A 181,699-nucleotide genomic window follows, 5' to 3' on the forward strand; every position below is an offset into this window, starting at 1 on the left:
GTTCTGGACCCAGCACCGCATCGAAGGCTGACGCGGCGCCGGGGGCGCGCCGGGGGTTCCCCCTGGGGGGGGCCCCCCCGGGGGCGGGGGGGGGCGGGGGCCGGCGGCCGGCCCCCCCCCCCCACCGCTCTCTCGGGGCGACGCGGGGAGGGGGTAGGGGAGGTCGCGTCGGCCCCGGGCTCCGAGAGGCCTGGCTCTAGCGGCAGGCGCGCCCGCCGTTGATGCAGCCCACCGCGTCGGCCATCAGGCGGTCCGACATGACGTTGATGAAGTCACCGTGATCGGTGACCGGTTTGTGGAGCTGCTCGGGGAAGCTGTCCACGGCGATCCGCGCACCGGGACTCACCCCGTAGGTGATCCGCTGCACCAGCTGCGGGATGGCCTTGAAGCCCTTCGGGCAGGAGCCGTCGCGGGCCGCGAAGGCCACGTGGGTGCGGTGGTTGGCGCTGTCGGCGTTCTTGCCGTCCCAGCAGTTCTGGAAGTTGAAGGTGCGCACGACGTCACTGCCCTTGGGGCAGATCGGGTACTTGTCCTTCAACTGGCGGTTCTCGAAGCCGGTGCAGCTCCAGGAGGCGTTGGCGTTGGCCGTACCGTTGGTGAGCGCCTTCGCGTCGCCGGTGATGATCCGCAGGAAACGGGGCATGGCCGCGACCCGGCTGACGGCGCTGCCCTTGAACTCGATGGTCACCTGCTTCGGGCGCAGGATCGTGCCGACGTTCGCGTCCTGCCCGCCGCCGGGCGCCTTCGCGTCCTTCTCCGCCCGGCCGTCGCGCAGCCGCAGCACGGGCCAGTAGTAGGTGGACTGGTCGCCGTTGGTGCAGGTGGTCCCGGAGGCGGCGAGGCTGTTGTTGGTGGAGAAGGCGTCCGCGGTCTTGTTGCCGACGTAGTCGTGCATGTGGTGGGCGCCGTTGCCGACGCCGGGCGCGACGATGACGTTGTCGGGGTTGAGGTGGCGGTTCTCGTTGCGGCCGCACTGCACGGCGAAGGACCCGGTGGACGCGCCGGCCCGGCGGGCGGGGGTGCGTACGTTGGGCTTGACCGAGCCGATGGCGACGAAGTCGCTGCGCGCCGGACCGCCGGCGCTGCCGCCGCCGCCCTTGCGGGCGAGCCCCTGGGCGTCGCCCTGGGCCTGGCTCTGCGCCTGCCCCTGCGCCTGCCCCTGCGCCTGGCCCTGCTCCTCGCTCTGGGCCCCGCTCGGCGCCTCGCCCTGTGCGGCCGGTTCGTCCGCGGGGTCGGCGGCCGGGGCCTGCTGCATCGAACAGGTGCTGAGCGGCTCCAGCCCTTCGGGGCGGGCGCCCGCCTTCCCGATCGCGTCGGACACTCCGGCTATGGTCTTGGTCCGCTGCTCCTTCAACTCGGCGAGCAACGCGTCGCTCTGGGCCCGTCCCGAGGACAGCTTGCCGTACGCGTCGGCGACCTGGGTGTCCAGCCGAGCGAGGTTCTCGTCGACCTCCGCGCGGGCCTGTTCGGGGACTTCGCGGAGCTGGTCGCCCACGTCGGGGCAGTCGATGGTGGCGGTCACCGGCGCCGTGCGGGAATCCTGCCCGGCAAAGGCGCCCTGCGCGACGATCACCACCCCGCCGCCGCCCAGGACCAGGGCGGACACCACGGCGAGGGCCTTGTGTGACGGTCGGAGACGGCGTTTGTGGCCCTTTTGGCTCATGCGATCACTTCACTTCGTCGGTCGGGAAACGGTGGAGGGAGCCGGCGAGGCGTCGGCGAGGCCGTCGAAGTCGACGAGCCCGCTGTCCTCCAGGACGGTGATGTGGTCCAGGACCGTGACGTTGGCGTCGGTGGCCAGGGCCCGGACCATGGAGTTGCGCGTCTGTGCGCGCACTTGGGCCACGAGGGTGAAGACCTTGCCGTGGGCCCGGCGCAGCAGCTGGATGAACAGCCGTTCGTACTGGGCGCCCTGGGCGCGGTCGAGCTGGTCGAGCCACCCCTGCTGCTGCGCGCTGGGCTGGCTGGGCAGGTCGACGCCCAGGGCCTGGGCCGTTTCGATGACCCGCCGGTCCAGTTCGGTGTGGCCTTCGACGAGATGCATCCCGGCGGTGCGCACCATGGGGCGCGTGCCGCGCTGCTGGGCCTGACGTCCCGCGGGCAGTTCCCACAGTCCGGCGAGCCGCACCTTGCGGACGAAGTCCCGGTCCTGGGGGGTGAGCGGACCGAAGGCCGTGCTCAGGATCCCGGCGCCGTCGTCCTCGCCGGCGGACGTCGCGGCGGCCGCGGACCGGCCGCCGAATTTCTGCACGGGGATCAGCAACGCGATGAGCGTGAAGGCGAGGGCTCCGATGACGATGCCCGTGCCCATCACGTATCTCGAAGCGAGCGACATGCCTCCGACGGTGGACCGGCGGAATGACAGCACTGTGCCTCCTTGCTACGGGGGCCCGGGAGGGCCGCGGGGGCCGCAGACTCCGGTGATCGCGCCGTCCGCACCCGCATTCCCGGGTGCCAAGGGACGCTAGTGCCAGTTGTGGTGCCCGCATTGAAGGACCATCACGATTGGACAAACATCCGGGCAACCCCTCGGGAGGCTGGTACCGTGCCCGGCCCGACGGATGCCGGGCAAACTCCCCTGGCGTGTCGGCCAGTTGTCCGGATTTGAGCTCGTTCGTGAGGAGCACCACGACCGACCCTTCGGGATGATTCGCGGGGACGGTCCGTGTAACAGGGTTGGCGGGGAAACGACTTCACGGAAAGGAACGTTCTCCTTGCGCATGAAACGATTCGCACCGCTCATCGCCGCCGCCGGCGCCATCGCGACTTCGCTCCCCCTGCTCTCCGCGGTCCCGGCGGCCGCCGCCCCCGCGGCCGCCCCGGAGTACTCCCACCAGAAGCCCGCATGGGTCCGCTGCAGTCCCGACCTGCCGGCCACGTACGAGTGCGCGACCGTCAAGGTCCCGCTCGACTACCGGCGCCCCGAGGGGCGGACGCTCGACATCGCCATATCCCGGATCAAGAGCGCGAATCCGACGAAGCGGCACGGGGTCCTGCTGCTCAACCCGGGCGGCCCGGGCGGTTCGGGTCTGGACCTCCCGCTGATGGCGGACGAGGCGATGCCCAAGGACGTACGGGACGGCTACGACCTCATCGGCTTCGACCCGCGCGGGGTCGGGGCCAGCAGCCCGGTCACCTGCGGGCTGAACGACGCCGAGCAGCAGTTCGACCGCGCGTACCGGCCGGAGACCTTCGCCGCGGACGTGGCGTGGTCCCGCACGGTCGCGGACAAGTGCCGGGAGAAGTCCGGCTCGGTCCTCCCCTACATCACCACCCGCAACACCGCGCGGGACATGGACTCGATCCGTGCGGCCCTGGGCGAGCGGAAGATCTCGTACCTGGGCTACTCCTACGGGACGTACCTCGGCGCGGTGTACACGCAGCTCTTCCCGAGCCGGACCGACCGCTTCGTCCTCGACAGCGGAGTGGACCCCGGCCGGGTCTGGCGGGGCATGATCCAGGTGTGGGCGACGGAGGCCGAGCCGGCCTTCGCGCGGTGGACCCGGTGGACGGCCGAGCACGCCGGCGAGTTCGGGCTCGGCGACTCGCCGAAGGCGGTGTCGGACACGTTCTGGGCACTGGTGGCGCACGCGGACCAGGACCCGATCGTCTTCGGCGGCCAGAAGATCACGGGCGACGACATCCGCGCCGCGCGGGCGCTGTTCTTCTATCCCTCGCAGGCCGCGCCCCTCGTCAAGGCGCTCAAGGACGCGGCTGACGGCAAGCCCACCGCCTCGGCCGTGCCCGACCTGAAGCAGTTCACGCAGTCCGCCCGGATCGCCCAGGGGGCCAAGTCCACCACGGCGGCGTCGGCGTTCGCCGCCGACCCGGCCCCCGACAACGGCACCGCCGTCTTCTGGTCCGTGCTGTGCGGGGACACGGGCGCCTGGCCCAAGTACGCCGAGCAGTACGAGCGGGACGCCGTCAAGGACAAGGCCAGGTACCCGCTGTACGGGGACTTCGCCTCCAACATCAAGCCGTGCGCCTTCTGGGACCGGCCCGTCGAGTCCGCGACGCCGATGCGCACGAAGGCCAACGTGCTGACCGTGCAGAACGAGTGGGACTCGCAGACCCCGCTGGCCAGCGGCCGGGACATGCACCGCGCGCTCAAGGGCTCGCGGATGGTGCTGGCGATGGGCGGCGAGGGCCACGGCGTGTACCTGGCCGATCCCGCCTCCTGCGCCAACGCCCCGGTCGACTCGTACCTGACCACGGGCCGGCTGCCGGCCGAGGACGTCACCTGTCAGACGCCGCCGGCCGCGGCGGAGCGCCGGGCGCCCCTGACCTCACCGGTACCTGACCGCTTCCCGGCCGGGGCGGCCCGCTTCTGAGCCGTCGCCCGCCCGGACGCCCTCGCCTCCACGGCCGCCTCGATGCGGCGGCCGGAGCCGGGGGCGTCCCCGTACGGCGGCCGGGCCGCCTCAGCCGAGCAGGGCGTAGACCGTGGAGGCCTTGGCGGCCGGCTCCCGCTCCCCCTCGGGGGTCATGGTGATGTCGGCGAAGGCCATCCGCTTGCCCAGCTTGGTGATGCGTACGTCGATGAGCACATCGGCGCCGACCACGGGCCGCTGGAAGCTGGTGGACTGCTGCACGGTGGTCATCGGGCCGTAGGCGCCGCGCGCCGCGGAGATCGCGATGACGGTGGCCGTGTCGGCCGCGGCCATCAGCGCCTGGCCGGACAGGCCGCCGCCGTCCCGGGCCAGGTCCCCGGACCACGGCAGCCGCAGTACGGCGTGCCGCTCGCCGGTCTCCCGGACGGTGAGGCCGAGGGCGAGCACCCAGGGGGCGAAGTTCTCGCCGAGGATCCGTTCTGCGTCTGCCGGTGTCAGGGTCACCCGCAGATTGTGGCGGCCCGGACCGGGCCGCCACAACACCACGGCTCAGAGCGTGGCGGCCAGTTCCGTGCCCTGGCGGATGGCCCGCTTGGCGTCGAGTTCCGCGGCCACGTCGGCGCCGCCGATGAGGTGCGGCTCGAGGCCCGCGGCGCGCAGCGCCTCGTACAGGTCGCGGCGCGGCTCCTGGCCGGTGCACAGCACGACCGTGTCGGCGGGTACCAGGCGCTGCTCGCCGCCGACCGTGATGTGCAGGCCCTCGTCGTCGATGCGGTCGTACGCGGCTCCCGCGACCGAGACGACACCGCGGTGCTTGAGCTCCGCCCGGTGGATCCAGCCCGTGGTGGTGCCCAGACCCGCGCCGACCTTGGTGGCCTTGCGCTGGAGCAGGTGGACCTGGCGCGGGGGCGCGGGCCGCTGCGGGGCGGCGAGACCGCCGGGGCCCGTGTACGAGGTGTCGACGCCCCAGTGGCGGAAGTAGACCTCGGGGTCCTGGGAGGCACCCTCGCCACTGTCGGTGAGGTACTCCGCGACGTCGAAGCCGATGCCGCCGGCGCCGACGACGGCGACGCGCTCGCCGACGGGGGCGCCGTCGCGCAGCACGTCGAGGTAGGTGACGACGTTCGGGTGGTCCACGCCCTCGATGTCGGGGGTGCGGGGGGTGACGCCGGTGGCGACCACGACCTCGTCGTAGCCGCGCAGGGCCTCCACGTCGGCCCGGGTGTTCAGGAGGACCTCGACCCCGCGCTCGGCGAGCTGGTTGCCGTAGTAGCGGATGGTCTCCTCGAACTCCTCCTTGCCGGGGATGCGGCGGGCGATGTCGAGCTGTCCGCCGATGTGGCCGGAGGCCTCGTAGAGGGTGACGGCGTGGCCGCGCTCCGCGGCGGAGACGGCGCAGGCGAGACCGGCGGGGCCGGCGCCGACGACGGCGACGCGCTTCTTCAGCCGAGTGAGCGACAGCGTGAGTTCGGTCTCGTGGCAGGCGCGCGGGTTGACCAGGCAGCTGGTGATCTTGCCGCTGAAGGTGTGGTCGAGGCAGGCCTGGTTGCAGCCGATGCAGGTGTTGATGGACTCGGGGCGGCCGGCGGCGGCCTTGGCGACGAAGTCGGCGTCGGCGAGGAAGGGGCGGGCCAGGGAGACCAGGTCGGCGCGCCCGTCCGCGAGCAATTCCTCGGCGATATCCGGGGTGTTGATGCGGTTGCTGGTGACGAGCGGCACGCTCACCGCGCCCATCAGCCGCTTGGTGACCCAGGTGTAGGCGCCGCGCGGGACGGAGGTGGCGATGGTGGGGATGCGGGCCTCGTGCCAGCCGATGCCGGTGTTGATGATGGTGGCGCCGGCCGCCTCGATCTCCTTGGCGAGGCGGACGACCTCGTCGAGGGTGGAGCCGCCGGGGATCAGGTCGAGCATCGAGAGGCGGTAGATGAGGATGAACTCCTCGCCCACGGCCTCGCGGGTGCGCCGGACGATCTCCAGCGGGAAGCGCACGCGGTTCTCGTACGCCCCGCCCCAGCGGTCGGTGCGCTTGTTGGTGGCGGCGGCGATGAACTCGTTGATCAGGTAGCCCTCGGAGCCCATGATCTCGACGCCGTCGTAGCCCGCCAGCTTGGCGAGGCGGGCGGCGCGGACGAAGTCCTCGACGGTGCGCTCCACCTCGATGTCGGTGAGCTCGTTCGGGGCGAAGGGGCTGATGGGGGCCTGCAGCGGGCTCGGTGCGACCAGGTCCTTGTGGTAGGCGTAGCGGCCGAAGTGGAGGATCTGCATCGCGATCTTCCCGCCCTCGGCGTGCACGGCCTCGGTGATCACCCGGTGCTCGGCGGCCTCGTCCTCGGTGGTGAGGCGGGCACCGCCCTCGAAGGGGCGGCCCGCGTCGTTCGGGGCGATGCCGCCGGTGACGATGAGGCCGGCGCCGCCACGGGCGCGCTCGGCGTAGAAGGCGGCGAGGCGCTCGAAGCCGCGCTCGTGCTCTTCGAGGCCGGTGTGCATCGAGCCCATGATCACGCGGTTCGGCAGGGTGGTGAAGCCCAGGTCCAGGGGGCTCAGCAGGTGCGGGTACCGGCTCTGGGAACTCTGCGGGGTCATGGTGGGGATGCCTCCTCGCGCGGGGGTGATGAACCTGTTCTAGCGAGGGGAGGCCGGTTTTGCAACTAGGTGCAAAACCCTGCGGCGGCGGCTCGCCTCCGAAATCCCCGTGCCCCGGGGCCCGGGCCTCCCGGCCCTGTGGCGGACTTCACGCCGCCGACGGCACCGCCGAAAGGCGGCGTACGAGGACGACGGCGGTGGGGACCATGACCGGCCCGGCGGCCCCGTCCGGCACCCGGGTCGCGGCGGCCGGCGTACTGTCGGCCGGATGACTGAACGCCACACCCTGACGGTCAACGGCATCGAGCTGGCCTACCGGGCCGCCGGGCCCGAGGGCGCCGAGCCGCTGCTCCTGCTGGCCGCACTGGGCGAGAGCTCCGAGGACTGGGCCCCCGTACGGGACGAACTCGCCCGGGAGCGCCGGGTGTACGCCCTGGACCTGCGCGGGCACGGCGGGAGCGCCCGGACGGCCCAGTACTCCCTGGAGCTGATGCGGGACGACGTCCTCGGCCTCCTCGACGCCCTCGGCCTCGGCCGGGTGGACCTGATCGGGCACTCCATGGGCGGCGTGGTCGCGTACCTGGTCGCCCAGCGGCAGCCGCACCGCATCGGCCGCCTGGTCCTGGAGGACGCCCCGGCCCCGCTCCCCCGCGAGGCGGTCCCCCCGGTCCGCCCGGCGGGCGACCTGGACTTCGACTGGGCGATGGTCCTCGCGGTCCGCCCGCAACTGGACCGCCCCGACCCGTCCTGGCTGACGGGCCTCGCCCGCATCACCTCCCCGACCCTCGCCCTGTGGGGCGGTCCCACCAGCCACATCCCCCGGTCCGCCGTCGCCGAACTGACCGACCGCATCCCCGACGCCCGCACCCTGACCGTCCCGGCGGGCCACCTGATCCACACCACCGCCCCGGCGGAGTTCCTCGCTGCCGTGGAGCCGTTCCTCGCGGCATGACCCCGGACCGCGAACCCGCCGCGCGGGGGTCAGGCCCGGTGGAGGCGCAGGGTGAGGATCTGGAAGGGGCGCAGGGCGAGGCGGGCCGTGCCGTCCGGGGTGGTCGGGGACACCGCCGACGGGGGCAGCGGGCGTTCCAGGAGGTCGGTTTCGAGGGCCGCCGCGATCGGGAAGGCCGCCGTCAGCACGGTGCTCGCCCGGCCGCCGCGCGATTCGTAGAGGCGGACGATCACGTCGCCGCTGCGGTCCTCGGCGAGTTTGACCGCCTCGACCACCACCGCGTCGTCGTCCACCGCCACGAGCGGGGCGACCGGGCCCGCGCCCGGCAGGACCCGCTCGTGCAGGTTCAGCGCGTGGCCCTCGCGGACCGCGTCCCCGATGTCCGCGCCCGGGGCGAGCGAGAAGCGCAGGGTGTGGGCGCCCTGGTCGGTCTCCGGGTCGGGGTAGCGCGGGGCCCGCAGCAGGGACAGCCGCAGCGTCGTGGTCTGGCCGCCGTCCGCGCGCACGTCCCGGGTGACGTCGTGCCCGTAGGTCGAGTCGTTGAGGACGGCCACCCCCCAGCCCGGCTCGTCCGCGTGGATCCAGCGGTGGGCGCAGATCTCGAACTTGGCCGCCTCCCATGAGGTGTTGGTGTGGGTGGCCCGGTACACGTGCCCGAACTGCGTCTCGGACGCCGTCCGTTCGGCCTTCACGTCCAGAGGGAAGGCCGCCTTCAGGAACTTCTCCGTCTCGCGCCAGTCCACGTCCGTGACGATGTCCACCGTCTTGGCCCCGGCCCGCAGGGTGATGGCCTGGACCACCTTCGAGCCGCCGAACGACCGGGCGACGCGTACCGTCGCCGCGTCCGGATCGGCCTGCGTCACCTCCAGCGCGTCCCACGCCACCAGGTCGGTGACCTTGTTGCGGTAGAACGAGTCGATGTCCCACGCGTCCCACATGTTCGGGAAGTCGGGGTGGATCTGGAGGAGGTTCGCCGCCGCGCCCGGAGCGACCGACTCCCGCCGGCCTTCGAGGTCGTAGGCCGAGACGATCAGGCCGCGCCCGTCGATCTCCACCACCAGCCGTCCGTTGGCGAGGACGTGTCCGCCGCCGTGCCGCTCCTCGACGGTGACCGGCTGCCCGGCCGCCGCCGGCCGGCCCGCGCCGCCGGCCGGGACGCCGCGCCGGGTGTGCGGGGCGCCGTTGAAGACCAGCGGTTCCTCGCCCTCCCCCGCGAGCGCGAGCTGTGCGGCCAGGATGATCCCGAGCAGCTCCTCCCGTACCTTCCCGTACGTCTCGCGCGCCTCGCGGTGCACCCAGGCGATGGAGGACCCCGGCAGGATGTCGTGGAACTGGTGCAGGAGCACGGTCTTCCAGATCCGCTCCAGGTCCTCGTACGGGTACCCGTACCCGGCCGCCCGCACCGCGGCCGTCGCCGCCCAGAGCTCGGCCTCCCGCAGCAGCGACTCGCTGTGCCGGTTGCCCTGCTTGGTCTTGGCCTGGGAGGTGTAGGTGCCGCGGTGCAGCTCCAGGTAGAGCTCGCCGGCCCAGACGGGCGCGTCCTCGTACTCCGCCTGGGCCTTCTCGAAGAAGGCGTCGGGCCGCTCGATCTCCACCCGCGGGGAGCCTTCGAGGTTCCGCTGCCGCTTCGCGCGGGCCAGCTGCTCGCGGGTGGGGCCGCCGCCGCCGTCGCCCCAGCCGAAGGGGGCCAGCGAGCGCGAACCCCGGCCCTTCTCCTGGTAGTTGCGGGCCGCGTGCGCCAGCTGCGCGCCGCCGAGGTCGCAGTTGTAGGTGTCGACGGGCGGGAAGTGCGTGAAGACGCGGGTTCCGTCGATGCCCTCCCACCAGAAGGTGTGGTGGGGGAACTTGTTGACCTGCGACCAGGAGATCTTCTGGGTCAGGAACCACTTGGAGCCGGACAGCTTCACGATCTGCGGCATCGCGGCGGTGTAGCCGAAGGAGTCGGGCAGCCAGACGTTCTTGGTGTCGATGCCGAACTCGTCGAGGAAGAACTTCTTACCGTACAGGAACTGACGGACCATCGCCTCTCCGCCGACCATGTTGGTGTCGGACTCCACCCACATTCCGCCGACCGGCACGAACTGCCCGTCGGCGACCTTCTTCTTCACCCGCTCGAAGAGCTCGGGCCGGTGGGTCTTGATCCATTCGAGCTGCTGCGCCTGGGACATGGCGAAGATGAACTCGGGGTGTTCGTCCATCAGGTTGACCATGTTGGACGCGGTACGGGCGACCTTGCGCACCGTCTCGCGCAGCGGCCACAGCCAGGCGGAGTCGATGTGCGCGTGGCCGACGGCGCTGATCCGGTGCGCGGAGGCGTTGGCGGGGGCCGCGAGCACCCCGGCGAGCCGTTCGCGCGCGGCGGCGGCCGTGCCGGGGACGTCGCCGAGGTCCACCTCGTCCAGCGCGGCGTCGATGGCGCGCAGGATCTCGTACCGTCGGGCGTCGCCCTCCGCGAGCTGCACCATCAGGTCGTAGAGGACTTCGAGGTCCTGCACGAGCTCCCAGACCTCGGTCTCGAAGACGGCCAGGTCCATCCGGGCGAGCCGGTAGAGCGGCTGGTCGCCGCTGGTCTGCCTGTCGCCCTCGTACGTGGCCGAGTGGTCGACCAGGACCGGGTTGGAGGCGGCCTCCACGTACCACTCGATCCGCTCGCCGCCCGTCGCGGACTCGGCGACGCGTACCCAGTCGTTGTACGGGTTGAGCGCCTTGACCTCGCCGCCGTCGGCCCGGTGGACCAGTCCCTCGCACTGGAAGCCGGGCATCATCCGGTCGAAGCCGAGGTCGAGCACGGCCTCGACCGCGAGGCCGGCCCAGTCGGCCGGGACGGTGCCGGTGAGCCGGAACCAGGTGGTGCCCCAGGCCGGTCCCCACGCGTCCCCGATCGCGCAGGGCCCGTACGGGGCGGCCAGGCCTTCGGCGACGGGGACCGGCTCGCCCGGGGCCTCCCAGCGCTCGATGGTCAGCGGGACCGGGCGGGAGTGGACGGCGGGCTTGATGCGCTCCTTGAGGACCCGGCGGAGACGGTGTTCGGTGACGCTGCGGTCGTCATGCATGACGGCTGCTCCTGGAGAGGAAAGGGGCTGGTCGGGACTGGTCGGGGCTGGTCGGGCTGGGCCGGTCGGCGCGGGGCCGGCTCAGGTTTTGACGGCTCCCTCGCCCACGCCCTTGAAGAAGAAACGCTGGAGGGCGAAGAAGAGGAGCATCATCGGGACGAGCGCCGCCATCGCGCCGGCGGCGATGATCCGCTGGTCGTTGACGGTGGTGGCGCCGGCGAGGGTTTTGAGGCCGAGCTGGAGGGTGTATTTGTCGCTGTCGGTCAGGATCAGCAGCGGCCAGAGGAAGTCGTCCCAGGCGCCCATGAAACTGGTGATGCAGACGACGGCCAAGGCGCCCTTCGCCGCGGGGAGGAAGACCCGCACGAAGCGGGTCCACTCGTTGGCCCCGTCCAGGACGGCGGCTTCCTCGACCTCCTTCGGGACGGCGAGGAAGGCCGCCCGCATGATCATGATGTTGAGGACGGAGACCGCGCCGGGGAGCCAGACCCCGATGAGGGTGTCGACCAGGCCCATCTCGCGGACCGTCAGGAACATCGAGATCATCACGGACTCGAAGGGGAACATCAGGGTCGCCACGAGCACCGTGAAGACGGCCTTGCGGCCCTTCCAGCCGGCCCGCGACAGGGCGTAGCCGCCCATCGCCGCGAAGAGCACGTTGGAGGTGACGGCGAGGGCCGCGACGATCAGCGTGTTGCCGACGTACTGCGTCAGGGGAAACGATTGCGCGACCCGGAAGTAGTTGTCGAGGGTCGGCTGCGAGGGCAGTACGCCGTCGTACACGTTCTCGGTGCGGCCGCGGATCGACGTCAGGAACTGCCAGACGATCGGCCCGAGCATCACCACGAGCATCAGGGTCAGGGTCAGGTACCGGCCGGCCAGCGCGATCCGGTGGCGCCGGCGGTCGGCGACGGCGCGCGTGGCGGCCTCGCGCGTCACCGCGTCGCGCCCGAGGGAGGACAGGGTGCTCAACTCTCGTCTCCCTTCGACAGACGGCGGCCCAGCAGGCTGAAGACCAGCGTCAGGAGGAACAGCAGGATGGAGATGGCGCAGGCATATCCGGTCTCGCCGGAGAAGCCGAGGCCGACCTGGCGGATCAGGAAGGGCAGCGTGCGCGCGCCGCCGCCGGGGCCGCCGCTCTCGCCGCCGAGGATGTAGATCTCGGTGAAGACGCGCAGCGCGGAGATGGCGGAGAGGGTGCCGACCAGCAGCATCATGGGCTTCACCTGGGGGATGGTGATGCTGAAGAAGCGGCGCAGGGTGCCGGCGCCGTCGAGCGCCGCGGCCTCGTAGAGCGAGGGGGAGACGTTCCCGAGGGCCGCCAGGTAGAAGACCATGTAGTAGCCGAGGCCCTTCCACACGGTCACGATCATCGCGGAGACCAGCAGCATCCTGCTGTCGGTCAGGAAGGGGATCGGCTCGGAGATGACGCCGATCTTCCGGAAGACGGTGTTGACGAGGCCGTCGCTCCGCAGCACCCACTGCCAGATCAGGCCGACGACGACGGCCGAGGCGATCACCGGGGTGTAGAAGGCCGAGCGGAAGAATCCGATGCCGGGGACCTTCGTCTGTACGAGGACGGCGAGGGCCAGCGGCAGGAGGACCAGGCACGGTACGACGACCACGAGGTACAGCACGCTGTTGCCGGTGGCCACCCAGAAGTCGGGGTCGGCGAAGGCGCGGGTGTAGTTGTCGAAGCCCACGAAACCGCCACCGCGCAGGATCTGCGCGTCGGTGAAGGAGAGGATGACGGTGTTGACGAAGGGCCAGAGGCTGAACAGCGTCACCATCAGCAGGCCCGGGGCGAGGAAGAGGTAGGGGGTCCACCAGTTGCGGTGGCGCAGTCCGGTCTCGGCCTCCATGGCCCGTCTGTCCTGCCGGGCCCGTCTCGCCTCCGCGCGTGGCTTCCGGCGCTGTTTCGGCAGCTCGGGCTGCGGCGGTCCGGTGGTGGCGGCCCGGTCCGAGGGCCGCTGCCCGACGCTGTGCGTCATGGCGTCGCCTCCCGCTCCCCGGTGCGTCGGCCGCGTCACTTCCGTACCGTCTTGGCGAGCAGCTCGTTCGCCGCCTCCTGCGCCTTCTTCACCGCCGTCCGGGCATCCTGCTCGCCCTGGATCGCCTTCTGCATCTCGCGCACGACCGCGTCGCCGACCTGGTTGGTCCACTGGACGGGCGTGTTGGCGTCGAGCGCGGCGGTCTTGAGCTGCTCGGCGCCGACGGCGCGGGCGAGTGTCTCGGCGTCCTTGCCGTCGCCCTTGTCGGCGAAGTACGGGTCGGCCAGGCCCTTGGCGTTGGACGGGTAGATGGTGGCCTTCTTGGAGAACGCCACCTGGTTGGGCCCGTTGGTGACCCACTTGGCGAACTCGGCAGCCGCGTCGGGGGACTTCGTGTTCTTCTTGACGCCGAGCGACTGGGCGTAGATGCCTATGTGGCCGAGCTTTCCGGTGACCGCGCCCGCCACGTGGGTGTCGGCGTAGACCTGCGGGGCGTTCTGCTTGATGTCCTTGACGAAGCCCGGGGAGCCGGGGCCGAAGACAATCTTTCCGCCGCCGTAGAGCTGGTTGACGTCGTCGGATTTGAGCAGGGACTCCTTGGGCATCGCACCCTTGCCGTACAGGGACTTCATCCGCTCGACCCACTCGACGGCCTTGTCCGTGTCGAAGGTGAACCGGTCCTGCCGGGCGTTCAGGATCGGGATGCCCATCTTCTGCCAGTCCCCCGGCAGCCGGCCCTTGGGGTCGGCCATGAAGGCGGAGTACCGGCCGCCGGACTTGACGGCGATCTGCTCGGCGTAGTCGAAGAACTGCTCCACGCTGGTCGGCGGTTTCTCCGGGTCCAGGCCGGCCTTCGTGAAGAGGGACGTGCTGTAGGTGAGGATCTCCGGGGTCACGTACCAGGGGTACGCGTACACGCTGTCGCCCTTGCCCGGCAGCTTGAACTGGTCCCAGGCGCCCGGCACGTACTCCTTGGCGACCTCGGGGTCGAGCTGGGCGACGTCGGCGAGCATCCCGCGGTCGCCGAGCAGTTGGAAGGAGTCGGTGGAGAGGTTGACGACGTCGGGGAGAGCGCCGGCCTGGGCGTCGGCGACGAGCTTCTCGTTGTACCCGTCGCCCGGGACGTCCTCCCACTTGACCTTGACGTCCGGGTACTTGGCCTCGAAGGAGTCGATGACCCCCTGGACGTAGCCCGTGAACACGGGCTTGAGCTGGAGGGTGCGGAACGTGATCTCGCCGGCCACCTTGCCCGTCTTGTGTGCCTCCTTCACCTCTGCGGCGCCCCCGCTCACTCCGCACGCGCAGACCGAGAAGAGGGCGCCGGTCACCAGCGTGGCGATGGCAATACGGGTCACTTTCGAACGGGTCATCGTCGCCGCCTTCGGGAAGTCCGGCCTCGCTGCCGGAGAGCGACACCCACGTTCGTCCGAGATCAAGACGGCGTCAATGGGCCGAAGTCCCAGTGGCCGATGCGAAGTAGGTCCCGCATCGGGACACGGGCTGCGCTCCGCCCCGAAGTCACCCGATCGCCCCTGGCACTACCTGTACTGATGCGCTTTAGTTCAAAATCGCCGCGCGGTGGTGTCAGTTCGATAACGGAGCTGGCTCCCCGTCAAAATTTGACTCCTTATCGCCGGTTCGCGAAGGCGTGCACTAATGCGCTTTACCACCTTCCCCGCCACGGCCCTTTGAACCGGGCTCCCACAGGCTCTACTTCACGCGGTACTCGACCTTCTCCGCGAGCTTCCCGTCCTTGTAGCAGAGGCGGAAGACGGTCTCGGCGGCGTCCTTGCCGTCGGCGGCGGAGACGTACCAGGAGCACACGCTGCCGGGCGGCTCGGCCGGGCCACCCTCCTTGAGGGCGCCCTTGATGAAGGTCTCGCCGGACGGCAGCTTGGCCCGGACCGAGTCCTCCGCGTCGCCCACGCTCACGGACCGGTAGACATCGGGGTCCAGCAGGGCCTTGTCGGCGACGTCCTTCAGCTTCCCGACGCCGAAGAGCAGCAGTACGAGCGCCCCCACGCCCAGGACCAGCGCCACCCCGAAGCCGATCAGACAACCCTTGCGCTGTGCCACGCCTGTTCCTCCATGCCTCCCGCGCCGGCGCGGTTCGCCGGACCACCAGACCTTCGCAGGGGGCAGGGGCCCGGGACTGTCCTCGAAAGTCGTCGGCTGTCGCAACGATCGTCGTTCGAGGTCACCCGCAGCCCGGCCACGGCACCGAGCCGTGTATACAGGAAGGCAACGACTAATCGGACGAAACGAGAGGAACCACCGTGAGTGACCCCATCGAGCCGCTGATCGTCGTCGGCGTGGACGGTTCGAACCATTCGAAGCAGGCCCTGCGCTGGGCGGTCGGCCAGGCCAAGGCCATCGGCGGGCGTGTGCACGCCGTCATGAGCTGGGAATGGAACACCAACCCCTTCGGCGTGAGCCCCACCGTCCAGGACGAGCTGGTCGGCGCCGAGGAGGCCGCCCGGCAGAAGCTCTCCGACACCGTGACGGAAGCGGTCGGCGCCTCGCCCGGCGTGCCCGTGTTCCGCCGGGTCGAACAGGGCGCGCCGGCGCAGGTGCTGGTGGACGCCTCGAAGGAGGCGGAACTGACGGTGGTCGGCACCCGGGGCTACGGGGGCATCAAGGGCGCGCTGCTCGGCTCGGTGAGCCAGCAGGTGGTGCAGTACGCCGCCGGCACGGTGGTCGTGGTGCGCGAGAACGACGGCGTCTGACCCCGCCGTCAGGTTCAGCCCGTCGGGCAGATCTGCGCGCACGCCCGGATGTCCGTCCAGGCGCTCTCGTTGCCCTGTACGTCGGTGGCGCGCAGGGCGTAGACGTGGAGGGCCGGTGCGACGCCGAAGAGACCGATGCCGTTGTTCACCACCGAGCCCGGTGCGAGCGCGATCGGGTACCACTTCTCCCCGTCGGGCGAGTGGTACAGGTCGTAGTGGTCGACGGGGTGCACCCCGAGGGGATCCCAGTTCAGGACGAGCTGCCCCGGGGCCGCGCCGCAGCTCCAGCGCGGGTTCAGCAGGAACGGCGGAACGTTCTTCAGACGGTCGTTGCCGATCAGGAAACCGTTCAGCCGGCCCGCCAGGTCGTCCGCGTCGGCCACGGGCAGTTGCGGGCAGGCCTTGAGGGTCAGCGACATGAGCGTCTTCACCGCGCCGACCGCCCGCAGGTCCGCCTGGCCGAGGTACTGCCCCAGCCGTATGCCCGGGGTGCCCTGCCGGACGGCCTGCCGGCACAGCTCGGCCGCCAGGCCGCTCACCGACTCGCCACTCATCCCCTGCGCTCCCGACGCGTTGAACAGGGCCGCGGCCTCGGCGGCGGCCTGCTCCTCCGTACGGTCCGCGGAGGGCGCGAAGCCCTCGTCGTACTCCTGGCGGCCGGGGTACGACAGGGGCGGGAGGTCGGCGCTCAGGAAGGGCAGCGACCGGACCGCGGCAAGCAGGGCGCTCTGCGGGCACTTGTACTTCGCGAACTCCAGGACGGCGGTCGTCCCCAGCCCGAAGAGACCGCCCAGGCCTGCGAGACGGCCGGTCCTCGCGGTGATTTCACCGACGATCCCCGCCGCGGCCAGCTTCAGGAACTTCTTCGCCCCGGGCGCAGTCCAGTTCGTCCCTTCCAGCTTCTCGCACGTGTCGGCGATCCAGCCGGCGCCGTGACGACCTGCGGCCCCGTCGCCGCGACCGCGCCGGCCGGCGGCGCCAGCAGTGTTTAATCCCGGCGGTCTAGGACGGCGCGCCGTCGGCCAGGTCCGCCGGGTCGGTGTTCGCCCCGCACAGGACCACCGCGACCCGCTCGCCCGGCGGCCGCGGCGCGGCGCGCAGTCCCGCCAGGGCAGTGGCCGCGCCCGGCTCGACCACGATGCGGTGCTCCTCCCACAGGGCGCGGCGGGCGGCGGTGATCGCCGTGTCCGGGACCAGGAGGGACTCCACGTTGTCGTCCTGCGCGGCGGCCAGCGCGGCCGCCGAGACCCGGGTGGCGCCCAGCGAGTCGGCGGCCACCGAGTCCGGGGTCACGTCCACGAGCCGCCCCGCCTCCAGCGCCGCGTTCAGCGCCCGGCAGTTCTCCGGCTCCACCGCGATCACCCGTACGCCGTGTTCGCGCGCGGCGGTGGCGATCCCGGCGAACAGGCCGCCGCCGCCGACGGCGACGACCACGGTGTCCAGGCCGGGCAGGCCGGCCCGGATCTCGTCCAGCAGGGTCCCGGCGCCGGCCGCGATGAGAGGGTGGTCGTACGCGTGGCTGCTCAGGGCGCCGCTCTCGGCGGCGAACTGCTCGCACGCGGCCAGCGCCCCGGCGTACCGGTCGCCGACGAGCCGTACGTCGGCGCCGTACCCGCGCAGCCGCTCCACCTTGACGCGCGGGGCGTTGGCGGGCAGGAAGACGGTGGCGGCCACGGACTGCGCGCGGGCCGCCCAGGCGCAGGCGAGGCCGGCGTTGCCGCCGGAGGCGATGGTGACCCCGGCGTCCGGAAGGGTGCCGGCCAGGTGGTGGGCGGCGAGGAAGTTGCGGGCGCCGCGGGCCTTGAAGGAGCCGGTGTGCTGGAGGTACTCCAGGGCGTACCAGACCCCCTCGGCCGCGGGCACCACGGCGACGGGCCGTATCGCCCCGGCGATCCGGTCGGCGGCGGCGCGTACGGCGGCGTAGTCGAGCTCGCGATCGAGCTGGTGCTTGAGCTGCTGTTGCATGGACTCACTCCCCATCAGGCGGCGGGCCGGGCGGCCTCGATCAGCTGGCGCAGGGCGCCGTGGTACACCTCGTGGTCGGTCAGGGCGGGCAGTACGTCGGCCAGCGCGCCGGAGAGGACCGGGAACCGCTCCGGGTCCAGGGCCGCCAGGGCCGCCCGCGAGGCGGCGGTGGCCCCGGCCGGATCGCGGTGGTCCACGAAGGCGGCGCTGCCCAGGGTCAGCAGGTACATCCGGCGGTACGCGGTCATCGCCTCGGCGGGGGTCATCCCCGCGGCCACGCTGTCGGCGAGCGCGGGCTCCACGAGCCGGGCCAGGAGCTGGCGCCCGAGCCAGGGCCGGCCGCCGCGCAGGACCAGCAGTCCGGGGTGCGCGGTGAGCAGCCGGTAGAGGGCGGTGAACCGCAGCTCGGTGGCCTCGGCCCAGCCGGTCCCGGCCGGGATCTCGGGCAGTTGCGCCGCGAGGTGCTCGGTGCAGAGGTCCAGCAGACCGGCCAGGTCGGCGCAGCGGCGCTGGACGGTGGCGTGCGAGACCTCCAGCCGGTCGGCGAGGGCGCGGAAGCTCAGCGCGCCGGGCCCTTGTTCGTCAAGGATCCGCAGGGCGGCGACGGCGATCGTCTCGGGTGTGGCGCGGTCCAGGGCTGCTGATCTCCTCGGCATGAGATACAGCGTATCAGACGGCGTAACGTACGCCGTATCAACCCCTTCGTGTGACACCGACTACGCCCATATTGCTGGTCATTGGCCGGTAATCCGCGACTCATGTTGACAGCGGGTAGTCACACGGCTGCACTGAGCCGTCGACAGTCGTCCCCACGTCTAGGAGACTCCGTGCCGCCTCGCCTGCGTGCCTCGCTCCCCTGCCTGACCGCGGCCGCCCTGCTCGCCCTGTCCCTCTCCCCCGCCCCCGCGGCGTCCGAGCCGACGGCGACCTCGGACACCCCGCTCGCGCTGACCCCGCCCATGGGCTGGAACAACTGGGCCCACTACATGTGCGACATCGACGAGGCCAAGGTCGTCGCGAACGCCGACGCGCTCGTCTCCACCGGCCTCGCCGCCAAGGGCTACGACACGGTGACCGTCGACGACTGCTGGATGACCAGGAGCCGCGACGACCAGGGCAATCTGGTCGTCGACACCGCCAAGTTCCCGCACGGCATGGCCTGGCTCGGCGACCACCTGCACGCCAAGGGGCTGAAGTTCGGCATCTACCAGGACGCCGGGCACCTCACCTGCGAGCGCTATCCCGGCAGCGGCGCGCCCGACGGCGGCGGGCCGGACCACTACGCGCGCGACGCCCGCCAGTTCGCCGCCTGGGACGTCGACTACGTCAAGATGGACGGCTGCAACCTCTGGGTGCCCCCGGGCACGACCAAGGAGCAGGCCTACCGCGACGCGTACAACTCCGTCGCCAAGGCCCTGCGCGAGAGCGGCCGGGACATGGTGCTGTCCGCCTCCGCGCCCGCCTACTTCCAGCAGGGCGAGTGGGGCGGCCCCGACTGGCACAAGGTGCTCGGCTGGGTCGGCGAGACCGGCCAGCTGTGGCGCGAGGGCCGGGACATCAAGGTGTACAAGCCGACCGCGCCGGACACCTCGCGGTGGAGTTCCGTCCTCGGCAACTACGGCTACAACCGCTGGCTGGGGCGGTACGCGGGCCCCGGCAACTGGAACGACCCCGACTTCCTGATCGCGGGCGCCCCGGGGCTCACCGCGGCGGAGAGCCGCAGCCAGGTCGGCCTGTGGGCGATGATGGCCGCGCCGTTGATCCTCTCCTCCCAGGTCTCCAAGCTCTCGGCGGCCGGGCTGGCCGCGCTCGGCAACACGGAGCTGATCCGGCTCGACCAGGACCCGATGGGCCGGCAGGGGGCGGTGGTCTCCTCCAACGCCACCTTCGACATCCTGGTACGCCCGCTGGCGGGCGGCGACCGCGCGGTGGCCGTGCTCAACCGGTCCGGCAAGGCGCGGGACATCATGGTGCCGCTCGACGAGATCGGGCTGCGCACCGGGGACAGCGGGTCCTGCACGGCCGAGGCGAAGAACCTGTGGAACGGGGAACGCCGCGAGGTCTCCGACGCGTTGACGGGGAAGCTGGACGCGCACGACACCGCGGTCTGGCGGCTCACCCCGCACGGCTGCGCCGAGGCCGTACCCACCGGCCAGATCACCGGGGACGGCGTCAGGTGCGCCGACGGGGCCAACACCACCGGTGTCGGCGCCGTCGTGATGGCGGGGTGCACCGGCGCCCCCGACCAGCGCTGGACCGCGGAGCGTGACGGGAGCCTGCGGCTGGCGGGCGAGTGCCTGTCGGCGGGCGAGGACGGCCTGGTGGAGCTGGCCGACTGCGCCGCGGACCACCGCCAACCGGGGCAGGGCTGGACCCCGCGCCGCGACGGGGCCCTGGTGGAGGACGTGAGCGGGCTGTGCCTGACCGCTCCGGCGCCGGTCGCGACCCCGGACGCGCCCGCCGGACGGCTGCGGCTGGCCGAGTGCGGTGACCACCGGGTCGACCAGGCCTGGTCCCTGCCGGTCTGACGGGCACGGGGATGAGGAATTCGATGCCACGCGACCGGAGCCTGTCCACCCGACGGCTGCCCATCCGACGACTGTCCACCTCCCTCGTGGTGCTGCCCGCCGCGCTGCTGACCCTGGTCTGCGCGGGGGCCGCCCCGGGAGCCGCGGCGCCCGGAGCCGCCGCGCCCGCCGCCGACCCGCGAGGCGCCGTACGGGCGCACGCGCGGGCCGCGCCGAAACCGCGGACCTTCGACACCGGACCCGCCCGGGCCGCGCTGGAGCGGCTGCTGCCCCGGCACGCCGCGCAGTTCGCCCTCGTACCGGACACGGCGGCCGCGGCCGACACCTTCACCGTGTCCGGGGCGGCCGGCGCGATCACGGTCCGGGGTTCCACCGGCGCCACCCTGCTCACCGGGGTCGGCTGGTACCTCCAGCACGTCGCGGGAGCCGACATCGGCTGGCCCGGCGAGAGCATCTCGATGCTGCCCGCCGTGCTGCCGCGGGTCCCCGAGCCGGTCACCCGCAGCGCGCTGGTCCCGCACCGGTACGCGCTCAACGACACCGACGACGGGTACTCCGGCCCGTACCGCTCCTTCGAGGAACACCAGCGACAGATCGACCTGCTCGCCCTGCACGGCATCAACGAGGTGTTCGTGCAGGTCGGCGCCGAATACCCCTACTACCGGGCGCTCCAGGAGTTCGGCTACTCCGCCGAGGAGCTGCGAGAGTGGATCCCCGGCCCCGCCCACCAGAGCTGGTGGCTGCTGCAGAACCTGAGCGGCTTCGGCGGCCCGGTCACCGAACGGCTGATGCGCGAGCGCGCCGAGCTGGGCGGGCAGATCGCGGAGCAGCTGCGCGCGCTGGGCATGACGCCGGTGCTGCCGGGCTACTTCGGCACCGTGCCGCCCGGGTTCTCGGCGCGCAATCCGGGCGCGGGCACGGTCCCGCAGGGCGACTGGGCGGGCTTCGACCGGCCGGACTGGCTGGACCCGAACGCGGCGGCGTTCGGAAAGCTGGCCGCAGCGTACTACCGGGAGCAGCGCGCGGTCTTCGGCGACAGTGCGATGTACCGGATGAGCCCGCTGCACGAGGGCGGCCGGACCGGGTCGGTGGACGTGAAATCGGCGGCGGGCGCGGTGCAGTCGGCGCTGGACGCCGCGCACCCGGGCGCGCTGTGGGCGGTGCTGGGCTGGCAGGACGACCCCACGAAGGAGCTGCTCGCCGGGGTGGACACCTCGCGGCTGCTGATCCTGGACGGACTGTCCGACCGGTACAACCGCCTGGACCGGGAGGCCCGTTGGGGCGGCGCACCGTACGCGATGGGCAGCATCTACAACTTCGGCGGACACACGACGATCGGCGCGAACACCTCGGTGTGGATCGACCGGTTCGGCTCTTGGCGGGCGAAGCCGGACAGTGCGCTGACCGGCATCGCCTACCTCCCGGAGGGCACCGGGACCAATCCCGCCGCCTTCGACCTGTTCACGGACCTGGCGTGGGAGCCCGGCCCCGTCGACCAGCGCGCCTGGTTCGCCCGGTTCGCCCAGCGGCGCTACGGTCGCGCCGACCCCGCCTCGGCGGCCGCCTGGGAGGAGCTGCGCAAGGGGCCGTACAGCACTTCGTCGGGGCTGTGGTCGGAGTCCCAGGACAGCCTGTTCACCGCCCGGCCGGACCTGGCCGCGGCGGGGGCGGCGTACTGGAGTCCCAAGTTCATGCGCTACCCGGCCGGCGCCGTACGGCGGGCCCTGGACCACCTGCTCAAGGTGGATCCGGCGCTGCGCGGCTCCAGTGCCTACCGCTTCGACCTGGTGGACACGGCCCGACAGGCCCTGGCCAACCATTCGCGGGTGCTGCTTCCGAAGATCAAGGCGGCGTACGAGGCCAAGGACCTGCCCCTCTTCCGTCGGCTCACCGCCGACTGGGCCTCCAGGGAACGGCAGTTGGACACACTCGTCGGCTCCGACCCGAACTTCCTGCTCGGTGGCTGGCTCGCCGCGGCCCGCTCGCGGGGCGCGGACGGGGTCGAGCAGGACCGGTACGAGTACGACGCGCGCTCGGTCCTGAGCGTGTGGGGCCGGCAGAGCACGAGCGAGGGCGGCTTCTTGCACGACTACGCGAACCGCGAGTGGAACGGCCTGGTCTCCGAGTTGTACGCGAGGCGGTGGGCGGCCCACTTCGCGTCGCTGGAGGAGGCGCTGGTAAGGCGGGCCGCGCCCCGCGCGATCGACTGGCACGCCTTCGAGGAGGAGTGGGCGCGGCGCACCACCCGGCACCCGGACCGGCCCACCGGGGATCCGTACGCCCTGGCGGCGCAGGTCGCCGCCTCGCTTCCCGCGGCCAACTGACGTACCGCACCGGGCGCGGCGGCGATCACATGATGCGGTGATCGTCACCCTCCCGTGGGAATCTCGGTACCCGTGCGGGGGAGAAGACCCGCAACGGTTCGTCGCCGCGGGCGGGCACTGGGTTGACTGGCCCGGATGATCAGGGGCGGCCGCCGGGGAGCGATCCGGATGCCGCCCTTCCGACGCCATGACGGCGCGCAGCCGTCGTGCCCTCCCGCAGGAGTGCTCCGAGCATGTCCGAGACCGAACAGGGGCGGCCCGAGGCCGCCTCGTCGACCGCCGCGCCCAAGGCCGCGCCGGCCGAGGGAGGGTTCAACCCCTCCGCGACACTGGAGCTGCTGACCCTCCTCGCCGCCGGGGTCGCCGATCTGGCGCTTGACCAGTTACGTCAGTCCGCCGACAAGGCCCAGGACGTGATGCGCCGCTCCGACCTGCGGGAACTGCTCACCGATGGGGTGGTTGAGCTGCGCAAGCGCGGGGAGCTGGCCACCAGCAGAGTCGGGGCGGGCTCCGAGAACTACCTCGAGACCATGGCCCGCCGGGCCGCGGAGAGGGCCGGTCACCCCCGTGCATGACCACACCGGCTTCAAGGACCGCATCGACGAGGTGCTGGTCCGGCTGGCGGACGAGGAGGAGCGGGCCCTGCTCGGGCTGCACGTCGAACTCTCTCCGCTGTCGGAACAGTTGCGCCGCTCCCTGGCCCGCGGAAAGCGCATCCGGGCCGCCTTCCTGTACTGGGGATGGCGGGCGGCCGGACAGCCCGACTGCGAGGGCGTGATCCGGGCCGCGGCCGCGATGGAGCTCGTGCACGCGGCGGCCTGCACCCACGACGACATCATCGACGACAGCCGGATGCGGCACGGGCAGCTCACCGCGCACGCCGCCTTCGCCGCCACGGGGCAGCGCTCCACCGCGCTCGCGATGATCCTCGGCGATCTGCTGATGGGCTACGCGGGCCACGTCTTCACCTCCTGCGGGCTGCCCGGGGCCTATCTCGCACGGACCGTGCCGCTGTGGTCCACGCTGCTGCGCGAGACCATGGCCGGCGAGTTCCTCGAAGTGCTGCGCACCGACACGCGTGCGACGCGGGAGCCACAGGTCTCGGAGTCCCTGGAGGTGTGCCGCTACAAGACGGCCAAGTACACCGTGGAGCGGCCCCTGCACCTCGGAGCCACCCTGGGCGGCGGACCGCGCGCCCTGCTGGAGGCCTTCTCCGCGTACGGGCTGCCGCTGGGCGAAGCGTTCCAGCTCCGCGACGACCTGCTGGGGACCTTCGGCGACCCGGCCGTGACCGGCAAGTCGAACCTCGACGACCTGCGGGACGGCAAGCCCACCGCGCTGCTCGCCCTGACCCTGGCGGCGTCCGGCGAGGACGACCGCCGACTACTCGCCAAGCTCGTCGGCAATCCCGAGCTGTGCGCCGAAGAGGCGGTCTCCGTACGGGAATTGATGGAGCGGTGCGGAGCCCGGCAGCAGGTCGAGGACATGATCGGGGAGCGGATCGTCCGCGCCACCGATGCGCTGGCCACCGTATCGATGCCGGCGGAGGCACGGTCCGCGCTGTGCGAGCTGGCCGGCACGGCGGCCGACCGGTCGCGGTGAGCTCACCGCGACCGCTGAGACCGCTGAGACCCGCCACGATCGCCCGCGGCCGCCGCGCCCGCCGTCGCGTACGACTTTGAGCATCCCGAAGAACGAGGAATGACGTGAACGCCACCAATACCGCTCCCCCGCAGCCCCGTTACAGCCACGCCGACCTCGACACGCTGCGCACCCAGGGGGATCCGCTCGCGGACGAGACCGTCGCGACGATGTTCCGCCGCAAGGAGGTGGGCGACCTCAACACCCTGATGCGGTTCTTCAGCACCACGGGCGACAAGCTCCCGGAGAAGCTGCCGGCCGCGGCCGCCGCGTACTTCGAGGCCACCGCCATGCCGCCGAGCTGGGTGGACTGGGACATCATGGAGCAGGCCCGGCTGTTCTTCATGGACAACGCGGCCCACATCAACACCGGCCTGTCCTTCTCGGCGATGCCCGCGACCTACGCCATTCCCCGGCTCTCGCGGCTGCTCTCCTCGACGCACTCGCTCGCGTACCCCTCGCGGCGCATGGCCAACACCGGCCAGTTCGTCACGTACCTGATGCAGACCAACTCCTTCGCCGAGGGAAGCAAGTTCATCCCCGCCGCGCAGAAGGTGCGGCTGCTGCACGCGGCGGTACGCCACCACCTGCGCGAGGGCGGCCACTGGGACATCGAGAAGGACGGACTGCCCATCTGTCAGGAGGACATGATCGGGGGTCAGATCTGCTTCTCGCTGCTCGTCCTGGACGCCATGCACCGGCTCGGCATCCACATGAGCGAGGACGGGGCGGAGGCTTACTTCTACGCGTGGCGGGTCGTCGGCTCCATGCTGGGCTGCGACATGTCGGCAGTACCGCAGAACCTGACCGAGGCCCGCGACTACTGCGACCTCTACCTGCTGCGCAACCTCGGCCCCTCCCCCGAGGGGGTCAAGCTGAACGCCCAGCTGATGCGGATGTACGAGGACGTCGTGCCGGGCACCTTCTTCGACCCGATGGTGCCCGCCACCGTCCGCCACCTCGTCGGCGACACGATCGCCGACTGGCTGGAGATCCCGCGCAGCCCCTGGGACACCGCGGCGAAGGCCGTGCCCGTGTTCCTCGGACTGCTGGAGACCGTCGAGGACAGCAGCCCCTTCGCGGAGTGGGCGCTCGACAAGGCGGGCTCGCTGCTGGCCGGCTTCGAACTGTCCGCGCTGACCCGGGGCCGGGTGATGCACCACGCCATCCCCGCGGAGCTCAAGACCGAGTACGGGGTGAAGGCGCCGCGCACCGGGCGCTGGGTGCCGCCAGCGCCGGTGCACTGACGGCGGCGCCGGGGCGGGTCACACTGGCCCTGTGAACGCACAACCCGGACAACCGGGACAACCAGGACAACCAGCGCGACCGACCCGCCGGGCACGCCCGGCACGACCCGCCGGCCGGCGGCTGCGCCTGTCCGGCGCCGTCAGCGGGCTGGTCGCCGCCCTCGCCGGACTGGCGCTGGCCGAGCTGGCCGCGGCGGCCGTCCGGCCCGAGTCCTCCCCGGTCACCGCCGTCGGCGGGGCCGTGGTGGACCGTACCCCGGTGGCGGTCAAGGAGTGGGCGATCCGCCAGTTCGGCGTCGCGGACAAGCTGGTGCTCAGCCTCGGGATCGTCGCGGTGCTCGGCGCGGTCGCCGTACTGGCCGGGTTGCTCGCCGTACACCGGCTCCCCGCGGGCATCGCGCTGGCCGGCTGCTTCGGGGCGGTCGGCGCGGTGGCCGCGCTCAGCCGCCCGGAGGCCACCTGGCGGGACGCCGTGCCGTCGCTGGTGGGCGGGGCGGTCGCGGCCGGGGTGCTGTACCTGCTGGTCACGGCGTTGACCCGGCCCCGGCCGGGTGGCGCCCCGCCCGGCGGTGCCTGGGCGATGGACCGGCGCGGCTTCGGCCGACTGGTCGCCGCCACCCTGGCGGTTTCGGCCGCGGCGGGTTTCGCCGGGCGGCGCCTGGGCGCCTTCGGCTCGGCGGGGGCGACGGCCTCCCGGGCGGACTTCGTCCTGCCGCCGCCCGCCGTGCCCGCGCCGCCGGTGCCGGCGGGGGCCGATCTCCGGGTGCCCGGCGTGTCGCGGTTCCTCACCCCCAACCGGGACTTCTACCGCGTGGACACCGCCCTGGTCGTCCCGCGCGTGGACGCGGACACCTGGCGGCTGCGCATCCACGGCGAGGGGGTCACCAGGCCCCTCACCCTCGATCTGCGGGAGCTGCTCGCCCGCCCGCTGGTCGAGCACGACATCACCCTCACCTGCGTGTCCAACGAGGTCGGCGGCCCGTACGCGGGCAACGCCCGCTGGCTCGGCGTACGCCTTGCCGATCTGCTCCGCGAGGCCGGGGTCCGCCCGCCGTCCCGGGGCGGGCCCGCCGACCAACTGGTGGCGCGCTCCGTCGACGGGATGACGCTGGGCACCCCCGTCGAAGCCGTCATGGACGGCCGGGAGGCGCTGCTGGCCGTCGGGATGAACGGAGAGCCGCTCCCCTTCGTGCACGGTTTCCCCGTACGGATGGTCGTACCGGGCCTGTACGGATACGTGTCGGCCTGCAAGTGGCTGCGCGAGCTGCGGCTGACCACCTTCGACGCGTACGACGCGTACTGGGTGCGCCGGTCCTGGGCCGCGCGGGCCCCGGTCAAGACCCAGTCGCGCATCGACACCCCGCGGGCGTCCGCCGAACTCGCGGCCGGTCGGGTGGCGGTCGCCGGGGTGGCGTGGGCGCAGCACCGCGGGATCTCCCGGGTCGAGGTACGGGTGGACGGCGGCCCGTGGCGGGAGGCGCGGCTGGGGGACGCGGACGGCGACGACACCTGGCGCCAGTGGGTGTGGCAGTGGGAGGCGACCCCCGGCCGGCACACCTTGGAGGTCCGGGCCACCGACCGCGGCGGCGCCGTCCAGACGGGTGAGCGCGCGGGAACGGTCCCGGACGGGGCGACCGGATGGCACTCGGTTCCGGTCCACGTGAACCGGGCGTGAGGCACGTCCCGGACCGGTCCCCCGGCCAGGGGGCCGGGGCGGGGCGGCCGCCGCCGCGCGCGAACCGGTCGATCGCCCTGAGGGCGTGCGCCCTCGACTCGTCGTCGCCCAGGTGCCCGCCCTCTTCCACGACGATCAGCTCGGCGTCCGGCCAGGCGCGGGCGAGCTCCCAGGCCGTGTCGAGCGGCGCGGCCATGTCGAGCCGGCCGTGGATCAGCGCCCCCGGGATCCCGGCCAGCCGGTGCGCGTCGCGGATCAGGGCGCCCTCCTCCAGCCACGCGCCGTGGGCGAAGTAGTGGGCGCAGATCCGTACGAAGGCCAACTGCGCGGCGGGCGGCCGGTCACCGTACGGCCGGGAGGCTCCCCGGGTCTCGCCGGACAGGACGGCGTCCTCCCAGTCGCACCAGTCGAGGGTGGCCCGCTGCCGGACGGCCGGGTCGGGATGGTTCGTCAGCCGGGCGTACGCCCCGAGGAGATCCCCGTCGGCCACGGCGGCGCCGGCTCCCGCCCCGGCCCCGGCCCCGGCGGCGAAGCGCTCCCAGGGCTCGGGGAAGAACCGCCGGGCCCCGCGGTAGAGCCAGTCGATCTCCGAGCGCCGGGTGGTGGTCACCCCCGTGAGGACGATCTCGGTGACGCGCTCCGGATGCGCCTCGGCGTACGCGAGGGCGAGCGTGGATCCCCAGGACCCGCCGAGCAGCAGCCAGCCGCCGATGCCGAGGTGTTCGCGCAGCCGCTCCATGTCGGCGATCAGGTGCGCGGTGGTGTTGTGCGCCAGACCGGCGGCCAGGTCGCCTGCGTGCGGGGTGCTGCGCCCGCATCCGCGCTGGTCGAAGAGGACGATCCGGTAGCGGGCGGGATCGAAGTACCGCCGCAAGCCGGGTCCGGAACCCGAACCGGGGCCGCCGTGCACGGCGAGCGCCGGCTTGCCCTCGGGGTTGCCGGATTCCTCCCAGTACACGAGGTTCCCGTCGCCGACGTCGAGCATCCCCGAGGCGTACGGCTCGATCGGCGGGTGCAGTGCGTGCGCGCTGTTCATCGGCGGTTCCTCATCGATGGTCCCTCGGGGCCGGTACGGCCGCGGCCGCGCCGCGGACCATGACCCCGGGGCCGGCCAGTTCGCGGGCCAGGTGCAGGAGGTCGGGGCCGGTGGGGCCGTGCACCGTCCAGATCACGGCGCCCGAGGAGGCGGGCGCGGCGGCGGCGGCGAACTGTGCGCGGACGGCGGCCTCGGTGGCCGCGCCGTCGGGCAGGTGGAGGGTTTCGTAGCGCACCGGCGCGGTGTGCACGTCCCGTACCTCGATCCGCCCGTCCGCCTCGATCAGCAGCTCCGCGAAACCGCGGCCGCCCGGCTCGTCGGGGCCGCGGCCGTGCGTGTTGCCCGCGTACGCGGCGCTCAGACCGGCGGCGGGGGCCAGCCGGTGGTGCACGTGGCCCAGGGCCCAGTGGTCGTACCCGGCCGCCTCCAGCGTGCCCACGGTGGTCGGCGCGCAGATCCGGCGGCTCCAGGCACCGTGCAGGCTGGTGTGCAGGAGTCCTATGTTCACGGTCCCGGGGATGCGGCGGGGATAGCCGGCCGCGAGGTCGCGCGTCTCGTCGCAGTCGCCCACCGACTGGCCGTGGACCGTGATCCCGAGGTGCGGCCAGAAGACCGACTCGGGGGCGTCCGCCGCCAGCCAGCGGGCCGAGGGCGGCAGCAGCAGCTTGGCCGGCAGCGGGCTCTCGGCGTCGTGGTTGCCCGAGACGACCACGGTCGGCAGACCCGCCTCGTGGAAGGCGCCGAGGGTCTCCTGGAAGGCGGCCAGCGCACGGGTGTCCGAGTGGCGCCGGTCGAAGACGTCCCCGGCGACGAGCACGGCGTCGTAGCCGCCTGCGGTGATCCGGCCGGCGGCCGCGCGCAGCGCCTCGTACGGGGCCGCGTGCGGGTCTATCTCCGGGGCGCCCGGGTAGTCCTCCAGCCCGTGGAGGAGGGAGCCGATGTGCAGGTCGGCCAGGTGGGCCACGCGTATGCCGCTGCCCGGGGACGCCGTCACCGGTGCCCGCCCGCGTGCATCCGGTGGTGGGCGAGGATGAGGTCGGTCTTGAAGGCGTCCTGCTCCAGCAGCCAGCCCTCCGCCCGCAGCTTGCCCATCAGCAGGGCGCGGAGCTCCAGGGCCTCGGGGAAGGTGCCCGCCTTGGCGGTGATCTCCGCGAACCAGGTCCGTTCGCCGTCGGGCCCGGTGCGCAGCCGGCTCACCTGCAGCTCGACGGGGTGGTCCAGGATCCGGCCCGGGTGGTTGGTCTGTCGCACGGGGCCGTGGATGAGGGAGCCGGCCGCCGCGGCCTGGGCCCGCTGCCACAGCCCGTCGGGCAGCCGGTCCAGGGCGAGGGCGCGGGAGGCCTCGGGGCCGGGGAGCTCGCCGGGCGCGAGGTGCGGGGCCGGGGCGCGCCGTTTGGCGGAGAAGTCGAGGGTGGCGCGCGCGTGGCTGAGATTGACCCTGGCGGCGCGGAAGCAGCCGTCCGCTCCGAAGCCGTCGCGGCCCGCCCGTTCGAGCGCCCGCAGCAGGGCGGCCGGGTCGGTGCCGTCGCCGTCGATGCCGAAGCGCGCCTTGTAGGCGAGGCGGACCCGGCCCTCGTCGTCGTGGCGCCGCATCCGCACGATCCAGCCCTGGCCGCTGAGGCTCCGCTCGGCGTCGTCCAGGTACTGGGCGACCTCGAAGCTGCCGGGCGCGCCGAGGCGGAGCGCGACGACGGCACGCTCGAGCGGTGTCCCACCGGCGTCCAGTACGCGGCTCGGGTCGATCAGGAGCTTGACCTGGTACGCCCCGTGGCTGATCCGGCGAAGCAGGGTGTCCTCCATGGGTGCGTCGAGCGGGCGTCGTCGTCCGGACGCACGGACTACGAATCTACCCCGGGACCGTGGCGAGGCCACCCGGACGGCCCTCAGCTCCGGGGGCACCGGCGCCTTACATTGAACGGGTCGTCCGGACATCACTCGCATGTCGTCGTCCCGTACGTCAGGAGCCGGCGCAGTGGAGCTGACCAGTACGTCGTTCCTCGTCACGCTGATCGTCGTCACCGTGCTCGCCATGCTCGCCGCGCTGCTGCTGTGGAACCGGATCCCCGGACCGGGCTGGCTGCGCTGGCCCGCGCGGCTGGTGATGATCGGGCTGTGCCAGCTGACCGCCATCTGCGTGGTGGCCGCCTGGATCAACGGGAGTTACGGGCTGTATTCCTCGTGGGACGACTTGCTCGCCACCCCCACCGGCGAGAACGCGTCCACGATGACGGGGCCGCCGCTGGGCCGGGCCAAGTTCACCCGGGGCGACGACGGCATGCGGACCACGTACTTCCGCGGTTCCCATTCGAAGCTCGCCGGGCAGGTCTTCGTGTGGACTCCCCCGGAGTACGACGCGCCGGGCGCGGAGAAGACCCGTTTCCCCGTACTGATGCTGCTGCACGGCTACCCGGGCTCGCCGCGGACCTGGATCGACCTCGGGAACATGCCGGGCGCGCTGGACCAACTGGTCCAGGTGGGTGCGGCGCTCCCGTTCATCGTGGTGATCCCCGAGCTCTACCCGGGCGGGGTGAACACCGACTGCACCAACACCCCGCAGCGCAAGCTGGCCGACTGGCTGGCCGAGGACGTGCCGGACCTGGTCGCCAGGAACTTCCGCACCCTCCCCGAGCCGAGGGGCTGGGCGCTGATGGGTGTCTCGACCGGGGCCTTCTGCGCGGCCAAACTGCCGCTGCAGTACCCGGGGGCCTTCCGGGCGGGCGTGGCTCTGGACCCGGATCCCCTGAACGGGGATCCAGGCGTACTGGCCGACCCGGTCCTGCGCGAGCGCAACAGCCCGATGTGGCTGGTCCGCCGCGCGAAGAAGGCGGACGTCGGACTGTTCCTGGCCACGTCCGCGCAGGACAAGGACAGCCCGCCGCAGCAGCTGGACGCCTTCGTCAAGGCCGCGGCGGGGACCGGCGTGCGGGTCAAGACCCTGGTGCGGCCCGAGGGCGGCCACAACTTCCAGACCTGGAGCGGGATGTACCCGGACGCGCTGGGCTGGCTCAGTACGGAGATCTCACCGCCGACCGCCGGTGGGGGCGCGGGCTCGGGCACTCCCTAGTACCAGTTGAGGGTGAGGGGGAAGGTGGTGGTGGAGGTGGTTGTGGTGGTGTCGGTTGCGGTGGCGGTGATCTGGGTGGTGCCGGTGGTCCAGGGTTTGCCGGTGATGCGGCCGGTGTTGGTGTCGAGGGTGAGTCCGAAGGGGAGTGCGGTGGTGGTGTAGCGGACGGGGGGTTTGCCTCCGGTGGTGGTGAGCTGGATGGTGCAGGTCTGGTTGAACTTGCAGCTCTGGGGGCCCGGGTTGGCGAGCTTCAGGTCACCGGGAGTCGGCGTGGGGGTGGGCGTAGGCGTCGGGGTGGGCGTCGGCGTCGGCGTCGCGCCGCATCCCGCTGTGGCTTCCGGCGGCAGCGGGACGCGCCAGATCTGGGCGTCGTTCTCCGAGCCGACCAGCAGGTTCGCGCAGTCGGCGTACGTCACCGTCTCGCCCTGGGACTGTGCGGGCAGGGCGACGTCCGCGAGCTTGGTCCCGGAAGCGCTGTACACGGAAGCCGTGTTGGAGCCGAACGGCCCGCCGCTGCGCAGGGTGTACGAGGCGCCCGACGGCGAGAACGCGCCGTCGGTGGCGAAGACCGGTCCCGGCCGGACCGCGGCGAGGGTGCCCTGCTGTCCGGCGACCGGAGGCAGCGGAGCCTTGTACAACTGGCCTGCCGAGCCGATCAGTTTGCTCGCGATGTAGATCTGTCCGGTGACGGGATCGGCGAGCAGGGACTCGGCGTCGTGCTTTCCGTCGGCGTAGGTGAAGCGGTAGGAGGCCGGTGTGACGGCGGCGTTGGCGAGCTGGTCGGGCTCGGGGAAGCTGTGCACGGTGATCTCCGCGCGGTTGCCGAGGTTGTCCCCGATGTCGCCGACCAGGATCACCGGGGCGCCGGCCGCGTCCTTGCCGAGCGCGAGGCCTTCCCAGTCGGTGTTGCCGACGCCGGAGAGCGTGAAGGTGGCCTTGAGCTGCCCGGTCGCGCCGCCGCAGTCGATGGCGAAGACCTGGTTGGTGTTGCCGCTGTCATTGACGGCGTAGAAGACTCCGGGGTGCTTGCGGCTCATGGCGAGGCCGCTCAGTTCCGCCAGTCCGCCCGGGAGGGTGCACTTCTTCTCGGGCGCCAGGGCGCTCGCGGCGGTGGCTGCGGACCCGGCAGCCGGGGAAGCGGTGGCGCCGGCCGTCCAGGCGAGCGCCGGCAGCAGGGTGGCGAGGGCCGCGGTCGCGAGGGCGGCGGCCGCTGGGGCTGTGAGGTGTCGGGACATGCACACAATGTGATGGGCCATCAGTTGCTGACGCCAGGAGCGACACCCGGCCGTTCGAGCATCGTTCAATGCCGCGCGGGCATGACTGCCGGGGCGCAAGGGCGATTCCCGGACAACCGCGCCGGCGCCCGCCGGGCTCCGGTCAGCGTGCCGGTTCGCGTACGGGGGCGTTGTGCCGCGCGTGCGCGATGAAGGCGCGCGCCGCCCGGCTCAGCGACCGCCGCGCGTGCGCGATCCCCACCGGTCGCAGCAGCGGCGGGGTGAAGGAGCGGATTTCCGCGCGGCTGCCGAAGGCCCTGGTCACCACGTCCCGGTACCAGATGAGGGAACCGCGGCCGTCCGTCACGCCGGTCACCCAGGCGAGGCGCTCGTCCACTTCCAGGGTGGGTACCGGGCGCACGCCCAGGCAGCTGAACATGGCCTCCATCTCGGTGCGCCGGCCGGTCCCGGGGCAGGGCAGCACCATGGGCAGTCCGTCGAGCATCCGGAACGGCACCGGGTCGGGGAGCCGCGAGCCGATCGGCGAGATCAGCACCACCTCGCGCTCCTGGATGTGGTGGGTGGAGAGCCCGCTGTCCACGGGCAGGTCGACGAGGCCCAACTCGGCTCTTCCCTCGGTCAGTTCGCGGACGAGGACCTCGCGGCTGTCGTGCTGCTGGAGCCGCACGTCGACGCCGGGGTGGCGTTCGGTGAAGCCCGGTACCAGGTCGGCGGCCAGATCGAGGGCCAGGGTGGGGGTGGTGGCGAGGGTGAGGACGTCCCGGGCGCCCCCGCCGTGCGGGGTCCCGATGTCGTCGATCGCCTCCACCGCGTTCAGGACGGTGCGGGCCAGCCGGACGACCCGGGCCCCTTCCGGTGTGAGGTCCACCCCCCTTCCCCGGCGGGCGAGGAGTTCGACCCCGAGGTCGCGCTCCATGGCCTGGACGGCCCGGGAGAGGGCGGACTGGGCAACGAAGACCGAGGCGGCCGCGCCGGTGATGGAGCGGCAGTCCGCGACGGCGACGAGGTAGCGAAGCTGCGCGAGTGTGGGGGTCATGACCGGACGGTAACGGCGCCGTGCTGTACCTGTAAGGGCCGTCGGGTGAACAAATGTCCGTTCCGCCAAAGGCTTTCATGCCCGGTGGGCGACAAGGCATACCGGTGCGGCATGTTCCCCGGGCCGGTCCGGTACGCCGCCCCGCGCGCCGGGGCTCCCGCCCGGACGGGGAACGGCGCAGGCCACCGGCTCGGCCGGGGTGCGTCCGCGGTGCGCCGCGCGTGCCGCGGATCCGAAGCAACGTACTCCGCATGCCCGTTGACAGTGCACGGCGGTCCCCGCACGATGCAACCCGACATCGGGGAATTTGACCACTGTTCAAGCCTGCCGCACTCCTGGCGGGTCGCCCGTTTGTCCCGTCCTTCGTAGCTCGGCCCCGGCATCCCCCCGGGGGCGTACCACCGCGTCCGGTTCTGCGAAATGTGACACAGCACTCGATGAGGAGCGCCCGTGACCCCCCAGCCCGAGCCGTCCCCGAAGCCGGGGGCATCCCCGCAGACCGCCGCCACCCGCGATCTCGTCGTCGCGCTCAGCCCCTTCGGGGAACCCAACCCCAGGATCACGGCCGCCGCCGAGCGGGCCGGGGCGCTCGGGCTCCTCGACCTCGGGCGGGACCCCGACGCCGCACGGGCGGCCTTCGCGGAGCTGGGCCGTCGGCTCGGTGGCGGCCCCGGCGGCAGTGGCCGTCGGCGGTACGGGGTGCGGGTGCCCGTCGGATGTCCGCTGGAGGCCGGCGAGCTGCCGCCGGAGGTGGACACGGTGCTGCTCGCCGACCCGGCGGACCACACCCGGGAGCGGATGGCAGGCTGGGCCGCGGGCGGGCTGCGCCGGGCGTGGGCCGAGACGGTGAGCCCGGCGGAGGCGCGGACCGCGGTGGCCGCCGGGGCGGTGGCCGTCGTCGCCAAGGGCCATGAGGCGGCGGGCCGCGTCGGGTCGGCCACCACCTTCGTGCTGCTCCAGCAACTGCTGGCCGGACCGGGGCTCGGAGTTCCCGTGCTCGCGTACGGAGGCATCGGACCGCACACGGCGGCGGCGGCCGTCGCGGGCGGAGCCGCCGGGGTCCTGGTCGACGTACAACTGGCCCTGACCACCGAGGGAACGGCCGGCCTGCCCGAGGAAGTGACGGCCGCCCTGCGGTCCATGGACGGGTCGGAGACCCGCCTGGTCGACGGGCACCGGGTGTTCACCCGGCCCGATTTGCCGCATCCCGAGGGCCCGACGGCCGCCCTGCTCGGGGCCCGGGACCTGCGCACGCAGTTGCTGCCCGTGGGGCACGACGGCGCCTCGGCGGCCCGGCTCGCGGCGCGCCACCGGACCACGGGTGGCGTCCTGCAGGCCGTACGGGCGGCCGTGACGGGGCACTTGGAGGCGGCGGTCCGGGCCCGGCCCCTGCTGCGGCCGCGACCCGTCGCACAGGGCCCGATGACCCGGGTGAGCGACCAGGCGGCCTTCGCCGAGGCGGTGGCCGCCGAAGGCGGGGTCCCGTACCTGGCCCTCGCGGTGATGGAGGGCCCGGACGTACGCCGGCTGCTCACCGAGACCGCCGAGCGGCTCGGGGACCGGCCGTGGGGCGTCGGCCTCCTCGGCTTCGCCCCGCCCGAGCTGCGCCGGGAACAGCTGGCGGCCGTGGCCGAGGTGCGCCCCCCGTACGCGATCATCGCCGGCGGCACCCCCGCCCAGGCGGCCCCCCTCGACGCGGCCGGGATCACGACCCATCTGCACGTGCCCTCGCCGGGGCTGCTGGAGCGGTACCTCGCCGAGGGCGCCCGGCGGTTCGTCTTCGAGGGCCTCGAATGCGGCGGACACGTCGGGCCACGGGCCTCCTTCCCGCTCTGGGAGGAGCAGATCGAACTGCTACTCGACTGCCCCGAACCAGCCGCCCTGGACGTGCTGTTCGCGGGCGGGATCCACGACGCCCGGTCCGCCGCGATGGCGGTGGCGGCCGCGGCCCCGCTGGCCGAGCGGGGAGCGCGGACCGGGGTGCTGATGGGGACCGCGTACCTGTTCACCGAGGAGGCCGTGGCGGCGGGCGCCGTGCTGCCGGTCTTCCAGCGGGCGGCGGTGGAGTGCGCGCGAACCGTGCTGCTGCACACCGCGCCGGGCCACGCCACGCGCTGTGCGGCCACCCCGTACACCGAGACCTTCGAGACGGCCCGGCGGCGGCTCACGCAGGACGGGACCGAGGCGCGCGCGGTGTGGGAGGAGCTGGAGCGGCTCAACCTGGGGCGGCTGCGGATCGCGAGCAAGGGCCTGCGCCGGGCACGGACCACGGGCGCGGCGCTGCCGGACGACCCCGCGTTGGAAGCCGTTGACGAGGAACAGCAGTATGCGGAAGGGCTGTTCATGCTCGGGCAAGCCGCGACACTGCGCAGCGAGGTCACGACGATCGCCGCGCTGCACCACGAGGTCACCGAGGGCGCCACCGCGGTGCTGGAGCGGCGGGCCCGGGACTTCGCCGACGTCGCACCGGCGGTCGCGGCCGAGCCGCTCGACATCGCCATCGTCGGGATGGCCTGCGCCTACCCCGGAGCGCCCGACCTCGCCGCCTACTGGGCGGCGGTCCTGGCCGGCAAGGACGCGGTGACCGAGGTCCCGGCCGAGCGCTGGGACCCGGCGCTCTACTACGACGCCGACCCGGCGCGGGCCGGCGAGCGCACCCCGTCCCGCTGGGGCGGCTTCCTGGACCCGGTGCCCTTCGACGCCCTCGCGCACGGCATCCCGCCGGCCTCACTGGCCGGGATCGAGCCGGTGCAGCTGCTGGCGCTGGAGATCTCGGCGCGGGCCCTCGCGGACGCCGGGTACGGCAAGGAGCGCGCCTTCGACCGCTCGCGGACCTCGGTGGTGTTCGGCGCGGAGGCCGGCACCGAGCTGGCGGGAGCGTACGGGCTGCGCGCGCTGCACCCCGCCTACCTCGGCGAGCTGCCGCCGGAGCTGGACGGTCAACTGCCGCGGCTCACCGAGGACTCCTTCCCCGGGGTCCTGGCCAATGTGATCGCCGGCCGGGTCGCCAACCGCCTCGATCTCGGCGGTGCGAACTGCACGGTTGACGCGGCCTGCGCCTCCTCGCTCGCGGCACTGGACCTGGCCTGCCGCCAACTGCGCGACGGGGACAGCGACATGGTGTTGTGCGGGGGCGCGGACGTGCACAACGGGATCAACGACTACCTGATGTTCGCCTCCGTACGGGCCCTGTCGCCGACCGGGCGCTGCCGCCCCTTCGACACTGCCGCCGACGGGATCGCGCTCGGCGAGGGTGTCGGCGCGCTGGTGCTCAAGCGCCTCGCGGACGCGGAGCGGGACGGCGACCGGGTCTACGCGGTGGTCAAGGCGGTCGGGGCCGCCAGCGACGGCCGCTCGCTGGGCCTGACCGCACCCCGCCCGGAGGGCCAGCGGCGGGCGCTGGAGCGGGCCTACGCCCGGGCCGGCATCGCGCCGGGCGAGGTGGGCCTGGTGGAGGCGCACGGCACCGGCACGGTGGTCGGGGACAGCACCGAACTGGCCGTACTGAACGACCTGTTCACCTCCGCCGGGGCCGCTCCGGGGTCGTGCGCTCTGGGCTCGGTGAAATCGCAGCTCGGACACACCAAGTGCGCGGCCGGGCTGGCCGGGCTGATCAAGGCGGCCCGGGCGGTGCACACGGGCGTCCGGCCGCCGACCCTGCACATCACCGCGCCGAACCCGGCGTGGGACGCGGACCGGAGCCCGTTCTTCTTCGACACCGAGGCACGGCCGTGGGCGACGCCGGTGGAGCGGCGGATCGCCGGCGTGAGCGCCTTCGGCTTCGGCGGCACCAACTACCACGCCGTACTCGCCGGTTACTCCGGAGCGGCGGAGCCCGCGCACGGACACGAGGAGTGGCCCGCCGAGCTGTTCTGCTTCCGCGGCGAGGACCGGCGGGCGGCGGGCCGGGCGATGGCGCGGCTCGCGGCCCGACTGGAGGAGAACGACGCGGCCGGGCGGCCGTGGGCGCTGCGCGATCTCGCGGCGGAGGTCTCCCGCGCCACCGGCGGGGTCCGGACGGACGGCAGCCGGGCCGCGGTACAGGTCGCGGTCGTCGCCGCCGACCTGGACGAACTGGCGGGCCGGCTGGAGCGGGCCCGGGCGTTCGCCGCGGGCGCGGGGGTCCACGTACCGCAGGAGGGGGCGGATCCGGGCCGGGTGGCGTTCCTGTTCCCGGGGCAGGGCAGTCAACGGGTCGGGATGCTGGCGGAGTTGTACACCGCTTTCCCGGCCCTGCGCGAGCAGCTCGACGGCGCCCCCGATGCGGTGGTCTCGGCGGTGTTCCCCCCGGCGGCGTTCACCGCGCGGGGCCGGGCGGAGCAGCGGGCCGCGGTCACCGACACCCGCGTGGCGCAGCCCGCCCTCGGGCTGGCGGGGGTCGCGGCGTACCGGCTGCTCGCGGGGCTCGGCGTACGGCCGCACTGCGTGGCCGGCCACTCGTACGGGGAGCTGACCGCGCTGTGGGCGGCCGGGGTGTACGGCACGGCGGACCTGCTGCGGCTGAGCGGGCGCCGGGCCGAGGCGATCCTCGCGGCCGCCGGGGAGGACCCGGGCACGATGGCGGCGGTGGCGGCCGCGCCCGAGGAGGTGCGCGAGATCGCGGAGCGGGCCGGGTGCGTGGTGGCGAACCACAACGCCCCGCGGCAGTGCGTGATCTCGGGACCCACGACGGCGGTCTCGGCGGCGGTGGACGCGCTGCGCGCGGCGAGCCTGTCGGCGCAGCCCCTGCCGGTGGCCTGCGCGTTCCACAGCCCGGTGGTGGCCGGCGCGGCCGTGGAACTGGCCGCCGAGCTGGCCGGTACGGCGCTGTCCGCCGCCACCGTTCCGGTCTGGTCGAACACCACGGCCGGTCCCTACCCTGCCGAGCTTGGGGCGGTACGCGACCTCGTGGCCCGGCAGGTGGCCTCGCCGGTCCGCTTCGTGGAACAGGTGGAGGCCATGTACGCGGCCGGTGTGCGGACCTTCGTGGAAGCCGGGCCCGGGCGGGTCCTGTCGGGGCTGGTGGGCCGCGTCCTCGGCGGGCGCCCGCACACCGTGGTCCCGCTGGACGTACCGGGCGAGCCGGGGCTGCTGCGGCTGGTCACGGCGCTGGCGCAGCTCGCGGCGGCGGGCGTCCCGGTGGACCCCGAGCCGCTGTTCCGCGGCCGGTGCGCCCCGCTGCCCGAGCGGGCTCCGCGGCGCCCGGGCTGGCTGGTGGACGGCCACCTGGTCCGCACCGCTGACGGCGCCCCGGTCGCCGGCGGCCTGCGTCCGGCCCACCGCGTGACTCCGACGGCTGTGGCCCCGGCTCCGGCGGCGGACCGCCGGGAGGAGGCGCTGCTGGAGTACCTGCGCGGGACCCGCGAGCTGGTCGAGGCGCAACGGGACGTGCTGCTGGGCTACCTGGGCACGCCCGGGGGTGCCCGGAGCCCGGCCCTCGGGCCGGGCTCGGCCGGCGCAGTGGTCGCCGCCGCGAGCACAGGCACGGGCGGCACGGGCGGCACGGGCGCCGCCGGGACCGGCCCGTGGCCCGCGGCCGGCAGTCCGGCTCCGGCCCGGCCCGACGAACCGCGGCCGGCGCGCTCCGGCGAAGCCGCCCGGTCTCCCGAGGAGGTCATGGAGGCGGTCCTGGAGATCGTGCACACCCGGACCGGTTACCCGCGGGACATGCTCGGCCCCGAGCTCGACCTGGAGGCGGACCTGTCCATCGACTCCATCAAGCGGGTGGAGATCATCGGCGCCCTCGCCGACCGCATCGGACTCCCCCAGGACCCCGGCGGCTCCGCCTCGACCGCGGTCGAGGAGCTGTCGCGGATCAAGACCCTGCGGGGGATCGTCGACTGGATCACCTCCCACACCCCGGAGTCGGTGTCGGAGTCGGTGTCGGAGTCGGTGTCGGATCCGGTGTCGCATCCGGCCCCCGTCGCGGCCCCGGGCCCGACGGCCGGGAAGTCGGCCCTGATGGCCCCGGACCCGGACCCGGCACCGACCCCGGCGCCGGTCCCGGTCGCCCGGCTGCGAGTGGACACGGTGCCCGTCGAAGCCGCCGCCGGCCACCCGGACGTGCTGGGCGGACTGCGGATCGCAGTGGTCGAGGACGGGCAGGGCCTGGCCGCCGCCCTGGCCGCCGCCCTGCGGGAGCGCGGGGCCGAGGTACGCCTGCTGGCGGCGGCGGAGCCCGGAGACCACGGGCTCGTCGACCTCTCCGCGCTGCGCACCGGGCCGGCCGCTGCCGAACCCGTACTGCCCGGGGCGTTCTCCGGGCTCCAGCGCGCCCTCACAGGCGGAGTGGGCCGGCTGCTGCTGGTCACCGCGCCGGGCAGCGCCGGGGCCGGTCTGCACGGTTTCGCCCGCAGCGCGGCCATCGAGTTCCCCGGCACGCTGGTCCGTGCCGTGGCCGTCCACCCCAAGGAGGCTCCCGAGCAGGTCGCCGCACAGCTCCTCGCCGAGCTGGCCGGGACGGCCGACGGGCCCGCCTCCGTCGGGTACACCGCCGAAGGGGTGCGGGTCTGCCGCCGTGCGGTGCCCGCTCCCCTGTCCCCCGCGATCGCGTCCACCACGGGCCCCGCTGCCCCTGCTGCGCTCCTGGAGCCCGGCTCCGTGGTGCTGCTCACGGGCGGCGCCCGCGGGATCACCGCCCGCGGCGCGCTCGCCCTGGCCCGCGCCACCGGCTGCCACGTCGAGCTGATCGGGCGCACGCCCGAACCGGCCGCCGAGGCCGATGAGTTCGGGCAGGCGCACGACCGGGTGGCCCTGCGCGCCGCCCTGATCGGGGCGGGCCTGCGCACCCCCGCGGAGATCGAGGCCGCGGCTTCGCGGATCCTCGCCGGGCGCGAGGTACGGGCCAACCTGACGGCCCTCGCCGAGGTGGCGGCCTCCGTCCGCTACCACTGCACCGACGTCACCGACGAGCAGGCCGTACGGGCGGTGGTGGCCGACGTACGGACCCGGCACGGCCGGCTGGACGGCATCGTGCACGGGGCCGGCACCCTGCGCGACGGGCTGCTGTGCGACAAGCAACCGGCTGCGTTCGCCGAGGTGTTCACCACCAAGGTGGCCGGCGCCCGGCACCTCGCGGCCGCGGCCGCCGAGCACGGCGCCTGCCCCGCACCCCGTTTCCTCGTGCTGTTCGGCAGTGTCGCCGGCGTGTACGGCAACCGCGGCCAGACGGACTACGCCGCCGCCAACGACGCGCTCGACACGCTCGCCCTGGCCTGGTCCGAGACCTTCCCCGGCCGGGTTCTATGCGTCGACTGGGGCCCCTGGGCCGCCGAGGCGGGCGGGATGGTCACCCCTGAGCTGGAGCGGGCGTACGCGCAGCGCGGTATCCCGCTCATCACCCCCGAGGCGGGTACCGCCGCGTTCCTCGCCGAGCTCGCGCACGGGACCGACGTACAGGTGGTCTTGATGGCTCAGGAGGGCCGCGGCGATGAGTGAGCGACGACAGCGGGCGCGCGGGCCGCGGCCGACCGACGCGGCGATCGTCGGGATGGGGGCGGTGTTCCCCGGGGCCGGCGACCTGGCGGCGTACCGCCGCAACCTGTTCGCCGGCACGGACTGCATCGGCGAGGTGCCGCCGGGGCGTTGGGACCCGGAGGTGTACTACGACCCGGCCGCCGCCACGGGTTCGCCGGCCGGTGACCGGTTCTACTGCCGGCGCGGCGGTTTCGTCGACGGTCTGGCCGCCTTCGACCCGACCCGGTTCGGGATCATGCCGGCCGCCGTGGAGGGCGCCGAACCGGACCAGATGCTCGCCCTGCACGCGACCGCCGAAGCCATCGCCGACGCGGGCGGCGAGGACCGGCTGCCGGCCGACCGCTCCCGGATCGGGGTGATCCTGGGGCGCGGCGGGTTCATGGGCGTGGCCACGGCCCGGCTCGACCAACGGGTGCGTACCGCGCACCAGTTGGCTCAGACCCTGCGCGAACTGGCCCCGGAGCTGGGTGAGCACCGGATCGCGGCGGTGCGCTCGGCCTTCCAGGAAGCGCTGGGGCCGGAACGTCCCGACGCCTCGATCGGTCTGGTGCCGAGCTTCACGGCCGCGCGGACGGCGAACCGGCTGGACTTCCGCGGCCCCGCCTACACCCTCGACGCGGCCTGCGCCTCCTCGCTGCTGGCCGTGGACCAGGCGGTGGGGCTGCTGGCCGGCGGACGTTGTGACGTGGTGGTGGCCGGGGCGGTGCACCACTGCCACATCGCCACGCTGTGGAGCGTGTTCACGCAGTTGCGGGCACTGAGCCCGAGCGAGCGGATCCGGCCCTTCGACCGGCGGGCCGACGGCACGCTGCTGTCGGAGGGCACCGGGGTGGTGCTGCTCAAGCGGCTCGCGGACGCGCAGCGCGACGGCGACCGGATCTACGCCGTCGTCCGCGGCACCGGCGTGGCCGGGGACGGGCGGGCCGCCAGCCTGATGAGCCCTCTGGTCGCGGGCCAGGTACGGGCCCTGGAGCGGGCCTGGCGGGAGGCCGGCCTGGACCCCCGGGCGGCCGGGGCGCTGGGGCTCCTGGAGGCGCACGGCACCGGCACCCCGGTGGGCGACGCGGCTGAACTCGACACGCTGGCCCAGGTGTTCGGACCGTCGGACGGCTCCGGGCAGGGGGTCGGCTTCGGCTCCGTGAAGTCGATGGTCGGACACACCATGCAGGCCTCCGGCATGGCCGGGCTGATCAAGGCCGCGCTCGCGGTGCACGAGGGGATCCTGCCGCCGACGCTGCACCTGGAGGAACCGCACCCGGACCTGGCGCGGACCCGGATGCGGCCGGTGACGTCGGCCGAGCCATGGGAGCGCGGCCCCGGGCCGCGCCGGGCGGGGGTGAACGCGTTCGGGTTCGGCGGGATCAACGCGCACGTGGTGCTGGAGGAGGCACCGGGGTCCGCGTCCCGCCCCGCCCCGGCGGCCCCCGCCCCGGCGCCGGTACGGCGGTTCCTGCCCCTGGCGGGTGTCCCGCCGGTCGACGCGGCCGCGCGGGACGACGTACTCCTGCTGGCGGCGCACGGCCCGGCGGAGTTGGCGGCGCTGCTCGCGGACGGGGTGTCCGCCGGGCAGGGGCCGTGCCGGCTCGCGGTGGTCGGGCCGACCCCGCAGCGGCTGGCGCTGGCCGCGAAGGTGGTGGCGCGGGGCCGGGCCTGGCGCGGGCGCGGGGACGTGTGGTTCACGCCCCAGCCACTGGGCGGCCGGGTCGCGTTCCTCTTCCCCGGCCTGGAACCGGAGTTCGCCCCGGTGCTCGACGACGTGGCGGACCGGCTCGGCCTGGACCGGCCGCGGCTGAGCCGGGGCGGCGAGCTGATGGAACGGGCCCTGGACGCCATCGCGACCGGCCGGTTCTTCGCGCGGGTCCTGCCGGAGCTGGGCATCGGGGCGGACGTGCTGGCGGGCCACAGCCTGGGCGAGTGGGCGGCGATGGTCGCGGGCGGGATGTACCCGCCGGACGCCGCCGACGCGTTCCTCGCCTCGCTGCGGCCGGGATCACTGAAGGTCCCGGACCTGGTGTACGCGGCGCTCGGCTGCGGGGCGCGGCGGGCCGAGGCCGCGGTGCACGGGGTCGACGGGGTGGTGGTCAGCCATGACAACTGCCCGCACCAGTCCGTGGTTTGCGGTGGCCCCGCCGGAGTGTCCGAGGTCCTGGAGCGGCTGCGCGCGGACGGGGTGCCGGGCCAGGAGCTCCCGTTCCGCTCGGGCTTCCACACACCGATGTGGGAGCCGTACCTGGGGCAGGTCCGGGCCGTCTTCGCCCGGCTGCCGATACGGCCGCCCACCCTCCCGGTGTGGTCGGCGACGACCTGCGCGCCGTTCCCGTCCACATCCGCGGAGGTACGGGAGTTGGTGGAGCGCCACCTCCTGGAGCCGGTGCGCTTCCGGGAGTTGACGCTGCGGCTGTACGAGGAGGAGGGCGTGCGGAGCTTCGTGACACTCGGCCCGGGCAGTCTGCCGGGCTTCGTCGAGGACACCCTGCGCGAGCGCCCCCACCTCTCGGTGTCGACCGCCTCCCCGCGCCTGCAGGGCCTGGCCGCCCTGCGCCGCACCTGCGCCGCCCTGTGGACGGAGGGCCACGCACCCGACTGGTCCCGCCTGGCACCGCCCGAGACCACAGAGATCCAGGAGACCGCAAGGATCCCCGAGATCACCGCGCCCGGCGCACGCCCCGCGGAGAGCGGTGTCCGGCCGGGGCGGACCGTGCCGTTGGACCTCGGCTCGCCGCTGGTGCGGCTCGGCGATTTCGCGCGGGCCGCGCTCGGCGACCTGCTGCCGACGCCCGCGCCCCCGCCCGCGCCCGCGGTGTCCGGCCGGCCGGTGCTGCTGTCCGCCCTGGACACGGTCCTCGCCGACACCCGCTCGGCGGCCCGGAGCGTCACCGAGGCCTGGTCGGCCGTGTACCCGCCGGCTCCGGCGGCCCCGGGCTCCGGCGGTTCGGAAGGGGCCACGGGGAAACAGACCCTGCGGCTCTCGCTCGGCACGCTCCCCTACGTCCGCGACCACTGCGTCTACCTCCAGCCCGACGGCTGGCCCGAGGACTCCGACCGTTTCCCGGTCGTGCCGATGACCACCATGCTGGAGCTCGCCGCCGAGGCCGCCCTGCGCGCCGCGCCGCCCGGCGCGGCCGTCGTGGGCTACGACGACGTACGGGCCCTGCGCTGGCTGCCCGTCGAGCCCGCCGTCGACGTCGAGGTCGCGGTCCGCCCCGACGGCCCGGGCCGGATCCGCGTCGCACTGGGCGAGTACGCCACCGTCGTCGTACTGCTCGGCGAGCGCTACGGCGAGCCTCCCGCCCCGGACACCACACCGATCCGGGATCCGCGCCCGGCCCCCGTCAGCGCCGAAGGGCTCTACCGCGACCGGTGGATGTTCCACGGCCCCCGCTTCGCCGGGGTCCACGAGGTCGGCGCCGTAGGCGACGACGGCATCCGCGGGGTCCTGCGGGCGCTGCCCGACCCCGGTGCGCTGCTCGACGCCGCCGGGCAGCTCTTCGGGCACTGGATGCAGCTCCGGCTCCCCGTCGACCGGCTCGTGTTCCCCGCCACCGTCGACCGGATCCGCTTCTACGGGCCCCCGCCCGCCCCGCACTCCCTGGTGGAGGCGACCGCCCGGATCCGCGAGGTCCGCGACGTCACCGTACGGGGCGACCTCGACCTGCTGGACTCCGCCGGGCGGCTCTGGGCCCGGATCGACGGATGGACGTACCGCCGCTTCGGCGCCGACGAGCGTATCTGGCCGATGAAATTCACCCCGGAGGTGTGCGGGATCGGCGAACCGCAGCCCGCCGGGTGGTGCCTGGCCCGGCGCCGGTGGACCGACCCCGCCTCGCAGGAACTGGTGATGCGCCGCTACCTCGGCGCCGCCGAACGCGCCGTGTACGAGGCGCTGTCCCCGCGCGCGCGGGCGCCCTGGCTGCTGGGCCGGATCGCCGCCAAGGACGCGGTGCGCCACCTGCTGTGGGACGGCGGATCGGGTCCCGTGTTCCCGGCCGAGGTGCCGGTCGGCAACGACGCGGCCGGACGGCCGCTCGCCGAGGGCCCGCTCGCCCGCGGGCTGCGCCTGTCCATCGCCCACAAGGACCGCCTCGCCGTCGCGCTCGCCCACCGCACCCACCCGGTCGGCATCGACGTCGAGACGGTGACCGGTGACCCCGACGCACTGATCCGGATCGCCCTCACCGCGGCCGAACTGCGCCTCGCCGAGGCCCTGTCGGACCGCGAGGGCACGGACCTTCCGGCCGCCCTCACCATGCTCTGGTGCGCCAAGGAGGCCGCCGCCAAGTCACAGGGCGCCGGTCTCGGCGGCCGCCCGCGCGACTGGACGGTCACCGACGACCCGGGCTCCGGCGGTCTTCGGGTGCTGTCCCCGGACGGGCACCCGCATGCCGTGCGCACCACCGCGGTGCCCGACGGCCACGTCGTCGCCTGGACTTCCCTGCCGGCTTCGCCCGCCCCCGCCCCCGTCCCCTTCCCCCTCACGGAGACCCGCCATGGCCACTGACATCCTCTCCGAGATCACCGGCATGCTCGTGGAGATCATCGGCGACGAGTTCCTCCTCTCGGAGGAGGTCACGATGAAGACCACCTTCAACGACGATCTCGCCCTGGAGAGCATCGAGTTCGTCGCCCTCGCCGAGTTGCTGCACCACCGCTACGGCGCCGGTGTGGACCTGATGGGATTCCTCTCCGAGAAGGACATGGACGGCATCCTCGCGATGTCGGTCGGCGAGCTCGTCACGCACATCGGCCGGATCACCCACGCCTCCCTGGCCCGCGCCGCGACCCCGGCAACTCCCCCGGCCGGGACCACCGCCACCGCCCCGGCGACCTCCACCGCCCCCGCCCCGACGACCGCCCTGGCCGGCTGAGCCCGCCATGGCCTTCGTCTCCGCGGGCTCGCTCCGCTTCCACGTCCAGCAACTGCCGTCGGCGGCCGGCCCCGACGGGTCCGCCGACCGCCCCGTGGTCGTGTTCCTGCACGGGCTGGTCGTCGACAACCTCTCCTCCTTCTACTGCCCCCTCGCGCTGCCGGTGGCCCGCGCCGGGCACGAGGTCGTCCTGTACGACCTGCGCGGCCACGGCCGTACCGAGCGCCCGGCCACCGGCTACGACAGCCGCACCGCCGTACGGGACCTCCTCGCGGTCCTCGGCGCCATCGGCCTGGGCGGCCGCAGGCTGCACCTGGTCGGCAACAGCTACGGCGGCACGCTCGCCCTGCACGCGGCCCTGGCGCGGCCCGACCTCGTGGCCGGGCTGACCCTCCTGGAACCACCGCTCAGCGGGGCCTGGGTGGAGAACATGGTCGACACCCTGTCGGCCGCCGCGCTCAGCCTGGAGGACAGCCCGGTCCCCGCCGAGCTGCTCACCCTGCGCCTGCGCAAGGCCGCCCACCTCACGGCCATCGCCGACGCGCTCCTCAATCGCACCACCCTCATCGACGACATCGCGGCCAGCCGCACCTTCACCCCGTCCGACTACGCCAAGCTCCACTGCCCCGTACTGGTCGTCTGCGGCGAGCATTCCGAACTCGTGCCGGGCGCCCGCGAGTTGGCCGGGCACGCCGCACACGTCGCCACGCTCGACATCCTGCCGGGTCTGGGCCACGACGTGCTGAAGGAGAGCAGCGGGGTGTTGCGGGCAGCCGTGCTCGCCCACCTCGACGCCACGGCCGTGGCCACGGCCGCGGCGGCGGCGCCCGTCAGGGCCGGGACCCGGGTGGGAGCGCTGGTCCCATGAGGGTGCTGTTCGTGGTGCCGCCACTGGCGGGGCACGTCAATCCGACGGTGGCCGTCGCGGCCGAACTGGCCTCCCGGGGCCACGAGATCGCCTGGACCGGACCGGCCGGGCCGCTCGCCCGGCTGTTGCCCGCGCACGCCGGGATCCTGCCGGCCGGCGAGCGGGCCGGCGGCGGTTACGCCGACCTGCACACCCGGTGGCGGGACCTGCGCGGGGTCGGGGCCCTGCGGTTCCTGTGGGAGGAGGCGCTGATCCCGCTGGCCCGCGCGATGGTCCCCGGCGTGGCGGAGGCGGCCCGCGCTTTCGGGCCGGACCTGATGGTCGCCGATCAGCAGGCGCTCGCGGGGCCGGTGGTCGCGCGGCGGCTCGGCATCCCCTGGGCCACCTCCGCCAGCACCTCGGCCGAGCTGACGCGGCCGTTCGCCGACTTCCCGAAGGTCGGGCAGTGGGTGGCCGGGCAGATCGGCGGGCTCCTCACCGAATTCGGTGACGGCGCCGCCGCCGGATCAGCCGCTTCCGACTGGGATCCGCGGTTCTCCGAGCGGCTGGTACTGGTCTTCTCCACTCCTGAACTGGTGGGCAGGGCCGAGGACTTCCCACCCCATTACGCCTTCGTCGGCCCGGCCTTCGGCGCCCGGCCGGCCGGACCCGGCTTTCCCTGGCAGGCGCTGGATCCCGCCCGGCAGCGGGTGCTGGTGTCCCTGGGGACCCTCAACCAAGAGGCCGGGTCCCGCTTCTACGCGGCGGTGCTCGCAGCCGCCGAACGGCTCGCCGACCGGGTGCAGTTGGTCCTGGTGGCGCCGGCCTCGCTGATCGGATCCGCGCCAGGCAACGTCCTGCACCTGGAGCGCGTCCCGCAGCCGGCGCTGCTCCCGCACCTGGACGCGGTGGTCTGCCATGCCGGGCACAACACCGTCTGCGAGGCCCTCGCGCACGGGCTGCCGCTGGTGGTCGCCCCGATCCGGGACGACCAGCCGATCGTGGCCCGGCAGGTGGTGGAGGCGGGGGCCGGGGTCCGGGTGCGGTTCGGCCGGACCCGGGCCGAAGAACTGCGGGACGCGCTCACGGCCGTGCTGGACGAACCCGGCCCCCGCCGGGCCGCCCGGCGGATCCAGGCCTCCTTCGCCGCGGCCGGCGGAGCCGCCGCCGCGGCCGACCGGTTGGAGAAGCTGACATGACACCACCCCCGCTCCCCTCGCTCCCCCCGCCCCCCTCTCCCACCCCCAGCCCCCGGGTGCCGTGGGCCGGTGCCGCGATGCTCGTCGCCCTCGGAGCGGGCACCGTACGGGCCCGCCGCCGGCTGCGGGCGATCCCGGTGCTGCCCGAACCCCCGGTCACGCCCGCCGAGGTGCCGCGGGCCGCCGGGTGGCGGCTGCTCACGGCGCGCGGGGTCGAGGCCGACGGCGCGACCTTCCTGGCCGCCTGTGCGTACGCCGAGCGGGAGGGTCTGCGGGTGCTGGACCTGCTGCCGGCCGATCTGGCCGCCGAGCGGGTGCTGGGGCTGCTGCGGCTGGTGGATCCGGCGCGCTACCGGGAGGACCGGCTGGGCGAGGGGCGCGGCGCCGGACATGCCGTGCTCGTCGCCGAGGAGGTGCTCGCGCGGGCCGGGTACGCCGCGGACGGGGCGCGTCCGGAGCCGGCGGAACTCCTCGCCCTGTTGCGGCGTTTGAAGGAGTACGCCGCCGACGCGACGGGGCTGGCCGTCGCCCCGGGGCTCAGCGCGGGCCCGCCTTCTGGGTCGGCCGGGCCGGCGCGCGTCGCCGAGCTACGGGCCCAGGGCCTGCCCGCGGGCGCACTGGCCGCGGCGCAGCTCGCCGGGCTGGCGCTGCTCGCGCGGGCCGTCGTACGCCGACGGGGGTGGGGCGCCGCCGCGGCCGGGCTGTACTGGCTGCAGCCGTACCTGGCCCTGGGCGGGCCGGGGGCCCGGCTGCGTCCCGCCGATCTGGCCCGGGCCACGGCGGCCCGGCCGGTGCGCTCCCTCGGCGCGGGCCTGCGTACGGCCGCCGCGGCCGCCCGTACCGGCAGCGGCACCGACGGCGCCGACAGCGCCGATTCGGCGCGGGCGGCCGTGTACCGGGCCGAACTGGCCGACGGCACCGACCGGTTCCTCGAACCGCGCCGTCCGGACTGCCCCTGGTGCGGCTCCCGGCGGCTCTCGGTCCAGGTCACGGTGCCGGATCTGCTCCAGGGCAAGCCGGGGCGTTTCACCCTGGAGCGCTGCGGAGACTGCGCGCACGTCTTCCAGAACCCCCGACTGACGCCGGAGGGACTGGAGTTCTACTACCGCGATTTCTACGACGGCAGCGGCGGCGAGGGCGCGGGCATCGTCTTCGGGCGGCTCGGCGCGGCGTACCGCGGGCGGGCCGAGATGCTCCGGCCCCACACCGGCTCCCTCGGCCCCGAGTCCTGGCTCGATGTCGGCACCGGGCACGGCCACTTCTGCAATGCGGCGCGCGCGGTGTGGCCGCGGACCCGCTTCGACGGCCTGGACATGGGCGCCGGGGTAAGCGAGGCGGAGCTGCGCGGCTGGGTGGAGACGGGGTTCCAGGGCCAGTTCCCCGAGTTCGCCGGGAAGCTCGCGGGCCAGTACGAGGTGGTGAGCATGTACCACTACCTGGAGCACACCCGCGAGCCGCTCGCCGAACTGGACGCGGCTGCGGCGGTCCTGGCCCCGGGCGGGCTGCTGACCATCGAGGTCCCCGACCCGCAGTCGCGGATGGCCCGGCTGCTGGGACCCGCCTGGCTGCCGTGGTTCCAGCCGCAGCACCAGCACCTGATCCCGGCCGCGAACCTCAGCCGGGCGCTGGCCGAGCGGGGGTTCACCGTCCTGTCCGAGCAGCACGGCCCGGCCCACCAGGGCAACGACTTCTTCGGCGCGGTGGCCCTGACGGCTTCCCGACTGGCCCCGGACCCGAACCGCCCCTGGGCTCCCCCGGCCACGCTCGGCGCCCGCGCCCGCGCCGCCGCCGTACGGACGACCGCCCTGCCACTGTTCGCCGCGGCGGCTCTGCTCGACACCCTCCGTACGGCGGCGGCCCGGCGCACGGACGGCGGCAACGCGTACCGGCTGCTGGCCCGCAAGGCCGCCCGATGAACCGGGCCGGTTGGGCGGCCGGCCAGCCGGATGCCCAGCCGGATGCCCAGCCGGATGCCCGGCCTGCCGCCCAGCCGGCGTCGGCCGACGCCGGTGGCGGGCTGGCTCGCCGGGCCACCGTCGATCCGCTGTTCCGGCTCGTCGCCTATGCGCTGGAGGCAGCGCACGGCCGGGCGCCGGGCGCCGTGTGGAGTGCCCCGTACGCCTTCCACCTCGGGTCGCCCGGGCTGGTCGCCGCCGCCGGGTGGCCCGTGGCGGCCGCCGCCGCCCCGCGCTGCGACGGGCTGGTGCGGCTCAGCTCCCTCGCCCACCCCGCCGACGGCTGTGATCTGCCGCTGACCCTGTCGGGGCCGGTTCCCGACGCTCCCGACTGGGCCGTGCGGCCGTACGCGCTGCTGCGGGCGCTGGCCCGCGCCGGGTACGGCCGCGGCGGCACCGACCTGCACGTGCAGGGCTCGCTCACACCGGCCGCGGGGCTGGCCACGGCGGAGCCCGCCGACTGCGCGCTGGCGCTCGCGGTGGCGGACGTACACACACCGCCGGGCGAGGAGCCGGACCGCGCGCGCCTGGCCCGGCTGCTGGCCGGGGCAGTGCCGGACGGGGACGACGCCCTGCGCCGGGCCGTGCTCTTCGCCCGGCCGGGCACGGCGCTGCGCTCGGGCGGCGCCGGGCGCGCACCGCGGTACGTCGCCTTCGACCCTCCCGCCACGGGGGCGCGGCTGGTGCTGCTCGCGGTGCGCGGCGACCCCGGGGCCGAGGTGGCGCGGGCGGTGGCCTGCGCCCTCCGGGCCGGGGCGATGAGTGCCTGGCCGCCGGGGCAGCCGGGGCCCGGACCGGGGCTCGGACCGGGGCGGAGCGTCCTCGTCCTGCTGCCCGGGGCGCGCCTGGCGGCGGTGCGGGCCGCGGTCGCGGAGGAGTTCCGCGGCCGGGGGCAACCCGTACCGCGCTTCTTGAACATCGCCGTGGCCGGTGCGGCCCGGCGGGAGGAATGACAGAAGGAGGAACCACTTCATGAGCCCCCTGCACAGTCCCAAAAGACGGCGGGCCCGCCGGTCCGCGCTCGTGGCCGCACTGGGCGCGATCGGCCTGCTGGGCGCCTTCACCATAGCCAACTCCGAAGCGGCTGACGGGGCTTCGGCCTCCGTCGGCACGGCCGGCAGCGCCGTCGCCGGACTGCCCTCGTACGATCACGTGGTCGTGGCCGTCTTCGAGAACAAGCAGTACGGCGACGTCATCGGCAGCGCGAGCGCCCCGTACATCAACCAGCTGGCGAACGGCGGCGCGAGCCTCACCGGCATGAAGGCGCTGACCCACCCCAGCCAGCCGAACTACTTCAACCTGTTCTCCGGGGCCACCCAGGGCATCACCGGGGACGGCTGCTACACCGCCCAGTCGATGACCGCCGCCAACCTCGGTCAGGAGGTGATCGCGGCGGGCAAGTCCTTCGGCACGTACAACGAGGACCTGCCGAGCGAGGGTTCCACGGCCTGCACCAGCGGCCAGTACGCGCAGAAGCACAACCCGTGGTTCGCCTTCAAGAACATCCCGCTGAGCACCGGGAAGACCTGGGCGCAGTTCCCGCAGAACAATTTCGCGGCGCTGCCGAGTCTGTCCTTCGTGGTGCCCAACCTGTGCAACGACATGCACTCCTGTGCGGTCGGCACGGGCGACACCTGGACGAAGAGCAACCTCGACGCCTACGCGCAGTGGGCGAAGGCCAACAACAGTCTGCTGGTGCTGACATGGGACGAGGACAACTACCTCGGCTCCAACCAGATTGCCACCGTCTTCCACGGGGCGCACGTCAAGAACGGGAAGTACGCGACCGCGTACAGCCACCACCACCTGCTGCGCACCCTGGAGGACTTGTTCGGGACGGCGACGCACGCGGGCAACGCCGCCAACGTCCAGCCGATCACGGAGGTGTTCGACGGCACGACACCCACGCCGACCCCAACCCCCACTCCGACGCCGACCCCTACGCCTACGCCCACCCCGACCCCCACGCCCACCCCGACTCCCGGTGACCTGAAGCTCGCCAACCCCGGCCCCCAGACCTGCAAGTTCAACCAGACCTGCACCATCCAGCTCACCACCACCGGAGGCAAACCCCCCGTCCGCTACACCACCACCGCACTCCCCTTCGGACTCACCCTCGACACCAACACCGGCCGCATCACCGGCAAACCCTGGACCACCGGCACCACCCAGATCACCGCCACCGCAACCGACACCACCACAACCACCTCCACCACCACCTTCCCCCTCACCCTCAACTGGTACTGACCGCTGCGACCCAGGGAGACATCCGTGTACCTGTCCGCCGGCCGGGCGGCCGACACCGCCCAGGGCCTCGCCCCGCCCGGCCGCCGCACACCGGTCCCCGCGACCGTGATCGTGCTCGGCCTGGTCAGCATGGTCACGGATGTCTCCGCCGAGATGGTCACCGCCGTCCTGCCGCTCTACCTGGTGGCCGGGCTCGGCATGACCCCGCTGGCCTTCGGCGCCCTGGACGGGCTCCAGCAGGGGGCCACCGCACTCTTGCGCATCGTCGGCGGCCGGGTCGCGGACCGCACCCGCCGCCGCAAGCTCGTCGCGGGCGCGGGCTATGCGATGTCCGCCGCGTGCAAGGCGGCCCTGCTCGCCGTCGCCACCCCTTGGTCGGTGGCGGCGGTGCTGGCCGCCGACCGGACCGGCAAGGGACTGCGCACCGCGCCGCGCGATGCGCTGATCTCGCTGTCCTGTCCGCCCGGGGAGCAGGGCCGGGCCTTCGGGGTGCACCGTGCCATGGACACGGCCGGTGCGCTGCTGGGGCCGCTGGCCGCGTTCGGGGTGTTGTGGGTGGCGGTGGACGGGTACGGCGCCGTGTTCACCGTGAGCGCCTGCGTGGCCGTGCTCGGGGTGGTGCTGCTCGGGCTGTTCGTACGCGAGACCCCCGCGCCGGCATCGACACGGGCGCCGACACCGGCCCGCGCCCGCACACCCGTACCCGCCCGCGCGCCCACCCCCGGCCTCCGCACGCTGCTGCGCGTCCCCGGCCTGGGGGCGCTGTGTCTGACGGCGGCCGCGCTGGGCCTGTTCACCGTCGGCGACGCCTTCCTCTACCTGCTGCTCCAGCGCCGGCTCGACCTGCCGGCCGTCTACTTCCCGCTGCTGCCCGTCGCCGCGGCCGCGGTGTTCCTGTCTGCCGCGCTGCCCGCCGGGCGGCTCGCCGACCGGCGCGGCCGCCACCGGGTCTTCCTCGGCGGACACGTGCTCCTGCTCGGCGCCTGCCTGCTGATCCTGGCGCCGTTCCCCGCCGGGCCCTTCCTGGCCGTCGGCGTCCTGTCCCTGCTCGGCCTGTTCTACGCCACCACCGACGGGGTGCTGATGGCCGCCGCCGGGCCCCTGCTTCCGCGGGAGCTGCGCGCGACCGGGCTCGCGGTGCTGCAGACGGCGCAGGCACTGTCCCGATTCGCGGCGTCCCTGCTGTTCGGGGCGGCCTGGACCCTGTGGGGACCGGGCACGGCGCTCGCGGCCGCGGCCGGGGGCTTGCTGCTGGTCCTGGCCTCGACCGGCGCCATCGCCTCGTACCGGATCCGGGGGGCCCGCCGCTTCGGCGGGGTCAGCGGGCCAGGTGCAGGCGGGTGTGGAAGTACCCCGCCGTCTCCTTCCCGGCCGGGTCCTCGCCGAGGGCGGTGACGGTCTCGACCGCGGTCCGCTGCTCCTGCGGGTCGGTGAAGCGGCGCTGCGGGTGGGTGGCGGTGGAGCGTTCCACGGCCAGCCCGTACGACCGCAGGCACCCGGAGATCGGCCGGTAGTCGTGGGTGCGCAGGACGAACGCGGCCACCGGCACCGGCCGCCCGGCGGCGGTGATCAGCCGCCCGAAGGTGCGCTCGGTGAGGAAGCTGGTGCCGCCGGTGACGGTGATCAGGCCGGCTCCGGCCGCCGCCCGGCGCAGTCCCCTGCCGGGTTCGGTGCTCTCCAGGTCCTCGCAGTAGCCCTCGTCGAGCAGGCCGACGGACAGCGCGTAGGCGACGGCGGGCCCCGACACGTCGACGCCGATGGCGCGGACGGCGTCGGAGCGCCGCCGCGAGGCGTAGAAGTCCCGGTCCCAGTCGATGAGTTCGGCCGTGGTCAGTTCGGCGCTCTTCGCCGAGGTGTAGCGCTCGTACAGCTCCTCCAGGGTCACGTCGTGGTTGACGAGCGCCGCGTTGATCCCGTACGAGCAGCACAGGTCGAGCATCGCCGGGCGTCCCGGCGGGAGTTCGCGGCCGGTCAGGGCGCGGAACACCGCCTGGGCGTGGTGCGGGGTCTGGTATTCGTACGGCCCGAGCCGGGTGAAGTACCCCCGGGGGTCGGGCAATCCGTAGATCTCGTCGAAGCTCGTCATACCGGGTGTGCTCATCGGGTGCACGTCTCCCTGGATCGCGGGCAGGACACGGGCTCCAGTCGTATCCAGCCGCCGGTCCGCGCGAAAGACCGCCGATCCGGCCACCCGCACGCGCGGGCCGTGGGCCGCGCCCCGCGGGGGGGCGACGTAGGGTCGGATCATGGCGGAAACACACCGAAGTCTTGAAGGTACGGTCGCCCTGGTGGCGGGGGCCACGCGGGGCGCGGGCCGCGGCATCGCGGTCGAGCTGGGCGCCCGGGGCGCGACCGTGTACGTGACGGGGCGCAGCACCCGTGGCAGGCGCTCGGAGTACGACCGGCCGGAGACGATCGAGGAGACGGCTGAGCTGGTCACGGCGGCCGGCGGGCAGGGGATCGCGGTGGTCGCGGACCATCTGGTGCCCGCGCAGGTGGAGGCGCTGGTCGGGCGGATCGATGCCGAGCAGGGACGCCTGGACGTGCTGGTGAACGACATCTGGGGTGGTGAGCTGCTCTTCGAGTGGGAGAGCACGGTCTGGGAGCACGACCTGGACAAGGGGCTGCGGCTGATGCGGCTCGCGGTGGAGACCCATGCCATCACCAGCCACTACGCGCTGCCGCTGCTGCTGCGCGGGCCGGGCGGCGGTCTGGTGGTGGAGATGACGGACGGCACGGCCGAGTACAACGCGAGCCGCTACCGGGTGTCGTTCTTCTACGACATCGCCAAGTCGGCGGTGCTGCGCATGGCGTTCGCGCTCGGACACGAGCTGGGGCCGCGGGGCGCGACCGCGGTGGCGCTGACCCCGGGCTGGCTGCGCTCGGAGATGATGCTGGACACCTTCGGGGTGACGGAGGCCAATTGGCGTGACGCCTTGGACAAGGTCCCGCACTTCGCGATCTCCGAGTCCCCCTCGTACGTGGGGCGCGCGGTCGCGGCGCTGGCCGCCGACCCGGAAGTGTCGCGCTGGAACGGGCAGTCCCTCTCCAGCGGGCAGCTCGCCCGGGTCTACGGTTTCACGGATCTCGACGGCAGCCGGCCGGACGCCTGGCGGTACATGGTCGAGGTCCAGGACCCGGACCGCCCGGCGGACACCACCGGCTACCGCTGACCGGGCCTACCGCCGACCGGGCCGTGAGTCGATCAGCCGGGCCAGCCCGTCCAGGACGCACCGCAGGCCGAACTCCCAGACGGTCTGCGGGTCGTAGCCGCCGACCGCGCTGCCGACGCGCCCGGCGAGCGGGTAGCGCTCGGCGTCCATGGCCCGCTCCAGCAGTGGTGCGCTGACGGCCCACCACTCCTCGTCGCTCTGGCGGCTGTTGTGCGCGGCGGCGTCGGCGGCGGCCAGGGCGTTCACGTGGACGAAGCCGAGCAGGTGGGTCAGGGCGGCGTCCATCTCGACGTCCGTCAGGCCGATGCCGTCGAAAGCCGCCAGCTCGTGCTCGTACTTCCCGATCACGCCGGGGCCCAGCGGGGGGCGGGTGACGGCCAGGTCGGCGATCCAGGGGTGGCGGGCGAGCAGGTCCCGGTTGTCGTCGGCGACCCGGGCGACCTTCGCGCGCCACGGCTCCCCGGCGGCCCCCTCCCGACGCTCCATGACCTTGTACGCGTCGTCGAGCATGAGGTCGAGCAGCTCGGCCTTGCCCGGCACGTACGTGTAGAGGGTCATCGGCGTGACGCCGAGGCGCGTGGCCAGGGCCCGCATGGTGAGCGCGGCGAGCCCCGCCTCGTCGGCGAGCCCGGTCGCGGCCCGTACCACGGCGTCCACGGTGAGCCCTTGCCGCGGCCCCCGCCGCCCACCCCGCGGCTCCTCGCCGGGCTCGCGCCACAGCAGCGCCAGGGTGCGGACGGGGTCGCCCGCCCCGCTCCGGTCCTTCGCCATCTCGGCCCTCTCCTCTGCTCCACAGCTCCGCCAAAAACTTTCTACGCCATACAGAATACTATGTACAATGTTTGCTGACCGCCCGGCGCAACAAGGAGTTCCGTGCAGATCACCAGCACCGCGATATCCCTGACCGTTGACGACGTCACCGCCTCCACCACCTTCCTGGCCAGGCACTTCGGCTACGAGGAGGCCATGTCCGCCGAGGGCTTCGCCTCCCTCACCCACCCGTCCGGGCCACAGGTGATCTTCCTGCGGACCGGCATCGAGGTCCTGCCCGAGGGCTTGCGCGACCGGCACGCGGCCGGGCTGATCCTGGCCTTCACCGTGGCCGACCTTCCGGGCGAGTACGCACGCCTGCGCGCCGAGGGCGCCCCGATCACGATGGGGCTCCGCGAGGAACCCTGGGGCGAGCGCCTGTTCCAGGTCACGGACCCCAACGGGGTGGTCATCCAGCTGGTCGACTGGGCCGCCGGCGCCGGCGAGGACACCTCGGGAGCCGCCTCCACGGACCCGCGGACCACAGCCACCGCCGCGGCCACCGCCGCGGCCGCCGACAGCCATCAGGTCATCCAGGTTCGAGGCGCCCGCGAGAACAACCTCGTCGACCTGTCGCTCGACATCCCCAAGCGCCGGCTCACCGTCTTCACCGGCGTATCCGGCTCCGGCAAGTCCTCGCTCGTCTTCGGCACCATCGCCGCCGAATCGCAGCGCATGATCAACGAGACGTACACGGCCTTCATCCAGTCGTTCATGCCGAGCCTGGGCCGCCCCGACGTGGACGGGCTGCACAACCTGAGCGCCGCCATCGTGGTCGACCAGGAGCGGATGGGCGCGAACTCCCGTTCCACCGTGGGCACCGCGACCGACGCCTACACGATGCTGCGGATCGTCTTCTCCCGGCTCGGAAGTCCGCACATCGGCACCTCCAGCGCCTTCAGCTTCAACACCCCCGACGGCATGTGCCCGCGCTGCGAGGGCATCGGCCAGGTCTCCGACATCGCCGTGGACCAGCTCGTCGACCGTGAACTCTCCCTCAACGAGGGCGCGATCACCGTCCCCGGCTTCGCCGTGGACTCCTGGTACTGGCAGATCATGGCGAACTCCGGCTTCTACTCCCCCGACACGAAACTGAAGGAATTCACCGAGCGGGAGTGGGCCGACTTCCTGCACAAGGCGCCGCTGAAGGTGAGGGTCGGCTCCAACAACTTCACGTACGAGGGCCTGATCACCAAGATCCAGCGCACCTACCTCTCCAAGGACCGCGAGTCCATGCAGTCCCACATCCGGGCCTTCGTGGACCGCGCCGTGGTCTTCACCGACTGCCCCGACTGCGCCGGCACCCGGCTCTCGGCCGCCGCGCTCTCCTCGCGGATCGACGGGGTGAACATCGCCGACTGCTCTTCCCTGCAGATCAGTGACCTCGCCGCCTTCGTCCGGCGGATCGACGACCCCGGGGTCGCGCCCCTGCTGGCCAATCTGCGGGACCTGCTGGACTCCCTCGTCGAGATCGGGCTCGGCTACCTCAGCCTGGACCGGCCCTCGGCGACCCTGTCCGGCGGCGAGGCCCAGCGGGTCAAGATGGTCCGCCACCTCGGCTCCTCGCTCACCGACATCACGTACGTCTTCGACGAGCCGACCACCGGGCTGCACCCGCACGACATCCAGCGCATGAACGACCTGCTGCTGAGGCTGCGCGACAAGGGCAACACCGTGCTCGTCGTCGAGCACAAACCAGAGGTCATCGCCATCGCCGACCACGTCGTCGACCTCGGCCCCGGCGCGGGCACGGCCGGCGGGCAGCTCTGCTACAGCGGGGACGTGGCCGGGCTGCGCACGTCCGGCACCCTCACCGGCCGCCACCTCGGACACCGGGCGCGGCTGCGGGAGCCGGTGCGCACCCCGCGCGGCCACCTGTCCGTCAAGGGCGCCGATCTGCACAACCTGAAGGACGTCAGCGTGGACGTGCCGCTCGGGGTGCTGACGGTGGTGACCGGGGTCGCGGGCTCCGGCAAAAGCTCGCTGATCCACGGTTATCTGGCCGGGCGGGACGGGGTGACGGTGGCCGACCAGTCGCCGATCCGCGGCTCGCGCCGGTCCAACCCTGCCACGTACACCGGCCTGTTGAACCCGATCCGGACCGCCTTCGCGAAGGCCAACGGGGTCAAGGCGGCGCTGTTCAGCGCGAATTCCGAAGGTGCCTGCCCCAAGTGCAACGGCCTCGGGCTGCTCTACACGGACCTGGCCATGATGGCCGGGGTGGCCTCGGTCTGCGAGGAGTGCGAGGGCAAGCGGTTCACGCCCGAGGTGCTCACGTACCTGCTGCGCGGCAAGAACATCAGCGAGGTGCTCGACATGCCGGTGGCGGAGGCGTACGAGTTCTTCGCCACCGGGCAGGCGCGGGCCATCCTCGGCAGGCTCGCCGACGTCGGCCTCGGCTACCTGCGGCTCGGACAGCCGCTGAACACCCTGTCCGGCGGTGAGCGCCAGCGGCTCAAGCTGGCCGTCAACATGGCGGAGAAGTCCTCGACTTACATCCTGGACGAGCCCACGACCGGGCTGCACATGGCCGACGTCGACAAGCTGCTCGCGCTGCTGGACCGGCTCGTCGACGACGGGAACTCGGTCATCGTCATCGAGCACCACCAGGCGGTGATGGCGCACGCCGACTGGCTGATCGACATCGGCCCGCGCGGCGGCCACGACGGCGGCCAGGTGGTCTTCGAGGGCACTCCGGCCGCGCTGGTGGCCCGGGCGGACACGCTGACCGCGCGCCATCTGCGGGAGTACGTGGCCTCGTAGGCCGCCGCCCGGGGGCAGGCGCCGGGCTCCGGACGCCGGCGCCGCTCAGCCGAGAGTGGCGTCGGCCTCGGGGAAGGGCAGTTCCAGGGCGCCGCCCAGCGGCGCGAGGAACCGGGCCACGTCCGCATCGGACACGTCGGCCGCCGCGGCCGGGGACCAGCGCGGCCGGCGGTCCTTGTCCACGACCTGGGCCCGGATGCCCTCCACCAGGTCCGCCGTCCGCAGCGCGTGGCACGAGACCCGGAACTCCTGGGCCAGCACCCGCTCCAGGGAGCCGAGTACGCCGGCCCGGCGCACGGCGGCGAGGGTCACCTTGAGGGCGGTCGGGGACTTGGCCAGGATCGTTTCGGCGGTCTCCTTCGCGGCCGGGTCGCCGTGCGCGAGCAGCCGCTCCACGATCCCCTCGACCGTGTCCGCGGCGTAGCAGTGATCGATCCACTCGCGCTGCCCGGCCAGTTCACCGGGGGCGGGGGTGGCGGCGTGACGCGGGAGCACCTCGTGGACGGGGGCCGCGGCGAGTTCGGCGGTCAGCCCGGGGAGCCGGGCGGCGGGGACGAAGTGGTCGGCGAGTCCGCACAGCAGCGCGTCGGCCGCGCCGACGGCGGTGCCGGTGAGGGCGAGGTGGAGGCCGAGCCGGCCGGGGGCGCGGGCCAGCAGGTGGGTGCCCCCGACGTCGGGGACGAAGCCGATGCCGGTCTCGGGCATGGCGACGCGGGAGCGTTCGGTGACGATGCGGACGCTGCCGTGGGCCGAGACGCCCACCCCGCCGCCCATCACGATGCCGTCCATGAGCGCGACGTAGGGCTTGGGGTAGCGGGCGATACGGGCGTTGAGCCGGTACTCGTCGCGCCAGAAGCCGGCCGAGGCGCTGGTACCGGCCTTGGCATCGTCGTGGATGGCCCGGATGTCCCCGCCCGCGCACAGCCCTCGCTCACCGGCTCCGCGGATGAGGACCTGGGTGACGGCCGGGTCGTGCTCCCAGGCGGTCAGGGCCTCGGCGATGGCCCGCACCATGGGGTGGGTGAGGGCATTGAGGGCCTTGGGGCGGTTGAGGGTGATCACCGCCGTCCGGCCCGCGGTGTCGAACAGGACTGTGTCGTCTTCGGCATTCACACCGGCCAGTATGTAGCGTCGGCGGACATGCGAAAGATCATCCTGATGGGGTCCGTGTCCCTCGAAGGCTTCTTCGAGGGGCCCGAACGGCAGATCGACTGGCATCTCGTCGACGACGAACTGCACCGGCACCTGAACGACGAACTGCGCCCGATGGGCGGTTTCCTGTCGGGCCGCGTCACGCACGAGCTGATGGCGGAATTCTGGCCGACCGCCGACGCCGACCCCGCGGCGAGCGAGCCGGTGGCCGAGTTCGCCGGGATCTGGCGGTCGATGCCGAAGTACGTCTACTCGCGCACCCTGGAGCACGCCGACTGGAACTCCACCGTGGTCCGCGACGTCGTCCCGGCCGAGGTCGCCGCGCTCAAGGCGGCCCCGGGCGGCGACCTGGTGCTGGGCGGGGCCGACCTCGCCGCCTCCTTCCTGCGCCACGACATGGTGGACGCGTACCGGATCTATGTCCACCCCGTCCGCATCGGCCGCGGCAGACCCTTCTTCCCGCCCGTCGCCGCGCCGGCCCCGCTGCGCCTGGAGGGCACCCGAGCCTTCTCCAACGGCGTGGTCCAGCTGCGGTACGCCCGGCCGTAGCCCGAAAGCCCGGTACGGAACGCTCCGTCACGGTTGCGGAAGCTCGCGCAGGTGCGCCCCGGGCGTGTGCCCGAAGGCCCGGCGGAAGACGTCGATGAAGGCGCTCGCCGAGGCCCAGCCGCAGCGGTGCGCGACCGCCGTCACCGGGGTCCCCACGGCGAGCAGCCGCAGGGCCTGGTGCAGCCGCAGCTGGGTCCGCCACTGCGGGAAGGTCATGCCCAGCTCGGCGCGGAACAGCCGGCTCAGCGTCCGCTCCCCCGCCCCGGCCCCCGCCACGGAGCCGAGGGCGGCCAGCCCGCGCGGATCAGCCGGGTCCGCGTACAGCAGCGCGCACACCGCCGCCAGCCGCGCATCCGCGGGGGCGGGCAGGTGCAGCGGCTGGAGCGGCGAGGCCCGCAACTGGTCGAGCAGCACCCCGCGCATCCGACGCCGCTGCGGGCTGCCGTCCTCGGGGGCCCGCGTGTAGGCCAGGATCAGCTCGCGCAGCAGCGGTCCGACGGCGAGCACGGCGGGCACGGCGAGGCCGAGCGGGTTGAGGTGCACCGGCAGGCCCACGCTGTGCAGATCGGTCCGGCCGTAGGCGCGGTGCTCGTGCACCGTACCGGCGGGGATCCACAGCGCCCGGGTAGCCGGGGCCACCCAGGTGCCGGCGTCGGTGGTGATGGACAGCACCCCGGAACCGGCGTAGGCGATCTGGTGGTCGTCGTGGCGGTGCGGGTCGATCCCGTGGTGCGTGTCGAGCTCGCGGATGCTGGTCGCGGCCCGCGGGGTGTGGCGGATTTTCTGCATCACCCGGCAATTTATCGGAAGCGCGATGCCCGCGGCGAGAGCGATTCTCGACCCGTGACCTCATCGAATCCCGTGCACGACCCCTCGCGAAGCTCCGTACGGAAGCCCGCGCGGACCCCCGCGGCCCCCGGGCCGGCCGCCGCCCGGGCGCGCACCGCCGCCTTCTCGGCCGGGCACTCGTGCGTGGACGTCTACCAGGGCTCCGTCGCCGCACTCGTCCCCTTCCTCGTCGCCGAGCGCGGGTACGGATACGCCGCCGCGTCCGGCGTCGTGCTCGCCGCCTCGCTCCTGTCCTCCGTGGTCCAGCCGCTGTTCGGGGTGCTGGCCGACCGGCGGCCGATGCCCTGGCTGATCCCGCTGGCCACGGCCGCCGCCGGACTCGGCGTGGCGCTGGTCGGACTGGACGCCGGCTACTGGGCCACGGTGGCCGCCGTGGCGCTGTCCGGGCTGGGCGTCGCCGCCTACCATCCGGCGGCAGCCCGGCTGGTACGCACCGTCGGCGGGTCCGGGCACGGCCCGATGGGCTGGTTCGCGCTCGGCGGCAACATCGGCTTCGCCTGTGCGCCGCTGCTGGTCGTGGGAGCGCTGTCGGTGCCCGGGCCGGCCGGGTGGTGGCTGCTGGCGCTCCCGGCGGCGCTCGGGGTGTTCCTGGGCCGGCCCCCGCGGTCGGCGCGTCCGGCCGCGGGGCCCGGGTCCGGCGGACGGGACGAGAGCGCGCCCACCCCTTCCTCTTCCGCGTCCCCTTCCCCTTCGCCCGCCCCCGCCCCCGCCCTTGAGGACCGGCGGGCCTTCCTGCGGCTCTCGCTGGTCGTGATCGTCCGGTCGGTCGTCTTCATCGGCCTGAGCACGTTCATCGCCTTGTACGTTCGCGAGCGCGGCGGAAGTGAAACCGCCGGGGCCGTGGCCCTGTTCGCCCTGTTCGCGGGCAGCGCCGGCGGGACCCTGCTCGGCGGTCGGCTCGCCACCCGCTGGGGCCGGGTCACCACCGTGCACCGGGCGTACGCGGCCGCCGGACCGGCCATCGCCGGCATCCTCTTCCTCCCGCTCCCCCTGGTGTACGTGTGCGCGGCGCTGGCCGCCGCCGCGCTGTACGTGCCGTTCTCCCTCCAGGTCACCCTGGGGCAGGACTACCTGCCGACCCGCATGGGCACGGCGAGCGGAGTCACTCTGGGCCTCACGGTCAGCGTCGGCGGGCTCACGGGCCCGCTGATCGGCGCCGCCGCGGAAGCATCCTCCCTGCACACCGCGCTGTTGGCCCTGGCCGTGCTCCCCCTGGCGGCCTGGGCCCTGGCCCGGCGCCTGCCGGAGCCGGCCTGAGCAGCGCCCGCATTATTGATAAGTCTGCCTTGCAAGTTTGGCTGTATATCCCTATCGTCTAGTCATGCCCGTAGGACCCGAACCCGCAGCCCCGCAGCCCCGCGACACCGCCGAGGAGCTCCAGCACACGATCGGCATGCTGGTCCGGCAGATGCGCGGGGCCGCGAGCGGCGGGCTGAGCCTGTCCCAGATGTCCGTGCTCAAGCGGCTCGACCGGCTCGGGCCGTCCACCGCGTCGGATCTGGCGCGGGCCGAGAAGATCCGGCCCCAGTCGGTCATCGCCACCGTGAACGCATTGCAGGCCGACGGCTACGTCACCCGCATCCCGCACCCCACCGACGGCCGCCGGCTGCTCATCTCGCTCACGCCCGAGGGGCAGGCCCTGGTGAACGAACGCCGCAAGGCCGGGCACGGCCGGATCGCGGAGCTCATCGCCGAGCGGCTGACCCCGGCGGAACAGAGCCTGCTGGCCGAGGCGGTACCGCTGCTGCGCCGCCTCGCGGAGGACTGACCCACGCCCGTACGCCCACACCCGTACGCCACACCCGTAAGCCCCGGACCGAACGCCCCGAAGGAGACCCGGAACCATGAGCCCCACCCTGACCCTCGACGGCGACACCGCCCTGGTCCTGATCGACCTCCAGAGCGGAATCCTGGCCCTGCCGACCAACCGGCCCGCCGACGAGGTCCTGCAGAAGGGCATCGCGCTCGCCGAGGCGTTCCGCGCACACAAGCTGCCGGTGGTCCTGGTCAAGGTCGCCTGGTCGCCCGACGGCGGCGACCTGCCCACCCTCGAAGTCGACCGGCCGGGCCCGGCCTCCGCACCGCCCGCCGGGTTCTCCGAGATCCCCGCGGAGCTGGCCGCCCTCGGCGACGTCGTCGTCACCAAGCGCCACTGGGGAGCCTTCACCGGCACCGAGCTCGACCTCCAGCTGCGCCGCCGCGGCATCCACCGCATCGTCCTGGCCGGCATCTCGACCAGCGCCGGCGTGGAGTCCACCGCCCGCACCGCCTGGGAGAACAGCTACGAGGTCGTCTTCGCCGAGGACGCCACCGCCGACATCGACGCGGACTCGCACGCACACACCTTCGGCAAGATCTTCCCGCGCATCGGCAAGGTCGCGACGACGGACGAGATCATCGGCGCCCTCCGCCCCTGAGCCCCCGGCCCGCCGCCGTACGGGGCACGGTCCGCCGCCGTACGGGGCCTCGGTCCCGGGGGGCGCCCCCAACTGCCGCCCGCCCGAGGCCCGTCGGGGGGGCGGCCAGCCCCCGCAGCCCGCCGGCCCTGACGTTGCTGCGCCTCGGTGAACCTGTCCGGCCACAGCACCAGTGCTGTGGCCGGACAGGTTTGCCGGGGCGCGGTGTCCGGTGCGGTACATCGCAAGGCGGAGGACCGCGTCTCGTACTGGACGTACTTGCGCGGTCCGACAACGCGGCGAGGTGCCGTGCCGGGCGCCGCGACGCGGTGAACCTGTCCGGCCACAGCACTAGTGAGAGTCCGCCCGCGCGGTGGTGTCGTCGAGGAAGCCTCCTGACTGGTGCTGCCACAGCTTCGCGTAGGCGCCCTCCGCGGCCAGGAGCTGTTGGTGCGTGCCCTGTTCGACGATCCGTCCGCGGTCGAGGACGACGAGCCGGTCCATGCCCGCGACGGTGCTCAGCCGGTGCGCCACCACGAGCGCCGTCCGACCGTCCATGAGCCGCCACAGCGCGTCCTGGACGAGGATCTCGCTCTCGGAGTCCAGCGCGCTCGTCGCCTCGTCGAGCAGCAGGATCGGCGCGTCGCGCAGGATCGCCCTGGCGAGGGCGACCCGCTGGCGCTGTCCGCCGGACAGCTTCACCCCGCGCTCGCCCACCATGGTGTCGAAGCCGTCCGGCAGCGCATCGGCGAACTCCGTGACGTGCGCCGCCTCCGCCGCGCTGCGGATCTCGGCATCGGTGGCCCCCGGCCGGGCGAACGCGATGTTGTCCCGCAGCGTGCGGTGGAACATCGCCGGGTCCTGGGGCACGTACGCGATCAGGCTGCGCAGGTCGGCCTGGCACAGCCTGCTGATGTCCTGCCCGCCGATCATGATCCGGCCGGCGTCGATGTCCGTCATCCGCAGCAGCAGCCGGGTGAGAGTGGTCTTGCCCCCGCCGGACCGGCCGACGAGACCGATCTTCGCGCCGCTCGCCACGGCCAGGTCGAGCCCCTCGAAGAGCGGCTCGGCCCCGGCCGCGTGGGTGAAGGTCACCTGCTCGAAGCGCACGTCGGCGGCCTCGGAGGCCAGCGGTTCCGGGCAGGGCGGGTCGAGCACGGTCGGCTGCGTCAGGAGCAGTTCCGTGAACTGCGCGGCCTCCGTCATCGAGCTCTCCAGACGGCGGTAGATCTGGTTGAACTCGAACATGATGCGCGTCGCGTTGGAGTAGTAGGTGAAGGCGACGACCACCGCCTCCACGCCGTGCCCCGACCCGGCGAGGGCGATGGCGCCCAACAGGCCCAGCGCATTGGTCAGTACGGACATCGGCGCGACGATCGTGTCGATGCGCAGGTTGCCGTAGTCCCACGAACGGAGCATGAGCCGACGCGACTGGGCGACCCGCGACCGGTGTTCGGCGGCCTCCCTCTCCTCGGCGGCGAACGCCCGGACTGTGTCCATGTTCATCAGGCTGTCGGCGACGTGACCCGACACCCGGGCGATCGCCTCCTCCCGCTGGTCGACGAGGGCTTGGCGGCGGCGGATCAACGGCCGCACGAGCAGTGCGGCCAGCGCGATCATCGCCAGGAGCCCGACGACGAGCAGCGGTTCGTACTGCCACAGCACGACCGACCCGAACAGCAGCGGCACGAACTTGCCCACGACGGAGAAGGTCAGGGTGTCGACGAACTCTTCGAAGCGGGAGGCGAAACTCAGGACCCGCTTGGTGAGCGATCCGGCGAAGTTGTCGTGGAAGAAGGCGGCGTCCTTGGCGAACAGTTCGTCCATGCCGATGACGTACAAGTGCTCGATGCCGAGGGCGTCGACACGGTTCAGGCAGTGCAGTCCGACGCGCCACAGCGCCTCGCCGAACAGCAGGACTCCGGCGAAGCCGAAAACGTAGGGCAGCATCGCCCCGATGTCGGTTCCGGCGCCGCCGGGGGCCGTGTCCCCCGCGATGCGGCCGACGAGCTTCGCGACGACCAGCGGGGCGATGTAGTCGATGCCGATGTTGCCCAGCGCCGGGAACAGCATCGCGGGCACCGCCACCCACCGGAGCCGACCCAACTCCCTTCCGTAGTACCGAAGTGCGAGCAGCATCGAACCCCTGCCCGACGAACTTTTGCGCGATTCAGGCGTATCCATCCCAACCCTGCTTTGTCGGACCCAAGTGGACAGGATCCGCAGTGTCCCGCGGCGCCCGCCCCACCGTCCAAGCGTTTTTCGTCAGGCAACGTCAGGCAACGTCAGGCAACGAGCGTCGCGGGGGTCGGGCCGTCCGGGCGGACGGTGAGGCCGTACGCGGTCTTGGCCGGGGTGGAGCGGAAGCGCGGGGTGTGGGCGGGCAGCAGGTGCTCGAGGAGGACGGTCGACTCCCGGAGGGCGAACTGCAGCCCGAGGCAGGCCCGCGGCCCGATGCCGAACGGCAGGTAGCTGCCCGGGTGTTTGGGGCGCCGTCCGGGGGTGGTGAAGCGTTCCGGGTCGAAGCGCTCCGGTTCTTCCCAGAGTCCGGGGTCCCGGTGGGTGAGATAGGGGCAGACCAGTACGTCGGTGCCGGCCTCGACCTCGTATCCGGTGAGGACGTCGTCCTGGGCCGCGCAGCGCGGCAGGATCCACGCGGACGGGTAGAAGCGCAGCGTCTCGTGGACCAGCGCCTGGACGGCCTGCCGCCGCTCGGGCGAGCCCTCGGCGCCCGCGGCGAGGGCCTGTTCGCGCGCCTGCGGGTTTCGGTCCAGTAGGAGGTGGAGCCAGGTCAGGGTGGTGGCGGTGGTCTCGTGACCGGCGACCAGCAGGGTGACCAGCTCGTCGCGGATCAGCCGGTCGGTGTACTCGGGGCGCGTTCCCGCCGCCTCCAGCAGGACGTGCAGCAGGCCCGGGCCGTCGGGACCGGCCTCGCCGTCGCGGGCGGCGGCGATGGCCCGGGCCGCGACGGCGTCGATACGGGCCAGCTCGGCGGCGACGGCCCCTTGGGCGGCGGCGCCGTCCGCGGGCAGGCTGGGCAGTGCAGCCACCACGGCGGGTACGGAGGCCAGTTCGCGCTCCGTGCCGGGGTCGAGGGGATGGCCGGTCAGGGAACGCCAGATGGTGTCCAGGGCGAAGCGGCGCATCTCGTCGCCGACGTCGAGGACCGCCCGGCCCCGGGCGTACGCGGCCCAGCGCGCGGCGGCGGTCCGGGCTGCCTCGGTGATCCGCTGCTCGTAGCGGCGCATCCCCGGGCCGGTGAACTGGGACTGCAGCAGGCGCCGTTGCCGCTGCCACGCCTCGCCCGTCGCGGCCAGGACCCCGTCACCGATCAGCAGGCGGGCGCGGTGCGAGCGCTTGACGTACCGGTCGGGGTGGAGGGCGAGCACGTGTTGCACGGCCTCGGGTCCGGTGACCAGGACGGTCGGGCGCGGACCGAGTCTGAACGCGGCGACCGGCCCGAGCTGTTGGTGTGCCTGGGCGAAAAGGTCGATGAGCTCGCCTCCCCCGGCCTGCCACTGCCCGACGAGGCCGGAGTCCAGCTCGGGAACGCGGGTGACCACGGATCAGCTCCTGTACGTCGGCACGGGCGGGCGCAGGCATCACGCACTGTAGTGGAACGGCAGCGATGGGCGACAGCCCGACCGCCGCTCAGTGCACCGCTGGCCGACACTCCCCCGAAATCCGTCCGACGTTCGCCTGGTGTACTCCCCGAGGTCAAGCCAGGCTCCCCCTGCGGTACCCGGGGCGCGCTGTCCTGGGGGCGCTCAACCACCCCTCAACGACAGAGGTCGATCCGCCATGGCAGAACTCAACCGCCGCCGCTTCCTGCAGCTCGCCGGCGGCGCAGCCGCCCTGACGATGCTCAACGAGAGCATCGCGCGCGCCGCCGCCATCCCCGCGCAGGGGAGCACCGGCACCATCGCCGATGTCGAGCACATCGTGGTCCTCATGCAGGAGAATCGTTCCTTCGACCACTACTTCGGCGCACTGCGCGGCGTCCGCGGCTTCGGCGACCCGCGCCCGGTGACCCTGCCCAGCGGCAAGTCCGTCTTCCACCAGTCGGACGGCACGAAGGAGACGCTGCCCTTCCGGCCGCCGTCCGACGACCTCGGCATGGAGTTCCTCCAAGGCCTCAACCACGACTGGGCGGGCGGCCAGAGCGCCTTCAACAAGGGCAAGTACGACAACTGGGTGCCCGCCAAGACGCCCACCACCATGGCGTACCTGACGCGCGACGACATTCCCTTCCACTACGCCCTCGCCGACGCGTTCACCGTCTGCGACGCGTACCACTGCTCGTTCATCGGCTCCACCGACCCCAACCGCTACTACCTCTGGTCGGGCCACACCGGCAACGACGGCAAGGGCGGCGGCCCGGTCCTGAACAACGCCGAGGCCGGCTACGACTGGACCACCTACCCCGAGCGCCTGGAGACGGCCGGGATCTCCTGGAAGGTCTACCAGGACGTCGGCGACGGCCTCGACGCCGCCGGCTCCTGGGGCTGGATCAACGACGCCTACCGCGGGAACTACGGCGACAACTCCCTGCTCTACTTCAACAACTACCGGGGCGCCCAGCCGGGCAACCCGCTGTACGACAAGGCCCGCACCGGCACGAACGCCAAGGCCGGCGAGGGTTACTTCGACCGGCTGCGCGCCGACGTCACCGCCGACGCCCTCCCCCAGGTCTCCTGGATCGCGGCTCCCGAGGCTTTCAGCGAGCACTCCAACTGGCCCTCCAACTACGGCGCCTGGTACATCTCGCAGGTTCTGGACGCCCTCACCTCCAACCCCGACGTGTGGGCCCGCACCGCTCTGTTCATCACCTACGACGAGAACGACGGCTTCTTCGACCACGTGGTCCCGCCGTACGCCCCCGCGAGCGCCGACCAGGGCCTGTCGACCACGCCCACCACCCTGGACGTCTTCCCCGGCAAGCCCGGCTACGTCGCCGGACCGTACGGCCTCGGCCCGCGCGTGCCGATGCTGGTGGTCTCCCCCTGGAGCACCGGCGGCTACTCCTGCTCCGAGACCTTCGACCACACCTCCGTGATCCGCTTCATGGAGAAGCGCTTCGGTGTGCAGGAGCCCAACATCTCCCCGTGGCGCCGCGCCGTGTGCGGCGACCTGACCTCCGCCTTCGACTTCGCCCGCAACGACAGCGGCACCGTCCCCCTGCCCGACACCGGCGCCTGGTTCCCGCAGGACCGCGAGCGCCACCCCGACTTCCGGGCCACCCCGCCCGCCGAGGGCGCCATGCCCCGCCAGGAGAAGGGCCTGCGTCCCACGCGTGCGCTGAAGTACGCCCCGTACGTGGACGGCGCCGCGCTCGTCGCGGAGGGCAGGTTCCGGCTGACGTTCAGCGGCGGCCAGGACCTGGGCGCGCAGTTCTACGTCACCTCCGGCAACCGCACCGACGCACCCTGGACGTACACCACCGAGGCCGGCAAGTCGATCGCGGACACCTGGAACACCCGTTACTCGGCCGGAGTCACCGACCTGACCGTGCACGGACCCAACGGCTTCCTGCGCGGTTTCCGCAACCCCGCCGCCACGCCGGGCCCCGAGGCCACCGCCCGGCACAACGCCGCCACCGGAAACCTCGACCTCACCCTCACCAACGCCGGCGGGTCGACCGCCACCCTCACGGTCACCAACGCCTACGCCGGCGGCCCGAAGCGCCTCACGGTCGCCGCGGGCGCCACCGTCACGTACAGCGTCCCGCTGAAGAACACGCGGCGCTGGTACGACGTATCGGTCACGGCGTCCGGTGCGCCGGACTTCCTGCGCCGCTTCGCGGGCAAGGTGGAGACGGGCGCGCCCGGCCTGTCGGATCCGGCGATCCTGACGAACCAGTCCTCCTGACCCCGACGGCCGGAGCGGGGCGCGCCCTCGCGGTGGCGCCCCGCACCCGCCCGGTCACGGCGGAGCGGTCCCCGCTCCTCGTCGCACGGTCCGCCCACGGACCGGACAGCAGCTGGGACAGCTCGAGCGCAGCCGTCGGCGCTCCAGCAGCAGGTCGGAACACGGCCGAGCAGGCCCCGGGCGGCTGCCGCTTCCAGCCAAGGACACGCTCCCTCACCCGTATGCCGGAGCCGGTTCACCGCAGAATCGATCACTCGCCGTACCCGCGCGGCCACATTCCATGAGGAGCGTATGTGAGTGATCTGATCGAAGGCAGCCAGTACCTGATCAAGAACCAGAAGACAGGGCTGTACCTGACCGGCAAACCCAACCCGGACAACGACCGGCACGGCACCATCGACCTGCAGCCCCTGCGGGAGGGCGAGGCGCGCCAGTCGCAGCTGTGGGAGTTACGGCAGGGCAACGCCCAAGGGCGCTTCATGCTGCGCAACATGGAGCGGCGGCACACGTACCTGCACCCCTACGGGCACAGCGGCAACGCCAGCACCCTGCTCGAGGAGTACATCTACGAGCCGGACCACGCCGACAGCTACATGTGGGAGGTCGTCAAGGAGACCACCCCGGACAGCGATGTCTGGACGCTGAAGCTGGTGGCCGGAGCGCGCTGGCTCAACGTCCGCAACCACAACGACGCGGCAGGTGCGCAGGTCGAAGTGTGGGAGGACCCCGCCGACACCCACGCGTACCGGCAGTGGGCGCTGGAGCGCGTGCCCTCGGCCGGAGCCGGGGTCGCACTGCCACTGACGTTCTCCGTCCCCGAGGAGTTCTCCGCCCTCGACCTGACCGCCTCCGCGGAGGAGAACACCGACCTGCTGCTCGACCGGCTCGGACAGCTGGAGACCCCGCCGTCGCAGGAGGAACTCGCCCACGCGGTGCTGGCGCAGCAGACGATGTTCGAGATGCTGACCGCGGCAGGCGCCGTGTACGCGGGCGTCCTGGTGGCGAAGACACCGGCGGACGCACCGCCGGAGGAGCAGCGTCTGAGCTCGGTGATCCTCACGGTCGTCGCCCGGCCCAGCGAGCTGGCCAACGAGCACACCGTCGAGCGCCTGGCGCGCACGCTGGGCGCGATCCATCCCGATGCCGAGGTCGGGGTCACCAGGCTACCCACGGGGCCGGTGCTGCTGCTGACGCAGGACAGCAAGGTCGAAAAACCGGCCAATCTCCTCGTGGACGACGACCAGCCCACCGTGGTGCGCCAGTTGCACGTCTTCGTGCCGATTCCGGGACGGCTGGCGATGGCGGACTTCTCCATCGCCACCGAGAACCTCACCGAGTGGGACCACTGCGTCGACATCCTGGCCGGCGTCTGCAACACGATCGCCTTCACCTGATGCCGACCACCACCACGGACCGAAGGACCTCGTCGTGACGAAGCCGCTGTACACACCCGAAACCGAAGCCGACACCGAGCTGGCGCACCTCGGCTACAACGCCTCCGTGCACGACCTGGTCGTGCAGGCCGCGCACAAGGAGCTCAACCGGTTCCTCGTGGACGAGGGCGAAGCGCTGCGGATGTGGGGCTGGGACCCCAACTCCCTGCACGCCGCCGACCGGTACCGCGTCGCCCAGCTCCTGCGGGCGTTCATCTACCAGGAGCAGAGCATCGTCGCCGCCCTGAAGTGGCTGGACGAGCGGTACCGCGCCTATGTCGACGCCTCGCCCCAGAACCGCCAGAAGGCGGAGGCGTTCGTCGACTCCCTCAACCGGGCCGCGGCGCGGCGCGCGATCGACTTCATGGTCGACCGCGTGCCCGGGGCAGGGGTGCTGGTCACGAGTGCCAAACGTGACCGGATAGCCAAGGACCTGGTGGCCAAGTGGCAGAAGGAAGCGCCCAACGCCGACGCCCACGCCGCTCCGGCGGAGCGCGAGCCCGGCGAGGGTGGCGGGCGATTCGGTTACTCGTACGGGACCAGGATGGCGGTGCTGGAGCAGGGCGAGTGGCTCGTGGCCGACGTGATCGCGGACTCCCTCAAGGGCGTTCCCGGTCTGTCGCAGATGGCCAAGACCATCGCCGAGCGTCCCAAGGTGACCGATCAGTGGGGCAACGAGCAGCCGTACGACCCGGACGAGTGGGGCGGAGACAGGTACCTGCCACCGGTCTTCCGGCGCATGCACACCCTGCGCAGCATCGTGGATTTCCATGACCCCGAAATCGCCCGCGAACTCGGCAGGCGGAGCGGCAACTGGATGGCCGACCCCTGGGACTCGGAAGGTAACGAGCGGCCGGAGGACACGACCTTCAAGGGGTCGGGCTTCGACATGGACCTGTGGCGGCTGAAGGACCTGGCCTACCCCGGGGCGCGCATCCCCGACGGCCCGCTCTACGACCTGGTGGACACCGCTCTGGCCGTGCAGGCGGAGTACCAGCTCCAGTGCTTCTTCGTGGACCGGGAACTGTGCAAGGTCATCGAGACCCGGGGCAAGGAAGAGCGGTGGCTGTACGAGAAGACCGCGGCATGGGCCGTCGAGCGGGCGAGGGCCGAAGCGGAGGCGAAGGCGAAGGCGGCCGGCTTCTGGGGCCTCGTGGGGGACATCCTCGGACTGGTCAGTGCCGCCGCCGGCATCCTGGCGCTCATCCCGGTGCTCACCCCGATCATGGCGCCCATCGCCATCGTCTCCGCCCTCGGCTCGCTGGGCGCGCACGCGGCGGCCGCCACCATCCAGGGTGACTGGGACGCCGCCACGATCGCCGGTCTGGGAGCGGACGCGCTGGCCGCCCTACCGGTCGTCGGCGCCGTGGCCAAGGGCGCGAAGGGCGCCTGGGCCGCGGCCCGCATGAACAAGGCCGCCAGCGTGATCGTCAGGCAGAGCGGGCGGGCGTTCGTCGGGGCGATCGCGGGCAAGGGCGCGTCCGATGCCACGCGCTTCTTCGACCACCTCGGGCGGAAGGGCGCCGGGGTGGTCTCAGGCACCGCCGTCCAGAGCAAGATCCCCGGGAAGGTGCTCCAGGGGGCGGTCAGCCTGTCCACCCAGGTGCCCCTCATCGTCGAACTGTCCGGGGGCTCCGCGGGCCAACCGGCCAAGGACACCGCCACCGGGACCGCTCTGACCGCCAACATCGGTCAGACCGTCGGCGAATGGGACACCGTCGGCGCCTTCGCCACGAAGGCCGGCACCGTCAGCATCGAACGCTTCAGCCGCTTCTTCAGCAAGGTGTAGCCGGATGGCCCCGGGCTCCGGCCCGGGGCCCATCAGGAGGTCCTCGGTACAGTCGCCGCACGTGCCGGGGGTCGACGCGACGTGGCCCACCGAGCAGGGTGATGGCCGCCTGTCGGTGGATGATGGCGGACATGACATCGACAGGTCCCGGTCAAGAGCTGACCGCCGCAATGAAGGACGCGGACTCTCCCTCGTGGTCCGTGAGAGCCGCTGCGGGTCGTCGACTCGCAGCGGCGGCCGAAGTCGGGGGCGTAACCGAGGTCCTCCACCGCCTGCTGCTGGACGCTCAGGACACGGGAGTGACGCAGGAGACAGCCGAGGCGTTGTTGGCGCGAGCGGATACAACGGGCCTGAAAATCGTCCTGAAAGCCCTCTCCCGCGCAGCGCACACGTGGACCTCAGACCAGCTCAGCGCAGCAGTTGATGGTGACCCCGAGTGGATGACTGAGGCAGGCGAAAGCAGACTCATCCGGCAACTGCAGGAATTGAGAGCAGACGCCGACGCCGGTATCCGTGGCGAAGCCGAGAGGCTGCTGAAGCCCATCTTCCAGCATCGGCAGACACGCCACACTTGAGGTTCACGAAATCGCGGTCAGAGCCCGTGCGACCACATCGCGACCACCATGGTCCCGGACGCACGAAAGGCCGCCCTCTCACGGATGAGAGAACGGCCTCCGACCTGCGTTTCCACATGGTCGGGACGACAGGATTTGAACCTGCGACCCCTTGACCCCCAGATCGATGGGTCGGAGGAAAAATCCTGACATACAGCACAATTTGAGGGCTCACAGTGTGCACATTCGTACATGCTGTGCGCCCATCGACGTGAGCGCTGGTCCCCAACTGGTCCCCAAGGTAAGCAACCTGACTTGCTGTCCCCGCCCAGCCGTCTCAGAAGGCTGGGCGGGGACGGCGAGTCAGGGAGCGGTGTGGCGCCGCTTCCTTTCGGCCCGGCGTCGGAGGTCGCTGACGACCTCACGCCAACGCCAGGAGCCGTCCCAGTGGCAGTTCTCGTGGCCGCCGGGCTCCCAGTCCGCGAGCTCGTCCAGCTGCTTGAGCAGGGCATCCGGTTCGACAGGAGCGCGGTAGGTACGCTCGTCGTCGAGCTGGCCGGCGATGCCGTGGAGCTGGCGGGCAGCGCAGTAGTAGGAGAGCTGGGTGTCGGTCAGCCGGCGCGCGGCGTAGCCGCCGCACTTGCTGCACCAGTCCCAATCGTCTGACTCCGTTCCGGCCGACCAGCACCGACCGCTGGCGCGGCGGTAGCGGCCTACCGCTGGGCGTTCTGGGCCAGGTGCAGATCTACGCCTCGAACGCGGATCCCGCGTTCGAGGGCAAGGGGCATTCCCCTTTCTGCCGGCACACACGGGACCGAGGTCTCGCTCACGGCGACGACCTCCTGAGCGTGTCCGACCTGCTGGCCCCGGTCAACATCCGACAGGCGAAATGCGCCAGGCAGTAGCGGGCGACCGGGGGCTGGATGAGCCGGCGCAGCGGGGAACGCGATCCTGTACCCGTTACGAGGAGGTCATCGGAGCCGCGGGCGGCGTCCACGAGGGCCACGCCAGGAGTCATCCGTACGGTCGGCCCGCGAGGGTCACACCGGGCCTCTCCGCGCCGAAGGCCGCATCCATGACCGAGATGCTGCGGCTCCAGGTGGTACAACGCCCGGCATTCGACCTCTGCATGGGACGGGGTCGTGTTGGACGCAGGGTAGATGGGCTCTGGCCCACATTCGATGAGCGGTGACGATGAGTGGTCGTGTGTAGTCGGCCCTGTTCTCGTATAACTACGGCCAAGTGGCGTGTAGCGCTGAGTAACTACGCGGTTGTGTCGCCGTCGTGGTGGTGTGGCCGATCACCCACAGGTCTGGGCTGAGAGGCGGGCAGCCCTACGCGGATGTGCTGCTTCTGGTCAAGAGAACTATTTAGGCCCTCTCTATGTCTGCTTACGCCTTTTAGGTGTATCGCCAGGTCTGGGTGCGTAGCTTCCTGCTGGTGGCGACCCCGGCCGGGGTCGCACAGGCAGAAGAGGCGGGTTTGTATGAGTGAAGTACCGCAGGTAACGCGCGAGGAGCGGTTGGAAGGGCTGAAAGCCCTCTTTTCGGGGGCGGCCGGCAAGACGCGGGCCGGGCAGGCGCTGACGAGTTCGGGCCACAGCAACCTGCTGATCGGGGCGTTGCTGCATGCCGCGGACCGCAAGCGTGAAGGGCATGCGGCGACCGATCTGGAGGAGCGGTTGCTGACGGTGCTGGGCACGGCGGTGCCGCAGGAGGAGATCGGCGAGTGGGGGCGCGTCTACCGGGAAGCGGTCATCGCGCAGGGCGACACGATCGCCCTGGTGCCGAGGGTCATCGCCAGCCGTCCGGTGAGTGAGGGGTTCAACTTCGCGGACCTGGTGGGCAACTGGGGTCCGGTGGTGGAAGAGATCATGGCGTTGCCGAACACGGTGGCTGTCAGCCGTGAGGAGCTCGCGGCGGGCAGGTCGGGCGAGAGCGCGGCGTTCATCGCGGCGATGAAGGCCAACGGCGGGCTGGGCATCTCGGGCTTCATCCGGCCGGGCGGGGCGCCGGTCGGCGCTGCGTCGGCCGGCGCCCAGGACACCGAGGGCGGGGACGGGCAGAGCGAAGGGCGGGCGCCGCTGACTGCGTTCCGGGCGAAGCTGGAGCTGGACAGTTTCTACGTTCACGACTCGGTGGGGGACGCGGGCGGGGGCCGCGACGAGATCTACTGGACCGGCTCCTCCGCCAGCGACCTCGCCTCGGGGCCCTCGTACCGCTCGGGAGAGTTCGGGGCGTCCTCGACCGGGGACACGCATGTCTTCCCGGCCGGCAAGCGGGTCTTCTTCGAGGGACAGGTCCGCGACGGTCTCGGCCTGGTCCTGTACTGCATGGAGGCCGACCAGAGCGACGACGAGTGGTACGACGCGCTGATGAAGGAGCTGAGCAACCTCTCCACCGCGTTGCAGGCCCTGGACTTCGGCAACGCCCTCATCCCCGGACTGCCCGGCGCCGACATCATCGCCATTGCCGGTGAGGCCGCCCGGATGGCCGTCTTCCTCAAGGAGGTCCTGCGTAATCACGACGACCTCTCCGCCGAGCGCGCCATCGCCCTGGACCGCTACGCCCTGGCCGTCCTGGCTTACCGCGGCGAGACGTCCTGGCACTTCAACGGCAACGGCCACCACGAACTGAAGGTGAAGTACACCGGCGAGAAGGCGCCCTTCCCCCAGGGCAGCCTGGAATACGCGATCCGCACCGGCACCACCTGGGGCGCACCCATTCCCATGGGCTGGGACAGCATGACCGCGCCCACCCTGACCACGTACAACGGCAAGCTCTACGCCTTCTTCGTGCGCCCGGGTGACAACGCGGTGATGTGGACCCGGCAGGAGGGCGGGGTGTGGAAGAAGCCGGAGCGGATCGGCGGCGACGCCAGCGTCTTCGCCCCGGCCGTGGTCGCCGCCCACGGCAAACTCTTCTACGCCCACACCGGCGCGGGCGACGCGCTGTGGTGGCGGACCTACACCGAAGCGGGAGGCTGGACTGGTGCCACGCAGTTCGCGGGCTACAAGGTGGTCCACGCGCCTTCCCTGGCCGCGTACTCCAACCGGGTGTGGCTGACCGTCGTCGACCTGGACGGCCATCTCTGGCTCAACACCCACGACGGCAGCACCTGGAGTAAGGGGTACAGCGACAACCTCAACTGGGTGGTCCACCACGGGGTGGCGATGGCCGCCGACGATGGACTGCTGTGGCGGGTCGTGCGCGGGCTGGACACCGCTGTCTACACCAGCACCTCGGACGGAGGCTCCCACTACGTCGACCGCGGAACCGTCACCCGCTGGTCCATCTCGCACGCCCCGGCGCTCACCGTCCACGACAACGCCCTGTGCATCTTCTTCCGTCACACCGACGGCAGCCTGCGCGTCTCCACCCGCTCCAGCATCAACGTCGCCTGGGGTGACGCCCTGGCGGTCAGCGGGGTGGGAGCGATCAAACCGCTCGACTCACCGTCCGCCGTCTCCCACGACGGCAAGCTGTACGTGATGTACCGCCGCCAGTAGACCCACGCCCCCGCCGGCTTCACGCGGGCCCGGGGATGAGCAGTCCGGTGAGATTCGATTCTGCTGGTCAGCCGGACTCGGCCGCAGGCTCCCCTGCGCGAGACGGCATCGTCGTGGCGGTCCTCGCCCTGAAACTCCCCGCCCCTTTGGACACCTCCGCCCGGCCAGGGCGTCCATTGCCCAGTGCTCCCCGGCGCGCACGGACATGCCCTGGTCCCATGTGCAATGGCGGCCGCAGGGCCCACCGCTACGACACGGGAGACAGGAAGGCCCCTTCCCCGCCGAAGGCGAGGGCGGGGAAGGGGCTGGACTGCCGTCCGAGTGTCAGTGGGGCGTGTGGGGCTGCGGGTCACGCCTGGAGCTGCACCTTCCACCCGTACAAAGCGGCCTCAAGGTCGCCGGCCGACGCCAGCCACGCGCTTGCGGGCGCCCTATATGCCAGGATCAACCTTTCGGGGCTGCCGAGGAGTCCAACGGTGACGGAGCCGGATTTGGAGTCCTGCCTCAGGATCCACTGCGATTGGTCGTCCCCGGGCGCAGCGACAACAGTTCTCCCCGCCAGCACAAAGCCCTCCGTCGTCAAGGTATCGCCCGTGTCCACGTTCACGAACTTGACCACGGCACCGCCTTCGCCGCTTTTGATGACGACAACGTGCCACATGTCGCTCTCCGCGCCGCTGGTGGCAGCCGTCACCGAGACGCGGGACGTCCCCTTGACCTGGACCACCCGCTTTCCGTCGGAGGCCAGGGAAAGGGAGTACTTGCCACCTGCTACGAATTCCACTGTCTGCTCCTCATACTCAGCGCACGGCCTGCGGCCGGTGTACGGCCACGTTCCAGCGCATACCTGTCGTCGTGGGCAAGCCTGCCGCCCCGGCCGCTGCCGCGAAGCCAAACATGATCACCTGGCTCAAAGGCGCTGCCTCGACCTCAAGTCAGCCGCGGCGCCCGAACCGGAACTACCCCCTACCGCCAACCTCCCCCACCTCCTGGCCGTGGCACGCGCTGACGCCCTCTCCGCACAACGACAGGCTCAGCGCTCCCAGGCCCCCTGGCGGTAGGCCACCGCAGGCGCGGGCCCTCTGGTCGTCAGCTCATCGGCAAGGCGGACGTGATCAGGTCTCGGGCAGCCTGGCTGTAGACGGCCGAGGGCTGGAGAAGCCCGAACTCCTTGCGGAACACGCCGAGCCCTCCCTGATCCCTCATCCTCTCGGCCCCGGGGTATCCCTCGCCTTCGACCCTGCCGCCGTCGAAAATCGAGAAGCCAGTGCGCCTGGGGAGTATCGGTCACACCAACATTTTTGAAGGGGCCCAGGTGTGCATCGCGTTCATCAGTGTGGAGCCGGCGTTGCGTTGGCCGGTTCTGGTTCTGTTTGTCAGAGACGGATACCGCGACCGGGCGTGGCGACTGCCGGGAGCGCACTGGCCTTCACAGCCTGCGGTTTTGGGCGGCCTGGACCTGTTGGCGGGCGGTACGTGGCTCGCGCTGGATCGGGGTACCCCGATCGGCGCCGCGCAGGGGCAGGGGCGCGGGCAGCGCCTGGCTTGTCTGCTCAATGGGGCAGGGGTGCCTGCGCATGCGGATTCCCGCAGGTCCCGGGGTGGTGTGCCCCTCACGATGACGGGAACGGGAAGCCCCGAAGGCCTTGATCTGGAGCGCTACGACCCCTTTCACCTCGTGTACGCGGACCGGGCGGGGGCACAGGTGATGAGCTGGTCCGGGCAGATGCTGACGACGCACGAGCTCACGTCCGGGATGCATGCGGTCGCGGAGGACGGCCTGGTCGGCCCGGGTGGTCGTACTGCGGTGCTGTCGGTGGGGAGCGAGCGGTCGCTGGCTCGCGTTGAGCATGCCCGCCGGCGTCTGGAGGCTGTAACGCGCCCTGAACCCGGAACCGGTGGGACGGCCGCGGCCCGGGGCGCCTGGCTGGCTGTGGCCAGTGCGGACGCTGCACCTGCCGCCGGCTCCTCCTGCCTGATGCAGGCGGGCGAGCTACGGCGGGGCAGGTGGTGGTCGACGACATCGGTCGCCCTGGTCGCGCTCGGTCGGGAGTCGGGGCCGCGTTTCGACTTCGATCCGGATCCGGTCGCGGGCGGGGCCTGGTACGAGGTCGCCATGGCGTGAGTCCGACGTCGTCCTCCGTCACGCGGACGCCGGTGTCTGGTCAGGGAAGCAGGTGCTGGCCGCGTGTGAGGCTGCTGATGCCGACGGCCAGCTGCGCAGCCGCCGTTGTCTTCTCGCGCAAGGCCTCGTCGGGAAGTGCGAGCAGCCATGACCGTGCGGCTTGTGCCCGCTCCCCGGGGACCCGCAGCACCGCGCGGTGGAATCCTGATGCGCACGGTCTCGGCGTCGGGTGAAAACTGACCACTCAACGGCGGATCAACGGTGACCCACCTCGCGCACCCAGTAGAGCGTCAGCTGCTGGGCGCTGGCGAGCGCCCGAGTAGCTCGCGTGACGTCAGGTTCGTTCGATGATGGCCGGCGGTCACCAACAGGCTTACCGCAGCGCAGAACTGGCGACAGTTGAATACGCGAGCTCACCAGTGCCGAGGCCGTACCCGTGACGCCACCCCTAACGTCACCCCAATGGGCATATTGCGCTGCAATCAGGACACAACAGGTCGCATCAGCCTCTAAAGTTCGAACCGCACGACAACTGGTCATGACGCATCAATAGTTGAGATCGGAGTAACCTTGAAAATTCGATTTGCGGTGACGAGCGTCGGGGCTACCGCAATCCTTGCGGCCTTCAGCACCTCAGCATCCGTCCCCGCCGTGGCTGCCGAACTGAGCAGCGAGACCCGCGCGAGCGGCAACTACTGCCTGGCCAACACTTGGGAGGCTTCCGCAGTCAGCATCAAGTCCTGTGACTCCAGTGATCGCGGACAGCGCTGGACAGTGCGGGGAAACCAGATCTCTCTGACCGACGCGCCCCGCTACTGCCTCGCGAACACCTGGCAGACCCCCGAAGTCCGCACCAAGCGCTGTGACTCCAGTGACCGCGGCCAGCACTGGACAGTGCGGGGAAATCAAATCTCCCTGACCGATGCGCCCCGCTACTGCCTCGCCAACACCTGGGACACTCCGGATGTCAGCGGCAGGCGCTGTGACTCCAGTGACAGCGGACAGCACTGGACGGTGCAGGGAAACCAGATCTCCCTGACCGACGCCTGAGAGAGCCTCGGCTGAGGAGGCAGTTCAGCCGGCCCGTCCCGGTGTACCGGACAGCCTGGGGCCCTGCCCAAGCACGGGCCCCAGGCCGTTCTTCGGCTTCATCGCTCAACCGCAGCCCGACCCCGGCGGGGTCGGGCGGGAGTGCTGATCGTCGGCGCCCGACTCGGGGCGTCTCCTGAGAGAGCTCGGCCGCGTCGTCATCCTCCTGGTTTCCGGGTCGCTCGTCCGAGGGCGGCTTCGGTTCGTCCGGCGACATCATGACCGCCACTGCCACCCTGCTGCACGACAGGACCTCGACCCGCGCGAGTACATCCCCCATGCCACGGCGGAGGCGCTCAAGGCCGCAGCCGAAGGCGCGCCGCTCCCTCCCCAGCAGGGCGGAACCGGCGCACCCCGACAACGCGGCCTCAGTGGCCGGCCTGGCCATCCTTCTCCCCGGACCGCCCTCCGTGGCCGGCGGTGGGCCGGGGCCGCGTCGTGGTGGGGTAGGTATAAAACTGCCGGACGTTGGTTACACGTGGGTCTCCGAATCGACGGAGATCTGCCATGCCCCCTTCGCTGCAACAGCAGCAGGACCGCAAGGCCCAGCATCGCCTGGCGGTCCTGCGCCACGCCGAAGAAGTCACCGGCAGCAACGTCGCGCTGACCTGCCGCTACTACGGCATCAGCCGCACGTGCAAGCACCCTCGGGAGCGCGGTTGGCTCGCGAGCGGAGGCTACCGAGGGGGCTTTCCTTGCGGGCGCATGGGCAGGGCGCCCAGCGTGCTGAACAGTCGTGATGCGGCTTGCGGCCCCGAGAGGCCCAGGACAAGGCGTTTGACTGGGTCACTGATCGCGTACGGGAGGGAGGCGATCAGAGGCGCGGCCAGGCGGGCGTCCATGCCCACGGTGTAGCGGGCTTTGGGCCGGCGGGCAGTCAGGGCCCGGTGGACGGTGGCTGCGGCGCGTTCTGGGCCGCCGAACCGGGTGGGGTCGCTCAGGGCTGCGGCGGCGTTTCGGTAGCAGTCGGTGAAGCGCGTGGAGATGCCGCTGGGCGGTGTGAGGGAGTGGATCGCGTCTTGCAGCAGGCTTGTCGCATGGAAGCCGTGCTCGATGAGTACGACCTGGACCCCGGAGCCGGCCAGTTCCATCCGCAGAGCGTGGGTCAGTGCGGTGGAAGCGGCTCTGCTGGCGCCGTACCAGCCGCCCAGCGGCAGCACTGAGCGCCCGGCGGCCGAGGAGAGGTTCACGATCCGGCCCCGGCCGCGTCGGCGCATCGCGGGCAGCGCCAGCCGTGCGATGCGCACGGCGGCAAAGGTGTTGATCTCCATGAGGCGGCGCGCCGTTTCCTCGGTGACGTCCTCCACGGCCCGGGCCACCGCGAATCCGTCCGCGTTGACGACCGCGTCGGGGCCGCCGGTCGTGAGGTCGGCGATGTCCTTGAACGCTGCCTCGCAGGCCTGCAGGTCGGATACGTCCAAGGCCGTGGCCCGCAGGTCGAGACCTTCCTTCGCGGCCCGCGCCGAGAGCCGATGCGCTTCGTCCTGCGTACGGGCAGTGGCGAACACGTCGTATCCGGCCCGGGCCAGCCGGAGGGCGGTGGCCTGGCCGATGCCGTTTCCGGCGCCGGTCACAAGCACGCTGCTGGGCATCGGCGACTCCTCATATCCGTCGGGCGGGCTGGCGTGGCTGCGGGGTCAGAGGCGGATGCTGGTGATGCCGGCGCTGAAGCCGCTGGCGAAGCCGATCAGGGTGACCAGGTCGCCCGGTCCGACGCGGCCGGTCTCCTGCGCCCGCGCGAGTTGCAGGGGAAGGGAAGCTGAAGCGGCGTTGCCGTGGTCGGCGACCGTGAGCATGCACCGCTCCGCCGGCAGGTTGAGGTCGGTGACGGTCTGGTGGAACTGGGTCGCTGAGATCTGGTGGAGGGCGATGAACGAGCTGGACCTGGCCAGTTCGAGTTCGGGCTGGTAGCCGGTCAGGGCGCGTGTGGCGTGCTGTCGACCCGCCGCCGCCATGTCTCCTTGCATCCGGACGTAGGTGGGCTCGTCGCTGCCCGGCCGCCAGTTCATCGAGCCGCCGGCTTGGACGGTGCAGACCTGCCAGGCGGTGGATTCGGCGCTGAAGCGGCTGGTGAGGATGCCCGGGTCCTGCTCGCCGGCCGGACCGGCGGTCAGGAGCATCGCGGCGCCGGCGTCGCTGACGGTGTAGCCGACGGCGGCGCTGCGCAGGGCTCGTACGTCGGGAAGGTGCCAGCGGGTGCCCAGGGTGGAGGTTTCGCCGCAGGCGATGAGGACGGTGCGGTGCTGGGCCGATTCGATGAGTGCGCGGGCGACTTGGAGGGCGTTCAGCACGCTGTTGCAGGCGTTCTTCACGTCGAAGACCGGGCAGGAGGCGCCGAGTTTCGCCGCCACGATGTGCGCCGTGGCCGGCTCGAGGAGGTCCTGGCAGGAGGAGGCGAACAGCAGCAGGTCCACCTCCTTGATGTCGGTCCCGGCGGCGGCGAGGGCTTTGGCGGCTGCGGCGACCGCGAGATCGGATGCCTGCTGGCCTTCGTCTCGGACGTGGACGCCGCGGACGCCGGTGAAACGTTCCAGGAGACCGCGGGGAGGCACCACCGGGCTGCCGGAGGCGGCGAGCTGCTCCCGGGTCTGCTCCATGGTCCGGTACTGGGACGGCAGGTGGACCGCTGTGGCCAGCAGGCGTGCACGCGTGGGAGTAGACACGGTCCCAACGTAGCGAGGCAGCAGGTCTCGACCGGCATCGGTTAACCCCTGGGGTGCATGCCGAACGGTTGACTCATTCTTGGCGAGGGCTTGCCGAGAGCGGGCCCCAGCAGGCACCAGGCTTGCGACCGGACACACGGGTCGGCTTGGTTGGTGCGGCCCGAGCGGCGGCCGCACCCCCGGGTCGCCTCTGCCTTGTCGAGCCAATGGCTGACAGCCGGGCGGCATCGGAGTGATCATCAGCGGCTGGGCAGTGCGTTTCGGCTGGTCTGTCGTTACGGAAGGCGTGAAATTTTCCGGTTCCAAGAAGCGTCTCGTTGTCCTTTCGATCACAGCGGCGGTCGCCCTCGGCGTGGGGGCTGTCCAGGCCGGTGCCATCGCCGGCAGCCTCAACCTGCGCGGTAAGGGCACCTTCTGCCTCTCACCTGAAGCAGCCCGCAACCTGGCTGCCAGGAGTGTGACCTTCGAGGCGATCGCGCCGGCTACGGTCGACGGCACCTGCGTGACCATGCCCGGTGCCGGCACGCTGGCCCCCGACCTCACCGGCGGCGAAGTCCCCCTCGAAGGAGGCATGCGCTTCCAGGGCAGCGGCCATCGTCTCGACATCACACGCATGAGCGGCCACGTCCGCCTCAACGAGGGCTACAACACCGCGGACGTCGCAGTGGACGGCGGACCTGCCGCCAATCTGGACATCGCCCACTGGCCGGTCTCCATGAGCAGGGTCTCGATGACTCCCACCACGGTGAGCATGAAGGACAACCCGCTCACGCTCACCGACGCCGCGAAGGCAGCCTTCGCCCAGGCATTCGGCGCCGGCCCGACAGCCGAGGGCCAAGCGCTGTTCCTGTTCACCGGCAAGGCGGAGATCACCAACCCCTTCGGCGGGCTTTCCAGGCCCTGACCCTTCCCCTGCGCCGGCGGGGTTGCGGGGATTGCCCGCGGCCCCGCCGGTGGTGGTGGTCCCGCGTGTGCAGTGGTGCTTCGCAACAAGCGTGCCGGCCAGGGACGGGTCGCTCCCTGCCCGGGCGTGTCCGGCGCTACTGCGGCTTCGTTGGGCGGGCATGAGTGCGATGAAAACCGAGGCACCCCCTGCAGACGTGGCCGGAATTGTGAAGTGCGTGCTGTTCGGGGCGGGGGCCGAGGAGAACGTCCTGCACGAACCGTGGCGCCGGTTGTTGGCGACTGCGGCGTTCCGCCGGCCCTCGGGCCAGTCAGCCGAGGAGCATCTGGAGTGGGTGTACGACCGGCTTCGGCTTCTTGGGGGTGCGATCACCGATCCGCTGGAGCTGGTGGGTGATCCGGTCCGGCTGGCGTGCCTGCACGAGTGGTTGTGCTTCGTCGACCCCACGCTGACGGCCCTGGCGACCATCCACTACAACCTGTTCCTGGGCAGCCTCGCCGCGCACCACGCCGAGGAGCCGGCAGACCTGACCCCCTACACCTCGATGCGCCGGCTGGGGACCTTCCTCCTGACGGAGGTCGCCCACGGCAACGACGCAGCCGCCGTGGAGACGACCGCCGTCTACGACCGCGCCAGCGACACCTTCAGCATCGACACCCCGAACGCGGGCGCACAGAAGTTCATCTCCAACACGAGCCCCGCCGGGGGCCCCAAGACCGGACTGGTCGGGGCCCGGCTGATCGTCGACGGCACAGATCAGGGAGTCTTCCTCTTTCTGGTGCCGCTGACCGATGGCGTGGGCGTACTGCCGGGCGTGCGGGTGCGGCGGCTTCCTGCGCGACTGGGCAGCCCGCACGACCACTGTCTGACCTCGTTCGGCGGGGTGCGGGTTCCCCGGGAGGCGATGCTGGGCGGTGCGCACGGCCGGATCACCGACGAGGGAGTGTTCGTCAGCGAGGTGCCCGAGCGACGCCACCGCTTCCTGACCTCCATCGACCGGGTCATGACCGGCCGGATCTGCCTGAGCGCCGGTACCGTCGGCGCGACCCGCGCAGGGCTTGTGATGGCCGTCCGCTACGGCAACAACCGGCACATCACCGGACTGACCGATTCTTCCAGGCTGCCGGTATTCGCACTGCGCAGCCACCACGGGCCGCTCGTCGAGGCCATCGCCACCGTGTACGCGATGAACATGCTCTACCGGGAAGCCGCCCGACGATGGAGCGAGCGCGGCACGGACGATGCGGCTGAGGCAGCCCTGTTCGTGTCGGTGGCCAAGGCGTGGATCACCTGGCAGGGCCGCGACGTCGGTGCGCAGATCCGGGAGCGCTGCGGAGCCCAAGGGCTGCTGGTCCACAACGGCATCGTCGCCCAGCTCATGGCGGTGGAGGGTGCGATCACCGCCGAGGGCGACAACCAGGCGATCATGGCGCAGGCCGCAGCCGAACTCCTCCTGCGTCACCGCCCCGGCCACCCGCCGTCCAGCCCTCCTGGGCGCAGCCTGACCGAGGCCGGGTTCTTGCAAGAGCTGCTCACGGCGGCGGAGCGGATCTGGCTGGACCGGGCCCGCGACGCTCGGCGCAGTGCTCCGGCCGAGGCGCTCGCGCGGCGCAACCACGCCATGGGTGCCGCGCTGCGGGCCGCCGACCTGTACGCCCAGCGTCACGCTGTCCAGGCGCTCGCCGACGCCGTGGAGGAGATGCCCGCCGGTGCGGCCCGGGAGTTGGGGGCCTCGGTGCATGTGCTGTTCGCGCTGCGCGCGGTCGCCGGCCACAGCGGGGACCTGCTGCGCCATGGCCTGCTGGATGCCGAGCGGGTCGATGAGCTGCCGGTGCTGATCGAGCGGCTGGTGGCGAAGCTGGCGCCGCAGGCCGGGGTGCTGGTGGAGGCGTTCGCCGTACCGGAGGAGTTCTTCGAGGGCATGCCCCTCGCCGCCGACGACTACATCGCCCCCTACGATGATCCCGACGGACCATGGCACCGGCGGGAGCGGGCCGTGTGACTCCCGGTGTTCAGGGCGCGGCGAAGACGAGTGCCGCGTTCTGTCCCCCGAAGCCGCAGGACGTGGACAGGGCAAGGTCCATGGCGACCGGTCGGGGGCGGGCGGTGACGATGTCCATCTCGTATCCGGTGTCCTGCTGGGCGAGGTTGGCTGTCGGTGGTACCTCCTGGCGTTCCAGTGCCAGGACCGTCAGGGCTGCCTCGATCGCTCCCGCGGCGCCCAGGGCATGTCCGATGACGCTCTTGGACGCGGTCACCGGGGGTGGGGCGCCGTTGAAGACGCGCAGCAGGGCCAGGGCTTCGGCTGCGTCACCGGCCGGGGTGGCGGTGCCGTGGGCGTTGACGTGTCCGACATTTCGGGGCGCGCATCCCGCATCGGCGAGAGCCTGCCGGACCGCCTGCTCCGCGCCCAGCCCTTGGGGGTGGGGGGATGTGGGGTGGTGGGCGTCCGCGGATGCGGCGTAGCCGCACAGCCGGGCGCGGATGGTTGCCCGACGGGCGTGTGCGTGGTCGGGGTGTTCGAGGACGAGGACGGCGGCGCCCTCGCCGAGGACGAAGCCGTCGCGGTCGGTGTCGAAGGGGCGGCACGCTTGTTCGGGATGTTCGGTGCGGGTGGACAGGGCCCGCATCTGGGCGAAGCTGGCTGCGGACATGCGGGAGCGGGCCGATTCGCTGCCGCCGGTCAGGACGATGTCGCAGGCGCCACTGAGGAGCAGGTCTCTGGCGACGCCGATGGCGGTGGCGCCGGAGGCGCAGGCGCTGGAGACGGTGAAGTTGGGGCCCCGGGCGCCGGTGTCGATGGCGATCTCGCCCGCGATCATGTTGGGCACGCTGCGGGGCAAGCCCAGTGGGGACACGCTCCTCGCGCGGCCCTCGCCGAGGCGGGTGAACTCTTTGACGTAGGTCTGCAGGCTGTTGGCTCCGACACCGAGGACGACAGCGACCCGTTCGGGGCGAAGGGCGGTCATGTCCAGGTGCGCGTCGATCAGGGCGCGGCGGGCGGCGACCAGGCCCAGGTGTGCGAACCGGTCCAGACGGCCCGCGAGCCGGATACCGAGCTCGGCGGCGGGGTCGAAGTCCGGGACGGCGCACGCGATGTCCACGGGGAGATCCGCCAGGCCCGGGTCCTTGCGGGCGAGCGAGCGTCCGGCTGCCATCGTCTTCCAAACGCTCTCGGCGTCGTGACCCGCGGCCGTGACCAATCCCAGGCCCGTGATGAGTACGTCCCCGCGTCCGGTCATCGGTCTACTCCTTGGCGGTCTTCACGGGGCTGTCCGTTCTGTGGGGAGCCGGTGTCCGTGGCGGTGCGTAACGTCCGCGACCGCATGCGGGCGCGTAGATCCTGCAGTCGGGCTGACTTGGCGGCGAGGACTTCCAGGTGCCGGCCGATGCGCTCTCTGCCCTGTTCGCCCTGCGGGCCCAGGCCGGGGTACTCCATGACGCGCAGGGTCCGCAGCAGGGGCAGCAGGACGTGCTGCTGGTGGTGGGTGATGTCGTAGATGCCGGCAGCCGCGATGCGGGCGGCTCTGGCCTGGAATCCGGGGATGGCGTGGCCGGGCATGCGGAAGTCGCAGACGACGTCGGCGAGAGCGGCGACGAAGTCGTCGGGGGCCAGTGCGAGTATGTCGGCGCACAGCGACCGGTAGAAGACCATGTGGAGGTTCTCATCGGCGGCGATGCGGCTCATCAAGCGGGCGCCGTGCGGCTCCCCGCATGCCTGGCCGGCGTTGCGGTGCGCCTCTCGGGTGGCGAGTTCCTGGACGGTGACGTAGGCCAGCCCATGGGCGAGGGAGGGCTGGCGGCCGTCGTAGCCAGTGCTGACGTGCGCCATGCGGGCACGCTCCAGTACCACCGGGTCCACGCCGCGCACCGCATGCAGGTAGGCGCGCAGCGCCTCGGCGTGCCTGCCTTCTTCCGCGGTCCAGAGGTGCACCCAGGTCCCCCAGGCGGTGTCACGGCCGAAGCAGGAGGCGATCTCGTGGTGGTAGCTGGGCAGGTTGTCCTCGGTCAGTAGGTTGACCAGCAAGGCGTCCCGCACAGCAGGTGCCAGCGGTGACTGGGCCGGGTGCCAGGGCAGGCCGCCGAGGGGGCCGTCGAAGTCCCGGGCCGCGTTCCACGGCACGTACTGGTGGGGGAACCACTCCACCGCCGTGCCCAAGTGCCTCTCCAGGTGGCCGGCCACAGCCGGTTCGAGCTCGCGCAGCAGGCCCGCATGCCGGCGGCCTGCATCTGCGGTGGTGCGGAGGTCATTCATGATGGTGCGGCGTTCTCCTGATCCTGCGTGCGTGTGGTGACGTGCAGCCTGGGGTGCTCATCCGCCGTCGCGGGGCGTGGGCAGGTGCTGTTCCGCCGACGGGGCGCTCGGGCTGGCGGCGGCGGCGCTCTTGATGACCCCTGCCGCATCGCGCAGAGTGCTGGCGAGGGAGAGGTCCTGCAGCTGGTCCAAGAGCTCGACACCGCTGCGGTCCTCCAGGACCACCATCAATTCCATGAGCGCCAGCGAGTCCAGGCCGAGCTCGTCGAGCGTCGCGGCCGCGTGCAGTTGGTCGCGCGGTACGTCGAAGTATTCGTGCACCAGATCCGCGAGAGCAGCCTCGTCGAAGTCCTGCACTACGTTCACCGTCACGGCTTGTCCCCTCAGGCATGGTGGATCCGTCCGGCCTGACAACCGCGCACGGGCCGGAAAGTCACTGGCACGGCAAGTGCGCCAGCCTCCGCCCGCCGAACTGCCCTGCCACTTCACTGGTGACGGGACACCTGATCGACGGGCGTGGGCGTGGGTACGTGCGGTGGGTGGCCGCCGCCCGGTACGCCATCCGGGTGATCGTCGATTTGATCACCTCATGGTCCGATGGCACGGTTGCGGCCCGGAGCCGCGCCGCGAAGGACAGCGGGTCGACGAAGGGCAGGGCTTCATGGGCCATCACCGGGAGCAGACAGAACATGACCCCTACGACGACGGGTGCGACCGCCACGGACATCGAGTTCCACTACGACGTCGGCAACGACTTCTACGCTCTGTGGCTCGATGAGACGCTCAGCTATTCCGCGGCTCTGTGGGACGGCATCGAGGACGACGGATCCCAGCCCGACGTGCTCGCCCAGGCACAGCGCGCCAAGCTCCGTCACCACTTGGACCAGTCCGCGCTCCCGCCAGGAGGCCGGCTCCTGGACGTCGGCTGCGGATGGGGCGGACTACTGGCTCTGGCGTGCGAAGTGGGGCGTGCTGGTGCGGCAACCGGGCTGACCCTCAGCCGCGCGCAGCTGGCGCACGTGCACTCCCTGCAGCTGCCAGGAGTGCAGGCCCGCCTTGAGGACTGGCGCTCCCACGTCCCGGAATCTCCCTATGACGCCATCGTCTCCATCGAGGCCTTCGAAGCCTTCGCCGGTCCGGGGCTGACCCCCGCCGAACGCGTACGGACCTACGCGGACTTTTTCAGCGCGTGTCACAGCTGGCTGGTGCCCGGAGGCACGCTGTCCCTCCAGACGATCGCCTTCGACGCCGGAGTCGACGCCGACGGGCCGGTCGGCGCGTTCTTCGCCAGTGACGTCTTCCCCGCCTCGGCGCTACCGCGCCTTGCGGAGATCACCGCAGCCTGCGACGCCCACTTCTCCGTGACCGCCATCAAAAGCGAGCCCCGCGACTACATCCGCACCCTGCGCGCCTGGTCCGCGCGGCTACGGGCCGAGCGCGACCACGCCCAGCAGGCGGTGGGCGCGGACACCTACCAGCGCTACCGCCTGTACCTCAAAGCCTGCGAGGTGCTCTTCCTGCGCGGAGAGGTGACCCTGTACCGCGTGAGCATGCGCCGCCGCACAGGACCACTTCGCCTGCCGGTGTAGGTGTGGTCGGCGTTCGCCCAAGAAAACGACGCGGATTCGGCAGGGGCACACATCACAACGGCCGAGGACCGCTCACGTCTGCGTTGGTGGTGCGGGTTGCCTTGGGGCGCCGACGCCGGGCCGTGCTGTCGCCGTCATGACGAGCCGGTTCGGCCGGGTGACCACGCCCGGTACCGCTCGCACTCTGCGGTGAGGGTCGGCTGGGCGCAGTTGGAAGCGGGCGGCCAGGGCCGCCAGGGCGATCGGGGCGATGAGGCCGGCGAACGGGGCGCCGATGCAGCGGTGTGCGCCTGTGCTGAAGGGCAGGTAGGCGTCCCTGAGGGCAAGGGGGTTGGCGTCCGCGGGCCAGCGGTGGGGGTCGAAGGTGTGCGGGTGGGGGTAGTGGGCGGGGTCGCGGTGGATGCCGTAGAGGTTGACGAGGACCTCGGCGCCGCGCGGAAGGCGGAATCCGCCGATGTTCACCTCGTGCAGTACGTTGCGGGGCACCACCGGGACCGGGTACAGGCGCAGGACTTCCATGACGGCCCGGGTGGTGACGGGAAGATGTTCCAGGGCCGTGCGCGGCAGGGGTTGGCCGCGGTTGAACAGCGCGTCCCCCTCGTTGTGGACGGCCTGTTCCGCCTTCGGGTTGCGGGCCAGTTCGTGCCAGGCCCATGCCAGCGTCATGGCGGTGGCTTCACTGCTGGCCACCAGGAAGGTGATGAGCTCGTCGACCACGGCCGCCTGTGTGATCCGGGAGGATCCCCGGGCTGGGCACGCCGACAGTTCCAGCAGGCTCAGCACATCATCGCCGCCACCGAGCCGGTGATGGGCGGGCAGCGCGCCTGCGACCTGTCGCAGGCGGTGTGTCACCTGCCTACGGGCGATGCATTCCGGGGTGGGCAGCGCCGGCCCCCACCCGGGCGTCAGCATGCGCAACAGGACTCCCCGTGAGAGAGGGGCTGCCTTGGCGGCCAGCCAGGAGACCGTCTCCTGGTCAATTTCGGAACGGAAGAGACAGCGGACGGTGAGGTCGGCACTGAGCCGCAGCATCTCGCGGTCCACATCCATGGCTGTACCCAGCGGGAGGCGCTCCGCGTACTGGGAGGCGACCTCACCGATCAGAGGCGTGATACGGGCGAGCGAGGCACGGCTGAACGCGGGTGTCAGGATGCGCCGGTGCTCGCGATGTTCTCCACCTTCCAGGGTGAGCAGCCCCTCCCCCGTCACGGGGCGGAAGCCGCGGATCACCCGCTTGCGGCCGAAGGCCCTCGTCTTGTCAGCCAGGACCTCCTGGGCCAGCTCCCCGTCACTGACCACGTACTTCGTCACCGGGCCGAACTGCAGCTTCGCCAGCGGCGCACCCGAGCCCAGCTCCGCCAGCGCCGGCAGCAAACCGCGCCGCATCAGTGGCAGATGACCCAGCGGCCCCCAGTGTCCGGGCGCCCGGGGAGCATCGAGACCTGTGGGGATCTCGGCCTTGCCGCCGGTTTCACTCGTCACTGCTCGCCTCTGGATCACACCCTCCCAACGGTCTGGGGAGAGCTGAGGTCACCGGCCCACCACACCGGCCGCCTACTCCTACCGGGTACACGCGTACGAGGGGCTGCGCGCTGCCGAAAGAAGGCCGCGTCAGCGAGATCGATAATGAGGCTACAGCTGCAGGTGAAAGATCCGCAGGTCGCGCCCGGAGCGCTCCTGGTAGTCCTGATAGTCGCTGGAGAGGCTCACGAACCTTCGCCAGACCCCGTCCCGTTCCCCGCCCGTGAGCAACCGGGCCGAGACCGGCAGTTGCCGGCCCGCCACACATACGGCGGCCACCGGCTCCTTAAGGAGGTTCACACTCCATCCAGGATGCCGGGCGAGCCCGAAATTCGAGGCCACAACCGCATAGCCACCTGCGTGATCGACGTAGAACAACGGTGTGGGAGTCGAGCGTCCCGACCGGGCTCCGACCGTCGTCAGCAGCAGCGAAGAGATCCCGAGCACCCGCCCGGCACTGAACCTCCCGCAGGTGCGAACCTGCACCGCCCTATCGAGTGGCATGACCAGCTTCCGCATCACCACGGCAGCCATCCGCGACGGGACGATTCTGTTCAGCGCACGAAAAACCGAACCGCCCGCAGGCGTTGCCTCCCCCGCCACAGGTGCCGGATACCGCCCACCCGTGGGCCGTCCTGGCCTTGCGGCCGCGTCCTCGGACGATTCGATTGCTGACCGTTGCCCATACATACCCTTCAAACGTACGAAGCACGTCCCGGGTCACCGCCCACATACCTCCGGCTTCGATGTCTCCACCGGCGCCGCAGAGTAAGAGGGGCTGATGCAGGTTCGGGTGACAGGTTCGGTCACGCGACCTGAAGGGCCGGTGTCGTCATGACGGTCTCGAATTCGATGGGGGTCAGCCTGCCGAGCGAGGCTTGCCTGCGGCGTCGGTGATAGGTCCTCTCGATCCAGGTGACGATGGCGATCCGCAGTTCCTGGCGGGTGGCCCACGTACGGCGGTCGAGGACGTTCTTCTGCAGCAGGCTGAAGAAGGACTCCATGGCCGCGTTGTCACCGGCAGCCCCGACTCTTCCTATGGAGCCGGCCATCCGGTGCCGGTCGAGCGCCCGGACGAATTTCCGGGACCGGAACTGCGATCCGCGATCGCTGTGCAGAATGCATCCGGCGACGTGCTCGCGCCGGGCCACGGCGTTGTCCAGGGCGGCGACGGCCAGGCGGGACTTCATGCGCGTGTCGATGGAGTAGCCCACGATCCGCTTGCTGAAGACGTCCTTGATCGCGCAGAGATACAGCTTCCCCTCGCCGGTGGTGTGTTCGGTGATGTCGGTGAGCCACAGCCGGTTCGGGCCGGTCGCGGTGAAGCCGCGGCGAACGAGATCGTCGTGCACCGGCGGGCCGGCCTTCTTGTTCCGGCCGCGCCGGTCGGCCATGCCGGATCCCGCGCTGCGGGCCTCGTCGGCCAGGAAGCGGTAGCCGAACTCCGGGTCCTCACGGTGGGCGTCGAACAACGCGTTCGCGCGAGCGGCCCGCTCGACCTCGGCGTCGGTCACCGGCCGCTCCAGCCACCGGTAGTAGGGCGCTCTGGCGAGCTTGAGGACCCGGCACGTGACCGTGACGGGAATGCCGTCCGTGGCCAGCTCTTTCACGAACGGGTAGATCCTTTTCCCGGGAGATCCGCCTGGGACAGGTAGGCCGCAGCCCGGCGCAGGACCTCGTTCTCCTGCTCCAGCAGCTTGATACGCCGACGCGCTTCGCGCAGCTCCGCGCTCTCCTGACAGTCGCGACGAAGGGCGGGGTGGGCATCTGGATCAAGGACCTCACCCGGACCACTCCTTGACCACAACCGAATACGCGCCCTAGCAGCCCGGGGGATCGCTACCCCGAGGGATCAGAGTCCGCCGAAGAGCAGGTTGCCCGGGGCGTCCTCCTCGGTGCCCGTGTAGTACTCGCGTACCGCGTGGAGGAGTTCGTCGACGGTCAGGGTGCCGTCGCCGTCGGCGTCGATCCGCTGGAACAGCGTCTCAGCGTCGGCGGGGCTCAGCCGGGTGTCGAAGGCCTCCTGGGCCTTGTGGAACTCCTCCGGGCTGATGCGCCCGTCGCCGTCGGTGTCGACGATCGTGAGGATCGCCTGGACCATCGGCCGGAACGAGCGGTCGTAGGCGGGCCCGCCCTGTGCGTACAGGCGGGTCATGCCCACCTTGTACTCCTCGGGCGTGACCTTGCCGTCCCGGTCGATGTCCAGCTCGGTGAACAGGTCCTGCCAGAAGTCGGTCAGGCCGCCCATCACCAGCGTCGCCTTCGGTGAGGTGGCCGGCTCCGCGAGGGCCGACAGCAGCCGGGACCCGAGCGCGATGATGTCGTCGGCGTCGATCACGCCGCTCCGGTCGGCGTCCAGGTGGGTGAAGGCGCGGTCCAGCTTGCGGTCGAGCAGGTCGTTCGTCATGTCGGGTGCCTTTCACGGCTACGGAGCGTGGGTTGATCACTACCTAGCGTAGTCTCTCTCTGATCGTGAACTCCCGTTCTCCTGCTAGGAAGTTGTGGATGCACTCTTACGAGGTATGGGTGGCCGGCGCCGAGGAGCCCGGTATCCGTTGGGTCTACTGGCCGCGGGTGGGTCAACTGCTGCGCGAGCCGTTCCGGGTGCTCGGCCTCAAAGCGCGGCTGGAGCGCGGCGAGGACCTCCCGTACGACGACCGCCTGCTCGCCGGCCGGGTCGCGCTGTCCGCTCCCGAGCAGGGGCTGCGCGCCCTGGCCGCCGCCCGCGCCGCCCAGCCGGCCTGGGCGGGGGTTCGGCTCGCCGACCGGCTGGAGCTGCTGCACGGGGTCCGCCGGGACGTCGTCGAGCGCCACGACGAGCTTTCCGCGCTCCTGGTGGCCGAGGGGCACCCGGTACGGCTCGCCGCCTGGGAACTGGCGTCCTTGGCCTGTGCGTTCCACCCGGACTCGGTAGCCGAGTACGCCGCCCAGTTGGGGCAGCCGGAGCGGATCTCGGCGGGCCGCCGCATCCGCATGGTGCGCAAGGCCGACGGAGTGGTGTGCCTGAGCCCGCCGCGCAACGCACCGACCTCCAACTCCTTCTACGGGGTGGTGGCGCTGGCCGCGGGCAACGCCCTGGTCGTCAACGCGCCGCCGACCGCCCCGCTCGGCGTCAGTTTCGTCTACCGGGAGATTGTGGCCCCGCTCCTGGAGAAGCTCGGTGCCCCGGCCGGCACCCTGAGCGTGCTCTCGACGCACGGCCGCGCCGTGATGCGGCAGTGGCTGGACAGCCCCGACTGCGACGACATCGTCTTCTTCGGGGGCTCGAAGCAGGGCCTCAAGCTGGAGCGGGAGTGCGTGGTCGCGGGAAAGAAGCCCGTACTCGAACTCTCCGGCAACGACGGCGTGCTGGTGTGGGCCGACGCCGAGGCCGACCTCGCCGCGCAGGCCCTGTGCGAGCGGTACTACGGCTCCGGCCAGATCTGCATGACCCCGAAATTCGCCATCGTCCACCCGGAGGTCGCGGACCGTCTCCTGAAGGAACTCATCGAGCGGGTCGGGGACATCCGGCCCGGGCCGCCCGAGGACCCGGACACGGTGCTCAGTCCGGTGGTCAAGCGAGCGGAGTTCACCGAGTTCCTCGACGAGGTGCTGGCGGCCGGCGGTGAACTGCTGTGCGGCGGCGAGTTCGTGGACGTGGACGACGTACCGGCCGCCGCCGGGCCGTTCATCCGCCCGGCCGTCGTCCGGGTGAACGGCCTGGCCACGGCCGCGCGGCTGCGCGCGCTCCGCGAGGAGACCTTCTTCCCGCTGCTGTGCGTGGTCGTCCCCGAGGCGCCGCTGGGCATCGAAGAGGCCATCGGCTTCCTCAACGCCAACCGCTACGGACTGCGCAACTCCCTGTGGACGCAGGACGAGGGGATCGCCGAGCGGTTCTGCGCGGAAGTGAACAACGGCGGCATGCTGAAGGTCAACGACTCGCACATCGGCTGCCTCCCGGTGCTCCCGTCCAACGGCGGCACCGGCGCCACGGGCGGCATCTTCGGCGAGGCCAACCAGCCCGCCGTGCGCACCACCCACCTCCAGTCGATCGCCGTCGCCACCCTGGTCCGGCCCCGGGAGTCGGTGTTCGACCACGCGGCGGGCGTGATGTGAAACCGGGCGGCCGGTCCTTGCTGGCCGCAACCTTCCGGGAGGTGTGGGCGAGGACCTGGTGGGTCGGGCGGGCCTGCTCGGCGAGGTCTTGGCCGGCGCGGCGGGCGCCGCGGGAGGCGTTGACGAGGAGGGTGGCCATCAGGGAGGCGAGGACGTCGTGGCCCGTGGCATCAGTGATGGACAGGTGCAGGGTGTCGTTGTCGAAGCTGTAGTCCTGCGATACCACACCTTTGGCCGGGGCCTGGGCAAGCACCAGATGGTGCCGGCTGGCCCTACTCGATCGTTGCCGCCTTGGAGACCGGCCGCACCTCGTGGACGCCCCTACTGGACGCCGCAGCGTGGCGCCGGGCACGTCGCTCCATCAGATTCGTGCCGCCCGCTTCGCACAGCGTGACCGTTCGCGGAGAGGCGCGGCTCCTCACCCGCGGCCGTCACCTCTTGGTGGCGTTCCCCGGCAGGCCGTGCTCTGTCAAGATCTGGGATATGACTGATAGTTCGCGCGCGTCTGCGTTCCGTAGTTCCGAGGCGGTGTTGCTGTGGGCGCGGGAGGCCGGGCTCGTGGCGGATGCCCCTGCGGAGCGTCGCCTTGCCCGGATGCGGCTGGAGGTACTGGCTGAGGGCGCCCTGCCGCACGGCAGGACTTGCGACGTGGCGCTGACCGGTCAGTGGGCGGCGTTCATCTGCTGGGTGGACGACCACATCGACCGCTACGGCCTGGAGTGGGCGGCGGGGGAGTTCGAGCGGTTCGCCGCTCCTTTGCGGGAGGTCTTCACCGCCGACGCGGGCGTGCCGTCGACGACATCCCCGCACGCGGTGGTGCTGTCGGGGCTGTGGGAGCGTACGGCCGCGGGAATGCCGGATGTCTGGCGCGCTCGGTTTGCCGCCGAGTACCTCGACTTCCTGGACGCCAGTGAGGAGGAAGTGGCGCTGCGGCGGGCGGGGGTGCTGTTGCCGGTGGCGGACTATGTGCGGTTGCGTCGTCGCACCATCACGCTGCTGCCCATGCTGGTCGTTCTCGAGCGCACGGGCGGCGCCCCGGTGGTGGAGACGGCAGGGGTGGCGGCCGGACTGCGGGATTTGCGGTGGGCGGTGGCCGATGTGGCGGGTTGGGCGAACGACCTCGCGTCGGAGGCGGACGATGCCGCTGCCGGGCAGGACAATCTGGTCGCAGCCCTCGCCCGGGAAGAGGCCTGCTCCAAGGTCGCGGCCCGTCTGCGGGTGTCCGCGATGATCGAGGAGCGCCGAGCTGGTTTCCGGGCCGACGCGTCGGCTCTGCGGACGGGCAGGGGTGTGCTGCCCGAGCAGCCGGGACTGTGCCGGTATGTGGATCTGGTGGAGAACTTCATGGCTGCCACGCTGCACTGGCTGGCCGTCACCGGCCGCTTCGCATCCGGACCGTCAGTGCCATACCCCCCGGCGAACCAGTTCTGACCGCCGGCAGCAGCCGTAGTTTCTTCTTGGCGCACGGGGCAACGGCCCGGTGCGACGATGCCCAGAACGGATCTTGATGAGAATCACCTCGCTGACCAAGGGCATGCCCTACTGGCCCCAGGACGCTTTACCCGACGGCCTGATACCGGCCACCGCACGGCTGCGCTCCCGTGTCCAGGAACGGATCGGCCCGGACGGTTCGGTGCGCGATCCGTGCCACAGCCGGGTCCTTGAATCGGCACTGCTGCTGGCGCTGCTGGACCGCACCCGCTCACACCCCGCAGCCCGCGCCCGCCTCGCCGACTACCTCACCACCCAGTGCGACTGCCCCGAGCCGCTGGACCGCCTCCTGGCCCGAACCGCCCTGAACCGGCATACGGATCCGGCCGACCGGGTGGATATGGACCACGTCCTGGACCAGGCCCCCGCCTTCACCGGCCCCCGCAAAGGCGCCCTGCTCCACGCCATCCTCCTCCTGCTCGGCGGCGCGCCCACGACACCGGCTCCGGCGCCTGCGGCATACAGGCTGGAGGGCCTGCACTCCTGGGCACGGGTGCAGGTCATCGCGGTCAAAGCCGTCCTGGCCCACGCCTACGGCGAGGCGGGAGGCATCGGGGAAGGCGAGCTGGAGATGCTGCGCTCCACCCAGCGCGCGGGGAGCGTGTGGGAGGGCAACCTCCTCATCCACCTGTCCGTCCTGCACGCCCTTACCCCAGTGGCCGCTGAACAGCACCTCGTCGCCGAGGGGATACGCACCGCGCTGGCGTATCAGCGCGGTGACGGGGGAATACCGTTCATCTGCGACGAGGACACCTGGCTGACCGTCACCGCCGGCGTCGCGCTGCAGACAGCCGGGGCGCCGAAGCCGATCGTCGACGCCGTCGCCCGGCGCGTGAGCGCTCTGCAGCACGCGGGAGGTGGCTGGTCCTACACCGACAGCGCCCGCCTGCCCGATGTGGACTGCACCTCCGTTGCCGCCGAAGTCCTCCACCTCGCCGACCCCCTCGCGCACCGGGCCTCCATCAGCGGGACCCTTGCCGCCCTGCACACGCTGAAGGGGCCGGAGGGCGGCTTCCCCACCTACCTGGCCGGCGCACCGTCGGAAGCCTCCATGACCGCTGCCGCCGTCAACGCTCTGACCACCCAAGGCCCCGCCCACCGCCACACGATCGAGGCAGCACTGGCATTCCTCGCCTCCCAGCAGCGCGCCGACGGCTCCTTCCCTCCGGACTGGAGCAGCAGCCGACTGCACACCGTCTTTCGCGCGGTCCTGGCTGCCTCCCACCACCCAAGCCCCGCCAGCTCCAGCGGCCACCGAATCATCCGGCGGGCCCTGGCGCTCGTCGCAAACTCGCAGAACGCCGACGGTGGGTGGGGCCAGCAGGACGGGGCGGCGAGCGACGCCCTGAGCACCGCGTACGCGCTGATCGCCTTGTCCACGCAGGGCTCTCCCGGCCCCGCCGCACGAGGAATTCGCTACCTCCTCACCCGGCAACGCCCCGATGGATCCATCGCCGGCGTCCCTGACTCGATCGGACCGCGCCCCTTCGGTTTCACCGTCCCCGCCCTCGCGGACGTCTTCACCCTGCTCGCCTTCGGACACCTCACCCACCGCCTGACCCCCGCACGACACCCCGCGCACGCCCGCCGCGCCGAGGACGAACCCGCCCTGAACTAACCCCCCGGGGTGCGCCGGGCACAGCCCGCAGGTCCACGAACGAGATCCCAGCACATCCATCGGCGCCGCGGCGCCGGCCCCGAAGAAAGAGATGACTCGCCATGACACAAAACAGCCACCCCGCGCCCGCCCCGGCCACCCTGAAGGGCAGCGTGTGCCTGGTGACCGGCGGAGCGCAAGGCATCGGCCTGGCCATCACCCGGGCGCTCGCCCGCCACGGCGCACGCGTCCACGTCGCCGCGCTCACCCCCGACCACCTCCAATCGGCGGCCGCCGAACTCGAGGAGGCCGGGCTGGGCGGGCTCGTCACCTTCCACCATGTCGATGTCAGCGACCGCGCCGCCTTCGAGCGGTGCATCGCCGACGTCCACACCGGGGCCGGACGACTGGACATCCTGGTCAACAACGCCGCCTTCACCCAATGGCGCGACGTCGCCGACATGAGCGTCGAGGACGCCGAGAAGACGATGCGCACCGGATACGACGCCATGGTCTACGGCACCAAAGCCGTCCTGCCCCTCATGCACGCGGCCGGCCGCGGGCACATCGTCAACATGGGCTCCGCCGCCGGCGTCGTCTTCGTCAAAGGGCCCTCGGCCGCGTACGCGGCGGCAAAAGCCGCGATCAACGCCTACACCCAGATCCTGTCCGGCGAACTCACCGGCACCCACCTACACGCCATGCTGGTGCGGCCCGGCACCGTGGGCGGCACCGAATTCTTCGGCCGCCACGTCCCCTCCCAGCGCATGCCACGCCTCGCCGACTTTCTCCCCGTCTCCACCCCCGAACACGTCGCCGACGCCATCATCGAGGGCATCCTCAAGCGCCGCACCATCGTGGACGTGCCCGGCTACCTCCCCGCCATGTACCGCGCCTACGCCATGGCCCCCGGCCTCCTGCGCACCGTGACCGCCCTCGGCGGACCCGCCCGCCGCAACTACGCCAACCCCACCCCCGCCAAGAGGGCGCCCCGTCCCCGCCCCGCCCCGCCCACGGCCGACAACCTCGCCTTCCGCGTCATGAACAAGATCGGCCCCTCCCGCGCCGCAGGCGCGCTCATGCGCGCCGCGATGGTCCCCTTCGACACCGCCCTCCAGGGACAAACCCAGGGACGGCTCAGCGTCGGCCGCGCCCTCGGCGTGGCTTCCCTGCTCCTGACCACCACCGGCGCCCGCACCGGCCAGCCCCGCCCCACCCCCCTCTTCTACGTCGAACACGCCGACGGCTACGCCGTCATCGGCTCCAACTTCGGCCAGGCCCGCCACCCCGCCTGGACCACCAACCTCCTCAAGGACCCCACCGCCACCGTCACCACCGCAGGAGCCGACATCCCGGTCACCGCCCGCCTCCTCACCGGCACCGAGCGCGAAGAAGCCTGGAACAAGATCCTCACCCTCTCCCCCGGCTACCAGACCTACAACGACCGCTCAGGCCGCAACCTGCGCATCTTCCACCTCCAGCCCACCAACCCCGACACCCAGCCCCGCCCGTAACAACACCCACCCCCACCTGCGCAACCGGTCCACCGCAGCCCCGGCTCGTGGGCTGCAGACGGAGTCCAGGGGCCGAGTTCAGCAGCAGGGGGACTCGCTATCACCCGCCGGCGACGGGCAGGCTGCCACCAGTGACCGCATCCGCCGAACCAGAAGCGCTCGCGGCGCCGTTCGCCTGCGACCCGCGAGTACCGCGACCAACAGCCGGAGGGCTTGCGACCTTCGTCGACAGGAGCGCGGCCGGCGATCTTCCCCAGTTACTGGTCGATCAGGCCGCGGGCGATTAGAACCGATACCAAAGGCGGTGCCGGCTCCGGCGGCTCGGCCGGGCGTGGCGGGGCCGGAGGCAGCGCCGACCACGATCCGGAGGAGCACGGGGGGCTCCGGCGTCGACGGTGTTAGCCGTCCGGGCTGCGCGGCTGGTCTACGGGCTTCCCGTAGCGCTGGCTCGACTGCGGTACAGGGAGCTTCCCCGGCCGAGGAATGCCACGCCTACCCCTACGCAGTGCCTGAGCATGCCGAAGTTGCCGGTGATCCTGGCCAGCGTAACGTCATCGTCTTGAAAGACGGTCTCCCGCGCGAGGAAGATGAGGGTGCCGGATGGATCTCCGTGGGCGAGGGAACTGCATCCGCTCCACAGAGCCACGGCAAACTTTCCGGGGCTGAGCTTGTCTCGGGCCCCCTGGGCACCGACCTTGTCGCCGGCCTCCTCGACGATCTCGGTGTAGTCGGGATCTTTGAGGACTGCCCTCACGCGGTCCGGTGGGGTGCCGGCGCGCAGCGCCAGCTGCCGGAGCTCTTCCTCTCGGGCCTCCTTCGTCCTCGGCGTTTTGCCGCCCAGAAGCTCGTGCAGCTTGGTGGCGGAGCGTATGTCCTTCCTCTGCAGAGCCAGGCGCCTCTGGACGCGGATCAGGCTGTCGTCCGGTGCCAACATCCACACCGCACGTGCGGCGTTCTCAATGACGCCCCGGGCAAGGGAAGCCTGGGCATGGGTGTGCAGAGTGGCGGTGACCTGGCCGGCGGAGTCCTCGGTGAGCAGGCTGGTGCGCAGGGCCCGTAGGTGGTCTCCGGCCACGGTGAGTGCGCCCCAGGCGGCGTGAGAGAGGTGGTAGGGCGCCACGGCGGTGTCGTCTGCCGCCATTTCGCTCTCCGCGGCCGGCTTCCAGGGGCCGGCCGACGGGTCGGTGGTGGTGGGGTCTTCGAACTGCCGGCCATGCTCCAACAGCTGTACCAGCACTTGCAGATGCTGCTGCTCTTCCCTGTCGTCCATCACCCGAGATTAGGCACGACTCGGGCAGTGCGCTGCGCATTTCCCCCTGGGTGTGCGGTCAGACCTGAGGGGACGAGTAACCGCAGACCAGGCGTGATGCTGACCAGTTCGGCCTCCACCATCTGCCAAGCTTCCCCGCGCGTCGTGCCCGGGCTTGCCGTTCACGCCCGGCGCGCCATCGCCACCGTCTCATCCGAGCGGGGAACAGGGTGGGCACACCGGCGAGGCCTTCCTTGCCTCCAATGCCGCCTTGTCCGTGGAGGGGGGGGCCGGTCGAGCCCTGATGGGCGGGCTTGCGTATGGCTACCGGGTTGGCCCGGTTGCGTATCGCGCGAGGAACATCCGGACTGCGGCGGTGGTGTAGCGGTCGATGGTGGTCCGGTCGGGCGTTGTGCCGAGTTGCAGCATCGCCTGGTCGGGGATCAGGACCATGGTGTGTGCGTAGAGGGTGACGGTGACCTGGGGATCGTCCAGGCGTAGGAGTCCGCGGTCGGCGAGGCGGCCGAAGGCGCGCAGGAGGTACTGCTCCAGGCGCTGGGGGCCGCGTTCGTTCCAGGTCTGGGCCAGGTGGGGGAAGGTGGTGGACTCGCCGATGATCAGTCGGCGCAGGGCCAGGACGTGGGGTTGCAGCATGACGGTGGCCCAGGTGGTGCCGAGGCGGGTGAGGTCTGTTTCCAGGTCGTCGGACTCGCCGAGCGCGGACTCTTCCACCTGGTCGGCAAGGGCGCCGAGGACGTTGTCGAGGACGTCCTGGACGACGGCGCGGAAGAGTCCTTCCTTTCCGCCGAAGTGGTTGTAGAGGGTCTGGCGGGACACCCCCGCCTCGGTGAGGATCGCGTCGATGCTGGTGCTCGCGTATCCGTGCCGCAGGAAGACGCGCATCGCCGCCAGCCGGATCGCGTCCTTTTTGGAGCTGCCTCGCCCTGCCGGGCCGGGTGGTCTGGGGGATGCTGGCATCGGTGCTCCTGTCCTGGCGCACGGACACGCCCGTAGATAGAACCGAGAGTCTATCAACGCGCATCACGGCAGCTCAGTGCTAGCCTTTAGATTAGATCGTCTAGTCTATTCCGGAGTTGATCATGACTGTTCGAGGCGCAGACGTCGTGGTGCGGGCCGCTGCGGTGCACACCCTGGTGGCCGGGCAGGGTCCACAGCGGGCACTGGCCGTGGCCGGCGACCGCATCGCCGCGCTCTCGGCGAACCCGCACGGCCTGGACGGCTGGATCACCGAAGCCACCACGGTCATCGACGAGCCGGACGCCACCGTCCTGCCGGCGTTCGACGACACCCACACCCACCTGATCCTCGCCGGGCACAGCGCCCACGACGTCCCCGTGCACAAGGCCGGGACCATCGCCGAGTTCCTCGACCTGATCCGGCGGCGGGCGGCGACCACCCCGGACGGGCAGTGGATCCGCACCACCACCAACTGGCAGGAACTCAACCTCGCGGAGCGGCGGATGCCGACCGCGGCCGAACTCGACCAGGCCAGTGACCGGCACCCGGTCCTGGTCAAGCGCGGCGGCCACAACGACGTCGTCAACACCATGGCCCTGCGCCTGGCCGGCATCACCGATGACACCCCGGCCCCGCCCGGCGGCGTGATCGGCCGCGACGAGCAGGGCCGCCTCAACGGCCGCCTGATCGACAACGCCATGGGCCTGGTGGAGCGCCTCCTCCCGCCGCCCGACGTCGCCACCCGGATCGACGGCCTGCGCCTGGCCTCGGCAAACTACGCCGCGACCGGCATCGGCACCGTGCGCGACTGCATGGTCCCGCTGCCCGACCTCACCGTCCTGCGAGCGGCCCGCGAGCAGGGCGTCCTGAGCACCCGGGTCCGCGCGCTGGTGTCCGCGATCGGCATGAGCGACCCCGCCCAGATCGAGGACCTCCTCGACGGCATGCAGGACTGGCGCTACAGCGCCGACCCGCTGCTGCAGGTGTGGGGTGTCAAGTTCGTCCTCGACGGCGGACTGGAAGCCGGCGCCACCGAGGAGCCCTACTGTGACCACGCGGGCTTCTACGGCACTCTGACCTGGGAGCCGGACGCACTCGTGCGCTCGATCGAGGCCGTGGTGCGGCGCGGCTGGCGGGTCGGCGTTCACGCCTACGGCGACCGCGGCGTGCGGACCCTGCTGGACGCCTACCAGGAGGTCCTGGAGCGCAACCCCGGCCTGCCGAGCGGGATGCTGGTGATGGAACACGGCGGCCTCGCGGACGCCGAACAGCGCGAGCGCGCCGTCGCCCTGGGCATCCCGGTCACGGTGCAGCATCCACTGCTGCACGACACGGCCGAGGTCGAGGACGGCTTCTGGGGCCCCGAGCGCGTCAACCGCCTCTTCCCAGCCCGCCAATGGCTCGACCAGGGCGCCCTGGTCACCGCCGGCTCCGACTTCCCCGTCGGCGCGTACGGCGCCATGCGCTCCGTGTGGGGCATGGTCACCCGACAGACCGTCACCGGCGTCCGCGGCCCCGAACACGCCATCACCCGCGACGAAGCCCTGACCCTGCACACCGTCAACGCCGCCCGCCTCACCGGCGAAAGCCACCTGCGCGGCACCCTCACCCCCCGCCGCCTCGCCGACCTCACCCTCTGGCCCACCGACCCCACCACCTGCACCACTGACCAACTCCGCGACCTCAACCCCACCCACACCCTCCTCGGCGGCAAAACCGTCCACAGCGCACAATGACCACCACGCCTGCATCCACATCCGCAGGCTTGGTGGCCCATCGGTGCCCCACTTCGAAGTACCGCGGCGGCAGTGAGGTGCATCGCACGCTTGTCTAGCGGTGCTTGTCATCCGGAGGCACGAGACAGCCTGAGTACCCGGCTCCTGGTTCCGCGCCTTCGACGATCCGGCGTCGGGGGGTACAGCTCACACCGACCTCGCTCATCGAGCGATTCTAGGCATTGCTCCACCCTTTCGGCGCACGGGCCGCGCCGACGGCGAGCGGCCTTCGGCCCGTCGGAACCGGTTGACGGGAACCCCAGTTCCGAAACGGCGTCGCCGCTCACGAGCGGGAGTGGTCGCCGCAGCCGCTCAGGCCGGAGGCCCGATCTTGGAAGTCATGACCCGAACGTAGTGATGCAGATGCTCCCTCGGCTGTTTCTCTACCGCTTCTGGCTTGTTCCGGGTGGCACCCGGGATCACGAGGGCCGCCACCCGCTCACGGTCCGACCGCCCGGCGGATTCCGATCGGGGTCGATCACCGCCGACTCGACGGGACGCCTGGCGCGGCCCCGAACCTCGACGGCCCGTTCAGCACCGGGCCGTGGATTTCCATGACTTCACCTGACGCGATCGACCGCCAGACCGATCCCGGCCTGGCGGTCCACGTAATCTGCGACAACCACTCCGCCCACAAAGCACCGGTCGTTCGCAAGTGGCTGCTCGCGCATCCCCGGTTCCGGGTGCACTTTCCCGCTACCCGTCGTGGATCAACCAGGTCGAGCGGTGGTTCGCCGAGCTGGCACGACGCCGCCTCGAACGCGATGTGTTCTGCTCACTCGACGACCTGAAGGTGGCACCCGAGAGCGGGAACGAAGTCCGGAACAACCAGGCCAGGCCATTCAAGTGGACCAAGACCGCCGACCAGATCCTCGACCGCATCTGCCGCTACTGCGACAGCATCTCCAAACCAGATCACTACGAGGCCCACGTGACGGAGCCGGTGGCCGCCAGGGCGGAGGCACCGCTCCAAGCCCGGTGGCCGGGTGCGAGCGGCGTGATGACGTTCACCGGCGCGCCGCCTGTGTACTCGGGCAGGGCTCGGAGTTCCTTGGTGAGCCGCTCCGTCACCCCGGACAGCAGGGCCGTGCCACCGGTCAGGACCACGCCTGCGAACAGGTCGGCGCGGATGCCGCTGTCCGCCCACTGGATCACGTTCACGACCGTCTCGGGCAAGCCGTTGTCCTCGACGCCGAAGAACGACGGCCGGAAGAGGACTTCAGGACACCGGAAGCGCTCGCTGTCGAACGTGACCTCCCCTCCATCCGGCAGCGAAACAGTCCTCTCGAACGCCGTGTCCTTACCCGCGCGGTTCATGCAGTCGTCGAAGTCGGGGGCGACGAAGCACCCGCGTTCCTTCACCACCTGGACGGAGTCGCGGTCCCTCGTCGTGGTGAAGGTGTATCCCCGCTCGGTCAGAATCTTCATCAGATAGCCGGTGAGGTCCCTGCCGCCGACCGGAATGCGCAGCACCCGGCCGACCGGCCGCCCTTGATGGACGGCACTGACCCTGGTTCCCGCCGCGCCGATGTCCACCACGGCCGCGGTACTGCGGCCGGCGGCGGCCGCTGCGGCGACGCCCGTGTCCACCAACGCGACCCGCCCCGCCCCCGCCTGCCGGGCCATCTGGATCAGACGCTCGCCCTGCTCGGCAATGTGGTCGCGGTGCTGCACCACCACCACGCCGCCCGAAGCAGCGGCCTCCGGCCACGTGCGCAGGGCATGCCGGTACAGGGCAGCGAAGCCATCCCAGTCCACCACCTTGCCGTTCGCAATCGGGCGGGAGCTCGTCGCCGTCCCTGAGTTCGCCTTGGCGTGGGCCTCCTCCCCCACCAGGAGAGCCGACTGCCCAGGAATTTTCGGGCGGGCAACCTCCGAGGGAAACACCACCTGCGGCGCAGCCTCGCCAGCCAGACCGGCCTTGATCTGCTCCGAACCGCAATCGATCACCACAACACTGTCGGCCATCATCCCCACCCCTCCACGCCTTCACTTCTGGTCACCGACGAGCGTGATCGATTCGCGTCAGCCAGGACAACCCCATCCCCTCGTACAGATGAAGGGTTGGGAACTGGGCCCCTCAGGGCATGGGGTTGGTGTAGGGGCGGGACGAACTCTGCTGACGGCGGGGGTGTTCCTCAGAGCGCGCCAGGTTCGGGCCGCGGCCCGGTCTCGGGGTTTCTGTGGCGAGCAGGGGTCGCTGGCCCGTCCGGATGCCCGGCTCCGCACGTCCGTTGTGGCGCGCCGTGGTGATGCCGGGGCCGGGCGGTGTGGCGGTCGTGAGGTCAAGACTGCTGGAGGTTGACCTCGATCGGCTCGGAGGTCGCGGCCCCGCCACCGGCACGGGTGATCCGGTAGTGGACGGGGGTGGTCGGCCCACCGTCGGCGGCCCGGATGGTGTCCCAGGGGATGGTGAGGGTGACCGGCTTGTCGCCCTCACCCTGGGGGACGGTGTACGGGACAGAGGTGCCCTGGTCGCCCCAGTACACCTGGACGTGGTCGCCGGCGGTGAAGTCCGCGTGCGCGGGGATGGTGACGTTCACGCCGCTGAGTGCGTCTGCAGGGTTGATGAGGCCGTCGTCGTCGGCTTCCGCGACGGCGGGCGCGGGCAGGACGGGGTCGGTGCCGCTCATGGGCTGCTCCCTCGGTTGGGATTCGGTTGGGATGCGTGTCGCAACGACGCGCATGGTGATTTTCCTTCAGGACGGCACGCCACGGACGGAATTCTCGAGAATGTCCTGCTACCGCCCCCAGGGCGGCAACGGCTTTGCCCGCTCCAACCCGCCCCCACGGCCCTGCCCGCCAGCCGAGTACGGGGATGCGAAGGCGAACAGGCGCGGTCCGATGGAGTCGATGCTTGCTGCGCTGTTCTGCCTGGCCATCAGCTATTGGATGCCGGAGGCGACCGTTGGCCGGAAAGAGGCCGGAGCGAGATCCTTTTGCCGGTCAAGATCGCAAGCGGGGCGCACGCCGTGCGGGTGGTGGCACTGCCGCGCGCCCTTCATACCCTGAGACAATCCAATTACTTTTCGTGACGTCACTTCTGGCGCTGGTCTCCCGCCTGACGTCCTTCCCCGCCGGCGGCCCTCTGGGCACGCAGGGCGCGTTGGACGCACAGGGCCGAGGGTCTTGCGGATGGTGTAGACGATTGCGCCGGCGGCCAGCAGACCGGGAATGACGGAGAGGCCGATCGCCCACTGGACGCCTACCCAGGCGACCAGACCCAGCGCGAGGAGGGGGCCGAAGATCGCGCCGAGGTTGTCCATCATCCGCTCGAACCCGTACGCCCGCCCGTACGCCTTGGCCGGGACGAGGTCCGCCAGCAGGGCGTTGCGGGCAGGTACCCGAAGCCCGCGTGCGGTCCAGGCGGCGGCACGGAGAAGTCCCACCTGCCACACCGCGGTGGCGCCTGCGGTTGCCGCGCCCAGTACTGCGGTCGCCGCGTACCCGCCGACGGCGACCTTCCGACGTCGCGCCGGGTCGTCGGCGAGGACGCCGCCACCGAACCTGGCCGCCCCCGCCAGCGCGTCGGAAATACCCTCGATCGCCCCCAGTGCAGCGGCGGGAGCGCCGAGCGTGGAGGTCAGCAGGGAGGGCAGCAGCGCGGTCGGGATCTCGTGGCCGACGTCTGCGAGGAAACTGGCCGAGCCGATGCCTTTGACGCCCGGGCTGAGCCACTTCTCCTGGTCGGGTGTGGTGTCAGCGGGCGGCGCGGTGTCAGTCATGTTGGGCAGTCTGATGGGCGGAAGGCGTCCTCCACAGTGGACGATCCCACCAGCTGCGCAGGGCTGGGTCTGCGATCTCTCCGAGGCCGCTGGCCTCGCAGATCGCAGGAGAACCCGAGCCTTCGAGCGCATCTACGCAACGGAACTGTGATCCGGGCTGCCCTGCCTGCCCATCGTTCGGGCTCCCGTTCGAGCTTCGCCCAGGACGGAGTCCCCGAACGCCCCGGCAGTCGTCGCGTCAACCTCGGCGAGCGTGCGCCGGCCGATTTTCGCAGCCTCCTCGTGCCGCGACTGGCTATCGCTGCCCCGGATCAGTCGATCCGTCCGCCATGACAGCGCTCCTGCGACGTACGGGAGTATCGAACGCGGTGGCGCCCCAGCGACGACGGCCTCGCCATCAAGTGCGGCCCGGACCCGGCGCTCCAGTCCTCCACCCAAGCCAACCAAGATCCGGGCCAGTCGCGGACCAAGCCGTGAACACTCCGGCGATGACGTACGTTTTGCCTGGTCAGTAGAGGCGCTGATCGTGTACCACCAGCAGACAAAGAACCTGCTGGGCGTCTGCGAAGCTCGGTCAAGGCGCTGCCCTTGGCGCCCGGTCAAGGGAAACGCACTGGTCACAGCCGGTGTGAGGATCGTGGTGGTCGCATGTGGTCGCACGAGACTGGAGGTGTCGGTCTTTCCTCCGCCTCCTGGAGGCGATCCGCATGCGTACCACCGCCGACCGCGGCCGCATCTATCGCAGGTGTGGCTGCCGGGATACCCGCCATCACCAGCTCGGAGCACACTGCCCACACCTGCTCACCGACGGCCACCACGGGACGTGGACCTTCGCCGTCGACATCCCCGCCCCACGGCACCACCGGACGACCGTCCGCAGGGGCGGGTTCGGCAGCCAAGATGCGGCCGAGGTCGCGCTGCGGAAGTTCCAGGAGGGCGAGGCCGGCGGGTTCGACGCCGACCCGAACCAGACCGTCGCCGCCTACCTGAACGCGTGGCTGGATGCGAAGGCCCTCGTACTGAAGCCCACCACCATGGCCCGCTACCGCGACTACGTCCGCAACGACCTCATCCCTGCCTTCGGCATCCTCAAGCTCGACCAGCTCGCCCACCGGCACATCTCGGCCTTCATCACCTGCCAGCTCGCCGCCGGCCGCGGCGAGACCACCCTTTACCGGTGCCTTGCCACCCTCTCCAGCGCCCTCTCCAGCGCCCTCGGCGACGCCGTCAGGCAGCACCGCCTCCCCCACAACCCGGCCCGTCCCCCAGTCCTGCACCGCCCTCCTTCGCCGGAGCGTCGCATCTGGACGGCCAAGGAGGCCGCCCGCTTCCTCGCGTACTGCCATCAGGCAGATCCCGAGATGGCCGACCTGTTCGAGGTGGTCATCGGCACCGGCATGCGCAAGGGCGAGGCCCTCGGCCTCCACTGGGACGACGTCCACCTCGACCAGGGCGTCTTCTACGTGCGCTGCACCCTCTCAGCCATCGACAACAACCGCCTCGTCATCACCACGCCGAAGACCCGATCGAGTCGCGGCTGGGTCGCCATCTCGCCCCGTGTCGCCACAGCTCTCCGGCACCGCGCGCAAACAATGCCTCGAACGCGCGGCGATCCTGACGATCCGTTCGCCGGACTCGTGTTCTGCCGACCCGACGGCCGTCCTCTCGGACCTCATCAGGTCCTGGACCGACTTCGCCGCCTCTCCGCCGAAGCCGGTGTCCCGAGGATCACGGTGCACGACCTGCGGCACCTGGCCGCCACCATCACCATCACTGCCGGCGTGCCACTCACCGTGGTCTCCAAGACGCTGCGGCACTCCACCCTGTCGACCACCGCCAACATCTACAGCCACCTCACCCAGCAGGCAGCCCGAGAAGCCGTCGACACCATCGACCACACGCTCACCGGAGCCGAGAAGGCCAGCCACCAAACGGGCCGTGCGGCATGGCTGCGACCACCACGCGACCACATCCACCGGCTCAGTGAGCTTGTCCGCCGACTCCGCTCCCCCGCGCCGCCGGCCTTCAGCGCTACGGCCGACCGGCCACGGAGTGGACGTGCGACCACATTGCGACCACCATGGCTCCGGACGCACGAAAGGCCGTCCTCTCATTAGTGAGAGAACGGCCTCCGACCTGCGTAAACGCTGGTCGGGACGACAGGATTTGAACCTGCGACCCCTTGACCCCCAGATCGATGGGTCGGGCCCATAATCGGGACATGTGGCGCTATTTGAGGGCGGGGAACGTGTATCAATGCGCGTGCCGTGCACCTGCGGGCAGCGGTGCTGGTCCCCAACTGGTCCCCAAGCAGTCGTCACCCCGAGGCGCCACTCGGCAGGTTCAAACGTCTTGGGTCGGCCCCGCACGCCCTGGGCTTCGGCCCGGTCCCCCAAGCCGAGTTGGACTCCCACCTACCCCAATTGTGACGCCGCTCACTCTGGCGGGCGACTTGAAGTCGTGATGCGACAGGCAGCGCGGGCCCGACCGGTCGTAGTGGTGGGGCCGTCCCGTCACTCGATCGGCGAAAGCCACGCCTGAGCCCTCGGGCGTACGACAGGCTGGTGCGGCACACATTTGGCGTCCCGAGGCAGGAGCTCACGAGCGTGTCCGCGAGCGTTGCAGCACATGACGAGGCACCCCTTCCCACGGCACGCGACGTTCCCCTCGGCCCTTTGGCAGGCATGGACGTACCGCTGTGGCAGGGAGCGAGCGGCTCGGTGCTCCACCTGTCGGCGGAGTGTGGGGCGTTCCGGGTGCCGCCGCAGCGGGCCGGCGTCAGCCTGCGCGTACCGGACCGCGGCAGCACGGCCGATGTGCCGGAGCCCGGGGGCTGCCGGCGTTGCCCCAACCCGTTTCCCGACTACTACACACAGGCCCGTCGTCTGATCTCGCGCATGGAAGAACTGGGCACGCTGGCCGCTCGGCTCGAATCCGGGCGCGACCTGGAGGCGTACTGCGACGTGCTCGCGTTCGGGAGGCACGGACCGGGATCGAGCGACCCGAAGGACGCCCACCGTCTGCTGCGCAAGCCGCTCGCGGCACTGGGCGCCGCCCGGGAGCGGCTGGCGCAACACCATGCTGACGCGTACCGCAGCGGGAAGGCCGAGGAAGAGCTGCTCCTGATCGGGACGGCAGCGCTCCTCGACTCGGACTTCCGTCGCCGCCGGCCTGGGAAGTTCCGGCTCCCCTGGCAGGAGACCTGGGAGGATATCTGCGAGGAAGCCCTGAACGCACGAGAGCTGCAGGATGCCTCGCCGGGCACGGCCCGCTATGACTACCAGTACGGATTCGACCGGTGGTGCGAGACTTGGCTCAAGGCACTGCTGCATCTCGCCCCTGCGGAGCAGCACAACCACTCCTCTCCCATCGCGGCACGATGGGCACGCGCCAATGACGCCTTGGAGCGTGCAATCAAGTGCGATCTTCAGGATGAGCCGTGGGTGACCAGGCTGGTCGATCAACTTCACAACACGGGTCGAGGAATGGTGACCGGCATCGCCGCTTCCATGGCCGATCCGGTGGTCGTGGCTTACGACGGGCGCGAGGCGATCGATCTGCCCTGGCCGGCCCAGTACCTCCTCTGGGCCCAACATCCAGGCGGCGTCCGAGAAGCCGGCCACAGCCGACACCGCCTGACCGCCCTCCCACGGCTCTTCACCCTCCTCGATGGTCTCTCGCGCCGCTCCCTGCGGGTGATCGCCGACACCGAGTGGCCCGACTCGCCGGCCGTCTACCAAGAGGCCATCGACAACGTCGCCAAGACCGCGTTCTCACCCGAGGCCCACTGCTGGTGGAATACCGACGCAGCCGGGCGGCTCCCCCACCTCCTGGCCGTGGCACGCGCTGACGCCGTCTCCGCACAACGACAGGCTCAGCGCTCCCAGGCCCCCTGGCGGTAGGCCACCGCACGTGCGGGCCCTCTGGTCGTCAGCTCATCGGCAAGGCGGACGTGAGCAGGTCTCGGGCAGCCTGGCTGTAGACGGCGGAGGGCTGGAGGAGCCCGAACGCCTTGCGGAACACGCCGAGCCCTCCCTGATCCCTGATCCTCTCGGCCCCGGGGTATCCCTCGCCTTCGACCCTGCCGCCGTCGAAGATCGAGAAGCCAGTGCGCCTGGGGAGTATCGGTCAAACCAACTTTTTTGAAGGGGCCCAGGTGTGCATCGCGTTCATCAGCCTGGAGTCGGCGTCGCGTTGGCCGGTTCTGGTGCTGTTTGTCAGAGACGGGTACCGCGACCGGGCGTGGCGACTGCCCGGAACCCACTGGCCTTCACAGCCTGCGGTTTTGGGCGGCCTGGACCTGTTGGCGGGGGGTACGTGGCTTGCGCTGGATCGGGGTACCCCGGTCGGCGCTGTGCATGGTGAGGGGCGTGCGCAGCGCCTGGCTTGTCTGCTCAATGGGTCAGGGGTGCCTGCTGATGCGGCTTCACGCAGGTCCCGGGGCGATGTGCCCCTCACGATGACGAGAACGGGAAGCCTCGAAGGTCTTGATCTTGAGTGCTACGACCCCTTTCACCTCGTGTACGCGGACCGGGCCGGGGCACGGGTGATGAGCTGGTCCGGGCAGATGCTGACGACGTACGAGCTCACGTCCGGGATGCATGCGGTCGCAGAGGACGGCCTGGTCGGCCTGGGAAGTCGCACCGAGGTGCCGTCGGTGGGGAGCGAGCGGTCGCTGGCTCGCGTTGAGCGTGCCCGCCGGCGTCTGGAGGCTGTGCCGCGCCCGGAACCCGTAACCGGTGGGACGGCCGCGGCCTGGGGTGCCTGGCTGGCTGTGGCCAGTGCAGACGCTGCACCTGCCGCCGGCTCCTCCCGCCTGGTGCAGGCGGGCGAGCTACGGCGGGGCAGGTGGTGGTCGACGACATCGGTCGCCCTGGTCGCGCTCGGTCGGGAGTCGGGGCCGCGTTTCGACTTCGATCCGGATCCGGTCGCGGGCGGGGCCTGGTACGAGGTCGCCATGGTGTGAGTCCGACGTCGTCCTCCGTCACGCGGACGCCGGTGTCTGGTCAGGGAAGCAGGCTCTGGCCGCGTGTGAGGCTGCTGATGCCAACGGCCAGCTGCGCGGCCGCCGTTGTCTTCTCGCGCAAGGCGTCGTCGGGAAGTGCGAGCAGCCATGACCGTGCGGCTTGTGCCCGCTCCTCGGGGACCCGCAGCACCGCGCGGTGGAATCCTGATGTACACGGCCCGCGGTTGGCGGGGTTGCCACGGAACGCTTTCAGTCCGATGCCTGCCGGCGGGGCAGGAAGCGAGATCTCGTTGGCTACCGGCAGTTCGAGTGCGACGCACTTGGCGAGCGGTGACCGACGGGGGAAGCTGCCCAGGGCGGCGGCCACGTGCACGGCGTGGGGGTCGACGTCGGTGCTGGCCCAGCTCATGTTGGACATGCCGCCGAATCGTCCGTTCACCTCGATGAGATGAAGCTGTCCGAGAGGGGAGACGGCAAAGTCGATCTGCCATGGTCCGGCGGGCCGGTAGGCGGCCGCGATGTCGCGAATGGCCATGCCCAGTGCGGAACTGGCCCGGTCGGGCAGTGTCGCCGGTGCGACCCGGATCCGGCGGCCGGGGTTGCAGCCGCTGTCGAGGGGGCCGAGGGAGGCCACGGGCCAGGCCGTGGTGTGGGTAGGCCCGGAGAACAGTTCGACACCGAACTCCTGGCCTGACACCGCCTGCTGAAAGAGGACTGGATAGGCAACCGCACGGGCAACACGCTGCAGGTCTTCCTCGTCGGTCACGTAGTACCGTCCGGCATGCGACTCGCTGCGGGCCTCTTTGACCAGGGCGGGCAGCCCGAGAACGGAAGCGTCGAGCAGACGGGATGGTTCCTCGCAGACTGCGCCGGCCGGGACCGGCCATCCGCGTCGCCCGGCGGTGCGGTGAAGCTCCACCTTGTCGGTCGCCAGCGCGGCGAACTCGGGTGAGTGGACCGGAAAGTGCCTGCCTGCGGCGTTGTGGCCGCGAGCCACCCGCGCGTATACCGGGAGCATGCGTTCTTGGCCGATCAGCCCTGGGTTCGGGATGGCGATGTCGGCGTCGTAGTGGTCGAGGATCGAGCGCAGACCCCCGTCGGTCAGGTCGGCGGGGAGGATTCCGCAGACGATGTCCGGTCCGAGGAACGTCTCCAGTTCGGCGAAGCCGAGGACGACGACGTCGGCGCCGGCCCGCCGCAGCGGAGGGACGAGCCGGTCGGCTCGGAACTCACCCAGTACGACGACCCGCATGACCCGCCCTTTCACGATTCGACCATCGGCCACCGACCACGCCCGACGTGGTCATTTGGCCGCGTGGATCCAGGAATTCAAGGCATGCGTGCGCTCGGCATGCAACTCGCGCGGGTCCTTCGTCTCTGTGGCCCAGGCGACGTGGCCGTCGGGACGAACAAGGACCTCGGTAAGGCCCAAGAGGGCGTCCTCGTCGCCGTGCGCCCTGGCCGTCACAGCGCGTACCAGACGAGGCCTGACGGCAGAACTCGGCAGACAGGGGGACGCGTCCGGTACGTCGGCCAGGCTCAGCAGAAGCATCGTGCCGTCGTGCAGGAGGCTGTGGACGCTTGTGCGGCGGCCGTCGGCCGACAGGGTCAAGGGGATGTCCGGGATGCGCCGGCCTGTCAGGGCGTGGGCTGTGGGGTCCTGTGGAGGGTAGGCAGTATCGAGCGCGGAGAGCAGCCCGGCGAGGTACTGGTTGACCTGATCCAAACCGAGGAGGGTATCGAGGAGCTCACACAGACGCCGGGCGGGCCGGCGATACTGCTCGACCTGGGGCAGTTCGACGAGGAGTGCCTGTGCTTCGGTGCGGGCGGTGACCTCCTCGCCTACCCGATGTCGTTCGCTGTGGTAGGTGTCCAGCAGCCCCGGTGCCGCCCAGCCCTGGACTTCCGCGGCCAATTTCCATCCGAGGTTCATCGCGTCCTGGAGACCGGTGTTCAGGCCCTGGGCGCCGACCGGGAAGTGGATGTGCGCGGCGTCCCCGGCCAGGAGCAGACGGCCGGAGCGATAGCGCTCCGCGAGCCGGGTTGCGTTGCCGAACCGTGAGAGCCAGCGCGGCCGCGCCACCCCACAGTCAGTGCCGCACGCGCGCAGCAGGGCCGTACGGAACTCTTCGAGCGTGACCGGTTCGGCGGACGGGGTCCTCATGCGTGCCGGGTCCATGACCACGAACCGGGTCAGGCCGTGTTCGAGCCGCGAGACGAGGACGCCGTGGCGCCTGGGTCGTTGGAGATCGCTGTGATCGGCATCGGCGAAGTCACCGACCATGGCGGTGAACGTCTCCTCCGTTCCGGGGAAGGCGATGCCGGCAGCCCGGCGGACCAGGCTGCGGGCGCCGTCGCATCCCACTGCGAACTCGGCCCGGACCGTCGTATGCCCGTCAGGGCCCGTCACGCCTGCGCTGACGCCCGCAGCGTCCTGCCACAGGTCGGTCACCGTGTGCCCGCGGCGGATCTGGGCGCCCAGTTCAACAGCCCGTTGTTCCAGGAGTGCTTCGGTGCGGGCCTGGCTCAGGAGCAGGGCATGGGGATGCGCCGAGTTCAAGACGGAGAAGTCGAGCGGGGTGGTGAGCGGGGCGGCGAATTGCCATCCGGGAACGGTCCTGCCCAGGGCCAGGAAGCGGTCCGCCAGTCCACGCTGGTCGAGGATCTCAAGGCTGCGCGGGTGGAGATTGAGGGCGCGGGAGTTGGCCTGCCGTTCGCATCGGCGTTCCAGGACGAGGGTCCGTACGCCGGCCAGTGCCAGTTCGGCAGCGAGCAGCAGGCCCGTGGGTCCGGCGCCGACGACCAGCACGTCAGTGTCCCTGTGCACGAGGTTCTCCTGGAGGGAGCTTGCGGGCGAGTGTGAGCCCGTCCGCGACCGGCAGGATCAGTGACTCGACGCGAGGGTCGGCGCGGACGCGTGCGTTGAACTCGCGGACGGCCAGCGTCGTGCCGGTGGCATCGGGGAGGTGGATGCGGCCTTGCTGCAGCACGTTGTCGGCAAGGAGGAGACCGCCTGGTCGCACCCGTGGTACGAGCTCCTCCCAGTACCGGCAGTACTGGGGCTTGTCGGCATCGAGGAAGACGAGGTCGATGTCGCTGGACAAGGGGAGACCGGCGATGGTCTGGAGAGCGGGGCCGAGCCGGAGATCGATCAGGTGATCGACTCCGGCTTCCTGCCATGCCTCGCGGGCGATGGCAGTCCATTCGGTGGAGATGTCGCAGGTGATGAGCGTTCCGCCCGGTGCCAGCGCGCCGGCGAGCGCGAGGGCGGAGTAGCCGGTGAAAGTGCCCACCTCGACGATCTTGCGCGCATTCGCCAGCCGCGCCAGTAGCGCGAGCAGCACCGCCTGTTCGTGCGGGACCTGCATCACCGACGGCGAACCGAGAGCCCGTGTCCGTGTGATCAGCCGCTGCTGGACTTCCGAAGGCGGCTCCGCCTGCTCCAGGAGATAGACGTACAGGTCGCGAGTGATCGGAGCGCCTTTGACGCCGTCGAAGGATGAGTTGTTCACCGGATCCCTCCCGTCCGACGTGCGGCGAGGGCCGCAGCCGCTGTCGGCCGCGCCCGCCGGGTACTCCTGCGGGCATCCTCGAGTGCGGCGAGCATCGTGGCGAACTTGGCCTCCGTCTCGGCAAGTTCCGACTCCGGACGGGAGGCGCGGACGATCCCGGCTCCCGCGTGCAGGCGCAGCCCGTCCGCATCCAGTTCGCCGCACCGCAGGGAGATCACCCAGTGACCGTCGCCGGTTTTGTCCATCCAGCCGACCAGGCCGGAGAAGTAGCGCCGGGGCACCGCTTCCAGCGTCCGGATGAGAGCGGCGGCTGCGGGTGTGGGGGTACCGCACACGGCGGGCGTCGGGTGGAGGGCGCAGGCGAGCGTGAGCGCGGAGGGAGCGGGGTGGCGCAATCGGGCGTGAATGGGGGTGGTCAAGTGCCACAGGCGGCCGGTGGCGTGGAGCCGGGGCCGGGCGGGGATGTCCAGCGACTGGCACCAGGGGCGCAGTCTGCGGCCGAGGTCGTCCACGACGTGCCGGTGCTCGGCCTGGTCCTTGCCCGACCGCAGCAGCGCCATCGCCCGGGCGTGGTCGACCACGGGGTCCTGGTGGCGGGCAGCGGTCCCGGCCAGTGGCCGCAAGGTGAGGAGGTCGCCGGTACGCCGCAGCAGTGTCTCCGGTGTCGCCCCCAGGAGCATCGGTGGCGGGCCGTGCAAACCGGTTGTCGGCAGGGTCACCGCGAAGAGGCGGGCGGCGGTCTCGCGGCGGGCGAGGGCCGTGATGAGTGCCGGCACCAGGGCCCGCTGGTCGGCTGCGTTGCCGACTGCGTTAAGGGGGGCATACAGGGAGCGCGCCAAGACCGCTTTGGAGATCGTCCCGGCTTCGATCTCGGCCAGAACAGCACGCACGGCGGCACGGTAGGCCGAGGGCTGCGGCTCCGGCTTCGGCGTCGTCAGCCACGCAGAGTGCCAGGCGTTCGGCTCATGCCCGTCTGGGACTGCCTCGGCGTACGACAGAGAACCCACGAAGGCGGCCCGTTCCGCCGGCGAATGCCGGTGATGTTCCATGCGCGTCAGCCAAAGGTGCGCGGGGGCGGCTTCATCGAAGGGCAGGGCGCCCACGACCGCGGTGCCTGCAGGGCTCTGCCGCAAGGCCGATTCCGCTGCTTCGGCCAGAGCGGTGAACTGACCGGCCCCTGCCTGCACGGGCAAGGCATCACCCCCGGGGGAAGTGAGGGTGAGCCTGGGCGTCGACAGCAGCCAGCCGACACCTGAGGTGGCCCCGATGTCCGGGTGTGAGGGCATGCGGTGAGTACCTCCCAAGGTGCTGCGGGTGCTGCGGGTCAGCCGTGCAGGGCGGCGCCGCCGTCCACATAGAGGCTGTGCAGGGTGATGTGCCGGGCCTGCTCGGAGGCGAGGAACAGGACTGCGGCGGCGATGTCCTCGGGTTTGGCGAGGCGGCCCAGGGGGATGCCGACACGGAAGGCCGAAGGGTCGCCGTGCAGGACGGCGTCCAGGGCTGATTGGTCGGGGGCCATGCGGCGCAGCATCGGTGTGTCGGTGGAGCCGGGACAGACCACGTTGCACCGGATCCCCAGGGGTGCGACCTCCAGGCCGAGGCCCAGGGTGAGAGAGACGGCTGCCGCCTTGGAAGCGGCATAGGCGGCCATACCGGCGCGCGGGGTGCCGGCGCTGTTGGACGCCACGGTGATGATGCTCCCGCGCCGGTGCGGTGTCATGCGGCGTGCCACTGCCGTGGACCATACGAGCACCCCCGTCGTGTTGACGGCCAGCAACTCTTGCCACGCCGTGTCCTTGAGGGAGTTCAGAGGCCCTGTGTGCAGGACGCCCGCGACGTTCACCAGCAGCCCGACGGGCCCGTGCGCGGCCTCCACCTGGTCAAGGATCCGCTCGGCTGCCGCCGCGTCAGCGACGTCCGCCGTGTGCCACGTCATGCGGGAGGCGGCACCAGGCTCCGGCCCGGACATGGGGCCTGCGACTGCCGGATGGGTGATGTCCACGGCAGCAACCGCCGCTCCCTCGTTGACCAGATGCACGACCACCTGGCTCCCGATGCCGCCCGCAGCACCGGTCACGACCGCGGTGATGCCACGCAGACCCGTCAGGCGCATGACGGGCTCCCGTGCGCCCGGTACGCGCCGTGGGAGTCGGCCGCCGGGTACGAGCAGAATCCGCTGGCGATCTCGCTGTGGCCGAAGACCTGCGAGCACCTTGTATCGGGAGTGATGGATGTCGTTGCCTCGAATAGGCCCCTACGAACTGCCCGACGCACGCTGTCTCACTCTCAATCGTGTCGAATGGGCGCCCGATCCCACGAGAACGGCGTTGCTGGTGCACGACATGCAGAACTATTTCCTGCGTCCCTTCACTCCCCCCGGCCCCTTGGATGCGGTGACCGCCAACGTCCGTCGGCTGCTCATCGCATGCCGCACCGCCCGAATCCCCGTGCTCTACACGACCCAGCCGCCATGGCAGTCGCTCGCCGCACGCGGCCTCCTGAGTGACTTCTGGGGGCCGGGCTTGGGAGGAAGGCCCGACGACGACCGGATCGCAGGTCCCCTCGCACCCGCCGACGGCGACACCGTCATCACCAAGCACCGCTACAGCGCGTTCCACGGCACCGCGCTGCGTGCTCTGCTCGAGGACCAAGGCCGCGACCACCTACTCATCACCGGGGTATACGCACACCTGGGCTGCATGCTGACGGCAGCTGACGCCTTCGCCAACGGCATCCGTCCCTTCCTCATCGCCGACGCCACGGCCGACTTCGACCACGAACGGCATTGGCAGGCCCTGCGATACGTGGGCCAGTCCTGCGGCATGGTGACCCTGACCGACGACGTGCTCGCCTCGACCCCGAGCACCACGCGGTGACCTTCGGACCGCCCTGTATTCCGGCCCTCCGCCTGTTCAGGCGCACAGGTCCGTGATCAGCTTGCGCACACGCCCGACGGTCACCGGCATGACCCCGTGGATCAGCTGCGCCCCGTACACGAGGGTGGTGCCAGCCGGTGGCCGGCAGACCCAGCGGGTGGAGTCGATGGCACCGAGGTCGACGGGGCCCGACCGAGCGGTGACCTCGTGCACGAACCGCGTGCCGGGCGCGAACGCGCCGCCAGGGCCGGCACGGCGATCGCTCCACAGTTCCTCACAGGCACTGGTGTCGAGGTAGAACTCGCCTCCCTCTTCGGCGTCCTGCAGGTTGAACACCACGCGGGCCAGGAGTACGGGACGCGCGTCGGGGTCACCCATGCCGTGGACGTGCGAGCGGATCCTGTCTCCGGGCTTGAGGTCGTGGTAGAGCCACGGGGCGACGGAGGCGGCAGACGGGAAGGCGCGGCGGATGACGGGCATGGCTCGCTCGATCGCGCCGTCAAGGATCTCCTGCGCCGCCTCGGGGGGCGTCAGACCCTCGGCCGGCCTGGCGGGCACCCAGCCGGTGGCGGCCAGCTGGTCGTCCACGATCTTGGTGACCTGCGTGGTCTCCTCAGGGGTGAGAAAGTTCTCGATCGTCTGCACGGCCAAGGTCTCAGAGGTATTAATCACTTCTCGGTTCCTTTCGCAGCGCATTCCGCCCGTTCATTGGAGGGCGGCGGACTGCAGAAGCCAAGACCGTCGGCCAGCAACGTCGAGGGACCACCAGGCGCATGCGACGCGCACACCGGCGCACGAACTGCAGTCGTGCGCTGGGGCGTAGAGGCCCCGTCCACCACAACAGTGCAGGTCCGTCCAGCTCACTTCGATGTCCCGGTGGCCCCGGTGGCCCCGGTGGCCCCGGTGGCCCCGGTGCGGGAACGAGACCGGCACCAAGCTCGTCACATTGCTCCCAGCCCTCAATCCCGCTGAGAACACGCAGCCGCCGCCCCTGCACACGTACGTGAGCCGGTTGCCGCCGTGTCAGGTCCACGCCTTCTCGATCAACGGCCATGCGCCCCGCACGCTCCCTCGTGCTCCTGAGCCTCGCTCCCACGGACTTGGCATGGGGGACGTGATGCACTGGGATCCGGTGTACGCACAGCACTCCGTTCGGCACAACCGCTACCAGAAGGAGTGAGTCATCGCGTGATCCACATGACCGAGACACTGGCCGTGCACACGGTCGAGGCCTTCCTAGACCGCGAGGAGATCTCCCAGCTCACCAAGCTCCTGGACGGACACCTCACGACAGCCAGGTGGACTCCGGCGCGGCCCAGCGACGGCATCACCCCACCCGGGGAAATCCAGGAGATCCTGGCCACCGCCCTGCAGCGGGCCCTCCCCGCCATCCGCCGCACCTTCCCGTCGGCCGCCGGCGCGACCCCCTGGGACTACCACGACCTCGGCCCCGGCGACCGGATCGACCCGCACCTGCACGGCGTCGGCGACCCCGACGAGCGACCACAGCGTGTCGCACGCGTGGCCTTCCACCTTCAGGAAGCAGACCTCGGCGGCGAGTTCTACGTCGACACCAGCTCCTCCGACGCCCTGTGGACCGGCCGCACCGCCGGTGAGAGGAGCGCGTTCGCACCCGGCACCCGCTTTGCACACGAGATCTCCCACCACGCGGGACCGGAAGCCCTCGCCGCACTGCGGGGGGTCCCCCGCACCCGCTGGACCAGCGCACCATCCGCCGGAACCGCCATCGTGTACGGGGCGCAGCTCGTTCACGGGGTCGGAACCGTACGCGAGGGCCGGCTGCGGAAACTGATCACCAACCTACTGGATCAGCCTCCGCGCTAAGCGCACCCGGACCAGGCTGCGAAGGGACGGCCAAAGTCGGCTGCATTGGCTACCGCGCCATCGTCACTGTCCAACCGACAGGAGCCTGTCGACGGTCATGACCGCGCTCCCACTCCGCCCCGCCGAGTTGCTCGGCGGGGCGGCAGCTGCCGGACCCCGAGCAGCCAGGGGCTGTGGCGGGGGCCGGGCGTCGGCCTGGCCTTCCCGCTACTGCGTGGGAGTTGCACGGCATGCCGCGGACGAACGTTGAGCGTTGTTGACGCTCACAGGGCTTGATTGAAAGGCGAAGACCTTCGGTGTGGTGGGAGCTGCCCTCCGGGCCGTGGGCGGTGGCCGTGCGCGGCCGGCCACCCGAGCCCGGCCGCGCACCCCTTCTTCGAGTCCTCATACTCGGGTGAGGCGACCCTCCGCCTGGCCGCCGCCCCCGTACCCGGCCCTGGTCTCCACGTACCGTGCGCTGGTGACGCGAGTACCTCCCTGCGCACACTCCGGCGAGCTGAGGCTGAAGGTCGTGCTGCCGTGTTCGTCCCCGGTGCCCCAGGTCAGCTTTCCCGGCGTGAACGTGGACGGGAGGGTGTCGGACTCACCGAGGACCCACGCGTTGTCGCCGCCCAGGACAACCCTGCGATCAGCTGCGCCGCCACCCGGACTGACGGTAACGGTGCCGCTGTAGCTGGCGGACGCGTCGACGTCCCTCCAGTCGCCGATGGAACCGCCGCAGGCCGGCGCGGCATGCGCAGCGGCTGGCGCCAGGATGCCGGCACTCGCGAGACCCGCCAGAGTGAGCGCGGAGGCGGAGAGAAGAGCGGTCAGGTGCTTCGCGATGTTTCCCTTCGAGACGTGCGAAAGCTCCTACAGGTAACGCATATCGATGCAAACGGTCACGGTTAGTGATCTCCCTCCTGGCCTGCCGGTGGCGATGGGTGGGGTCGGCATGCCGAAAACACGACCTAGCGGAACCTGATCCGCCGAACACCCCGCTCTCCTTCTCAGCTTGCCTTGGCCGGACATCAGGGGCGAAGAGCGAACGTCGTAAGGGCTGTTGCCGATGCCAGGACGGCGCCGATGATCACTTGTGCGGGAGAGTGCTCGCGCAGGGTGACGCGGGACCAGCCCATGAGCACCACCAGCGGGCCGCACAGCAACCACCACGGCCCCAGGGCCAAGGTCAGGACCGTCGCCGTTCCGGCGCAAGCGGCGGTGTGCACGCTCACCTTCCACACGGTGGTGACGGCGAAGATCGCGACCGATGTGACCACCGCGGCCAGCACCGCGGTCGCCATCTCACGAGGGCCGTCGAGCGCGATCAGCAGTATCAGCCCCGCGGTAGCCGATGCCATGGCGACCGGCAGGACGAGGAGGCGCTGTCGCCGCTGCGGTACGGACAGATCGCTCCAAGCGCCACGCCGGACGCCCCGACGTACAACGATCTGCGGGGCGGCCGCGCAGAACAGTACGGTCACCCCGGCCCAACCCGCTCCCATAGCCCCGTGCCCGAACCATCCCAAGCCCACGAGCCCGGCCGTGAAGACGGGGGTGGGAGCCAGCAGTGCGGAGACGCCGATGGCGGCGCGCCTGCGGGCGTCGAGCGCCGTGTCCACCGGGGACGCGTGAGCGAGCCTCCGCACGGGCAGAGCCGCGTAGTCGCGGCTGGGGAGGCCCGAAGGGGCGGATGTGCCCGCGAAATCGCTGTTCTTCACGGTGTTGGTCGCCCCTTCATGAGGGCGCCCGGCGCGGGGGGCATCAGTACGGCGAGCCTGGTGGCGCTGCCGTTCCCGGGGAAGCGGCGTCGGTTTCGGACCGCGAACGAAGTCATGCCGACGGCTGCCATGGCGAGCGCCCAGCACAGTCCCATGGCGAGGTAAGACCAGGGCAGCACGCCGAGGCGTGCAGCGGTGGCGGCGGACTGCATCGCACCGTAGGTCGGCAGAAAGCGCAGCACAGGACTACCGGCCGCCGGATTGGCGATCGGGTTCTGCAACCCCACATCGAGGAAGCTGACCATGATGATCAGGAACATTCCGGCGAGTTCGCTGCGCAGGACGGCGGCGAGCATGACGCCGGCGCCGCCGTAGATCAGCGCACCGACGAACAATGCGCCAGCAAGCAGCCCCAGTTGTTCGGGCTGCCAGAACAACCGGATCCAGAAGGTGGCGTAGAGGGCGACGGGGGCTGCGGTAAGGAGCAGCGTGGCGTACTTGGCCAGTACCAGGCACAGCTGCGGATAGCCGGCCATCACCAGGCGGCGGTCGAAGTCCGCGGACTGGGAGGTGGCGAGGAACATCATGAAGCCGATGATCAACGCGAGGGTGTGCATCGCTCCCGTGAGCTGGATGAGAATGTTGCCCTCGACGGTGATCGTCCGATCGGCCGCACGCAGGAAGAACGGCACGGGTGCCTTGGCGCTCACGGTGTAGGCGAGTGTGAGCCATACAGGAATGAAGAACACCACCAAGACCAGTGCCAGGCGGTTGCGCAACTGCTCAAGGACGGCGAAGCGCACCGCTGTGCCGAAACACAGCCATGCCCGGCTCATTCGCCACCAGCCCGGACGCCGACAGCCTCGCGCTGCGCCAGCTTCAACACTCCGCCGTCCAGCTGGTAGACGGCATCCAGACGTTCAGTGTCATAGGCCAAGTGGGAGACCACCAGGACCGAACGGCCGCGATCTGTCAACGAACTGGCCACTTCCCAGAAGCGCAAGTACATCTCCCAGTCGAAGCCCTGGTAGGGCTCGTCCAAGAGCAGCACCTGCGGATCGTGCATCAGAGCGAGCGTCAGATTCAGCTTCTGTCTGGTTCCGCCGCTCAGCGTTCCCAGGCGGGCATGGCGGTAGTCGGCGAAGTTCAGCATTTCCAGCAGTTCCAGCGCCCGGTCGAGGCTGTCCAGGCCGTAGGCGACCTGGAAGTAGCGCAGATGCTGGTCGACGGTTAAGGCCTCATGCAGAACGGTCTGCTGCGGGCAGTAACCCACCCGTCCCCAGCGTTCCACCGTCCCGCCGTCCATTGCCAGATCGCCCATGAGGATCCGTAGCAGGGTGCTCTTCCCCGCCCCGTTCTCCCCGACGATCCCCACCAGCCGACCGGCTGCCAGATCCAGACTCACACCGCACAGCACAGAGCGCCGCCGATAACGCTTGTGAACGTCACGCACCCGCAGGAGGAGATCATCCACCGGCATCGTTTACCCCCCATGAAGAAGTCATACCGGCTGTAACGAACGGGCCAGCCGAACGTAGCGGTGGAGTGCCCGCCGCCGGGTGGCACCACCACCTGCTGCGGTGCGATAAGGGCCGACCCGTAGCGGTCGCGTCGCCAGCGCGCCAGGCCGACACCGCTGACTCGGCGCGGAATGCGGTGTGTGCTGGCGCGGTACCGGAGTAGCACCGAGATTGATCACGCTCTCTGAGGCTGGTCCGGAGAGACTGGCCGTCCTTCCGGTCGTCGTCTCCGTTGGTGGGGCGACGCGTGCACTGGTTGGGCCCGCCACGGCGGGCCGGTGCAGACCTCGGTTCCGATTCCCGCCCGGTGTCGGGGCTGCGTCAGCTGCCCGCCCGGGGCACACGAACGTCCTGATCTTCGATCGGTCAGGGCTTTCGTGCCGTGAGCGCGGTGTTCCGTACGGACCGGCCGGGGTGATGGACTGGTGGGGCTACCGGACCGGAGGGCCCAACCACGGTGAGCCGGTCCGGCAGCTGGTCCCCAAGGGGCGCCACCTGGCCCTCCAGCTCGCCTGCGGACACAGGCCACCAGGGGTTGGACCTCATGCCCTTCCGGCCGCCCAGCGCCGACCGCTGGCTTTAGCAGCCTGCCAATCACCGGGCTGCTGTCCGTGCCCAGGGTGTCGGCGGTTTGAGGTCGTCGGCCCCGGTGCGCCGCGTCATGGACGCGGCCTTGATCTCGGCTGTCCGGGGTGGCCTGATGACCCGGGGAGCCTTGACGGTCACGGCCCGGAACCGTGGGGGCCTGGATGGAGTGCGGTGCGGACGTGCTGGTGGTGGGGGCTGGTGTGCTGGGCCGGTCGATGGCGGCTGGGGCGCGGGCACGTACATGCTCCTCAACGCCGTGTCCTCGCGCCTCGACGACGCGCCGTTCACCGCGATCACCGCTGTGGCAAACGAATTCGCTCTGGCCTGCCACGAGACCGACCCGGCCGGGATCCCGGGCTACCGGCCGCTGGACAACGACCGCTGCGCGCCCTGTACCTGCCCGGCGAGCGGTTCCTGGACGCACGAGCCTTGCTGGCCACCCTCGACTCCTTCCCCCACCTGGTCCGCACCAGCCCCGGCACCCTCACCACGGACCCGGCCGGCCGGTACCGCCTCAACACGCCAGGAGGGGACTTCACCGCACCGCGCGTGCTGGTCTGCGCCGGGACTTGGACCACCCGCCTGCTCACCGACCTGGACCCGGACCTGCCCGTCGTCCCCGTCCTGGCCGCGGCCGGCACCGCTCTCACCGTCGCCGCCCCGCAGCCCCTGCCCGCCGTGATCCGCACACCCAACCGCGCCTACGCCTGCGGCCTGCGCGCCGTTCCCCAGGCAGACGGCGCCTGGTAAGTCGGTGCAACCGCCCACCCCGCCCTGACACCCGCCACCGCGTCCACTCCCGGAGCCTTGCGCTCACTCCTCGACGCCGCCCTAACGCAACTCCACCACGGCCTGACCACGATGCCGCTGGCTGCGTTGCACCACGGCAACCGGCCCGTGGGCCTCGACGGGCACCCCGTCATCGGCCGTCGCCGGCGCGCAGGTAGACCGACGGCATGTATCTCCCTGAATGACGGACGAGACAACCACTTCATCTGATGACAGGCTCGTCGGGCAGCATTCACCCGTCCAGGGGCCCCGTCAGATCCGAACGACGAGACGCTTTGAGGGGGCGCAGGATCTGCGTTTGATCCCTGCCGCAGCCACAAGGCGGGGTGTTGGTGTGGTGGCGCGTCCCAGGCTCAAGGACGTACGGGCGAGCCCCGGACCCCGACCTGCTCAAAGCCCTGGAACGCAGGTGATCCAGGCGAGGCAGCCTCACCTGGACCACGCGTGGCCAGGGCCAACAAGCGTCAGCGGGCCTGAGTGTGTGCTGGGTCGCGGGTGTTACCAGGCGATGACCACCAGGCCGGGGCCGCCCTTCATGCCGGGCTTGCCATCCTGCCCCGCGTATCCGGCGTAGCCCCCGCCGGGGTTGCCTCCGTCGCCGCCGCGTCCGCCTTCTCCGCCGCGACCCCCCTTCCCGCCCGCACCGGTGTTGGCCGGCACCGTGTAGGTGTCGCCGCCCGGAAGTGTGAGCGTGGCGGGGCTGGCCGAGGTCCCCCCGTCGCCGCCGTCTACGGGCTTTCCGCCCCCGGCGCCGGAGGTGCCATCAGTGTTCTGGCGGTTGTTCGGACGTGCAGGGTTTCCGCCCCCGTCTGCACCGGGCGCTCCCTGGCTGCCCTGCCGACCGTACCCCCCGGTCTGGTCCGCCCCCATACATTTCGTGGGGTTGGTACCGCCTTCGCCGCCGCGGCTGCCGCCGGACGGGCTTCCGCCTTGTGCTCCCTTCTCGCTGCTGCCGCCTCGCCCGCCACCCGCGCCCCCGGCACTGTGTCCGCCACTCCCGGCGTTAGCGACCCCGAAAGTAAACCGCTTCCAGTCAACCTTCCCGGTCAGGGCGGTACGGCTGCCGTCGTTGCCGTGTGTTCCGGCCCGTCCGGCCTCCCCGTTCCCACCGTCCCCGCCGAGGGCCAGGCCACCTGAGCCTCCGCTGGCCCCCGCGCCGCCGCGTCCGCCTTCTCCGGCCTGGCCAACGTCGATCATGAAGCCCCGCAGCACCGACGTCTTCATGGTGCACTGCTGGAATGCGCCGGCTCCGCCACCAGCGCCACCCGCGCCGGCCGCGCCTCCGGCTCCGCCGCCTCCGATGTCGTGGCTGCTGACTCCGCCGCCCCAAACGCCGCCTTCGCCGCCGCCACCTCCCGCGCCGCCGGCTCCGCCAGCACCGCTACCGCCCGCGCCCCACATGTACACGGTGAACGAAGTCACGCCGGGCGGGGCCGTCCACTTCTCCGACTGAGTAAAGACTTTGTGCCCGTGGGCAGCTTGCGCCTGAGGAGCGGGAGCAGCTCCGGCCGTTGCGTTCAGGGTGGCGAGCACGGACAGGGTCACTGTGGTCAATGCGGCACCACGTACTGACTTGGAAAACCTATTTTGATACGTCACGGCCTCATAACAACGGTTCCGGCCGAATGCACCGCCTCCGCGAGAAGAGTTACTTCGAAAGGGCGGCGCGGAGTCGGGCGGCTTGACTTCATACGGCGTTATCCGCGCTTCACCGGGCCTCGGCGGCCTGCCGGGCCAGCACACTCACCCCGGTCACGGCACCGGGCGCCCACCCAGGCGATCCGGGGCGGGCGCCGTTGGTGTGTGGGTCTCACATCTCGCTCGCGGCGGGTGCAAGCGTTCAAGGCCGAACCAGCCTTGAAGCTTCCACCGCCGAACCAAACACTCTGGATACCCACCGTGCCGAGGATGTCCATCATGGATCTCTTCGTTCGTTCCGCTCACACCAAATCCCGGCCATCGCGTGCGAATAGGTGGACCGTGCGACTGACGATGCCGGAAAATGCAGGGCAAGTTCGGGGGTGTGGTGGTGCCGTGCCGGTCACACCCCGGGCTCAGGAGGGCCGGCAGTGATGGTCAAGCGGGCATGACAAGTGGAGCGCGCCGCTGGCCGGCGCAGGTTTCCATCGAGAGCCGGGAAAGCGATCCGCGGCTGCTGGAGCGGCGAGCGGGAGCGACGCTCTTCCCGGAGCGACTGCTGGGGGCGGCGATCGTCAACACGGTGTGCAGGTCGGCCGGTCGCCTTCTGTACGTCACGGCGGTACCGGTGATCGACGCCCGGCAGCAAGTGGACTACTACCTGGGGTTACTCGGCGACCAGGTGCTGGAGCAGCGTGAGGCCGTTCAGCTCGTATCCGTCGGAGACGGCTCGTGCCGGTGGCTCAGTGAGAAGGTCCTGGACCCGGCGGACCCGGCGGCGGCACGAGTGCGCGCGCGGATCGTCGAGTTCCTGGACCGGGGGCGGCGCGACGGCGCAGACGTCCGCCTGAGCTACTTCGAGCCGTCCTTCGCGATGCAGCAGTTCGCACGCGCCCTCGGCGTGACACCCAGCCAGGCCGATGCCGCGCAGATCCCCCTGGGCACGAAGCACGCCGGCCGCCTGCTCTTCGCAGAGGCTGGGATCGAAGTCCCCCTCGGTACCCGTCTCTGCCGCAGCACGGAGCATCTTGCGAAGGAGATCGGGGGGTTGGTGCGCGCGGGACGGCTGAGTGTTCTCATCAAGCTCGACAGCACGGCCTACGCGGGCGCCTTCGGCCACGCCCTGCTGGACCTGAACGGCATCGGCACCGATCGCCTCGGCGGTACGGGGACACTAGTCGACCGCATTCGCGCCGCGCTGCCCCGATCGACCCTGTTCGATGCGCACACCACATGGGAGAACTTCGCCCGAGAGATCGAGGAGTCCGGTGCCATCGCCGAGGAGTGGATCGGAGCCGGCGCCGCCCACAGCCCCAGCTTCCAGGGGAGACTCACCAGTGACGGCACCGCCCAGACGGTCTCCACCCACGACCAGGTCTTCGACCCTGGCCGCCGCACCTTCACCGGCTGCCTCTTCCCCGCCGACGCCGCCTACCGGCACACCGTCATCGACTATGGACTGCGCATCGGCCAGGCTCTCCTCAAGCGCGGCCTGCGCGCGGGCGACTACGGCGTCGACTTCCTCGCCACACCCACCTCCACCGGATGGCGGCTTCTCGGCTGCGAAGTCAACCTCCGTGCCACCGCCACCAAGCACGCCTTCAGCATGGCCGCCGGACTGCTGGGCATCACGACGACCCCCGACGGACGGCTGATCAGCGATGCAGGGGAACGCGCCTACGAGTCGACGGACAGCATCACCAGCCCTCACTACGCGGGGCTGCGCCCCGTTCAACTGACCCGCGCAGTCACCGACTCCCCACTGCACTACGACCCCGTACGCAAGACCGGCGTCATCCTGCACATGATGAGCGCCCTCGTCGAGCACGGGAAGTTCGGCGCGGTGTGTATCGGCACGGACCGTGTTCATGCCCGTGCCCTGCTGCGAGACCTCCACAGCCTCGTCGACACCCTGGTGCCCGTGCCGGGGCACGCCGGTCAGGCCGGTGAAACCGGTCGATGACCTTCAGCGTTGCGCCTCGCCGCCGGGTAGCAGGGCTTGTGGGTAGTGGAGCCTTGCCACGTGGGGGTGCCCACGGAACCAGCCCTTCAACTCGTTCTCCCCGAACTGAGCGAAGTACGGGTTGTGCGGGTCGTCGCTGATTCCCCTCGCCTTCCCCGCCAGCTCGGACGGCAGCGCGACCGGCGCCAACCGGGCCTCCAGGCGCGGATTGTAGAAACCGATGACCGAGAAACGCTCCTGACCGGCGCGGGGCGCGACAACCCTGTGCGGCGTTGCCCTGACGTACCCGCCGGTGGCGACCTCGGACATCTCTCCGAAGTTGAGCACGAGCGCACCGGGCCGGGGCGGCACCTCCAGCCAGCCCCCCGCACCGTCACTGATCTGCAGGCCGCCGACCTCGTCCTGCAGGACGAAACCCATGAAACCGCGATCCTTGTGCACCCCCACCCCCTGCTCATGCCCAGGATGTGGACGCCCGAGATAGTGCACCAACTTCACCCGCACGTGGGCCTGCTCACCGAACCACGGATCGAACCGGTCCTCCGGCTGCCCCAGCCCACGGGCAAGGGCGCGCAACACCAGCCCGCCGAGACGATCGACTTCGGCCAGCCAACCGGTCACCACGGCACGCAGCTCAGGCAGCGCCGCCGGCCACTGATTGGGCCCGATCAACCTCCGCCAGGGCGGATCCGCCTCCGTCACGGGCTGCTCTGGACGTTCACGGGCCACGTCGAACACCTCCCGCCAGTCCCAGTGACCGCTGGTGACCTCCCGCCCCACAGGCGTGTAGCCGCGAAACCGAGGCGAGTGGACCTTGTCGACCGCGAGCCGTTCCACCTCGGGCAACGCGAAGAACGCATGCGCCATCTCGAAAACGGTGTCGATGCGGGCCTGGGGAACCTGATGTCCGACGAGATAGCAGGTGCCCACCTCATGGATCACCTCGCACAAATCGTCCACGAACGCCGGAGCAGACAGATCCAACACTGGCACTCGCATGCCCATCGCCCTCCCGTTTCCCTGCCTCGCCGCCTCAGCGACGCCGGCTCACACGCACAGCGCGTCAGGGGTTCCCGGGGCATACATTCCCCGACCAGGGATGAGAAAGACTTCGAATGGCCGCCCACTTGTTGACCGTTTGAACGTGGCTGGTGTGACTGTGATGGCGTCGGCCCGCCGGTACAGCCGCGCATCACCGGGTGAGCGCCAGACCGAACGAATCGGGTATCCGGCCTGATTCTCGATCACCTGGCTGTCGAGGAAGTCGAGGCCCCGTGGGGTGGCGACAACTACCATCTGCCAGCCCCGTTCCTGCGCCGCGGTGATGAGTTTGCCCACATCGCCGGCGATCCCGGCCGCGCATACGATGGCGTACACGTAGGGCTTGCGCTGCGGCTCAGGCACAGCGGTACTCCCAGTCGACGTCGACGGCTGAAGTGGTAGAGCTGGGGCAGCGTACGGCGGCGGCCCCGGGCAACTGCAGCCTCACCGAACTCCTCCGGCTCCACCTTTGCCACCTGCTCCCGCCGCACTGCCACTACGTCGCGTAACCCGTCGTGTCGCTCGGATCATCGCCCCTGGTCAGCGGAAATTGCCCATCAGAAGCAGCCTCGGCTGGGGGGAATCTGGGGGGAATGAAGCCCCGTTCGGGGGCAGCTGGGGAGAATCGGCTGCACAAGCGGGTAGCACGGCGAAAGGGCCGGAAAGACGGATCGCCGCAGGTCAGTGCCTCTCTCTGGTCGTTTTCCGCAGGTCAGCGGTGTGAGGGTGACGACTTCGGCGCAGCGCGGGATACCGCCCGGCTGCCTCCGCCGCCAAGGAGATCTTCTCATTCTCCGGAGGACGAAGCTTGGGCGACGTTCAGCACCGAAATCAGCAGGGCTGCGTCTTTGTCGCCAGCGTCTGCCGCACTGCGTAGGACCTTCCGGAGATAGGGCTGTTCGGCGGGGTCGGTCAGCACCTTCGCGAGTGCGATCGCCGCATTGGGGTCACCTGCTTCAGCGGCCGCCTTCCACTGCGCGGTGGCTTCCTCCTGGCGGTCGGTCTGGCATAGCACGTCGCCGAGCTGGAAGAGGGCTTCCTTGTGTCCTTCCGCTGCCGCCCGGCGGAAGAAGTCCTCGGCCTCGGTGAGGCGGTTCTGTCTCTTGAGAAGGAGGGCCAAGTTGTACAGGGCGCTGGTGATTCCGGCCTCGGCGGCTTCCCGGTAGAGCGGCTCGGCAAGGTCCGGACGATCGTCGTCCCGATGGAGGTTCGCCAGGTTGAAGCAGGCACGGGCATCACCAGTGTCGATCGCGCGCCGGTACCAGTGCGTTGCCTGCAGCAGATTTCCCTTCGCCTTAGCCGCGTTGGCCAGGCAGAACATCGCGTCTCCATCACCCGTCTCCGCGGCCTGCCGTAGCAAGGGTTCCGCCTCGGTCCACCGGTCCTCCGCAAGGAGCAGCATCCCCCAGTTGACCAGTCCGCTTGCGTCCCCGGCGGCGTACGCGCGCGCATACGCGGTCTTGGCCTCGTCAGCTCGCCCGAGCTCGTCCAGGAGCACTCCAAGGTTGTACTCGGCGTCAGCGGCGCCGGCCAGGGCGGCGCTGCGCAGACAGGTCTCGGCGCAGGCGTACTCGCCCCTGTCCTTCAAGAGCAGCCCGAGGTTGTTCCAAGCCTTCGCCTGCCCCCGTGCACCCGACTTCCGGTATGCCTCTTCGGCTTCTTCGTGGCGGCCTGTCTTGCACAGCAGGTTGCCGAGGTTCAGCAGGACCACTGCATCCTCAGGGTTCGCTTGGGTCCGGAACACGTGCTCGGCTTCTTCGTGCCGGCCCAGGTCGGCCAGTGTGACACCGAGGTTGTTCGCGGCCTCGTTGAGGCCGGCGTCGGCTAGTGATCGCCACAGGAACACGCCGATGGAAGGGGCATGAGTACTGGCATTGAGCGCCACCTTGAACATGTCGTCCAGATCGCCGGCCGCGCCAAGCGCCTGGAACCAGGTGAACGGGTGGACCGTGACGCCCTCCTCGTCGGCTGCTGCGGCCAGCTGGGGATGGGCCGTCCAGGCGTCCTCGCCCGCAGGCAGCAGCATGCTGCTGACGCCGAAGCGCACTTTGCCAGCCCAGGACAATGCGTCATCGGCCGGTTCGGGGCGCAGTACGGGACCGCCGCTGTCCGCGAGATAGGGCAGGTGGGCTTCGAGGAGCAGCGAGGTGGGCAACGGGCCTGCGAGGCCGACCCGGACGAGGTCGATACCGGCCCGGATCAGTGCCGCCCCCCGCGGCTGCCCGCCCGCCCGGTCGGCCAGCTTCAGTTCCTGCCACAGCCAGGGTCCAGCAGCCAGGCATTCGGCAACTCCGATGGCCGGGTCGACCCGCGCCGCCTGGACGACTCGTGAGTCCGGCGCCGCAGCTGCCCGCTGGCGCTCGGCCAGGCTCCAGCGCCGATCGAGCACAATGGTCTGCATCTGACGCAAGACGGGCGAGCCGTGCCAGTGTTCGTAGGCCGACGCGTCGAGCGTAGCCAAGACGATGGCCCTCGCGCGGCGCAATTCCCCGAGCCCGTGTGGCGTGAGGCAGCGGCCGTCCTCCAGGTAGCGGTGCAACTCGTCGAGCCACAAGACGCAGGGCCCAGCCGCAGCAACGATGCCTGGGACCAGCAATGGGACGTCGCCGGGCTGCATGGGGTGCACCAAGCGGTGGCCGGGCAGCTCCGCACATAAGGCTTCGTAGAGTGTGCGGGTCTTGCCCGCAACGGAATCACCCACGATCACGAGCGCTCCGCCTGACTCAGCCGCCGCTCGTATCCGATCTCGCACGACAGGATCGATGTCACGCGCTACATAGGGAGGAATGTCTCCGCTCTCGGGCACGGCGAGGCCAGCTTCGATCGGGCTGGTGTCCGCAACCCGAGGCCAGTTCAGCAGGGCAGCCAACGGCGCTTCTGGCTGGAACAGGGCGTCGATAGCCGGGTGTTGGTAGGAATGGGTGTTGAGCCAGTTCAGATCGTGGCAGTCCAATGGGAATGGGAAGCCGTCGCGGAGTCCATCGAACCAGTCCCACTCATTCGGGGTAAGACGGAGTGGTACGACGAGAGTCCAACGCGTGGGCTCGCCCTCAGCCGCTCGTGTCAGTGATCGCTCCACCTGACGGCGCTGGACCGGCTTCAGACGCCCCGTGAAGCTCTTCACCTGAAAGACATGGCGTCCGCCTCCCTGTAGTAGAAGGACGGCGTCCTCCCCTCGGTCACCGCCGGAACCATCAACATGCCTAAGGCCGGGATAGACCATGGCGAGGAGCATCGCCACGCCCTCTTCGAACGCCTGCCGTCCCCCGGCGAGCTCTTCCCAACGCGGCCGCACACCCATGGACCCAGTGTGCTGCGATCACGATGAGGCGCACTGCTGGATCGCAGGATTCACCGATGCAGTCCTTGCCCCTTGCGGGAGGATTCGTTGCACCGCCCCTCCTGGCCGCTGTCAGAGCCGTCGGGCAGACTCAACAGGGGGCGGCGACGCAGCAGGCGCGGAGCCGAGATGGGGGTGGGGCAATGACGGACGACGACACCTTCTATCGAGGGCCGCTCGGGGAAATGGCTCAGGCCGAGGCTGGCTCAGCGGGTGTGGATCCGGCGGACCTCTACTTGGCGGCAATCAGCTGGTGGTCTGCGGCCGTCGCGCCCGCGGTCTCGGTCAGTTCATGGCCGGACGCCCCGGTGACGGTCTGGACGTCTCTGGTGCGTTCTGACGTGTCCGAAAGCGACTTACTTCATCACCTCGTCCACCGCCTCCTCAACGGGCCCGGCCCGTTGGCAGTCCACCCCGACGTTACGGACCAGAAGCTGCTCAGCGCGGCCTCCCACGCCACCCGCCGAGCGGACAACGCCGGCGCAGGCACGCCCACCCTTCTCCTGACCGGTTCACCGTTCACATCAGGTCGCGGCGGCTCCAGAGTCAGCACGTCGCTGGAAGGGCACTTGCGACAGGCCTGGGACGGGCGACACACCCTGCCCACGCGGGGCATCGGACGCTACCGGGCAGCCAGGAGACCCGTTCCACCGCACGTCGGATCCCTGTGGGACTTGTCCGCAAGCGAATGGCGGGGCTTCCTTTCCACGGACGCCGCCACCTATTCGCGCGTCCTGCACTTCGCCCGGCGGCCAGCGCCTGCCCCACGCCCCAACCCGTCGTCGGGCAAATGGCGTGACGAACTGGCAACGGCGTACGGCTGGGCCTTCAACAACCGACCGATCCTGACCTACACCCCTCGCGCAAGGCGACAGTGGCACGTAATTCGCCAGGCCGAGTGCAGCTGGGATGCCTCCCTCCCCGAGCAGTACGCCGACTTCTTCATCCGGATCGGCGATCACGTCTCCCGAATCGCCGGAACGCTCGCGGCGACCGAACGCACCGCCATCCACAGCGCCCACATCGAGGCCGCCTGGTCACTCGCCCGCCGCGCCGTCCTGGACACCGCGCACCTCGCCGCCATGGACCGCAGCACGGTGGAGCCGGTCGTCAAGCACCTGGACGACGGGCTCTTCGGCATGGAAGCACTTGAGGGAGAAGCCCCGGCAATTCGCTCGAACACACCGGAATCCGAACCATGGCGGCCGTCCGGCAGAGGCATGCACAGGAATCGGCCGCAGCCCGGCAGCAGTGCCGTGCGCAAACTCAAGCAGTGGTACCAGGACCGCTGCCAGATGTGCGCCCAAGTCCTGGCCCTGCCCTCACCGCGCCATCGCTATAGCGAAGCGGCCCACATCCGGGCCAGAGAGGACAACGGACCCGACATCGTCGAGAACCTATTGTGCCTCTGCCCGACCTGCCACGTCCTCTTCGACGCGGGAGCACGGGTCCTGACCGACGACCTCACGATCATCGACACCGTGACGGGCCAGTCCGGGAAAAGGATCGAACTCCACCGGTGGCACTTCATCGACTCCCGGTTCGTTCGCCACCACCGTCAGCGCTGGGCTGGCAACGACCTGGCGCCGCTCGCAAGCGAGCCGTCGGCGCCACTCAAGCTCTGAGGCCCTCCACCGACGGCCATCGCTTCGCAACCTGGCCACGGAAAGACAGTGCGCCCTCTCTCTCGCCCCCACGACCAAGATCCGGGCCAGTTGCGGGCCAGCACCGGCCCACCGAAGGCAGATACCTTCATTTTGCCTGATCAGGAGCGGTGTGGCACGTGTACTACCAGCAGACGAAGAACTCCTGGTGATCTCCGAAAAAGCCCGTCCCCTTGGCGCGAAGACAAGGGAAAAGCGCAGGTCAAGGGGGCGCATGGGTCGTGGTGGTCGCGGGTGGTCGCACGAGAATGGAGGTGTCGACCTTTCCTCCGCCTTCTGGAGGCGATCCCTATGCGTACCACCGGCGAGCGCGGCCGCATCTACCGGAGGTGTGGCTGCCGCGACACATTGCGTCACCAATTCGGAGCACGCTGCCCGCACCTGTTCGCTGACGGTGATCATGGGACGTGGACCTTCGCGGTCGACGTCCCGGCACCGCGCCACCGCCGGACGACCGTCCGCCGTGGCGGATTCGGCAGCCACGAGGCGGCCGAGGGGGCGCTGCGGAGGTTCCTGGAGGGCGAGGCCGGCGGGTTCAACGCCGACCCGAACCAGAGCGTCGCCGCCTACCTGACCGCATGGCTGGCCGCGAAGGCGCTCGTGCTCAAGCCGACCACCATGGCGCGTTACCGGGACTACGTGCACAACGATCTCGCGCCCGCCTTCGGGACCCTGAAGCTGGACGAGCTGGGGCACCGTCACATCGCGGCGTTCGTCACCGGCGAGCTCACCGCAGGCCGCGGCAAGACCACCCTCTACCGCTGCCTGGCCACCCTCTCCAGCGCTCTCGGTGACGCGGTCCGCCAACATCGCCTCGCCCACAACCCCGCCAGTCCCCCGGCACTTCACCGGCCACCGTCGCCCGAGCGACGGATCTGGACCGCCGACGAGGCTGTCCGCTTCCTCCAGCACTGCCATCAGGTAGACCCGGAGATGGCTGACCTGTTCGAGTTCCTCATCGGCACCGGCATGCGCAAAGGAGAGGCCCTCGGTCTGCACTGGGACGACGTCCACCTGGCCGAGCGTGTCCTCTATGTACGTTGCACGCTCTCCGCGATCGACAACAACCACCTCGTCATCACCACGCCCAAGACCCGTACCAGTCGGAACTGGGTCGCCGTCTCACCCCGCGTCGCCACCGCACTCGAGCACCGGGCCCGGTCAAGGGCCCGCCGCCACAGCGACGCCAGCGATCCATTCACCGGGCTCGTCTTTTGCAGACCTGACGGCCGACGCCTGCGACCACACACCGTCCTCGACCGGCTCCGGCAACTCTCCAAAGAGGCTGGCGTACCGCGGGTGACGGTTCACGACCTGCGGCACCTGGCCGCCACGATCACCATCACCGCCGGCGTCCCCCTTACCGTCGTCTCCAAGACCCTGCGGCACTCCACCCTGTCGACCACCGCCAACATCTACAGCCACCTCACCCAACAAGCCGCCCGCGAAGCCGTCGACACCATCGACCACACCCTCACCCGGGTTCAGAAACGAAACGACCGACGGACCTGGCTGGATCGGCTGCGACCACCACGCGACCACATCCAGCACCTCCGCGAAGCCCTCAACCGGCTCCGCTCCCCCGCCCCGCCCGCGTTCAGCGCCATGGCGAACCAGCCCCGAAGCGGGCGTGCGACCACACTGCGACCACCAGCATTCCGGGCATGGAAAAGGCCGTCCTCTCATGTGTGAGAGAACGGCCTCCGACCTGCGTAAAGCATGGTCGGGACGACAGGATTTGAACCTGCGACCCCTTGACCCCCAGTCAAGTGCGCTACCAAGCTGCGCCACGTCCCGATGTGCTTCTGATCTGGGGTTTCCCCCGTCCCGGCGGCACATGCAGAACATTACCCCACGCAGAGGGGTGTGCATGCACCGGTAATCGGGGCGGGGCAGGATGAGGGGGTGAACGCACGGGATCGGGACGGTGAGGGGCGGGCGCGCAGTGCGCGGCCCAGGGACGGGCTGGGGCGGCCGCTGCCGTACGGGGCGCCCGGGGTGGAGCGGCAGCCCGAGGGGGTGGTGCGGTCGCCCGGCGAGACCGTGGCGCAGGCGCAGCGGCTGCTGGACGCCGGGATGCCGTTCCACGCGCACGAGGTGTTCGAGGACGCCTGGAAGTCCGGGCCCGGGGAGGCGGCCCCGTTGTGGCGCGGCCTCGCGCAGCTCGCGGTCGGGCTGACGCACGCCGCGCGCGGGAACGCGGTCGGCGGAGCGCGGCTGTTGCGGCGCGGGGCCGGTGCGCTGGCCGGGGCGGACACGGTGGCCGCGGGCCTCGCGTCGGCGTACGGGATCGACGTACCGGGGCTGATCCGCTGGGCCGGAGAGCTGGCCCGGCGTGTGGACGAGGGCGCGGCCGTCGAGGCGGCGGCCGAGGCCCCCAGGCTGGCGCTCTAGCGCGGGGGCCGGAGAGGTGTGCCGGGGCGCGGCTCCCCCGGCTCCCCCCGGCCCCCCGGGAGGTGCCCCCGGGTGCGTCATCGCAAGGCGGACGCGCTAGGAGGCGGCGGGCTGGAGGAGGTCCCAGCGGTTGCCGTACAGGTCCTCGAAGACCGCGACCGAGCCGTACGTCTCGTGGCGCGGCTCCTCCAGGAAGTGGACGCCCTCGGCGGTCATGCGGGCGTGGTCGGCCGCGAAGTCGGCGGTGTAGAGGAAGAAGCCGACCCGGCCGCCGGTCTGGTCGCCGACCCGGGAGCGCTGGGCGTCGTCCTTGGCGCGGGCCAGCAGCAGCGCGGTCTCCTTCGCGCCCGGCGGGCGGACGACGACCCAGCGGGAGCCGTCCGGGCGGGCGGTGTCCTCGGCGAGGTCGAAGCCGAGGGCGCGGGTGTAGAAGTCGATGGCCTCGTCGTAGTCGTTGACGACCAGGGCGGTGAGGGCGATGTGGGAGGGCATGACCCTATTGTGCGTCGAGGAGTACGACCTCCAGGGTGCGGGGGCCGTGGACGCCCTCCACCCGGTCGAGTTCGATGTCGCTGGTGGCGGAGGGGCCGGAGATCCAGGTCAGCGGGCGCGTCGCGTCGAGCAGCGGCAGGGCCTGCGGTACGGAGTCCACCACCTGGTCCGGGACGCGGACCACGCAGATGTGGTGGTCGGGGACGAGGGTGATGCGGCGGCGGCCCTGCGCCGGGCCGCCGTCGAGGACGATCGTGCCGGTCTCGGCGATGGCCAGGGCGCAGCCGGTCACCACACTGTCCACGGCGTCCAGTTCGTACGGGGTGGCGCCCGCGCGGTCGTGGACCCGGACCGGGTCGGCCGCGCTCAGCCAGTGCGGGGGCAGGCCGGGCGGGACGAGCACCGTCCGCGCGCCCCGCTCGGCCAGGAGCCGTGCGAGCAGGAGCGCGAGGCCGTCCTCGCGGGTGCGGTGGACCTTCGCCCGGTATTCGGCCAGGTTCGCGGCGAGGAGGCCGGCGGTCTCGGCCGGGGTGCGCAGGCCGTGGACCCGGAGGTAGTCCCGGGGGATCTCCGGGTCGGGGCCGGTCGGCTCCGCCACCGCCCGGCGGATGCGGCCCAGGATGCGGTCCCTGCTGCTCATCGGCCCGTGCCCCGCTCTCGCGCCCACCAGTCGCGGAAGGATTCCGCCGGGATGTCCGGCAGCTCGCGGCTGTCGGTCCACGCCCGCCCCGGCCCGGGCAGCCGACGCGGGCGAAACCGCCGGGCCCGGGTCAGCAGCCGCTCTCCCGCACGCAGCGCGCCCGGGTGGTCCAGCAGGAGGCGCGCCGCGCGCATGGCGTAGCGCTCGGCGGCGTGCCCGCGCGCGGGGCGGATGCGGACCCGGACGCCTTCGCGGGTCACCGGGCCGCCCTGGGCCACCCGTTCGCGCAGGTGCACGAGTACCTCGGGGATGTCGATGGCGACCGGGCAGACCTCGTAGCAGGCCCCGCACAGGGTGGAGGCGTAGGGCAGCGAGGCGTCGATCCCGCTTGCGGTGCCGCGCAGTTGGGGGCTGAGGATGGCGCCGATGGGGCCGGGGTAGACGGAGCCGTAGGCGTGGCCGCCGGCGCGTTCGTAGACGGGGCAGACGTTCAGGCAGGCGGAGCAGCGGATGCAGCGCAGGGCCTGGCGACCGACCTCGTCGGCGAGGGTGTCGGTGCGGCCGTTGTCGAGGAGGACGAGGTGGAAGGCGGTGGGGCCGTCGCCGTCGGTGGTGCCCGTCCACATGGTCGTGTACGGGTTCATCCGCTCGGCCGTGGAGGAGCGTGGCAGGGTCTGGAGGAAGATCTCCAGGTCGCGGAAGGTCGGCACCACCTTCTCGATGCCCACCACCGAGATGAGCGTCTCGGGCAGGGTCAGGCACATCCGCCCGTTGCCCTCGGACTCGAAGACGACCAGGGTGCCGGTCTCGGCGACCATGAAGTTGGCGCCGGACACGGCGACTTTGGCGCGCAGGAACTTCTCGCGCAGGTGGAGGCGGGCCGCCTCGGCCAGTTCGCGCGGGTCGTCGCCCAGCTCCTGCGGCGCCGGCCGCCCCCAACCGCCCATCTCCGCGCGGAAGATGTCGCGGATCTCGCCGCGGTTGCGGTGGATGGCCGGGACCAGGATGTGGGAGGGCCGGTCGTGGCCCAACTGCACGATCAGCTCGGCGAGATCGGTCTCGTATGCGGCGATCCCGGCGGCTTCGAGAGCTTCGTTGAGCCCGATCTCCTGGGTGGCCATGGACTTGACCTTGACCACCTCCCGCTCACCGGTGGCCAGGACCAGCCCGGTCACGATGCGGTTGGCCTCGTCGGCGTCGACGGCCCAGTGGACCGTGCCGCCCGCCGCGGTGACGGCCTCCTCCAACTGCACGAGGTACCGGTCGAGATGACGGAGCGTATGGTCCTTGACCGCCTTCCCGGCGGCGCGCAGCCGGTCCCAGTCCGCCAGCTCCGCGACGGCGCGGGCCCGCTTGTCCCGGATGGTGTGCGTGGCGCGGCGGAGGTTGGCGCGCAGTACCTCGTCCCGTACGGCCTCCCGCGCCGCCGCGGGGAAGGCCGGCATGCCCAGGTGGGTCCCCGTGGTCCCCGTGCTTCCCGTACTTCCCGTACTTCCCGTGTCCGTCATCGCAGCGGTTCCTCCTCGGTCGCCGCCAGGATCTCGGCGAGGTGCAGCGCCCGCAGCGGGGCTCCCGTCGATCCCGTCCGGCGCAGGATGCCGTCCAGGTGGGCGAGGCAGGAGTTGTCGGCCCCGCACAGCACGGAGGCGCCGGTGCCCGCCGCGTTGTCGATCTTGTCGGTGCCCATCGCGGCCGACACGTCCGGGTTCTTGACGGCGAAGGTCCCGCCGAAGCCGCAGCATTCCTCGGCCCCGGGCAGTTCGACCAGCTCCAGACCGCCCACCGCGGCCAGCAGCCGCCGCGGCCGGTCCCCGAGCCCGAGGCCGCGCAGGCCGTGGCAGGAGGGGTGGTAGGTGACGCGGTGCGGGAAGTACGCGCCGACGTCGATCACCCCGAGCACGTCGACCAGGAACTCGGTCAGCTCGTACACCCGCGGGGCGAGGTCCTCGGCCAGGGCGGTCAGTGCGCCGCCCTGCCCCTCGGCCTGCGCCCTGCGCCCCATGCGCGGGTAGTGCTCGCGGATCATCGCCGCGCAGGAGCCCGACGGGGTGACCACGTACGCGTACCCGGCGAAGGCCCCGGCGGTGCGCCGCAGCAGGGGCTGCGCCTCGTGCCGGTAGCCCGTGTTGTACTGCGGCTGCCCGCAGCAGCCCTGGGCCGCCGGGAAGTCCACCTCCACCCCGAGGCGCTCCAGCAGACGTACGACGGCGACGCCGGTCCGCGGGTACAGCGCGTCGTTGACGCAGGTGACGAACAGGGCGACGCGCATGACGGGCACAATAGCGCCGTGAAGAAGTTCTCAGTGATCGGCATAGGCGCGGGCGACCCGGACCACCTGACCCTCCAGGCGGTCAAGGCGATCGGCGCGGCGGACGCATTCCTCATTTTGGAGAAGGGTGAGGAGAAGGCGGATCTGACCGGGCTGCGGCGCGCGATGCTCGACGCGCACGCCCGTCCCGGCCACCGGCTGGTGGAGGGCCGCGACCCGGACCGGGACCGGACCCCGGACGACTACACCCCGACCGTGGACGGCTGGCGCAGCGCGCGGGCCGAGATCTTCGAGCGGTTCATCGCCGAGGACCTGGCCGAGGGCGAGACCGGGGCGTTCCTGGTCTGGGGCGACCCGTCCCTCTACGACTCCACGCTCGCGATCCTCGACGAGGTGCTGGAGCACGGCCGCGTCGCCTTCGAGCACGAGGTGGTGCCGGGCATCAGCAGCATTTCCTCGCTGCTGGCCCGGCACCGCACGAACCTGAACCGGGTCGGGCGCCCGGTCCAGATCACCACCGGCCGGCGGCTCGCGGCGGGCTGGCCGCAGGACGTGGACGACGTGGTGGTGATGCTGGACGCGCGGCACGCCTTCACCGCCCACCTCGACCAGGACCTCTACATCTACTGGGGGGCCTACGTCGGCACCCCGGACGAGATCCTGGTCTCGGGGAAGCTGGCGGAGGTCGCCGGCCGCATCGAGGAACTGCGCACCGAGGCCCGCGCCCGCAAGGGCTGGATCATGGACACGTACCTGCTCAGGCGCGGCTGACGTACTCCCCGAAGGCCGCGGCGAGGCGCTCGTACTCCTCGGCGCGGTTGTAGACCTGCGCGCAGATCCGGATCCCGCCGCCGCCCGGCCACGGCCAGATCAGCACCCGGATCCGCAGCCGCGCCGCGAGCTCCTCGCGCAGGGCGCGGGCGGTCGCGTGGGTCTCGGCGACGCCGGGCGGCAGCCGCAGGCTGCGCATGGCGAGCCCGTCGGTGTACGGGAGCGGGGTCAGCCCGGGGATCTCGGCGAGCAGGTCCGCGCCGTGGGCGGCCAGCGCGCTGTTGTGGGCCCGGACCTCGGCGGCGCCGAGCCGGTCGAGCAGGTCCAGGCCCTCGGGGGCGGCGAGCCAGCCGGTGTAGTCGGTGGTGGCGCGGTTCTCGACGGACCGCGGGAAGCCGTGCTCGTCCTCCCAGGAGGGTACGAGCGGCCGGATGCGGCCGCGCTGCTCCGGGGCGACGGCGAGGAGGGCGCTGCCGGGCGGGGCGTAGCCCCATTTGTGGAGGTTTCCGAACCAGAAGTCGGCGCCGCCGGCGAGCGGGTCGGCGAGCATGCCGGGGGCGTGGGCGCCGTCGACGACGGTGGTGATGCCCCGGTCGGCGAGGTCGGCGAGGAGCCGCGGGGAGGCGATGACCCGGGCGGTGGGCGAGCTGATGTGGTCGAGCACGGCGACCCGGGTCCTCGGGGTGAGTCCGGCCAGCACGGTTTCCCGTACGGCGTCCTCGTCGGGCAGGAGCGGGTCCAGGGCGACGGTGGTGACGGGCGCGCGGCGGGCGGCGGCCGCGACGACGGTGCCGTAGCCGTGGTCGGTGACCAGGATCTCGTCGCCGTCGGCGAGGGGGATGGCGTCGAGGGCGAGGTTGGCGCCTTCGGTGGCGTTGGCGATGAACGCGAGCCCGTCCGGGTCGGCGCCCAGCCGTGCGGCGATCCGCCCCCGGGCCTGCGCGAGCCGCTCCGGGACTCCGATGAAGAAGCTGTCGGGGTCGGCGTGCGCCTGCGCGCACAGCTCGGCCTGTATCTCCTGCACGGGCAGCGGTACGGCGCCGAAGGAGCCGTGGTTGAGGTGGGCGATGTCGGGATCGAGTCGGAACAGGGCCCGCCCGCCGGGGAATTCGGCCGGGTACCGGGCAGCAGCAGTGCGTAGGGACTCGCTCAAGTGGACCTCCGGGGATGCGGCGCGGTTGTCGCTGCGATCATCCCCTGTCGCCCGGCGCAAAGGCACGCCGGCAGTGCGCGAGCAGTTCCCGGACGGCGGGACCGCGGGTGTCCGCCCAGACCAGGGAGAGCAGGGCGGGGATCTCGACGTCGTCGAGGGTACGGGCGACGAGCCGGTCCGCGTAGTGCGCCGCCATCGAGGCGCTGAGCACGGCGACCCCGAGCCCGCGCGCGGCCAGGTCGGCGATGGCGTCGGCGGCGCTGGCCTCCAGGGCGATGGCGGGCTGGATGCCCTGCGCGGCGCAGGCCTGGTCGAAGACGGTACGCAGGCCCGTGCCCGGCGGCATGGACACGACGGGGTGCTCGCTCAGGTCTCGGAGGCCGACCCGCTGCCGCCGGGCCAGGGCATGCCCGGGCGGCACGGCCGCGACCAGGCGTTCGCTGATGATGGTCAGCGCCTCCAGCCCCTCGGGGGTGGTGGCCGCGCTGCCGATCAGGGCCAGGTCGACGGCGCCGGCCCGTACCGCGTGGACGAGCCGGTCGGAATTGTCCTCCAGCAGTGAGATCTCCACGCCGGGGTGCGCCCCGTGGAAGGCGGCGAGGGCGTCGAAGAGCGGGGTGACGGTGCAGCCGATGACCATCCCGACCGTGAGGCGGCCGCGGATCAGGTCGGTCACCTCCCCCACCGCCTGCCCGACGGCCCCGGCGGCGGCGAGCGCGGCCCGGGCGTGTTCCAGGGCGGCCTTCCCGGCCGTGGTGAGGGTGGCGGCGCGCCCCGAGCGGTCGAACAGCTCGGCGCCGAGCTCCCGTTCGAGCCGGCGGATCTGGGCGCTTACCCCGGACTGGCTGATGTGCACGCGCTCGGCGGCGCGGGTGAAGTTCCGCTCCTCGGCGACCGCGACGAAGTATTCGAGCTGCCTCAGATCCATGACTACAGATTCTAGCTGTGATCAGAACCAGCTGTTGGACTTCTGATCGTCTGGCCGCGAGGCTTGGAGCACGGAAGAAGCCGGAGACGCCGGCGGGAAGCACCGGGAGGAATCCATGTCGCAGTACGCGACGTACGAGAAGGCCATGCACCCCGAGGACATCACCCGCCTGTTCGTCGAGCGGTCCAACGCGGGCGACGCGGCCGGGGTCGCCGCCCTGTACGAGGAGGACGCGGTGATGGCCTACCCGCCGGGCGAGCTGACGGTGGGCCGGGAAGCGATCCGGGCGCTGTGGGAGGGGGTGCTGTCCCACCGCCCGCGCTTCGAGCAGGAGACCCCGCTCCCGACCCTGCTCAGCGACGGCATCGCCCTCACCTCCACCCCGCCGAACGACGGCGCGGGCGCCCGCGCCCAGGTCGTCCGGCGCCAGGCCGACGGCAGCTGGCTGCGCCTGCTGGACCAGCCGGAGTTCGCGACCGTCGCCGCTTCCGACCCGTCCGCCTAGGCGGACGGGGACCGCGGGCCGCGGGCCGCGGGCCGCCTCCGCAGGCGCCGGGTCCGCCGGCACACGGTCCGCGGCGGGCCCGGTCCGGCCTACTCCCGGCCGCTGGTGGCCGCGTGGTACTGGAGGTCCTGGACGTCCACCGTGCGGTCCACCGGGTACGGCAGCCGCACGCCCGCCCCCGGCTTCCCGTCGCGCAGTACGGCCGCCGAGCTGGTGCCCGTGCCCAGCGGGAGCAGCTCGCAGTGGAGGCCGGCCGGGGCCTGGTACGTGCCCTTGGCCGATCCGACGGCGGTGCGGACGCTCGCGGACCCGGTGAGGAAGCTGAGCACCTCCACCGTGTCCCGGGCCCGGGCGCTGCCCTTGCGCAGCGTCATCACCAGGGACTGGGACCCGGTCGGGTCGGCGGCGGCGAACTGGGTGCGGGCGGTGAGGTAGAGGGTGTCGCGGACGATCTTCGGCCAGGCGCCCGTCTTGAACCTGGTCAGGTAGTACGAGGTCAGGTCCAGGTAGGCGTAGCCGTTGTGCAGGGAGGGCGCGAACTGGCTGCCCTCGGAGTAGTCGTTCCAGGTGGTCAGCTGCACCCAGTCGGCGCCGTCGTCGATGGCGCGCGTCCATGTGGTGCGCAGGGTGGCGGTGTTGCCCGCCTCGTCGTAGATGCCCTGGTTGGGCCGGGCGTCCTGGACCGACACGGGCTGCATCCAGATCTTGCCCATGCCGTGGGACCGCTGCACGTCGGCCTTGGCGCCCTCCTGGCCGACGTAACTGCGGCTTCCCCACTCGGAGAACCCGTAACTGATCGGGGCGAAGGCCGCGTTGTTGGCGTCGAACTGCAGGAAGAGCGGGACGAGCGCGGTGCGTATGCCGTGCCGGGACTGCAGGATGTCCATGACCTGGCTCCACCAGGCCGGGTTCTTCTCCTCGGCCTTGAAGGGGGAGACGACGAGCCGGCCGTCGGCGAGCCGGTGCGCGGCCGGGGCCTTGCCGAGCTCCGCGACGGCGTCGGCGAGCACCCCCGGGTCGTCGGTCTTCAGCGAGGTCATGTCCGGCATCAGCATGACCTTGAAGGCCGGGTCCACCGAACGGGCCGCCTCCATCAGGAGGTGGGAGCGGTCACGGTTCTGCCCGGAGAGGGAGAGCATGTCGAGGGTGAACCCGTCGATGCCCGCGGCGCGGGCGGTGCGCACCTCCTGCTGGAGGTTGGCCAGCTCCCAGCCGCCGCTCTTGGGCGGTACGGGCAGCGGCCGGTCGCGCAGCAGGCCGCCGTAACGCTGGTGCTTCCCGCTCTCTCCCCGGGGGTCGAGGTAGTTGCGGGTGTAGTAGTCGCCGTCCGCGCTCGCGTTGTCGAGGGAGAGCGGGTACGGGGTGAAGTAGTGGGCGAACACCAGCTTCTTGCCGGCGCCGCCCGCGCGCAGGGCGGCCGGCTGGGGCATGTCGAAGGGCAGCGCACCGGTGGGGCGCTCGGCGCCGGTGTCCGGCGCGCTCTCGGTCTCTGCCCCGCCGGTCTCCTTGCCGCCCTCGCTCGCGGTCGGCGTGGGAGTCGCGGAGCCGTCGGGGGCCGGGCTGCCGCCGGGCCCGGCCGACCAGGGCTCGCCGATGCCGGGGCCGGAGCGGTCGTGCCGGTCGGCAGCCGTGAAGGGGTCCCAGGCGATTCCGGTGGCGGCGCAGACGCCGACGAGGAGGAAGGCGGTGATGAGGAGGGTCAGCAGCGGTCTGCGGCCCCGGAAGCGCGAGCGCCGCCGGTGCGATGGCCGGTCCGCTGCATGCATCGTGGTGTCCCCTCCCCGGAATATGCCCGCGTGTGCGGCTGCCCAGCAGTAGAGCGGATTACCGGCCCGCGGACAACTGTTCGCCGGTGGCAGGGCCGTGGCACGTACGTCACGGGGACCACCGGAACTACGCCGACCGCTTCTTGTCCTTCGGCTGCGCCCGCTCCACCTGCGCCGGTCGGGCCGCAGGCGCCGACAGTGCGTGGACGGGGCCCCGGGGCCGGGCCCCCGCGCGTCAGGAGCGCGCGGTGGCGATCTCGGCGTTCTCCAGGACCCCGATCGCGTCGGGCACGAGGATCGCCGTCGAGTAGTAGGCGCTGACCAGGTAGGACATGACCGACTTCTGGTCGATGCCCATGCACCGGACGTTCAGCCCCGGTTCGATCTGCTCCGGGATCGCGGCCGGGCGCAGTCCGACGACTCCTTCGTTCTCCTCCCCGGTGCGCAGGGCCAGGATGGAGCTGGTGTGGCCGCCGACGACCGGGATCTTGCCGCAGGGCAGTACGGGGACACCGCGCCAGGACGGCACCTTCCTGCCGTGGGTCTCCACGGTGTCGAGGGCGATGCCGCGCTTGTTGCACTCGCGGAAGAAGGCGGCGATGGCCTTGGGGTGGGCGAGGAAGAACCTGGTGCCGCGCCGCATGCTGAGCAGGTCGTCCATGTCGTCGGGGGTGGGCGGGCCGGACCAGGTGCTGATGCGCTGGCCGTAGTCGGCGTTGTGCAGCAGCCCGAACTCCCGGTTGTTGAGCAGCTCCGACTCCTCGCGCTCGCGCAGCGCTTCCACGGTCAGGCGCAGTTGCTGCTCGAACTGGTTCATCGGGTCGTTGTAGAGGTCCGCGACGCGGGTGTGGATCCGCAGCACGGTCTGGGCGAGGCTCAGCTCGTACTCGCGCGGCTTCAGCTCGTAGTCGACGAAGGTGGCGGGCAGGCGGGCCTCGCCGGCGTGGCCGGAGGAGAGCTCGATGTCGGCCTCCCCGCGCCGGTTGACGGGGCGGCGGCCGTTCTCGACGTACTGCTCCAGGTGGGCCCGCAGGCTCGCCGCGCGCCCCAGCACCTCCTGGAAGGAACTCCAGCGCAGGACCATGACGGTCCCGGCGGTGGCGGCCTTGACGGTGTAGTCCCAGCTCGGGTCGGCCTGGCCGAGAGCGTCGTCGCCGAGCTGGTCGCCGTCGGTGACGACGCCCAGGAGTTCGGGGCTGCCGTACTTGCCCTCCGCCCTCTTCTCGAAACGGCCGTGGGCGATGACGAACACCTCGCCGACGGGAGCGCCGGCCTCCACGAGGACATCGCCCGCGCGCAGGTCGCGTTTGACGAAGCGGGCGGCCAGTTCCTCCAGTACGCCGGTGTCGGCGAAGCCCTTGAGGGTGGGAAGCTCGGCGAGGGTGGGGGCGAGGACGCGCACGTCGTCGGCGCCGCTCTGGACGAAGGCGACCCTGCCCCGTCCGACGGCGTGGGTCAGCCGGCGGTTGACCCGGTAGGTGCCCGCGCCCAGGTGCACCCAGGGCAGCATCCGCAGCAGCCAGCGCGAGCTGATCCCCTGCATCTGGGGCACGGACTTGGTGGTCGTCGCGAGATTGCGGGCCGCGGCGGTGCTCAGGCTCAGCTGCCGGTCGTCGGCGGGATCCAGGAGTGGTGGCTGCGCCTCTGGGGTCATGCCGGGGTTCCTCCCTGCTCGGCGGTCGCGGAACGGTGCACGCTCACCGTCGGGCGAGGGGGTTGATCCGCGGTACCCGCCGGGGTCAGGGGGCTGTTGAAAATCCCGGGAGGTTGAAGTCCTGCACTCCAGTGCGAGCTACCGGGGGTGTGTGCGAGGCGAACAGCCGTACAGGCTTTCAACACCGCCGGATCTTCAACAGGCCCGCCCCGCGGCGGGACTTACCGGCCCGGGGCGGCCCCCGCTCCATGGGTGGGTGCGCCGACCCGCAGGAGGATCCATGGACCACGCCCCCGATCCCGCCCCCGATCTCTCCCCTGATCCCGCCCCTGATCCCGCTCCCGACCGCGCCCCCGAGGATGTGCTCGGGCTGCTGCTCGGCGGCCCGGGCGGACTGGGCCGGGCACCGGCGTACGGACGCACCGCCGCCCGTACGGACGACGGGGCGCCCCCGGCCCCGGCCCCGGCCCCGGCCCCGGGGATCACCATCCCCCCGCTGTACTGCCCCGACGCCCTGCGGGACGATCCGGCCCTCGCGGAGGTGGTCGACGAGCGGCTGGTCCGGTGGGCCGCCGGGATCGGCATCTACCGGGGCCGGCTGGAGCGGCTGCGCGCGTGCCGGTTCGGCCGGCTGATGATGCTGGCGCATCCGGACTGCGACGACGCCGACCGGCTGCTGGCCGCCGCCAAGTGCGGGCTCGCCGAATGGGCCGTCGACGATCACTGGGTCGACGAGGGCGAGGACGCGGACCCGCGCCTGATCGGCGCGCGGGCCGCGCTCGCGCACGCCGTGGTGGACCCCGTGCGACTGCCGGCGCGCTACGGGCGGCAGTTCGAGGAGCGGGTGGCGGCCGAGCCGGTGGTGCGTGCCTTCCGCTCCTCCCTGGAGCACCTCGCCCGCTTCGCCTCCCCCACCCAGGTGACCCGGCTGCGGTACCAGCTGGCCGTGATGTTCGTCGGGTACGGCCACGAGGCGCAGTGGCGGGTGTCCGGCCGCCGGCCGCCGGTCTGGGAGTACCTGGTGCACCGGTACGAGAACGGCTTCTTCCCCTGCATGGTCCTGACCGATCCGGTCGGCGGTTACGAGGTGCCCGCGCGGGAGTTCGCGGACGCGCGGGTGCGGCGCACGTACATGTACGCGGGCGTGGCCACCTGCCTGCTCAACGACCTGTACTCGATGGCCCGCGAGGGACCTTGCGACACCAGCCTCCCCCGTCTGATCGCGGCCGAGGAGCACTGCTCGCTCCAGGAGGCGGTGAACCGTACGGCCGCGATCCACGACGAGATCATGCACACCGTGGAGGCGGAGTCGGCGGCCCTGGCCGTCCTCGGCTCACCCGAACTGGGCCGTTTCCTCAAGGGCGTGTGGAACTGGATGGGCGGCGCGAAGGAGTGGCACGCCACCAGCCCCCGTTACGCACCCGCAGCAGCATCGGCGTCGGCCCCCGCACCCGCCTAGTGCTGCGACCGGCCACAGCACTAGGCCAGGGCGCCCACCCGGACCAGCAGCGCCTGCGCGGTGCGGTTGCCGCGCACCGCGCGGAGGCGGCCGCGCAGCCGGCGCAGGGCCTCGTCCACCCGCGCGGACTCCAGCTGCGAGACCATGTCGAGCATCTCGTGCCAGGCGGCGCAGGCCCGCTCCAAGTGCCCCTGATGCAACAGCAGTTCAGCCAGCCGGGCCGCGGTGATGGCGCGGGCCCGGCGCTCCTCGGCCGGGCGGTGGCGCAGCGAGGCGGCGAGCGCGGATATCGCTCCCCCGATGTCCCCCAGCGCGGCCAGCGCCTCCGCCTGCTGGTGGTGCAGGGCCGCCCGGTGGTAGTCGCCGATCGGCGCGCGCTGTCCCGTCGCGCGTTCCAGCAGCCGCTGCGCGCCGGCCAGATGGGCCAGGGCCGCGCGCCGGTCGCCGCACGCCGCCTCCGCGACGGCCAGCTGTCCCGTGACGAACGCCGCCTGGATCCCGGGGAGCCGGGGAACCTCGCGGGCCGCCGCCTCTGCCAGTTCCCAGGCCTGCTTGTGGTGGCCGAGCTGGTGCGCCTGCACGCTCATGCCCCGCAGCACGGGCGCGTAGCACTGCGGGTCCCCCGCCTCCCGGCCCAGCCTCAGGGCCGCCCGGTAGTAGGCCTGGGCCACGCCGTGCTGGTTGCCGTCGAAGTACAGGAACCCGGCCGTGTAGGCCAGCCGCGAGGCGCTGCCGAGGAGCCGGTGGCGTACCGCGGGCGGCGCCGCCGCGCGCAGCCAGGGGGCGACGGTCGTGCTCAGGTACGCGGTCAGGGCGGGCCGGACCTGTCCGCTGCCGAACATCATGTCGGCGCCCCGCAGCACCGGCAGCAGGGCGTCGGCGGCCTGGACGTGGCGCGACCCGATCCGCTCCCCGGAGCGCGGCTCGCCCTGCCCGGGGGCCGCGTCGGGCTCCCCGGGAGGACGCCAGGCGCTGGAGTAGACGGGGACCTCGCCGAACAGCCCGGCCGCGTCGTGGGACCCGTCGTGGGACCCGTCGTCGGGGAGGTCCCGCGCCCGGGCCGCCCCGGAGCGGGAGAGTCCGGTGTCGGCGGGACTGACCCGGCGGCCGGTCCGCCGACTCAGGGCCTCGGCGGCGAGGGCGACGACGTGCGCCGGCGGGCGGGTGCCCGCGAGCCAGTGGGAGATGGAGGTCCGGTCGTAACGCAGGGTGAGACCTGCCTCGGCCGCGACGCCGTTGACGGCGCGGGCGAAGTCCTGCCCGCTCCAGCGGGCGTGGGAGAGGAGGGTGCGGAGCTTTCCGTTGGGTTCACGCTTGGCCATCAGAACCGCCCAGTTCGTACACGTGTCCAGTGCTTCAACACAGGTGGACATTCAACAGGGTGGGGTGGAAGCGGACGTACCGGCAGAGACGATCCTGCCCCTAACTAGGACCTGTGCGCACCGTGGCGCACGGTCACACCGCGCACCCCCTGGCGTGCGGGAGCACGGGAGATCCCGCCCGGGCAGCTGGATCGTTCCTGCCGATCACCCCGCACTCCGCGCGCCCCCGCCGCGACACCCCGCGCGACCGCTCAGGACGACCGACCGAGAGGAAGACCCGCATGCCCCTCGACCCGACCACCGAAGAGAACGCCACCGCAGATCCGGCCGCCGAGCAGAGCGCCACCCGCCGCAGCCTCAGTACCGAGGCCGCCCGGAACCTGGCCACCACCACGAAGTCCGCCCCGCAGATGCAGGGCATCAGCTCCCGCTGGCTGCTGAAGATCCTGCCCTGGGTCCAGACCGGCGGCGGCACGTACCGGGTGAACCGCACCGTCAGCTACACGCTCGGAGACGGCCGCATCAGCTTCGTCAAGACGGGGACCGAACTCCAGGTCATCCCGGCGATGTTGCGCGAGCTCGGCATGCTGCGGCACTTCCCCGACGACGCGGTGGTCAAGTCGATCGCCGACCGGTTCGTCAAGGAGGAGTTCCGCAAGGGCGACGTCATCGTCCGGCACGGCGAGCCCGTCGGCAAGATCTATCTGGTCGCCCACGGCCGCATCGAGCAGCTCGGCACCGGCGGCTACGGGGACGAGGCGAGCCTGGGCGTGCTCAGCGACGGGGACCACTTCGGCCACCACCCCGCTCCCGACGCGCGCTGGGAGTTCACCGCGCGGGCCCTGACCGACGTGGTGACGATGACGTACAACCGGGGTGACTGGGCCGCCGCGCTGGAGGCCTCCCCCGCCCTGCGGCGGCATTCCGAGGCCTATCTGGAGGCCGAGCGGCTCGGCCGCCGGGGCAGCGACGCGGTCCGCCTGTCCGCCGGTCACACCGGGGAGGTCAGCCTGCCCGGCACGTACGTCGACTACGACCTGAGCCCTCGCGAGTACGAACTCAGCGTCGCCCAGACGGTGCTGCGCGTGCACACCAGGGTCGCCGACCTCTACAACCAGCCGATGAACCAGTCGGAGCAGCAACTGCGCCTGACCATCGAGGCGTTGAAGGAGCGCCAGGAAAGCGAGCTGATCAACAACGCCGAGTTCGGGCTGCTGCACAACGCCGACTACGAACAGCGGATCTACGCCCGCACCGGCCCGCCCACCCCCGACGACATGGACGAACTCCTCAGCCGCCGGCGCGGATCGCAGTACTTCCTGGCCCACCCGCGCACGATCGCCGCCTTCGGGCGCGAGTGCAGCCGCCGGGGCCTGTACCCGGAGAGCGTCGACTTCCAGGGCCACCGGCTGCCCACCTGGCGCGGGGTCCCGTTGCTGCCCTGCAACAAGATCCCGGTGACGAGGGAGCGGACCAGCTCGGTCCTGGTCCTGCGGACCGGTGAGGACAACGACGGGGTCGTCGGCCTGCACCAGATCGGCTTGCCCGACGAGTACCAGCCGGGCCTGTCCGTCCGGTTCATGGGCATCGACGAACAGGCGATCATCTCCTACCTGGTCACCGCGTACTACTCGGCGGCGATCCTGGTCCCCGACGCGGTCGGGGTGCTGGAGAACGTAGAGATCTCCCGCTTCGAGGACTGAGGGCCAGGCATGAGCAGCACGCACGAACAGCCTTTCGAGCTGCCCGAGTTCTACCTCCCGCACCCCGCGCGCCTCAACCCGCACCTGGAGGAGGCCCGGACCCACACCCGCGCGTGGGCCCGGGACCTGGGGATGCTGGAGGGTTCGGGCGTCTGGGACCTCGCCGATCTGGAGGCGCACGACTACGCGCTGCTGTGCGCCTACACCCACCCCGAGTGCGACGGGCCGATGCTCTCCCTCGTCACCGACTGGTACGTGTGGGTGTTCTTCTTCGACGACTGGTTCCTGGAGCGCTTCAAGCACTCCGGGGACCGGCCCGCCGGGCGGGAGGCACTGGACCGGCTGGCCCTGTTCATGCCCTCCGGTCCCGGCGCGCCGGCGCCGCGGCCGGCCAACCCCGTGGAGGCGGGGCTCGCCGACCTGTGGGGGCGTACGGTGCCCGGCCACTCGGCGGACTGGATCGAGCGCTTCACGCGCAGCACCCGCGACCTCCTGAACGAATCGCTGTGGGAGCTCGACAACATCAGCATCGGCCGGGTCGCCAACCCCATGGAGTACGTGGAACAGCGCCGCAAGGTCGGCGGCGCCCCCTGGTCGGCGGGGCTCGTCGAGCACGCGGTGGGCGCGGAGGTCCCGGCCGCCGTGTCCGGCTCGCGGGCGCTGCGCGTCCTGCGCGACTCCTTCGCCGACGCGGTGCACTTGCGCAACGACCTGTTCAGTTACGAACGGGAGACCGCGCGGGAGGGCGAACTCAGCAACGGCGTCCTGGTGTTGGAGAAATTCTTCGACTGCACCACCCAGGAGGCGGCCGACCGGCTGAACAACATGCTGACCTCGCGGCTCCAGCAGTTCGAGAACACCTTCTTCACCGAACTGCCCGCGCTGTTCGCGGAGCAGGCCCTCGGCCCGGCCGAAACCCTGGCCGTGCTCACCTACGCCCGCGGCCTGCAGGACTGGCAGTCCGGCGGCCACGAGTGGCACATGCGCTCCAGCCGGTACATGAACAAGCGCCCGGGCCGGACGAACGCGGGCCTGCCCGGATGGCCGGACGCCCCCGGCGGGCTGGGTACCGCGGGCGCCAACATCAAGGCGCTGCTCGGGCTGACGGGCGGCGCGCAGCGGGCCCGGCGGCACACCAACATCCCGGGCCCGGTGGGTCCTTCGGTGATCCCGGAGTTCTACCTGCCGTTCCGCAACGTGCTCAGTCCGCACCTGGACGGCGCCCGCGAGCGGCTCATCGAGTGGGACCGGGCGATGGGCATCTTCGACGAGGGCATCTGGTGGGAGGAGAAGGGCCGGGGCTACGACTTCGCGCTGTGCTCGGCGGGCATGGACCCGCGGTGCACGCCCGAGGCCCTGGACATCAACGCCGGCTGGCTGAGCTGGGGCACGTACGCCGACGACGTCTATCCGCTGGTGTTCGGCGCCACCCGCGACCTCGCGGCCGCCAAGGCGCAGACCGCTCGGCTGAAGGCCTGCATGCCGCTGGACCTGTCCGCTCCACCGGCCCCCGTCAACGCCATGGAGCGGGGGCTCGCCGATCTGTGGCGGCGCACGGCCGGCCCGATGCCGCCGCGCGACCGGGCGGCGTTCAGGGCGGCCGTGGAGGAGATGCTCGAGAGCTGGCACTGGGAGCTGGACAACCAGTTCCTGAACCGGGTGCCGGACCCGGTGGACTACCTGGAGATGCGCCGGATCACCTTCGGCTCCCCGATGACGACCGCGCTGTCCCGGCTGGGGCACGGGGGCGTGGTGCCGCAGGAGGCCTACCGCAGTTCGGCCATGCGGTCCCTGGAGGCGGCCGCCTTCGACTACTCGGCGCTGATGAACGACGTGTACTCGTACCAGAAGGAGGCCGAGTACGAGGGCGAGCTGCACAACTTCCTGATCGTCGTGCGGAACTTCTTCGACTGCGACTACCCGGCGGCGCTGCGGATCACGAACGACCTGATGACCTCGCGGATGGAACAGTTCGAGCACGTGCGCGACAACGAACTCCCGGTCATGTACGAGGACCAGGGGCTGAGCGGGGAGGCCCGCGCGGCCCTGGACCGGGGCGCCGAGGCGCTGGGGCGGTGGATGGTCGCGATCGCGGAGTGGCACGGGCGCACGAAGCGGTACCGGGAGGAGGACCTGCGCCGCCACCACGCCCACCGGACGGCGGCGGCGAACCCGCAACGGCGGCCCGGTCCGACCGGTCTGCCCAGGCCAGCGCACAGGCCGTCCTGGGCCGCCCGACCGCGGTGATCACCGGGCGCCGCGGGCCGTGCGGCGGAGTACGACATTCCCCTGGTCTTGCGCCGGAAGTGGCGGATAATCGTCGACATGCGGCTTGAACCAACCCTCTGGCCGCAACTGGTCACGCATGCAATGGGGGGCATCGTGCCGATGAGGGAATCCCGGCCCACCGTCATGAGCGCACGGGCCGCGAGAACGGGCACGGCCGACGTCCTGCCCACCACGTTCACCGAGCTGTCCTTACTGCTCAGCGCCGTCCGCCGGAGCCGGGTGCTGACGGTGACCGGCCCGTCTCGCGAGCCGCGGAGCCTGCTCGTACGGGACGTCGCGCAACGGCTCTGGTCCAACTTCTACGACGGGGCGGCCGTGGTCACCGTCCAGCGGCAGGGCGGCGTACGCGAACTGGTGGCCGCCCTGGGCTGCGTACCGGGCATGCCCTTCCTGCCCTGCGGGACGGCGAACGCCGCCTCGTGGCTCGCGGAGCGGGACATGCTGCTCGTACTGGACGACTGCGACCACCTGACGGCCGGTGCGCTGGACTGGCTCCGCACCCTGCTGGCCGAGGCGCCCGGACTGCGGATCCTGGCCGCCGGCCGGCAGCCGCTGGCCGTCGGGCAGGGGCGGGTGCACCGGCTCTGACGGCTACGCGTCCCGCCAGTCCTGTACGAGCAGCCCCAGCACCACCTCGTCCAGGAACTCCCCGCACACCCACGCCGCCCCGCGCAGCGTCCCGTCCAGGGTGAACCCGGCCCCGGTCGCGGCGCGGATCATGGCGGCGTTGTCGGCGAGCGTGTCGACCTGGAGGCGGTGCAGCCCGCGCACGGAGAAACCGTAGCGGCACAGCAGCCGGACGACCTCCGCCCCGAGGCCGCGGCCCCGGCTGCCGGGGAGCAGCGATATGCCGAGGTGGGCGGAGCGGTTGTGCACGTCGATGGACCAGAGCACGGCCTCGCCCGCGAGCTCGCCGGAGGCCAGGTCCACCACGGAGAAGACGGCGACGTCGTCGCTCGGCGGGGACGGCTCGAACGGGGAGTGGCCGCCGCTCGCACCGACCGGCCGCCAGGGCCGGGTGTCGGCCCGCGAGCGGGTCGCGACGTCCTCGTACAGCGCCGCGTGGAGCACGGGTACGTCATCGGTGTGCCGGGCGCGCAGCCCGGTCAGCTCTCCCTGGATCATCCCGCCTTCATAGCCCCCGCCGGGGCCCGGCCACAACCGGGTTTCCGCCGTCGCGTCCTCGTCCGCGGCCGCGTACGGCTCCGGACACGGGTCCGCCCCGGTCGGCTGCTGCCGACCGGGGCGGAACGCGCGTGACGCAGCGGCTCACAGGAGCCGCGGACCTCAGCCGAGGAGCGCGAGCGCCTTGTTGAGGGTGGCGGACGGCCGCATGACCGCCGACGCCTTGGCGGCGTCGGGCTGGTAGTAGCCGCCGATCTCGACCGGGGAGCCCTGCACCGCGATCAGCTCGTCGACGATGGCCCGCTCGGACTCGGCCAGCGTCTTGGCCAGCGGGTCGAAGGCGGCCGCCAGCTTCGGGTCGTCGGTCTGGCGGGACAGCTCCTGCGCCCAGTACAGGGCCAGGTAGAAGTGGCTGCCGCGGTTGTCGATGCCGCCGAGCTTGCGGCTCGGCGACTTGTCCTCGTTGAGGAAGGTGCCGGTCGCGCGGTCCAGGGTGTCCGCGAGGACCTGGGCGCGGGCGTTGCCCGTGGTGGTGGCGAGGTGCTCGAAGGAGACGGCCAGCGCGAGGAACTCGCCGAGCGAGTCCCAGCGCAGGTAGTTCTCCTTGACGAGCTGCTGCACGTGCTTCGGGGCGGAGCCGCCGGCGCCGGTCTCGAAGAGGCCGCCGCCGTTCATCAGCGGGACGACCGACAGCATCTTGGCGCTGGTGCCCAGCTCCAGGATCGGGAAGAGGTCGGTCAGGTAGTCGCGCAGCACGTTGCCGGTCACCGAGATGGTGTCCTCGCCGCGGCGGATGCGCTCCAGGGAGAAGGCGGTGGCCTCGACCGGGGAGAGGACCTTGATGGTCAGGCCCTCGGTGTCGTGGTCGGCGAGGTACTTCTTGACCTTGGTGATCAGCTGCGCGTCGTGGGCGCGGTGCTCGTCGAGCCAGAAGACGGCCGGGACGCCGGTGGCGCGGGCGCGGGTGACGGCGAGCTTGACCCAGTCCTGGATCGGCAGGTCCTTGGTCTGGCAGGCGCGGAAGATGTCACCGGCGGCGACCTCCTGCTCCAGGACCGTGTTGCCCTCGGCGTCGACGACGCGGACGGTGCCCGCGGCGGCGATCTCGAAGGTCTTGTCGTGGCTGCCGTACTCCTCGGCCTTCTGGGCCATGAGGCCCACGTTCGGCACCGAGCCCATGGTGGCCGGGTCGAAGGCGCCGTGCGCGCGGCAGTCGTCGATGACGACCTGGTAGACACCGGCGTAGCTGCTGTCCGGGAGGACGGCGAGGGTGTCGGCCTCGGCGCCGTCCGGGCCCCACATGTGGCCGGAGGTGCGGATCATGGCCGGCATCGAGGCGTCGACGATGACGTCGGACGGGACGTGCAGGTTGGTGATGCCCTTGTCCGAGTCGACCATCGCGAGGGCCGGGCCCTCGGCGAGCTCGGCGTCGAAGGAGGCCTTGATCGCGTCGGCGTCGGGCAGCGCGCCCAGGCCCTTCAGGATCGCGCCCAGGCCGTCGTTCGGGGACAGGCCGGCGGCAGCCAGGGTCTCGCCGTGGCGGGCGAAGGTCTTCGGGAAGAAGGCGCGGACCACGTGGCCGAAGATGATCGGGTCGGAGACCTTCATCATCGTGGCCTTGAGGTGCACGGAGAACAGCACGCCCTCGGCCTTGGCCCGCTCGATCTGCTCGTTCAGGAAGGTGCGCAGCGCGTCGACGTGCAGCACGGACGCGTCCACGACCTCACCGGCGAGTACCGGTACGGACTCGCGCAGGACGGTGGTGGCGCCGTCGGCGGCGACGTGCTCGATGCGCAGGGTGCCGGCCTCGGCGATCACGGCGGACTTCTCGGTGGAGGCGAAGTCGTTGGCGCCCATGGTGGCGACGTTCGTCTTCGACTCGGAGGTCCAGGCGCCCATGCGGTGCGGGTGAGCCTTGGCGTAGTTCTTGACCGAGGCGGGGGCGCGGCGGTCGGAGTTGCCCTCGCGCAGGACCGGGTTGACGGCGCTGCCCTTGACCTTGTCGTAGCGGGCGCGGGCCTCGCGCTCCTCGTCGGTCTTCGGGTCGTCCGGGTAGTCCGGGAGCGCGTAGCCCTGGGCCTGGAGCTCGGCGACCGCGGCCTTGAGCTGCGGGATCGAGGCCGAGATGTTCGGAAGCTTGATGATGTTGGCTTCCGGGGTCTTCGCCAGCTCGCCGAGCTCGGCGAGGGCGTCGGCGATCCGCTGGCTCTCCTCGAGGTGCTCGGGGAAGCTGGCGATGATCCGACCTGCCAGGGAGATGTCACGGGTCTCGACATTCACACCGGCCGTCGACGCGTACGCCTGGATCACAGGCAGGAACGAATACGTCGCGAGGGCCGGGGCCTCGTCAGTGTGCGTGTAGATGATGGTCGAGTCAGTCACCGGATGCTCCGCTCCACAGTCTGCGTCTCTCGTCTGCAACATTGCTCGACATCAAGATATCTCGTGATCGGGCCGGTCTGGACAGCCCCCTGCCGCAAGCCCGGCGAGACGCGCGTCACCTCCGGTGTCCGAAAACGGCGAGAGCGCCGCCACCGGCTGTTTCCAGCCGGCGGCGGCGCTCAGGCACGGGGACCACTCAGGCGTGCGGGCCTGATCAGGCGTGGACGGCCTTCGGGCTCGGGCCGTACTCGTTCGGCTGCGCCTGACCCTCGGTCGCCGTCAGGACCAGCAGCCAGATGCCGCCGATGAACGGCACCGCGCCGATGAAGTACCACCAGCCGGACTTGCCGATGTCGTGGAGCCGGCGGACGGTGACCGCGAGGCTCGGCAGGAACGTGGCCAGGACGTACAGGCCGACGAACAGCGGGTAGGTGTCGAGCGAGAAGTCGATGATCGCGAGGACGATGACGATGCCCACCGTGAACAGGGTGTACATCCAGTACTCCTGGCGGCGCGCACGACCGGAGAAGTCGGCGTACTTCTTCAGAACGTCGGTGTAGTAGTTCATTCTTGTCCCCCCAGAGGACGGTTCTTCGGCCCGTCCTGCTGGAGCAAGCCGGGGCAGAACTTATGCCCCGCTTATGACGCGGTCAAGCCAGTTCACAGGAGCTCTGGAGGCGCGATCTTCGTTGCTTCCGGCACCCAAAACGCGTGCGTGGCGGCCCCGTTGGAACCCACCGGGCCCGAACGCTCACGAAGGGTGACCAAAGTGGGGTGGCCGAAGTCTTACGAGGGGCGTGAAAGTGCCCACGGGGCGCCGGGGCTCCGTAGCGTCACCGGAACACGCGTTCGCGTAACCATCGGAGCCGGTCGATCGGTTCCCACATCGTTACCGCACTGCGACACCGCGGGACCCGCGGCCCGGGACGGGATGGGGGGGCGCCCCGGGCCGCGGGAGAACCGTCAGCCGATGTGGAAGGGGTCCCCGTAAACCTTCCAGTCCAGCGGGGTGTTGAGGTTGAGGTTGCCCTTCTTGAGCCACACCCGCTGCGCCGTGTCGACGCGGCTGGTGTCGCTGTGCGCCTCCTCCTGCTTCATCGCCCAGACGCGGGCGTCGAGGAAGGCGTTCAGCCAGGTGGTCTCGTTGCCGCCCTGGGACGGGGGCTTGGCCTTGGACAGCGCCCGCTTGCGGATGCCGCGGAAGCTGGTGGAGTCGGTGCCGTCGCCGTGCATGACGATGGCATCGTAGTAGGCGAACTGGCCGAGCACCCCGACCCCGTCGGACTTGCCCTGCTGGACGGCGGGGTTGAAGTAGACCCGGTCGCGCTCGTGGTCCTGGGCCTTGCGGAAGTCCGCGTCCTGGGCGGCCTTCGCCCAGTCCTTGGTGAAGGCCGAGCCGAGGCCGGAGTGCGAGTCCGAGCCGTCGACCTTGCGCAGGGCGGGCAGGTACTTGGCCAGGATGTTGCCGGGCTTGACCTGCGTGTAGTACTCGACGAGGTCGAGCATGTCCCCGGTGCCGGAACAGAAGCCGATGATGCCGGCGGTGTAGCCGCGCCCGTCGCCTATGTCCTCTATGTACTTGTACTGGGCCTTCCAGTCGAGCGAGGAGTTCTCCGCGCTGGAGACGATCTGCATGGCGATGTCCTTCTTCGCCGGATCGTCCAGGCCGACGGCGGCTGTCGCCGGTGCCTGCGCGGCGGCCGCCGGCGCGACCTCGGGGGCCGCGGTGGCGTGGGCGGCGACCGGCACGGCGAGGAGCGCGGCGCCGAGGACGGCGCTGACCGCCAGACGCTTGCGATGGGGGGTGAACACAAGGCCTCCATGGGGGGAGTTGAGGCTGGGGGTGCTTCGTTAGGAAACTTTACTACCAGCCCTCGCGCCATCTCAAGACCCGGGGGGCCGCTGTGATTCCGGCCTCCCGATGCGTCAACTCCTTTGTCAGAGCCAGCCGTTGCGGCGGAAGCCCCGGTGAATGACGAAACAGGCGATCGCCATGACCCCGAGGACGAGCGGGTATCCGTACGTCCAGTGCAGTTCCGGCATGTTGTCGAAGTTCATGCCGTAGACCCCGCAGACCATCGTCGGCACGGCGACGATGGCCGCCCAGGCCGTGATCTTGCGCATGTCCTCGTTCTGCGCGACGGTCACCTGCGCCAGGTGCGCCTGGAGGATGGAGTCGAGCAGGCCGTCGTAGGCGCTGATCTGCTCGGTGGCGCGCGTGAGATGGTCGGCCACGTCGCGGAAGTACGCGCGGATCTCCGGCGGGATGACCGGTATCGGCTGCGTGGCCAGCTGCTGGAGCGGACGGCCGAGCGGGGCGACCGCCCGGCGCAGCTCCAGCAGTTCGCGCTTGAGCTGGTAGATCCGGCCGGCGTCGCCGCGGCCGCCGTGCTCGCTGAACACCATGGTCTCCACGGCGTCTATGTCGTTCTGCACCGCGTCCGTGACGGCCACGTAGTCGTCGACGACATGGTCCGCGATGGCGTGCAGTACAGCGGCCGGCCCCTTCGCCAGCTGCTCCGGATCTGCCTCCAGGGCCTCGCGGACCGGGCCGAGCGTGCCGCGGCCGCCGTGCCGGATGGTGATGACGAAGTCGTCCCCGGCGAAGGCCATCAGCTCGCCGGTCTCCACCACCTCGCTGGTCGCGGTCAGCTCCTCGTGCTCGACGTAGCGCACGGTCTTGAAGACGGAGAAGAGGGTGTCGTCGTACCGCTCGATCTTGGGCCGCTGGTGGGCGTGCACGGCGTCCTCGACGGCGAGGCGGTGCAGACCGAACAGCTCGGCGAGTGTGGCGAGCTCCGCCTGCGAGGGCTCGTGCAGGCCGATCCAAACGAACCCGTCGCCCGTTTTGCGGACCCGGCGCAACGCCTCCTCGGCCTGCGAGCAGCCGTCCTGGCGCACGCCGTCCCGGTAGACCACGCAGTTGACCACGGCGCTGCCGAGCGGGGAGCGCGCCGGGTGACTGAGGTCGACGGCCTGCCGGTAGCCGCGGCGAACGGCCCGGCGCAGGTTGCTGAACATGGACAACGGCGTACTCCCCTTCGGCGGATCAGCGGCCAGTCTGCCACCGCCGCGCGAGCACGCCGCCGCGGCCCTCGGCTCAGGCCCGGTCGATGAAGACGCTGGTCGACTTCACCCGGGCGGTCGCCCGCGCCCCCACCTCCAGGCCGAGCTCCTCCACGGCCTCGCGGGTCAGCAGCGACACGATGCGGTGCGGCCCGGCCTGGATCTCGACCTGGGCGTCCACCGTTGCGAGCTTCACGGCGGTCACGATCCCGGGGAAGGCGTTGCGCGCCGAGGTGTACGGGGCCTCCTCGCCGTCGCCGCTCTCCTGCGCGGCAGTGACGCAGAAGGCGGCCAGGTCCGGCCCGTCCACCATCCGGCGCGTGCCCTCGCGGCGGGTCGGGAACCGCTCGGCATCGGCCCACCGCCGGGCCGTGTCAACGCTGACGCCGAGCAGCCGCGCCGCCTGGCCGATCGTGTAGGACTCCATGGCCGCAGCCTAGTGCTGCGCTCTGGCCGGGCGGCTACGGCCGGCGGAGCGCCCCGGCCGCCGCTTCCGCGATCACCGCCGCCACCGCCACCAGCGTCGGCGAATCCAGCTTCCACTGCTGCCAGTACAGCGGTACGTCCAGCGGCCGCCCCGGCACGATGACCGCCAGCGCCCCCGAGCGCACCAGCGGCCCGGCCTGCGATTCCGGCACCAGGCCCCAGCCCAGTCCGGCGACCACCGCGTCACAGAACCCCTCCGACGTGGGCACCTGGTGGCGCACCGCCGAGGCCGTGGCGCCCGGATCCCCCGTCAGCGAGCGTACGAACACGTCCTGGAGGAGGTCCCGCCGGTCGAAGACGATCGCCGGCGCCTGGCGCAGGTCCCGCTCCACCGGCCCCGCGAGGTGGCGGGCCGCGAAGTCCGGGTTCGCCACGGGCAGGTAGCGCGCCCGCCCCAGCGGCCGTACCGTGCACCCGGCCACCGGCTCGGGCTGGGAGGTCACCGCGGCCATCACCTGGCCCTCCCGCAGCAGGGCCGTCGTATGCCCCTCGTCCTCGCGGTGCAGTTCGAAGCAGATCGGCGGGTCCTGCGGCACCCGGGTCAGCGCGGGCAGGAACCAGGTGGCCAGCGAGTCCGCGTTCACCGCCATCGGCAGCCGCACCGGCCCCAGCCCGGCCGCCATGCCCAGCTCGTCCCGCGCGTCGCGCTCCAGCCGGGCCAGCTGCCGCGCGAACCTGATGACGACCTCCCCGGACTCGGTCGCCCGCACCGGCTTCGTGCGCATCAGCAGCACCCGCCCGGTCCGCTGCTCCAGGGCCTTGACCCGCTGGCTGACCGCGGACGGCGTCACGTGCAGGGCGGCGGCGGCCGCGTCGAAGGTGCCCTCGTCGACCACGGCCAGCAGGGTCCGGACCTGGTCCAGCGGCAGCTCATCCATCACAAGAGCTAATGCTACGTAAAAATCTTTAGCTGTACTGCTGACGCGCCGCTCCATACGGTCGAGACATGACACACGGCATCATCACGGCGGGCCTCGCCGGCTTCGGAACCGGACTCTCCCTCATCGTCGCCATCGGCGCGCAGAACGCGTTCGTGCTGCGCCAGGGGGCCCGCCGCCACTCGGTACTCGCCGTGGTCGCCATCTGCGCCCTCTCCGACGCCCTGCTCATCGCCCTCGGCGTGGCCGGGGTCGGCGCCTTCGTCACGGCCTGGCCGCCCGCCCTGACCCTGGTCGGCCTCCTCGGCGGCGGGTTCCTGATCTGCTACGGAGTCCTGGCCGCCCGCCGGGTGCTGCGGCCCGAGCCCGGCGCCGCCCTCACCGCGGGCGCCGCCGGGACTCCGGCCGGGTCCGCCCGCCGGGCCGTGCTCACCTGCCTGGCCATGACCTGGCTCAACCCGCACGTATACCTCGACACCGTGCTGCTGCTCGGCTCGCTCGCCGCCGACCGGGGCGACCTGCGCTGGGCCTTCGGCATCGGGGCCGGGCTGGCCAGCCTGACCTGGTTCGGCTCCCTGGGCTACGGCGCCCGCCTGCTCAGCGGGGTGCTCTCCCGTCCTTCGGCCTGGCGGGTGCTCGACGGCTTCGTGGCGGCGACCATGGTCACGATGGGCGGGCTGCTCCTCGTACGGGCGTGAAGCCCGCCGCGTGCGGGGTACGGATGCCCCGTGCCCCGCACTACTCCCAGGAGCCGCACGTGCCCGACCGCCCCGCCCCGGACGAGGTGCGCGCCTACTACGCCGCCCGGCCGGCCCCGCTCGTCGCCGCCACCGGGATCGTCCTGGACTCCCGCGGACGGGTCCTCGTACTGACCCCCTCGTACAAGGACGACCTGGAGCTGCCGGGCGGCACGGTCGACGACACCGAGACCCCGGAAGAGGGTCTGGCACGGGAGCTCAAGGAGGAACTGGACCTGAGCGTGCCGGTCGGCCGGCTGCTCGCCGTGGACTCCCGGCCGCCGGGCGCCCTGGGCCGCTCCCTCATCGCCCACGTGCACCTGGTCGGCCCCCTCACTCCCGGGCAGGCCGCCGCGATCTCCTTCGCGGACGGCGAGGTCGCGGACGCCCGCTGGCTCACCCCGGACGAAGCCTGCGAGGCCCTGCCCGCCCGGATCGCGCCCCGGCTGCGCGCCGGCCTGGCCGCCCTGTACTCCGGCTCCCTCGCCCACCTGGTCGACGGCGTCCCCCAGCCGGGCTCCCCCGCCGGCCTCGCCCCGGAGCGGCGCGCGGTCCTGGAGCACGCGGGCGCCTACGGCTCCGCGGACCACCGGGCGGCCCGCCCCAAGGCCCTCACCGCCGCGAGCGTGGTCTTCACCGACGCGGCGGGCTCGGTCCTGCTGGTCCAGCCCGGGTACGGGAACCCCGCCCGCTGGCACCTGCCGGGCGGCGGCATCGACAGCGACCTCGGCGAGACGCCGCGCGCCGCCGCCCGCCGGGAGGTCCTGGAGGAGCTGGGCCTCGACCGCGCGCCGGGCCGCTTGCTCGCCGTCAACTGGTCCCACCGGCCCGGCCGTCCGGCGCGGATCCGCTTCCTCTACGACGGCGGCACCCTCGACGCGGGCGCCCTGGCCCGGATCCGCCTGCCCGCCCCGGAGCTCCTGCAGTGGCGGGCCGTACCCCCGGCCGACCTCGCCGGCCTCACCAAAGGGGCCCTGCGCCGCCAGATCAAGGCCTGCCTCACCGCCCGCGCCACCGGCGCGGGCCCGCTCGAACTGCACGCGGGCCGCCTGGTCCCGGGGCCCTGAAACCGTCCCCGCCCACACCGGAAAGGCCGTCCTCCCCCGGCGGGGAGAACGGCCTTCACCTGCCGAGTACGGGGATCAGACCGCCGGCACCGGGTAGGTCGGGTACTCCACCCCGGACACGTGCTGGACCACGCGGATGACCTGGCACGAGTAGCCGAACTCGTTGTCGTACCAGAGGTAGAGGATCGCGTTGTCGCCGTCGACCTTGGTGGCGCCCGCGTCGACGATCGAGGAGTGGCGCGAGCCGACGAAGTCCATGGAGACGGCGTCGGGGGCGGTGGTGAAGTCGATCTGACGCTTGAGCGGCGAGTGCAGCGAGACGTCGCGCAGGTAGTCGAGGACTTCCTCGCGGGTGGTCTCGCGGCCCAGGCGCAGGCTCAGGATGGCGATCGAGACGTCCGGGACGGGGACGCGGATCGAGCTGCCGGTGATCGGCGCCTTGAGGTCGGGCAGCGCCTTGGCGACGGCCGAGGCGGCGCCGGTCTCGGTGATGACCATGTTGAGCGGCGCGGAGCGGCCGCGACGGTCGGCCTTGTGGTAGTTGTCCAGCAGGTTCTGGTCGTTGGTGAACGAGTGGACGGTCTCCACGTGGCCGCGCAGCACGCCGTACTCGTCGTCCATGGCCTTCAGCGGCGGGACGATCGCGTTGGTGGTGCAGGAGGCGCAGGACAGGATCTGCTCGTCGGGCTTGATCGTGTCGTGGTTGACGCCGTGCACGATGTTCGGGACGTCGCCCTTGCCCGGGGCGGTCAGGACGACCTTGTCGATGCCGGGGCGCAGGTGCTTGGAGAGGCCCTCGCGGTCGCGCCACTTGCCCGTGTTGTCGATGAGGATGGCGTCCTTGATGCCGTACGCCGTGTAGTCGACCTCGGACGGGTCGTTCGCGTAGATCACCTTGATGGTGTTGCCGTTGGCGACGATCGTGTTGGTCGCCTCGTCCACGGTGATGGTGCCCTGGAACTGACCGTGGATGGAGTCGCGGCGCAGCAGCGAGGCGCGCTTGACGATGTCCTGGTCGCCGCCCTGGCGGACGACGATGGCGCGCAGGCGCAGGCCGTTGCCGGAGCCGGCCTTCTCGATCAGCAGGCGGGCGACGAGGCGGCCGATGCGGCCGAAGCCGTAGAGGACGACGTCGCGGCCGTCGGCGCGCTCGATCTTGTTCTCGCCCGTGGCGCCGGAGACGGCCTGGGCGGTGAACTGCTCCACGGACAGACCGCGGTCATCGCTCTTGTACGTCGCGGCGAGCATGCCGATGTCGATCTGGGAAGGGCCGAGATCGAGCGCGGTGAGAGCCTGCAGGAACGGCAGGGTCTCGGTGACCGAGAGCTCCTCGCCGTCGATCTGCCGGGCGAATCGGTGGGTCTTGAGGATGCTGACCACCGACTTGTTCACCAAGGAGCGGCTGTGGAGCAGGATGGTGACGTCCCGCTCCCGGTGCATCTTCCCGATGATCGGGATCATCGACTCCGCGATCTCCTCGCGGTTTTTCCAGTTGGTGAACGAGTCCTCGTTGACAGTCACAGGTTTATCTTTCGAGCTAGGCGGCGCTCATATGCTAACCCGACGCCGCTCTGGCCACTCAAGCGGCCCCCTGGCGGGATGTGGTGAGGGGGATGCGCCGGGAAACACGAAAAAGGCCGCCTTCTCATCTCTGAGAAGACGGCCTCCGACCTGCATAAAGCATGGTCGGGACGACAGGATTTGAACCTGCGACCCCTTGACCCCCAGTCAAGTGCGCTACCAAGCTGCGCCACGTCCCGATGCCCGTTGACCTGGGGTTTCCCCTGGTTGAACGCGCAGGAGAACAATACCGCACTTCACGGGGTGGTCGCGCGCACCTTTTGAAGGCGCTTGACCTCGATCGCACTTGAGGTTGCACGATCTGTGCATGACACAGGCAACAGCGGACACCGGGTTCCGCCACGAGGATCTGGGCCGCCTCATCGCGCTCATGACCGGGGCCGAGAAGCACGGCCCCGCCGCCACCTCCACGCTCGACGCGCTGTGGGTGCTCTACGACCGGGTGCTGCGCGTCGGGCCCGCCACCGCCGAGGACGCGGGGCGGGACCGGTTCCTGCTCTCCAAGGGGCACGGGCCGATGGCGTACTACGCCGTGCTCGCCGCCAAGGGCTTCTTCCCCGTCGCATGGCTGAGCGGCTTCGGCTCGTACGACTCCCCCCTCGGGCACCACCCCGACCGCACCCTGATCCCCGGCGTGGAGATCGGCAGCGGCTCGCTCGGGCACGGCCTCCCGCTCGCCGTCGGCAGCGCGCTCGGGCTGCGCGCCCAGGGGCTGGACGACCCCGCGGTCTGGGTGCTGATCGGCGACGCCGAGCTGGACGAGGGCAGCAACCACGAGGCCATCGCGTACGCCGGCTCGGCGGGGCTGGAGCGGCTGCACACGATCGTGATCGACAACGACTCGGCCACGCACGGGTGGCGCGGGGGGATCGCCTCCTGGTTCGAGGCGGCCGGATGGTCGGCGGTCACCGTGGACGGGCGCGACCACGCGGCGCTGCACGCCGCCTACACCGCGGCGCATCCGGGCCGGCCGCACGCCGTCGTCGCCCGCGTCGAGAAGAAGCAGTAGGAAGAGGGGGAGTCATGGACACCATGCGCGAACGGTTCGTCTCGGTCACGTCGCGAGTGCTCGACGAGGACCCCCGGCTGGCACTCGTGCTCGCCGAGATCACCATGGACGCGTTCCGGCCCGCCCGGCAGCGCCACCCGGACCGGGTGATCAATGTCGGGATCCGGGAGCAGCTCCTGATCGGGGTCGGCGGCGGGCTGGCCCTGACCGGGCTGCGGCCCGTCGTGCACACCTTCGCCAGCTTCCTCGTGGAGCGGCCCTTCGAACAGGTCAAGCTGGACTTCGGCCACCAGGGCACGGGAGGCGTCCTGGTCAGCGCGGGCGCCAGCCATGACTGGCCGGCCGGCGGGTTCACGCACATGGCGCCGGGCGACGTGGCCCTGATGGACACCCTCGACGGCTGGACCGTGCACGTCCCCGGGCACCCGGACGAGGCCGAGGCGCTGCTGCGCCACGCGTACGCGGCGGACGACGACAAGGTGTACGTCCGGCTCTCCGAGCAGTCGAACGCCGAGCCCCGCCCGATGGCGGCCGACCTGGGCTTCCAGACCGTACGGGAGGGCCGCGCGGGCGTGGTCCTGGCGGTCGGGCCGCTGCTGGACAACGTGCTGGCGGCGGCCGAGGGTCTGGACGTGACGGTCCTGTACGCCCCCACGGTGCGGCCCTTCGACGACGCGGCGCTGCGCGCGGCCGTCGGCCGCGCCGCCGCCGACGTGGTCCTGGTCGAGCCCTACCTCGCCGGCACCTCCGCGGCCCCGGCGGCGCACGCCCTCCGCGACATCCCGCACCGTGTCCTCGGGCTCGGCGTCGGCCGCGCCGAACTGCGGCGCTACGGCACGCTCGAGGAACACGAGGCCGCCCACGGCCTGGACCCCGCCTCCCTGCGCACCCGCATGACCGCCTTCCTGGGCTAGCCGGCGCCGGCGGCACGGCATCCGCACCCGTGCCGCCGCCCGCCCCGCGCCGCCCTTCAGCCGCGCCGGTCCTCCCGCTCGTGGAGCAGTGCCACCAGGTCCGCCGCCAGAGCCTTCACCGTCGTCAGGCCCTCAGTCCCCCAGCGCCGCGGCACCGTGTCCACCGCGCACACCGTGCCGAGGACGATCCCGCGCCGGTCCGTCAGCGGTGCGCCCACGTACGAGCGCACCCCGCTCTCGTCCACGACCGCGTTGCCCGCGAAGCGCGCGAAGTCCCGTACGTCCTCCAGGACCAGCGCCCGGCGCCGCACCACGACGTACGGGCAGTACCCGTGGTCCCGGGCCAGCACCCGCGCCGGGTAGCCGCTCGCCGGGGCGTCGGGCGAGTGGTGCATGCCGGCGAAGAACTGCCGTTCCTCGCCCATGAAGTTGACCCCCGCGTACGGCGCGGCCAGGGTGTCCGCCACCCGCCGCGCGAAGGCGTCGAGCTCCGCGTCCGCCCGCTCCCCAAGGTCCAGTTCGCGCAGCCGGACGGCGCGCGCCGGTGCCTCCCGGTCCACCGGTGTGAGCAGCAGGTGGCCGGTCGATTCGTAGTACGTCATGGCTTCCCCCACATCCCGTTGCTTCTACGCTTCAACTACTTCGCCGTGGCCAGCAGATGGTGGACGAGGGTGGCGAGCGCCCCCGTCCCGGAGCTCGTCAGCCGCGCGTCGCACCGTACGACGGGCACCTCCGGTCCGAGCCCCACCGCCTCGCGGACCTCCTCGGCCCCGTAGCGGTGGCCGCCGTCGAACTCGTTGACGGCGACGATGAAGCCGATCCCGCGCCGCTCGAAGAAGTCCACGGCGGGGAAGCAGTCGGCGAGGCGGCGCGTGTCGGCGAGCACCACCGCCCCGAGCGCGCCCGCGCACAGCTCCTCCCACAGGAACCAGAAGCGCTGCTGCCCGGGCGTGCCGAAGAGGTACAGGACGTGGCGGGCGTCCAGGGTGATCCGCCCGAAGTCCAGCGCGACCGTCGTCGCCCTCTTCGCCTCGACCCCGTCGAGCGGGTCGGCGGCCTCGCTCAGCCCGCTCAGCAGCTCCTCCGTGCTCAGCGGCTCGATCTCGCTCACCGAGCCCACAAAGGTGGTCTTGCCCGCCCCGAACCCGCCCGCGACCAGGATCTTCAGGGTCGCGGGGAGCTCGGAGGCGGGGCCTTCACAGTCGCTTGCGCAAGCCATCGAGCACCGCCCGCAGCAGGGACTGGTCGTCGGCCGCGAAGGCCGGGCCGCCGATGCCCCCGGGGAAGGGGAACCGCGGCGCCTGCGCCGTCACGGCCCCGTGTTCCATCAGGTCGGACAGCAGCACCTTCACCACCCCCGCCGGGAGCCGTAGTTGTCCGGCCACCTCGGCGACCGAGACGGCCGCCGCGCCCGCGCACAGCCGTAGTGCGAGGGTGTGTTCCGTGCCGAGCGGTGCGCGCGGGCGTACGCCGGTCGCCGTCACCAGGGACAGCAGGTCGAGCGCGACCGCCGGCCGGGTCCGCCCGCCGCTCGCGGTGTACGGGCGCATCACGCGGCCCGCCGAATCGTCCAGCCACGGTGTGTCACGCGGCGCCCCCGATGCCCCTGCCCCCCTGGCCCGGACCCTCATCGCTCCGGGTCGGCCACGGGCCGCCGCGGCGGGGCGGCAAGGTACGGCCGTACGCTCTTGACCAGCATCGCCATCTCGTAACCGAGCACGCCCGCGTCGGCCTCCCGGTCGGCGAGCACCGCGAGGCAGGTCCCCGATCCGGCCGCCGACACGAAGACCAGCGCCGTGTCGAGCTCGACCACCACCTGCCGGACCTCGGAGCCGTCCCCGAACCGGGAGCCGGCGCTGCGCCCAAGCGAGTACAGCCCGGAGGCCAGGGCGGCCATGTGGTCGGCGCTGTCGGCATCCATCCCGTGCACGCAGGTGACGAGCCCGTCGGCGGTCAGCAGCACCGCGCTGCGCGTGTACGGCACCCGCTGCACGAGGCCGCCGAGCAGCCAGTCGAGATCCGAGAGCCGGCCGGTCTTGGTCGCCACTTCGCCGCTCATGGGGGTGTGCTCCTTGATGCTGATCGGGGTCCGGGTCATGCCTGCTGCTCCGACTGGGCGAGGCCGAAGCCCCGCTGGAAGGCGGCCATCAGGCCTGGGTCGTGCACGGGCTGTACGCCGTCTTCGGCCCGCCGGGGGGCGGGGGCGTCCCGCAGTTGGGGTACGAGGTGCTGCTGGGCCCGCCGTTTGGGCAGCGCCGGCCGGTCCTCGCCCACCCGCGCCGCCGGCACCTGCAGCGGCCCCGCGACGGTGCCGGCGGGCTCCGCCACGGCCACCGCCACCGGCTCGGGCACCGGCTCGGGCACGGCTTGGGGCACGCCGCCGGCCACGAGCTCGGGATCGGGCACGCACTCGGGCACGTATCGGGGCACGGCCGTCGGCTCCGCCTCGGGCGCCGGTGCGCCGCGGGCAACCGTGCCCGGCGCCTCGACGGCCCAGGCCGGCACCGCCGCCGGCACCGCCGCCGGCATCCCGGACGGCATCCCGGACCGCTCGGGCCAGGGCGGCCCGACGCGCACGGGCTCCAGGGGCGGCAGGGCGGCGATCCCCGCCCCGGCCCCGTCGGCCGGCTCGGCGCTCCCCCACGAGGTGGCCCGGGTGCCCCCCAGCGCATCGGCGGCGCTCGGTGCCTCCGCACCCAGCAGCTCCTGTGGCAGGACCAGCACGGCGAGCACGCCGCCGTAGATGTTGGACTTCAGCTCGACGGCGACCCCGTGGCGCCGCGCGAGCGCCGAGACGACGAACAGGCCGATCCGCCCGTCCGCCAGCAGGTGACGGACGTTGATCTGGTCGGGATCGCCGAGCAGGGCGTTCATCCGGTGCTGTTCCTCGGGCGGCATTCCGAGTCCCCGGTCCTCCACCTCGACCGCGATGCCGGCGGTGACCCGCTCGGCGCGCACCACCACATCGGTGTCGGGGGCGGAGAACACCGTGGCGTTCTCGACGAGTTCGGCCAGCAGGTGCACCACGTCGGCGACGGCGTGCCCGCGGACGCTGCCGCCGGCCGGGGGCACCACCTTGACCCGGGTGTACTGCTCGACTTCGGCGACGGAGGAGCGCAGTACCTCGCTCAGGTCGATGGGCCGCGTCCACTGGCGCCGGGAGGCGGCGCCGCCGAGCACGGCGAGGTTCTCGGCGTGGCGGCGGATGCGGGTGGCGAGGTGGTCGACGTGGAAGAGCTCCTTGAGCAGGTCCGGGTCCTCGACCGTGTCCTCCAGGTCGTCCAGCAGCGAGATCTCGCGGTGTACGAGGGACTGCAGCCGGCGGGCCAGATTGACGAAGACCTCGACCTTGCGGTCACTGTCGGACGGGGTGACCGGCCCGCCCAGCCGGACCAGCGTGGCGTGGGCCTGCTCGCGGGCACCGCGCAGCTCCTGCGCGAGCAGCCAGAACTCGTCCACGCCCGCCGGGTCGGTGCCGGGCGGCGGGCCGGTGGGCCCGCCGCGCACCGGGCGGCCCGGGGCCTCGCCCCGTTCCAGCCGCTCGGCGGCGGTACGCAGCTCCTGGCGGCCGCGGACGCTGGAGCGGCGCAGTGCCTCGCAGCGGTCGCGGACGCTCTTGGCCGCGCGCTGGGCCCCGAGGAGGGCGGCCGCCAGCGCGCCGATGACGAGCAGGGCGCAGCCGGTGAGCACCGGCCACAGCCGGTCGTCGCGGGCGCCCGTTCCGCCGCCGAGCTGGAGCGTGAAGATGACCGCGGCGGCCCCGCTCAGCCCGGCGGCGAGCGTGGGCAGCACGGCGGCGCGTACCAGCTGGGGCCGTATCTGCCGGCCGGGACCGGTGACGGCGTGTCTCGACGGGGCGTGGCGGGCGGCGCGGAGTCCGGACATCGGCGTCCTCGGTCAGTGGGGCCGGACCCCTCAGCGTTCCGGGCCCGGTGTTGATCACCGGATACCCACGCTAGACCGCGCGCTGCCGCCCCGGACGGCCAGTTGGGGAACTTCGCCGGGGTGCTTCCCGCTCCCGATGGAGCGCTCGTACGGGCGGCCGAATGCGCCGGGAGCGTGTACGCCCTGGTGACCCGGGGGCGCGCGCCGTCCGGCCCGCACACCTGTGCCGCGCGGGCCCCGGTACCCCCGGCGGCCACGCCGGCCCCACGGATCGCGCCGGCCCCGGGGCCCCGCCCGCGGCCCGGGGGTCTACGACCCGACGGCCTCCGACTCCTCGCGCCCGACCGGGGGCCCCGACGGCAGCGCGGCCGCTGACGGGGACGCCGCCGGAGCGGCGGCCACCGGCGAGGAGGCACCCGGCGCCACCACCGGCGCCGCGGCCGGTGCGACGGCGACGAAGGGACGCCACCAGGGCTCGCGCGGGGCGTCGGCGGCTCCCGGCTCGAAGGGCTGGCCCGGCACCGGCAGGGCGATGGCCGCGCCGGCGCCCTCGGCCGCGGCCACCGTGCCCTCGCCGGGCTCGTCCCACGGATGCGGGGCCAGGTTGAAGGTGCCCCAGTGGATCGGCAGCATCGTGCCGTGCGGGGTACCGCCCTGGAGGTCGAGGTGGGCGCGCATCCCCTCTTCGGGGGTCATGTGGATGTCGGGCCAGTACTCGGAGTAGGCGCCGATCTGGATCATTGTGGCGTCGAAGGGGCCGTGCTCGGCGCCGATCTGCTCGAAGCCGGGGAAGTAGCCGGTGTCCCCGCTGTGGTAGATCCGGTGCGCGTCGCCCGCGACGACCCAGGAGGCCCACAGGGTGAACTGCTGGTTGCGCAGCCCGCGGCCGCAGAAGTGCCGGGCCGGGGTCGCCGTCAGCGAGAGCCCGGCGATCTTGGTGCTCTCGTTCCAGTCGAGCTCGCGCAGCCGGTCGGCCGGGACTCCCCAGCGCTCCAGGTGCGCGCCGACGCCCAGCGGGACGGCGAAGACCGTGTCCGTGCCGGCCAGTTCCTTGATCGTCGGGAGGTCGAGGTGGTCGTAGTGGTCGTGCGAGATCACCACGACGTCGACCGGGCCGAGCGCGGCCAGCGGCACCGGTACCGGATGCAGCCGCTTGGGTCCGGCGAAGGGGAAGGGGGAACAGCGCTCGCCCCACACCGGGTCGAACAGCACCCGCCGCCCGTCGATCTCCGCGAGCACGCTGGAGTGCCCCATCCAGGTCAGCCTCAAGCCGCTGGCCGGCGGCTTCGCCAGCTCGGCCAGGGTGGTCGGATAGACGGGGACGGGCGCGCCGGGGTTGCGCCGGAGCCGCTGCTCCTTGTGGAAGTAGATCTTGGCGAACTCCATCATCGACCCGGACGGCCTGGTCCTGGCCCCGACCGGGTTCTGGAAGACTCCGTCGGCGAAGTTCGGCGAGCGCAGGATCCGCTCCAGCCGCTCACCGGACGGGTCCGCGCCGAAGGCTTCGGGCCGCATGGCACGCAGCCGTGGACGCAAGGAACGGGAGCCGGTCAAGGCGCCTCCTGAGAGGGTGGGGGCGGGATGGGCGGACGGCTTACGACCATCCCAACGCGTACCGGGCCCGAAGGATTCCGACCCGGCCCCTGACATCATGCGCCGCTCCACCCCTTCTGTGGCGGCAGCGGGCCCGGCTACAGGAGCGGCGGGTCCGGCTACAGGAGCAGCAGGTCCGCGAGCAGCAGGTCCGGCTACAGGGGCAGCAGGTCCGGCCTCTTCGCCTCGACGTGGTCCCCGGAGGACTCCCCGCGCAGCCGGCGGCCGATCCACGGCACCAGGTACTCGCGGGCCCACTGGATGTTGTCCCGGGTCACGTCCACCGAGCCGCGCGGCAGCTGCGGCGGCCACGGCTGGTCCGGGTCGGCCGGCACCTCCAGGCCCAGCACCTGGGCGGCGCGCAGCGCGACCCGGGTGTGCCCCTCGGGCGAGAGGTGCAGCCGGTCGTCGTCCCAGGCCCGCCGGTCCTGTACGGACTTCAGGGACCAGAGGTCGAGCACCGGGCAGTCGTACCGGTCGGCGATCGCGCGCACGTGCGCGCTGTACGTCGCGACCTTGCCGCGCAGGTGCTTGAGGACCGGCACGCCCCGGGTGTCGAAGCCGGTGGTGATCATGACCTGGCCGACGGCCCCGGTGAGGTCGGCGACGGCCGCCTCGAACCGTTCGGCCACGTCGTCCGGGTCGCTGCCGGGACGGATGATGTCGTTGCCGCCCGCGCAGAAGGTCACCAGGTCGGGCGCGAGCTCCTTGGCCCGCGGGACCTGCTCCGCCACGATCTGGTCGAGGAGCCGCCCGCGGACGGCCAGGTTCGCGTACCGCAAATCGTGTTCTTCGCGTTGATCGGCCAGGAGTACGGCCAGCCGGTCCGCCCAGCCGAGAAACGTTTCCCCGGGTCCCGGGTCCCCCACGCCCTCGGTGAAGCTGTCCCCGATCGCCGCGTACGAGCCGATGGTCTTGAGTGTCGTCGTCGCTGCCACGGGACCACATCCTTCACCCCGTCACGTGACCTACGCCATCGTAGGCAGGGGTTGACGGACCGTGATTTATACCACCCGGCAGGTGAGGAATAACAGCGCGTGAGGCCGGGACCCTCCTCGGGCCCCGGCCTCACGCGGGTCTGGCATCCGTCTGGGGGACCGTCAGATGCCGACGCCCTTGGAGCGGAGGTAGGCCAGCGGGTCGATGTCGGAGCCGTAGGACGGGCCGGTGCGGATCTCGAAGTGGAGGTGCGGGCCGGTCACGTTGCCGGTGGCGCCGGAGAGGCCGATGCGCTGCCCCGCGGTGACGCTCTGGCCGACCGAGACCGACAGCTGGGAGAGGTGGCCGTACTGGGAGTACTTGCCGTCGGCGTGCCGGATGACGACCTCGTTGCCGTACGCGCCGCCCCAGCCCGCGGAGACGACGGTGCCCGCGCCGACCGCCTTGACGGTGGTGCCGCTGCTCGCGATGAAGTCGACACCGGTGTGGTAGCCGCTGGACCACATGGCGCCGGCGGTCTTGTACGCGGTGGAGACGCCGCCGCCGACGGGGGCGACGAAACCGGAGGAGGGCGCGGCCTGCTGCTGCTCGGCCGGGGCGGCGGGTGCGGCCGGGGCCTCGGCCTCGGGGGCGGCGCCCTCGTCCGAGGACCCTTCGCCGGCGGCGCTCTCGTCCGAGGCCGCCTCCGCGGAGTCGGCCGGGTCCTCGTCGGCGGAGGGATCGGCGGAGGAATCGGCAGAGGACTGCTCGGCGGGGGCCTGAGTCCGGGTCGGGGCGGACTCGGCGGTGTGCGCGGCGTCGCCCTCGGCGCCGAGCTTCAGCTTCAGCCCGGGGTGGATCAGCGAGGGGTCGGCTCCGACGGCCGCGCGGTTGGCGGCGTAGAGCTGCTGCCAGCCGCCGCCGAGGTGGCGCTGCTCGGCGATCTTGGAGAGGTAGTCACCCGGGACGACCGTGTACACGGCCGGCGCGGCCGTCCGCACCTGGGCGACGGGAGCGGCCCGCAGCGCCGCGGGGACCTGAGCGGCCCGGACGGGGGCCGTCGCCGGGGCGGCGGCGGGGGCCGCGTGGGCGCCGGCGGCTCCGAGCAGCGGGAGCGCGAGGGCCGCGCCGCCGGTACCGGCCATGGCGAAACCGCGGGATATCGAGGGGGACTTGGGACGGCGGTGCTTACCCTTTGCAGGCATGGCGAATTCCTCTCCGTCGCCTGCGAGGTGAGCTGTCGGGTTCGGACTGGAGATGTCCGGCCGTACATGAACAGCACATGTACGGCTTCACCCCGAGCCGTCCCGGTACAAAGATCCGGAACAGCGGCTTACCTGGTTCCCCCGCTCCTGCCGCGCGCGTGAATAGTCGGGTGCGGTTTCCGGACGGCGGCAGGATTCGGCGGTCCATCCGGATCGATCGCGAAGGTAATCGAGTTGTGCCACACCTAACAAGCCGTGAATTTCCTGACGGAATATCAAGGGTGTGGGACCGACGGAATTCCGGTCACCCTGTGTCCATTCAGCGGCGGCAAAAGCCGCCCCGGCAGGGAAATTCACCTTTGACGATCAGGCACTCACGGTCACCGTATGATCTGGCTCACGGGGACGTGCCCGATCTCGCTTCCACTCATGGCAAGTTGTCGCCAAGTAGTGTAATTCGGACATCCCCACGACCAGGCAGAGGAGCCGCCGTGACCCAGCAGATACCCCAGAGCCCGTCCACGGAGCCGAGGCTGGCCGGAGTACGCAACTTCCGTGACGTGGGCGGGCTGCCGACCGCCGACGGCCGAAGGGTCAAGACGGGACGACTGTTCCGTAGCGGACATCTCGCCCATGCCACCGAAACCGATGCAGAATTCCTCGCCGCTCTTGGACTGCACACCATCTTCGACTTCCGCAACGGCGCCGACCACGCGCTGGAGGGGCAGGACGTGGAACTGCCCGGCGTGCGCAATGTCAACATTCCGCTCTCGGACCCGGCGGACGGCACGGAATTCTGGAAGATGGTCCGCGAGGGCGGCCTCGAACAGCTCCGCACGGTCCTGGGCGACGGCAAGGGCGCCGCGCGGATGGCGAACTCGTACCGCGGGATGATCAAGAACCGCACCGCCGAGCACGGCCGGGTGGTCCACGCCCTCGCCGAGGACAGCGTCCCGGCCCTCATGCACTGCGCCGCCGGCAAGGACCGGGCCGGCCTGTCGATCGCCGTCACCCTGCTCGCGCTGGGCGTCGAGCGCGAGGCGGTCGTGGCGGACTACCTGGAGTCGAACGCCCCGCACAACCGCTACCGGGTCCGCCGCGGCAGTCGGTCCGCCGAGGCCCGCTCCCCCGAGGTGATGGAACTGCTCGCGCCGCTCTTCGACGCCCGCGCCGAGTACCTGACGGCGGCCTTCGAGACCATCGACGGCCACTGGGGCGGTCTGGACCGCTACCTCGCCGAGGGCCTCGGGCTCACGCCCGAGACCCTCGACCGGCTCCGGGACCGCCTGCTCGACTGAGGTCGACCCAGGTGGCCGGACGGACGGAGCGGGCGGTCAGCGGTTGCCGACCGCCTGCTTCACCAGCGTCTTGCCGAAGTCCCACATCAGCCCGCCACCGCCGTGCGCCTCGTCCATGACGTCCCGGAAGGCGCCCACGAACCGGTCGACGTCCGCCTCGTCCACGATCAGCGGCGGGATGAGCTTGATCACTTCCAGGTGGTCACCGGAGACCTGTGTGAGGATCCGGTGCTTCTGGAGCAGCGGTACGACGACCATCTGCGCGAACAGCCCCTTGCGGGCCGCCTGCAGCATCGTCCACCGGCTGCGCAGCCCCAGCGAGGACGGACGCCCGAACTCGATCCCGATCATCAGACCGCGTCCCCGCACCTCGTGCAGCAGCTCGTACTCGTCCACCAGTGCCGCGAGCCGCCCGCGCAGCAGGTCGCCCACGGCCCGGGCGTTCGCCACCACCGCCTCGTCCTCCATGACGCAGAGCACCGCCAGACCGGCCGCCATCGCCTGCGCGTTGGAGCCGAAGCTGGCGGAGTGCACGAGCACCCGGTCCATGGACGAGTAGACCTTCTTGAAGATCCAGTCCTTGCCCAGGGTCGCGCCGACCGGCACGTAGCCGCCCGACAGCGCCTTGGCCACGCACACCAGGTCCGGCTCCACACCCGGCTCGTGCTGGTACGCGTAGAAGTCGCCGGTACGTCCGAGGCCGGTCTGCACCTCGTCCGCGATCAGCAGCGCACCCCGCCGGTGCAGCAGTTCCTGCGCGGCGAGCAGGAAGTCGGGCGGGGCGGAGATCACGCCCTTGCCCTGGATCGGCTCGACGACGAAGGCGGCCACGTCACCGCGCTTCAGCTCCCGCTCCAGGGCGGCCAGATCGCCGAGCGCGATCTTCGTGTCGGGCAGCAGCGGCGCGAAGCCGTCCCGGAAGCCGCCCTCCCCGTTGACCGAGAGCGAGCCCGTGGTGAGCCCGTGGAAGGCGTGGTCGCAGTAGAGGATCCTGGGCCGCCCGGTGGCGTACCGGGCGAACTTCAGGGCCGTCTCCACCGCCTCGGTACCGCTGTTGCCGAAGAAGACCCGGTCCAGGTGCGGACTGTACGAGAGCAGCTTCTCGGCCAGCAGCCCGGGCAGCGGCTGGCAGTCGAAGCGGGTCAGGTCGGCGAGCTGGGCGTCCAGGACGTCGTGCAGGGCGCGGCGGACCACCGGGTGGTGCCGGCCCAGGCCCATCACCCCGAAGCCGGCCAGCATGTCGAGGTAGTCGTTGCCCTCGGCGTCCCAGAAGTGGGCGCCCTCGGCCCGCTCGTAGACCTTGTCGAAGCCGATGGTGCGCAGCATCCGGGGCAGCTGGTGGTTGAGGTGGCGGGCGTGCAGCTCGTAGCGCTCCCCGCCGCGCTCGGCCAACAGGGCGCCGAGGTCGAAGCCCTTGCCCCGGCCGCCCTCCCCCGCGTGGCCCGTGCTCATGCCGAGGTGCCCCGGTTGCCGCCGATCGTCTCCCGGGCCGCGCGCAGGGACTCCTTGAGCGAGCCCATGGTGGCCAGGACGGCGGTCGGCTCGTAGCCGCAGTGCGCCATGCAGTTCGCGCAGCGCGGGTCCTTTCCGCGGCCGTACTTGCTCCAGTCGGTGTCGTGGATCAGTTCCCGGTACGTGGGCACGTACCCGTCGCTCATCAGATAGCAGGGGCGCTGCCAGCCGAAGAGGGAGTAATTCGGAATGGCCCAGGCGGTGCAGGGGAAATCCACCTTGCCTTCCAGGAAGTCCAGGAAGAGCGGGGAGTGGTTGAGCCGCCAGCGCCGCCGGTTGCCGCCCGCGAAAGCCTTCCTGAAGAGTTCGCGGGTCTGTTCGACGCCGAGGAAGTGCTCCTGGTCGGGTGCCTTTTCGTACGCGTAGGCCGGCGAGATCATCATCTCGTCCACCTGGAGGTCGTCATTGAGGTAGTTGAGCACCTCGATGATGGTCTGCGGGGTGTCGGTGTTGAAGAAGGTGGAGTTCGTGGTCACCCGGAACCCGCGCTTCTTCGCCTCCTTGATGGCCGCGACCGCCTCGTCGAACACGCCCTCCTTGGCCACGGACTCGTCGTGGCGTTCGCGCAGACCGTCGATGTGCACGGCGAAAGCGAAATAGGGGGACGGGGTGAAGTTCTCGATCTTCTTGCGGAGCAGCATGGCATTGGTGCAAAGGAAGACATACTTCCGTTTGGCCACCAACTGGCGCACGATCTCGTGGATCTGCGGGTGCATCAAGGGCTCGCCGCCCGCGATGGACACCATCGGCGCACCGGACTCCAGCACGGCGCCGACCGCCTGGGCCACCGGCATGCGCTGCTTGAGCACCCCGGCCGGGTGCTGGATCTTTCCACACCCCTCACAGGCCAGGTTGCAGGCGTAGAGCGGTTCCAGCTCGACGATCAGCGGGAACTTCTCACGCTTGCGGAGCTTCTGTTCGAGAAGATAGGTCCCGACCCTGATGGTCTGGCGCAGCGGCATGGCCATCTGGCTCACCTCCTGGGGAGCAGCAAAGAACGGTGCCAGTCATGAAACGCGGGCAGTACGGCGCGCAGTACGCGGAAGGCCGATATTCCACCGCGAACCGTGCCGATACGGACGAGCTCATGCTCCGGAGCGTCCACGATCACCCGGACGGCCGCAACCGGACGGCCCGCGCCTGCTGTGGCGCTGCCGCGGGTCGCGGTCCAGAGGGTGGCCGCGGACTCCATGTCGACCCCGATGGCGCCGGTGGCACGCAGCTGCGCGCGCTCCTGGCCCCGTACGACATGGTCGGATCCGGTCAGTGCGCCGACGTGCACGGTCCGGCCGGGCGCCGCCCGGGCCAGTGCCTCGGCGAGCAGGGCGGTCCCGGCGCAGGCGACGGTGCCGCGCGGGTCCCGGGTCTCCTCGGCGACGATCAGGTCGCCGGGGCTCATGCCGGGCACCAGCCCGGCGCAGAATCCCGTGGCCAGGACGGCCGCGCCGCGCAGCCCCGGCTCGCCGAGCGCCCGGCCGACGGCCCGCTCGGCCGCGCGCGGGCCCATGCCGGTGCGCAGGACCGCGTACCCCGGCGGCGCGGCACCGCGTGCGCCGCGGGCGCCGCTGCGCAGGGCCGCCTGCTCGATGCGCAGCGCGCAGGCGACCAGCAACGGGGCGGCGGCGGGCCCGCTCCCGGCGGCGCTCATCAGGCCTCCTCGGCCCGGGCGGGGGCGACCTCGCGGGCCGGGTGCGCGCCGTGCCACCCTTCGGGGCCGAACGGTTCCCCGTACAGGTAGCGGCCGAGCGCGGTGAGCGGGAACACCTGCCGGTACAGGTGGTAGTTGATGGAGAAGTCCCAGGGGAAGCCGGTTCCGGTGAAGTACGGCTCGTCCCAGGAGCCGTCCTCGCGCTGCGTGTCGACGAGGTGGGCGATCCCCCGTTCGACGGACGCGGCGTCCCGCTCGCCCGCGGACAGCAGGGCCATCAGCGCCCACGCGGTCTGCGAGGCGGTGGAGGCGCCCCTGCCGGCCCAGGACGGGTCCTTGTACGATCGCTGGTCCTCGCCCCAGCCGCCGTCCTCGTTCTGTACGGACTCCAGCCAGCCCACGGCCCGCCGGATCGCGGGATGCGCCGGAGAGATGCCCGCGGCCGTGAGCGCCGGCACCACGGATCCGGTTCCGTACACGTAGTTGGTGCCCCAACGGCCGAACCAGCCGCCCCAGGACTCCTGTTCGGCGAGCAGCCAGGCGATGCCGCGGCGGGTCCGCGCATCGCCGGCCCGGCCCTCGACGGCGAGCATCTCCACGACGTGGGCGGTGACGTCGGCGGAGGGCGGGTCGATGACCTCGCCGAAGTCGCAGAAGGGCAGCTTGTTCGGGAAGGGGCTGGTGTTGTCGGCGTCGAAGGCGCCCCAGGCGCCGTTCTTCGACTGCATCCCGAGGTTCCAGGACACTCCGCGGGCGATGGCGGCCTCGACGCGAGCCGGCTCGGGGTGCTTGATCCGGCGCAGCGCGAGGACCACCTCGGCGGTGTCGTCGATATCGGGGTAGTTGTCGTTGTGGAACTCGAACGCCCAGCCCCCCGGGGCCAGTCGGGGCCTGCGTACGGCCCAGTCGCCGCTGCGCACGATCTCCTCGCCGAGCATCCAGTCGGCGGCCTTCACCAGGGCCGGGTGGTCGGGGCGCACCCCCGCGTCGGCCAGCGCGATGGCGGCCAGGCAGGTGTCCCAGACCGGGGACTGGCAGGCCTCGATCATGCGGGCGCCGTCGGAGCGCCACACGGCGAACCGGTCCAGGGATTCCAGTCCGGCCCGCATCACCGGGTGCTTCAGGTCGTAGCCGAGCAGGTGCAGGGCGATGATCGAGTACACGGCGGGCGGCTGGATCCCGCCCCAGCAGCCGTCGTTCTCCTGCCGCTCGACGATCCAGCGGCCCGCCGTCGCCATCGCGGCCTTGCGCAGCCGGCGCGGGGCGAAGCGCCGGTACACGTGCAGGGCCTTGTCCATCCGCTGGAAGGCGCCGTCCCAACTGGTCATCGGGGCGAGAGCTTTGACGGGGTTCGGCACCCGGGCGTCGGTGTGCAGCTCGTCCAGCGCGAAGGGGGCCGGGCGGACCGGCCGCAGCGCGGAGACCACGGTGAGCGGAACGATGGTCTGCCGGGCCCAGCAGCCGAAGTCGTAGATGTTGAGCGGCACCCACGGCGGCAGTAAGACCAGCTCGGGCGGGAGTTGGGGCAGGTGGTCCCAGCTCCACCAGCCGAACAGCGCCAGCCAGATCCGGGTGAACACCCGGGCGGCGGCGATCCCCCCGTGGGCCCTGATCCAGGCGGAGGCGCGGGCCATGTGCGGGGCGTCGGGGGCGTCGCCCGCCAGGCGCAGGGCGACGTACGCCTCGATGGTGGCGGACAGGTCGCTGGGGCCGCCGTGGAAGGTGGCCCAGGTGCCGTCGCTCTGCTGCTCGCCGCGGATGAACAGGGCGGCGGCCCGTGTGGTGACCTCGTCCCCGATCCCGAGGAACTGCCTCAGCAGCAGGTCTTCGGCGTCCATGGTGACGTTGGTCTCCAGGTCGCCCTTCCACCACCCGGCCGGGTCCTGCCGGTCGAGCAGATGCCGGGTGGCCCGGGCAGTGGCCTCCCGGGCCCCCGCCAGCAGGCCGGGGGCCGGGGGCGCCCCGGCCGTATCCCGGCCGGGCGGACCCGGGGCCGCGTCCGCGGTCCGTACCACGCTGTCATCCGAGTCGGCGTCGCGGGCACCCGCGCCCGCGCCGCCGTCGGTCGTCGCTGTCATGGCTTCCCCTTTACCTGCAGTGTCCTCTGCTGTCCTGGGGTCTGCCGTCGGGGGGGGGCCCGCGGCCCAATAAAGGGGGGCCCGCCCCCCGCCCCCCCGGAAAAAAAAAGGCCCCGGGGGGGGGACCCCGGCTGGGTAAAAAAAAAAAAAGCCCCCACACC

At 71.7% G+C, this 181,699-nt stretch carries 139 protein-coding genes, 2 tRNA genes, 4 pseudogenes and 1 riboswitch; of the genes and pseudogenes, 63 read left to right on the forward strand and 82 right to left on the reverse strand.

The window, feature by feature from the left end; genetic code table 11:
• Nucleotides 1-196: 196 nt before the first annotated feature.
• Both ACFWBF_RS01485 and ACFWBF_RS01490 read right to left on the reverse strand, forming a co-directional pair.
• Entirely contained in the window at nucleotides 197-1,663 is a 1,467-nt protein-coding gene (locus ACFWBF_RS01485; RefSeq protein WP_385593377.1) for a DUF1996 domain-containing protein, read from the reverse strand.
• A gap of 9 nt (nucleotides 1,664-1,672) precedes the next feature.
• Nucleotides 1,673-2,335 carry a DUF4142 domain-containing protein gene (locus tag ACFWBF_RS01490; protein ID WP_385593380.1) on the reverse strand — a complete coding sequence of 221 codons (663 nt, stop codon included), beginning with the start codon at nucleotides 2,333-2,335 and terminating at the stop codon, nucleotides 1,673-1,675.
• A 385-nt stretch (nucleotides 2,336-2,720) separates the two neighbouring features.
• Between ACFWBF_RS01490 and ACFWBF_RS01495 the strand changes: the two genes are divergently transcribed.
• Nucleotides 2,721-4,331 carry an alpha/beta hydrolase gene (locus ACFWBF_RS01495; protein ID WP_385593383.1) on the forward strand — a complete coding sequence of 537 codons (1,611 nt, stop codon included), beginning with the start codon at nucleotides 2,721-2,723 and terminating at the stop codon, nucleotides 4,329-4,331.
• Nucleotides 4,332-4,421: 90 nt separating this feature from the next.
• On the opposite strand, the gene ACFWBF_RS01500 is transcribed toward ACFWBF_RS01495, so the two are convergent.
• From ACFWBF_RS01500 to ACFWBF_RS01510, 3 genes are all read right to left on the reverse strand, one after another.
• Complete coding sequence (locus tag ACFWBF_RS01500; RefSeq protein ID WP_385226203.1) at nucleotides 4,422-4,835, reverse strand: PaaI family thioesterase; 414 nt, start codon at nucleotides 4,833-4,835, stop codon at nucleotides 4,422-4,424.
• Between the two features lie 45 nt (nucleotides 4,836-4,880).
• Nucleotides 4,881-6,914: an FAD-dependent oxidoreductase gene (locus ACFWBF_RS01505; RefSeq protein ID WP_385593386.1), complete on the reverse strand. Its 2,034-nt coding sequence runs from the start codon at nucleotides 6,912-6,914 to the stop codon at nucleotides 4,881-4,883.
• 148 nt (nucleotides 6,915-7,062) lie between these two features.
• On the reverse strand, nucleotides 7,063-7,197 hold the full coding sequence (locus tag ACFWBF_RS01510) for a hypothetical protein (protein WP_385593388.1): 135 nt from the start codon (nucleotides 7,195-7,197) through the stop codon (nucleotides 7,063-7,065).
• On the opposite strand from ACFWBF_RS01510, the gene ACFWBF_RS01515 reads away from it, so the two are divergent.
• Complete coding sequence (locus ACFWBF_RS01515; protein WP_385593391.1) at nucleotides 7,183-7,866, forward strand: alpha/beta fold hydrolase; 684 nt, start codon at nucleotides 7,183-7,185, stop codon at nucleotides 7,864-7,866. The two genes, ACFWBF_RS01510 and ACFWBF_RS01515, sit on opposite strands and share 15 nt — an antisense overlap.
• 29 nt (nucleotides 7,867-7,895) lie before the next feature.
• Here the strand turns inward: ACFWBF_RS01515 and ACFWBF_RS01520 are convergent, their stop codons facing one another.
• The 5 genes from ACFWBF_RS01520 to ACFWBF_RS01540 all read right to left on the reverse strand — a co-directional run bounded on the left by ACFWBF_RS01520 (nucleotide 7,896) and on the right by ACFWBF_RS01540 (nucleotide 14,986).
• The gene (locus ACFWBF_RS01520) at nucleotides 7,896-10,919 is read right to left on the reverse strand and encodes an alpha-mannosidase (protein WP_385593394.1); all 3,024 of its coding nucleotides are present in this window, start codon (nucleotides 10,917-10,919) and stop codon (nucleotides 7,896-7,898) included.
• 81 nt (nucleotides 10,920-11,000) lie between these two features.
• Nucleotides 11,001-11,891, reverse strand: coding sequence for a carbohydrate ABC transporter permease (locus tag ACFWBF_RS01525; RefSeq protein WP_385593397.1), 891 nt, complete (start codon nucleotides 11,889-11,891; stop codon nucleotides 11,001-11,003).
• Complete coding sequence (locus ACFWBF_RS01530; RefSeq protein WP_385593400.1) at nucleotides 11,888-12,910, reverse strand: carbohydrate ABC transporter permease; 1,023 nt, start codon at nucleotides 12,908-12,910, stop codon at nucleotides 11,888-11,890. The genes ACFWBF_RS01525 and ACFWBF_RS01530 overlap by 4 nt, the downstream gene beginning before the upstream one ends.
• A gap of 35 nt (nucleotides 12,911-12,945) precedes the next feature.
• Complete coding sequence (locus ACFWBF_RS01535) at nucleotides 12,946-14,280, reverse strand: ABC transporter substrate-binding protein (protein WP_385593403.1); 1,335 nt, start codon at nucleotides 14,278-14,280, stop codon at nucleotides 12,946-12,948.
• A 340-nt stretch (nucleotides 14,281-14,620) separates the two neighbouring features.
• Nucleotides 14,621-14,986 carry a hypothetical protein gene (locus ACFWBF_RS01540; protein ID WP_385593406.1) on the reverse strand — a complete coding sequence of 122 codons (366 nt, stop codon included), beginning with the start codon at nucleotides 14,984-14,986 and terminating at the stop codon, nucleotides 14,621-14,623.
• 200 nt (nucleotides 14,987-15,186) lie between these two features.
• Between ACFWBF_RS01540 and ACFWBF_RS01545 the strand changes: the two genes are divergently transcribed.
• Entirely contained in the window at nucleotides 15,187-15,636 is a 450-nt protein-coding gene (locus tag ACFWBF_RS01545) for a universal stress protein (RefSeq protein ID WP_385593409.1), read from the forward strand.
• Between the two features lie 14 nt (nucleotides 15,637-15,650).
• Here ACFWBF_RS01545 and ACFWBF_RS01550 read toward each other — a convergent pair whose 3' ends face one another.
• From ACFWBF_RS01550 to ACFWBF_RS01560, 3 genes are all read right to left on the reverse strand, one after another.
• Nucleotides 15,651-16,190, reverse strand: coding sequence for a hypothetical protein (locus ACFWBF_RS01550; protein WP_385593412.1), 540 nt, complete (start codon nucleotides 16,188-16,190; stop codon nucleotides 15,651-15,653).
• Between the two features lie 448 nt (nucleotides 16,191-16,638).
• Nucleotides 16,639-17,601 carry a serine/threonine dehydratase gene (locus tag ACFWBF_RS01555; protein ID WP_385593415.1) on the reverse strand — a complete coding sequence of 321 codons (963 nt, stop codon included), beginning with the start codon at nucleotides 17,599-17,601 and terminating at the stop codon, nucleotides 16,639-16,641.
• Between the two features lie 14 nt (nucleotides 17,602-17,615).
• Nucleotides 17,616-18,257, reverse strand: a complete 642-nt coding sequence (locus ACFWBF_RS01560) for a TetR/AcrR family transcriptional regulator (RefSeq protein WP_385593417.1) — start codon at nucleotides 18,255-18,257, stop codon at nucleotides 17,616-17,618.
• A 171-nt stretch (nucleotides 18,258-18,428) separates the two neighbouring features.
• On the opposite strand from ACFWBF_RS01560, the gene ACFWBF_RS01565 reads away from it, so the two are divergent.
• The 6 genes from ACFWBF_RS01565 to ACFWBF_RS01590 all read left to right on the forward strand — a co-directional run bounded on the left by ACFWBF_RS01565 (nucleotide 18,429) and on the right by ACFWBF_RS01590 (nucleotide 27,016).
• On the forward strand, nucleotides 18,429-20,129 hold the full coding sequence (locus ACFWBF_RS01565; protein ID WP_385593419.1) for a ricin-type beta-trefoil lectin domain protein: 1,701 nt from the start codon (nucleotides 18,429-18,431) through the stop codon (nucleotides 20,127-20,129).
• 23 nt (nucleotides 20,130-20,152) lie between these two features.
• Nucleotides 20,153-22,453: an alpha-N-acetylglucosaminidase gene (locus ACFWBF_RS01570; RefSeq protein WP_385593422.1), complete on the forward strand. Its 2,301-nt coding sequence runs from the start codon at nucleotides 20,153-20,155 to the stop codon at nucleotides 22,451-22,453.
• 233 nt (nucleotides 22,454-22,686) lie between these two features.
• Nucleotides 22,687-23,028, forward strand: coding sequence for a hypothetical protein (locus ACFWBF_RS01575; RefSeq protein WP_385226158.1), 342 nt, complete (start codon nucleotides 22,687-22,689; stop codon nucleotides 23,026-23,028).
• Complete coding sequence (locus ACFWBF_RS01580; protein ID WP_385593425.1) at nucleotides 23,021-24,055, forward strand: polyprenyl synthetase family protein; 1,035 nt, start codon at nucleotides 23,021-23,023, stop codon at nucleotides 24,053-24,055. Before ACFWBF_RS01575 ends, ACFWBF_RS01580 begins: the two co-directional genes overlap by 8 nt.
• Before the next feature lie 104 nt (nucleotides 24,056-24,159).
• Nucleotides 24,160-25,341, forward strand: coding sequence for an oxygenase MpaB family protein (locus ACFWBF_RS01585; RefSeq protein WP_385593428.1), 1,182 nt, complete (start codon nucleotides 24,160-24,162; stop codon nucleotides 25,339-25,341).
• A 121-nt stretch (nucleotides 25,342-25,462) separates the two neighbouring features.
• Nucleotides 25,463-27,016 (forward strand): molybdopterin-dependent oxidoreductase, encoded by a 1,554-nt coding sequence (locus ACFWBF_RS01590; RefSeq protein ID WP_385593767.1) that lies wholly within the window; start codon nucleotides 25,463-25,465, stop codon nucleotides 27,014-27,016.
• Between the two features lie 55 nt (nucleotides 27,017-27,071).
• On the opposite strand, the pseudogene pip reads toward ACFWBF_RS01590, so the two are convergent.
• From pip to ACFWBF_RS01605, 3 genes and pseudogenes are all read right to left on the reverse strand, one after another.
• Nucleotides 27,072-28,052 (reverse strand): annotated as a pseudogene (gene pip / locus ACFWBF_RS01595) (prolyl aminopeptidase); the annotation flags it as partial.
• A 10-nt stretch (nucleotides 28,053-28,062) separates the two neighbouring features.
• Nucleotides 28,063-29,046 (reverse strand): exonuclease SbcCD subunit D, encoded by a 984-nt coding sequence (locus ACFWBF_RS01600; RefSeq protein WP_385593431.1) that lies wholly within the window; start codon nucleotides 29,044-29,046, stop codon nucleotides 28,063-28,065.
• On the reverse strand, nucleotides 29,043-29,852 hold the full coding sequence (locus tag ACFWBF_RS01605; protein ID WP_385593433.1) for a hypothetical protein: 810 nt from the start codon (nucleotides 29,850-29,852) through the stop codon (nucleotides 29,043-29,045). Before ACFWBF_RS01605 ends, ACFWBF_RS01600 begins: the two co-directional genes overlap by 4 nt.
• Nucleotides 29,853-30,024: 172 nt before the next feature.
• Between ACFWBF_RS01605 and ACFWBF_RS01610 the strand changes: the two genes are divergently transcribed.
• Entirely contained in the window at nucleotides 30,025-31,116 is a 1,092-nt protein-coding gene (locus tag ACFWBF_RS01610; protein ID WP_385593436.1) for an alpha/beta hydrolase, read from the forward strand.
• Here the strand turns inward: ACFWBF_RS01610 and ACFWBF_RS01615 are convergent.
• Nucleotides 31,113-32,351: a putative Ig domain-containing protein gene (locus tag ACFWBF_RS01615; protein ID WP_385593438.1), complete on the reverse strand. Its 1,239-nt coding sequence runs from the start codon at nucleotides 32,349-32,351 to the stop codon at nucleotides 31,113-31,115. The genes ACFWBF_RS01610 and ACFWBF_RS01615 overlap by 4 nt on opposite strands.
• A gap of 142 nt (nucleotides 32,352-32,493) precedes the next feature.
• Nucleotides 32,494-33,387 (reverse strand): LysR family transcriptional regulator, encoded by an 894-nt coding sequence (locus ACFWBF_RS01620; protein WP_385593443.1) that lies wholly within the window; start codon nucleotides 33,385-33,387, stop codon nucleotides 32,494-32,496.
• Between the two features lie 450 nt (nucleotides 33,388-33,837).
• Here ACFWBF_RS01620 and ACFWBF_RS01625 point away from each other — a divergent pair, with 450 nt between their 5' ends.
• From ACFWBF_RS01625 to ACFWBF_RS01665, 9 genes are read left to right on the forward strand one after another with little or no spacing between them, the layout of a single operon-like run.
• Nucleotides 33,838-40,803, forward strand: coding sequence for an SDR family NAD(P)-dependent oxidoreductase (locus ACFWBF_RS01625; protein ID WP_385593447.1), 6,966 nt, complete (start codon nucleotides 33,838-33,840; stop codon nucleotides 40,801-40,803).
• Nucleotides 40,796-45,340: a beta-ketoacyl synthase N-terminal-like domain-containing protein gene (locus ACFWBF_RS01630; protein WP_385593451.1), complete on the forward strand. Its 4,545-nt coding sequence runs from the start codon at nucleotides 40,796-40,798 to the stop codon at nucleotides 45,338-45,340. The genes ACFWBF_RS01625 and ACFWBF_RS01630 overlap by 8 nt, the downstream gene beginning before the upstream one ends.
• Nucleotides 45,330-45,707 (forward strand): acyl carrier protein, encoded by a 378-nt coding sequence (locus tag ACFWBF_RS01635; RefSeq protein WP_385593454.1) that lies wholly within the window; start codon nucleotides 45,330-45,332, stop codon nucleotides 45,705-45,707. The genes ACFWBF_RS01630 and ACFWBF_RS01635 overlap by 11 nt, the downstream gene beginning before the upstream one ends.
• Nucleotides 45,708-45,714: 7 nt before the next feature.
• Nucleotides 45,715-46,575 (forward strand): alpha/beta fold hydrolase, encoded by an 861-nt coding sequence (locus ACFWBF_RS01640; protein ID WP_385593456.1) that lies wholly within the window; start codon nucleotides 45,715-45,717, stop codon nucleotides 46,573-46,575.
• On the forward strand, nucleotides 46,572-47,753 hold the full coding sequence (locus tag ACFWBF_RS01645) for a glycosyltransferase (RefSeq protein WP_385593459.1): 1,182 nt from the start codon (nucleotides 46,572-46,574) through the stop codon (nucleotides 47,751-47,753). Before ACFWBF_RS01640 ends, ACFWBF_RS01645 begins: the two co-directional genes overlap by 4 nt.
• Nucleotides 47,750-49,669 carry a methyltransferase domain-containing protein gene (locus tag ACFWBF_RS01650; RefSeq protein ID WP_385593462.1) on the forward strand — a complete coding sequence of 640 codons (1,920 nt, stop codon included), beginning with the start codon at nucleotides 47,750-47,752 and terminating at the stop codon, nucleotides 49,667-49,669. Before ACFWBF_RS01645 ends, ACFWBF_RS01650 begins: the two co-directional genes overlap by 4 nt.
• A complete protein-coding gene (locus tag ACFWBF_RS01655; RefSeq protein ID WP_385593467.1) occupies nucleotides 49,666-50,661 on the forward strand; it encodes a galactokinase in 996 nt (331 codons plus the stop codon). Before ACFWBF_RS01650 ends, ACFWBF_RS01655 begins: the two co-directional genes overlap by 4 nt.
• A 19-nt stretch (nucleotides 50,662-50,680) precedes the next feature.
• The gene (locus ACFWBF_RS01660; RefSeq protein WP_385593470.1) at nucleotides 50,681-51,955 is read left to right on the forward strand and encodes an alkaline phosphatase family protein; all 1,275 of its coding nucleotides are present in this window, start codon (nucleotides 50,681-50,683) and stop codon (nucleotides 51,953-51,955) included.
• A 24-nt stretch (nucleotides 51,956-51,979) separates the two neighbouring features.
• On the forward strand, nucleotides 51,980-53,350 hold the full coding sequence (locus ACFWBF_RS01665) for an MFS transporter (protein ID WP_385593472.1): 1,371 nt from the start codon (nucleotides 51,980-51,982) through the stop codon (nucleotides 53,348-53,350).
• On the opposite strand, the gene ACFWBF_RS01670 is transcribed toward ACFWBF_RS01665, so the two are convergent.
• Nucleotides 53,274-54,056, reverse strand: coding sequence for a hypothetical protein (locus ACFWBF_RS01670; RefSeq protein ID WP_385593475.1), 783 nt, complete (start codon nucleotides 54,054-54,056; stop codon nucleotides 53,274-53,276). The two genes, ACFWBF_RS01665 and ACFWBF_RS01670, sit on opposite strands and share 77 nt — an antisense overlap.
• A gap of 145 nt (nucleotides 54,057-54,201) precedes the next feature.
• On the opposite strand from ACFWBF_RS01670, the gene ACFWBF_RS01675 reads away from it, so the two are divergent.
• The gene (locus tag ACFWBF_RS01675; protein WP_385593478.1) at nucleotides 54,202-55,128 is read left to right on the forward strand and encodes an SDR family oxidoreductase; all 927 of its coding nucleotides are present in this window, start codon (nucleotides 54,202-54,204) and stop codon (nucleotides 55,126-55,128) included.
• A 6-nt stretch (nucleotides 55,129-55,134) separates the two neighbouring features.
• On the opposite strand, the gene ACFWBF_RS01680 is transcribed toward ACFWBF_RS01675, so the two are convergent.
• A complete protein-coding gene (locus tag ACFWBF_RS01680) occupies nucleotides 55,135-55,899 on the reverse strand; it encodes a TetR/AcrR family transcriptional regulator (protein ID WP_385593482.1) in 765 nt (254 codons plus the stop codon).
• 102 nt (nucleotides 55,900-56,001) lie between these two features.
• Between ACFWBF_RS01680 and ACFWBF_RS01685 the strand changes: the two genes are divergently transcribed.
• Complete coding sequence (locus ACFWBF_RS01685) at nucleotides 56,002-58,701, forward strand: ATP-binding cassette domain-containing protein (protein ID WP_385593485.1); 2,700 nt, start codon at nucleotides 56,002-56,004, stop codon at nucleotides 58,699-58,701.
• Nucleotides 58,702-58,746: 45 nt separating this feature from the next.
• Here ACFWBF_RS01685 and ACFWBF_RS01690 read toward each other — a convergent pair whose 3' ends face one another.
• Nucleotides 58,747-59,814, reverse strand: coding sequence for an enoyl-CoA hydratase/isomerase family protein (locus tag ACFWBF_RS01690; protein WP_385593488.1), 1,068 nt, complete (start codon nucleotides 59,812-59,814; stop codon nucleotides 58,747-58,749).
• A 27-nt stretch (nucleotides 59,815-59,841) separates the two neighbouring features.
• Between ACFWBF_RS01690 and ACFWBF_RS01695 the strand changes: the two genes are divergently transcribed.
• Nucleotides 59,842-60,402, forward strand: a complete 561-nt coding sequence (locus tag ACFWBF_RS01695; RefSeq protein WP_385593491.1) for a dihydrofolate reductase family protein — start codon at nucleotides 59,842-59,844, stop codon at nucleotides 60,400-60,402.
• Nucleotides 60,403-60,429: 27 nt separating this feature from the next.
• Here the strand turns inward: ACFWBF_RS01695 and ACFWBF_RS01700 are convergent, their stop codons facing one another.
• A complete protein-coding gene (locus tag ACFWBF_RS01700; protein WP_385593494.1) occupies nucleotides 60,430-61,191 on the reverse strand; it encodes an AraC family transcriptional regulator in 762 nt (253 codons plus the stop codon).
• Nucleotides 61,192-61,374: 183 nt separating this feature from the next.
• On the opposite strand from ACFWBF_RS01700, the gene ACFWBF_RS01705 reads away from it, so the two are divergent.
• From ACFWBF_RS01705 to ACFWBF_RS01715, 3 genes are all read left to right on the forward strand, one after another.
• On the forward strand, nucleotides 61,375-62,508 hold the full coding sequence (locus tag ACFWBF_RS01705) for an MFS transporter (protein ID WP_385593770.1): 1,134 nt from the start codon (nucleotides 61,375-61,377) through the stop codon (nucleotides 62,506-62,508).
• Between the two features lie 64 nt (nucleotides 62,509-62,572).
• Complete coding sequence (locus ACFWBF_RS01710; RefSeq protein WP_385593497.1) at nucleotides 62,573-63,019, forward strand: MarR family winged helix-turn-helix transcriptional regulator; 447 nt, start codon at nucleotides 62,573-62,575, stop codon at nucleotides 63,017-63,019.
• A 76-nt stretch (nucleotides 63,020-63,095) separates the two neighbouring features.
• Complete coding sequence (locus ACFWBF_RS01715; RefSeq protein WP_385593500.1) at nucleotides 63,096-63,668, forward strand: hydrolase; 573 nt, start codon at nucleotides 63,096-63,098, stop codon at nucleotides 63,666-63,668.
• Nucleotides 63,669-63,998: 330 nt separating this feature from the next.
• Here the strand turns inward: ACFWBF_RS01715 and ACFWBF_RS01720 are convergent, their stop codons facing one another.
• Together ACFWBF_RS01720 and ACFWBF_RS01725 are read right to left on the reverse strand one after the other, a co-directional pair.
• Entirely contained in the window at nucleotides 63,999-65,786 is a 1,788-nt protein-coding gene (locus tag ACFWBF_RS01720) for an ABC transporter ATP-binding protein (RefSeq protein ID WP_385593503.1), read from the reverse strand.
• 146 nt (nucleotides 65,787-65,932) lie between these two features.
• A complete protein-coding gene (locus ACFWBF_RS01725) occupies nucleotides 65,933-67,210 on the reverse strand; it encodes a cytochrome P450 (RefSeq protein WP_385593506.1) in 1,278 nt (425 codons plus the stop codon).
• Between the two features lie 238 nt (nucleotides 67,211-67,448).
• Between ACFWBF_RS01725 and ACFWBF_RS01730 the strand changes: the two genes are divergently transcribed.
• The 6 genes from ACFWBF_RS01730 (at nucleotide 67,449) to ACFWBF_RS01755 (ending at nucleotide 76,799) form a co-directional block, all read left to right on the forward strand.
• The gene (locus tag ACFWBF_RS01730; protein ID WP_385593508.1) at nucleotides 67,449-69,515 is read left to right on the forward strand and encodes a phosphocholine-specific phospholipase C; all 2,067 of its coding nucleotides are present in this window, start codon (nucleotides 67,449-67,451) and stop codon (nucleotides 69,513-69,515) included.
• Between the two features lie 293 nt (nucleotides 69,516-69,808).
• Nucleotides 69,809-70,909 (forward strand): RICIN domain-containing protein, encoded by a 1,101-nt coding sequence (locus tag ACFWBF_RS01735; RefSeq protein WP_385593511.1) that lies wholly within the window; start codon nucleotides 69,809-69,811, stop codon nucleotides 70,907-70,909.
• A gap of 34 nt (nucleotides 70,910-70,943) precedes the next feature.
• The gene (locus tag ACFWBF_RS01740) at nucleotides 70,944-72,737 is read left to right on the forward strand and encodes a hypothetical protein (RefSeq protein WP_385593514.1); all 1,794 of its coding nucleotides are present in this window, start codon (nucleotides 70,944-70,946) and stop codon (nucleotides 72,735-72,737) included.
• A gap of 299 nt (nucleotides 72,738-73,036) precedes the next feature.
• A complete protein-coding gene (locus ACFWBF_RS01745) occupies nucleotides 73,037-73,312 on the forward strand; it encodes a hypothetical protein (protein ID WP_385593517.1) in 276 nt (91 codons plus the stop codon).
• A gap of 426 nt (nucleotides 73,313-73,738) precedes the next feature.
• Nucleotides 73,739-73,957 carry a hypothetical protein gene (locus ACFWBF_RS01750; protein WP_385593520.1) on the forward strand — a complete coding sequence of 73 codons (219 nt, stop codon included), beginning with the start codon at nucleotides 73,739-73,741 and terminating at the stop codon, nucleotides 73,955-73,957.
• 820 nt (nucleotides 73,958-74,777) lie between these two features.
• Nucleotides 74,778-76,799, forward strand: coding sequence for a hypothetical protein (locus tag ACFWBF_RS01755; protein ID WP_385593523.1), 2,022 nt, complete (start codon nucleotides 74,778-74,780; stop codon nucleotides 76,797-76,799).
• 349 nt (nucleotides 76,800-77,148) lie between these two features.
• Here ACFWBF_RS01755 and ACFWBF_RS01760 read toward each other — a convergent pair whose 3' ends face one another.
• The gene (locus tag ACFWBF_RS01760; protein ID WP_385593526.1) at nucleotides 77,149-77,583 is read right to left on the reverse strand and encodes a hypothetical protein; all 435 of its coding nucleotides are present in this window, start codon (nucleotides 77,581-77,583) and stop codon (nucleotides 77,149-77,151) included.
• A 531-nt stretch (nucleotides 77,584-78,114) separates the two neighbouring features.
• Between ACFWBF_RS01760 and ACFWBF_RS01765 the strand changes: the two genes are divergently transcribed.
• Together ACFWBF_RS01765 and ACFWBF_RS01770 are read left to right on the forward strand one after the other, a co-directional pair.
• Nucleotides 78,115-78,924 (forward strand): NRDE family protein, encoded by an 810-nt coding sequence (locus ACFWBF_RS01765; protein ID WP_385593529.1) that lies wholly within the window; start codon nucleotides 78,115-78,117, stop codon nucleotides 78,922-78,924.
• A 651-nt stretch (nucleotides 78,925-79,575) separates the two neighbouring features.
• Nucleotides 79,576-79,974, forward strand: coding sequence for a ricin-type beta-trefoil lectin domain protein (locus ACFWBF_RS01770; RefSeq protein ID WP_385593532.1), 399 nt, complete (start codon nucleotides 79,576-79,578; stop codon nucleotides 79,972-79,974).
• A gap of 716 nt (nucleotides 79,975-80,690) precedes the next feature.
• Here the strand turns inward: ACFWBF_RS01770 and ACFWBF_RS01775 are convergent.
• Nucleotides 80,691-81,605, reverse strand: coding sequence for an SDR family NAD(P)-dependent oxidoreductase (locus ACFWBF_RS01775; protein ID WP_385593535.1), 915 nt, complete (start codon nucleotides 81,603-81,605; stop codon nucleotides 80,691-80,693).
• Between the two features lie 45 nt (nucleotides 81,606-81,650).
• Complete coding sequence (locus ACFWBF_RS01780; protein WP_385593538.1) at nucleotides 81,651-82,676, reverse strand: 3-oxoacyl-ACP synthase III family protein; 1,026 nt, start codon at nucleotides 82,674-82,676, stop codon at nucleotides 81,651-81,653.
• Nucleotides 82,677-82,908: 232 nt separating this feature from the next.
• Between ACFWBF_RS01780 and ACFWBF_RS01785 the strand changes: the two genes are divergently transcribed.
• Complete coding sequence (locus tag ACFWBF_RS01785; protein WP_385593540.1) at nucleotides 82,909-83,580, forward strand: HtaA domain-containing protein; 672 nt, start codon at nucleotides 82,909-82,911, stop codon at nucleotides 83,578-83,580.
• A gap of 196 nt (nucleotides 83,581-83,776) precedes the next feature.
• Nucleotides 83,777-85,582 carry an acyl-CoA dehydrogenase gene (locus tag ACFWBF_RS01790; protein ID WP_385593543.1) on the forward strand — a complete coding sequence of 602 codons (1,806 nt, stop codon included), beginning with the start codon at nucleotides 83,777-83,779 and terminating at the stop codon, nucleotides 85,580-85,582.
• A 10-nt stretch (nucleotides 85,583-85,592) separates the two neighbouring features.
• On the opposite strand, the gene ACFWBF_RS01795 is transcribed toward ACFWBF_RS01790, so the two are convergent.
• Genes ACFWBF_RS01795 through ACFWBF_RS01805 form a run of 3 tightly spaced genes read right to left on the reverse strand, consistent with a single transcriptional unit; the run spans nucleotide 85,593 to nucleotide 88,207 of the window.
• Entirely contained in the window at nucleotides 85,593-86,822 is a 1,230-nt protein-coding gene (locus ACFWBF_RS01795; protein WP_385593546.1) for a beta-ketoacyl-[acyl-carrier-protein] synthase family protein, read from the reverse strand.
• On the reverse strand, nucleotides 86,819-87,835 hold the full coding sequence (locus ACFWBF_RS01800; protein ID WP_385593549.1) for an acyl-ACP desaturase: 1,017 nt from the start codon (nucleotides 87,833-87,835) through the stop codon (nucleotides 86,819-86,821). The genes ACFWBF_RS01795 and ACFWBF_RS01800 overlap by 4 nt, the downstream gene beginning before the upstream one ends.
• A gap of 57 nt (nucleotides 87,836-87,892) precedes the next feature.
• Nucleotides 87,893-88,207 carry an acyl carrier protein gene (locus tag ACFWBF_RS01805; protein WP_385593552.1) on the reverse strand — a complete coding sequence of 105 codons (315 nt, stop codon included), beginning with the start codon at nucleotides 88,205-88,207 and terminating at the stop codon, nucleotides 87,893-87,895.
• A 317-nt stretch (nucleotides 88,208-88,524) separates the two neighbouring features.
• Between ACFWBF_RS01805 and ACFWBF_RS01810 the strand changes: the two genes are divergently transcribed.
• On the forward strand, nucleotides 88,525-89,424 hold the full coding sequence (locus tag ACFWBF_RS01810; protein WP_385593555.1) for a class I SAM-dependent methyltransferase: 900 nt from the start codon (nucleotides 88,525-88,527) through the stop codon (nucleotides 89,422-89,424).
• A 72-nt stretch (nucleotides 89,425-89,496) separates the two neighbouring features.
• Here the strand turns inward: ACFWBF_RS01810 and ACFWBF_RS01815 are convergent, their stop codons facing one another.
• The 4 genes and pseudogenes from ACFWBF_RS01815 to ACFWBF_RS01830 form a co-directional block, all read right to left on the reverse strand.
• Nucleotides 89,497-90,906, reverse strand: a complete 1,410-nt coding sequence (locus ACFWBF_RS01815) for a cytochrome P450 (protein WP_385593558.1) — start codon at nucleotides 90,904-90,906, stop codon at nucleotides 89,497-89,499.
• Between the two features lie 150 nt (nucleotides 90,907-91,056).
• Nucleotides 91,057-91,479, reverse strand: a complete 423-nt coding sequence (locus tag ACFWBF_RS01820) for a nitroreductase family deazaflavin-dependent oxidoreductase (RefSeq protein WP_385593560.1) — start codon at nucleotides 91,477-91,479, stop codon at nucleotides 91,057-91,059.
• A gap of 272 nt (nucleotides 91,480-91,751) precedes the next feature.
• Nucleotides 91,752-92,689: pseudogene (locus ACFWBF_RS01825) on the reverse strand (IS3 family transposase); the annotation flags it as partial.
• A 108-nt stretch (nucleotides 92,690-92,797) separates the two neighbouring features.
• Nucleotides 92,798-93,352, reverse strand: a complete 555-nt coding sequence (locus ACFWBF_RS01830; protein WP_385593562.1) for an EF-hand domain-containing protein — start codon at nucleotides 93,350-93,352, stop codon at nucleotides 92,798-92,800.
• Between the two features lie 98 nt (nucleotides 93,353-93,450).
• On the opposite strand from ACFWBF_RS01830, the gene ACFWBF_RS01835 reads away from it, so the two are divergent.
• From ACFWBF_RS01835 to ACFWBF_RS01850, 4 genes are all read left to right on the forward strand, one after another.
• A complete protein-coding gene (locus tag ACFWBF_RS01835; RefSeq protein ID WP_385593565.1) occupies nucleotides 93,451-95,040 on the forward strand; it encodes an aldehyde dehydrogenase family protein in 1,590 nt (529 codons plus the stop codon).
• Between the two features lie 483 nt (nucleotides 95,041-95,523).
• Nucleotides 95,524-96,471, forward strand: a complete 948-nt coding sequence (locus ACFWBF_RS01840; RefSeq protein ID WP_385593569.1) for a terpene synthase family protein — start codon at nucleotides 95,524-95,526, stop codon at nucleotides 96,469-96,471.
• A gap of 76 nt (nucleotides 96,472-96,547) precedes the next feature.
• On the forward strand, nucleotides 96,548-98,149 hold the full coding sequence (locus ACFWBF_RS01845; RefSeq protein ID WP_385593572.1) for a prenyltransferase/squalene oxidase repeat-containing protein: 1,602 nt from the start codon (nucleotides 96,548-96,550) through the stop codon (nucleotides 98,147-98,149).
• A gap of 101 nt (nucleotides 98,150-98,250) precedes the next feature.
• Nucleotides 98,251-99,642 (forward strand): SDR family NAD(P)-dependent oxidoreductase, encoded by a 1,392-nt coding sequence (locus ACFWBF_RS01850; RefSeq protein ID WP_385593575.1) that lies wholly within the window; start codon nucleotides 98,251-98,253, stop codon nucleotides 99,640-99,642.
• A gap of 424 nt (nucleotides 99,643-100,066) precedes the next feature.
• Here ACFWBF_RS01850 and ACFWBF_RS01855 read toward each other — a convergent pair whose 3' ends face one another.
• The gene (locus ACFWBF_RS01855) at nucleotides 100,067-100,912 is read right to left on the reverse strand and encodes a hypothetical protein (RefSeq protein WP_385593578.1); all 846 of its coding nucleotides are present in this window, start codon (nucleotides 100,910-100,912) and stop codon (nucleotides 100,067-100,069) included.
• Between the two features lie 303 nt (nucleotides 100,913-101,215).
• Nucleotides 101,216-101,869 (reverse strand): TetR/AcrR family transcriptional regulator, encoded by a 654-nt coding sequence (locus ACFWBF_RS01860; protein WP_385593580.1) that lies wholly within the window; start codon nucleotides 101,867-101,869, stop codon nucleotides 101,216-101,218.
• A 122-nt stretch (nucleotides 101,870-101,991) separates the two neighbouring features.
• On the opposite strand from ACFWBF_RS01860, the gene ACFWBF_RS01865 reads away from it, so the two are divergent.
• Nucleotides 101,992-103,605 carry an amidohydrolase gene (locus ACFWBF_RS01865; RefSeq protein WP_385593583.1) on the forward strand — a complete coding sequence of 538 codons (1,614 nt, stop codon included), beginning with the start codon at nucleotides 101,992-101,994 and terminating at the stop codon, nucleotides 103,603-103,605.
• 957 nt (nucleotides 103,606-104,562) lie between these two features.
• Here ACFWBF_RS01865 and ACFWBF_RS01870 read toward each other — a convergent pair.
• From ACFWBF_RS01870 to ACFWBF_RS01880, 3 genes are all read right to left on the reverse strand, one after another.
• On the reverse strand, nucleotides 104,563-105,615 hold the full coding sequence (locus ACFWBF_RS01870) for a rod shape-determining protein (RefSeq protein ID WP_385593586.1): 1,053 nt from the start codon (nucleotides 105,613-105,615) through the stop codon (nucleotides 104,563-104,565).
• 314 nt (nucleotides 105,616-105,929) lie between these two features.
• A complete protein-coding gene (locus ACFWBF_RS01875) occupies nucleotides 105,930-106,277 on the reverse strand; it encodes a hypothetical protein (protein WP_385593589.1) in 348 nt (115 codons plus the stop codon).
• Nucleotides 106,278-106,529: 252 nt separating this feature from the next.
• A complete protein-coding gene (locus tag ACFWBF_RS01880) occupies nucleotides 106,530-107,369 on the reverse strand; it encodes an MFS transporter (protein WP_385593592.1) in 840 nt (279 codons plus the stop codon).
• A 707-nt stretch (nucleotides 107,370-108,076) separates the two neighbouring features.
• Between ACFWBF_RS01880 and xerC (ACFWBF_RS01885) the strand changes: the two genes are divergently transcribed.
• From xerC (ACFWBF_RS01885) to ACFWBF_RS01900, 4 genes and pseudogenes are all read left to right on the forward strand, one after another.
• Entirely contained in the window at nucleotides 108,077-109,486 is a 1,410-nt protein-coding gene (gene xerC / locus ACFWBF_RS01885; protein WP_385593595.1) for a tyrosine recombinase XerC, read from the forward strand.
• 567 nt (nucleotides 109,487-110,053) lie between these two features.
• On the forward strand, nucleotides 110,054-111,271 hold the full coding sequence (locus ACFWBF_RS01890; protein WP_385593598.1) for a hypothetical protein: 1,218 nt from the start codon (nucleotides 110,054-110,056) through the stop codon (nucleotides 111,269-111,271).
• A gap of 254 nt (nucleotides 111,272-111,525) precedes the next feature.
• Nucleotides 111,526-112,074, forward strand: a pseudogene (locus ACFWBF_RS01895) (NRDE family protein); the annotation flags it as partial.
• Between the two features lie 69 nt (nucleotides 112,075-112,143).
• Nucleotides 112,144-112,335, forward strand: a complete 192-nt coding sequence (locus ACFWBF_RS01900; protein ID WP_385593777.1) for a hypothetical protein — start codon at nucleotides 112,144-112,146, stop codon at nucleotides 112,333-112,335.
• Between the two features lie 40 nt (nucleotides 112,336-112,375).
• Here ACFWBF_RS01900 and ACFWBF_RS01905 read toward each other — a convergent pair whose 3' ends face one another.
• Genes ACFWBF_RS01905 through ACFWBF_RS01925 form a run of 5 tightly spaced genes read right to left on the reverse strand, consistent with a single transcriptional unit; the run spans nucleotide 112,376 to nucleotide 117,960 of the window.
• A complete protein-coding gene (locus ACFWBF_RS01905) occupies nucleotides 112,376-113,587 on the reverse strand; it encodes a hypothetical protein (protein ID WP_385593600.1) in 1,212 nt (403 codons plus the stop codon).
• Nucleotides 113,588-113,638: 51 nt separating this feature from the next.
• Nucleotides 113,639-115,162 carry an FAD-dependent monooxygenase gene (locus ACFWBF_RS01910; RefSeq protein WP_385593603.1) on the reverse strand — a complete coding sequence of 508 codons (1,524 nt, stop codon included), beginning with the start codon at nucleotides 115,160-115,162 and terminating at the stop codon, nucleotides 113,639-113,641.
• Nucleotides 115,146-115,847, reverse strand: coding sequence for an O-methyltransferase (locus ACFWBF_RS01915; protein ID WP_385593606.1), 702 nt, complete (start codon nucleotides 115,845-115,847; stop codon nucleotides 115,146-115,148). Before ACFWBF_RS01915 ends, ACFWBF_RS01910 begins: the two co-directional genes overlap by 17 nt.
• Nucleotides 115,844-117,133 carry an isochorismate synthase MenF gene (locus ACFWBF_RS01920; protein ID WP_385593609.1) on the reverse strand — a complete coding sequence of 430 codons (1,290 nt, stop codon included), beginning with the start codon at nucleotides 117,131-117,133 and terminating at the stop codon, nucleotides 115,844-115,846. Before ACFWBF_RS01920 ends, ACFWBF_RS01915 begins: the two co-directional genes overlap by 4 nt.
• A 38-nt stretch (nucleotides 117,134-117,171) precedes the next feature.
• Complete coding sequence (locus ACFWBF_RS01925; protein WP_385593611.1) at nucleotides 117,172-117,960, reverse strand: SDR family NAD(P)-dependent oxidoreductase; 789 nt, start codon at nucleotides 117,958-117,960, stop codon at nucleotides 117,172-117,174.
• 220 nt (nucleotides 117,961-118,180) lie between these two features.
• Here ACFWBF_RS01925 and ACFWBF_RS01930 point away from each other — a divergent pair, with 220 nt between their 5' ends.
• Nucleotides 118,181-118,723, forward strand: a complete 543-nt coding sequence (locus tag ACFWBF_RS01930; protein ID WP_385593615.1) for an isochorismatase family protein — start codon at nucleotides 118,181-118,183, stop codon at nucleotides 118,721-118,723.
• Nucleotides 118,724-118,759: 36 nt separating this feature from the next.
• Here the strand turns inward: ACFWBF_RS01930 and ACFWBF_RS01935 are convergent, their stop codons facing one another.
• The gene (locus ACFWBF_RS01935; protein WP_385593618.1) at nucleotides 118,760-119,395 is read right to left on the reverse strand and encodes a hypothetical protein; all 636 of its coding nucleotides are present in this window, start codon (nucleotides 119,393-119,395) and stop codon (nucleotides 118,760-118,762) included.
• A gap of 516 nt (nucleotides 119,396-119,911) precedes the next feature.
• Here ACFWBF_RS01935 and ACFWBF_RS01940 point away from each other — a divergent pair.
• Complete coding sequence (locus tag ACFWBF_RS01940) at nucleotides 119,912-120,568, forward strand: hypothetical protein (RefSeq protein WP_385593621.1); 657 nt, start codon at nucleotides 119,912-119,914, stop codon at nucleotides 120,566-120,568.
• A 1,010-nt stretch (nucleotides 120,569-121,578) separates the two neighbouring features.
• On the opposite strand, the gene ACFWBF_RS01945 is transcribed toward ACFWBF_RS01940, so the two are convergent.
• The 3 genes from ACFWBF_RS01945 to ACFWBF_RS01955 are packed head-to-tail and all read right to left on the reverse strand — an operon-like array spanning nucleotide 121,579 to nucleotide 123,748.
• Nucleotides 121,579-122,268 (reverse strand): hypothetical protein, encoded by a 690-nt coding sequence (locus ACFWBF_RS01945; RefSeq protein WP_385593624.1) that lies wholly within the window; start codon nucleotides 122,266-122,268, stop codon nucleotides 121,579-121,581.
• Nucleotides 122,265-123,104 (reverse strand): ABC transporter permease, encoded by an 840-nt coding sequence (locus ACFWBF_RS01950; protein WP_385593630.1) that lies wholly within the window; start codon nucleotides 123,102-123,104, stop codon nucleotides 122,265-122,267. The genes ACFWBF_RS01945 and ACFWBF_RS01950 overlap by 4 nt, the downstream gene beginning before the upstream one ends.
• Nucleotides 123,101-123,748 carry an ABC transporter ATP-binding protein gene (locus tag ACFWBF_RS01955; RefSeq protein ID WP_385593633.1) on the reverse strand — a complete coding sequence of 216 codons (648 nt, stop codon included), beginning with the start codon at nucleotides 123,746-123,748 and terminating at the stop codon, nucleotides 123,101-123,103. Before ACFWBF_RS01955 ends, ACFWBF_RS01950 begins: the two co-directional genes overlap by 4 nt.
• Before the next feature lie 1,057 nt (nucleotides 123,749-124,805).
• Between ACFWBF_RS01955 and ACFWBF_RS01960 the strand changes: the two genes are divergently transcribed.
• The gene (locus ACFWBF_RS01960) at nucleotides 124,806-125,126 is read left to right on the forward strand and encodes a hypothetical protein (protein WP_385593635.1); all 321 of its coding nucleotides are present in this window, start codon (nucleotides 124,806-124,808) and stop codon (nucleotides 125,124-125,126) included.
• Between the two features lie 2,125 nt (nucleotides 125,127-127,251).
• Nucleotides 127,252-128,766 (forward strand): peptide ligase PGM1-related protein, encoded by a 1,515-nt coding sequence (locus ACFWBF_RS01965; RefSeq protein WP_385593638.1) that lies wholly within the window; start codon nucleotides 127,252-127,254, stop codon nucleotides 128,764-128,766.
• Between the two features lie 3 nt (nucleotides 128,767-128,769).
• On the opposite strand, the gene ACFWBF_RS01970 is transcribed toward ACFWBF_RS01965, so the two are convergent.
• The 3 genes and pseudogenes from ACFWBF_RS01970 to ACFWBF_RS01980 all read right to left on the reverse strand — a co-directional run bounded on the left by ACFWBF_RS01970 (nucleotide 128,770) and on the right by ACFWBF_RS01980 (nucleotide 133,108).
• Nucleotides 128,770-129,771, reverse strand: coding sequence for an isopenicillin N synthase family dioxygenase (locus ACFWBF_RS01970; RefSeq protein ID WP_385593642.1), 1,002 nt, complete (start codon nucleotides 129,769-129,771; stop codon nucleotides 128,770-128,772).
• A gap of 112 nt (nucleotides 129,772-129,883) precedes the next feature.
• A pseudogene (locus ACFWBF_RS01975) lies at nucleotides 129,884-130,170 on the reverse strand (flavoprotein); the annotation flags it as partial.
• A 424-nt stretch (nucleotides 130,171-130,594) separates the two neighbouring features.
• Entirely contained in the window at nucleotides 130,595-133,108 is a 2,514-nt protein-coding gene (locus tag ACFWBF_RS01980) for a tetratricopeptide repeat protein (protein ID WP_385593646.1), read from the reverse strand.
• Nucleotides 133,109-133,290: 182 nt separating this feature from the next.
• Between ACFWBF_RS01980 and ACFWBF_RS01985 the strand changes: the two genes are divergently transcribed.
• Together ACFWBF_RS01985 and xerC (ACFWBF_RS01990) are read left to right on the forward strand one after the other, a co-directional pair.
• Nucleotides 133,291-134,772 (forward strand): HNH endonuclease, encoded by a 1,482-nt coding sequence (locus tag ACFWBF_RS01985; protein ID WP_385593649.1) that lies wholly within the window; start codon nucleotides 133,291-133,293, stop codon nucleotides 134,770-134,772.
• 330 nt (nucleotides 134,773-135,102) lie between these two features.
• Nucleotides 135,103-136,503, forward strand: a complete 1,401-nt coding sequence (gene xerC / locus ACFWBF_RS01990) for a tyrosine recombinase XerC (RefSeq protein WP_385593652.1) — start codon at nucleotides 135,103-135,105, stop codon at nucleotides 136,501-136,503.
• Between the two features lie 28 nt (nucleotides 136,504-136,531).
• On the opposite strand, the gene ACFWBF_RS01995 is transcribed toward xerC (ACFWBF_RS01990), so the two are convergent.
• Nucleotides 136,532-136,608, reverse strand: a tRNA-Pro gene (locus ACFWBF_RS01995).
• A gap of 108 nt (nucleotides 136,609-136,716) precedes the next feature.
• Here ACFWBF_RS01995 and ACFWBF_RS02000 point away from each other — a divergent pair.
• Nucleotides 136,717-137,205, forward strand: a complete 489-nt coding sequence (locus tag ACFWBF_RS02000; protein WP_385593655.1) for a DUF309 domain-containing protein — start codon at nucleotides 136,717-136,719, stop codon at nucleotides 137,203-137,205.
• 96 nt (nucleotides 137,206-137,301) lie between these two features.
• Here the strand turns inward: ACFWBF_RS02000 and ACFWBF_RS02005 are convergent, their stop codons facing one another.
• Genes ACFWBF_RS02005 through ACFWBF_RS02020 form a run of 4 tightly spaced genes read right to left on the reverse strand, consistent with a single transcriptional unit; the run spans nucleotide 137,302 to nucleotide 140,606 of the window.
• A complete protein-coding gene (locus ACFWBF_RS02005; protein ID WP_385593658.1) occupies nucleotides 137,302-137,697 on the reverse strand; it encodes a VOC family protein in 396 nt (131 codons plus the stop codon).
• 4 nt (nucleotides 137,698-137,701) lie between these two features.
• A complete protein-coding gene (locus tag ACFWBF_RS02010) occupies nucleotides 137,702-138,337 on the reverse strand; it encodes a lactate utilization protein C (RefSeq protein ID WP_385593660.1) in 636 nt (211 codons plus the stop codon).
• Nucleotides 138,334-139,845: a lactate utilization protein B gene (locus ACFWBF_RS02015; RefSeq protein ID WP_385593662.1), complete on the reverse strand. Its 1,512-nt coding sequence runs from the start codon at nucleotides 139,843-139,845 to the stop codon at nucleotides 138,334-138,336. Before ACFWBF_RS02015 ends, ACFWBF_RS02010 begins: the two co-directional genes overlap by 4 nt.
• Nucleotides 139,842-140,606, reverse strand: coding sequence for a (Fe-S)-binding protein (locus ACFWBF_RS02020; RefSeq protein ID WP_385593665.1), 765 nt, complete (start codon nucleotides 140,604-140,606; stop codon nucleotides 139,842-139,844). Before ACFWBF_RS02020 ends, ACFWBF_RS02015 begins: the two co-directional genes overlap by 4 nt.
• 18 nt (nucleotides 140,607-140,624) lie before the next feature.
• Between ACFWBF_RS02020 and cobF the strand changes: the two genes are divergently transcribed.
• Nucleotides 140,625-141,377, forward strand: coding sequence for a precorrin-6A synthase (deacetylating) (cobF, locus tag ACFWBF_RS02025; RefSeq protein ID WP_385593668.1), 753 nt, complete (start codon nucleotides 140,625-140,627; stop codon nucleotides 141,375-141,377).
• On the opposite strand, the gene ACFWBF_RS02030 is transcribed toward cobF, so the two are convergent.
• Together ACFWBF_RS02030 and ACFWBF_RS02035 are read right to left on the reverse strand one after the other, a co-directional pair.
• Complete coding sequence (locus ACFWBF_RS02030; protein ID WP_385593671.1) at nucleotides 141,364-142,530, reverse strand: aminotransferase class V-fold PLP-dependent enzyme; 1,167 nt, start codon at nucleotides 142,528-142,530, stop codon at nucleotides 141,364-141,366. The genes cobF and ACFWBF_RS02030 overlap by 14 nt on opposite strands.
• Nucleotides 142,531-142,567: 37 nt before the next feature.
• A complete protein-coding gene (locus tag ACFWBF_RS02035; RefSeq protein ID WP_385593673.1) occupies nucleotides 142,568-143,458 on the reverse strand; it encodes a LysR family transcriptional regulator in 891 nt (296 codons plus the stop codon).
• Nucleotides 143,459-143,573: 115 nt separating this feature from the next.
• Between ACFWBF_RS02035 and ACFWBF_RS02040 the strand changes: the two genes are divergently transcribed.
• Nucleotides 143,574-143,963 (forward strand): YybH family protein, encoded by a 390-nt coding sequence (locus ACFWBF_RS02040; protein ID WP_385593676.1) that lies wholly within the window; start codon nucleotides 143,574-143,576, stop codon nucleotides 143,961-143,963.
• A gap of 89 nt (nucleotides 143,964-144,052) precedes the next feature.
• On the opposite strand, the gene ACFWBF_RS02045 is transcribed toward ACFWBF_RS02040, so the two are convergent.
• Together ACFWBF_RS02045 and ACFWBF_RS02050 are read right to left on the reverse strand one after the other, a co-directional pair.
• Complete coding sequence (locus ACFWBF_RS02045; protein WP_385593679.1) at nucleotides 144,053-145,729, reverse strand: glycoside hydrolase family 71 protein; 1,677 nt, start codon at nucleotides 145,727-145,729, stop codon at nucleotides 144,053-144,055.
• A 235-nt stretch (nucleotides 145,730-145,964) separates the two neighbouring features.
• Nucleotides 145,965-147,383: a family 2B encapsulin nanocompartment shell protein gene (locus tag ACFWBF_RS02050; protein ID WP_385593682.1), complete on the reverse strand. Its 1,419-nt coding sequence runs from the start codon at nucleotides 147,381-147,383 to the stop codon at nucleotides 145,965-145,967.
• Nucleotides 147,384-147,663: 280 nt separating this feature from the next.
• On the opposite strand from ACFWBF_RS02050, the gene ACFWBF_RS02055 reads away from it, so the two are divergent.
• Complete coding sequence (locus ACFWBF_RS02055; protein WP_385593685.1) at nucleotides 147,664-148,842, forward strand: family 2 encapsulin nanocompartment cargo protein terpene cyclase; 1,179 nt, start codon at nucleotides 147,664-147,666, stop codon at nucleotides 148,840-148,842.
• A 20-nt stretch (nucleotides 148,843-148,862) separates the two neighbouring features.
• On the opposite strand, the gene ACFWBF_RS02060 is transcribed toward ACFWBF_RS02055, so the two are convergent.
• Nucleotides 148,863-150,164, reverse strand: coding sequence for a hypothetical protein (locus tag ACFWBF_RS02060; RefSeq protein ID WP_385593687.1), 1,302 nt, complete (start codon nucleotides 150,162-150,164; stop codon nucleotides 148,863-148,865).
• Nucleotides 150,165-150,445: 281 nt separating this feature from the next.
• Between ACFWBF_RS02060 and ACFWBF_RS02065 the strand changes: the two genes are divergently transcribed.
• From ACFWBF_RS02065 to ACFWBF_RS02075, 3 genes are all read left to right on the forward strand, one after another.
• Nucleotides 150,446-151,867: a family 2B encapsulin nanocompartment shell protein gene (locus ACFWBF_RS02065; RefSeq protein ID WP_385593690.1), complete on the forward strand. Its 1,422-nt coding sequence runs from the start codon at nucleotides 150,446-150,448 to the stop codon at nucleotides 151,865-151,867.
• A gap of 9 nt (nucleotides 151,868-151,876) precedes the next feature.
• On the forward strand, nucleotides 151,877-154,114 hold the full coding sequence (locus ACFWBF_RS02070; RefSeq protein WP_385593692.1) for a germacradienol/geosmin synthase: 2,238 nt from the start codon (nucleotides 151,877-151,879) through the stop codon (nucleotides 154,112-154,114).
• Between the two features lie 78 nt (nucleotides 154,115-154,192).
• Nucleotides 154,193-154,744, forward strand: coding sequence for a hypothetical protein (locus ACFWBF_RS02075; protein ID WP_385593695.1), 552 nt, complete (start codon nucleotides 154,193-154,195; stop codon nucleotides 154,742-154,744).
• A gap of 3 nt (nucleotides 154,745-154,747) precedes the next feature.
• Here the strand turns inward: ACFWBF_RS02075 and ACFWBF_RS02080 are convergent, their stop codons facing one another.
• The 7 genes from ACFWBF_RS02080 to ACFWBF_RS02110 form a co-directional block, all read right to left on the reverse strand.
• A complete protein-coding gene (locus tag ACFWBF_RS02080; RefSeq protein WP_385593698.1) occupies nucleotides 154,748-155,281 on the reverse strand; it encodes a GNAT family N-acetyltransferase in 534 nt (177 codons plus the stop codon).
• 162 nt (nucleotides 155,282-155,443) lie between these two features.
• Nucleotides 155,444-157,663, reverse strand: coding sequence for an NADP-dependent isocitrate dehydrogenase (locus tag ACFWBF_RS02085; protein ID WP_385593701.1), 2,220 nt, complete (start codon nucleotides 157,661-157,663; stop codon nucleotides 155,444-155,446).
• Nucleotides 157,664-157,877: 214 nt separating this feature from the next.
• The gene (locus ACFWBF_RS02090) at nucleotides 157,878-158,231 is read right to left on the reverse strand and encodes a DUF805 domain-containing protein (RefSeq protein WP_385593703.1); all 354 of its coding nucleotides are present in this window, start codon (nucleotides 158,229-158,231) and stop codon (nucleotides 157,878-157,880) included.
• 395 nt (nucleotides 158,232-158,626) lie between these two features.
• Entirely contained in the window at nucleotides 158,627-159,475 is an 849-nt protein-coding gene (locus tag ACFWBF_RS02095; RefSeq protein WP_385593706.1) for a chitosanase, read from the reverse strand.
• 126 nt (nucleotides 159,476-159,601) lie between these two features.
• The gene (gene corA / locus ACFWBF_RS02100; RefSeq protein ID WP_385593709.1) at nucleotides 159,602-160,684 is read right to left on the reverse strand and encodes a magnesium/cobalt transporter CorA; all 1,083 of its coding nucleotides are present in this window, start codon (nucleotides 160,682-160,684) and stop codon (nucleotides 159,602-159,604) included.
• Nucleotides 160,685-160,763: 79 nt separating this feature from the next.
• Complete coding sequence (locus tag ACFWBF_RS02105; RefSeq protein WP_385593712.1) at nucleotides 160,764-161,156, reverse strand: molybdopterin-binding protein; 393 nt, start codon at nucleotides 161,154-161,156, stop codon at nucleotides 160,764-160,766.
• A gap of 34 nt (nucleotides 161,157-161,190) precedes the next feature.
• Complete coding sequence (locus ACFWBF_RS02110; RefSeq protein ID WP_385593715.1) at nucleotides 161,191-162,093, reverse strand: LysR family transcriptional regulator ArgP; 903 nt, start codon at nucleotides 162,091-162,093, stop codon at nucleotides 161,191-161,193.
• A 68-nt stretch (nucleotides 162,094-162,161) separates the two neighbouring features.
• Between ACFWBF_RS02110 and ACFWBF_RS02115 the strand changes: the two genes are divergently transcribed.
• Together ACFWBF_RS02115 and ACFWBF_RS02120 are read left to right on the forward strand one after the other, a co-directional pair.
• Nucleotides 162,162-162,791, forward strand: coding sequence for a LysE/ArgO family amino acid transporter (locus tag ACFWBF_RS02115; RefSeq protein ID WP_385593718.1), 630 nt, complete (start codon nucleotides 162,162-162,164; stop codon nucleotides 162,789-162,791).
• Between the two features lie 59 nt (nucleotides 162,792-162,850).
• Complete coding sequence (locus ACFWBF_RS02120; RefSeq protein ID WP_385593720.1) at nucleotides 162,851-163,897, forward strand: NUDIX domain-containing protein; 1,047 nt, start codon at nucleotides 162,851-162,853, stop codon at nucleotides 163,895-163,897.
• Nucleotides 163,898-163,972: 75 nt separating this feature from the next.
• On the opposite strand, the gene ACFWBF_RS02125 is transcribed toward ACFWBF_RS02120, so the two are convergent.
• Nucleotides 163,973-165,418: a glyceraldehyde-3-phosphate dehydrogenase gene (locus ACFWBF_RS02125; RefSeq protein WP_385224680.1), complete on the reverse strand. Its 1,446-nt coding sequence runs from the start codon at nucleotides 165,416-165,418 to the stop codon at nucleotides 163,973-163,975.
• Nucleotides 165,419-165,580: 162 nt separating this feature from the next.
• Nucleotides 165,581-165,657, reverse strand: a tRNA-Pro gene (locus ACFWBF_RS02130).
• Between the two features lie 128 nt (nucleotides 165,658-165,785).
• On the opposite strand from ACFWBF_RS02130, the gene ACFWBF_RS02135 reads away from it, so the two are divergent.
• Nucleotides 165,786-166,487: a transketolase gene (locus ACFWBF_RS02135; RefSeq protein WP_385593723.1), complete on the forward strand. Its 702-nt coding sequence runs from the start codon at nucleotides 165,786-165,788 to the stop codon at nucleotides 166,485-166,487.
• Between the two features lie 14 nt (nucleotides 166,488-166,501).
• Nucleotides 166,502-167,401 carry a transketolase family protein gene (locus tag ACFWBF_RS02140; RefSeq protein ID WP_385593726.1) on the forward strand — a complete coding sequence of 300 codons (900 nt, stop codon included), beginning with the start codon at nucleotides 166,502-166,504 and terminating at the stop codon, nucleotides 167,399-167,401.
• A gap of 56 nt (nucleotides 167,402-167,457) precedes the next feature.
• Here ACFWBF_RS02140 and ACFWBF_RS02145 read toward each other — a convergent pair whose 3' ends face one another.
• The 8 genes from ACFWBF_RS02145 to ACFWBF_RS02180 all read right to left on the reverse strand — a co-directional run bounded on the left by ACFWBF_RS02145 (nucleotide 167,458) and on the right by ACFWBF_RS02180 (nucleotide 175,002).
• Nucleotides 167,458-168,003, reverse strand: a complete 546-nt coding sequence (locus ACFWBF_RS02145; RefSeq protein ID WP_385593729.1) for a GAF domain-containing protein — start codon at nucleotides 168,001-168,003, stop codon at nucleotides 167,458-167,460.
• 35 nt (nucleotides 168,004-168,038) lie between these two features.
• On the reverse strand, nucleotides 168,039-168,620 hold the full coding sequence (locus tag ACFWBF_RS02150; protein ID WP_385593731.1) for an ATP/GTP-binding protein: 582 nt from the start codon (nucleotides 168,618-168,620) through the stop codon (nucleotides 168,039-168,041).
• Nucleotides 168,598-169,032: a DUF742 domain-containing protein gene (locus ACFWBF_RS02155; protein WP_385593734.1), complete on the reverse strand. Its 435-nt coding sequence runs from the start codon at nucleotides 169,030-169,032 to the stop codon at nucleotides 168,598-168,600. The genes ACFWBF_RS02150 and ACFWBF_RS02155 overlap by 23 nt, the downstream gene beginning before the upstream one ends.
• Nucleotides 169,029-169,460, reverse strand: a complete 432-nt coding sequence (locus tag ACFWBF_RS02160; protein ID WP_385593772.1) for a roadblock/LC7 domain-containing protein — start codon at nucleotides 169,458-169,460, stop codon at nucleotides 169,029-169,031. Before ACFWBF_RS02160 ends, ACFWBF_RS02155 begins: the two co-directional genes overlap by 4 nt.
• A gap of 35 nt (nucleotides 169,461-169,495) precedes the next feature.
• Complete coding sequence (locus ACFWBF_RS02165) at nucleotides 169,496-171,286, reverse strand: ATP-binding protein (protein ID WP_385593737.1); 1,791 nt, start codon at nucleotides 171,284-171,286, stop codon at nucleotides 169,496-169,498.
• A 309-nt stretch (nucleotides 171,287-171,595) separates the two neighbouring features.
• Entirely contained in the window at nucleotides 171,596-172,801 is a 1,206-nt protein-coding gene (locus ACFWBF_RS02170) for an MBL fold metallo-hydrolase (RefSeq protein ID WP_385593775.1), read from the reverse strand.
• A 233-nt stretch (nucleotides 172,802-173,034) separates the two neighbouring features.
• Complete coding sequence (locus ACFWBF_RS02175; protein WP_385593740.1) at nucleotides 173,035-173,817, reverse strand: SGNH/GDSL hydrolase family protein; 783 nt, start codon at nucleotides 173,815-173,817, stop codon at nucleotides 173,035-173,037.
• 162 nt (nucleotides 173,818-173,979) lie between these two features.
• The gene (locus ACFWBF_RS02180; RefSeq protein WP_385593743.1) at nucleotides 173,980-175,002 is read right to left on the reverse strand and encodes a peptidoglycan DD-metalloendopeptidase family protein; all 1,023 of its coding nucleotides are present in this window, start codon (nucleotides 175,000-175,002) and stop codon (nucleotides 173,980-173,982) included.
• 4 nt (nucleotides 175,003-175,006) lie between these two features.
• Nucleotides 175,007-175,214, reverse strand: a riboswitch (cyclic di-AMP (ydaO/yuaA leader).
• A gap of 279 nt (nucleotides 175,215-175,493) precedes the next feature.
• On the opposite strand from ACFWBF_RS02180, the gene ACFWBF_RS02185 reads away from it, so the two are divergent.
• Nucleotides 175,494-176,300, forward strand: a complete 807-nt coding sequence (locus ACFWBF_RS02185; protein WP_385593746.1) for a tyrosine-protein phosphatase — start codon at nucleotides 175,494-175,496, stop codon at nucleotides 176,298-176,300.
• 36 nt (nucleotides 176,301-176,336) lie between these two features.
• On the opposite strand, the gene ACFWBF_RS02190 is transcribed toward ACFWBF_RS02185, so the two are convergent.
• Genes ACFWBF_RS02190 through shc form a run of 4 tightly spaced genes read right to left on the reverse strand, consistent with a single transcriptional unit; the run spans nucleotide 176,337 to nucleotide 181,538 of the window.
• Entirely contained in the window at nucleotides 176,337-177,752 is a 1,416-nt protein-coding gene (locus ACFWBF_RS02190) for an aspartate aminotransferase family protein (RefSeq protein ID WP_385593749.1), read from the reverse strand.
• Nucleotides 177,749-178,780 (reverse strand): adenosyl-hopene transferase HpnH, encoded by a 1,032-nt coding sequence (hpnH, locus tag ACFWBF_RS02195; protein ID WP_385593752.1) that lies wholly within the window; start codon nucleotides 178,778-178,780, stop codon nucleotides 177,749-177,751. Before hpnH ends, ACFWBF_RS02190 begins: the two co-directional genes overlap by 4 nt.
• Nucleotides 178,781-178,785: 5 nt before the next feature.
• Nucleotides 178,786-179,460, reverse strand: coding sequence for a 1-hydroxy-2-methyl-2-butenyl 4-diphosphate reductase (locus tag ACFWBF_RS02200; RefSeq protein ID WP_385593755.1), 675 nt, complete (start codon nucleotides 179,458-179,460; stop codon nucleotides 178,786-178,788).
• Nucleotides 179,460-181,538, reverse strand: coding sequence for a squalene--hopene cyclase (shc, locus tag ACFWBF_RS02205; protein WP_385593758.1), 2,079 nt, complete (start codon nucleotides 181,536-181,538; stop codon nucleotides 179,460-179,462). The genes ACFWBF_RS02200 and shc overlap by 1 nt, the downstream gene beginning before the upstream one ends.
• Nucleotides 181,539-181,699 lie beyond the last annotated feature (161 nt).

The sequence above is a fragment of the Streptomyces sp. NPDC060028 genome (genome assembly GCF_042736725.1).
Classification (GTDB): Bacteria; Actinomycetota; Actinomycetes; order Streptomycetales; family Streptomycetaceae; genus Streptomyces.

Coding starts and splice junctions, on each gene's coding strand:
- ACFWBF_RS01485 (WP_385593377.1), bottom strand. CDS start 1,663: ATGAGCCAAAAGGGCCACAAACGCCGTCTCCGACCGTCACACAAGGCC.
- ACFWBF_RS01490 (WP_385593380.1), bottom strand. CDS start 2,335: ATGTCGCTCGCTTCGAGATACGTGATGGGCACGGGCATCGTCATCGGA.
- ACFWBF_RS01495 (WP_385593383.1), top strand. CDS start 2,721: ATGAAACGATTCGCACCGCTCATCGCCGCCGCCGGCGCCATCGCGACT.
- ACFWBF_RS01505 (WP_385593386.1), bottom strand. CDS start 6,914: ATGACCCCGCAGAGTTCCCAGAGCCGGTACCCGCACCTGCTGAGCCCC.
- ACFWBF_RS01515 (WP_385593391.1), top strand. CDS start 7,183: ATGACTGAACGCCACACCCTGACGGTCAACGGCATCGAGCTGGCCTAC.
- ACFWBF_RS01520 (WP_385593394.1), bottom strand. CDS start 10,919: ATGCATGACGACCGCAGCGTCACCGAACACCGTCTCCGCCGGGTCCTC.
- ACFWBF_RS01530 (WP_385593400.1), bottom strand. CDS start 12,910: ATGACGCACAGCGTCGGGCAGCGGCCCTCGGACCGGGCCGCCACCACC.
- ACFWBF_RS01535 (WP_385593403.1), bottom strand. CDS start 14,280: ATGACCCGTTCGAAAGTGACCCGTATTGCCATCGCCACGCTGGTGACC.
- ACFWBF_RS01550 (WP_385593412.1), bottom strand. CDS start 16,190: ATGAGTGGCGAGTCGGTGAGCGGCCTGGCGGCCGAGCTGTGCCGGCAG.
- ACFWBF_RS01555 (WP_385593415.1), bottom strand. CDS start 17,601: ATGCAACAGCAGCTCAAGCACCAGCTCGATCGCGAGCTCGACTACGCC.
- ACFWBF_RS01560 (WP_385593417.1), bottom strand. CDS start 18,257: ATGCCGAGGAGATCAGCAGCCCTGGACCGCGCCACACCCGAGACGATC.
- ACFWBF_RS01570 (WP_385593422.1), top strand. CDS start 20,153: ATGCCACGCGACCGGAGCCTGTCCACCCGACGGCTGCCCATCCGACGA.
- ACFWBF_RS01575 (WP_385226158.1), top strand. CDS start 22,687: ATGTCCGAGACCGAACAGGGGCGGCCCGAGGCCGCCTCGTCGACCGCC.
- ACFWBF_RS01605 (WP_385593433.1), bottom strand. CDS start 29,852: ATGGAGGACACCCTGCTTCGCCGGATCAGCCACGGGGCGTACCAGGTC.
- ACFWBF_RS01615 (WP_385593438.1), bottom strand. CDS start 32,351: ATGTCCCGACACCTCACAGCCCCAGCGGCCGCCGCCCTCGCGACCGCG.
- ACFWBF_RS01620 (WP_385593443.1), bottom strand. CDS start 33,387: ATGACCCCCACACTCGCGCAGCTTCGCTACCTCGTCGCCGTCGCGGAC.
- ACFWBF_RS01630 (WP_385593451.1), top strand. CDS start 40,796: ATGAGTGAGCGACGACAGCGGGCGCGCGGGCCGCGGCCGACCGACGCG.
- ACFWBF_RS01635 (WP_385593454.1), top strand. CDS start 45,330: ATGGCCACTGACATCCTCTCCGAGATCACCGGCATGCTCGTGGAGATC.
- ACFWBF_RS01640 (WP_385593456.1), top strand. CDS start 45,715: ATGGCCTTCGTCTCCGCGGGCTCGCTCCGCTTCCACGTCCAGCAACTG.
- ACFWBF_RS01645 (WP_385593459.1), top strand. CDS start 46,572: ATGAGGGTGCTGTTCGTGGTGCCGCCACTGGCGGGGCACGTCAATCCG.
- ACFWBF_RS01650 (WP_385593462.1), top strand. CDS start 47,750: ATGACACCACCCCCGCTCCCCTCGCTCCCCCCGCCCCCCTCTCCCACC.
- ACFWBF_RS01655 (WP_385593467.1), top strand. CDS start 49,666: ATGAACCGGGCCGGTTGGGCGGCCGGCCAGCCGGATGCCCAGCCGGAT.
- ACFWBF_RS01660 (WP_385593470.1), top strand. CDS start 50,681: ATGAGCCCCCTGCACAGTCCCAAAAGACGGCGGGCCCGCCGGTCCGCG.
- ACFWBF_RS01670 (WP_385593475.1), bottom strand. CDS start 54,056: ATGAGCACACCCGGTATGACGAGCTTCGACGAGATCTACGGATTGCCC.
- ACFWBF_RS01675 (WP_385593478.1), top strand. CDS start 54,202: ATGGCGGAAACACACCGAAGTCTTGAAGGTACGGTCGCCCTGGTGGCG.
- ACFWBF_RS01680 (WP_385593482.1), bottom strand. CDS start 55,899: ATGGCGAAGGACCGGAGCGGGGCGGGCGACCCCGTCCGCACCCTGGCG.
- ACFWBF_RS01695 (WP_385593491.1), top strand. CDS start 59,842: ATGCGAAAGATCATCCTGATGGGGTCCGTGTCCCTCGAAGGCTTCTTC.
- ACFWBF_RS01700 (WP_385593494.1), bottom strand. CDS start 61,191: ATGCAGAAAATCCGCCACACCCCGCGGGCCGCGACCAGCATCCGCGAG.
- ACFWBF_RS01710 (WP_385593497.1), top strand. CDS start 62,573: ATGCCCGTAGGACCCGAACCCGCAGCCCCGCAGCCCCGCGACACCGCC.
- ACFWBF_RS01715 (WP_385593500.1), top strand. CDS start 63,096: ATGAGCCCCACCCTGACCCTCGACGGCGACACCGCCCTGGTCCTGATC.
- ACFWBF_RS01720 (WP_385593503.1), bottom strand. CDS start 65,786: ATGCTGCTCGCACTTCGGTACTACGGAAGGGAGTTGGGTCGGCTCCGG.
- ACFWBF_RS01730 (WP_385593508.1), top strand. CDS start 67,449: ATGGCAGAACTCAACCGCCGCCGCTTCCTGCAGCTCGCCGGCGGCGCA.
- ACFWBF_RS01755 (WP_385593523.1), top strand. CDS start 74,778: ATGAGTGAAGTACCGCAGGTAACGCGCGAGGAGCGGTTGGAAGGGCTG.
- ACFWBF_RS01775 (WP_385593535.1), bottom strand. CDS start 81,605: ATGCCCAGCAGCGTGCTTGTGACCGGCGCCGGAAACGGCATCGGCCAG.
- ACFWBF_RS01795 (WP_385593546.1), bottom strand. CDS start 86,822: ATGACCGGACGCGGGGACGTACTCATCACGGGCCTGGGATTGGTCACG.
- ACFWBF_RS01800 (WP_385593549.1), bottom strand. CDS start 87,835: ATGAATGACCTCCGCACCACCGCAGATGCAGGCCGCCGGCATGCGGGC.
- ACFWBF_RS01810 (WP_385593555.1), top strand. CDS start 88,525: ATGACCCCTACGACGACGGGTGCGACCGCCACGGACATCGAGTTCCAC.
- ACFWBF_RS01820 (WP_385593560.1), bottom strand. CDS start 91,479: ATGGCTGCCGTGGTGATGCGGAAGCTGGTCATGCCACTCGATAGGGCG.
- ACFWBF_RS01830 (WP_385593562.1), bottom strand. CDS start 93,352: ATGACGAACGACCTGCTCGACCGCAAGCTGGACCGCGCCTTCACCCAC.
- ACFWBF_RS01835 (WP_385593565.1), top strand. CDS start 93,451: ATGCACTCTTACGAGGTATGGGTGGCCGGCGCCGAGGAGCCCGGTATC.
- ACFWBF_RS01840 (WP_385593569.1), top strand. CDS start 95,524: ATGACTGATAGTTCGCGCGCGTCTGCGTTCCGTAGTTCCGAGGCGGTG.
- ACFWBF_RS01845 (WP_385593572.1), top strand. CDS start 96,548: ATGAGAATCACCTCGCTGACCAAGGGCATGCCCTACTGGCCCCAGGAC.
- ACFWBF_RS01850 (WP_385593575.1), top strand. CDS start 98,251: ATGACACAAAACAGCCACCCCGCGCCCGCCCCGGCCACCCTGAAGGGC.
- ACFWBF_RS01855 (WP_385593578.1), bottom strand. CDS start 100,912: ATGGACGACAGGGAAGAGCAGCAGCATCTGCAAGTGCTGGTACAGCTG.
- ACFWBF_RS01860 (WP_385593580.1), bottom strand. CDS start 101,869: ATGCCAGCATCCCCCAGACCACCCGGCCCGGCAGGGCGAGGCAGCTCC.
- ACFWBF_RS01865 (WP_385593583.1), top strand. CDS start 101,992: ATGACTGTTCGAGGCGCAGACGTCGTGGTGCGGGCCGCTGCGGTGCAC.
- ACFWBF_RS01870 (WP_385593586.1), bottom strand. CDS start 105,615: ATGATGGCCGACAGTGTTGTGGTGATCGATTGCGGTTCGGAGCAGATC.
- ACFWBF_RS01875 (WP_385593589.1), bottom strand. CDS start 106,277: ATGAGCGGCACCGACCCCGTCCTGCCCGCGCCCGCCGTCGCGGAAGCC.
- ACFWBF_RS01880 (WP_385593592.1), bottom strand. CDS start 107,369: ATGACTGACACCGCGCCGCCCGCTGACACCACACCCGACCAGGAGAAG.
- xerC (WP_385593595.1), top strand. CDS start 108,077: ATGCGTACCACCGCCGACCGCGGCCGCATCTATCGCAGGTGTGGCTGC.
- ACFWBF_RS01890 (WP_385593598.1), top strand. CDS start 110,054: ATGGACGTACCGCTGTGGCAGGGAGCGAGCGGCTCGGTGCTCCACCTG.
- ACFWBF_RS01905 (WP_385593600.1), bottom strand. CDS start 113,587: ATGCGGGTCGTCGTACTGGGTGAGTTCCGAGCCGACCGGCTCGTCCCT.
- ACFWBF_RS01920 (WP_385593609.1), bottom strand. CDS start 117,133: ATGCCCTCACACCCGGACATCGGGGCCACCTCAGGTGTCGGCTGGCTG.
- ACFWBF_RS01925 (WP_385593611.1), bottom strand. CDS start 117,960: ATGCGCCTGACGGGTCTGCGTGGCATCACCGCGGTCGTGACCGGTGCT.
- ACFWBF_RS01950 (WP_385593630.1), bottom strand. CDS start 123,104: ATGAGCCGGGCATGGCTGTGTTTCGGCACAGCGGTGCGCTTCGCCGTC.
- ACFWBF_RS01955 (WP_385593633.1), bottom strand. CDS start 123,748: ATGCCGGTGGATGATCTCCTCCTGCGGGTGCGTGACGTTCACAAGCGT.
- ACFWBF_RS01965 (WP_385593638.1), top strand. CDS start 127,252: ATGACAAGTGGAGCGCGCCGCTGGCCGGCGCAGGTTTCCATCGAGAGC.
- ACFWBF_RS01970 (WP_385593642.1), bottom strand. CDS start 129,771: ATGGGCATGCGAGTGCCAGTGTTGGATCTGTCTGCTCCGGCGTTCGTG.
- ACFWBF_RS01980 (WP_385593646.1), bottom strand. CDS start 133,108: ATGGGTGTGCGGCCGCGTTGGGAAGAGCTCGCCGGGGGACGGCAGGCG.
- ACFWBF_RS01985 (WP_385593649.1), top strand. CDS start 133,291: ATGACGGACGACGACACCTTCTATCGAGGGCCGCTCGGGGAAATGGCT.
- xerC (WP_385593652.1), top strand. CDS start 135,103: ATGCGTACCACCGGCGAGCGCGGCCGCATCTACCGGAGGTGTGGCTGC.
- ACFWBF_RS02005 (WP_385593658.1), bottom strand. CDS start 137,697: ATGCCCTCCCACATCGCCCTCACCGCCCTGGTCGTCAACGACTACGAC.
- ACFWBF_RS02010 (WP_385593660.1), bottom strand. CDS start 138,337: ATGAGCAGCAGGGACCGCATCCTGGGCCGCATCCGCCGGGCGGTGGCG.
- ACFWBF_RS02015 (WP_385593662.1), bottom strand. CDS start 139,845: ATGACGGACACGGGAAGTACGGGAAGTACGGGAAGCACGGGGACCACG.
- ACFWBF_RS02020 (WP_385593665.1), bottom strand. CDS start 140,606: ATGCGCGTCGCCCTGTTCGTCACCTGCGTCAACGACGCGCTGTACCCG.
- ACFWBF_RS02035 (WP_385593673.1), bottom strand. CDS start 143,458: ATGGATCTGAGGCAGCTCGAATACTTCGTCGCGGTCGCCGAGGAGCGG.
- ACFWBF_RS02040 (WP_385593676.1), top strand. CDS start 143,574: ATGTCGCAGTACGCGACGTACGAGAAGGCCATGCACCCCGAGGACATC.
- ACFWBF_RS02045 (WP_385593679.1), bottom strand. CDS start 145,729: ATGCATGCAGCGGACCGGCCATCGCACCGGCGGCGCTCGCGCTTCCGG.
- ACFWBF_RS02050 (WP_385593682.1), bottom strand. CDS start 147,383: ATGACCCCAGAGGCGCAGCCACCACTCCTGGATCCCGCCGACGACCGG.
- ACFWBF_RS02055 (WP_385593685.1), top strand. CDS start 147,664: ATGGACCACGCCCCCGATCCCGCCCCCGATCTCTCCCCTGATCCCGCC.
- ACFWBF_RS02060 (WP_385593687.1), bottom strand. CDS start 150,164: ATGGCCAAGCGTGAACCCAACGGAAAGCTCCGCACCCTCCTCTCCCAC.
- ACFWBF_RS02065 (WP_385593690.1), top strand. CDS start 150,446: ATGCCCCTCGACCCGACCACCGAAGAGAACGCCACCGCAGATCCGGCC.
- ACFWBF_RS02070 (WP_385593692.1), top strand. CDS start 151,877: ATGAGCAGCACGCACGAACAGCCTTTCGAGCTGCCCGAGTTCTACCTC.
- ACFWBF_RS02075 (WP_385593695.1), top strand. CDS start 154,193: ATGCGGCTTGAACCAACCCTCTGGCCGCAACTGGTCACGCATGCAATG.
- ACFWBF_RS02080 (WP_385593698.1), bottom strand. CDS start 155,281: ATGATCCAGGGAGAGCTGACCGGGCTGCGCGCCCGGCACACCGATGAC.
- ACFWBF_RS02090 (WP_385593703.1), bottom strand. CDS start 158,231: ATGAACTACTACACCGACGTTCTGAAGAAGTACGCCGACTTCTCCGGT.
- corA (WP_385593709.1), bottom strand. CDS start 160,684: ATGTTCAGCAACCTGCGCCGGGCCGTTCGCCGCGGCTACCGGCAGGCC.
- ACFWBF_RS02105 (WP_385593712.1), bottom strand. CDS start 161,156: ATGGAGTCCTACACGATCGGCCAGGCGGCGCGGCTGCTCGGCGTCAGC.
- ACFWBF_RS02110 (WP_385593715.1), bottom strand. CDS start 162,093: ATGGATGAGCTGCCGCTGGACCAGGTCCGGACCCTGCTGGCCGTGGTC.
- ACFWBF_RS02115 (WP_385593718.1), top strand. CDS start 162,162: ATGACACACGGCATCATCACGGCGGGCCTCGCCGGCTTCGGAACCGGA.
- ACFWBF_RS02135 (WP_385593723.1), top strand. CDS start 165,786: ATGACACAGGCAACAGCGGACACCGGGTTCCGCCACGAGGATCTGGGC.
- ACFWBF_RS02140 (WP_385593726.1), top strand. CDS start 166,502: ATGGACACCATGCGCGAACGGTTCGTCTCGGTCACGTCGCGAGTGCTC.
- ACFWBF_RS02145 (WP_385593729.1), bottom strand. CDS start 168,003: ATGACGTACTACGAATCGACCGGCCACCTGCTGCTCACACCGGTGGAC.
- ACFWBF_RS02150 (WP_385593731.1), bottom strand. CDS start 168,620: ATGGCTTGCGCAAGCGACTGTGAAGGCCCCGCCTCCGAGCTCCCCGCG.
- ACFWBF_RS02155 (WP_385593734.1), bottom strand. CDS start 169,032: ATGAGGGTCCGGGCCAGGGGGGCAGGGGCATCGGGGGCGCCGCGTGAC.
- ACFWBF_RS02160 (WP_385593772.1), bottom strand. CDS start 169,460: ATGAGCGGCGAAGTGGCGACCAAGACCGGCCGGCTCTCGGATCTCGAC.
- ACFWBF_RS02165 (WP_385593737.1), bottom strand. CDS start 171,286: ATGTCCGGACTCCGCGCCGCCCGCCACGCCCCGTCGAGACACGCCGTC.
- ACFWBF_RS02170 (WP_385593775.1), bottom strand. CDS start 172,801: ATGCGGCCCGAAGCCTTCGGCGCGGACCCGTCCGGTGAGCGGCTGGAG.
- ACFWBF_RS02180 (WP_385593743.1), bottom strand. CDS start 175,002: ATGCCTGCAAAGGGTAAGCACCGCCGTCCCAAGTCCCCCTCGATATCC.
- ACFWBF_RS02190 (WP_385593749.1), bottom strand. CDS start 177,752: ATGAGCACGGGCCACGCGGGGGAGGGCGGCCGGGGCAAGGGCTTCGAC.
- hpnH (WP_385593752.1), bottom strand. CDS start 178,780: ATGGCCATGCCGCTGCGCCAGACCATCAGGGTCGGGACCTATCTTCTC.
- ACFWBF_RS02200 (WP_385593755.1), bottom strand. CDS start 179,460: ATGAGCGCCGCCGGGAGCGGGCCCGCCGCCGCCCCGTTGCTGGTCGCC.
- shc (WP_385593758.1), bottom strand. CDS start 181,538: ATGACAGCGACGACCGACGGCGGCGCGGGCGCGGGTGCCCGCGACGCC.